Source organism: Marinobacter denitrificans (assembly GCF_008795955.1).
GTDB lineage: Bacteria > Pseudomonadota > Gammaproteobacteria > Pseudomonadales > Oleiphilaceae > Marinobacter > Marinobacter denitrificans.
The window spans coordinates 1-172052 of sequence record NZ_VMHN01000008.1 but is presented as its reverse complement, the minus strand read 5'-3'; the positions used below and the strand labels follow the sequence as shown (position 1 = coordinate 172052).

Annotated in this window: 161 protein-coding genes and 1 riboswitch; of the genes, 117 read left to right on the top strand and 44 right to left on the bottom strand. The window is 56.5% G+C overall.

What is annotated here, in order from left to right; all coding sequences use genetic code 11:
• The 29 genes from FO268_RS18570 to rplQ form a co-directional block, all read left to right on the top strand.
• A partial coding sequence (locus tag FO268_RS18570) for an EF-Tu C-terminal domain-related protein (protein WP_449806563.1) occupies positions 1-131 on the top strand: 131 nt, incomplete at its 5' end.
• A 188-nt stretch (positions 132-319) separates the two neighbouring features.
• Entirely contained in the window at positions 320-631 is a 312-nt protein-coding gene (gene rpsJ / locus FO268_RS18565; RefSeq protein WP_004580743.1) for a 30S ribosomal protein S10, read from the top strand.
• A gap of 72 nt (positions 632-703) precedes the next feature.
• The gene (rplC, locus tag FO268_RS18560; RefSeq protein ID WP_150994706.1) at positions 704-1342 is read left to right on the top strand and encodes a 50S ribosomal protein L3; all 639 of its coding nucleotides are present in this window, start codon (positions 704-706) and stop codon (positions 1340-1342) included.
• A gap of 11 nt (positions 1343-1353) precedes the next feature.
• A complete protein-coding gene (gene rplD / locus FO268_RS18555; protein WP_150994705.1) occupies positions 1354-1959 on the top strand; it encodes a 50S ribosomal protein L4 in 606 nt (201 codons plus the stop codon).
• Entirely contained in the window at positions 1956-2249 is a 294-nt protein-coding gene (gene rplW / locus FO268_RS18550) for a 50S ribosomal protein L23 (protein WP_150994704.1), read from the top strand. Before rplD ends, rplW begins: the two co-directional genes overlap by 4 nt.
• Positions 2250-2266: 17 nt before the next feature.
• Entirely contained in the window at positions 2267-3094 is an 828-nt protein-coding gene (gene rplB / locus FO268_RS18545; protein ID WP_007154012.1) for a 50S ribosomal protein L2, read from the top strand.
• Between the two features lie 23 nt (positions 3095-3117).
• Positions 3118-3393 (top strand): 30S ribosomal protein S19, encoded by a 276-nt coding sequence (gene rpsS / locus FO268_RS18540; protein ID WP_012139770.1) that lies wholly within the window; start codon positions 3118-3120, stop codon positions 3391-3393.
• A gap of 16 nt (positions 3394-3409) precedes the next feature.
• Complete coding sequence (rplV, locus tag FO268_RS18535; RefSeq protein ID WP_007154010.1) at positions 3410-3742, top strand: 50S ribosomal protein L22; 333 nt, start codon at positions 3410-3412, stop codon at positions 3740-3742.
• A gap of 11 nt (positions 3743-3753) precedes the next feature.
• Positions 3754-4437, top strand: coding sequence for a 30S ribosomal protein S3 (gene rpsC, locus FO268_RS18530; protein ID WP_007154009.1), 684 nt, complete (start codon positions 3754-3756; stop codon positions 4435-4437).
• A gap of 12 nt (positions 4438-4449) precedes the next feature.
• Positions 4450-4863 (top strand): 50S ribosomal protein L16, encoded by a 414-nt coding sequence (rplP, locus tag FO268_RS18525; RefSeq protein WP_027830882.1) that lies wholly within the window; start codon positions 4450-4452, stop codon positions 4861-4863.
• Entirely contained in the window at positions 4863-5054 is a 192-nt protein-coding gene (gene rpmC / locus FO268_RS18520) for a 50S ribosomal protein L29 (protein WP_027830883.1), read from the top strand. Before rplP ends, rpmC begins: the two co-directional genes overlap by 1 nt.
• Before the next feature lies 1 nt (position 5055).
• On the top strand, positions 5056-5322 hold the full coding sequence (gene rpsQ, locus FO268_RS18515; RefSeq protein WP_007154006.1) for a 30S ribosomal protein S17: 267 nt from the start codon (positions 5056-5058) through the stop codon (positions 5320-5322).
• Positions 5323-5380: 58 nt separating this feature from the next.
• A complete protein-coding gene (gene rplN, locus FO268_RS18510) occupies positions 5381-5749 on the top strand; it encodes a 50S ribosomal protein L14 (RefSeq protein ID WP_007154005.1) in 369 nt (122 codons plus the stop codon).
• Between the two features lie 16 nt (positions 5750-5765).
• Entirely contained in the window at positions 5766-6086 is a 321-nt protein-coding gene (rplX, locus tag FO268_RS18505) for a 50S ribosomal protein L24 (RefSeq protein ID WP_135956417.1), read from the top strand.
• Positions 6087-6101: 15 nt separating this feature from the next.
• Positions 6102-6641, top strand: a complete 540-nt coding sequence (gene rplE / locus FO268_RS18500; RefSeq protein ID WP_036203346.1) for a 50S ribosomal protein L5 — start codon at positions 6102-6104, stop codon at positions 6639-6641.
• 12 nt (positions 6642-6653) lie between these two features.
• Positions 6654-6959, top strand: coding sequence for a 30S ribosomal protein S14 (gene rpsN / locus FO268_RS18495; RefSeq protein ID WP_027830887.1), 306 nt, complete (start codon positions 6654-6656; stop codon positions 6957-6959).
• A gap of 89 nt (positions 6960-7048) precedes the next feature.
• Positions 7049-7441, top strand: coding sequence for a 30S ribosomal protein S8 (gene rpsH, locus FO268_RS18490; protein ID WP_150994703.1), 393 nt, complete (start codon positions 7049-7051; stop codon positions 7439-7441).
• A gap of 9 nt (positions 7442-7450) precedes the next feature.
• Positions 7451-7984, top strand: coding sequence for a 50S ribosomal protein L6 (gene rplF / locus FO268_RS18485; RefSeq protein ID WP_150994702.1), 534 nt, complete (start codon positions 7451-7453; stop codon positions 7982-7984).
• A gap of 9 nt (positions 7985-7993) precedes the next feature.
• A complete protein-coding gene (rplR, locus tag FO268_RS18480) occupies positions 7994-8341 on the top strand; it encodes a 50S ribosomal protein L18 (RefSeq protein WP_007153999.1) in 348 nt (115 codons plus the stop codon).
• Between the two features lie 12 nt (positions 8342-8353).
• Positions 8354-8854: a 30S ribosomal protein S5 gene (gene rpsE, locus FO268_RS18475; RefSeq protein WP_007153998.1), complete on the top strand. Its 501-nt coding sequence runs from the start codon at positions 8354-8356 to the stop codon at positions 8852-8854.
• A 4-nt stretch (positions 8855-8858) separates the two neighbouring features.
• Entirely contained in the window at positions 8859-9047 is a 189-nt protein-coding gene (gene rpmD / locus FO268_RS18470; protein WP_007153997.1) for a 50S ribosomal protein L30, read from the top strand.
• A 1-nt stretch (position 9048) separates the two neighbouring features.
• Complete coding sequence (gene rplO, locus FO268_RS18465; protein ID WP_150994701.1) at positions 9049-9483, top strand: 50S ribosomal protein L15; 435 nt, start codon at positions 9049-9051, stop codon at positions 9481-9483.
• Positions 9484-9500: 17 nt separating this feature from the next.
• Positions 9501-10823, top strand: a complete 1323-nt coding sequence (gene secY / locus FO268_RS18460; protein WP_150994700.1) for a preprotein translocase subunit SecY — start codon at positions 9501-9503, stop codon at positions 10821-10823.
• Positions 10824-10853: 30 nt separating this feature from the next.
• Complete coding sequence (gene rpmJ / locus FO268_RS18455) at positions 10854-10967, top strand: 50S ribosomal protein L36 (protein ID WP_008174902.1); 114 nt, start codon at positions 10854-10856, stop codon at positions 10965-10967.
• A 141-nt stretch (positions 10968-11108) separates the two neighbouring features.
• Positions 11109-11465, top strand: a complete 357-nt coding sequence (gene rpsM / locus FO268_RS18450; RefSeq protein WP_027830890.1) for a 30S ribosomal protein S13 — start codon at positions 11109-11111, stop codon at positions 11463-11465.
• 13 nt (positions 11466-11478) lie between these two features.
• Positions 11479-11868: a 30S ribosomal protein S11 gene (gene rpsK, locus FO268_RS18445; protein WP_044387623.1), complete on the top strand. Its 390-nt coding sequence runs from the start codon at positions 11479-11481 to the stop codon at positions 11866-11868.
• An 18-nt stretch (positions 11869-11886) separates the two neighbouring features.
• The gene (gene rpsD / locus FO268_RS18440) at positions 11887-12507 is read left to right on the top strand and encodes a 30S ribosomal protein S4 (RefSeq protein ID WP_027830891.1); all 621 of its coding nucleotides are present in this window, start codon (positions 11887-11889) and stop codon (positions 12505-12507) included.
• A gap of 35 nt (positions 12508-12542) precedes the next feature.
• Positions 12543-13547: a DNA-directed RNA polymerase subunit alpha gene (locus tag FO268_RS18435; RefSeq protein WP_027830892.1), complete on the top strand. Its 1005-nt coding sequence runs from the start codon at positions 12543-12545 to the stop codon at positions 13545-13547.
• 33 nt (positions 13548-13580) lie between these two features.
• Complete coding sequence (gene rplQ, locus FO268_RS18430; protein ID WP_135956427.1) at positions 13581-13979, top strand: 50S ribosomal protein L17; 399 nt, start codon at positions 13581-13583, stop codon at positions 13977-13979.
• 251 nt (positions 13980-14230) lie between these two features.
• Here the strand turns inward: rplQ and uvrA are convergent, their stop codons facing one another.
• A complete protein-coding gene (uvrA, locus tag FO268_RS18425; RefSeq protein WP_150994699.1) occupies positions 14231-17056 on the bottom strand; it encodes an excinuclease ABC subunit UvrA in 2826 nt (941 codons plus the stop codon).
• A gap of 194 nt (positions 17057-17250) precedes the next feature.
• On the opposite strand from uvrA, the gene FO268_RS18420 reads away from it, so the two are divergent.
• The 18 genes from FO268_RS18420 (at position 17251) to FO268_RS18330 (ending at position 36225) form a co-directional block, all read left to right on the top strand.
• Positions 17251-18621: an MFS transporter gene (locus FO268_RS18420; RefSeq protein ID WP_150994698.1), complete on the top strand. Its 1371-nt coding sequence runs from the start codon at positions 17251-17253 to the stop codon at positions 18619-18621.
• 58 nt (positions 18622-18679) lie between these two features.
• Positions 18680-19207, top strand: coding sequence for a single-stranded DNA-binding protein (ssb, locus tag FO268_RS18415; protein ID WP_150994697.1), 528 nt, complete (start codon positions 18680-18682; stop codon positions 19205-19207).
• 193 nt (positions 19208-19400) lie between these two features.
• Positions 19401-20912 carry a PilN domain-containing protein gene (locus FO268_RS23065; protein WP_225316841.1) on the top strand — a complete coding sequence of 504 codons (1512 nt, stop codon included), beginning with the start codon at positions 19401-19403 and terminating at the stop codon, positions 20910-20912.
• Positions 20909-21637 carry a type II secretion system protein M gene (locus FO268_RS18400; RefSeq protein ID WP_150994696.1) on the top strand — a complete coding sequence of 243 codons (729 nt, stop codon included), beginning with the start codon at positions 20909-20911 and terminating at the stop codon, positions 21635-21637. Before FO268_RS23065 ends, FO268_RS18400 begins: the two co-directional genes overlap by 4 nt.
• 1 nt (position 21638) lies before the next feature.
• Entirely contained in the window at positions 21639-21953 is a 315-nt protein-coding gene (locus tag FO268_RS18395; RefSeq protein WP_150994695.1) for a hypothetical protein, read from the top strand.
• A complete protein-coding gene (gene mshL, locus FO268_RS18390) occupies positions 21950-23680 on the top strand; it encodes a pilus (MSHA type) biogenesis protein MshL (RefSeq protein ID WP_150994694.1) in 1731 nt (576 codons plus the stop codon). The genes FO268_RS18395 and mshL overlap by 4 nt, the downstream gene beginning before the upstream one ends.
• Before the next feature lies 1 nt (position 23681).
• A complete protein-coding gene (locus FO268_RS18385) occupies positions 23682-24521 on the top strand; it encodes an ExeA family protein (protein ID WP_150994693.1) in 840 nt (279 codons plus the stop codon).
• Positions 24518-25606 (top strand): hypothetical protein, encoded by a 1089-nt coding sequence (locus FO268_RS18380; RefSeq protein WP_150994692.1) that lies wholly within the window; start codon positions 24518-24520, stop codon positions 25604-25606. Before FO268_RS18385 ends, FO268_RS18380 begins: the two co-directional genes overlap by 4 nt.
• Before the next feature lie 3 nt (positions 25607-25609).
• Positions 25610-27403: a GspE/PulE family protein gene (locus FO268_RS18375; protein WP_150994691.1), complete on the top strand. Its 1794-nt coding sequence runs from the start codon at positions 25610-25612 to the stop codon at positions 27401-27403.
• Positions 27403-28632, top strand: a complete 1230-nt coding sequence (locus tag FO268_RS18370) for a type II secretion system F family protein (RefSeq protein ID WP_150994690.1) — start codon at positions 27403-27405, stop codon at positions 28630-28632. The genes FO268_RS18375 and FO268_RS18370 overlap by 1 nt, the downstream gene beginning before the upstream one ends.
• The gene (locus FO268_RS18365) at positions 28633-29211 is read left to right on the top strand and encodes a hypothetical protein (protein ID WP_150994689.1); all 579 of its coding nucleotides are present in this window, start codon (positions 28633-28635) and stop codon (positions 29209-29211) included.
• Between the two features lie 25 nt (positions 29212-29236).
• Positions 29237-29755 carry a prepilin-type N-terminal cleavage/methylation domain-containing protein gene (locus FO268_RS18360; RefSeq protein ID WP_150994688.1) on the top strand — a complete coding sequence of 173 codons (519 nt, stop codon included), beginning with the start codon at positions 29237-29239 and terminating at the stop codon, positions 29753-29755.
• A gap of 32 nt (positions 29756-29787) precedes the next feature.
• A complete protein-coding gene (locus tag FO268_RS23290; RefSeq protein WP_150994687.1) occupies positions 29788-30261 on the top strand; it encodes a type IV pilin protein in 474 nt (157 codons plus the stop codon).
• A 128-nt stretch (positions 30262-30389) separates the two neighbouring features.
• Positions 30390-30851 (top strand): type II secretion system protein, encoded by a 462-nt coding sequence (locus FO268_RS18350; protein WP_150994686.1) that lies wholly within the window; start codon positions 30390-30392, stop codon positions 30849-30851.
• Positions 30848-31336: a type IV pilus modification PilV family protein gene (locus FO268_RS18345; RefSeq protein WP_227716544.1), complete on the top strand. Its 489-nt coding sequence runs from the start codon at positions 30848-30850 to the stop codon at positions 31334-31336. The genes FO268_RS18350 and FO268_RS18345 overlap by 4 nt, the downstream gene beginning before the upstream one ends.
• Positions 31336-32121, top strand: a complete 786-nt coding sequence (locus FO268_RS18340; RefSeq protein WP_150994685.1) for a PulJ/GspJ family protein — start codon at positions 31336-31338, stop codon at positions 32119-32121. The genes FO268_RS18345 and FO268_RS18340 overlap by 1 nt, the downstream gene beginning before the upstream one ends.
• Positions 32111-32524, top strand: coding sequence for a hypothetical protein (locus FO268_RS18335; protein WP_150994684.1), 414 nt, complete (start codon positions 32111-32113; stop codon positions 32522-32524). Before FO268_RS18340 ends, FO268_RS18335 begins: the two co-directional genes overlap by 11 nt.
• Positions 32521-36225: a DUF6701 domain-containing protein gene (locus tag FO268_RS18330; RefSeq protein WP_150994683.1), complete on the top strand. Its 3705-nt coding sequence runs from the start codon at positions 32521-32523 to the stop codon at positions 36223-36225. The genes FO268_RS18335 and FO268_RS18330 overlap by 4 nt, the downstream gene beginning before the upstream one ends.
• Before the next feature lie 12 nt (positions 36226-36237).
• Here FO268_RS18330 and ntrC read toward each other — a convergent pair whose 3' ends face one another.
• The 4 genes from ntrC to glnA form a co-directional block, all read right to left on the bottom strand.
• The gene (gene ntrC / locus FO268_RS18325) at positions 36238-37665 is read right to left on the bottom strand and encodes a nitrogen regulation protein NR(I) (RefSeq protein ID WP_150994682.1); all 1428 of its coding nucleotides are present in this window, start codon (positions 37663-37665) and stop codon (positions 36238-36240) included.
• Complete coding sequence (gene glnL / locus FO268_RS18320; protein WP_150994681.1) at positions 37662-38744, bottom strand: nitrogen regulation protein NR(II); 1083 nt, start codon at positions 38742-38744, stop codon at positions 37662-37664. The genes ntrC and glnL overlap by 4 nt, the downstream gene beginning before the upstream one ends.
• A 315-nt stretch (positions 38745-39059) precedes the next feature.
• Positions 39060-39590 (bottom strand): DUF4124 domain-containing protein, encoded by a 531-nt coding sequence (locus FO268_RS18315; RefSeq protein WP_150994680.1) that lies wholly within the window; start codon positions 39588-39590, stop codon positions 39060-39062.
• 183 nt (positions 39591-39773) lie between these two features.
• Positions 39774-41177 (bottom strand): glutamate--ammonia ligase, encoded by a 1404-nt coding sequence (gene glnA, locus FO268_RS18310; RefSeq protein WP_150994679.1) that lies wholly within the window; start codon positions 41175-41177, stop codon positions 39774-39776.
• 450 nt (positions 41178-41627) lie between these two features.
• Between glnA and typA the strand changes: the two genes are divergently transcribed.
• From typA to FO268_RS18285, 5 genes are all read left to right on the top strand, one after another.
• Complete coding sequence (gene typA, locus FO268_RS18305) at positions 41628-43439, top strand: translational GTPase TypA (protein WP_150994678.1); 1812 nt, start codon at positions 41628-41630, stop codon at positions 43437-43439.
• Between the two features lie 96 nt (positions 43440-43535).
• Positions 43536-44498 carry a prolyl aminopeptidase gene (gene pip, locus FO268_RS18300; protein ID WP_150994677.1) on the top strand — a complete coding sequence of 321 codons (963 nt, stop codon included), beginning with the start codon at positions 43536-43538 and terminating at the stop codon, positions 44496-44498.
• Positions 44499-44603: 105 nt separating this feature from the next.
• A complete protein-coding gene (dtd, locus tag FO268_RS18295) occupies positions 44604-45062 on the top strand; it encodes a D-aminoacyl-tRNA deacylase (protein WP_150994676.1) in 459 nt (152 codons plus the stop codon).
• A 507-nt stretch (positions 45063-45569) separates the two neighbouring features.
• Complete coding sequence (locus FO268_RS18290) at positions 45570-46601, top strand: porin (RefSeq protein ID WP_150994675.1); 1032 nt, start codon at positions 45570-45572, stop codon at positions 46599-46601.
• A gap of 103 nt (positions 46602-46704) precedes the next feature.
• Positions 46705-47562, top strand: a complete 858-nt coding sequence (locus FO268_RS18285; RefSeq protein ID WP_150994674.1) for a CYTH domain-containing protein — start codon at positions 46705-46707, stop codon at positions 47560-47562.
• A 5-nt stretch (positions 47563-47567) separates the two neighbouring features.
• Here the strand turns inward: FO268_RS18285 and FO268_RS18280 are convergent, their stop codons facing one another.
• Complete coding sequence (locus FO268_RS18280; protein ID WP_150994673.1) at positions 47568-48755, bottom strand: potassium channel family protein; 1188 nt, start codon at positions 48753-48755, stop codon at positions 47568-47570.
• 81 nt (positions 48756-48836) lie between these two features.
• Between FO268_RS18280 and glnE the strand changes: the two genes are divergently transcribed.
• The 3 genes from glnE (at position 48837) to FO268_RS18265 (ending at position 53210) form a co-directional block, all read left to right on the top strand.
• Positions 48837-51743, top strand: coding sequence for a bifunctional [glutamate--ammonia ligase]-adenylyl-L-tyrosine phosphorylase/[glutamate--ammonia-ligase] adenylyltransferase (gene glnE, locus FO268_RS18275; protein WP_150994672.1), 2907 nt, complete (start codon positions 48837-48839; stop codon positions 51741-51743).
• A 98-nt stretch (positions 51744-51841) separates the two neighbouring features.
• The gene (locus FO268_RS18270; protein WP_150994671.1) at positions 51842-52768 is read left to right on the top strand and encodes a branched-chain amino acid transaminase; all 927 of its coding nucleotides are present in this window, start codon (positions 51842-51844) and stop codon (positions 52766-52768) included.
• A 37-nt stretch (positions 52769-52805) separates the two neighbouring features.
• Positions 52806-53210, top strand: a complete 405-nt coding sequence (locus FO268_RS18265) for a DUF6165 family protein (protein WP_150994670.1) — start codon at positions 52806-52808, stop codon at positions 53208-53210.
• A 78-nt stretch (positions 53211-53288) separates the two neighbouring features.
• Here FO268_RS18265 and FO268_RS18260 read toward each other — a convergent pair whose 3' ends face one another.
• Positions 53289-54329 (bottom strand): glycosyltransferase family 9 protein, encoded by a 1041-nt coding sequence (locus FO268_RS18260; RefSeq protein ID WP_150994712.1) that lies wholly within the window; start codon positions 54327-54329, stop codon positions 53289-53291.
• 35 nt (positions 54330-54364) lie between these two features.
• On the opposite strand from FO268_RS18260, the gene FO268_RS18255 reads away from it, so the two are divergent.
• From FO268_RS18255 to FO268_RS18230, 6 genes are all read left to right on the top strand, one after another.
• Complete coding sequence (locus tag FO268_RS18255; RefSeq protein WP_150994669.1) at positions 54365-55192, top strand: 3-deoxy-D-manno-octulosonic acid kinase; 828 nt, start codon at positions 54365-54367, stop codon at positions 55190-55192.
• A 21-nt stretch (positions 55193-55213) separates the two neighbouring features.
• Positions 55214-56191 carry a stealth family protein gene (locus FO268_RS18250; RefSeq protein WP_191966992.1) on the top strand — a complete coding sequence of 326 codons (978 nt, stop codon included), beginning with the start codon at positions 55214-55216 and terminating at the stop codon, positions 56189-56191.
• Positions 56146-57444 (top strand): O-antigen ligase family protein, encoded by a 1299-nt coding sequence (locus tag FO268_RS18245; RefSeq protein ID WP_150994667.1) that lies wholly within the window; start codon positions 56146-56148, stop codon positions 57442-57444. Before FO268_RS18250 ends, FO268_RS18245 begins: the two co-directional genes overlap by 46 nt.
• Positions 57445-57490: 46 nt before the next feature.
• On the top strand, positions 57491-58207 hold the full coding sequence (locus FO268_RS18240) for a protein kinase family protein (protein ID WP_150994666.1): 717 nt from the start codon (positions 57491-57493) through the stop codon (positions 58205-58207).
• Between the two features lie 57 nt (positions 58208-58264).
• Positions 58265-59347, top strand: coding sequence for a glycosyltransferase (locus tag FO268_RS18235; protein WP_150994665.1), 1083 nt, complete (start codon positions 58265-58267; stop codon positions 59345-59347).
• Positions 59348-59574: 227 nt separating this feature from the next.
• Entirely contained in the window at positions 59575-60042 is a 468-nt protein-coding gene (locus FO268_RS18230; RefSeq protein WP_225316839.1) for a hypothetical protein, read from the top strand.
• Here FO268_RS18230 and FO268_RS18225 read toward each other — a convergent pair.
• The 4 genes from FO268_RS18225 to FO268_RS18210 form a co-directional block, all read right to left on the bottom strand.
• A complete protein-coding gene (locus tag FO268_RS18225; protein WP_150994663.1) occupies positions 60039-61181 on the bottom strand; it encodes a glycosyltransferase in 1143 nt (380 codons plus the stop codon). The genes FO268_RS18230 and FO268_RS18225 overlap by 4 nt on opposite strands.
• The gene (locus FO268_RS18220) at positions 61178-62008 is read right to left on the bottom strand and encodes a glycosyltransferase family 2 protein (protein WP_150994662.1); all 831 of its coding nucleotides are present in this window, start codon (positions 62006-62008) and stop codon (positions 61178-61180) included. The genes FO268_RS18225 and FO268_RS18220 overlap by 4 nt, the downstream gene beginning before the upstream one ends.
• 107 nt (positions 62009-62115) lie before the next feature.
• Positions 62116-63024 carry a lysophospholipid acyltransferase family protein gene (locus tag FO268_RS18215; protein ID WP_150994661.1) on the bottom strand — a complete coding sequence of 303 codons (909 nt, stop codon included), beginning with the start codon at positions 63022-63024 and terminating at the stop codon, positions 62116-62118.
• 90 nt (positions 63025-63114) lie between these two features.
• Positions 63115-63783 (bottom strand): YrbL family protein, encoded by a 669-nt coding sequence (locus FO268_RS18210; RefSeq protein ID WP_150994660.1) that lies wholly within the window; start codon positions 63781-63783, stop codon positions 63115-63117.
• Between the two features lie 19 nt (positions 63784-63802).
• Between FO268_RS18210 and FO268_RS18205 the strand changes: the two genes are divergently transcribed.
• Positions 63803-64513: an SGNH/GDSL hydrolase family protein gene (locus tag FO268_RS18205; protein WP_150994659.1), complete on the top strand. Its 711-nt coding sequence runs from the start codon at positions 63803-63805 to the stop codon at positions 64511-64513.
• On the opposite strand, the gene FO268_RS18200 is transcribed toward FO268_RS18205, so the two are convergent.
• Genes FO268_RS18200 through lpxL form a run of 4 tightly spaced genes read right to left on the bottom strand, consistent with a single transcriptional unit; the run spans position 64437 to position 68540 of the window.
• On the bottom strand, positions 64437-65495 hold the full coding sequence (locus FO268_RS18200) for a glycosyltransferase (protein ID WP_150994658.1): 1059 nt from the start codon (positions 65493-65495) through the stop codon (positions 64437-64439). The genes FO268_RS18205 and FO268_RS18200 overlap by 77 nt on opposite strands.
• The gene (locus FO268_RS18195) at positions 65495-66607 is read right to left on the bottom strand and encodes a glycosyltransferase family 4 protein (protein WP_150994657.1); all 1113 of its coding nucleotides are present in this window, start codon (positions 66605-66607) and stop codon (positions 65495-65497) included. Before FO268_RS18195 ends, FO268_RS18200 begins: the two co-directional genes overlap by 1 nt.
• Positions 66604-67554, bottom strand: a complete 951-nt coding sequence (locus FO268_RS18190) for a mitochondrial fission ELM1 family protein (RefSeq protein ID WP_150994656.1) — start codon at positions 67552-67554, stop codon at positions 66604-66606. The genes FO268_RS18195 and FO268_RS18190 overlap by 4 nt, the downstream gene beginning before the upstream one ends.
• 35 nt (positions 67555-67589) lie before the next feature.
• A complete protein-coding gene (gene lpxL / locus FO268_RS18185; RefSeq protein WP_150994655.1) occupies positions 67590-68540 on the bottom strand; it encodes an LpxL/LpxP family Kdo(2)-lipid IV(A) lauroyl/palmitoleoyl acyltransferase in 951 nt (316 codons plus the stop codon).
• Between the two features lie 174 nt (positions 68541-68714).
• Between lpxL and waaA the strand changes: the two genes are divergently transcribed.
• Positions 68715-69986: a lipid IV(A) 3-deoxy-D-manno-octulosonic acid transferase gene (gene waaA / locus FO268_RS18180; protein WP_150994654.1), complete on the top strand. Its 1272-nt coding sequence runs from the start codon at positions 68715-68717 to the stop codon at positions 69984-69986.
• Between the two features lie 35 nt (positions 69987-70021).
• Here the strand turns inward: waaA and FO268_RS18175 are convergent, their stop codons facing one another.
• On the bottom strand, positions 70022-71401 hold the full coding sequence (locus tag FO268_RS18175; protein WP_150994653.1) for a TolC family outer membrane protein: 1380 nt from the start codon (positions 71399-71401) through the stop codon (positions 70022-70024).
• 160 nt (positions 71402-71561) lie between these two features.
• Positions 71562-71676: riboswitch (TPP riboswitch) on the top strand.
• A gap of 74 nt (positions 71677-71750) precedes the next feature.
• On the opposite strand from FO268_RS18175, the gene thiC reads away from it, so the two are divergent.
• The 7 genes from thiC (at position 71751) to FO268_RS23055 (ending at position 82919) form a co-directional block, all read left to right on the top strand.
• Entirely contained in the window at positions 71751-73628 is a 1878-nt protein-coding gene (thiC, locus tag FO268_RS18170) for a phosphomethylpyrimidine synthase ThiC (protein WP_150994652.1), read from the top strand.
• 443 nt (positions 73629-74071) lie between these two features.
• On the top strand, positions 74072-74689 hold the full coding sequence (locus FO268_RS18165) for an NUDIX domain-containing protein (protein WP_150994651.1): 618 nt from the start codon (positions 74072-74074) through the stop codon (positions 74687-74689).
• Position 74690: 1 nt separating this feature from the next.
• Entirely contained in the window at positions 74691-75176 is a 486-nt protein-coding gene (locus FO268_RS18160; protein WP_135956464.1) for a DUF1249 domain-containing protein, read from the top strand.
• A 196-nt stretch (positions 75177-75372) separates the two neighbouring features.
• Positions 75373-76179, top strand: coding sequence for a 3',5'-cyclic-AMP phosphodiesterase (gene cpdA / locus FO268_RS18155; RefSeq protein ID WP_150994650.1), 807 nt, complete (start codon positions 75373-75375; stop codon positions 76177-76179).
• A 109-nt stretch (positions 76180-76288) separates the two neighbouring features.
• The gene (locus FO268_RS18150; RefSeq protein WP_225316837.1) at positions 76289-78490 is read left to right on the top strand and encodes a type VI secretion system Vgr family protein; all 2202 of its coding nucleotides are present in this window, start codon (positions 76289-76291) and stop codon (positions 78488-78490) included.
• Positions 78487-81837 carry a toxin VasX gene (locus FO268_RS18145; RefSeq protein ID WP_150994649.1) on the top strand — a complete coding sequence of 1117 codons (3351 nt, stop codon included), beginning with the start codon at positions 78487-78489 and terminating at the stop codon, positions 81835-81837. Before FO268_RS18150 ends, FO268_RS18145 begins: the two co-directional genes overlap by 4 nt.
• 449 nt (positions 81838-82286) lie before the next feature.
• Positions 82287-82919 (top strand): hypothetical protein, encoded by a 633-nt coding sequence (locus FO268_RS23055; protein WP_202336691.1) that lies wholly within the window; start codon positions 82287-82289, stop codon positions 82917-82919.
• Positions 82920-82950: 31 nt separating this feature from the next.
• Here the strand turns inward: FO268_RS23055 and metE are convergent, their stop codons facing one another.
• A complete protein-coding gene (gene metE / locus FO268_RS18135) occupies positions 82951-85224 on the bottom strand; it encodes a 5-methyltetrahydropteroyltriglutamate--homocysteine S-methyltransferase (RefSeq protein WP_150994647.1) in 2274 nt (757 codons plus the stop codon).
• 116 nt (positions 85225-85340) lie between these two features.
• Between metE and FO268_RS18130 the strand changes: the two genes are divergently transcribed.
• The 3 genes from FO268_RS18130 (at position 85341) to FO268_RS18120 (ending at position 88114) form a co-directional block, all read left to right on the top strand.
• Positions 85341-86237, top strand: a complete 897-nt coding sequence (locus tag FO268_RS18130) for a LysR family transcriptional regulator (protein ID WP_150994646.1) — start codon at positions 85341-85343, stop codon at positions 86235-86237.
• A gap of 94 nt (positions 86238-86331) precedes the next feature.
• Positions 86332-86724 (top strand): glycine cleavage system protein GcvH, encoded by a 393-nt coding sequence (gene gcvH / locus FO268_RS18125; protein ID WP_150994645.1) that lies wholly within the window; start codon positions 86332-86334, stop codon positions 86722-86724.
• A gap of 193 nt (positions 86725-86917) precedes the next feature.
• Entirely contained in the window at positions 86918-88114 is a 1197-nt protein-coding gene (locus FO268_RS18120) for a class I SAM-dependent rRNA methyltransferase (protein WP_150994644.1), read from the top strand.
• Between the two features lie 55 nt (positions 88115-88169).
• Here the strand turns inward: FO268_RS18120 and FO268_RS18115 are convergent, their stop codons facing one another.
• Positions 88170-88826 carry a histidinol-phosphatase gene (locus FO268_RS18115; protein ID WP_150994643.1) on the bottom strand — a complete coding sequence of 219 codons (657 nt, stop codon included), beginning with the start codon at positions 88824-88826 and terminating at the stop codon, positions 88170-88172.
• 174 nt (positions 88827-89000) lie between these two features.
• On the opposite strand from FO268_RS18115, the gene FO268_RS18110 reads away from it, so the two are divergent.
• The 3 genes from FO268_RS18110 (at position 89001) to FO268_RS18100 (ending at position 93195) form a co-directional block, all read left to right on the top strand.
• Complete coding sequence (locus tag FO268_RS18110) at positions 89001-89525, top strand: RNA pyrophosphohydrolase (RefSeq protein WP_150994642.1); 525 nt, start codon at positions 89001-89003, stop codon at positions 89523-89525.
• A gap of 21 nt (positions 89526-89546) precedes the next feature.
• Complete coding sequence (gene ptsP, locus FO268_RS18105; protein ID WP_150994641.1) at positions 89547-91853, top strand: phosphoenolpyruvate--protein phosphotransferase; 2307 nt, start codon at positions 89547-89549, stop codon at positions 91851-91853.
• 100 nt (positions 91854-91953) lie between these two features.
• Positions 91954-93195, top strand: a complete 1242-nt coding sequence (locus FO268_RS18100) for a patatin-like phospholipase family protein (RefSeq protein ID WP_150994640.1) — start codon at positions 91954-91956, stop codon at positions 93193-93195.
• A gap of 69 nt (positions 93196-93264) precedes the next feature.
• Here the strand turns inward: FO268_RS18100 and hslU are convergent, their stop codons facing one another.
• From hslU to FO268_RS18075, 5 genes are all read right to left on the bottom strand, one after another.
• A complete protein-coding gene (gene hslU / locus FO268_RS18095; RefSeq protein ID WP_150994639.1) occupies positions 93265-94593 on the bottom strand; it encodes an ATP-dependent protease ATPase subunit HslU in 1329 nt (442 codons plus the stop codon).
• A gap of 12 nt (positions 94594-94605) precedes the next feature.
• On the bottom strand, positions 94606-95136 hold the full coding sequence (hslV, locus tag FO268_RS18090) for an ATP-dependent protease subunit HslV (RefSeq protein WP_150994638.1): 531 nt from the start codon (positions 95134-95136) through the stop codon (positions 94606-94608).
• A 99-nt stretch (positions 95137-95235) separates the two neighbouring features.
• Entirely contained in the window at positions 95236-95868 is a 633-nt protein-coding gene (locus FO268_RS18085; RefSeq protein ID WP_150994637.1) for an SPOR domain-containing protein, read from the bottom strand.
• 60 nt (positions 95869-95928) lie between these two features.
• A complete protein-coding gene (gene argS, locus FO268_RS18080) occupies positions 95929-97614 on the bottom strand; it encodes an arginine--tRNA ligase (protein WP_150994636.1) in 1686 nt (561 codons plus the stop codon).
• Between the two features lie 127 nt (positions 97615-97741).
• Positions 97742-99922 (bottom strand): primosomal protein N', encoded by a 2181-nt coding sequence (locus tag FO268_RS18075; protein ID WP_150994635.1) that lies wholly within the window; start codon positions 99920-99922, stop codon positions 97742-97744.
• Between the two features lie 183 nt (positions 99923-100105).
• Here FO268_RS18075 and rpmE point away from each other — a divergent pair, with 183 nt between their 5' ends.
• Together rpmE and FO268_RS18065 are read left to right on the top strand one after the other, a co-directional pair.
• Entirely contained in the window at positions 100106-100327 is a 222-nt protein-coding gene (rpmE, locus tag FO268_RS18070) for a 50S ribosomal protein L31 (RefSeq protein ID WP_150994634.1), read from the top strand.
• Positions 100328-100558: 231 nt separating this feature from the next.
• Positions 100559-101824 carry a malic enzyme-like NAD(P)-binding protein gene (locus FO268_RS18065; protein ID WP_150994633.1) on the top strand — a complete coding sequence of 422 codons (1266 nt, stop codon included), beginning with the start codon at positions 100559-100561 and terminating at the stop codon, positions 101822-101824.
• A gap of 93 nt (positions 101825-101917) precedes the next feature.
• Here the strand turns inward: FO268_RS18065 and FO268_RS18060 are convergent, their stop codons facing one another.
• Positions 101918-104407, bottom strand: coding sequence for a penicillin-binding protein 1A (locus FO268_RS18060; RefSeq protein WP_150994632.1), 2490 nt, complete (start codon positions 104405-104407; stop codon positions 101918-101920).
• A gap of 214 nt (positions 104408-104621) precedes the next feature.
• On the opposite strand from FO268_RS18060, the gene FO268_RS18055 reads away from it, so the two are divergent.
• The 12 genes from FO268_RS18055 (at position 104622) to FO268_RS18000 (ending at position 120889) form a co-directional block, all read left to right on the top strand.
• Positions 104622-105686 carry a pilus assembly protein PilM gene (locus FO268_RS18055; RefSeq protein WP_150994631.1) on the top strand — a complete coding sequence of 355 codons (1065 nt, stop codon included), beginning with the start codon at positions 104622-104624 and terminating at the stop codon, positions 105684-105686.
• Entirely contained in the window at positions 105686-106249 is a 564-nt protein-coding gene (locus tag FO268_RS18050; RefSeq protein ID WP_150994630.1) for a PilN domain-containing protein, read from the top strand. Before FO268_RS18055 ends, FO268_RS18050 begins: the two co-directional genes overlap by 1 nt.
• Positions 106249-106860, top strand: coding sequence for a type IV pilus inner membrane component PilO (gene pilO, locus FO268_RS18045; RefSeq protein ID WP_150994629.1), 612 nt, complete (start codon positions 106249-106251; stop codon positions 106858-106860). Before FO268_RS18050 ends, pilO begins: the two co-directional genes overlap by 1 nt.
• Positions 106861-106862: 2 nt before the next feature.
• A complete protein-coding gene (locus tag FO268_RS18040) occupies positions 106863-107411 on the top strand; it encodes a pilus assembly protein PilP (protein ID WP_150994628.1) in 549 nt (182 codons plus the stop codon).
• 66 nt (positions 107412-107477) lie between these two features.
• The gene (gene pilQ, locus FO268_RS18035) at positions 107478-109568 is read left to right on the top strand and encodes a type IV pilus secretin PilQ (RefSeq protein WP_191966994.1); all 2091 of its coding nucleotides are present in this window, start codon (positions 107478-107480) and stop codon (positions 109566-109568) included.
• Positions 109569-109696: 128 nt separating this feature from the next.
• Positions 109697-110263 carry a shikimate kinase AroK gene (gene aroK, locus FO268_RS18030; protein WP_150994626.1) on the top strand — a complete coding sequence of 189 codons (567 nt, stop codon included), beginning with the start codon at positions 109697-109699 and terminating at the stop codon, positions 110261-110263.
• On the top strand, positions 110256-111365 hold the full coding sequence (gene aroB / locus FO268_RS18025) for a 3-dehydroquinate synthase (protein WP_150994625.1): 1110 nt from the start codon (positions 110256-110258) through the stop codon (positions 111363-111365). The genes aroK and aroB overlap by 8 nt, the downstream gene beginning before the upstream one ends.
• 41 nt (positions 111366-111406) lie before the next feature.
• Positions 111407-112888: an AAA family ATPase gene (locus FO268_RS18020; protein ID WP_227716541.1), complete on the top strand. Its 1482-nt coding sequence runs from the start codon at positions 111407-111409 to the stop codon at positions 112886-112888.
• Positions 112889-113143: 255 nt separating this feature from the next.
• Complete coding sequence (gltB, locus tag FO268_RS18015) at positions 113144-117592, top strand: glutamate synthase large subunit (RefSeq protein WP_150994624.1); 4449 nt, start codon at positions 113144-113146, stop codon at positions 117590-117592.
• Between the two features lie 77 nt (positions 117593-117669).
• Positions 117670-119088 (top strand): glutamate synthase subunit beta, encoded by a 1419-nt coding sequence (locus FO268_RS18010; protein ID WP_150994623.1) that lies wholly within the window; start codon positions 117670-117672, stop codon positions 119086-119088.
• A 123-nt stretch (positions 119089-119211) separates the two neighbouring features.
• The gene (gene hemE, locus FO268_RS18005) at positions 119212-120276 is read left to right on the top strand and encodes a uroporphyrinogen decarboxylase (RefSeq protein WP_150994622.1); all 1065 of its coding nucleotides are present in this window, start codon (positions 119212-119214) and stop codon (positions 120274-120276) included.
• Between the two features lie 244 nt (positions 120277-120520).
• On the top strand, positions 120521-120889 hold the full coding sequence (locus FO268_RS18000; protein WP_150994621.1) for a PilZ domain-containing protein: 369 nt from the start codon (positions 120521-120523) through the stop codon (positions 120887-120889).
• A gap of 219 nt (positions 120890-121108) precedes the next feature.
• Here FO268_RS18000 and radA read toward each other — a convergent pair whose 3' ends face one another.
• Positions 121109-122488 (bottom strand): DNA repair protein RadA, encoded by a 1380-nt coding sequence (gene radA / locus FO268_RS17995; protein WP_150994620.1) that lies wholly within the window; start codon positions 122486-122488, stop codon positions 121109-121111.
• Positions 122488-124149, bottom strand: coding sequence for an energy-dependent translational throttle protein EttA (gene ettA, locus FO268_RS17990; RefSeq protein ID WP_150994619.1), 1662 nt, complete (start codon positions 124147-124149; stop codon positions 122488-122490). Before ettA ends, radA begins: the two co-directional genes overlap by 1 nt.
• Positions 124150-124513: 364 nt before the next feature.
• Between ettA and glyA the strand changes: the two genes are divergently transcribed.
• The 7 genes from glyA to thiL all read left to right on the top strand — a co-directional run bounded on the left by glyA (position 124514) and on the right by thiL (position 130616).
• A complete protein-coding gene (gene glyA, locus FO268_RS17985; RefSeq protein ID WP_150994618.1) occupies positions 124514-125770 on the top strand; it encodes a serine hydroxymethyltransferase in 1257 nt (418 codons plus the stop codon).
• 66 nt (positions 125771-125836) lie between these two features.
• On the top strand, positions 125837-126355 hold the full coding sequence (nrdR, locus tag FO268_RS17980) for a transcriptional regulator NrdR (protein WP_150994617.1): 519 nt from the start codon (positions 125837-125839) through the stop codon (positions 126353-126355).
• Positions 126352-127467 (top strand): bifunctional diaminohydroxyphosphoribosylaminopyrimidine deaminase/5-amino-6-(5-phosphoribosylamino)uracil reductase RibD, encoded by a 1116-nt coding sequence (ribD, locus tag FO268_RS17975; protein WP_150994616.1) that lies wholly within the window; start codon positions 126352-126354, stop codon positions 127465-127467. The genes nrdR and ribD overlap by 4 nt, the downstream gene beginning before the upstream one ends.
• Before the next feature lie 70 nt (positions 127468-127537).
• Positions 127538-128653, top strand: a complete 1116-nt coding sequence (gene ribBA / locus FO268_RS17970) for a bifunctional 3,4-dihydroxy-2-butanone-4-phosphate synthase/GTP cyclohydrolase II (protein WP_150994615.1) — start codon at positions 127538-127540, stop codon at positions 128651-128653.
• Positions 128654-128709: 56 nt separating this feature from the next.
• Positions 128710-129186, top strand: a complete 477-nt coding sequence (ribH, locus tag FO268_RS17965) for a 6,7-dimethyl-8-ribityllumazine synthase (protein WP_150994614.1) — start codon at positions 128710-128712, stop codon at positions 129184-129186.
• A complete protein-coding gene (gene nusB / locus FO268_RS17960; RefSeq protein WP_150994710.1) occupies positions 129186-129662 on the top strand; it encodes a transcription antitermination factor NusB in 477 nt (158 codons plus the stop codon). The genes ribH and nusB overlap by 1 nt, the downstream gene beginning before the upstream one ends.
• 3 nt (positions 129663-129665) lie before the next feature.
• Entirely contained in the window at positions 129666-130616 is a 951-nt protein-coding gene (thiL, locus tag FO268_RS17955) for a thiamine-phosphate kinase (RefSeq protein WP_150994709.1), read from the top strand.
• 63 nt (positions 130617-130679) lie between these two features.
• On the opposite strand, the gene FO268_RS17950 is transcribed toward thiL, so the two are convergent.
• On the bottom strand, positions 130680-130883 hold the full coding sequence (locus FO268_RS17950; protein WP_137437968.1) for a DUF6316 family protein: 204 nt from the start codon (positions 130881-130883) through the stop codon (positions 130680-130682).
• A gap of 270 nt (positions 130884-131153) precedes the next feature.
• On the opposite strand from FO268_RS17950, the gene FO268_RS17945 reads away from it, so the two are divergent.
• Complete coding sequence (locus FO268_RS17945) at positions 131154-131831, top strand: DUF2057 family protein (protein WP_150994613.1); 678 nt, start codon at positions 131154-131156, stop codon at positions 131829-131831.
• Between the two features lie 46 nt (positions 131832-131877).
• Here the strand turns inward: FO268_RS17945 and FO268_RS17940 are convergent, their stop codons facing one another.
• Together FO268_RS17940 and FO268_RS17935 are read right to left on the bottom strand one after the other, a co-directional pair.
• Complete coding sequence (locus FO268_RS17940; protein ID WP_150994612.1) at positions 131878-133407, bottom strand: WS/DGAT/MGAT family O-acyltransferase; 1530 nt, start codon at positions 133405-133407, stop codon at positions 131878-131880.
• 113 nt (positions 133408-133520) lie between these two features.
• Complete coding sequence (locus FO268_RS17935) at positions 133521-134432, bottom strand: LysR substrate-binding domain-containing protein (protein WP_150994611.1); 912 nt, start codon at positions 134430-134432, stop codon at positions 133521-133523.
• A gap of 115 nt (positions 134433-134547) precedes the next feature.
• Between FO268_RS17935 and FO268_RS17930 the strand changes: the two genes are divergently transcribed.
• Positions 134548-135534, top strand: a complete 987-nt coding sequence (locus tag FO268_RS17930; RefSeq protein ID WP_150994610.1) for a glutathione S-transferase family protein — start codon at positions 134548-134550, stop codon at positions 135532-135534.
• On the opposite strand, the gene ispB is transcribed toward FO268_RS17930, so the two are convergent.
• Positions 135531-136499, bottom strand: coding sequence for an octaprenyl diphosphate synthase (gene ispB / locus FO268_RS17925; RefSeq protein WP_150994609.1), 969 nt, complete (start codon positions 136497-136499; stop codon positions 135531-135533). The two genes, FO268_RS17930 and ispB, sit on opposite strands and share 4 nt — an antisense overlap.
• Before the next feature lie 230 nt (positions 136500-136729).
• Here ispB and rplU point away from each other — a divergent pair, with 230 nt between their 5' ends.
• The 4 genes from rplU to proB all read left to right on the top strand — a co-directional run bounded on the left by rplU (position 136730) and on the right by proB (position 139929).
• On the top strand, positions 136730-137041 hold the full coding sequence (gene rplU / locus FO268_RS17920; protein WP_150994608.1) for a 50S ribosomal protein L21: 312 nt from the start codon (positions 136730-136732) through the stop codon (positions 137039-137041).
• 36 nt (positions 137042-137077) lie between these two features.
• Positions 137078-137338, top strand: a complete 261-nt coding sequence (gene rpmA, locus FO268_RS17915; RefSeq protein WP_150994607.1) for a 50S ribosomal protein L27 — start codon at positions 137078-137080, stop codon at positions 137336-137338.
• 137 nt (positions 137339-137475) lie between these two features.
• Positions 137476-138672, top strand: a complete 1197-nt coding sequence (gene cgtA, locus FO268_RS17910; RefSeq protein WP_150994606.1) for an Obg family GTPase CgtA — start codon at positions 137476-137478, stop codon at positions 138670-138672.
• 132 nt (positions 138673-138804) lie between these two features.
• Complete coding sequence (gene proB, locus FO268_RS17905; protein WP_150994605.1) at positions 138805-139929, top strand: glutamate 5-kinase; 1125 nt, start codon at positions 138805-138807, stop codon at positions 139927-139929.
• Positions 139930-140151: 222 nt separating this feature from the next.
• Here the strand turns inward: proB and rpsT are convergent, their stop codons facing one another.
• Complete coding sequence (gene rpsT, locus FO268_RS17900) at positions 140152-140421, bottom strand: 30S ribosomal protein S20 (protein WP_150994604.1); 270 nt, start codon at positions 140419-140421, stop codon at positions 140152-140154.
• Positions 140422-140706: 285 nt separating this feature from the next.
• Between rpsT and murJ the strand changes: the two genes are divergently transcribed.
• The 6 genes from murJ (at position 140707) to ispH (ending at position 148309) form a co-directional block, all read left to right on the top strand.
• Positions 140707-142287 (top strand): murein biosynthesis integral membrane protein MurJ, encoded by a 1581-nt coding sequence (gene murJ / locus FO268_RS17895; protein ID WP_150994603.1) that lies wholly within the window; start codon positions 140707-140709, stop codon positions 142285-142287.
• A gap of 65 nt (positions 142288-142352) precedes the next feature.
• Entirely contained in the window at positions 142353-143324 is a 972-nt protein-coding gene (gene ribF / locus FO268_RS17890) for a bifunctional riboflavin kinase/FAD synthetase (protein ID WP_150994602.1), read from the top strand.
• Positions 143325-143359: 35 nt separating this feature from the next.
• Positions 143360-146179 (top strand): isoleucine--tRNA ligase, encoded by a 2820-nt coding sequence (gene ileS, locus FO268_RS17885; protein ID WP_150994601.1) that lies wholly within the window; start codon positions 143360-143362, stop codon positions 146177-146179.
• A 25-nt stretch (positions 146180-146204) separates the two neighbouring features.
• Positions 146205-146711 carry a signal peptidase II gene (gene lspA / locus FO268_RS17880; RefSeq protein ID WP_150994600.1) on the top strand — a complete coding sequence of 169 codons (507 nt, stop codon included), beginning with the start codon at positions 146205-146207 and terminating at the stop codon, positions 146709-146711.
• Between the two features lie 25 nt (positions 146712-146736).
• Complete coding sequence (fkpB, locus tag FO268_RS17875) at positions 146737-147189, top strand: FKBP-type peptidyl-prolyl cis-trans isomerase (protein WP_150994599.1); 453 nt, start codon at positions 146737-146739, stop codon at positions 147187-147189.
• 169 nt (positions 147190-147358) lie between these two features.
• Entirely contained in the window at positions 147359-148309 is a 951-nt protein-coding gene (gene ispH, locus FO268_RS17870) for a 4-hydroxy-3-methylbut-2-enyl diphosphate reductase (RefSeq protein WP_150994598.1), read from the top strand.
• A gap of 30 nt (positions 148310-148339) precedes the next feature.
• Here ispH and FO268_RS17865 read toward each other — a convergent pair whose 3' ends face one another.
• The 10 genes from FO268_RS17865 to FO268_RS17820 form a co-directional block, all read right to left on the bottom strand.
• Positions 148340-148762, bottom strand: coding sequence for a type IV pilin protein (locus tag FO268_RS17865; protein ID WP_318527317.1), 423 nt, complete (start codon positions 148760-148762; stop codon positions 148340-148342).
• A 26-nt stretch (positions 148763-148788) separates the two neighbouring features.
• The gene (locus FO268_RS17860) at positions 148789-149169 is read right to left on the bottom strand and encodes a hypothetical protein (RefSeq protein ID WP_150994597.1); all 381 of its coding nucleotides are present in this window, start codon (positions 149167-149169) and stop codon (positions 148789-148791) included.
• A gap of 59 nt (positions 149170-149228) precedes the next feature.
• A complete protein-coding gene (locus tag FO268_RS17855; RefSeq protein ID WP_150994596.1) occupies positions 149229-152636 on the bottom strand; it encodes a pilus assembly protein in 3408 nt (1135 codons plus the stop codon).
• 74 nt (positions 152637-152710) lie between these two features.
• Positions 152711-153220 carry a pilus assembly PilX family protein gene (locus FO268_RS17850; protein ID WP_225316843.1) on the bottom strand — a complete coding sequence of 170 codons (510 nt, stop codon included), beginning with the start codon at positions 153218-153220 and terminating at the stop codon, positions 152711-152713.
• Positions 153220-154347 carry a PilW family protein gene (locus tag FO268_RS17845; protein ID WP_150994594.1) on the bottom strand — a complete coding sequence of 376 codons (1128 nt, stop codon included), beginning with the start codon at positions 154345-154347 and terminating at the stop codon, positions 153220-153222. The genes FO268_RS17850 and FO268_RS17845 overlap by 1 nt, the downstream gene beginning before the upstream one ends.
• A gap of 2 nt (positions 154348-154349) precedes the next feature.
• Positions 154350-154853 carry a type IV pilus modification protein PilV gene (gene pilV / locus FO268_RS17840; RefSeq protein ID WP_191966991.1) on the bottom strand — a complete coding sequence of 168 codons (504 nt, stop codon included), beginning with the start codon at positions 154851-154853 and terminating at the stop codon, positions 154350-154352.
• Positions 154850-155332, bottom strand: a complete 483-nt coding sequence (locus tag FO268_RS17835) for a GspH/FimT family pseudopilin (protein WP_150994592.1) — start codon at positions 155330-155332, stop codon at positions 154850-154852. The genes pilV and FO268_RS17835 overlap by 4 nt, the downstream gene beginning before the upstream one ends.
• 160 nt (positions 155333-155492) lie before the next feature.
• Positions 155493-156065 carry a GspH/FimT family pseudopilin gene (locus FO268_RS23350; RefSeq protein ID WP_150994707.1) on the bottom strand — a complete coding sequence of 191 codons (573 nt, stop codon included), beginning with the start codon at positions 156063-156065 and terminating at the stop codon, positions 155493-155495.
• Between the two features lie 122 nt (positions 156066-156187).
• On the bottom strand, positions 156188-157576 hold the full coding sequence (locus FO268_RS17825; RefSeq protein WP_150994591.1) for a sigma-54-dependent transcriptional regulator: 1389 nt from the start codon (positions 157574-157576) through the stop codon (positions 156188-156190).
• Between the two features lie 53 nt (positions 157577-157629).
• Positions 157630-159279: a sensor histidine kinase gene (locus FO268_RS17820; RefSeq protein ID WP_150994590.1), complete on the bottom strand. Its 1650-nt coding sequence runs from the start codon at positions 159277-159279 to the stop codon at positions 157630-157632.
• Between the two features lie 85 nt (positions 159280-159364).
• On the opposite strand from FO268_RS17820, the gene FO268_RS17815 reads away from it, so the two are divergent.
• Complete coding sequence (locus tag FO268_RS17815) at positions 159365-161029, top strand: NAD+ synthase (protein ID WP_150994589.1); 1665 nt, start codon at positions 159365-159367, stop codon at positions 161027-161029.
• Here the strand turns inward: FO268_RS17815 and FO268_RS17810 are convergent, their stop codons facing one another.
• Positions 161030-161863: an outer membrane protein assembly factor BamD gene (locus FO268_RS17810; RefSeq protein ID WP_150994588.1), complete on the bottom strand. Its 834-nt coding sequence runs from the start codon at positions 161861-161863 to the stop codon at positions 161030-161032.
• A gap of 138 nt (positions 161864-162001) precedes the next feature.
• Between FO268_RS17810 and rluD the strand changes: the two genes are divergently transcribed.
• The 3 genes from rluD (at position 162002) to clpB (ending at position 166429) form a co-directional block, all read left to right on the top strand.
• On the top strand, positions 162002-162979 hold the full coding sequence (gene rluD, locus FO268_RS17805) for a 23S rRNA pseudouridine(1911/1915/1917) synthase RluD (protein WP_150994587.1): 978 nt from the start codon (positions 162002-162004) through the stop codon (positions 162977-162979).
• Entirely contained in the window at positions 162969-163709 is a 741-nt protein-coding gene (pgeF, locus tag FO268_RS17800; RefSeq protein ID WP_150994586.1) for a peptidoglycan editing factor PgeF, read from the top strand. Before rluD ends, pgeF begins: the two co-directional genes overlap by 11 nt.
• A gap of 143 nt (positions 163710-163852) precedes the next feature.
• Complete coding sequence (gene clpB, locus FO268_RS17795) at positions 163853-166429, top strand: ATP-dependent chaperone ClpB (RefSeq protein WP_150994585.1); 2577 nt, start codon at positions 163853-163855, stop codon at positions 166427-166429.
• Positions 166430-166505: 76 nt separating this feature from the next.
• On the opposite strand, the gene FO268_RS17790 is transcribed toward clpB, so the two are convergent.
• Positions 166506-166964 carry a DUF4124 domain-containing protein gene (locus FO268_RS17790; protein ID WP_150994584.1) on the bottom strand — a complete coding sequence of 153 codons (459 nt, stop codon included), beginning with the start codon at positions 166962-166964 and terminating at the stop codon, positions 166506-166508.
• 497 nt (positions 166965-167461) lie between these two features.
• Between FO268_RS17790 and FO268_RS17785 the strand changes: the two genes are divergently transcribed.
• From FO268_RS17785 to pssA, 4 genes are all read left to right on the top strand, one after another.
• A complete protein-coding gene (locus tag FO268_RS17785; protein ID WP_150994583.1) occupies positions 167462-169180 on the top strand; it encodes an acetolactate synthase 3 large subunit in 1719 nt (572 codons plus the stop codon).
• 2 nt (positions 169181-169182) lie between these two features.
• A complete protein-coding gene (ilvN, locus tag FO268_RS17780; RefSeq protein WP_137437935.1) occupies positions 169183-169674 on the top strand; it encodes an acetolactate synthase small subunit in 492 nt (163 codons plus the stop codon).
• A 69-nt stretch (positions 169675-169743) separates the two neighbouring features.
• Complete coding sequence (ilvC, locus tag FO268_RS17775; RefSeq protein ID WP_150994582.1) at positions 169744-170760, top strand: ketol-acid reductoisomerase; 1017 nt, start codon at positions 169744-169746, stop codon at positions 170758-170760.
• A 90-nt stretch (positions 170761-170850) separates the two neighbouring features.
• Complete coding sequence (gene pssA, locus FO268_RS17770; RefSeq protein WP_150994581.1) at positions 170851-171702, top strand: CDP-diacylglycerol--serine O-phosphatidyltransferase; 852 nt, start codon at positions 170851-170853, stop codon at positions 171700-171702.
• A gap of 154 nt (positions 171703-171856) precedes the next feature.
• Here pssA and FO268_RS23045 read toward each other — a convergent pair.
• Positions 171857-172052, bottom strand: a 196-nt coding sequence (locus tag FO268_RS23045; protein WP_225316834.1) for a hypothetical protein, incomplete at its 5' end; no start/stop codon positions are given.

The window sequence follows — 172052 nt, the reverse complement described above, 5'->3', positions numbered from 1 at the left end:
TGCCGGGTGACAACGTGAAGATGAGTGTTACCCTGATCAACCCGATCGCCATGGAAGATGGCCTGCGCTTCGCGATTCGTGAAGGCGGCCGTACTGTTGGTGCCGGTGTGGTCTCCAAGATCATCGAATAATTGATTCGAATGGTCTGAGGAAAAAGGGGCTGAAACTCAGCCCCTTTTTCTGTTTCAGCCGCACAATCTGACCTGGCGGAGTCGCTGCTGAACGCAGTTGACACTGCTGGGTATTATGCATACAATGCGGCTCCTTTTTTTGAAGGTCGGCTAACTAGTAGCTGCTACGAGTGGAGTTTGGGTGCATCATGCAAAGCCAAAAAATTCGAATCCGGTTGAAGGCGTTTGATTACCGCCTGATCGACCAGTCAACGCAGGAGATTGTCGATACCGCCAAGCGGACCGGCGCTCAAGTGCGTGGACCAATCCCTCTGCCGACGCGGAAGGAAAAGTACACCGTTCTGATCTCCCCGCACGTCAATAAAGACGCGCGCGATCAGTACGAGATTCGTACACACAAGCGTCTGCTGGACATCGTCGAGCCGACGGAAAAGACAGTAGATGCTTTGATGAAGCTGGATCTGGCAGCAGGTGTAGACGTTCAGATCAGCCTCGGCTAACCACGCGGTTAGTCTGTGTAACTGTCATAAGGCCATAGAGGGTGAGAGCCCCGTACACTTAAGAGGTGAAACATGGCAATTGGAATTGTCGGTCGCAAGGCCGGTATGACCCGTATTTTTACGGAAGACGGGCAAGCGCTGCCCGTAACGGTAATTGAGGTTGAGCCCAATCGCATTACCCAGCTGAAAACTCTTGAAAGCGATGGCTATCGTGCGGTTCAGGTAACCGTTGGAAAGCGTCGTTCCTCTCGTGTGACCAAAAGCGAAGCGGGCCATTACGCCAAAGCCGGAGTAGAGGCAGGTCGTGGTCTGTGGGAATTCCGCCTCGCCGACGGTGAAGGTGAAGAGCTGGCTGCAGGCGGTGAAATCACTGCTTCCATCTTTGAAGATGGCCAGATCGTCGATGCTGTTGGCCAGTCCAAGGGTAAAGGTTTCCAGGGTGGCGTTAAGCGCTGGAACTTCTCCATGCAGGACGCCACACACGGTAACTCCCTTTCTCATCGTGCTCCGGGTTCCATCGGTCAGAACCAGACTCCGGGCAAGGTATTCAAGGGCAAAAAGATGGCGGGCCAGATGGGCAACGCGCAGGTGACTGTGCAGAACCTGCAAGTCGTCCGTGTCGACGCCGAGCGCAACCTTCTGCTGATTCGTGGTGCCGTTCCAGGCGCGACCGGCGGAAATGTTGTCATCAAGCCTGCAGTTAAAGCCTGAGGAGCGGTGCGATGGAATTGACAATTACAGGTAGCGGCAAGGGAATTTCTGTTTCCGATGCTGCATTTGCCAAAGATTTTAACGAGTCTCTGGTTCACCAGGTGGTCACTGCCTATATGGCAGGCGCCCGTCAGGGAACCAAGGCACAAAAGACGCGTTCCGAAGTCGCTGGTGGTGGCAAGAAGCCATGGCGCCAGAAGGGTACTGGTCGTGCCCGTGCCGGTACAATCCGTAGCCCGATCTGGCGCTCCGGTGGTGTTACCTTTGCTGCCAAGCCCCGTAGCTTTGAGCAGAAGGTTAACCGCAAGATGTACCGCGCTGCGATGCGCTCCATTTTTTCAGAGCTGGTACGCCAGGAGCGTCTGGTCATTGTTGACGACATGAATGTTGACAGCCCCAAGACCAAAGCGTTTAGCGCCAAGCTGAAGGATATCGGTGTTACCAATGCATTGATTCTCTCCGAAAACGTTGAGCAGAATCTGCATCTGGCCTCTCGTAATATTCCGCACGTAGACGTGCGTGACATTGCCGGTCTGGACCCGGTTAGCCTGGTTGCCTTCGAGAAGGTCGTTGTGACTGTTCCCGCTCTGAAGAAAATCGAGGAGATGCTGGGATGAATCAGGAACGTATTTACAAGATTCTTCTTGGGCCCCACGTATCAGAGAAAGCTTCTCTGGTAGCGGAAAGCGGTCAGGTGGTATTTCGTGTCGCCCCTGACGCAACCAAGCCCGAGATCAAGAAAGCCGTTGAGCAGCTGTTCAACGTCACCGTCGAAGGTGTTCAGGTTCTGAACCGTAAGGGTAAGCTCAAGCGTACCGTTCGCGGCTTCGGCAAGCGTGCTGACATTCGTAAGGCTTATGTGAAGCTTGCGGAAGGTCAGGACATTGATTTTCTGGATGTGGAATAAGGTAAAGGGGTCGTAAAATGCCGATCGTCAAAACCAAGCCAACATCTGCCGGCCGCCGTCACGTTGTTAAGCTCTTTAACCCTGATCTTCACAAGGGGCGCCCTTACGAGCCGTTGGTAGAAACATTGAGCAAATCGGGTGGTCGCAACCATTTTGGTCGCATCACTACCCGTCATATTGGTGGTGGCCACAAGAAGCACTACCGTGTTATCGACTTTAAGCGGACCAAAGATGGTATTCCGGCGACTATTGAGCGCCTGGAATACGATCCTAACCGCTCGGCGCACATTGCGCTGATCAAGTATGCCGATGGCGAGCGTCGTTACATCATCGCTCCCAAAGGTATGCAGATCGGTGATCCTGTGCGCTCCGGCATCGACGCGCCGATTAAAGTAGGAAGCACACTTCCGCTCCGGAATATTCCGGTCGGTTCTGTGATTCACTGCGTCGAAATCAAGCCTGGCAAAGGTGCCCAGCTGGCTCGCTCCGCGGGCGCATCCGTACAGCTGGTTGCTCGGGAAGGGGCTTACGCCACCATCCGCCTGCGTTCAGGTGAAATGCGTAAGGTGCTTGTTGACTGTCGTGCAACGTTGGGCGAAGTGTCCAACAGCGAACACAGCCTCAAGCAGCTTGGTAAAGCGGGTGCATCACGTTGGCGCGGTAAACGTCCAACAGTACGTGGTGTTGCTATGAACCCAGTTGACCACCCACATGGTGGTGGTGAAGGGCGTACCTCTGGCGGGCGTCACCCGGTTACTCCGTGGGGTGTTCCGACCAAAGGGCATAAGACTCGTAAGAACAAGCGTACTGACAAGATGATAGTACGTCGTCGTTCAGCCAAGTAAACGACTACATAGAGGTAAATGCTGTGCCACGTTCTTTAAAGAAAGGTCCTTTTATAGACCTGCATCTGTTGAAGAAGGTCGAGGCAGCTCTGGAAGCGAACGACAAGCGACCGATCAAGACCTGGTCGCGTCGTTCGACAATCTTCCCGGAGTTTGTAGGCTTGACCATTGCAGTCCACAACGGCAAGCAGCACGTGCCGGTTTATGTAACCGAAGATATGGTCGGGCATAAACTGGGTGAGTTCGCGGCAACGCGTACTTATCGTGGTCATGCGGCCGACAAGAAAGCTAAACGCTGATTGTGAGGTAATAGAAATGGAAGTAGCAGCCAAGTACAAGGGCGCTCGCCTCTCAGCTCAGAAAGCGCGTCTTGTCGCTGACCAAGTACGCGGCAAGGCTGTTGAGGACGCCCTGAACATTCTGACTTTCAGCCCTAAGAAGGCGGCGGTCATTCTCAAGAAAGCTCTTGAGTCTGCCATTGCCAACGCTGAGCACAACGAAGGTCTGGACGTAGATGATCTGCGGGTTTCCACCGTTATGGTGGATGAGGGTCCGACGCTCAAGCGAATCAAGGCTCGAGCCAAGGGGCGCGCTGACCGGATTTTCAAGCGCACCTGTCATATCACCGTCAAGGTCGCCGACAAGTAGGAGATGCTCAGATGGGTCATAAAGTAAATCCAACCGGCATGCGCCTGGGTGTGATCAAAGAGCACAACTCAGTGTGGTATGCGGAAAAAGCGGAATACGCGAACAATCTGTTGAATGATATTCAGGTTCGCGAATTCCTCGACAAGCGTCTGGTAAAGGCGTCTGTCAGCAAGATTGTGATCGAGCGCCCTGCTCAGAACGCCCGTATCACGATCCATACAGCCCGTCCCGGTATTGTTATCGGCAAGAAGGGTGAAGATGTTGACCGTCTGCGTCGCGAAGTCAGCGACATGATGGGTGTGCCTGTGCACATCAACATCGAAGAAGTCCGCAAGCCGGACCTGGATGCCCGCCTGGTCGCGCAGAACGTTGCCGGTCAGCTGGAGCGTCGTGTGATGTTCCGTCGCGCCATGAAGCGTGCGGTACAGAACGCCATGCGCCAGGGAGCGAAGGGTATCAAGATTCAGGTTGGCGGTCGTCTCGGGGGTGCTGAAATTGCCCGTTCCGAGTGGTATCGCGAAGGTCGTGTACCGCTGCACACACTGCGTGCAGATATCGATTACTCGACCTACGAAGCGAAGACCACTTACGGCATTATCGGCGTCAAGGTATGGATCTTCAAAGGTGAGATTCTTGGTGGTATGGAGCAGGTCCGTGCTGACAAGAAAGCCTCTGGGAAGAAAGGTTCTAAGTAAAGGGGCACTCAAATGCTGCAACCAAAACGCACCAAATTTCGCAAGGTAATGAAAGGCCGTAACACCGGTCTTGCTCACCGTGCTAACAAGGTGAGCTTCGGTGAATACGGATTGAAGGCGACAACCCGTGGACGTATAACTGCGCGCCAGATTGAAGCAGCGCGTCGTACCATGACACGTCGCATCAAGCGGGGCGGTAAGATCTGGATCCGGATTTTCCCGGACAAGCCGATCTCCAGTAAGCCGCTGGAAGTACGAATGGGTAAAGGTAAGGGTTCTGTCGAGTATTGGGTGGCTGAAATTCAGCCAGGCCGGATGCTTTATGAGATGGAAGGCGTCTCCGAGGAAATCGCTCGCGATGCATTCACTCTTGCTGCGGCGAAGCTGCCCGTACAGACCACCTTTGTTACGAGGACGGTGATGTGATGAAAGCAACAGAGCTGCGTGAGAAGTCAGTCGAGGAGCTGAACAAAGAGCTGATCGACCTCCTGAAGGAGCAGTTCAACCTGCGCATGCGTAAGGCGACAGGTCAGCTGAATCAGTCTCATCTTCTACCGAAGGTGAAGCGTGACATTGCTCGCGTGAAAACGGTTATGAATGAAAAGGCAGGACAGTAACATGACTGAAGCTACCCAAACTGCCAGAACCCTGAGCGGCAAGGTCGTGAGCAACAAAATGGAGAAATCCATTGTGGTTCTGGTTGAGCGCCAGGTTAAGCATCCTCTGTACGGTAAGTACATGAAGCGCTCATCCAAAATTCACGCTCACGACGAGAGCAATCAGTGCAACATCGGTGACACCGTTACAATCCAGGAAACCCGCCCGGTCTCCAAGACCAAAAGCTGGGCACTGGTGGAAGTCACCGAACGCGCATCGAAGGTGTAACTCGCCCGGACGGTGAGTCTTGTCGTAACGGCAAAGTGGTTTCTGCTGGAGAACAACCATGATTCAGACTCAAACAATGCTTGAAGTCGCGGACAACAGTGGTGCACGTCAGGTTATGTGCATCAAGGTCCTGGGCGGTTCACATAGGCGTTACGCCAGCGTTGGGGATATCATCAAGGTAACCGTTAAGGAAGCCATCCCCCGCGGTAAAGTGAAAAAAGGCCAGGTCCTGAAAGCTGTCGTTGTGCGCACCCGTAAAGGTGTGCGTCGTCCCGACGGGTCGCTTATTCGTTTCGACGGAAACGCGGCAGTACTTCTGAACAATCAGGACGCACCAATTGGTACCCGTATCTTCGGACCGGTTACCCGTGAACTGCGAAACGAAAAGTTCATGAAAATTATTTCACTGGCACCCGAAGTACTTTAAGGACCAGAGGCCGGTTATGAAAAAGATCAAACGAGATGACGAAGTAATCGTCACTACGGGGAAAGACCAAGGCAAACGTGGTAAAGTCCTGAAGGTTCAGGACGATGGCCGGGTAGTAGTTTCTGGGATCAATATGATCAAGAAACACACCAAGCCTAACCCGATGTCTGGCACCCCAGGTGGCATCGTCGAAAAAGAAGCACCTATCCAGGCTTCCAACGTGGCTATTTTTAATCCGCAGACCGGCAAAGCCGATCGCGTAGGCTTCCAGATCAAGGAAGACGGCGCCAAAGTGCGGATATTTAAGTCCACGAAAGAAGTCGTCGATAACCAGTAAGCGGTGGTGGTTACGATGCTTAACATGAAAGAGCAGTACAGTAAGGAAGTGGTACCCGCCCTGCAGAAAGAGTTCAGCTACAAGAACATCATGCAGGTGCCGCGTATCGAGAAGATCACCCTGAATATGGGTGTCGGCGAAGCGGTCGGTGACAAGAAGCTGATTGAGAATGCTGTGGCGGATCTTGAGCGCCTGGCTGGTCAAAAAGCGGTTGTCACTCTGGCACGTAAATCCGTTGCGGGTTTCAAAATCCGTGAAGGTTGGCCGATCGGTTGTAAAGTTACGCTGCGCGGCGAGCGCATGTGGGATTTCTTTGATCGTCTGGTCCACATTGCGGTTCCCCGCATTCGTGACTTCCGCGGTCTCAATCCCAAGTCCTTCGACGGACGCGGTAACTACAGCATGGGCGTGCGTGAGCAGATCATTTTCCCCGAGATCGAGTACGACAGAGTCGACAAGATCCGTGGTCTTGACATCACCATTACCACCACTGCCGGTACCGACGATGAAGGTCGCGAACTGCTGAAAGCCTTTGGCTTTCCGTTCAAGAAATAAGGAACGAGTGTAATGGCTAAGGTTTCCATGAAGAACCGCGAGTTCAAGCGCGAGAAAACCGTTGCGAAATATGCAGCGAAGCGTGCGGAGCTCAAGGCGATTATCAAGAACCCGAATACCAGCGATGATGACCGCTGGGATGCGCAGATGAAGCTTCAACAGCTTCCTCGTGATGCGTCTCCCTCGCGTCTTCGTAATCGTTGCCAGATTACAGGTCGTCCCCACGGCGTCCTGCGCAAGTTCAAGCTGTCACGTATCAAGTTGCGTGAAGCTGGCATGCGCGGTGATGTCCCGGGCCTGACCAAAGCAAGCTGGTAATGCAGGCACTCTGACCTCAGGTCGGGTGCCCGTTGGTAAGCGGTGCGGCGCGCCGCTGCACAACTAAAAAGATCAGGAGTCTCATACCGATGAGTATGCAAGATACGCTTGCGGATATGTTTACCCGTATCCGTAATGCACAGATGGCACAGAAGGCCGATGTGGCCATGCCGTCTTCAAAGATGAAAATCTCCGTAGCCCAAGTCCTCAAGGACGAAGGTTACGTAGGCGATTTTTCCGTTTCAGCTGACGCGAAGCCCGAGCTGACCATTAACCTCAAATATTTCGGCGGCAAGCCGGTTATTGAGGAAATCAAGCGGGTCAGCCGTCCGAGTCTGCGCCAGTACAAGGGCGCTGGGGAACTGCCGAAAGTATCCGGCGGTCTGGGAGTCGCGATTGTCTCTACGTCCAAGGGCGTAATGACAGACCGCGCTGCACGTGCTGCCGGCGTGGGTGGCGAAGTCATCTGCACCGTATTTTAGGAGATACACATGTCCAGGGTTGCCAATAATCCTGTCGTGCTGCCTTCCGGTGTTGAGGTTAAGCTGAACGGACAGGAAATTAATGTGAAGGGGTCCAAGGGATCGCTTCAATTCACCATCCACCATGTGGTCGACGTGACGCAGGAAGAGAATGTTCTGCGCTTCGCTGCCCGTGATGGAGCCAAACAGTCCCGCGCTCTTGCTGGTACTACCCGCGCATTGGTCAACAATATGGTGACCGGTGTGTCTACAGGCTTCGAGCGTAAGCTCGCGCTGACGGGCGTAGGCTACCGTGCCCAGGCGCAAGGTAAGAAGCTCAATCTGACACTGGGTTTTTCACACCCGGTTGAATATGAGCTGCCCGAGGGGATTACCGCAGAAACTCCGTCCAATACGGAAGTTGTAATTCGCGGAATCGACAAGCAACAGGTTGGCCAGGTCGCTGCTGAGATCCGTGCATTCCGTCCGCCAGAGCCTTATAAAGGCAAGGGTGTGCGTTATGCGGATGAGCAGGTCAGACGCAAAGAAGCCAAGAAGAAATAAGGCGGGACTATGAGCGCGAATAACGAAAGATTGCGTCGCGCACGCAAGGTGCGCATGAAGATCCGTAAGTTGGGCACAAACCGCCTGTGTGTACATCGTACACCACGGCACATGTATGCCCAGGTTACGACTGCAGACGGCAGCAAGGTGCTGGCGGCTGCCTCCACGTTGGATAAGGACCTGCGCCAGGGTGCAACCGGTAACGTGGACGCTGCCAAAAAGGTCGGTCAGCTGATTGCTGAGCGTGCCAAGGCAGCAGGTGTAGAGCAGGTCGCTTTTGACCGCTCCGGTTACCGTTATCATGGTCGCGTACAGGCTCTGGCCGACGCAGCCCGTGAAGCTGGCTTGCAATTCTAAGAGGTGGAGAAGATGAGCGTTAACGAACAGAAGGCGCCTGAGCTCCAGGAGAAGCTGGTTCAGGTCAATCGCGTCGCCAAGGTTGTTAAAGGCGGCCGTATTTTTGCCTTCACTGCACTGACTGTAGTGGGTGATGGTAAAGGACGCGTTGGTTTCGGTCGTGGCAAGGCGCGTGAAGTGCCGGTTGCGATCCAGAAGGCGATGGAAGCTGCACGCAAGAACATGGTCGACATTCCGCTTGACGGAAACACCCTGCAGTACGCGGTTAAAGCGCAGCACGGTGGCTCCAAGGTCTACATGCAGCCAGCATCAGAAGGTACCGGTATTATCGCCGGTGGTGCGATGCGTGCGGTACTGGAAGTTGCGGGTGTGCAGAACGTACTGTCCAAATGTTATGGGTCTACCAACCCGGTGAACGTGGTACGTTCCACCATCAAGGGTCTCCAGGCAACTCAAGCGCCTGAAGATATTGCAGCCAAGCGCGGTAAATCCGTGGAAGAGATTCTGGGTTGAAGTCATGGCGAACGCAAAAACGATCAAAGTAACACTGACCCGCAGCCCTATCGGCTGTCAGCCCAAGCACAAATTGTGCGTAAAGGGTCTGGGTCTCCGTAAAATCGGTCATACCGTGGAAGTGGAAGATACACCGTCTATCCGCGGCATGATCAACCGGGTTAACTACCTGGTACAGGTAGAGGAGAACTAAGATGCGTCTGAACGAACTTAGTCCGGAGCCTGGTTCACGTCCCGCCGCAAAGCGTGTGGGTCGCGGCATCGGCAGCGGCCTCGGCAAGACCGGCGGTCGTGGTCATAAGGGTCTGAAAGCCCGTTCCGGTGGCAGCGTCGCTCCCGGTTTCGAGGGCGGTCAGCAGCCGTTGGCCCGTCGTCTGCCGAAGTTTGGTTTCACCTCGCGCCAGCAGCGCTATGTGGCCGAAATTCGTCTGAACGAACTGGCGAAAGTAGACGGTGATGTTGCCGATCTCGCGGCCCTGAAAAAAGCTGACATCGTTCGCGAAGAAATTCGTGAAGCGAAGGTCATTCTGTCCGGCGAACTGAGCCGTGCGGTGACCGTCAAGGGTCTTAAAGTGACCAAAGGCGCACGCGAGGCGATCACTGCCGCGGGCGGTAAAGTCGAAGACTAAGGCGAGTCGAGGACTAAATGGCCAAGAACGCATCATTGCCTGCGGGCGCGGGAAAAGGACTGGCAGAGCTGCGTTCGCGGCTCTGGTTTGTCTTCCTGGCATTGCTGGTGTACCGGATCGGTGCCCACATCCCTGTGCCGGGTATCAACCCCGATCGTCTGGCGGCACTGTTTGAGCAGAATCAGGGCACAATCCTGAGCATGTTCAACATGTTTTCCGGTGGTGCGCTTGAGCGGATGAGTATCTTCGCACTTGGTATCATGCCGTATATCTCGGCCTCTATTATCATGCAGCTCATGACGGCGGTCAGTCCGACGCTGGAGCAGTTGAAGAAAGAGGGCGAGGCTGGTCGTCGCAAGATCAGTCAGTACACGCGGTATGGTACGGTTATCCTGGCCCTGGTTCAGGGCTTTGGTATCTCTGTCGGGCTGGCATCCCAGGGTGTGACCTTTAACGACAGCTTCAGCTTTCATTTTGTGGCTGTGGTTTCATTTGTCAGCGGTGCCGTGTTCATGATGTGGCTGGGTGAGCAGATCACCGAGCGCGGTGTTGGTAACGGCATTTCGTTGCTGATTTTCGCCGGCATTGTTGCGGGTTTGCCCGGGGCCATTGGCCAGACACTAGAGCAGGCACGTAATGGCGAAATGAGCCTGTTGGTGGTTCTGGGTATCGCTATCCTGGCGGTTGCCGTGGTTGGTTTTGTGGTGTTCATGGAGCGCGGACAGCGTCGCCTGACCATCAATTATGCCAAGCGGCAGCAGGGTCGCAGGGTATTTGCCCAGCAATCCAGCCATCTGCCACTGAAGGTGAATATGGCCGGCGTTATACCGCCGATCTTTGCCTCTTCCATCCTGCTGTTCCCGGCGTCATTGGGGCAGTGGTTCGGTCAGGGCGAAGGTATGGAGTGGCTGAGTGATATTTCCCAGGCACTGGCGCCCAGTCAGCCCCTGTACATCATTCTGTTTGCGGCAGCAGTGGTATTCTTCTGCTTCTTCTATACAGCCCTGATGTACAACCCGAAAGAAGTTGCGGATAATCTCAAGCGCTCTGGCGCCTTTATTCCGGGCATCCGTCCGGGCGATCAGACTGCCAAGTATATTGATGGTGTACTGACCCGCCTGACACTGTTCGGTGCAATGTACATTGCAGCAGTTTCCCTGTTCCCTCAGTTTCTGATGGTTGCCGGGAATGTTCCGTTCTATCTGGGCGGCACGTCACTGCTGATTGTTGTAGTCGTGGTGATGGATTTCATGGCTCAGGTTCAGTCGCACCTGATGTCGCATCAATATGATTCATTGATGAAGAAGTCCAATCTCAAGGGCTATGGTCGGAACGGTTAATCCCGTTCCCCTTGAAAACTGGAGTCGACAATGAAAGTACGCGCTTCGGTAAAGAAAATTTGCCGTAACTGCAAAGTAATTCGTCGCAATGGCTCAGTAAGAGTCATTTGCTCGGAGCCTCGTCACAAGCAGCGCCAGGGTTAATCCTTACGGATTCAGCACTGACATTGCAGAGGGTACGATTAATAGCGCTTGACCTCAGGTGGGGTCAGGCGCTATTATTTCGCGCCCTTTTATAGTGGCGGAAAATTCACACAGCAAAGCTTTGAACGCGGAGTAATTTGGATGGCACGTATAGCCGGTGTCAATATACCCGATCACAAACATGCTGTTATCTCGCTGACTTACATCTTTGGAGTCGGCCGGACAGCAGCCCAGAAGCTTTGCGATGCAACCGGCGTCAAGCCGGACGTCAAGGTCAAAGACCTGTCCGACGAGCAGCTTGAATCACTTCGTACAGAAGTAGGCAAGCTGGCCGTTGAAGGCGATCTGCGTCGTGAAGTTCAGATGAACATTAAGCGTTTGAAGGATCTCGGTTGCCACCGTGGTCTGCGTCATCGTCATGGCCTTCCGGTCCGTGGCCAGCGCACAAAGACCAACGCACGCACCCGTAAAGGTCCTCGCAAACCTATTCGTAAGTAACAGGTAGGCAAACATGGCAAAGCCAGGTACACGTACCCGTAAAAAGGTGAAAAAGACGGTTGTTGATGGCGTCGCGCACATTCACGCGTCCTTCAACAACACTATCGTGACCATTTCTGACCGTCAGGGCAATGTATTGTCCTGGGCCACCTCTGGTGGTTCTGGTTTCCGTGGGTCACGCAAGAGTACACCTTTTGCTGCGCAGGTAGCAGCTGAAAGAGCCGGTAATGCGGCTGCTGAATACGGCCTTAAAAACCTGGACGTAGAGGTTAAAGGTCCGGGGCCCGGACGTGAATCTGCAGTTCGCGCGCTGAATTCGTGCGGCTACAAGATCACTAACATCACTGATGTGACGCCGATTCCCCATAACGGTTGTCGTCCGCCCAAAAAGCGCCGCGTCTAACACAGGAGACAGTGAATTATGGCTCGTTACATAGGCCCGAAGTGCAAGCTGTCTCGTCGTGAAGGGACAGATCTTTTTCTGAAGAGCGGTGTTCGCGCGCTCGATTCGAAGTGCAACATCGAGACTCCGCCGGGTATGCACGGCGCGCGTCGCGGTCGTCTGTCCGAATATGGCGTACAGCTTCGTGAAAAGCAGAAGGTCCGTCGTATCTACGGCGTACTGGAGAAGCAATTCCGCAACTATTATAAAGAGGCCGCCCGCATCAAGGGTGCAACCGGTGAGAACCTGTTGCAGCTGTTGGAAGGTCGTCTTGATAACGTTGTATATCGCATGGGTTTTGGTTCTACCCGTGCTGAGTCCCGTCAGCTCGTTTCTCACAAAGCGATCCTGGTCAACGATAAGCTGGTGAACATCCCGTCTTATCAGGTCAAGCCAGGTGATGTTGTGAGTGTGCGTGAGAAGGCAAAAAACCAGCTTCGCGTTAAAGGCGCACTGGATCTGTCTTCCAGCCGCGCACCGGTGAGCTGGGTAGAGGTCGACGCCAGCAAGATGTCCGGCGTTTACAGGTCAGTGCCTGAGCGCACTGAATTGCCGGCCGACATCAACGAGAACCTCATCGTCGAGCTTTACTCCAAGTAAAGCCCAGTTAGCAACGAGAGCAATTAGGGGCGTCTATGCAGCGTTCAGTACATGAGTTATTGACACCTCGTACCATTGACGTGAAAGAATCAAGCGCCATGCGCGCCAAGGTGACGCTGGAGCCTCTGGAAAGAGGTTTCGGCCACACCCTGGGCAGCGCACTGCGTCGTATACTCTTGTCCTCAATGCCGGGCTGTGCCATTACCGAGGCACAGATCGACGGTGTTCTGCATGAGTACAGCGCGATCGAGGGTGTTCAGGAAGACGTCATTGAGATTCTGCTGAATCTCAAGGGCGTGGCCGTGAAAATGGGCGGCCGGGACGATGCCGAGGTTACCCTCAGCAAGAAAGGCCCGGGCGTTGTCACTGCCGGTGATATCAAGCTGGATCACGATGTCGAGATCACCAACCCGGAACATGTGATCTGTCACCTGAGTGATAAAGGTGAAGTGAACATGCGTCTGAAGGTTGCCCGTGGTCGCGGCTATGAGCCGGCCGATCAACGGGGTCTGGACGAGGACGAGACTCGCGCCATTGGACGCCTGCAACTGGACGCAACCTTCAGTCCGGTTCGCCGTGTTGCCTACGCTGTGGAAAGTGCACGGGTAGAGCAACGTACGGACCTGGACAAGCTGGTTATTGACCTGGAAACCAATGGTACTATCGACCCGGAAGAAGCAATTCGTCGGGCGGCAACCATTCTCCAGCAACAACTGGCTGTGTTCGTCGATTTCGATCACGAGAAAGAGCCTGAGCGTGTTGAAGAAGAGGAAGAAATTGATCCGATTCTCCTGCGTCCGGTTGATGATCTGGAATTGACAGTGCGTTCAGCTAACTGCTTGAAAGCTGAGAATATTTACTACATCGGCGATCTGATCCAGCGCACAGAAGTTGAGCTGCTGAAGACGCCTAACCTTGGTAAAAAGTCGCTTACCGAGATCAAGGACGTGCTCGCGTCCCGCGGTCTGTCATTGGGTATGCGTCTTGATAACTGGCCGCCGGCTAGCCTTCGTGGTGACGACCGGGTACTGGGCGGTTAATCGCCGATTAGTTTAAGGTAAGGAATCAGAGCAATGCGTCATCGTAAGAGTGGTCGTAAGTTCAGCAGGACCAGTGCGCATCGCAAGGCCATGTTTCGGAACATGACTGCGTCACTGGTTGATCACGAGCTGATCAAGACAACGCTCCCCAAGGCGAAAGAGCTTCGCCGGGTAGCTGAGCCTTTGATCACGCTCGCAAAAAATGATTCGGTTGCGAATCGTCGCCTGGCGTTCTCACGCCTGCGTGACGACGCAGCGGTTGCCAAGCTGTTTAACGAGCTTGGCCCCCGTTACAACGAGCGTCCGGGTGGTTACCTTCGTATTCTGAAGTGTGGCTTCCGCGCTGGCGACAATGCCCCGATGGCATTCGTAGAGCTGGTTGGTCGTCCGTTGGACATCGAAGCAGAAGAAGTTGACGAAAGCGAAGATTAATTCCTTCGCCAAGTCATAAAAAAACCGGAGCCTGATCGCTCCGGTTTTTTTATGTCTGGCTTTTGAGCCAGGGGTTTGGGGGCGGGCCAGGGGCTGGAGGTAAGTTTTCTTCAGAAAAAGAACTCGCTTCGCTCAGACACCTTTTTCCTCCAGAAAACTTACCCCCAGCCCCTGGCCGTTCCGGCTTCGGGAGTACAGCCTTCTGGTGTTTTTGTCCGTGTTTATCTGCGTTGTCAGTGGCTAATCCCTTTTTATTTCCCGGCCAATACCCCTTTCAAATACCGTCCGGTATGTGAGCCTTCAACCTCTGCAACCTCTTCCGGCGTGCCCTCAGCGACAATCATGCCACCGCCAGAGCCGCCCTCGGGCCCCAGGTCTATGATCCAGTCCGCCGTCTTGATAACGTCCAGGTTGTGCTCAATGACCACGATGGTGTTGCCGTGGTCCCGCAGCCGCTGCAGTACCGTTAGCAGCTGCTGGATGTCGTAGAAGTGCAGGCCGGTGGTGGGCTCGTCGAGAATGTAAAGGGTTTGCCCGGTATCACGCTTGGACAGCTCCTTGGCCAGCTTCACCCGTTGGGCTTCGCCGCCGGACAGCGTTACGGCACTCTGGCCCAGACGGATGTAGGACAGACCAACATCGATCAGGGTCTGTAACTTACGGGCAAGGAAGGGGACGGGGTCGAAAAACTCCCGCGCTTCCTCGACGGTCATCGCAAGCACTTCATGAATGCTTTTCCCTTTGTAGCGGACTTCCAGAGTTTCCCGGTTGTAGCGTTTGCCTTTGCAGACATCACAAGGCACATAGACGTCCGGCAGGAAGTGCATCTCCACTTTTATTACGCCGTCGCCCTGGCAGGCTTCGCAGCGCCCGCCTTTGACGTTAAAGCTGAACCGCCCGGGCTTGTAGCCGCGGGACCGCGCTTCCTGGGTGCCGGCGAACAGCTCGCGGATCGGCGTAAACAGGCCCGTGTAGGTGGCGGGGTTTGAGCGCGGCGTGCGGCCGATAGGGCTCTGGTCAATGTCGATAACCTTATCGAGCTGGTCCAGGCCTTTCAGGGATTCATAGGGCGCATGGGTCAGGCTGGTGGCCTTATTGAGCTTCGCTGCACAAATAGGATACAGCGTACTATTGATCAGGGTGGACTTGCCTGAGCCGGATACGCCGGTTACACAGGTCATCACGCCCAGAGGCAGTGTGAGCGTTACGTCACGCAGGTTGTTCCCGGTGGCGCCTTTGAGTACCAGGCTCTTGCCGTTACTGGTGTGGCGCTTGTCCGGTATGGCAATTTCCTTCTTGCCGCACAGGTATTGGCCGGTGAGTGAGTCCTCGGCCGCGATGATGTCTTCCGGGGTGCCCTGAGCAATGATGTGTCCTCCATGAACCCCCGCGCCTGGGCCGATGTCGATGACGTGGTCCGCTGCACGAATGGCGTCCTCATCGTGCTCAACAACGATTACTGTATTGCCCAGGTCCCTGAGGTGGAACAGGGTGGCCAGGAGCCGGTCGTTGTCCCGCTGGTGCAAACCAATGGAGGGTTCGTCAAGAATATACATGACGCCAACAAGGCCGGCTCCAATCTGGCTGGCGAGCCGGATGCGTTGGGCTTCGCCACCGGAAAGGGTGTCGGCGCTGCGCTCGAGGGTCAGGTATTCCAATCCTACATTGACAAGAAATTGCAGCCTCTGGCGAACCTCCTTGAGGATTTTCTCAGCGATTTCGCCCTTTCGACCGGGCAGGGCAAGCTTGCCGAAATAGTCGTGGGCGTCACCGACGGGCATGTGGGTCACATCGGAGATGTTGTTCTTCTCGATGAATACGTGCCTTGCACTGCGTCTCAGGCGCGATCCGCCACATTCCTTGCAGGGCTGGGTGCTGAGGTTGCGGGCCAGTTCTTCCCGCATGCTCTGCGATTCGGTTTCCCGGTAACGGCGCTCGAGGTTGGGAAGAATGCCTTCGAAGGGGTGGGCCTTCTCCATAATGTGGCCACGGGAATTCACGTAGCGAAAGGGAATATCCTCAGTGCCTGAGCCATAGAGCAGCGTCTGGCGAAAATCATCCGGCAGGTCGTCCCATGGGGTGTCCATATCAACATCGTAGTGCTCGGCTACGCTGGTCAGCATCTGGAAATAATAGACGGCCCGACGGTCCCATCCCTTGATGGCGCCTTCGGCGAGGGTGGCTTCCGGGTGCTGGACGATTTTTTCGGCGTCAAAGAATTGCTTTACGCCCAGGCCATCACACGTCGGGCAGGCACCAGCGGGATTGTTGAAAGAGAACAGTCGCGGTTCCAGTTCGCTAATGGCATACCCGCACTGAGTACAGGCATAGCGGGCAGAAAAGGTGTGTTCTTGGCCCTCATTATCCATGGGGGCGACCAGAGCGATGCCATCGGCAAGCCCCAGTGCCGTTTCAAAGCTTTCCGCAAGCCGCTGTTCCAGGCCCGGCTTGACCTTGAAGCGGTCCACGACCACGTCAATCTGGTGTTTGCGTTTCTTGTCCAGCGATGGCAGGTCGTCGATATCGTAAACCCGGCCATCCACACGCAAGCGGATGAAGCCCTGACTGCGCATGGTATCGAAGACATTCAGGTGCTCACCCTTTCGGTCCCGAATCACCGGTGCAAGGATCATCAGCTTGCTGTCCTCTGGCATGGCCAACACCTGATCAACCATCTGGCTGACGGTCTGGGCTTCCAGTGGCAGGTCGTGATCCGGGCAGCGCGGCTCGCCAGCGCGGGCAAACAGCAGGCGCAGGTAATCGTAGATTTCGGTAATGGTGCCGACGGTAGAGCGGGGATTGTGGGAGGTGCTTTTCTGCTCAATGGAAATGGCCGGCGACAGACCCTCAATATGGTCCACGTCGGGCTTTTCCATCATCGACAGGAACTGGCGAGCATAGGTGGACAGTGACTCCACGTACCGGCGCTGGCCTTCGGCATAGAGCGTGTCGAACGCAAGGGATGACTTCCCGGAGCCGGAGAGGCCGGTGATCACGATCAGCTTGTCCCTCGGCATATCCAGGTCAATGTTTTTCAGATTGTGGGTGCGTGCCCCTTTGATCTGGATATGGTCCATAACACCTCGCTGTCGGAAAAAACAGAAATTATACCGTGTTTGGCCCCCGCCCGGCCAAGCCCGGAACGCTTTTAGGCATCTAAATGCAATATGCCTTGCCCGGGTGCGTTCTGTTACAATGCGCAGCGATTTTGCGAAGGGCAGGCTCCCCTTATGAACCCATGTTTCCGGAACCCTTACCAGTCAGGCACTGCATGAATTCATTGGAAAGACGCTCCGTCGCGGCGCTGGCATCGGTCTATGCCATGAGGATGCTCGGGCTCTTCATGGTTATGCCCGTGTTCGTTCTTCTCGGTAGCGACTTGAAGGGTGCAACCCCCGCACTGATTGGCCTCGCCATTGGCGCCTACGGCCTGAGCCAGGCGCTGCTGCAGATTCCGTTCGGCATGCTGTCGGACCGTGTGGGCCGCAAACGAATGATCTATATTGGCCTGGTGCTGTTTGCTGCGGGCAGTCTGCTGGCGGCAGCCACAGACTCCATATACGTTGTGATTGCGGGTCGGATTCTTCAGGGCGCGGGAGCGATCGCCAGTGTACTGATGGCCCTGCTCAGTGACCTGACCCGCGAGGAAGAACGGACCAAGGCCATGGCGACCATCGGCATTTCCATCGGTCTGTCGTTTTCCGTCTCGCTGGTGTTGGGCCCATTGCTGGGCTCGGCATTTGGCCTCTCCGGTATCTTTTACACCACCGCGGCTTTGGCAGGGGTGGCTATGGTGATTGTCCATCGACTGGTACCGACACCCCACGAGCACAAATCCAGTGCCGATACCCATCCGGCCCGGGCGATGCTGCGTAAAGTGCTTGCAGATGGCCGCCTGGTGCGCCTCGATTTCGGAATATTTGCCCTGCACCTGGTGCTGACGGCGATCTTCCTGGTCTTCCCTACATTGCTCCAGGACGAGCTGGGCCTGCCGCCGTCCTCTCACTGGTGGTTCTACCTGACGGTCATGGTGACTTCGTTCTTTGCCATGGTCCCCTTTATCATCATTGGCGAGAAAAAGCGCAGCATGAAACCGGTGCTTTGTGGCGCGATTGCGCTGTTGGCCATTGCAACCGCCGCTATTGGTGGGATAGCGGGCAGCCTTACTATTGCCTGGGTTGTGCTGTTCTTTTTCTTTATGGCTTTTAATCTACTGGAGGCCAGCCTGCCATCACTGGTGAGCAAGGAATCTCCCGCGGCGGCGAAAGGTACGGCCATGGGGGTATATTCCACCTCCCAGTTTTTTGGCGCTTTCCTGGGAGGAGCCCTGGGCGGACTGCTGCTGGAGCAACTGGGGTTTCAGGGAGTTCTTTGGCTAATGGTAATCGTGTTGCTGCTGTGGCTGGCGGTAGCGTTGACCATGCCGAGCCCGGGTTACACAGCAAGTTTCGTGGTACAGTTACAGCACGTGGCGCACAGCCAGTTTGATGATATTGACGATGCACTGAGGAAACTTCCGGGGGTACAGGATGTGGTCATCCTGGAGGAGGCCGAAACCGCTTACCTGAAGGTGGATCGTCGTAAATTCGATGAACTCTCGCTTGCGGACTTTGCATTTGTCCGGCAGGGTAGCAGTTCTTGAAAACCGGAGGCCTGCAGGGACAGCAGGCTATCCCTGAAAACAGAGTCAGGAGCAGATCATGGCACGAGGCGTAAACAAGGTTATTCTGATCGGGAACCTGGGGCAGGACCCGGACACCCGCTATACCCCGAACGGTAACGCGGTGGTGAACCTGAACCTTGCGACAGATGAAAGCTACAAGGACAGGCAGACAGGCCAGCTGGTGCCAAAAACCGAATGGCACCGAATCGTGATGTTCGGCAAGATCGCCGAGGTCGCCGGCCAGTATCTGCGCAAAGGGTCCAAGGTCTACATTGAAGGTAAGCTGCAGACGCGCAAATGGCAGAACAAGGAAGGCCAGGACGTATACACTACCGAGGTGGTCGTGGATATCAATGGCCAGATGCAGATGCTGGACAGCCGCGGTGGTGAAGGGGGTGGTGCAAGCCAGGGGGCCCCTGCAGGCCGCCCGCAACAAGCGGGTAACGCTGCGCCGCCTGCCGCAAGTCAGTCAGGACAGCAATCTGGTGGCGGTGGATACAGCCAGCCTTCCCAGGGCAGCATGCCCGAACCGGTCGACGATTTTGATGACGATATACCCTTCTAACTTACATTCGAGCCGGTTTGTAACGTTTTAAGAGTTCTCTAATTCAAAGCCCCCGCCAAGCGGGGGCTTTTGTGTTAAAGAGTTGCAAAAAGAGGTCAAATTTAACAAGAAAACATGGTATTACGTTCATTTTCTCAACTATCATGCAGGTCAATGTAGAATCCGTGCACCTTTCGCGCACTGAGGCTGGCAAGTGGCCCCACGTTTTATAACAAGAGTTCTGCGACGTTCCGGTAAGCGGAAGCGCGTCTATCTGGAAGTTCGCCCTGACGGCATCGCCTGGGCAGAATCCGGGGGCTCTGCCGGTTTTTCCGACTGCTCACCGGCAAAACGGGAGTCTGTTCTTGGTGCCCTTACCAGTGAGCGCGGTTGGGTTGGTGCAGACGCCACGCTCATTCTGCCGCTTGATCAATATCAGGTGTTCCAGCTGGAACGTCCCGAAGGTATTGATGAATCCGAGCTGGGCGATGCACTGAAATGGAAGCTCAAGGATTTTCTCGATTTTAATCCCTCCGATGCCGTCTCCGACGTGTTTCATTTCCCGGAGGACGCTTCTCGCGGACGGGGAAGCCTGGTGAATGTTGTTGCCGCTCGAAAGTCTCTGGTCAGTGGGCTGGTGACACTGGTAGAGAACTGCGGCCTGGCATTGACGTCCATTGATATTGCCGAGTTGGCCCTGCGCAATCTGGTTCCCCGCATCGATCCGGCTAGCCGCGGCACGGCTCTTGTTCACATGCGCGAGCGCTTCGGTCAGATGATCGTCTGCAAGGGCGAAACGCTGTACCTGTCCCGGCGGCTGGATGTAACGTCCGATGACCTGCGGGACGCGTCGAGCCAGGAGAGCGCAGTGCAGTCGCTGGCGCTGGAGATGCAGCGCTCCCTGGACTATTACGAGAGCCAGTTAGGGCAGGTCCCACCATCAGTAATCAGATTGGTCGCCCGGGACAACGTTCTGCCATTGTCATCAATGCTGGCCTCCTATGTCGCCGCCAGCGTTGAAACCCTGGATTGGGCGCCTTTCGGCCTTGATGCATCGCTCGATAGCCGCTGTCTTCTTGCCTGGAGTGCCAGCCTGGCGATGACCGCAGGAGGCGATGGTGTTCAGCAGGTAAATCTCTACACCGACGACCTGCGGCCGCGCCAGGAAAAACTACAGGCCGGGATGGCGATGTCCGTGCTGGCGCTCGCCCTGGTTGTGATTGTCGTGGCCGCGGGTGTTGCCCATTATCAGGAATCCGGGTTGCAGGCAGAGACCGCTGCCCTGCAGCAGCAGAATGAGCAACTCGAGCGCTCCGTGACGCAATTGACCAACGACGTGGAAGCCCGGCAGCCCGACCCTGAAGTTGAAGCTGCGCTGGAGCGGGTGACAGCCACCCTGGCCCGGCGGCAGAAATTGCTGGATCGGGTGGAAAACCTGATCGCCACCGAGACAACGGGGTTTTCGTCGCCGCTATCGGCACTGGCTCGCCAGGTACCTCAGGGGCTCTGGCTGACGCATATCCGGCTGGATGCCAGCAACGGTGCCGTCGGTCTGGTCGGCAAGGCGCAGTCAGGCCGGCTTGTGCCGGTCTATCTTGAACAACTGGGTGATGAACCTGCCTTTATGGGCAAGACCTTCGGTAGCTTCCGGCTCGACCGGGGCGAAGACGGACGCTGGGTTGAGTTCCATGTGGCAACCGATGCCGACGGGGAGGTGTCGAAATGACGGCTGTCTTACGTCAGCAGTTTGCCCAGGGCACCACCTGGTTTAATGAACGCCCGATTCGTGAACGCGTATTGCTGACTGTTACTGCATTGGTGGTGGTCCTGGTCGCTGGCTGGGAGCTGGCGGTGGCTCCGGTTTTAGCGGGCAATGAACAGCTTCGGTACCGTCAGGTGTCTTTGTCTGATACCCGTGCGGCGTTGATGGAACAACAGAGCTTATTGTCAGAGCAACTGGCGTCCGACCCGTCACAGGTATTGAGGAACCAGCTCGCGGCCCGGCAGCAGAGACTGGAACGGTTGAATAATGAGCTCGCGGAAACCACGGGGCGGTTGATTGCACCCCGCGCCATGGTTGTTCTGTTGCGGGAGATGCTCGCTGCCCAGGACAAACTGGAGCTTGTGGGGGTTGATCTCCTGTCGCCGGTGCCGGTGTTCGACAGGCCCTCCGAGGGTGTCAGCCAGACTGCCAGCGGGAGCGCCGGAAACGGTGCGGGAACTGACAGTGCTGACAACGAGAGTTCAGAGCCGCTGCTGTATGCCCACGACGCAGAAATAGTTCTGCGTGGGGGGTATATGGATGTGTTGGATTATATAGAGACGCTCGAAGCCATGGACGCGCGCCTGGGATGGGTGTTGCTGGAGTACGATTCCAGCAATTACCCGGAGAACGAAGTCCGCATCCGGGTTCGTACCCTGAGCCTGGACCGCGCCTGGTTGGGAGTGTGATATGAGACTGCTGTTGATCGCACTGCTGGCCCTGGCGTCCTCGAATGCTTCGGCTTTACAGGACCCCACTCGTCCGGACGGTTTTGGCGCTTCTCCTCAGGCTCAGGTGCCGCAAAGAGAGTTCATGCTGGCGTCGATATTTATTGGCAATGATCGCAGGGTGGCGGTTATCGATGGCGTGGTCCGCAGGGAGGGGCAGACCTTCGAGGGTGTTCGTGTCCGGCGAATCCACCCAGACCGGGTAGAGCTGGTTGATCAGGGACGAGTGCGCGTTTTACGCCTTGAACCCCTTCCGCAAGTGCGGAGTTCGCAATGACAGAGACACGAGCTGCTATGACACTGAACCGAACGTTTCTGACCCTGTCGCTAACCATATTCCTGGCGGCTTGTAGCAATAATCCGCTGATGCGCACGAGTCAGGCCACCTCGACCGATGCCGCCACCGCAATTGATGACGCGATGGCTGAGGCTGAAGCGGAACAGCGACGAAACGCGAGAGCGGAAGCGATGTCCGACAGGGTGCCCGATGACGTTAGCGCCGCACTGATGCCATCGTTGTCCTCCCCGACGAACGACGAAGACCGCTTTGACGTTAATGCGAGTGGGCTGGCTGCCGGGCCTTTTTTCGAGGCATTGGTAGAGGGCAGCCGTTACAACGTGGTGATCCATCCTGATGTTGCAGCAACCATTGATCTGCGCCTCAGGGATGTCACGGTGCCCGAGGTCATGGATATTGCTGGGGATCTGTACGGCCTGGACATCCAGCGCAGTGGCCGCCTCTTCCGGGTAAGGGCCAATAGCGTTCAGACACGTATGTTCCCGATTGATTACCTTCACTTCAAACGCAGTGGCGGTTCCGAAACTCGTGTCAGTTCAGGTCAGGTCAGTAGTGCGAGAGATAACTCAACCGGTGCCGGTTCATCTCGGGACCGTTCAGGCGACAACACCACCGCGAACCTGGTGGGCACGAGAATTTCCACCGAAACCGAATCGGATTTCTGGCAGGACATCGAGCGTTCCCTGAAGATGATCATCGGAACCGACAACGGTAGCCAGGTAATCATAAACGCCGGTGCGGGCCTGGTAATGGTCCGTTCCGATGGTGAGTCTCTCGGACAGGTGGAAGACTACCTGCGTCGCACACAACTGATCATGCAGCGGCAGGTGGTACTGGAAGCGAAGATTCTGGAGATTGGCCTGAATGAGGGGTATCAGCAGGGCATCAACTGGGCGGATATCCAGAGTGCCTCCAGTATCACGGCGTCTGACGGACTGCCGGAAGATTTTACCGCCCAGGCACTCGCCGGGCAGGCCATCAGTACCTCGGACATAGGCGGGCTATTCTCGGCCAGCGTGCGGGCGGGTGATTTCAGCGGGCTTATCGAACTGCTGGGAGAGCAGGGTAATGTTCAGATACTGTCGAGCCCGAGAATTTCCACGGTGAACAACCAGAAAGCGGTGATTAAAGTGGGGACGGACGAGTTCTTCGTCACCGACATCGATTTCGATGACAACAACTCAGCGGTTACCGCCACAGACCGGACCTCTACGTCGGTCGAGCTTACGCCCTTTTTCTCCGGTATTTCCCTGGATGTCACCCCGCAGATTGCTGAAGACGGTGCGATCACCCTGCACGTCCACCCCTCTGTCAGCGAAGTGAACGACCAGGAAAAGGTTATTACCGTGGGAGACCGGGATGTGGTCCTGCCCCTTGCCCGCAGCACCGTCCGCGAGACGGACAGCGTAATCCGTGCCGAGAGCGGTCAGATTGTGGTGATCGGCGGTCTGATCCAGAACACCAGTGAAGACAACAATTCTGCGGTGCCTTTCTTCAGCGAAATTCCATTGCTGGGGGAGCTGTTCAAACAACGTCGCTTCCAGTCCCGTAAGAGTGAACTGGTTATCCTGCTGCGGCCTGTGGTTGCCGGGAGTGAGCAGATGAGTGCTGATGTGTCGTCCAGCCGCGAGCGGATGCAGGTTCTGCGGGAACTGCTGGAATCGTCCGAGTCTGTGAAACCCCAACCGGAGAAAGCCAGACGCTAGCATGTACGAATCCCATTTCGGACTGCAGGAAGCACCGTTTGCATTGACGCCCAACACCCGATACTTCCTTCGGGCCCGCAGCCATAGTGATGCGCTGGAATTATTGCTGGTAGCGCTGCGTGAACGGGAAGGCTTTATTAAAATTACCGGGGAGGTGGGTACCGGCAAGACCCTGTTATGCCGCCTGCTGCTCAACGAACTGGAGCAGGATGCCCATACCGCCTATATTCCCAACCCGCACCTGACCCCGGATACCCTTTACGAAGCGGTGGCCGAGGAACTGGGTGTGGACGTGGTCCGCTGTGCTAACACTCACCAGATTCTCAAAGCGCTGAATGAACGTCTGATTGCCCTGGCCATGGAACAGCGGCCGGTTGTATTGGTGATCGATGAAGCCCAGGCCATGCCCGAGGACACCATTGAAGCCCTGCGGCTGCTGACCAACCTGGAAACCGAAAGTACCCGCCTGTTGCAGGTGGTGCTGTTCGGCCAGCCGGAACTGGATGTAATCCTGCAACGTGACAGCATGCGCCAGCTACGCCAGCGCATCACTTTCCAGTACCGGCTGGCTCCGCTGGACAAGGTGTCCGTAGCACAGTACCTGAGACATCGCCTGGCGCAGGCCGGTTACAACGGAGGTGAACTGTTTGCCCCCGCCGCCCTTCGCCTGATCTCCCGTTCCTCGGGTGGCATTCCGCGGCTGGTGAACATTATCGCCCATAAGGCTCTTTTGTCGGCCTGGGGCCGTGGTGACCGACAGGTAGGGCGGTCCCACGTCATGCAGGCTATTCGTGATACCGACAGCGCCCGTTTGCCCAACCTGCTGGTGAGGTGGTTATGAGTTTGCTCAATGACGCCCTGAGAGCCGCTGAACAGCGCCAGAACCGGCCAACGCCAGCGGGCGCCTATGTGGGTGGACAGCATAAGGCACATAACGGCCGGCCTGTGCTGCTGTTGGTGCTTTTGGTGGTGGCACTGCTCACCGCTATTGCGGGCAGCTACTGGGTGTTTGCCAACAGCTCCCCGGAGGAACCGATGGTGGTAGAAAGTCAGCCATCACCGGATCAGGCGGTCCAGAGGGACGTTGCGGTAGCAGACGAACAACCAGTAAACACACCCGCAGAAGTGTTGCCCCCCGCTCCAAAGCCAGAGGTGGTTAAGCAAGAACCTCAGCCTCGGCCGGCGTTGCCGCTGGAGCCAAAAATTACTAAAGCCGAAGTAAGCGAGCCAGAGCCGGCAGTTGCTTCCTCTCCGACAGTGGACGAGACGACGGCCGGGCAAAAAGCGGTGGCTTCGGAAGTGGAAGATACACAGCCGGAGGAACCCTCCACTGCCGGGGTCAAGCATGTACCTGAGACTCCGGCTGCCAAGGATCGAAGCACCGCGAGGGAGCTCGAACGACTGGTGGCCCGGGGCAACATTACTGACGCAGAGCGTGGCCTGGCAGCGCTGACACAGGAACAGACGGCACCTCGCAGTCGCTATGTGGTGGCCAGGGCACTTCTGGTGGAAGGGAAGCAGGATCAGGCTCTTGGCTGGTTGCCTGAAGGCGTAGCCGCCGAGCATCCGAAGTTGCGGTTATTAAGAGCCAGGGCACAGTACGCCAACAGCGACCTGGCGGCTGCCGTCGATACGCTCAGCGCAAGCGTGCCGCCGGTGGAAGGCCACTCTGAATACCGGGTTACCCTTGCGACCCTGTTGCAGCAGCAGGGAAAGAATGGGGAAGCCGCCCGCCACTGGGCTGAACTGATTGCGTGGGATGACAGCCAGGGCCCTTGGTGGGTAGGGCTTGCGATTTCGCTGGAAGCCCAGGGAGAACAGCTCGGAGCCGCCAGAGCATATCGGCAGGCAGCCGAACTCCCTGGGCTGCCCCGTTCACTGGCCGACTACGTGCAGCGAAGGCTGCAGGCATTGCGAGCAGGATGATTCATGGCTGAAGCAAAGAAAAAAATCCGTATTGGTGACCTGCTGGTCCAGAACGAAGTCATCACTGAACAACAGTTGATGACCGCTCTGCGTGAGCAGAAGAACACCGGGCGGAAGCTGGGCCGCACCCTGATCGATTTGGGCTATGTGGAAGAGGACAACCTCCTTAATATCCTCTCGCGCCAGCTGGACGTGCCCTTTGTGCAGCTGCGCCACTTCCAGTTCAATAACGAGCTGGTCAAAAAGTTACCGGAGGCCCTGGCCCGCCGTTTCCGCAGTATTGTGCTGGCGGAGCAAAGTGGCGAACTGCTGGTAGGCATGGCAGACCCGCTCGATATATTCGCGTACGACGAACTGGTCAGAGTGCTGAAGCAGCCGATAAAACAGGCCGTTGTGCGGGAAAGTGAATTGCTGAGCACGCTCGATCTGGTTTACCGCCGCACTGACGAAATCGCCTCGCTGGCGGAAGAACTGGAAGACGAACTCGGCGACGATGCCTTCGACCTGGCCGACCTCAGCGCTGAATCCGAAAGTGCCGAGGCTCCGGTGGTCAAGCTGCTGCAGACCCTGTTCGAGGATGCGGTACAGGCCCGCAGTTCGGATATCCATATCGAACCGGACGAGACCGTGGTGCGGATTCGTCAGCGTGTTGATGGCGTGCTGCAGGAGCAGGTGATGAAGGAGAAACGGGTGAATTCCGCCCTGGTACTTCGTCTCAAACTCATGGCCGGCCTCAACATCTCCGAGAAACGCATTCCCCAGGATGGCCGATTCAATATTCGGGTCAAGGGACGCAGTATCGACGTGCGGGTGTCCACCATGCCGGTGCAGTATGGCGAGTCGGTGGTCATGCGCTTGCTGGACCAGAGCCAGGGCATGCTGAACCTGGATGTTACCGGCATGCCGCCGGTGCTGCTGGAGAATTTCCGGCGCATGATCAAGAAGCCCCACGGCATGATCCTGGTCACCGGACCCACGGGTAGTGGTAAAACAACCACCCTTTATGGCGCGCTGACCGAACTGAACCGCCCGGAAGTGAAGATTATTACCGCGGAAGACCCTGTGGAATACCGCCTGCCACGGATTACGCAGGTACAGGTAAACCCGAAAATCGGTCTGGAATTCGCCAGCGTATTGCGCGCCGCCCTGCGTCAGGACCCTGACGTTATCCTGGTAGGGGAGATGCGGGATCACGAAACAGCAGAAATCGGCCTGCGGGCAGCGATGACTGGCCACCTGGTGCTCTCCACCTTGCACACCAACGATTCCATCAGCAGCGCCATGCGACTTATAGATATGGGCGTGGAGCCCTTTCTGGTGGCCAGTTCCCTCCTTGGTGTGGTGGCCCAACGACTGGTACGTAAGGTATGTGATAACTGCCGCGAAGCGTACGAACCTACCAGTCAGGAAAAAATCTGGCTTGACCAGTTTGACCTGGATCCATTGGATCTGGAAGCCGGCTTTGTTCACGGCCGGGGCTGCTACCAATGCAGCAATAGCGGATACCGGGGCCGCCTGGGTGTCTACGAGATGCTGGAAATGAACGAAGGCATGCTGGATGCATTGCGGCGCAAGGACCTTTCGGGCTTTACCCGGGAGGCCCGCAAAAGCCACCTGTATCGCCCGCTTGGCCTGTGCGCCATGGATTTTGCCCTGCAGGGGGTTACCACACTGGAAGAAGTGGCCCGGGTGGCCGCCACCTCGGAAGGCGACATTTCCCTGGAAGAAGTGCCTGTGCTGTCGCAAAGCCGAGGCAACGGTGCGAAGCACCCTGCGGCCAGTGAGGGTGGTGCCTGATGCAGTTCAGTTATCGGGGTAAAGACAGCCGGGGAGCAGTGCAACAGGGGGCGCTGGTCGCGACGAGCCCGGAGGCGGCTGCGTCCGAGCTCATGCGGCGGGGTATTACGCCACTGTCTATTCGCGAGCAGGATCAGAGCGAATCCCTGGGCGAGCGACTGAACAAGATGCCGATTTTCCGTAAGAAAATCAGCCTTGATGAACTGATTGTATTCTGTCGCCAGATGTATGCACTGACCAAAGCCGGCATTCCCCTGATTCGTACCATGCGGGGGCTGGCAGATACGACCCGCTCCCAGGTGCTCAGCGAAGTACTGGATGATGTGACTGACCGGCTGGAAGGTGGCTCTACCATGGCCGCTGCCATGCAGGCCCATCCGAAAGTGTTTTCTGAACTGTTTATCGCCATGATCCACGTGGGTGAGAATACCGGGCAACTGGATGATGCCTTCAAGCGTCTGTCTGACATTCTGGAACTGGAGCGGGACACCAAACGCCGCCTCAAGCAGGCCATGCGTTACCCCATGTTTGTGGTGATTGCCCTGTTTGCCGCCTTGATGGTCGTGAATTTTCTGGTGATCCCGAAGTTTGCCGCCGTGTTCAACAAACTGGGCGCGGACCTGCCATTTCTGACCCAGGTGCTGGTAGGCACGTCCAACTTCCTGCTGGGTTACTGGTACATCGTACTGTTCGGTTTGGCTGCCGCTGGGCTGCTGTTACGTCAGTGGAAGCAGACCGAGCAGGGGCGACTCACCTGGGATCGCTACAAGCTGAAAATGCCTATCATCGGCCCGCTGATGGAGTTGATTACACTGAGCCGCTTCGCCCGCAACTTTGCCAGCATGCAGGCGGCCGGCATGCCCGTGACCCAGGCCTTAACCGTGGTTGCGGAAGCTACTGACAATGCTTGGATATCAAGACACATCAAGGACATGCGGGCCGGCATCGAGCGTGGTGAAAGCCTGCTACGCACGGCCCGGCAGAGCGAGATGTTCACCCCCCTCATCCTGCAGATGATTGCCGTGGGTGAAGAGACGGGCTCCGTGGATGACATGCTGGTGAACGTGGCGGATTTTTACGATGAAGACGTGGACTACGGCCTCAAACGGCTGGCGGAATCCATCGAACCGATACTGATTGTGGCCATGGGCATACTGGTTCTGATTCTGGCGCTGGGCGTGTTCCTTCCGATATGGGACCTGGGGGCTGCTGCCATGGGGCGTGGTTGAATGGCCAGCCAGAAATATTCAGCGATGTCGGTGTTGGTCAACTCCCGTCGCCTGAGATTTCTGGTGGCGCTGTGCATCCTTTTCGTTCTTGGGTGGGTACTGCTCGGGGTATTGGAGCGGGAAGCGGCAAGGGCTGAGCAGACAGGCATGCGATTGATGCTGAACCAGATCAGAAGTGTACTGGTGGTAAAAGGAGCGGAGATTCGCCTGAAAGAGGGGGCGGACTTCAGAGACCGGGCGGGAAGGAATCCCTTCGACTGGTTTGAGTCAGCACCGGCCTCATACAAAGGCATTTGTACTGAGGGGCAGCCGGAACCCGGGCAGTGGTGTTTCAGGCCGTTACAGGCTGGTGACAAAAATGACACGGCGGGCCACAGCGGGCGGGTTATATTTCAACCACGCCAGCCGATAACCGTAGGAGAACAGCAGGGTAGCGACGCCACACCTCTGGCCTGGGTTGTGGCAGTAGAGTTTACGGATAGAAACGGCAATGGACGCCTGGACGAAGCAGATCTCCAGTCCGGCCTGAAATTGCAGCCGGTGGAGATGAAAAAGAGAAATGAACGTGCCGAGAATTAATAACAAGCCTCAGGGAGGCAGAGCCATGAAGGCGATGACAGCAACTAAGCACCAGACACGGGGTTTCACCCTGATCGAACTGGTGGTGGTGATATCCATCCTTGCCATTCTTGCAGCCTTCGCGCTGCCAAGGTTTGCGGAACTATCGGACGAAGCACACCGTGCAAGTATTCAGGGCACTTCTGGCGCCTATGCCGCTGCCGTCGCGCTGGTTCGGGCGCAATGGACAGCTCGCGGTGGCGCTGGCGCACAGGCCGATCTGCCGGGGTTTGGTGAGGAAAATGTGGACGTAAGCGCAGATGGTTGGCCTACGGGGGTGGGTGGCAATACCAACCCGGCTGCCATGACAGCCACAGAGTGCCAGGACCTCTGGCTCGCTTTGATGCAGTCAAATGCACCAACCGTGGCAACCTCCGGAGACACAACCGATTACACCGCGTCAGCAAGTGGCTCCGTGTGTACCTATGAGTACAACCTCAATGGTGGTGGGGACAGTATTCAGTACGACGCCAGCAATGGCGAAGTTATTAGAGTTATTAACTAAACCTTGAAAAGCAGCAAAAGCAGGAGAAAACCATGAATATGATGAATGAGATGGCAGCAAGAAAAGAGAAAGGTTTCACCCTTATTGAACTGGTAATGGTGATTGTGATTTTGGGTATTTTGGCGGCGTTTGCGTTGCCAAGGTTTGCGGATTTGGGCAATGAGGCCCGAGTAGCAAGTGTCCAAGGTGCCGCAGGAGCTGTTAAATCTGCTGCCGCAATTGCACACGCCCAATGGCTTGCTGATGGGAACTCCGCGGCAACTGTAGATTTAGATGGTGTCATAGTGGCTATGTCCGACGATGGTTATCCAGAGTCGGTTGCAGCGACTGCGACACCTGAGGGTATCACTGCTGCGGCTCAAATTGATGCGCAAGATTTTTCCTTTGATGCAGCCTCCGGTGTGTTCACTGTAACTGGCTTTACGGCTAATCCTGCCAACGAATGTCAGTTTACGTACGACGAGACTACCGGTCGTGTTACGAACTTGGTTACGACGGGCTGTTAGTAACGAGGTCGGATTAGCGAATGCATAATCCGACAACACTGATCGCCCGTGGTACCAAATGTCGGATTACGCCCACGCCAATCCAACCTACGTTTTGCGTGGGGCGGCCGGGAAGTGGGGAGAGGGGCATGGCAATAAAGAACGCCCCGAGATCATCGGGGTTTACCCTTGTTGAGCTGGTTATGGTCATCATCCTGATCGGGGTTCTCTCCGCTCTGGGTGTTGGCCTGTTTGCCGGTCGTTCTGCCTTTTCTCCCATGCTGGCTACTCAGCAACTTGCATCTGCCACGCTGCTTGCACAACAAGCGGCACTGGCGGGTAATGTGGCCAATACCCTCACCATTGAGCAGGATGGCAGCCATTTCCGCTTTACTGTCGGGGCCGGAACTTCGGCTTCGCGTACATTCGAGTTGCCCCGGGAGGGCACCTCACTCTCTGCTCCGGGCGGATTGCCGCTGACGATAACGTTCAATTCAGACGGCACTTCGGCCAGCGGGGCTAACCTCGGGTTTACCTTCACCGGAGACAGCACCTTTAAAACCTGCCTGAGCTCCCTGGGCGCGGTATACCGCGGGAGCTGTCAGTTATGATGCACCACCAGCGCGGCGCAACCCTGGTGGAGCTGGTGATGACCATTGTGATTATCAGCGTGGCCATAGCCGGTGTAGTGGGCGCCTTTGCGTTGATCACCGGGCGCAGCGCCGACCCCCTGAACCATACCCGGGCGGTGGAGCTGGCTCAGCTTTACATGGACGAGATTATCTCAAAAAAATACGACGACACGACGCCTCAGGGTGGAGCGCCGAAGTATTCCGGTAGTTGTAACATTGGTCCGGATGGGGAGAGCAGGGGGGCCTTTGACGATGTGGACGATTACCACAACACATACGATTCACCTCCTGAAAATGCTGAAGCTGCCCTTATGGGTTACAACGACTTTGCCGTGAATGTCACTGTTACCTGTGCAGGCGATGAAGTGAATTTGCCTGATACCGAAGCCAAGCGTATTGACCTTACGATCACCGCACCTGGCGGGCAGACCTTCTCATTCTCAGCCTACAGGGCGAATTTCTGATGCGTCGCGCGGCTGGCTTTACCCTGGTTGAGCTGATCATTGTGATTGTTCTGCTCGCTATCGTGGCAACGATATCTGTGCAGTTTGTTGCCTTGTCTACCCGCGGGGCGATTGACGTCAGTTCCCGCCAGCAGAGGGCGCTTACGGGTGTAGTAATCAGTGAGCATATATCACGAAGCCTGCGGGCAGCGTTGCCAACCTCCATCCGTGCAAGCGCAGACGGTTCCTGCATTGAATGGATGCCCATCCGCGCGGCGTCCAATTACCTTGATTTGCCAAAGGGCGGCTCGCCTTCATCATTTGATGCTGTGCCATTGCCCGGTGGTCAGACGGCTTCGGGGAGGGTTGTTGTCTATGGCTATAGCAGCGATGTGTATAACATCACTAACCCGGGGCCTTTGTCGCCTCCGGCCAGTTTGCCTGCAGGTTCTCCTCCGGTAACAGTCACCTTTGATGGTGGGGCAATTCACCGGTTCTCAGCAAAGTCGCCTGAAAAGCGTTTCTATGTGGTCGGTGAACCGATTGCCCTCTGTCAGTCAGACAAGTGGCTATACCGCTACAGTAATTATGGCATCAATTCCGCCGTTGCCTCTGGGCTGCCTTCAAGCTTTCCGGGGCGGGAGGTGCTTGCGGCAACCCTGGAAGATAACTCCCTTCTTTTCGAGGTTACGCCCCCGACGTTGCAGCGTGGCGCGGTGGTGTCATTCAGTTTTGTTCTTGAAGAGGACCAAACCGGGGAATCCACCGCCATCAGCCAGGAGGTACAGATCCGCAATGTGCCCTGAGACGCTGCTTAAAAAACAATCTGGCGCTGGCCTGCCCGTTGCCCTGTTCATCGTGACCGTACTGGCGTTCCTGGTGCTTGGCATGTCCCAGCTCCAGCAGGGCAGTGGCGAGTCCATCAGTCTGCAGATTCAGTCCCAGCGCGCGTTCTTTGCAGCTGAAAGTGGTGCACAGGTAGCAGTGCGGGATGTACTGGAAGCGGACAGTTGTAGTGGCCTCCACAGCCCGCTGGCGTTTAATGATGCCAATGGCCTTCAGGGTTGCAGTGCAACGATGACCTGTGAGTCGGTAACCGCGGATATTGGTGGCTCCGGTGGCAACACCGTCTTTACCATTACCAGCAGCGGTCAGTGTGGCGCGGGAGCGGACCAGGCGTCGCGCTCAGTGGAGGTGCGCGTGCGATGAAAACAATCCGTGAATTTGTGGCCATACTGACCGTTCTGGTGATCGGGTGTGTGGTGTCTCCGTCGGTTTGGGCTGCTTCCTGCTCCAATGTGTTCGGTGCACCTGACGGTATCAACGAAAATCTGCAAGCTTCGGGCAATACGCTGGATTTGTCTGGCATTGCTTTCGCTGACAATCCATGGCCAGCGTCTGGCACCACGCTTACGTCCGGGGATTACTTCTTTCGCGGCACGAACCTCGACAATGGCTATCAGCTTAATGTTGCCGCCGGAGCGCAGGTACGTGTTTTCGTGAGTGGGTCCCTGACTACGGGTAACAATATCGGCTTTAACCCCACTGGTGGCAGTGACCAGTTTTTACTGGTTGTTGATGGCAGTCTGTCGATGGGAAACAACGCCAGAATACGGGGGCTTGTATACGCGTCAGGAGCCATGACTCTGGGCAACAACGCTAACCTCAGAGGTGGGCTGGCAGCGGGTGGCAGTATCTCGACGGGGAACCAGGATCCGGTAGCCGACTACAGCGGCGTTGGAGCCGGACTGCTCGCGGGGCTCTGTGAGGCACCTGTCGATCTATCTGCGAATGGGGATAGCATTGGGCCAGTCAGTGTTGCTGTGGGTGATAATGTTTTGTTGAGTGTTACCGGGCAGGAATGCCCGCCAGAGGGGGTCTGGTACAGCTATCGGGTTTGGGAAGACCGCTGGGTGATTGATGGAGAACAAAGGGAGGCCTTCAACACAGCGTCGCTGTGTGATCGTTCTCCCGTGACTCGAACAGTTACCTTTGATGAACCCGGCCAATACACTGTCAGTTTCCAGTCATTGTATCGGGAATGCATCTATTTGTTTGGCTGCGAGAACACTCAACGGTTGTTAGGCTCAGATGAGATTGTCATCGAGGTGGTGGATCCGGCTGGCGAGCTGGCCTGTTTTGTAGATGAATTCGCCAGTGGCCTTTCTGCAGACGACTGGGTTACGTCGGTTGCCAGCGGAAGTTTCAATCCGTCGGTGGTAGGTAGCCGTCTGCGAATGACGGAAGCCGTCAGTAACCAGTCAACGGCTGCAACCTTGCAACGGGAAATCCCCGGCGCAGACAATCTCGTCATTCTCGAATTCGACTATTACGCTTACGGCGGTAGTGGAGCTGACGGGCTGGCGGTTGTCCTGTCGGATGCCTCCATTACGCCCCAGCCCGGAAGTTTCGGCGGTTCTCTGGGGTATGCCCAACGTAACAATGGCGATCCGGGGTTCGCGGGGGGATGGATCGGGATCGGCCTGGATGAATTCGGCAACTTTTCCAATCCTACGGAAGGCCGCCAGGGCGGGCCAGGTTTTCGGCGAGATGCTGTTGCGATCCGGGGAGCTTATCAAGGTGGTTATCGTTACCTTAGAGGTACCGGCACGCTCGCTACGGGTATCGATCAGCCTGGCAATAATGATCCCTCCGCTCACCGTTACCGCATTATTGTGGACTCCCGAAATGTCGGTGAGGCTGTGGTTTCGGTTGAGCGCGATACAACTGGCACTGGGAACAGCTTTCAGGAGCTGATCGCTCCATTCGATGCATTGAATGAAACCGGGCAACCGGATGTACCGGAGAACTTTCTTCTGTCCCTGACGGGCTCCACGGGTGGCTCCACCAATATCCACGAACTGGACAACATCGAATTATGCGCGCTTCAGCTTAACCCGGTAGGTGATCAGGTTGATCACTTCGAAATCATCCACGATGGCGTGGCGCTGACGTGTCAGCCAGAAACCGTCACCATTCGTGCCTGTGCGGATGAAAACTGCGACCAGTTGTTCACTGACCCAGTTCAGGCCACTCTTGCGCCCTCCGAGGGCTGGCAGGGCGGGAATGTGGTCAATCTTGCCGGTGGCTTCGGAGAGGCAACCTTGCAGAATACCATTGCCGGTGAAGTCACCCTGGAGGTTATCGGCTCCCAGCCGACCACCCGGCCGCAAGCGGTCACACTCTGCCAGGCAGGGGGTGGGGGGCTATCCTCTGCAAATTGCATGTTGGAGTTTTTCGATTCCGGGTTGTCATTCGATGTGCCGGACCTGACCTCCCACCGGCCCTCCGGCCCTGTCGAAGTGCGGGCAGTGCGGCGGGATGACGCCACCCAGGCCTGTGTACCGGCGTTTGAAAACGTGGAACGCCCGGTACAGTTCTGGTCTACCTATATTGATCCGGACGAAACTAACCGCCCCGCCAGTCGGGTACTTTCTCTCAATGGAGAGGAAGTGAGCGGCGATTCCGGAGCCCCAACCACCATAAACCTGAACTTTGGGGCCGGTGGCATTGCGGAGATCGATGTTCGCTACCCGGACGCCGGGCAGATGCAGTTAGGTGGGCGTTATCTCGGCTCGGCCGCGACCGAGGACGAGGGCCTGGTGATGCCTGGTTCGGATCAGTTTGTCAGCGTGCCGGCAGGGCTTTGTGTACGTACCGATGGCGAATGTGCAGCCGGCGACGCGTCCTGTCCCCCGTTCGCAAAAGCCGGCGAGGAGTTTGATCTTTCCATAACGGCGGTCGGCTGGCAGAGCGATGGCGACGCGAATCTCTGCGAGGGGAATCCTGTTACACCCAACTTCCGTTTGCTGGATGTTCCGCTGTCCTCAAGTGTCGTAGCGCCGCCTGGTGGTGCGCACGGAGCGCTGTCCCCCACGAGCTATACCCATACCCGATCGGCGGACGCCACCGAAACGGTGAATGCCCGCGTTTCGGAAGTAGGAGCATTCGAGTTTCTTGCAACACCGGTTGATGGCGGCTACCTGGGCAAGACGGTTCCCCAGGGCATCAGTGCTGCCGCCGGTCGGTTCTATCCCGATCGGTTCAGTGTGACAGTTGATCCGGGAGCGTTGAGTGCCGAATGTTCAGAAGCCACGCCCTTTACTTACACCGGGCAGGATATCAAGTGGTCCCTGGTGCCCAGCCTCGAGATTGAGCCTTTGTCAATGCAAGGAACCCGAACGGTGAACTACACAGCGGCGGGCTTTTTGCGGCTTTCAGCAACGGGGGTATCGCGAGCCACTCCGCTGGCAGACAGTACGGCCCTGAACCGCAATGGCGATCCACTGACGGTGATCACCAACGTTTCGGACGGCGACCTGAATGAAATAATAGGCGAGCCGGGATTGCTGCAGTTTGACTATGCCGGCAACGATACGATCCGGTACGACAAATTGCCGGAAGCCCGGGTAGAGCCGGTGGATCCCGATCTGGAATACATTGTGACTGATATCGTGGATGCGGACGGGGTAAGCGGCGCTGATGCCCCTTACCCGTTCACACCGGCTGCGGACTTCGATGTGCGTTACGGGCGGTTGACCATGGACAATGTGTATGGCCCCGAGAACATCCCCGAGCTGCTGATGCCCTTCCGGCTGGAGTACTGGAACGGTTCCAGGTTTGTGGTGAATACGGCCGACAGTTGCACAGCTTGGAATACTACTGATATCTCCAGCCCGGCAGAGCACCATACCTTGGCGGCGGACGCAGGCACGTTCAGTAGTGGGGAGGCCGGCCCGCTAAGCCTTCAGCCAGCGGGCTCTCAGGGTACGGACACCCTCACATGGGCAGTGGAAACCTGGCTGACGGACGATGTCGACGAAGACGGCTCGCTGGATAATCCTTCAGCCCTGGCCACCTTCGGCGTTTATCGTGGCCACGACCGGGTGATCTACTGGCGGGAAAGGTAGGGGAAGGGAGATTCAGTCCTCCTCCCCCTCCGGATGATCCATTCCCAACTCATTGATTTTCCGGGTGAGTGTATTCCGCCCCCAGCCGAGCAGAATTGAGGCGTCACGCCGGCGACCGCCGGTATGCTTCAGTGCGGTCTCAATCATGATGCGCTCGAATTCCGGCACGGCGGTGTCGAGAATTCCCTTCCTGCCCCGCTTTAATTCCTGCTCGGCCCAGTTGCGAAGGCCTTCCTGCCAGGTCTGGCCTGTGGCGGGTGCTTCCGCTTGTTGCATGAGCTCAGGGGGTAGGTCGTCGATGTGAACCTCACGACCGCTGGCCATGACGGTCAGCCAGCGGCAGGTATTTTCCAGCTGGCGGACGTTGCCGGGCCAGGGAAGGGTGGTGAGGTACTCTTCAGCTTCCGGGCGCAGAAGTTTGGTTTCCACCGCCAGTTCCTTGGCGGCGCGCTTGAGGAAGTGCTCCATCAGGCGGGGGATGTCCTCCCGGCGCTCCGCCAGTTTTGGCAGGTGAACCCGGATCACGTTCAGACGGTGGAACAGATCTTCCCTGAAGGTGCCGGCCTGAACCAGTTTTTCGAGGTCCTGGTGTGTTGCTGCGATAATGCGTACGTCCACCTTTATGGGCGTGGTGCCGCCAACCCGGTAGAACTCGCCATCCGCCAGTACCCGTAACAGCCGGGTCTGGGTGTCAGCTGGCATGTCACCGATTTCATCAAGAAACAGAGTGCCGCCGTTGGCTTGTTCGAAACGCCCCTGCCTGGCGGCCGCGGCCCCGGTAAAGGCCCCTTTCTCGTGGCCGAACAGCTCGGACTCAATCAAGTCCTTGGGAATGGCGGCCATGTTCAGGGCGATAAACGGACGGCTGGCCCTTGGGCTGTGATTGTGCAGCGCCTGGGCCACCAGTTCCTTACCGGTGCCGCTTTCCCCGTTGATCAGTACCGTGATGTTGGAATGAGAGAGGCGACCAATGGCCCTGAACACCTCCTGCATGGCCGGCGCTTCACCAATGATTTCGGTGTTGCGCTGGGCACTTTCTGCCTGGGGTTCGGAAGTGGCCCTGCGCTCATGGCTGTGGGCAACAGCCCGCTTGACGAGAGCCACGGCATCATCCACATCAAAGGGCTTGGGCAGGTACTCAAAGGCACCGGTCTGATAGCTGGTTACCGCGCTTTCCAGATCGGAATGGGCCGTCATGATAATCACCGGCAGATCCGGGTGCGCCTCTACAATCTGCGACAGCAGGGTAATGCCATCCACACCGGGCATGCGGATATCGCTGATGATCGCGTCGGGCTGTTCGTGTTCCAGCCGCATCATGATGCTTTCGCCGCTTTCAAAAACCCGGGGCTGCATTCCGGCCTGGTTCAGGGCGCGCTCCAGCACCCAGCGAATACTGCGGTCGTCGTCAATTATCCAGACGTTTGCCGGTTGGCTCATTGATTGTCCTCCAGGGGCAGGAAGATGATGAAGTCGGTTTCGCCGGGCTCGCTTTCACACTCAACCAGCCCGTGATGTTGCCCGATGATACTTTGGGTGATGGACAGGCCGAGGCCGGTGCCGCTCGCCCGTCCGCTGATCATCGGGTAGAAAACGTTCTGCAGCAGATCCGGTGGTATGCCCGGGCCGTTGTCGATGACATCCACGCGGCAAACAAGGCGATGGCGCTTATGGCCGATGGTGAACTGTCGCAGCGCGCGGGTGCGGAAGGTGATGGTTGGTTGTTCGTTGCCAGTCATCTCCGACTGATTTTCAAAGGCGGCTTCCATGGCATTGCGGGCAATATTGAGAAAAGCCTGGATCAGTTGTTCCTTGTCCCCCTGAAACTCCGGCAGGCTGGGGTCATAGTCCCGTCGGAAGGTCAGCCGGCCGCGACTTTCCGCCTCAAGCAATGTTTTCACCCGTTCAAGCACTTCATGAATGTTGGTGGGGGCGAGTTTCGGCGCTTTGTTAGGGCCCAGCATTCTGTCCACCAGGGATCTCAGGCGATCAGCTTCTGCAATGATGACCTGGGTGTATTCCTTCTGGCCTTCGTCATTCAGTTCCCGGTCCAGCAACTGCGCTGCTCCCCGAATGCCGCCAAGTGGATTCTTGATTTCGTGGGCCATGCCCCGCACCAGTATTCGGGTGGTTTCCTGCTGGGAGATGATGTCCTCTTCCCGGCTGATACGCAGTAACCGGTCCCTTGGCTGTATTTCGATCAGCAGTTCCGCCGGGTCCAGGCTGATGGGTGAAACCGAGTAGTCAACGGTCAGCCGAAGGCCGCTTGTAAGCACGAACTCGGCTTCACGACGGGTGTAGGACTGACCGTTCTCGGCGGCGGCGTACAGGGTTTTGAGGGCATCTTCCGAGTCGATCAGAATGTCGTTGATTGGCGCGCCCTGGCTTCGGGTGATGCTGGTTTCGAACAGGCTCTCGGCGGCGGGATTCAGATACTGGATATGCAAACCTTCGCCCAGCACAATCACCGCTGTGGTCAGGCTGTCCAGTATGCTTTTATATCCCGCAGGTATTGCCATGCTTTCGTCCTTTTGATGGGCAACGCTCAGTACTCAACGCAGTTTTGCAAAAAGCGAACCACATTGCAGGGCAGGGCGTTGAAAGTGCGCATTTTGCGGGCATTGCGGTTCGACGGCCCGTCAATGCGCCGTTGTGTAGTGCATAAGTATAATTGTGCCGCTCAGAACGCTGGCTGGGCGCCCTGCGAATGCTCAGAGTATGGCTGCTTTGTGGTGCGGGCGCACTAAAATAGTGCGCTGCGTAAGATCAGGTGATGGCATCGGGGCTTGGCTGGCGGCCGCTATACCCGGTAGGGAGGGGGCTGGAACGTTGTGTCAGTTGTTAACGCTGGGCCGATGAATGGTGAAAGTTATGGTTTCGCCGCTTTTAACCGTGACACCGTTGCTATCAACGATGTTAACACCGGCATCGTGAGTGCCTCGGTAGACGTTACGCACCATAACGGTTCCGGATTGGCTCTGGCCAACAGGTTGGCCGTCCAGGGTCACTTCGTATTTGTGATTGTCCCGCAGTGAAGGCGAACTGGTGACCTGGAACTCAACGTTGCCACTGCCACTGTGGAAGGCCTCGTCATCGCCAGGTGCAACAAATGTCACGCTGTCATAGGCCGCGCCTTCCTGTTCGACCTTCTCCCGGAGTTTCTCCGGTTCCCGGACAGCCTCTGGTTTGGGCAAGGTAACGGTGGTTACCGGCTTGACCTTTATCTCTTCAGCTTCCGTGCCCTCTGCAGGTTCATCGGTGTAAGTGACGTTGCCCTGGGCATCAACCTGGCGGTACACCTCTGCGGAAAGCGGGAGGGCGAGGAAAGCGAGAACGCCTGCGACATATGCGAGCTGTGGTTTCATAGATACAACCTGTCTGTTGTTTTATCCGATTATCTGCGCCAGCCCCCTGTATTTCAACGCCATTCCTATCGTGCTTGGTTACATTACGTTAAGAGCGGGCGGCGCCGTGAGGTGAGGCACAAAAAAGCCCCGCACGGGCGGGGCTTTTCTGGCTGCTGGCACCTGGTGCCACGGCAGGACGTCTTAGCAGGAGTAGTACAGCTCGAACTCGACCGGGTGCGTGGTCATGTTCAGTCTTTCAACTTCGCCACGCTTCAGGTCGATGTAACCACCGATCATGTCTTCGGTGAATACGCCGCCGCGGGTCAGGAACTCGTGATCCGCTTCGAGGGAATCCAGGGCTTCCTGGAATGTCTCGGCAACCGTCGGGATGTTCAGGGCTTCTTCCTTCGGCAGGTCGTACAGATCCTTGTCCATGGCATCGCCCGGGTGGATCTTGTTCTGGATGCCGTCGAGGCCCGCCATCATCAGCGCTGCGAATGCCAGGTACGGGTTGGCAGAGGCGTCCGGGAAGCGAACTTCGATGCGACGGCCCTTCGGGCTGTTCACGTACGGGATACGGATGGAGGCAGAGCGGTTGCGGGCAGAGTAGGCCAGCATAACCGGTGCTTCAAAGCCCGGAACCAGACGCTTGTAGCTGTTAGTGGAGGCGTTGGTGAAGGCGTTGATGGCCTTGGCGTGCTTGATGACACCACCGATGTAGTAAATGGCCATCTCGCTCAGGCCGGCATAGCCGTCGCCAGCGAAGAGGTTCTTGCCGTCCTTGTTGAGGGACATGTGAACGTGCATGCCTGAACCGTTGTCACCAACAACCGGCTTGGGCATGAATGTCGCTGTCTTGCCGTAGGCGTGGGCAACATTGTGTACACAGTACTTCAGGATCTGAACTTCGTCAGCCTTGCGGGTCAGGGTGTTGGCGCCAACACCGATTTCACACTGGCCGGCAGTACCCACTTCGTGATGGTGTACTTCAATTTCCAGGCCCATGGATTCCATGGCCGCACACATGGCGCCACGCAGGTCGTGCAGGCTGTCCACTGGCGGAACCGGGAAGTAACCACCCTTCACACCCGGGCGGTGACCGATGTTGTTACGGTCAAAGTCTTCGCCAGACACCCAGGCTGCTTCTTCGGAGTACAGTTCGTACATCGCGCCCTGCATGTCGATTTTCCACTTGGCAGAGTCGAACACGAAGAATTCCGGCTCCGGGCCGAACAGTGCGCCGTCAGCGATGCCGGTGGACTTCAGATACTCTTCTGCACGTTTGGCAACTGAGCGCGGATCCCGCTCATAACCCTGCATGGTGGAGGGCTCCACGATGTCACAAGTGATATTGACGGTGGTCTCTTCCGTGAACGGGTCCAGAACAGAGGTTTCGTCTACCGGCATCAGGATCATGTCGGATTCGTTGATGCCCTTCCAGCCGGAGATAGAGGAGCCGTCGAACATTTTGCCGTCGGCAAAGAAATCCTCGTCAACCTCGGTTGCGGGCAGCGTTACGTGCTGCTCTTTACCGCGGCTGTCAGTGAATCGCATGTCGACCCATTTGACTTCGTGTTCTTTGATCAGATCAATCGTCTTGGACATTGTGCAAGCTCCGTCAGTTATCCCGCAGGGCGGGCGATTTCTGTGTGCGTTGTTGCCGGATCGTTCAGCGGTGCTGACTCCCGATCTTTCTTTCAGGTGGGGGCAGCTTATCAAAAGCTGTTCCGACTTACCTGTAAATTCGGCTGACAGGACTGAAGCAATAGCCTTGCCAATTTTATTTGCATGCTCCACAACTGCGCAATCGCGCGGTTTCCGGGCTGTTTTGGAGCGACACGCGAGCAGAAGCAGCCCATGGCGCCCTGTGTTGGTGCGTTAAAGTGGTGCGGTGCTGGAGAAAATGCATCAATTTGGTGCGCAGAGGCGAGTGCTCCAGTAGGCGTTTTTCTTCATATAAACAGAGAAGACTTTACTATATACTGCGCGCCACTTCATTTTCGTCCCGCTGAACACCTCTCAGGTCATTTCAGTGCATGCTGCAGGATTATAGTTGTGATTGATAAACTTCGTAATATCGCCATTATCGCCCACGTCGATCATGGCAAGACCACCCTGGTGGACCAGTTGTTGCGCCAATCCGGTACGCTGGATCGCAAAGAGCTCGAGAGCGAGCGCGTCATGGATTCCAATGACCAGGAGAAGGAACGCGGCATTACCATCCTGGCCAAGAACACCGCCCTGAAATGGCACGACTACGACATCAATATCGTCGACACACCGGGCCACGCCGACTTCGGTGGTGAAGTCGAGCGGGTAATGAGCATGGTGGACTGCGTGCTGCTGGTGGTTGATTCCATCGACGGGCCGATGCCGCAGACCCGTTTCGTAACCCAGAAAGCCTTTGACGCCGGCCTGCATCCGATCGTGGTCGTGAACAAGATCGACCGTCCGGGTGCCCGTCCGGATTGGGTTGTTGATCAAGTGTTTGACCTGTTCGATAACCTGGGTGCCAGCGACGAGCAACTGGATTTCCCCATCGTTTTTGCCAGTGCCCTGAACGGTATCGCTGGTATGGATCACGAGAAACTGGACGACAACATGGATGCGGTTTTCCAGGCCATTGTCGACCACGTGCCCGCGCCGCAAGTCGATCGCGATGGTCCGTTCCAGATGCAGATTTCCCAGCTCGACTACAACAGCTTCCTGGGCGTAATCGGCATTGGCCGCATCACGCGGGGCAAGATCAAAACCAACTCCCCGGTGACGGCTATCGGTGCCGATGGCAAGAAGCGTCAGGGCCGTATACTCAAGATCATGGGCCACTCCGGCCTGCAGCGTGTTGAAGTTGATGAGGCGCAGGCGGGCGACATCATCTGTGTGAGCGGCATGGATGAGCTGTATATCTCGGATACCCTGTGCGATCAGTCTGCCGTTGAAGCCCTGCCGCCGCTGACGGTCGACGAGCCCACGGTATCCATGACGTTCCAGGTCAATGACTCGCCGTTCTGTGGTAAGGAAGGCAAGTTCGTCACCAGTCGCAACATCAAGGAGCGCCTGGAGAAGGAGTTGCTGCACAACGTGGCACTGCGTGTTGAAGAGGGTGAATCCGCAGACAAGTTCAAGGTCTCCGGCCGTGGCGAGCTGCACCTATCGGTGCTGATCGAGAACATGCGCCGTGAAAACTTCGAGCTCGCGGTGGGTCGTCCGGAAGTGGTTATCCGCGAGATCGACGGGGTCAAGCAGGAGCCCTACGAGAACGTCATCATCGATATCGAAGAGCAGCACCAGGGTGCCCTGATGGACCAGATGGGTCTGCGCAAAGGCGAGCTGACCAATATGGTGCCGGACGGCAAGGGGCGTATGCGCCTTGAGTATACGATTCCGGCACGCGGTCTGATCGGTTTCCGCAACTCCTTCCTGACCATGACATCCGGCTCGGGTATCCTGACGTCGACCTTCAGCCATTACGGCCCGATCAAGAGCGGTGATATGACCAGCCGGCAGAACGGTGTGCTGGTTTCGATGGCGACCGGAGCGGCGCTGACCTACTCCCTCGAAACACTGCAGAGCAGGGGCAAGCTGTTCCTGGATCCTGGGCAGGAGGTCTATGAAGGTCAGTTGTGTGGCATTCACAGCCGGGACAACGATCTGGTCATCAACCCCACCAAGGGCAAAAAGCTCGACAACATGCGCGCCTCCGGCAAGGATGAAGTCATCGCTCTGGTGCCGCCTATCAAGTTCACTCTTGAGCAGGCGCTGGAGTTTATTGATGAAGACGAGCTGGTGGAGGTGACGCCAAAGTCCATTCGTCTGCGGAAGAAGCTGCTTACCGAAAACGAGCGCAAGCGCGCCCACAAGAAGTAATCGCAGTGCGGTAACTATAAAAGGGGCAGATCACATCTGCCCCTTTTTCGTTCACTTCAGCTAAACTCCGGTTACATCCTTTTTCCGGAGCGCTATATGCTCACCCTGTATCCCGACATCAAGCCCAATGCCCGGCATCGTCTTGCTGTGGACCCTCCTCATGAGCTTTATGTTGAAGAGAGTGGCAACCCGGATGGCATTCCGGTACTTGTCGTTCATGGTGGGCCCGGCGGCGGGTGTGAGGACTATTACCGTCGATTTTTTGATGCTGAGCGTTACCGCATTATCCTGATGGACCAGCGTGGCGCCGGCTGTTCCACCCCACTGGCGGAATTTGACGGCAACACCACACAAAAGCTGGTGGAAGACATGGAAACCGTCCGTTCGTTTCTTGGAATCAACCAATGGATTCTGTTTGGGGGAAGCTGGGGTTCCACCCTGAGTCTTGTCTACGCCCAGTCCCACCCGGACCGGGTGCTCGGGCTGGTATTGCGGGGCATCTTCCTGTGTCGCCCCAGGGATATTCACTGGTTTTACCAGGAGGGCGCCAGCCGGGTTTTTCCTGACTACTGGAAGGATTTCCTCGCGCCCATCCCGGAGAGCGAGCGGGAGGATCTCGTATCCGCCTACTATCGCCGCCTGACCAGCGCCAACGAGCTTGAGCAGATACAGGCGGCAAAGGCCTGGTCCATCTGGGAGGGTCGGTGCGCCACCCTGCATCCTAATCCGCGGGTGGTAGAGCACTTCGGCCATCCCCACGTGGCGATCGCTCTGGCCCGGATTGAGTGCCACTATTTTATGAATAATGCGTTTCTGGAGGATGACCAGATCGTCCGTGATGCAGGTTTCCTGAGAGATATTCCCGGAATCATTGTGCACGGCCGTTACGACATGGTTTGCCCCCTGGATAATGCCCTTGCCCTGAGTGAGGCGTGGCCCGAGGCAGACCTGAGAATTATCCGGGATGCCGGCCACTCAGCCTCTGAGCCGGCCATTGTTGATGCGCTGATGCGGGGCATTGATGAGGTAGTGGCACGACTTGACGGGCACCCCGAATAGGCACCTCTTCGCATAACCTGCAAATACCTCCTAAGAGGGGTTGCGGCGGCCCTGTGGCGTGGATAAACTCCGGCAGAACTTTTAAGTCCTTCCGCAGGGAGCTCAATGAAAGGGCTGATACAGCGAGTCACTCACGCCAGTGTTTCCGTTAACAAGCAGACTATTTCCTCCATCAACGCTGGCCTTCTGCTGCTGCTGGGAGTGGAGAAGAATGACACGCCGGAAACCGCCGCAAAACTCTGCCGCAAAGTGATCAGTTACCGGGTCTTTCCCGATGATCAGGGGCGAATGAACCGCAGCCTTCTAGACGAAGGGGGCTCTCTCCTTGTCGTTCCCCAGTTTACCCTTGCTGCCGATACCCGGTCGGGCACACGCCCGGGTTTTTCCGTTGCTGCGTCACCGGACCATGCCGAAGCATTGTTCCATGAGTTCCTTCTCGTGTCCGAGCAGCATCTGGGAAGTGCAGCTGTCGGGTGTGGCCAGTTTGGCGCTGACATGAAGGTAGCGCTGGAAAATGACGGGCCGGTCACTTTTCTACTTGAGGTTGGGAGCGAACCTGCATGAGGGTAGGTACTTGCACTGATTTAGCGCAACTGGCTGGCGGGTGGCCTTCTCTGGTGCAGTGTGTTCGTCGTGCACTTGTGCGAGTGCTGATTCTGGCGTGATTTTTCCGGACTAAGGCATTGAAAATAAAAAAGGTTTTTGATGGTGGCACTGGATTTGAAGATCATTAGCGGACTCCGGTGCCCGCCATTTTTGTAAGGATGGATATTTGTTCTTTTTAACCCGCTCGGGTCTGAAAGGTCCAATTAAAAATTTGCAAAAAAGAATTGATTGTATTAAAACAGGTTCATCACTCACGGCTTTAAGAAAAAGCTGTAAGTGTTTGACATAAAAAGGCCCTGCTTGGCCTTTGTAATAAAGAAGAAAAACGAATTGTTATGGCCTTGTCACAAAATTGACATGGTCAATACACAGAATAGGGCTCAACCAGCCCGACTGGTGAAGTCTTAAGAGCGGGAATTGAACCCGACGCTAAAACCTGAGTTAACTCAAAAAGGAAGACGCAACATGAAAAAAACGCTCATCGCTACCGCTATTGCTGCGGCAACTCTCTCCACAGGCGCTCTGGCCCAAGCTGGTGCAGAATCTGCAGACTCCCGTGCTGACGTTCTGGCAGAGCGCATGGATTCCATGCCGAACGTTTACGGTAACATTCAGTATGCGATCGCCCACGATAACTTTGATGGTGGTCCTTCTTCTGTCGAGCATTTCGACAATGGCACTACCCTTGGTGTTTCCCATGATCACGAAGTAGCTCCAGGTATCACTGGTTTCTTCAAGATTGAGCTCGAAGGCATGAACGCCGACGACAAAGCTGCCAGCAACGGCATCGATGGTCTGGATGAAGCCTATATTGGTGTGAAAGGCGACAGCTTCGGTCAGGTATGGGTTGGCTCTGACGACTCCACCTACGAGCGTGCTGTGGATGAGATCGCCCAGTATTACGAAGTGGCCACGTTGAACATCGGCCCAGACTACACCACTGGCGAAGGTGACCTGGTCCAGTACATGTCCCCGTCTTTCGGCGGTCTGAGCCTTTGGGCTGCCGTGCAGGTTAATGGCGACAATGACACCAAGGGTGGCAGTGACAAGTCATACCCGTACCAATTGGCCGCTGTTTACGAGATGGACGCGCTGGAACTGGCTGCTGCCGTTGACTCCAACGACACCAGCGATGGCAACAACGAGAACACCTATGGTCTGCGTGCAAGCTACAATCTGGACAACCTCCGCTTGACCGGTGAATTCCACACCCGGGACGACGCTGGGGACCTGTTTGGCATTATGGGTATTTACACCATCGGTGCAAACCAGTTCGCGTTGTCATACGAGCTGGGTGAAGCTGACGACTCTGCAGATACTGAGCGCGATACCATCACTCTGCAGGCTCTCCACAACCTCTCCGACCACATGTACGTCTACTTTGAAGGCTACCTGGGTGGCGGTGATGACGTGTATGAGTACGAAGATGAGCAGGGTAACACTGCGTTTACTGACGAGCGCTCCATCGCCTCTATCGGCGCTGTTTACTACTTCTGATCAGCTAACCAGCTAGTCAAAACGTAGTCGAAAAACCGGTAGCCTTCGGGCTGCCGGTTTTTTTATGTATGCTGATATCAAATTCCGCCTACCAGGAGTGGCAATGGCCCAGGAACTCGAAATCAAGCTCAGTGTGGCGCAGGCTGATCTCGATCACGCGCTCGCCTGGCTGTTGAGCCAGCCAAATACCTATGAGTCAGACACTCTCCAACTGGGCAATACCTATTACGACACGCCAGGGGGTGACCTCAACCGACAGAAAACAGCCTTGCGGATCCGCAAAATGGGGAACAAGTCCATCCAGACCCTGAAAACCCGGGGCGAGTTTGTGGATGGCGCCCATCGCCGGCAGGAGTGGGAGTGGCCGCTGATTGGTACGAAGCTCAAATTAGGGCTGATTGCGGACACGCCGGTGGGGCAAAGCGTCAACCTTGCCGCACTGCAACCCGTCTTCGAAACCAATTTTGAGCGCCGGGTGGTAATGATTGAGCAGGGCGAAACCCTGATTGAGGTAGCCCTCGATTCCGGCGAGATCGTGGCTGCGGGCCAGTCGCGACCCCTTAACGAGATTGAATTTGAACTCAAGACGGGAGAACCATCGGCCTTACTCAAATGGGCGAGAAGGCTGGCGGACGAAGTGCCTGTATTTCTTAACCTGGTCAGTAAGGCCGAGCAGGGTTATTACCAGGCAGGGCTTTATCGACCGGTGGCGGAGGCGAACACGCATTCAGAGTTCACAGTGAACGATTTCCTGTTTCTGTTAAGTGCGTCCTGGCTAACCAGCCAGCCGATACCTGTCGACAAAGATGAGCTTGGTGCGATCAGCCGGCTGGCAAGTGCGCGCGGTGTTGAAACTCTGTATCAGCAAGTGATCCGGTCTCTCGCCGAGGGAGCGACTGTCAACGACCTCGCTGCTGGCAAGGCGCTCGGGCAGCTTCAACTGGCCATTGCCGCAGGCTAGTGCCGCTACGTGGGAGTTTCCTGATCTGCAGTGTTTGCCGCTGAGGATTCCTCTTTTGCGGCCTGATCCTGCAAATCGTGCCATTTTTTGATGAATTCTCGGTAGCGGGCCAGAGCCTCTTCAACCACGCCTACGTCAGGCGTTTCACTGGACTTCACCAGCACGATCAGCCCCTTGCCTTCGACCTCCTGTTCCGTCGGTGGGTGGCAGACCACGTCGTTGTTATCGTCGATATAGGCCAGCGCGGTGCCAATGCCATGGCGGATAAGCGCGCTGACAATGTCTGCCCAGGTCAGGTCATCCAGTTTGATTTCGTAGCGGTGGGGATGGTCGTTCTGGTAGTTGAACAGATCTTCCAGCACTTTTTCGGACCCGGGGGCTACCACTGACCGGACCATGATTTCAGGGTAGGTCCGGACCGGACGGATTACGGTCCGTACCCCCGTAGCGGTGAAGCGCGAGCGGTTTTCGTCCCGGACACATTCAGCGGTGATTTTTTGCCCAAGGTTGGATTCGCTCAGGCGGTGGACGATGTCAAAGGTCAGGCTGTCAGAGGACGGGTCCGACTCGTCGGCGGCCAGTACAATGATATGTCGTGCGCTGCCTGCATGTACTGCCTTCAGGGCGTCGGGATCGCTGCCGGAACCATGGAAATGCACGAGGCCGTGGTCCGCCAACTCCGGGGGCAGTCCGTTGGGAAAGTGACGCGTCAGTATCATGATAGGGACAGTTTCGTAGCCCGGAACAGAGCGCATCTGTGAGGCAAAGCGTGAAAAATACTGCTCGCCGCCGGTTTGTGGTGTGTTGATGATAATAATGTGGTCTTTCATGGCGTATATCCAGCGTCCGGTTAGGATGCGTTCCCGGCGGTAGAACCGGTACTCGATGTAATCACTCACAATCAGTGTTAACAGGGTGATTGCACCAACGAACATCATAAGGATGGTGCTGACCCTGCCTATATAGGTTTCCGGGGCAAAGTCGCCGTAACCCACGGTCACCAACGTGGTCATGGTCATCCAGGTGGATTCGAACAGCGTGAGATCTTCCGCTGTCCAGATAATCAGTACCTGGGCGATCAGTAACCCTGCAAGAATGGTGAAGAGCCGTTTGATGCGGGAGCGGATAATCCCGGACATGGGCAGGTGGGAGAGCTGGTGTTCCGGGTTCAGCGGCCGGCGATTCCTCTGCATCAGTATCCTTGCAACGGTTCAGTCGGGAGAGAGTTCGTTATACAGTACGGGAAATATAACAGACACACAGGGGTTTGCATTATGTCCGAGCCTTGGCGCTCACTACCAGAGGTGTTGGCAAAGGATGTGGCTGCTGCCTGGCCTTCGATGTTTCCGGAGGGCGTACCAGAGTTCCTGCAAGCTTCTGGTGGGGTTTCCGATGAAGATGTTGCCCAGGCCATTGCCCGTAGCCTGTTTCTGCGGCAAACCCTGGAGCGTCGCCCGGAGCAGGTGGCCTCTCTGTGTTCGTCGCGGCCGCTGGCAGAGCCTACTACCAATGATTATCTGCGCCAGCGCTGGCAGGAATTTCTGTCTGAAGTGACGGATGAACGCAGCCTTCACACGGCCCTGAGGCGTTTCCGCATGGAAATCCAGTTCCGCATAATCTGGCGGGACCTGATGCGCTGGGCAGACATGGCCGAAACCATCGCTGCCACCAGTGATTTTGCTGACACCTGCATTCAGGGCGCGCTGGACTGGCTGTATGACGACACCTGCGAGCAGTCAGGGACTCCCTGGGGCATGAACCCCACGACCGGGAAGGAAGGCCCGCAACCATTGATTGTCCTGGGTATGGGTAAGCTGGGGGGGCATGAACTGAATGTATCCTCTGATATAGATCTGATTTTTGCGTTTCCGGGTAAAGGCGAGACCCGGGGCGGACGCCGATCTATCGATAATCAGCAATTTTTTATCCGCCTGGGGCAACGGCTGATCCAGGCTCTGGACCAGATCACTGCCGATGGTTTTGTGTTCCGTGTGGACATGCGCCTGCGGCCCTATGGGCAAAGTGGGGCGCTGGCCCTGAGCTTCGCCGCCCTGGAAACCTATTATCAGGACCAGGGCCGGGACTGGGAACGCTATGCCATGGTGAAGGCCCGGGTGGTAGCCGGTGATCAGGAGGCGGGGCAAATTCTGATGGACAGCCTCAAACCCTTTGTTTACCGCAAGTATATTGATTTCAGCGCGTTTGAGTCCTTGCGCAGCATGAAATCCATGATCAGCCGGGAAGTGCGCCGCAAGGGCCTGGAAAACAATATCAAGCTCGGCAATGGTGGTATTCGTGAGATCGAGTTTGTGGTCCAGGCCTTTCAGCTTATAAGGGGCGGCCGCGACAGGGAGCTTCAGCAACGCGAACTGTTGGTGATTCTTAAAGAACTGGAAGAGCTGGAACTGCTGCCATCGCCGGTAGTGAAAGAACTGAAAGCCGCGTACGTTTTCCTCCGCAATCTGGAACATGCTCTGCAGGGTATGGAAGACAAACAGACTCAGCTGTTGCCGGATAACGACGTGGCTCGGGCCCGTGTAGCGCTGATCATGGGGTTTGATGACTGGACAGCCTGTGCTGCGGAACTGGAAAAGCACCGCGAAAGGGTGGCAACGCACTTCGCGGACATCATTGCCATTGAAGACGAGGAGCACGAAACCGCAGCGCTGGATGAAGGCTGGCAGGAGCTCTGGTTGGGTGAGATGGATGAGGAAGCGGCAACGGCGTGGCTCCGGGAGCACGAGTTTGAGGACCCGGAAGGCAGCTACTCCGCCCTGAGTGACCTGCGCGAAACCCGCACTCTTCAAACGCTGCAAACCCAGGGGCGGCACAGGCTCAACAAGTTCATGCCGGTGTTGCTGGAAGCGCTCACCCACGTGGACGGGCCCTCCCAGACTCTGGTCCGGGTTCTGCAGCTTGTGGAAGCCATCCTGCGCAGAACCGCCTACATGGTGCTGCTGATGGAAAACCCGGGAGCCCGAGCTCAACTGGTTCGCCTGTGCAGCGAAAGCCCCTGGATTGCAAGCCAGCTGGCTGAAACCCCTTTGCTGCTGGATGAACTCCTGAACGCCGAGAGCCTGTACAGCCCGCCGGCGAAAACAGAGCTCCAGGACGACCTGCGCCAGCAAATGCTGCGGATTCCCTTCGAGGATCTCGAGGAGCAGATGGAAACCCTGCGGCACTTCAAGAAGGCGCACATCCTGCGGGTTGCTGCCTCGGAGATCCGGGAAACCCTGCCGCTGATGAAAGTCAGCGACTACCTGACGTGGATCGCGGAAGTGGTTCTGGATCATGTGGTGGACGTGGCCTTTGCCAACCTGGTCAGCCGCCATGGTTACCCCCGGCGCAAGGATGGCTCCGCCTGTGACACCGATTTCGCCATCATCGGATACGGAAAACTGGGCGGTATCGAACTGGGTTATACCTCGGACCTGGATCTGGTGTTTATCCACGACGCTGACCCCGAACAGTCAACGGACGGCGACAAGCCCATCGACAATGCAGTGTTCTATACCCGGCTGGGCCAGAGAATCGTGCATATCCTCAACACCCAAACACCTTCGGGGCAGTTGTACGAAGTGGATATGCGCCTGCGCCCCTCTGGAAATTCGGGGCTGCTGGTAAGCACCTTGACCGCTTTCGAGAAATACCAGCGTAACGATGCGTGGACCTGGGAGCACCAGGCCCTGGCCCGCGCTCGAGGTGTGGCCGGTTGCAAGGAGACCCTGGAGTCCTTTGAAACGCTGCGGAGCGACATCCTGTGCCAGCAGCGGGACCGGGACAAATTGAGGGAAGAGGTCGTGAGCATGCGCGAGAAAATGCGTGCGTCGCTAGGCACACCTCAGATTGAGGGCAAGAACCCGGAGGTTTTCCACACCAAGCACGATTTCGGTGGCATCATCGATATCGAGTTCATGGTGCAATACCTGATGCTGGCCTGGTGCTCGGAATATCCGGAGTTGACCCAGTGGTCCGATAATATCCGACAGATGGAAGAGCTGGGCCGGGCCGGTATTTTACCGGTTGAGGACACGGAAAAGCTGAGAGAGGTATACATCACCCTGCGTTCTACCATTCACCGGCGCGCGCTGCAGAACCTGAACAGTCAGGTGGCAGGGGATGCGTTTCCCGAGGAACGTGACTACATCCAGAGTATGTGGAACCAGGTAATGCTGGGGTGATGTCGAGGTGATATAAGAGTGATTGGGCCTCTTCGTAAGGCCGGGATTTCCTGCTAGAATGCCGGTTTCCCGAAAAGAGCGCTTTAGGAGCAGAAACAATGTCGATGGCTGATCGCGATGGCTTCATCTGGCTGGATGGTGAAATGGTTCCCTGGCGGGAAGCCAAAACCCACGTGCTGACCCACACACTGCATTACGGCCTGGGCTGCTTCGAGGGTGTGCGCGCCTACAGCACCGAGAAGGGCGCTGCAATTTTTCGCCTGAAAGAACACACCGACCGTCTGTTCCGCTCCGCCCATATCCTGAACATGACCATGCCGTTCAGCAAGGACGAGCTGAATGCCGCCCAGTGCGCAGCGGTTCGGGAGAATAATCTGGATGAGGCCTACCTGCGCCCGATGGTGTTCCTGGGCTCAGAAGGTATGGGTCTGCGTGCCGATAACCTGAAGGTGCACGTAATGGTCGCCGCCTGGAGCTGGCCCTCCTACATGTCACCGGAGGCCAAGGAGCTGGGCATCAAGGTTCGTACGTCTTCGTACACCCGGCACCACGTCAACATCACCATGTGTAAGGCGAAGGCCAACGGCAACTACATCAACTCCATGCTGGCGCTGAACGAGGCCATTGCAAGCGGTTGCGAAGAAGCCCTGTTGCTAGATAACGAAGGCTATGTTGCCGAGGGGTCCGGCGAGAATATCTTCATTCTGCGGGATGGTGTTCTGCACACCCCGGAGCTGACGTCCTGCCTGGAAGGTATCACCCGCCAGACCATCCTGGATTTCGCAAAAGAATTGAACATTCCGGTAAAAGAGCGCCGCATTACCCGGGATGAAGTCTATATCGCGGATGAGGCGTTCTTTACCGGCACCGCTGCGGAAGTACTGCCGATTCGTGAGCTGGACGGCCGTGTGATCGGTGCGGGCAAGCGTGGCCCGCTGACCGAGAAGCTGCAGGGTATGTACTTCGATGCCGTGAAGGGCAAGAGTGCGGCTCACTCACAGTGGCTGACACCGGTAAACGGTTAACCTCGTAATCCATTAACAACACCTGCAGGAAGAGCAAATGGCAGACGTTATCAAAGTGCCGGTCTCCTTCGGCGAAGTGCTGGACAAGATCACCATCCTGGAAATCAAATCCGAAAGGATTGCAGATCCGGAGAAGGTCAACAACGTTCGCCTGGAGCTGGACGAGCTGAGCGCTACCTGGAACGAGGCAGTGCAGGACCAGGCCGCAATTGCCGACCTTCGCAAGCAACTGAAGGCGGTCAACGAGGAGCTCTGGGAAATCGAAGACGACATCCGCGACCAGGAAGCAGCCCAGGACTTTGGCTCCCGGTTCATTGAGCTGGCCCGTGCCGTGTATGTCACTAACGACAAACGCGCCGCCATCAAAAAAGAAGTGAATCTGGCCCTGGGCTCCCGCTTCGTCGAAGAAAAGTCCTACCAGGACTACACCGCCCGCCAGTAATTGCCCTGCAAACCGTAGGTCGGATTAGCAAAGCGTAATCCGACCAAACCGGCGCCGGACTCAGAAAACCGCCGCCGGTTATCCTTTTGCCCTCTGAGCCTCAACCCACCGATCCAACATCCCGGTAACATCCTCCACCGACACCATCTCCATCGCCCCCTCAAACTCAGCCTTGGCCCCCCAGCGAGCCTCCTCGACCGTTTTCCCCGTAAACCGCTCCAACGCCTCCGGATAACGATTCACACACCAGTCGAGCGAGTTGTACGGCCCCGAACGGTACGGATTGCTTGCAGCATAAATGCCAAGCACATCCGTGCCCATCGCACTGGCAATATGCGCTGGCCCTGTATCCGGCGCCACTGCCAGATCAGCATGACTCAACAGGGCCGCCAGTTGTTTCAGCGTATCCTTGCCACAAATGTTGTGCGCCTGTTCTTCCATAACACTTTCAATGGACGCGCAAAATTCGGCTTCAAACGGCGCAGGGCTCCCGACCAGAATTACCTTCATACCATGAACACGTATGGCGTGATCGGCCAATCGTGCATACCGTTCCGCCGGCCAGTTGCGCAGAGTGTGGCTAGCGCAAGGGCTGATCACCAGGTTTTTGCGGTCGTTTGCCAGTTGCTGGCGTGCAAACTCATGATCTTCTTGACTCAGAGGGATGACCCATTTTGGTGCGGCTGATTGCAGCCCCAGAGGCTCAAGAAAGCTCGCCAGACAGTCCCGCACATGCTGTTGCGGGGCGGGGGCAATCCGACGGTTAATGAAGAGACTGTGCAGGTCCTTGCTGCGGGCCTTGTCGTAACCGACTTTCACTTTGGCAGGAATCATCGCCGCCGCCAGGTTGGCGCGGAATGCCACCTGCATATGCAGGAGGGCATCAAACTTCCGGGCTTTCAGGGTGTTGCGCAGGTCAGCGTAGCCCTTCCGGCCGGCTTTCTTATCGAAAATGACAAACTCGACACCCGACAGGTCGCCAATCAGTTTGGCTTCAATCTTGCCGATCACCCAGGTGATTTTCACGCTAGGTAACTGCTCCTGAAGGCTCAGGACCACAGGGATGACATGCGTGACGTCGCCAATGGCGGACAGGCGTAATATGCAGATGGAGTTGATCAAGTTACGGTCCGTTTCCAATCTTTAACTGCTGGATGTGGAGCCGGGCGAGGCTCATTGGTAAACTGTGCGCCATTCTAGCCTACTGGGCTTTTAACGTCTTTACCCGGCCGCCCATGGTTTGCCGGGCCGAGGGTACCGATCTTTTGACAGAGACAGCGGGCAATACAGGTTCCGGAAAGTCAGTACTGCTGGTATCGCCGGAGTTTGAAGGTGTTACTGAGTCGTGGTTTTCTCCAGAGTTTTGGGGGGAGTGTGCTGAGCCTGTTGTCGCTGGCGGGCGGGGAAGTGCGTGGTTTGTACAGTCTCCAGACGGCCCGTTGGTTCTGAGGCACTATAGGCGGGGCGGTTTCGCAGCCCGTTTCTCCAGGCGTCAATATCTGTTCACCGGATACAGCAGATCCCGTTCGTTTTTGGAGTTCAACTTGCTGAGCGTATTGCTTGAAAAAGGCCTGCCTGTGCCCAAGCCGGTGGGCGCGCTTGTCAGTCGCCATGGTGCTTTGACCTATGAGGCCGCCATTCTCATCGAGCGGATCACGGATGGTGTACCTATGCCGGAGCATGCGTCTCTCGACCGCGAGGATTTGTGGCGGCGCGTTGGCATGACTATCGGCTTGTTTCATCGTGAAGGGCTGGACCACGTGGATATGAACTGCGACAACATCCTGGTGGCTGGAGAGAGAATATATCTTATTGATTTTGATCGTTGCAGGCTCCATACACAAGCCTGGGGAAGTGCAGGTTGGAAGGGAGACAATCTTCGACGATTGCATCGGTCAGTGAACAAACGTATACAGTCCCTCTCTAACCAGCGGCGAGATAATCTGTGGCAGGTTCTTATGGCGGGTTATTACGAGTCCTGAATGAGGTTTGACACTCATAACATGTCGTTTAGAAAATTTGATGAGCCGATTGATGCTGTTGTTACGTGGGTCGACGGTGAAGATCCCGTGCACGAGAAGAAGCTCGAATCCTATCTGGGGCCCCGCGCGAAAAAACGGCCGAAAGCAGCGGCAAAGACTCGCTATGCAGACAGGGGCGAGCTGGAGTATTGCATCGCATCTTTGGTTCACTTCGCTCCGTGGCTCAGGCGCATTTATGTTGTAACAGACGAGCAGACGCCAGGGTTTTTAGAGTATGTAGATCCTGAGTTGGCTCAGCGTGTGAGCGTGGTGGACCATAAAGTAATCTTTCAGGATTTTCACCATAACCTGCCGACATTTAATAGCCTCTCGATCGAGACCATGTTGTGGCGGATACCAGGGTTGGCCGACAATTTCATTTACTTCAATGATGACTGTTTTCTTATCAAAGCCGTTGAGCCAGACAACTTTTTTATTGATGACGGGGTAGTGCTTCGGGGGACATTCAGGTCGCCGGTCAGGCAGCGACCAATGAGGAAACTCGCTCGATTGCTGGGAAGAGGGCGACCTACTCGGCGTACATTGCAATCTGAAGCTGCAGCGCTGGCCGGGGTAGCTGATCAATATCTCGACGTTGATCACATTCCGCATCCAATGCGTGTGAGCACCTTTCGTGATTATTTTGCTGAGCACCCGGAACAGCTGGGCCGAAACTCTTCTTTCCCTCTGAGAGATGTGCGGCAGTTCTGGCCTATCGCCCTCGCCAATCACCTTGAATTGAAACACCAAAGTGCGCAGATTTCGTCTTTACCGAAGTCTCTGTATTTGAGTGCCTCCGCGGGGACTTGTGATAAAGAAGCCCTCACGAGTGTGGAAGAAAATCCTGACTGTAAATTTTTATGCGCGCAAAGCCTGGACAATGTCAGTGATGAGTTTCTGAGTTTCTGGAAAGCATGGATGGACAAAACAGTTGGTCGTTTAACGAGGGCGCCCAATTGAGTTATCTCGTTTCACACCAATCGACTCATCCTCCGTTGAAAAACTCCTTCCGCATACAACACTGGATTAGCGTTTTCCTGATGTTGTTCCTTACATTTTCCTTGCTCGTGCCATGGATTGCTTTTTACAGGGCTTTTTTGTTCGTGGGGGTATTGCCCCTGGTTTTGTGGGCTTGTGTGCGTCGTGACACTTGCACCGGCATCAGTGATCGCTCGGGCTGGTTGGCGATCGCTCTTATCGGATATGTGGCCGTAGGCACATTCGCTCCTGCAGGATTGGCGACGGAGGATCAGTACCAGATCGTTCGGTGGGCTTTCAGTACTGGCGTTTTTGTGTTGGCGGTGCTTGCAGCATCACAGCGGTGGCTTCTTCAGCCGCTTCTTTACGCCCGTGTTCTGGTTTGTATTGCTATCTTCAGCGGGGTTTTGGCAATTGGGAATTACCTTTGGACGGGGCAGTACCCAGCTCGGTTCAGCGGATTTGGTTTTCTTAGCCATCCCATATTGGGGCCTGCCTCATTGATGAGTTTGTGGGCTATTGGCATGGTCATGTATCGGGTGGATGAGCACCGGACTCGATTTGACTATGCGATCATAGGGATGTCGCTACTAGTTGTGCTTATCGTTGTTATTCTTTCGCAAAGTCGCGGGCCGTTGGTGGCGTTTCTGGTCTTTCTGTTTGCGTTCTCGCTTTCCGCGCAGCTTGTGAGCGGAAAGGCAAGGCGTTGGCGTTACTTCTGGTGGCTGCTAGGTGGGGTGCTGTTCTTCGTTGTTCTCTTCACTTTGTTCTTTGATGATTTGTTGGCCAGAATGACTGCGAGAGGTTTGTCATACAGACCGCTGATATGGCTGGCTGTGCTACAGAAACCCCCCGAAATGATTTTGCTCGGAGCAGGAATGGCGTCAGACTTTACAACCTCTGAAGCAGGCAAGTTGCTGTATGAGCAAGCGGGCATAAAAATCAAGCACCCCCATAACTTGATTCTGGGGGCCTTTCACTACTCAGGTATCATTGGTCTGGGCCTGTTTTTATCGCTTTTAGCTTGGGTTGTGGTGAGAATTCTTCGCCTGTCTGGTCAGTACGGTAGTCGATTAAGGCCATTTGCTTTGGGTCTTTTTGTACTGATCTTATTGTTAAATATGACCGATGGGCATCGGGTCGTCGCCCCGCCAAGTCCTGACTGGCTCTTCTTTTGGCTTCCGTTTACCTTTCTAGTCGGCCTGGTCAGATATTTTGAGAGCAAAGAAGTCTGAGTTGATGTACTAGCGCCGGAGTTCGCTCCCTTACACAAGGTGTGGTATGCCTGATTCTTTTGATTATCGTAGCTACCGTGTGCTTACCTATATTGACGCTAATACAAGTCGGCGTCTCCTCGATGCGGTTGTGGATGGTACAGTCATACAGAAACATGTTTTTCGCGATAACTGGAGGACCTTGAGTGCGAAGCTGGATTTTGAGGGCAGGTCGTTACTCCTTAAAGTTCCTCGCGCCCGCAACACACGCCGTTGGGAGCGGTTTCTAACGCGCTTCAGGGGAAGTGATGCGTTTCGCACGTTCCTTCATCTTGAAACGATGGCCTCGATGGGATTTCGCGCACCCCAGCCGGTTTTGGCAGCCGAGCTTCGATCTAAAGGCGTCGTCGTGGACTCCTTTGTATGCTACAGGTTTGTCGAAGGCCGGCCGGCAGAGTTAGGCGACGCCGATAAGGTTTTAGACGCGCTAAGAGCACTTCATCAACGGGGCTATCTTCGCAGTGACGCACAGCTGGCTAACTTCCTGATGGTAGAAAATTGTGTGGTTTTTATTGATTTTCGATTGAAAAAACCTAGAGTTTTGCCGAAATTGCAAAAGGCCAGAGAGATAGCCCGGTTTCTGCGGAGCTGTCCTGAGAGTCGATCGCTCCTTTCGCCTCAAGAGGCTTCATCTGGATGGCTATGGCTGGCATCGCGCCTGGAGGACATCAGTTTCGGATTGAGAAATTTGAAGCGACGATTAAGGGCACGAAGGAAACCGTAGCGGCGATAGCGTTCGCTACGTTAAACGGCTCCCCCTGATTTCAAGGTAATGGATTATATGAAAAAAGCCGTACTTTTTTGTCCTTCCCGCGTCTGGGGGGGAATCGAAAAGAACGTGCATCTCAGGGCTCGGTTTCTGGGTGCCTCGGGGGTGCAGGTTTATGTGGTTCTGCTAGAGGGTTATTTTGCCGAGCGCTTTACCAATATAGATAACGTCGAGACGATAGAGGTCAAGTCCCGAGGTGGGGATTTAAATCTGTTTGTGTTGGCGAACTATGTAAGTATCCTAAAGAGAATAAGCCCGGATGTTGTTTTTTCAGCCCTGAAAAAAGATTGGTGGCTTGTCACATTGGCCTCACGGCTCGCAGGGGTAAACCGCGTTGTACTTTATTTAGGTATTGCGCGGAGAGTAAAAAGCCCGATCAAATACTTTGTCATTTTCCGACTAATGAAATCCATTTTAATGGTGAACAGTGACTCCCTGAAGAATGAGATGTTGAAGTACCCCACATTCTTTAATGAACGCAATGTGGTCAGGGTTTACAACGGATTTAATCTGCCTCCGTCCGAAGGGGAGCCGCTAGATTTCAGAGCGTTGCTGGATCTCCCCCCTGAAACGGTAATTGTCGGTTGTGCTGGCCGTTTCAGCCCCCAGAAGGGCTTCGATTTATTGCCCAATATTCTCTCATACCTGCCGGAAAACATACATGTTGTCCACGCCGGTGAAGGCGAGTTCGAGGAGGACATTAAAGCGGCAATCAAGGGGCGCCCGGAGTCCCGGAGAATTCATTTTCTTGGCTATCAGGGCGATATGCATGCGTTCTTCAAGGGCATCGATCTTTTCCTTCTATGCTCCAGAAATGAAGGAATGGCGAACGTGCTGAATGAAGCAATGAGCTATGGCAAACCGGTAGTTTCCACCCGTGTTCCGGGAAGCGAAGAGTTACTGGCTCACGGTAAGTATGGTGTGCTGGTTGATGTAGATGATGTGGAATCCATGGCCAACGGAATTCGCGCTATCAGTGAGGGAAAAACGGTGTTCTCTCCCGCCGCGCTTCGTCAGTGGATTGGTGACGAATTCAGTCTGCAGCGAATGATTCGTGAGACAAACCGACTGTTTTTTGAAGCTGAGTTGCGCTGAGTGCAGCCAGGAGAAAGCACAGGTATACGCGTTTCCCCCAGAATTAAGGATGTTATTTGGCGATCAAGTATAAGCTTCGGGCGTTTTGGATAGATGCTTTCAACTGGTTAAGGTTTGGTCCCCGCGCTCCACGCTATGCTGAGCGTATCTGGGTTAATCCGGCTCACTGTAGTCGTTACATTGAGGCTGCGGATCTCGCGGATTATTTCGGGTCCAGGGTTCGGCAGATGTCAGGGAAGGTGGTCTCTGACTGGCCAGTCTCACTGGAACAACCTTTTGAGAATCACCCGAAACTGACTTACTGCTGGTCGCGTTGGCGAGATGGCAAGAGCTGGAATGATGCTGGTGCTATCGATTTCATGTTGGGACGAATTGCCGTGTCGCCAACTGGCGTCACTGATCAGTGCCGCACACCTGATGATGTGCAGCGGCGCTTTGAAACTCTGGACAAAATTTGGGCGAATGTCCGAAACGGAGGGGCCTTGCCGTCACGCGGGGAGCTGGTTCCCGGTAACTTTCGTGAAGTTGGGGGAGTTCTGATGCACATTGGTCCGGGCGGAGAACCGATCTTTTCTGGTGCCGGCTGTCACCGGTTTGCCATGGCATTGATGCTGGATAAGCCCTTCCCGGCGCAGATTGGTATTGTCCACGTTTCAGCTTTGGGTGCCTTGTCGGGGTTGCGTTCGAGGTCTTAGGGCTGCGACAGGAATGCCTCGACGACCACCTTGGAGCTAAAGGCTTCAAGCCAGTCGGGCTTCACCTCCACAGGCAGCATCGCAGCGACAGACTCAAGCCCCCGGGCCAGCCCCTCAGCCGTACGCGGTGTTAGGTACTTTTCCAGATCCCCACGAAAAACGTCCGTGACGCCACCGCGGCTTTCGACCGATAGGATGGGTGTGCCACAGGCCAGAGCTTCGGTCAGTACGATGCCGAGCCCTTCATACTCAGACGCCAGAACAAACAAATCCGCGTGCTTCATCCAGGGGTAGGGATTCGCCAGCTTCCCGGCAAACACGACGCGATCTGCAATTCCCAGGTCTACCGCTTTTTTCTGAAGCTCTGACAGCAGGCGGCCTTCGCCGACAATTACCAACTGATGGGGGATTCTGGCTTTCGAGAAAGCTTCAAGAAGCAGTTCCTGCCCTTTCTGCGGGACCAGGCGCGCGACATTGAGAATGTAAGGTTCCTCGAGTATGTCAGGGTCATTTTCCCGGGCAAGCGCGCTGATCCGCTCCACCGGGCAGGGGTTGGTGATCACCCGCAGGCTTTTCGGCGCGATATCCCCTTTGTCAAAGGCTTCACGGGCGGAAGCCAGAACACCGGATGAGACGCAGGCCAGATGGCGGTTGTGGAACACCAGCTTCCATTCCAGCTTTTTCTGCCAAAGCGGACGGTCGTAATGGATGACGTTTTCCAGAACGTACACATTGCGGTCGTCCCGGAACGACCAGAAGTATTTAAAGGTGCCCAGCCCCCGGAAAACGATCCGGTCGAAGCGCCCGAAACGTTGCTCCAGGGAGCGGATATGGCGCTTGAGCAACCAGCCACTGAGCCAGCCCACCCACATGAAATGGGACTTGGGTAACAGCACGCCCAGTACCAGCCGGGAGAGCAGGAACACCGGAATGCCAATGACGGATTTCATCAGCGCCTGGAACTGGTCGAAATGGTGCAGGTGGACCGACGGGTTGGCAGGGCTGAGATCATTGGGGCGATTGCGGCAGGACAGCAGGTGACTCTCGTGGCCTTCATCCGCAAAGGCGTCAGCCAGATTTACGGCAACCCGCTCCATTCCGCCCATTTTCAGGCTGTGAATGACGACCAGTGTCCTCATGCAGCCGGGCTCTTCTTGATTCCATTTTCCGCCCAGAAGGTGCGGTTTTCTTTCACTGCCTTGCGGATAGCGCGGTTCCTGGCCCAGATCTCCGGTTTTGAGTAGCCCCGGGCATGGTCCAGGTGCAGGCACACGGTGCTGTAGCGGATTTGTTTTGACTTGTGGCCGTAGTTCCAGAGGCGCTCGCCCAGTTCCCGGTCCAGGCCGCCATATTGCATGTCTTCGTTGAAGCCGTTGACGGCGATCAGGTCTTTTGTCCAGGTGGAACTGTTCATGCCGTTCCAGCTGGAGGCAGCCGGTGTGATGGTATTCAGCAACTTCTTTTTCAAAGAGGAACGGGAGAGTTTCCAGAGCTTATGGTTCTTCGGCTGTCCCTTGCTGACGAGCCATTGCGGGTCAAAGATGACGCCACTGCGGATATCTTCGTCCGAGATCGCTTCGGACACTGGCATGGTGAGTTTGATGTACCCGCCGGACAGAAAGTGCCCCGGTTCGGCCAGCCGCTGGTGCGTTTCGATAAAGGTTGGCTCCGGTATGCAGTCGCCGTCGGTGAAAATCAGGTAGTCGCAGTCGGTTTCGCTGATGGCTTTGTTGAGAATCTGGCATTTTCGAAAGCCATTGTCCTCGTGCCATACATGGTCAAGCTGAAGGATGCCGCGTTCGCGGAACTTGTCTATCAGGGCGCGGGTTTCGTCCGTGGAGCCGTCGTCGGCAATGATTACCCGGAAGTCCTTTTGGCTCTGGTTTTCATAACCCGTCAGAACCTTACTCAGCCATAACGGGGAATTGTAGGTGGTGATGACAACACCAATGCGTTCTGGGGACATGAATCCGGCCCGGCCTTTTTCAGGGAAACAGACAGTCGTCGAGACTGGTTCGGTACGCGGATTATACAGTTTTAGTTCCGCACAGGCACCGGCTGTAACCGCGGGATTTACTTACACACGTGCCCGGGTCTGTAGGGGTGTGGCAGGCCGGTCGGCCGATGACGGAAACGTTTGTATTCCCACTGGTACTGTTCTGGAATCTCACGCACTACGTTTTCAATTGACTTGTTGAGCGCGGTGGTAGCGGTGACCGGGTCGGGGTCGGCGATCCCATGTTCGCATTCACGAATCACCAGCCGGAAGCCCTGGCCGTCTTTCAGGCGCTCGGAGTAGGTCATCAAGGGTTTGGCACCGGATTTCTGCAGCAGTTTGGATACCAGCGTCATGGTGCGTACATCCATTCCGAAGAAAGGTGCGTAGGCGGTGCCTTTGCCTCGCGGGCTCTGATCCGGGAGTATACCGGCCACTTCACCTTCGCGCAGCAGGGCGATCAGCCTTGCCAGGCCACGACGGTCGCCACGAACCAGCTCCGACCCCATGCGACCGCGAACCCGAATCATGTAGTCTTCAAATTCCCTGATATGCGGGGGGCTGTAGAGCGCGGCCATACGGTAACGGGAGGAAAAATACAGGCCGGTGAGCTCCCAGTTCCCCAGATGTGGGGCCAGCAGCAATAGACCTCGGCCACCTTTCTTTGCTTCGGCCAGCAGTTCCTCGCCCTCGATCTCGCGGATCAGCCCAAGGCAGCGTTCCACCGGCCATTCCCACATCAATGGAATTTCCATCATGGTCTGGCCGGTATGGCGCAGGCTGGAGCGGATCAAGCGATGACGCTGCTCGTCCGTCAGTTCCGGGAAGCAGATTTTCAGGTTGATGTCAGTGGTTTTACTTGACTGGGTTTTGAACATCCAGCTTGTCATGCCCAGAAAGCGGCCAATGAGCTGGGCGCCACGCAGGGGCAGTTTTCCGGCTAACCGGAGAGCAGTGATCAGTAGCGTTGCTTTGGAAATGGCCATAATCCGGAGGACAATCAACAGGAAACAGGATGAGCGGAAGCTACCACCATCCCGCGTGGGCGGCAAGTTTGGTGAACGGCCGGTGGATGTTCACAGTTTCTGGGAGGCTTCCCAGCTTTCACCGGATGCGCAGGTTTCCCATTTGATCCTGAGGTAAAACCGCTTGATACGGCGGGAAATATATCGCCGGCGCCAGGCGGGGAAGGCCGCCAGTTTGTCTGGTATGAAAGGGGCGCCAAGCCCGTCCACCAGAAACAGTTCCGGCTGGCCCTTCCTGTCGGCAATCACCAGATTATGGGGCAGTAGGTTGCGGGTGAGGATGCCGGTATCAGTGAGCCAGTCACAGAACCGCTCGGCAGCATTTTTAACAGGTTGGTCGAAGCCCCGGCGCTTCACATAGGCTTCGAGTGTTTCGGCCGGTTGGCCATCGCTTCCTGTAATAATTTCGCTGACATTCGCCATGCCAAACGAGGTGTCTGTGTTGCCGTGGAAGCGGGGGAGGTGCTCCCACACCAACTGACTACGGCCATGGGCAATCAGAGTTCTGATGGCCAGCTGCTGGTGTGCCCTGAGCTCCTGCCGGTTGTCGTCGATTCTGGCTCGTCCGAGTGCTTTTTTAGGCAAGGGCTGCCGTTGAAAGCGGGCCTCAATGTTTTCAGGGCGGAGAACTTTGAGACACAATGCGGGATCATCCGGGTGCCGATAGCAGTGCCGGTTGTAACCAGACGCAAAGGGCTCGAGGCCCGAAAGGTCAATCATTGCAGAGACACCACACATTATGAACGGTTGTATTGCCTACGGTGATTGCAATACCGAGGGGTTAAAAGATTACCACGAACCGGTTTGGCCGGAGATGGTAGCAGAACACCTGGGCCTGGCTCTCACCAATTGTGGTCACACCATGAGCACAACCCGCGAATTGCTGCGCTATGCAGAGGCTTTTCCGCCACGGAATTATAAGCTGGCGTTTATCCAGTACGGCCTGGTTGACTCCTGGCTGACCTTCCGTGGGGCGCCTTATGTCCTCTATTACCCGGACAGTCCCCGCCGCAAGCTGGCCAGGAAACTGGTCAAGAAGCTGAAAAAATGGGCCCGCAGCTTTCACCTGCAGGATCGCTGGGGTGCAGTGGAGCAGGTGCCGTTGGAGGAATATCTTGGCAATATTGAACAGGTGGTTCGTTCCGCTCCTGACACGCTTTTCGTGCTGGTGGCCACGCCGCCCAATCTGGATGAGCCTAGAAACCCACTTATAGAGCGCTACAACGAGGGGATAAAGTACCTGGCCACGCAAGAGCCCAATGCAGTCAGCGCAGACGCCTACCATCGGCTATGGCAGCGGAAAATGAGTACCCTTATGACGGACGGTACGCACCTTACTTTTGAGGGGCATCGGCTCGTGGCCGAGACGGTGATCAATGCCTTGCCGGCATACTGGCAAGCAGTTCCCGATAGAAATCTTCAGTCTTCGACACCATGGTTGCAAGGCTGAGTTGCGCCCGAGCCTGCCGGAAGCTTTCGCTCTGTAGATCTGCCAGCGAGTCGGTATCCGCAAGAGCGTTCCTTATCAGTCTGGCAATATCGTCAACTCCATCCGAAGTTGAAATAAATTGTTGAGGCAGGAAGTCCTTCACGCCACTGACAGGGGTGGACAGAACCGGACAGCCTGCCATCAAAGCCTCCACCATGATGTAAGGAAAGCCTTCCCGGCTGGAGCTAATGATGCAGGCCGTGGCCGCCTTGAGCCAGGGAAATACCCGGGGTTCATGACCCGGAAGGAAAATGCGGTCTTCGGCGCCCAGTTCCCGGACCAATGCGGTGAGCCGTGCCTGCTGGCCGCCCTCTCCAAGAATCACCAGCTTGCCATCCCAATCTGCCTTAACCCACGCCTGGATCAGTCGATCGAACTGTTTGACCTGTTCGAGGCGACCTGCCGCCAGGAGCAAGGGTCGCTCAGTTGGAACAGGAATCTCGGGCGTAATACGGTCATCAAGATTGGCGTCCTCCGGGGGCAGCATGCCGTTAAAAATCAGTCGGGCATTGGGGTGTGAAGTGGAGTTTATGATTTCACGGCTGACGCCAATTACGCCATCCAGCCTGTCGAAGGCTTTGTGAGAACGTTTTGTGCCATGAAGCGTGCCAACGGTTATCCGGCCATGGCGCTCAACGGTACTGGTCAGACTCGCGGCCTTGTTGCCCTGGGCATGGATAATGTCTGGCTTTAGGGCACGGAGGGTTTTTCGCAGGCGGTATCGGAGCCACAGGTTGCGTCGGCCAAGCTGGAACGGCTGCGAATGGAAAAGAACGGGTTCCGGAAAGCGTTTGCTATAGGCGGGATGGGCCAGCACGTGAACCGTGTGGCCCCGTGCTGCAAGGGCGTTCGCCAGGTCTGCAGTGTGTTTTTCCATCCCGCCCCAGCCAGTGCCGGGGGTGGCGATCATCAGCGCAACGGTCAGCAGGCCGCGGGTCGCCATTATTGAGCCTGTTTCCGGGCCAGCAGGTTTTCATAAACCTTGAGAGTTGTTTCGGTCTGAGCCTCCAGCCGGAACCGCCATGGAATCTCGATCTCAGGTTCGGGCTTGTCGATCAGTGACAGCGTGGTCTGGGCAAACTGCTCAATGTCGTCTGGCGGTACCAGCCCCTGGGGAAAACAGGCACGAAGGGTTTCGGCGGCGCCACCACGATCGAAGGCGGCGACGGGGGTGCCGGAGGCCAGCGCCTCGGTAACAGTACGTCCGAAGGGCTCTGGTTTGGTGGACATGTGGCACACCACATCTGCCAGCAGGTACAGGGTGGTCATGTCATTGCGTTGCCCAAGGAAGCTGACCTTATCGGTCAGGTTCAGGCGGGCCCGTTCCTTTTCAAGCTCTTCCAGGAAGTGCTCTTTGCCAGGCTCAGCGCCGCCGACGATTATGCCATGACAATCCGGCCGTTCCTGCACCAGTTGCGCCACCATGGCCAGGAAATCCAGCTGACCTTTCCAGCGCGAAATGCGCCCGGGCATCATGATGATTTTCTGGTGCGCCAGTTGTGGATACTGCCGGAGCCAGCGCTCCAGCCATTGTGGACTGAGCTCCCGCTGCCGGAAGGCATCTACATCCACTCCCCGTTGGATGACGGTCAGTTTTTCTTCCGGTACCGGGTAATTGTTCAGTACATAATCCTTCACACACCCGGATACGGCGATTATGTGGTCCGCACGGGTCATGATGGCGCTGTAGGGAGTGACGGAATACATGCCGTGAAAGGTGGAGACAACGGCCGGCCGCTCATTCGCCGGAATGCTTTTCAAGGCAAGCCAGATGATCCAGGCCGGCATGCGCGAGCGGACATGCACAATATCCGGCTTCAGCTCCAGCAGTAGATTCCGCATGGGCAGAATTTGCCCGAAAGAGGCAGGGCTCTTTCGGTGTATAGGCATAAAAATGTGTTTGGAGCCTTGCCCACGCAGCTGTTCGGCCATGGGCCCGCCCTTTGATACCACAAAGGATTCGTGGCCGCGCTTGACCAGATCAGCAGCGAATTCCACAGTGCCCCGTTCAACGCCGCCGCTGTAGAGTGCGGGCAAAGCCTGCAGAATCCTCAATGCTTACCTCCCTTCAGGAAATGGTTTATCAGCCATCGTGCGACCCGGTCTGCTTCCCACAGTTGATGGGATCCTGGCAGTTTGCCTGCCATCACCGAGGCATGATCACTCCAGCGCGCAACGTACCCTTTTTCCACCAGGCTGGCCATGCCATGGGCGACCCGGCTGTTTGGTTTGGGCGCCAGTTCAAAAAGGCCGGTGGGAACGCCGGAGGTGGCGGCCTCACAAGCCATGGAAGCGCTGTCCGGTGTGACCCAGACGGCGCGGGATGCGGCCAGTTGGTGGGGCAGCCAGCTTGCGTGGGTTTGTGCCGGGTCCACCACGGTGACTTTGGGGCCTGCCAATTCCTGCAGTTGCTCGAGGAGGGATTCCGGTGTGCGGCGGGAACCGCTGATGGTCCAGCGCCACTCCGGATACTGCCCCATAAGTTGAGCCACTTGCCCCAGTACTACGTCATCATCCCACTCGAAATGGGCCGAGGGGCCGCCGATTAGAATCAGACCCTCGGGTTTGTCGGTAATGCGTGCCAAAGGCGTGATGGCGTTGATTGCCCCTTGGGTGATGAGGATGTGTTTGTCAGGTTTGACGGCGTCGTGCTCGGGAATAATGGCTGCATCGACCCAACCGAGGGGAAACCCCGGCTTCATCACAACGACCGTTTTTGTTTTCCGCTGGCGTCGCAGGGACAGCAGCAGGCGATGGGTACCGCTGCCGGCGGCGATAATCAGCGTCGGAGCTCCCAGGGTTTTATCCATGGTCGGGGCAATGCCCAGTATTGCCCGCCAAAGGGGGACTGACATTTTCGTGGCATCAATTTCAGTTACATTGGCTCCGGCAAGCACGCGTAAACGATTGCCTAGCCCTTTGAGCTGGTTACGATGCCCGGGCTTGTTGTCTGTGAGAAGCCAGACGACCGGCGCTGGCGGGCTGGAGCGATCAGTTGTCACGGCAGTTGCCGTCCATGGTTCGTTAGAGAGTGCATTCAGTTTCCTTGCTTACCGTAGAGATCCGGGTCTTCTTTTGAAGGCCGGGTCTTGAAGCGCCGGTGCATCCAGAGGTATTGGTCGGGGTGCCGGCGGATCTCATTTTCAATGGTGTGGTTGACCAGCGTAGCGTCCGCCATATCGTCTCCGGAAGGGAAGTTCGCCAGCGGGGGATGAAAGTAGATGTCGTACCCGGGTTCATGTTCCCGGCGGAAATGGCTGAATGGCACCACGGCACACCCACTGCGGTCGGCTATCCGCGAGGTGGCGGTAATGGTGCCGGCAGGCACACCGAAAAACGGCGCAAACACGATGCCTTTGCGGCCATAATCCTGATCCGTCGCGTACCAGACGATACGATTGTTTTTGAGCTGTTTGAGCAATCCCCGCAGATTCCTGCTGTCCAGCGCCACGCCGTAGCGGCGCTCTCTGGCGCGGGTCATGACGGCGTTCATGAGCGGATTGTTGTGGTCTCGCTGCATCACATCTGCCTCTATAAACTCTGTGACCAGGCTGCCCCCCAAGTCCAGAGTGCTGTAATGACCGCCCAGAAGAAGAATGCCCTTTCCTTTCGCCAGGGCATGGTCCACATGCTCGAGCCCGTGCACCTGGGTGATGGGAATGAAAGAGGTGGGATTGCGGAACCAGGCCAGTCCAATCTCCATCACGCCGATGCCGTTGGCTTTGAATGATTTTTTAACCAGCGCCTGCTGTTCCTGCTCAGACAGCTCAGGGAAGCACAGACGTATATTGACCTCCGTAATATGGCGCCGCCGGGCCGCAAAGCGATAGGCAAGGTCGCCAATACGCCTGCCCAGCCACCACTGGATTCTGAGGGGAAGCCGCGCGGTCAGCCACATCAGGGCAATACCCATCCAGGTAGGCCACCAGCGTGGATGGAGGTAGCTGGAATAGCGGGTGTCGCGGGATTTCTGTTTGCGTTTGGTCACTTGTTTCGCAGCCTGATGGTGTTCCGGTAACAAGAACAGGAGTTTAGCAGCACGACTCTCATCCGCTAAAGCAGCAATCTCCGCAACTTGCGGAAAACGATGGATTCTGCGCCGCAGACTCTGACATTGGCTTTATGTAGAATGACGGCCGCACCGACCCGGCCCGGAGTTAGTATGCTTCACTTTTTTTACTCCCTGTTCTTTCGCATTGCGCTGCCATTTGTGCTGCTGCGCCTGTGGTGGATTGGGCGCACTAATCCGGAAGCGTCTGTACGCTGGCAGGAGCGGCTGGGTTACGTGGAGGCATCCGATGAGCCTGTAATCTGGGTCCATGCAGTCTCCGTGGGGGAAACCATCGCTGCAGCCCCTCTTGTAAAGGCTTTGCTGCGCCGTAATCCGGATATCCCCGTGTTGATGACGGCCATGACCCCTACGGGCTCCGCCAGGGCAAAGGCGTTGTTCGGTGACCAGGTACGTTATGCATTTTCTCCCTATGATACCCCGGGTGCCGTACGCCGGTTTGTGGACCGGGTCCGCCCCCGGGCGCTGGTGATCATGGAGACCGAACTCTGGCCCAACATGATTTCGCTGAGCAAGCAGCGCGATGTCCCCATTTTTCTGATTAACGCCCGGCTTTCTGCCCGTTCTGCCCGGGGGTACGAACGTGTGGCTTCCCTGGTGAAGCCGTTGCTCCGCAGTATCAGCTGGATCGCCGCACAGGCCGATGAAGATGCCGGGCGATTCCTGCGCATAGGGGCCAGGCCGGATTCTGTATCGGTCACCGGCAGTATCAAGTTTGATGTGGAGATCTCGGATGAACTCCGCTCCCTCTCATCCGGGCTGAGGCACCGGCTTGGCAGGGCCCGCCCTGTCTGGATTGCGGCCAGTACCCACGAGGGCGAAGATCGTCAGATTTTGGAAGCCCACCAACAGATAATGACCCTGTATACCGACGCATTACTGTTGATTGTGCCCAGACACCCGGAACGATTTGATGATGTGGCTGACCTCGCACATTCTATGGGGCTGGCGGTGCAGCGCCGTTCTGAGTCAGGAAATGAAGGCGCAAGTGATGAGAATTCGTGTCAGGTGTATGTCGGAGACACCATGGGCGAGTTGCTCATGCTTTACGGTGCCTGTGATATAGCATTCGTGGGTGGGTCATTGATCGAGCGTGGCGGTCACAATCCGCTGGAACCCGCAGCCTGGGGTATACCGGTGCTCTCCGGCCCTCATATATTTAACTTTGAAACCATCTACAACCGTCTTGACGCGGGAGCGGGGCTTTACATAACTCCATCCTCAGAGGCACTGGCACAGTGTGTGATGCAGTTGATTGCGGACAAGCAGGCCGCCGAGAGCGCCGGGCGTAACGCGTTGGCCGTGGTAAACGCTAACCGGGGCGCGCTGGAGAAGGTAGTCAACGGAATTGTCGAGCGGATCTAGGGCGGGCTCCTGGGCCCGCCCATTCTGTCTGAGGCTTATTGCATCGGGTCGTCTATGGTTTCTTCTTCCTCGGCCAGGGCTTCAATGCCTGGGGCCGAGGCGCTGAGCCAGTTGTTCAGTGCTACCAGGTCCTGAGGGCTCAGGGTGCCAGACGCCTGCTTCAGGTTCAGGGTGTTGATCACGTAATCGTAGCGGGCATTGGCGAAGTCGCGCAGTGCTACGTAATAATTACGCTCCGCGTCCAGCACTTCCACAATATTGCGGGTGCCGACATCATAGCCGGCGCGTGTCGCATCCAGGGCGCTGCGGCGGGAGATAATGGTCTGCTCCAGGGCAGACGCAGATTCGATATTGGTGTTTACCGTACGGAACAGGCTGCGGGTATTTACCCGAACATCGCGCCGCACCGTCTCCAGAGTCTGCTCCGCAACATCTACCAGCGACCGTTGTTGGCGAACTCCAGCCTGTATACCGCCACCCATGTACAATGGAACATTCAATCGGAGACCAATCCGGCCTTCTGTTGTGGTTCCGTCGCGCTGGCTCTGAGCAAATGTCGGGTCTTCCAGGCCTTCAATATTTGTCTTGCCATAGGACGCATTCAGATCCAGCGTTGGCAGGTGCCCGGATTTAGCGCTTTTCAGGTTCGCTTCATTGGTGTTCAGATCGTACATCGCGGCCTGGATCTGCCAGTTCTGATCAAGGGCGGTGTTCTCCCACGCTGACGGATCCATGGGGTCCGGACGACCAAGTGGAAAGTTCCGGCGCAGGTTGTTCAGTTCTTCGGTGTATTCCCCGGTCAGCCGCGCCAGTTGCTCGCGGGCAATGTCCAGTTCGCTTTCTGCGGCAATGCGCTGGCTTTTGCTGTCATCGTAGCTGGCACGGGCCTCGTAGACTTCCGTGATGGCAATCAGGCCCACATCGAAGCGCTCCTGGGCCTGTTCATACTGCCGTTGTATAGCTGCTTCAGTTGCTCTGGCCGTGGTCAGGGTGTCTGCTGCGCGCAGAACGTTAAAGTAGGCCGTGGCCACATCCAGAATTAGCTGTTGTTGGGCAAGGTTGTATTCCGCCTGGGCTGATTCAGTCTGGAATTTGCTGGCATCGTAGTTGAACCAGGCATCGGCCCGGAAAAGGGGCTGGGTCAGTTCCACACCGAAAGCGTAGGTTTCATACGCGGCGTCCTGGTTGGGGCCATCGACATCCGTATGGCTGACATCGCCAAATGCGCCGATCTGGGGAAGCAGGTTGCTGCGGCTAACGTCACTGGCGGCCTGTTGTGCCTCGAAGCTGGCGCGGGCGGAAGCAATGCCGGAATCATAGGAGAGTGCTTTCTCGTACGTCTCAACCAGATCCATGGAAAGTGCAGGCTGGGCTGCCAGCAGTCCAATCAGCCCGGAAAGCAGTCGTTTCTTCATGATTTCTCCTGTTATTGGATCACTCCGCGCGGTGGCATATGCCGGGTCACGTATGTTCTGATGGTCGTTGAAGGGCTCAGGCCCGTCATTATGGACAATAAACGGCCTGAGCTCTACACTTGCAAACGACACACGTTTTAAGTGTCATTTACATCGAATTCGCGTCTTGACGGGGTGCTGGCGGCAGAGTATCTGCCCGCCGGCTGAGATTGCCATGCAGAACCCGCTACCTGATCCGGATAATACCGGCGTAGGGATTTAAGACAATATGCTGCAAAGACACAGAGTGTTCTGTGGTCACTGCTCCGTCATACGCGACCCGTTTCTTACCTAACCCCGGGGACGCAAGATGACAACACTACCTTCCTATCTCAGTGATTCAGCCAAAGTTGATTCCGCAGCTATCAAGCCACTGCCCCAGTCTCGCAAGATCTACGTACAGGGTAGCCGACCCGATCTGCGGGTGCCCATGCGGGAAATAACCGTGGGCGACACACCTACGGACATGGGGGGTGAGAAGAATGCTCCTGTTGTCGTTTACGACACCTCTGGCCCGTACAGTGACCCGGAGGCCACCATCGACCTTCGCAAAGGCCTCAAGCCCATTCGCTCTGCCTGGATAGAAGAGCGCGGCGATGTGGAGCAGCTGGCGGATTATACCTCCGAGTTTACCCGCCGTCGTATGAAGGATCCGTTGCTGGACCCGCTTCGTTTTATGGACGAGCGTAAACCCTTGCGGGCCAAGCCTGGTAAGAACGTCAGCCAGATGCATTATGCCCGCCAGGGCATCATCACCCCCGAGATGGAATTCATTGCCATCCGCGAGAATATGAAGCTTCAGGAAGCGCGGGAGCAGGGACTGCTGAAGGATCAACATCCGGGCCAGTCCTTTGGTGCATCCCTGCCGCAGGAAATCACTCCGGAATTTGTCCGGGACGAAGTCGCCCGCGGCCGGGCGATCATTCCCAATAACATCAACCACCCGGAAACCGAACCGATGATCATCGGTCGCAACTTTCTGGTGAAGATCAATGGCAATATCGGCAACTCCGCGGTGAGTTCTTCCATAGAAGAGGAGGTGGAAAAGCTGACCTGGGGTACCCGCTGGGGTTCTGACACCATCATGGATTTGTCCACCGGCAAGAACATCCATGAAACCCGCGAATGGATTATCCGCAATTCGCCGGTTCCCATTGGCACTGTGCCTATCTATCAGGCCCTTGAAAAGGTCGGTGGCGTAGCGGAAGACCTGACCTGGGAAATTTTCCGCGATACGCTCATTGAGCAGGCAGAGCAGGGCGTGGATTACTTCACCATCCACGCCGGCGTACGTCTGCACCATGTGCCGATGACCGCCAAACGCACCACCGGCATTGTGTCCCGCGGTGGCTCCATCATGGCGAAGTGGTGCCTGGCTCACCATCGGGAGAGTTTCCTGTACGAGCACTTCGAAGACATCTGCGAAATTATGAAAGCCTACGACGTAGCCTTCAGCCTCGGCGACGGCCTGCGCCCGGGCTCTATTGCCGACGCCAACGACGAAGCCCAGTTCGGCGAACTGGAGACCCTGGGCGAACTCACCAAGATCGCCTGGAAGCACGACGTCCAGTGCATGATCGAAGGCCCGGGCCACGTGCCCATGCAACTGATCAAGGAGAACATGGACAAACAGCTGGAGTGCTGTGATGAAGCGCCATTCTATACGCTCGGGCCGCTCACCACTGACATTGCCCCTGGTTATGACCACATCACCTCCGGCATCGGTGCCGCGATGATCGGCTGGTTCGGCTGCGCCATGCTCTGCTATGTCACCCCGAAAGAGCACCTGGGCCTGCCCAACAAGGACGACGTGAAGACCGGCATCATTACTTATAAAATAGCTGCTCACGCCGCTGACCTGGCCAAGGGGCACCCGGGCGCACAAATCCGTGACAACGCGCTTTCGAAGGCGCGTTTCGAGTTCCGCTGGGAGGACCAGTTCAACCTCGGCCTGGACCCGGACACCGCCCGTGCTTTCCACGACGAAACCCTGCCGAAGGACTCGGCCAAGGTGGCCCACTTCTGTTCCATGTGCGGCCCGAAGTTCTGTTCCATGCAGATTTCCCAGGAAGTGCGGGATTATGCCAAGGAGCACGGTCTTGACGAGGTATCGGCGGTGGATGTTGGCATGAAGGAGAAATCCCGGGAGTTTGTGGAGGCGGGGTCCAAGCTTTACGACAAGGTCTAGCTTGGGTTCCTAGTCTGAGGCTTGGGCGTGTGAGCCGGGGAGGTGGCCCCCTTCAGAAAACGACTCGAGACGTCCCTGTGCGTCTCGGGCTCCGCCATCCCTGGCTCCGCACGTTTCTGAACGGGGCCACCACCCCGGCTCAATCTGGCTTTGGCAGTAATCGCTCAGAGCGTAGGTCGGATTTACCCGTGAAGGGCATAAAAGGCGAAGCCGTAATCCGACCTACCACTAACGCTCGGGGCCGCGGTGGGGCGATCCTCCCAAAACTGTGCGGAGCCATGGATGGCGGAGCCCAAGCGCCCCACGGATGGGCTTGAGCGTGTTTTGGGAGGATCGCCCCACCGTGGCCTTGCACTCAAGATGGCCAGCAAGAAGGCTTGCACCCAAACCAAAACACCGGCTATCGTTCAGAATCGTTCTCAAAAACGGATCTGAAACCAGTAATGACCGAACCGTTCCAGTTTAAAGACAGCGACGTCAAGATCGAAAAACGCGAAACCGTCTTCCAGGGCTTCTTCCGCATGGACAAGCTCTGGCTGACACACCCGCGCTTCGATGGCAGGGAAATGCCCACCTTCACCCGGGAACTCTTCATCCGCGGCGACGCCACCTGCGTATTACCCTACGACCCCGACCGTGATGAAGTCGTCCTTCTTGAACAGTTCCGCCTTGGCGCCCTTGGCCGTGACCAGTCCCCCTGGTTGCTGGAGCTCGTGGCCGGCATGAACGAAGACGGCGAGTCGCCGGAAGAAGTAGCCCAGCGTGAAGGTCAGGAAGAAGCTGGCCTGACGTTCAAACCGCTGGACAAGATCTGCGACTACCTGGTGTCCCCCGGGGGAAGTACGGAACTGATACATCTCTACTGTGGTCGCATCAGCACCGAATCCGCAGGCGGCCTGTTTGGAATGGAACACGAACACGAAGATATCCGTGCCCACGTGTTCAGTGCCGACGAGGCCATCGCAATGATTTATGATGGACGTATCAATAACGCTGCAGCAATTATCGCGTTGCAGTGGTTGCAGTTGAATCGCCCGCGCTTGCGGGAAGGTTGGAGCTGATATGACAGAATGGGTGATGAAACCCCGGCGCTATGTTCCGGATTTACGACGTTTCGGCGCGCTGTGTGATGGTAACTACATGCGCCTTCACCGATTGCGGAAGCTGGAGGCCAAAGGCCAACCGGTCTGTGAATTTGAACTTCATCGCGAGGACCAGTATCTCGGGCGCGTACGCATAGAGGTGCTGCAAACTACAAAGTTTACCGAAACCCTCCTGCTTGAGCAGGTGCACAATTCCGGGCGCTGGCTGAATAATCCCCAGTTGACCGTTCGGGTCTACCACGACGCCAACATGGCCGAGGTGATCAGTTGCTACCGTGACCGGCATATCGCCCCGGTGAATGACTACCCGAACCGCTTCATGCACCATCCCGACGAGAAAGTACAGGTCAACAGTTTTCTGGCCGACTGGCTGGATTACTGTCTGCGGTTCGGGCACCTTCCCATGGAGCACGCCGCCTGGTCCGCCGGGGAAGGCGTGGACTAAGGTTGTATGTTTGCCCCGCAGTTATTGGCATAAAGTGCCTCGCAGAGTGTGCGAGAGTTGTCAAAACAGGCAATTAGGCTTAAAAGCCTGAACAGAATGTGATGAATATTCTGGATGCAGTCGTAAAAACTGCATAATCTGCCACTATGCCTGCATCACCGGTGAGTGTTGCGAAAACGCAAGAAACACGAGTGCCATGACTGAGAACGACAACCGGCGTGCCCTCCGGGTGCTACAATTGACCGACCCGCACCTGATGGCCGATCCGGGCGGTGAGCTGCTGGGTGTCAATACAAGAGACAGTCTGGATGCCGTTATCGCGCATGCGCTTCATGATCATGGCCAGCCGGATCTCATTCTCGCGACCGGGGACATCGCCCAGGACGCCACTGAAGAAGCCTACCGGTTTTTTGGTGACAAACTGAAAGTGTTTCGTTGCCCCTCGGTCTGGATGGCGGGCAACCATGATGATTCACCGTTGCTGAGCCGTATTGCGGCAGAAAGGCGAGCCGATGAGCGCCGTATTGTTCAGGGTGGCTGGCAGTTTGTGCTTTTGGATACTTCAGTCCCCGGCAAGGTTTTTGGCGAGCTGGCGGAGTCGGAACTGACCTTCCTCGAAGACACCCTTAGCCAGAATCCTGATCTTCCGTCCCTCATTGCTCTTCACCACCATCCCATTGAAATTGATACTAAATGGATGTCACCGATCGGACTGCGTAACCGCGATGCTTTTTGGCGAGTGGTGGACCGCTTCCCTCAGGTAAAAATCGTACTTTGGGGGCATATTCACCAGGAACTGGATCAGACCCGCAATGGCATTCGCCTGCTAGCCACACCATCCACTTGCATCCAGTTCACTGCCGGTTCAGTAGAATTTTCAGTTGAGGATAAGGCACCCGGTTATCGCTGGTTCGAGTTGCTGCCTTCAGGAGATTTCACCACGGAAGTCAGCAGAGCTACGGATTTCGTATTCAATCTGGACAGCAACAGTTCGGGTTATTAATCGTTTATTGGCACGCTGGCTGGCCTGTTAATGCCAGTCAATTTACGTATATAATTCCATCTCCGCTCAGGACGAGCGAACGACATTAATTTCTTCAGGGATCGAAGACATGCCTCAGGCAACCGGACTGCAGTTCACGGCCACCCTTGGCCAACTCCCCAAAGACCTGTTCGTGGTCGTCCGTTTCGAACTGACCGAACATCTCTCAAAGCTGTGCCACTGCAAGCTGGAACTGGCCAGTACTTCGCCGGATATTGCCCCTGAAGAAGTCCTGGAGCAGCCCGTGGAACTGGTGGTCTGGCAGGACGGCATCCCCCTGCGGCGTTTCCACGGCGTGGTCAACGAATTTGCCCGGGGCGATTCCGGCCACCGCCGCACCCGCTACGAAGTCATCGTCCAGCCCCCGCTCTGGCGCCTGGGCCTGATGCACAACAGCCGCATCTTCCAAACCCAGAGTACGGACGTCATCGTACGCACCCTGCTGGAAGAGCGGGGCATTATCGACACCGTGTTTGATCTTAAACGCACGCCCGAAGAACGGGAATACTGTGTCCAGCATCGGGAAAGCGACCTGACCTTTATGGAGAGGCTGTCGGCTGAAGAAGGCTGGCACTACCGCTACAACCACGGCGACGTAGAAGGCAACGACCAACCGGCCCTGATCATCGCTGACCACCATGGCGATGCCCCAAGACTGGAACCGGTGGAATACAACGGCAAGGCCGGTGGCAGCAGTCGCCAGAGCGCTATCTTCCAGTTCAGTTACCGGGAGCGGATCAAGGCCGCCTCCGTGGCTATGAAGGACTACACCTTCAAGAACCCGGCTTACGCATTAATGCACGAGCAGCAGGCCGACAAACTGGATGCCCAGCGCGAAGACTACCAGCACTACGACTACCCCGGCCGGTTCAAGGCTGACGCCAGCGGCCAGCCGTTCACCGAAAATCGCCTGGATGCCCTGAGAAACGATGCAACAACGGCCAACGGCCAGAGCAACCGCCCCGACTTCACCGTGGGTGCCAAAGTCGAACTCACCGAACACGATAATCCCAAACTGAACCGGGAATGGCTGTTTACCAGCATCACCCACACCGGCGAACAGCCCCAGGCCCTGGAAGAAGACAGCGGCGGTGGTGCCACCACCTACCACAATGCGTTCAACGCCATTCCCGCGGACCGCACTTGGCGCCCCCAGGTGGAACACCGCCCATTGATGGACGGCCCCCAGATCGCGATTGTTACGGGTCCGGCCGGCGAAGAGATTCACTGCGACGAACACGGACGCGTCAAAGTGCGATTCCCCTGGGACCGATACAGCAAGAACGACGAACACAGCAGCGCCTGGCTCAGGGTGAGCCAGGGCTGGGCCGGCGGCCAGTATGGATTCATGGCACTGCCGCGAATCGGCAATGAAGTCATCGTCTCCTTCCTGGACGGCGACCCGGACCAGCCCATCATCACCGGCAGAACCTACCACGCCACCAACACGCCGCCCTATGCGCTGCCGGAACACAAGACCAGAACCACCCTCAGGACCCAGACCCACAAGGGCGAGGGCAGTAACGAACTGAGGTTTGAGGACGAAGCGGACAAGGAGCAGATCTACATCCACGCCCAGAAAGACCTGGACTCGCTGACCGAAAACAATCGCACCGAAGTCATCAAGAATGACAGCCACCTCACCGTGGACAACCACCGCAAGGCCCACATCAAGGGCAATGATCACAACACGGTGGATGGCGAGAAGCGGGAATCCATCGGTGGCGACGCCAGCCTCACCGTTAACGGCAGCCACCACAGCAAACAGGGCAAGAACCAACTCATCGAAGCCGGCAGCGAAATCCACCACAAGGCCGGTATGAAAATCGTTATAGAAGCGGGTGCGGAAGTGACCCTCAAGGCCGGTGGCAGCTTTGTGAAGGTTGACCCCAGTGGTGTGACCGTGTGCGGGCCCATGGTGAAGATGAATTCCGGGGGTGGGCCGGGGAGTGGAACCGACGTTGGGGCACAAATGCCTGAGCGGCCCGATCTCATCGAACCAGCGACAGGCGCCAAAGTTACGCAGGATGCGTTGGCCGAAACCACCACTCGAGCCAACGCCCAGCCCGGTAATGCCACTAGCGCTACTGCTCAGTTCGCCAGCAGCGCCGGGTCTACACCCTTTGGCGGCTCTTCGGCGAAAGCCAATGGTGCCTCAGGAGAAAGTTCTGTTGTCGACGAATCTGGTCGGCTGGTCGATATTCGGGGCCGGGGCACCGACGATGAAATGGTGAAAAGTGCATTGGCATCCGGTAAGGAGGGTACGGCATGAATCAACCTCTAAACCTCAAAAGTGAACCGCTTGAGAAAACGGTCCGCCTGAGGGCGGAAAACGACAAGGGCGAGCCTGCGGGAATGGCGCTTGCCATTCCCACGCAAGAGGGCGGCTCCTTCATGGTACCAGTTCTGGATGACTGGCAAACCACCGAAGAAAAGCCGGAAGGTGAGCTGGGCAATACGCTGATGAGTGTTTGTCCGGTTGCTGAAATCCATCGCAAACGCCCCATTGAGTCCAGTGGCGTGACGATCTTCGGTGGCCGAGCTGTTTCCCTTATGCGACCAGGCTATCTTTACGTGTTCCGGCGCGATGCGCTTTGGCGCGAATTCGAAATCGATCCGGAAGGCACCCTAAGCGAGGTCGACCTCGTTTCCTCCCGCCAGGATAAGACCGCCCCCCGTTTGCCTGTTGGAAAACCTGTGACCGATTTTCTGGTGCCGGTGTTTCTGGAGAATCGCTTTGAGCTTTCCGAATGCCGGATTGCCTACAATGAAATCCAGTGGCCATGGGCTTACATTGAAAAGCTGGAAGATGCCCCGGCCATTTTGGAAAAGCGGGCTTTATCCATCGCGCCAGCTTGGGCCGCCGCCACGGACGACAGCCTGAACTTCGACAACGGTTTTCCGGCTTCAGCCATTACTTCGGTACCCACTTTGCGGCCCAGAGACCTGGGCATTGAGCTGATGCTCAAGGACCCCTCTGGATTCACCTCTGAGTTCCGGGGGCCGGACAGTGGTGAATTGATCTCCCGTGTCGTCGAACGATGGAAGCGAATTCCCGAGGATGACGAGGAATCTGATCGGGAGCTTCCGGATCTGAATTTGCAGGCCGAAGCTGCAGAGGACGCTTTGGTTGGCGCCAGGGAGCACAGCGCGATCGTATGCGTGGCCATCCCCGATCCGCTATTCCGCCTACGCCATGCACTGGCACAACTGCACGTGGCTCTGCATTACCTTGATGCGATCGACCTGTCACTTAAAGATCGACCGTTGATTCACTCTGCCACACTGATACGTCAGGCATTGTTCGATCCACAAGTTTCAGCTTCCAGCGAACAGGTTGAGACCCTTAGAGCGGCGGTGGACCGGGAGAAGCTTCACAAGACTCTGGACCATCCCGAGCGCCAGAAGGTACTCGAAGAAATCGCTGTCCACCTGGAAACCCTTGAATCACTGGTCAATAGTGGCGACTTGGACACCACCTGTGACGATTATCTCAACGACGACGGTTTGGGGCCATGCGAAGCTTTTGCGCTCCAGGCGGATCTGTTAAACCTCACACAACAACTCCCGGGCGTGTTGAATGCCCATGGCCTGGAGTCACCGGGCATCCTGTCACGGTTGCTCCAGCAGGGGTTGGGAAAGAACCGTCTCATTGACACTTTGGCTGACGGTGGAAACGCAAGCAGCGACTTTCCTCCTGTGCTGGCGCAATTAAAGGAACTCGCGGGTGACCAGGATACGCTGACGGAGGAGCGTTTAAACGGCGCGGGCCTGTCGTCCATAAGCGCGTTGGCCCAGCAAATGGCGCAGGAGGAAGAAGGCTCAGGTTCTGACAGCGGCAATGGCTCGCAGGCCCTTCCCAGCAGTGCTCCAGGCACCGCTGCGGGAATGGTTAAAACAGCGTTGGGAGGGTGGAGTGCGGCCGTTCTAAAAACGGTGGAAAACTTACGTCAGAGCGACGACCTGGCGGCCATCAAACTGGACCGGGTGTTCACTTCTGTCAAAGCAGTGGCCGAGATTGCCGACCCCAATCTAGGCGGGGAGTTGCAGGTAATGCGCCGAGGTGAGGTTGATCTCACGCGTTACAGCATAGTTGGGGTTCATGGAAAAGGAATCTCCTTTGGCCTTACCGATGCAGACCGCCAGAGTGAAGTCCTGACAAGGCGCAATGATTATCTGTTTGCAGACAGGACAGACGCAGCGGGTAAACGGGTGGCGTCGACCAGCCCGAGTCGATTGGTTGATGAAGGCGGAGAAGCTCTTGTTAAGGCAGCGGCTCATACCTGGGTGTTTGTACTGCCCGTGGATCATCCGGAAGCCCGAAAATTCAGTGCTTTGAAAATTGATTGGGCGAAAAAGGCCAAGGCGTTTGCTGATGGGCCGGGCTTATCGAGGGTGTTGGTGGGGTTGGCTGCATATAATCTTGTTTCGGAGATGTGGGCGTGGGGTAGATCTAAATCCGGAGATTATGGTGTTTCGTTTGCAAAATTCTTGGGGGCTGGCCTGGACCTATCTGCAGCGCTGATGAAGCTTCATGCAGTAAGCTCGCTGGAGGATAGCAAACTGGTCTCAAAGGTTATATTGCGGCCGCTCTTTGAAATGAAATCTGTGCCAGTAATTGGTCCCCTTATCCAGAAGCGGCTTTTAATAGTTGGGGCAGGAACCATTGTTAGAACTATGGGGCTGGTTAATTTCCTGGCCGGTGGATTCATGGTGGGTGTTAGCGCCTGGGACTATCGAAATAGTATTAGCAGAGGCGATTTAGACGCTGCTCTTGGGCATGGACTTGCAATGGCCGGCGGCAGCGTTTTCTTGGCATCGTCACTACTGAGCGGATTGCTGGCGGTACCCGGTTGGGGCTGGGCATTGCTCGGGTTGGGGGTAGTGCTGGGAGGCAGCATATTTGCAGCTATTGCCACCGACAGCGAGATTGAGCGAGTGCTGAAGCAGGGACCTTTGGGGCTTGGGCCAGATCATGAGGGGCTTCCTGCGGACGATTCCGTCTATTTTCCGCAGCTGTTGAGCCAGATCTCCCCGGTAACGGTATCCGCCAAGCGCTATGGTGACTTGAGTGGCGCGGAACAAGCGATGTTTGAGGGCCACGGCCCATCTCAAGACGATTACCGGGTGACGGTGAGGTCCCCGCTCATCAGTCGTTTCAAGCTGGGCCGGCAAACTAAGGACAAATCTGGAAGTAAGAAGCCAGACTTGAGGCTTGGGATTCAGGAACTGGAATATACCCATACCACAATGCAAACTTCCGCTGGCCAGGTCGATGAATTCAATTTGACCAAGAACACTCCGTTGCAGAAGATTATAGCGTGGGTTGCCTTACCGGAAGAGAGCTTGGTGCACTTTCTCGTCGAACGAAATCTCGTCGGCGGTGAAACCAGGGCTTTTGGCCACAGTGAAAGACGTACTGTCAGTTTAAGAGTGGTCTTACAAGCTCGAGTGGAAAGTGAGCTTGGCGCGTTTAGGCTTCCTATGCCAGTGCTTGATGCTTATGAGTCATTTGACGCTGGTCGTCACGGCGTGTTGCCTGATAAGCAGCGTCAAGTTTTCAATCCATTCGAAAATGAGCCAGTACCCTACTGGATTGTGAAAGAGGTCGCCGTGTGAGTGAGAGTGGCCACACAAATAGTCACGATAGGAGCGGCTTTCGGGCTGATCAGATTCCGAACCTGCCAGCGCCTTCAGTAAAACGCGAACGGCTGGGAGAAGACCTTCTGCCTTTTGGCGACTACGCCATAATCGAACCTTATCAACGGGTTTGCGAGGATGTTGATGCCATCCAGTATCAAGGCCAGAACGCTCCGGATGACTGTGAATCCGGAGACTGGTGGGATCAACTCCAGATCCGTTTTCTTAATGGGAAGGCATTTGTTGGCCTTTCGGCTTTTCTGCTTTTGATACCCTACGCTTGGGGCACCGCGCTAGTCGGTGGGGGTGGAATGCTAGCCTTATATTACGCTGCAATGGTCGACTTACCCCACTTATTGAAGTCTGTCTGGGGCCTTTTTGTCGTTCTTGGTTGGATAGCTTTATCTCTCTATCTAGTCATTAAAACCATGCCTTGGGTTATGGGCGGTTTCGCCCTACTACTGAGGCCATTCGACAAGCTGTTGGGGAAATTCCTGGACCGTGGCCTGGCCGCAGGCGAGAGCGCCTTCAACCGGGAAACAGGCGAGGTCAGCTTTGCCCTGCCGGGAGGCAAGAAACTGACCGCGCCCTTTGAGGAGTTTGATGCCTACGTGGAACGTGTGGTCCAGCATGGCGGCATCTTCTACCGTTTGATGTTCGTTCATCGCTATACCGGCAAGCAGTTTAGCCAAACTTCCCTCAGCCGGGTCGAGCCGTCAAAGGAGGAAGTCCTGGCCTTGTGGGACATGCTGCAGCGCTATATGGATGTATCCCAGCCGCTGCCGGACGTGCCAAGACTGGAACCCTTTCGCCACCTCGACCCTGTAACGGCAGAACATGACCAGCGCACCGGGCGGAATCCCCGGTTCTGGCGTGACCTGGATCTGGATGCCTGGAAGCAGGGCGAAGGAGCCGAATGGCTGAAGCGCCAGGCGGAGTACCCCTGGGATAAACGCACCTGCAAGCTGACGCCGCAGATTGGCAAGATTTCCATGGAGGCCTATAGGGCCAAGATGGCGCCCTCAAATGACTTCGGGGAGCTTAAAAAAACGGTAGGGTGAGGCAGAGGCATGTGCCCCTGCCTAAGAACGCCTAGGCCTCCCGCAACTCCCGAGCCGCAGCCACCATCCCCCTCAGCGCCGGAATCACCTCCTCCCACGACCGTGTTTTCAACCCACAGTCCGGGTTAATCCAGAGCCGTTCTGCAGGAATCCGTTCCGCAGCCTTGTTCATCAGCGATACGATATGCCCGGTGCTGGGCACGTTCGGTGAGTGGATGTCGTACACGCCGGGGCCGATGTCGTTGGGGTACTGGAAGCCTTTGAAGGCGTCGAGGAGTTCCATGTCCGACCGTGAGGTTTCGATGGTGATAACGTCGGCGTCCATCCTTGCGATGGCTTCGATGATATCGTTGAATTCCGAATAGCACATATGGGTGTGGATCTGGGTTTCGTCTTTCACACCGTTTGCCGCTATGCGGAAGGCTTCGATGGCCCAGTCCAGGTAGGTCTGCCAGTCGCTTTGCCGCAGGGGCAGGCCTTCCCGCAGGGCCGCTTCGTCAATCTGTATGATATTCACGCCGGCTGTTTCCAGGTCCAGCACTTCTTCCCGTATCGCCAGGGCCAGTTGCCAGCAGGTGTCTTTCCTGGGCTGGTCGTCGCGCACGAAGGACCAGTTGAGGATGGTGACCGGGCCGGTGAGCATGCCTTTGAGGGGCTTGTCCGTCAGGGACTGGGCATAGCGGATCCAGTCCACGGTCATGGCCTTTGGCCTGGAGATATCGCCGAACAGGATGGGCGGTTTCACGCAGCGTGAGCCGTAGGACTGCACCCAGCCGAAGCGGCTGAATACATAGCCTTCCAGTTGCTCGCCGAAGTATTCCACCATGTCGTTGCGCTCGGCTTCACCGTGCACCAATACGTCGAGCCCAAGCTGTTCCTGTTCGCGGATGCAGTGGCTGATCTCGTCGCGTATCAGAGTCTCATATTCCTCCAGGGTCAGCTTACCCTTGCGGTATTTCAGCCGTGTCTGGCGGATGTCTTTGGTCTGGGGAAACGAGCCGATGGTGGTTGTGGGGTAGCGGGGCAACTTCAGGTGATCGGCCTGGATGGCGGATCGCTGCTGGTAGCTACTGGTGCGCTGACCTATGTCGGGAGTGATATTGGCGACCGCTTTGCGGACGTCCGGATCCGTGACCCGCCGGGACTGGTGCCGGCTGGCGATGGCATCGGCGTTATCCTTCAGGGCGCTGGCCACGGTATGCCTGCCCTCGTTCAGTACCGTTGCCAACAGCTGAAGCTCGTCCAGCTTCTGTCGCGCAAACGCCAGCCAGGAGCGGATTTCCGGGTCCATTGTGGTTTCCAGCTCCAGGTCCACCGGCACATGCAGCAGCGAGCAGGACGGTGCCAGCCAGAGCCGTTCCCGCAGCTTGCTGTGAACCGGTTCAAGCCAGTCCAGGGTGGCTTCCAGGTCGCTCTTCCAGATGTTGCGGCCGTTGACCACGCCCAGTGACAGGACCTTGTGCACCGGCAGCCAGTCGGTGACGCGGTTCACTTCATCCCGGGCGTTGATGGCGTCCAGGTGCAGGCCCGCCACCGGCAATTCGCAGGCCAGTTGCAGGTTCTCCTGTAACTGGCCGAAATAGGTGGCCAGCAACAGTTTTACCGGGCTGGCCTTGAGGTTGTGGTAGGCCAGGTTGAGGGCATGCCGCCAGGCGCCATCCAGTTCCGTAACCAGTATCGGCTCGTCGATCTGTACCCATTCCGCGCCGTTGTCCGCCAACAGTTGCAGCAATTCGGCATAGACCGGGAGCAGCTCATCAAGCAGGCTCAGCCTGTCGGTGTCATCCTTGGATTTGCCGAGCCAGAGGTAGGTGACCGGGCCGATGATGACTGGTTTTGGGCTCACACCTGCGGCCTTCGCTTCTGCCAACTGCTCTACCAGGCGTGTCGGGTTCAGGGTAAAGCGGGTGCCGGCATCGAATTCAGGGACGATGTAGTGATAGTTTGTGTCGAACCACTTGGTCATTTCGCCCGCATGAACGCCGCAGCAATCACCGTCAGCTGGCGAGCGGCCGCGGGCAATGCGGAAGTAACGGTCCAGCTCGTTTTCATCGGCCTTGCCGGCACGCTCGGGCAGGTTGCCCAGGGTGGCGCTCATATCCAGTACCTGGTCGTACAGGGAGAAGTCTCCGACCGGGGTTAGCGCCAGTGATTTCTGATCCTGCCAGCTGGAGGTGCGTAACCGGGCCGCGGTCTGGCGCAGGTCATCTTCGCTCAGCTCGTTTTTCCAGTAGCCTTCGAGGGCAAACTTCAGTTCCCGACGTTCGCCGATCCTGGGAAAACCCAGATTGTGGGTGGTGACCATGGTGAATCTCCTGTTCTGTTCTCAGTTGTCAGGCACCAAGGCTAGTGATGATGGCTTATGAAAAATAATGGTATTATCTCATCTATCCATGAATTTAATTCAAAATAGGTTGGGCGATGATAGAGCGTAATCACCTGGAAATCGTTCGGGAAGTGGAGCGGTGTGGCTCTTTGACGGCAGCAGCTGATGCGCTTTGTCTGACCCAATCGGCACTCAGTCATGCGATGAAGAAGCTGGAGCAGCAGCTTGGCACGGCAATCTGGATTCGTGAGGGTCGGAAACTGCGACCGACTCAGTCCGGTCTTTATCTGCTCTCGCTCGCCATTCGTTTGCTCCCCCAGTTCGAGCATGCCGAGGAACTGGTGGGCCAGATTGCGCGGGGCCAGCGGGGAAGCCTGCGGATCGGGATGGAGTGCCATCCCTGTTACCAGTGGCTGCTGAAGGTGGTGGGGCCTTACCTGGAACAATGGCCCGGCGTGGATGTGGACGTGAAGCAGCGCTTCCAGTTTGGTGGTATCGGGGCGCTGTTCGGTTATGACATCGATGTGCTGGTGACGCCGGATCCATTGCACAGGAAGGGGCTGATTTATGAGCCTGTGTTTGATTATGAGCAGGTGCTTGTGGTGCCGAAGAATCATCCGCTGGCCTCGAAAGCCTGGGTTGAGCCGGCAGACCTGGAAAGTGAGACCCTGATTACCTATCCGGTTGATGCCGAGCGGCTGGATATCTATACCCGTTTCCTCGTCCCCGCCCACAGTAGCCCGGCTCGTCATAAGACCATCGAGACCACGGATATCATGTTGCAGATGGTGGCGGCGGGGCGTGGTGTCTCGGCGCTGCCCCGGTGGCTGGTGGAGGAGTATGCCCATCAGATGCCAATCACTCCGGTGCGGCTGGGGCGCAAGGGTATCGACAAGCAGATTTTCCTGGGGCTTCGTGAGCGGGATGCGGGTGTGGAATACCTGCAGTCATTTATGGTGATGGCGCGGGAGACCACCTGGGGCCTGGCCTGACGGGACTATCTGCCGCGTCATTGCCGGAGATGTTCGCCGGGGCGTCTTTCTTCGGTTAAAATGCGCGAAATTATTCATCGGGGAATGTGTGATCATGAGCGAAACACCCGCAGATCTGAAATACATTGAGACTCACCAATGGGTGCGTGTGGCCGATGATGGCACCGCAACCGTAGGTATCACGGATTTTGCCCAGGATCAGTTGGGGGATATTGTCTACATCGGTGTTCCGGATGTGGGAGCGACGGTTACTGGGGCTGAAGAGGCTGGTGTTGCTGAGTCTGTGAAGTCGGCGTCTGATGTGTTCAGTCCGGTGACCGGTGAGGTGATTGAGGTCAATGAGAGCCTTGAGGATGAGCCTGAGAAGGTGAATGAGGATCCTTATGGGGATGGCTGGTTGTTCCGGGTGCGGTTGGCGGATCCGGGGGAGCTGGATGGGCTGATGGATTCTGTAGCTTATGCGGAGCATGTTGCTGCCGAAGAGTAATCTGATTGTTTGGAGCATGGAATAGGCAGGGTGGGCCTTCCAGAAAACGTCTCAAGACTTCCCTGTGCGGCTTGGGCTCCGCCATCCCTGGCTCCGCACATTTCTGGAAGGCCCACCCTGCCTATTCCCCCAAACTCTGTGGTGGCTTCGGCTATCAAAGCTTCTCTTTCATTATTTCTTCAGGCGATTCCCTATGAATTTCCCGGTTTTATACCTCCGCAAAGGCGCTGAGCGCAGGCTCAGGGCTGGCCATCTGTGGGTTTACAGTAATGAGGTGGATACCCACCGTTCACCATTGACCGATTTCGAGGCGGGAGCGCAAGCGGAGATTCGTGCTTCCAATGACAAGCCGATGGGTACGGTGTTTGTGAATCCCCATGCGTTGATCTGTGGCCGTCTGATCAGCCGCAACGCGGCCCATGGCATGACGCCCCAGCGTCTTACCGAGCGGGTGGAGACGGCGCTGGTGCTGCGGGAGCGGTTGTTTGATAAGCCGTTTTACCGTTGGGTGTTTGGCGACAGTGACGGACTGTCCGGGTTGGTGATTGACCGGTTTGATGATGTGGTGGTGGTTCAGATCTCCACCGCGGGCATGGAACAGATGAAGGAGTCGATTGTCCGGGCGGTTCAGCGGTTGGCTCACCCAAAGTCGATTATCCTCAAGAACGACGGCAAGATGCGCAAAGTCGAGGGGCTGGACACCTATGTGGAACAGGCCCATGGGCCGGAAATCGAGCTTCTTCGAGTTGAGGAGAACGGTGTTCGTTTCGAGGTGCCCATGGAAGGCGGGCAGAAGACCGGCTGGTTCTATGATCACCGCATGAACCGGCAGCGGCTGCAGGCCTATGCGCCGGGTAAGCGGGTGCTGGATGTGTTCAGTTATGTGGGCGGGTGGGGAATCCAGGCGGCCTGTGCGGGTGCGACGGAGGTGACCTGCGTGGACAGTTCCGCCGGGGCCATCGACTCGGTTCATCACAACGCGAAGATCAATGGTCTGGATAATATTGAGACTATTGAGGGCGATGCCTTTGATGCACTGAAGGCGCTGTGTGAGGAAAAGGAAAAATTCGACATCGTGGTGCTGGACCCGCCGGCATTGATTCCCCGGCGTCGTGACCAGAAGGCCGGGGAAGAGGCCTATGCGCGCCTGAACCAGTTGGGACTACGACTATTGGATCGGGATGGGTTGCTGGTGTCTGCTTCATGTTCCATGCATCTCTCCCAGGAAAAGCTGACGGATATTATTCGCAGCAGTGGGCGCAAGATTGACCGGTTTGTGCAGTTGCTGGAGCAGGGGCATCAGGCGCCCGATCATCCGGTGGTGCCGGGGATTCCGGAGACGGATTATATTAAATCCTGTTTTGTGAGGTCTTTGACGGGGTTTCTTTGAGCCTGGGTTGTCGGATTACGGCCCGGGGGGCCTTCCCGGGCAGAACAGCAACCAGTTAGCCTCTAAGGCTCATGATTTTCCAGCCGTTTTCTTTCGCAATATTTTCAAGCGTTGGATCCGGATCGACCGCTACCGGGTTGTCGACTTTGCGGAGCAATGGTGCGTCATTATGGGAGTCGCTGTAGAACCAGGCACCTTCAAGGCTTTCTCCCGTTGATTCCAGCCAGTCGTGTAAGCGGGTTACTTTGCCCTCCTGAAAGCTGGGAACACCGGCCACTTCTCCCGTATAACGCCCATTGACCAGTTCAGGGTCCGTAGCGATCAGATGTTCAATGCCCAGAAGCTCCGCCACGGGCTCGGTGACAAAACGGTTGGTGGCGGTGATGATCAATAGTGTGTGCCCTTGCTTGCGATGGCTGTCCAGTAGCTCTGTGGCACTGGCCAGCATCATCGGGCGGATCTTCTTGGCGACGAATGCTTCGCGCCAGGCCAGTAATTGCTTCATGTCGTGCCGTGCCAGTGGCTGCAGGGCGAAGCTCAGGTAGCGCATTATGTCCAATTCGCCGTCCAGGTATTCCTGATAAAACCTGTCGTTGGCCTTCCGATATTCTTCCGCATCCACGATGGACTCTTCCACCAGGAATTCACCCCAGGCATGGTCGCTGTCCCCGGCGAGCAGGGTGTTATCAAGGTCAAAAATCGCTAGGGTCAACGTCGGTACCTCCGGCTGGTATGGCGAATGTCACAGGCGCAACAGTCTACCATGACATGCCGCCGCCGGCTCCGTTTGCCGAAGCCTTGGGATTCTGTAAGAATGAGAGCAACTTGGATAAATCCGGCTGGTGAATTTTTAATCCGGCCAACCGACTTTTAAGAGGACTGTGCCGTGATCGATTCAGACGGTTTCAGACCCAATGTCGGAATCATTCTGGCCAATCACAGGGGGGAAGTCCTCTGGGCAAGGCGAATAGGGCAGGACTCCTGGCAGTTCCCTCAAGGTGGGATCAAGCACGACGAATCACCGGAGGAGGCTCTCTACAGGGAGCTGGCAGAGGAAATTGGTCTCGGGACAGACGATGTGGAAGTCATCAGCTGTACCCGTGGCTGGCTGAGATACCGCCTCCCTCGCAGGATGGTGCGGCACAATTCGCACCCCATCTGCGTGGGACAGAAACAGAAATGGTTCCTGCTGAGGATGCTTTCGCCGGATGCGCAGGTGCGCGTAGACGGCACGGACTCGCCGGAATTCGACGGCTGGCAGTGGGTGAGTTATTGGTACCCTCTTGGGCAGGTCGTCTCGTTCAAACGTGAAGTCTATCGACGTGCGCTGCGAGAACTCGCACCGCGACTGTTTTATAACATGGAACAGTGGCACCGGAATGAGCAGTCCCGGCGTACGAAGGATCAATAAAAATGACGGATTGAACCCGCCATGCTGAGCATACTGCGAAGTCTTGTACAAGAGGTAAACAGCGCCCGCGATCTGCAGGAGGCGCTGGATATCATCGTTTCGCGGGTGCAGAAAGCCATGGACACCGAAGTATGTTCGGTTTACCTGCTTGATCCGGCCACTAACCGCTACATTCTGATGGCCACAGAGGGCCTGTACCAGCAGGCCGTCGGCCAGGTCAGCCTGGGCTACTCCGAGGGGCTGATTGGCCTGGTTGGCTCCCGTGAGGAGCCCATCAATCTTGAAGATGCCCCCTCTCATCCCCGCTACCGTTATTTCCCCGAGACGGGTGAAGAGCGTTTCCGCTCATTCCTCGGTGTGCCCATTATTCACCACCGCCGGGTGCTGGGCGTTCTCGTTGTTCAGCAAAGGGAAAGTTCACGCTGTTTTGATGAAGGTGAAGAAGCCTTCCTGGTAACCGTGTCGGCGCAGTTGGCCGGTGTGATTGCTCATAGTGAAGCCACGGGCGCCATCAGCGGCCTCTCTCTGACCGGCGAAGAAGCCACGGACGTCAGCTTCAGTGGCGTGCCGGGGGCGCCGGGTGTTGCCATCGGTAAGGGTGTGGTGGTCTATCCGGCCGCGGATCTGGACGTTGTGCCGGAAAAGCCCACGGATGATGTCGAACTGGAATTGTCGCTGTTCAATGGCGCAGTCACTGCGGTGCGCGAAGACATCGAGCGGGTGGCGGCCCGCCTGGCTTCACAGTTGCGCCCGGAAGAACAGGCGCTTTTTGATGTATACCTGCGCATGCTGGGTGACGATGCCATGCCGGGCGAGGTCTCCAATCGGATCAGGGAAGGTTTCTGGGCCCAGGGTGCCCTGAAGCAGGTGGTTCAGCAGTATGTGCGTCACTTCGAGATGATGGAGGACCACTACTTGCAGGAGCGGGCGGTGGATATCCGCGATCTGGGTCGCCGTTTGCTGTCTCACCTGCAGGAAGGGGAGCAGAAAGACACGGTTTACCCCGATAACACGGTACTGGTCAGTGAAGAGCTCACCCCCGCCATGCTCGGGGAAGTGCCCAAGGGAAAACTGGTCGGCCTGGTATCCGTAAAGGGGTCCAGCAATTCCCACGTCGCCATTCTTGCCCGTGCTATGGGGGTTCCAACGGTCATGGGGCTGGTGGATATCCCGGTGAACCAGCTTGATGGCAAAGACCTGATTGTGGATGGGTTTGAGGGTCAGATTTTCGCGTCTCCCTCCGCAGACCTGCGAAATTTCTACCAGGAAATCTGTGACGAAGAGGACGAGCTGGTCAAAGGGCTGGAGGCTCTGCGGGACCTGCCCTGTGAAACCACGGATAACCATCGGGTATCGCTTCTGGTGAATACCGGGCTGATGACGGATGTGGTGCGCTCACTTAGCCATGGTGCCGAGGGCATCGGGTTGTACCGTACCGAAGTGCCCTTCATGATCAAAGACCGCTTTCCGTCCGAGCAGGAACAGCGGGAGTACTACCGCGAGCAGTTGGAAGCGTTTGCTCCTAACCCGGTCACCATGCGCACCCTGGATATCGGCGGCGACAAGGCGCTGACCTATTTTCCGATTCAGGAGGAGAACCCGTTCCTCGGCTGGCGTGGTATCCGCGTAACCCTGGACCACCCGGAGATCTTTCTGGTTCAGGTGCGGGCAATGCTAAAGGCCAGTGAAGGGTTGAACAACCTGCAGATCATGCTGCCGATGATCAGCAATATCTCTGAAGTGGAAGAATCTCTGCACCTGATCTACCGCGTCTACCACGAGGTGAGGGAAGAGGGCTTCAATATCCATATGCCCAAGGTGGGGGTGATGGTTGAGATACCAGCGGCGGTATACCAGATCCGGGAACTGGCAGATCGTGTCGATTTCCTTTCAGTCGGCTCGAACGACCTTACCCAGTATTTGCTGGCAGTGGACCGCAACAACCCGCGTGTGGCCCAGCTTTACCATTCCTATCATCCGGCGGTGTTGCAGGCGCTTGTCCGGGTTGCCCAGGATGCTCATGCCGTGGGCAAACCGGTGGGCATCTGTGGCGAACTGGCGGGTGACCCCGGCGGCGCCCTGTTGCTGATGGCCATGGGGTACGACTCGCTGTCCATGAACGCGGCCAGTCTGCCCAAGGTCAAGTCCGTCATCCGCAGCGTCAGCCGCGAATGGGCGGCCCAGTTACTTGAGGATGTGCTCTTACTGGATTCCCCTCACGTTATTAAAAGCTGTGTGGATCTGGCGCTTCGCAATGCAGGCTTTGGGCGTTATCTGCGCCCAGGCAAGTCAAGCTCGATAGCCCATGCTGAAAAGGCCCTTTCCTGATGGTTTGCCACCAGTGGGGTCCATATAGGGTGTGCACTCTAAATTGGACTGCTACGGTGAAAGACATTAGCCACCAGTACCCGCAAGGGGATAGCAAATAATGGCAACGACGACAGCGATAAAGCCCCGGCCCCGCATCGGCCTCGCACTTGGAGGCGGTGGCCCACTGGGTGGTATATACGAGATCGGGGCGTTGCGTGCGCTTGATGAGGCGCTGGACGGGCTGGATTTCAACGATATCGATGTGTATGTCGGCGTGAATGCCGGGTCTTTTGTGGCTGCCAACCTGGCTAATCAGATGACAACGGCCCAATTATGCCGGATCTTTGTGCGTAACGAGGCTGAAGTCCACCCCTTTCACCCTCAGGTGTTCTATCGCCCCGCATTCCGGGAGCTGGGCAGCCGACTGCTGGCGGTGCCTGGTCTGGTCACCACTGCAGTCCGGCGGTTTATTAATAACCCATACGATCAAAGCTTGCTGGAGGCGATGACAGTCCTCGCTCAGGCAGCGCCGGCGGGGTTGTTTGACAACGAGGGGCTGCATGAATATCTGCAGCGCGCCTTTACCATGCTCGGCCGTACCAATGATTTTCGGCAGCTTCGTCGCAGCTTGTACATTGTGGCTGCGGATGTTGAGAGTACGGAAGCCGTCTGTTTCGGCGCCCCGGGTTTTGATCACGTGCCCATTTCCAGGGCGATCCAGGCCAGCATGTCCTCTCCAGGTATTTATGTTCCGGTGACTATTGACGGGCGCTTCTATGTGGACGGCACCCTGAGAAAAGGCCTGCATGCCTCTGTCGCTTTTGAAGACGGCGCTGATCTGGTCTTTGCGGTGAATCCGCAGGTGCCGATTGACGCCAGCGCAGCGGTGCGGGCCGGCACCATGGCGCCGGGCGAGCTGACCCGCTCCGGCATGCCCAACCTGCTATCCCAGATGTTCCGCACGATGGTCTATTCCCGCATGCAGTCCGGTATTGCCCAGTACGCACGGGATTACCCAGACAAGGACATCCTGTTGTTCGAACCTACCCGGGATGATGCCAAACTGTTTTTCTCGAACGTATTCAGCTTCCAGTCCCGCCGAATGGTGTGTGAGCATGCCTACCAGATGACACGACGTGACCTGTTGAATCGCGCCGATGAGCTCGAGCCCAAGCTGGCAAAGTATGGTATTCGCCTGCGCAGGGATCGCCTGGAAGATGAGCAGCGCACCATCAGCACCAGCCTTTATGGGGAGATGTTGCCGCTCTATGTTGCTAAGGGGCGCAAGAAAAAGGCCCAGAAAGGTCGGCTGGCAACGGGGCTGGATAACGTTACGGAGCTGTTCAGCAAGGCGTTGTAGGGTGTATTGAAGGAATCGGGAAGGCAGGGCGCCGCAATTGGTGCAGCGCCCTGATTGAGCCGGGCCCGGTCAGAGAATATAGCGGCTGAGGTCTTCGTCCTCTGCCAGTTCGCCGAGTTTCTCATCCACAAACTCGGCGGTGACTTCGAAGTTTTCGGTAACCTGATCGCCGGCCTCAAACGACAGACTTTCCAGTAGCCGCTCCAGCACAGTGTGCAAGCGCCGGGCACCGATGTTCTCAGTGGTCTCATTGACCTTGTAAGCGACTTCCGCAATGCGGGCTATAGCGTCTTCCGTGAAGGATAGCTTGACGCCCTCAGTGCCCATCAGTGCTTCGTATTGCTGCACCAGCGAAGCGTCTGGCTCGGTCAGAATGCGCTTGAAGTCTTCCGGGGTCAGCGCCTGCAATTCCACGCGGATTGGCAAGCGACCCTGGAGTTCCGGAATCAGGTCAGACGGCTTGGAGAGGTGGAAAGCACCGGACGCGATGAACAGGATATGATCTGTTCGCACCGCGCCGTACTTGGTACTGACCGTGCTGCCTTCTATCAATGGCAGAAGATCCCTCTGCACACCTTCTCGGGAGACGTCCGACGACGTGTTTTCCGAACGCTTGGCCACCTTGTCAATTTCATCGATGAAGACTATGCCGTTCTGTTCAACGCTCAGAATGGCCTTTTGCTTGATCTCTTCCTCGTTGACCAGCTTGGCGGCCTCCTCATCCCGAACCTGTTTCATGGCGTCTGCCACTTTCATCTTTCGGGTCTTCCGCTTTTCGGAGGACATGCTGGAGAACATGTTCTGCAGCTGGCTGGTCATCTCCTCCATACCGGGAGGAGCCATGATTTCAACGCCAGCCCCGGTGTTACGCAGGTCTACCTCGATTTCCTTGTCATCCAGCTCGCCTTCACGCAGTCTCTTGCGGAACAGCTGGCGAGTAGAGGAATCTTCGACTTTCTGGCTGTCTTCCTTGAAGTCCCGTGGCGGCGGCAGCAGCGCATCGAGGATGCGTTCTTCGGCAGCGTCCATGGCGCGATGTTCGTGGCGCTTCATTTCCTTCTCGCGCAGCATCTTGATCGCCATGTCAGCGAGGTCACGGATAATGGACTCCACATCCCGGCCTACGTAGCCCACTTCGGTAAACTTGGTGGCTTCGACTTTCAGGAAGGGGGCATCTGCCAGTTTTGCCAGCCTGCGGGCAATTTCGGTTTTGCCCACACCGGTGGGGCCAATCATCAGTATGTTCTTTGGTGTGATTTCTTCACGCAGCCCACTTTCCAGCTGCATCCGGCGCCAGCGATTGCGCAGGGCAATGGCGACGGAGCGCTTGGCCTCTTCCTGGCCTACGATGTGTTTGTTGAGCTCGTGGACAATCTCACGGGGGGTCATTGCAGACATGCTAGCTCCGGATCAGTCGTTGGCTGACAGCACTTCAAGGGTGCGATTGTGGTTGGTGTAGATGCAGATGTCGGCCGCAATATCCAGGCCCTTCTCCACAATCTCGCTGGCTTTCAGGTCGGTATTCTCCAGCAGGGCCCGGGCCGAGGCCTGAGCGAACGGTCCGCCGGAGCCAATGGCGATTAGTCCCTGCTCGGGTTCGATAACATCACCATTGCCGGTGATGATCAGTGAGGCGGTCTTGTCGGCAACTGCCAGCAGAGCCTCCAGACGGCGCAGAGCCCGATCCGTTCGCCAGTCCTTTGCCAGTTCCACGGCAGCGCGGGTCAGGTTGCCCTGGTGTTTTTCCAGCTGCGCCTCGAAGCGCTCAAACAGGGTAAAAGCATCCGCAGTGCCGCCTGCGAAACCGGCCAGCACCTGGTCGTGATAGAGTCGGCGAACCTTGCGGGCGTTGCCCTTCATTACGGTATTGCCGAGGGAGACCTGGCCGTCGCCACCCATGGCAACTTCGTTGTCGCGCCTGACGGAAAGTATGGTAGTCATTATGGCTCCACTTGCCTGATAGAAAACGGTATTCAGCAGTTATGGAGGCAGGTGCCTGCTTTTCAAGGGTGGCAGACAAACAGAGGCTCGGAGGGCGGTTCAGCCCTCCTTGGGGATTTTCCGGACCAGTGGCTGGATGTTCAGCTTGACCAGCTTGTCGATAGCGGCATTCATCTGGCTGCGGGAAGTAAAGGGACCCACATTCACTCGATACCATGTGCTGCCGCTATCGAGATCAATGCGTTTGACCTTTGCACCCAGGCCCTGGAAAGCAATCTCCGCACGTTGCCTTTCCGCATCTTTCTGGTTCCGGAAGGAGCCGGTCTGTATCAGATAATCGAAAGTCTGTTGGCTGGGCCCAGGGGTATATTCTTCCACGTCAGGTGGAATGACTTCAGAATCTGGCAGCATGTCGTAGAAGCGGAAGCCCGGCTTTTCTTCGCTGGTGGTTGTTTCCGGCGCCTGCTGCTTAGCCGCCGGTGGCTGGGCCGGCGGCCTTTCAGATGGTTGCTGCTCGGGTGTGGGCAGGGAGTTGAGGTACGCAATAAAACCGATAAACCCGCCAACGGCTGCCAAGGACAATATCCATCGTACGGAGAGGCCCCCGTGCTGTGCCTTTGCGGCTGCCGGGCGCCTTGTGGGCTGTTTCTGTTTTCGCGCCGGTTTTGCCGTTTTTGTCGGTGTTGCCGACTTGCTGGCCGGTCTGGATTTGCGCGCGTAATCTCGGGACATGCCGGGTAATTTCCTGTTGCTTGCCTGGATATTCAGATCGGTGGCACAAAGCCTTATCCGTTACATTTCTTCCGGTGCACTCACCCCGAGCAGGTCAAGGCCATTGGCAATGACCTGTCGGATGGCAAGGTATAGTGTGACCCGTGCATCCCGAACGGACGTATCCTCGATCAATACCTTATGGGCGTTGTAATAGGTGTGGAACTGGCCGGCAAGGTCCCGCAGGTAATGGGTAAGATGATGGGGTTCCCGCAGCCTGGCAGAGCTCTCGATCAGCTCAGGGTATTTGGCCAGCTGATTTGCCAGGTCCTTCTCCTCGTCCAGCGTTAACAGAGACAAGTCCCCAACGCACTCGTTCAGCCCCCGTTCATCCCCTTCCTCTCTCAGTTTTCTCAGTACGCTGCAGATCCGTGCGTGAGCATACTGAATATAATAGACGGGGTTTTCATTGGTCTGCGAGCGGGCCAGGTCGATATCGAAGGTCAACTGGGAATCGACCCGGCGTGCCGCCAGGAAAAAGCGGGTCGCGTCACGACCCACTTCATCAATCAGGTCGCGGACGGTGACGTAACTGCCGGCCCGCTTGGAAATTTTCACTTCCTGGCCAGAACGGGTCACCATCACCATCTGATGCAGAACGTAGTCCGGCCAGCCCTGAGGGATGCCGGCGTTCAGTGCCTGAAGACCGGCACGAACCCGGGTGACGGTGGAGTGGTGGTCTGCACCTTGTTCATTGATGACGGTGGTGAACCCCCGCTGCCACTTGTCCAGATGATAGGCGACATCGGGCAAGAAGTAGGTGTAGCCGCCGTCTTTCTTGCGCATCACGCGGTCTTTGTCGTCACCGAACTCGGTGGTTTTCAGCCACATCGCACCTTCGTGCTCGTAGGTGTAGCCGTTTTTCTGCAGGCGTTCTACGGTCTGTTCCACCTTGCCATCCTCATAAAGGGATGACTCCAGGAAATATACATCGAATTCCACGCCAAAGGCTTTCAGGTCCAGGTCCTGCTCGCGGCGCAGATAAGCAACGGCAAAGTTACGGATGGCTTGCTGATCTTCAGGGTCGGCCTTGCCGGTCACTTCGCGGTCGTCGGCGGTGACGGTTTCGCCGGCCATGTAGGCGTTGGCAACGTCCGTGATGTACGCGCCACGGTAGCCGTCGGCGGGCCAGTTTTCGTCTTCCGGTGTCAGTCCTTTCACTCGCGACTGAACGGACAGCGCCAGGTTATTGATTTGGGCACCGGCGTCGTTGTAGTAAAATTCCCGGGTAACGTCGTAACCATTGGCTTCCAGCAGCCTGCTCAGGCAGTCACCAATGGCAGCGCCACGGCCATGGCCTACGTGGAGGGGGCCGGTGGGGTTAGCAGACACAAATTCCACCTGGACCTTTTCGCCTTTGCCGTAGTTATTGCGGCCGTAGTGCTCGGCTTGGTCAAGAATATTGTTGACCACTCCAAAAGCGCTGGCTGTACTCATGAAAAAGTTGATAAATCCTGGCCCGGCAATCTCCACTTTCTCTACCGCTGTGCTTTCCGGAAGCCGTTCAACCAGTGCTTCTGCCAGCTTTCGCGGTGGGCAGCCAGCCGCCTTTGATGCTACCAGGGCAATGTTGCAGGCGTAGTCACCATGGGATTTATCCTTGGTGTTGCCTACCTGTGGCGTGAACGTCTGGTCGGCGGGCAGGGTGCCTTCTGATTGAAGGGTTGCCAGTGCAGACTGGAGCAGGTCGGATACGGTCTCTTTCATGCTGGCGGATGACTCGGGTTACAAGAGAATTGGAGAACGGCGGCACGCTGCCTGCCGGAGAATCGAAGGGCGCTATTATCGCGGAAAGTGTACCTGTAAGCAAAACAGCAAGTCGGGTTGAAATGGGCTATCCGGTCTCTTGCGGATCGACATCGATCATCCATTTCAGTCCCGCTGGATGTTTGCTCTGATCCAAAACTTCGCAAATACGGGTGACCTGGCGGCCCAAGTACCTGCGATTGCTGCAGAGCAGCACCAGCTGTGCCCTGTGTCGATCAGCCCGGCGTGCGATCAGTGCGGGTAGGGGGCCCCAGATCTCAACCTTGCTGGAGAGCGCTTGTAGTTTGATGGTGTCAAGAAGCTGAAGGCTATTCTGCATTGTTTGTGACTCTGCCCTGAAAATGGCCATGGCTCGGTAGGGTGGCAGTTGCCCTGATTCCCGCTCTGCGAGCATTTTGTCAGCTACCGGGAGGTAGTAGCCCTCCGCCAATGAGCGGAGCAGTGGATGGTCACTGTGGCACGTCTGTATCAGCACTTCGCCGGGTTTTTCTCCCCGGCCTGCTCGCCCGCTGACCTGGAGAAGCGTCTGGATTAATTGTTCAGGCGCGCGAAAGTCGACACTGAATAACCCGCCGTCGGCGTTGACCACAACCACTAGTGTAACGTTTGGAAAATCATGTCCTTTGGCCAGCATTTGTGTCCCCACCAGGACGCAGGGCTGGCCGCCGTTCACTTTCCTGAGAATGCTCTGGATGCTACCTTTGCGCTGGGTGCTGTCCCGATCTACCCGTACCACCGGTGTATCGGGGAACTGCGCAGCCAGAATGTCTTCAGCGCGCTCGGTGCCCTGACCCACCGGTTTAAAAGCATCGCTGTCACACTTTGGACAACGGTCGGTGGCTGCGGTCTGGAAATCACAGTGGTGGCAGCGCATGGCGCGATCGCGGCGGTGATAGGTAAGTCGTGTGTCGCACCGGGGGCACTCGATCATGTGGCCGCAGTCGAAGCACATCATTACCGGGGCGAATCCTCTACGGTTCACGAAGACCAGCGCTTGCTGGCCTTCCTGCAGGCACTTTTCGATAGCCTGCAGGGCGGGGCGTGAAAGTCCGCCCTCAAGCGGGCGGCTGCGAATGTCCAGTAGCTTGATATGTGGTGGTCTGGCGTTGCCTGCCCTCTCTTCCAGTTTGATCAGAGAATACTTCCCCATAAGCGCGTTATGGTATGACTCCATGGAGGGCGTGGCGGAGCCGAGAATAACGGGGCACTTATTGAGGTGAGCGCGATACACTGCTGTATCCCGCCCGGAATAACGAAACCCCTCTCCCTGCTTGTAGGAGCTGTCATGCTCTTCGTCCACGATGATGGTTTTCAGACCGGTGAAGGGCAGTAAGACCGCAGAGCGGGTTCCGATCAATATAACCGGTTCTCCTCGGCGGACCTTGAGCCATGTGGACAGCCGTTCACCATCATTCAGGGCCGAGTGCCACACCACAATGCGTGACCCGAAGTAATGCTGAAAGCGCGCAACAGTTTGTGGTGTCAGGTTGATTTCCGGAACCAGCACCAATGCCTGGTCGCTGTTGCCCAGATGGTGTTTGAGGTAATAAAGGTACAGCTCGGTTTTGCCGCTACCGGTGATGCCAAATAGCAGGGATACCGCAAAGCCGTTTTCGGGTATGGGAAGTTGGGTGGCGGCATCAAGCTGGGCCTGAGAAAGCTCTGGTATGCGGCTGCGGATTTCCTCGGGCACACCGGCGGGATCTGGCGGTGATATCTCGCGAAGCAGTTCCTTCTCCTGAAGGCTCTTGATTTGTGATTGGGTGAAGCCGGCGTGAACTATCTGTTTGCTGCTGGTGCTTCCTGTCTGACGCTGTAGCCAGGTCAGAAGTTCTCGCTGTCGTGTTGCGTTGCCAGTCAGGACGCTCGGGTCACCGACGGCCTGCCAGTAGGTCTCTTGTTTTTCTGCAGCAGGTCGTCCACGCCGAAGAGCCGGAGGCAACGCGGTAAAAAGGCATTCGCCCAGCGGATGCTGATAGTAATCCGCCGCCCAGCTCAAGAGTTGGAACGTTTCCTTCGGTAGTGCTGGCCATTCTTCGCAGGCCGACTTCACGGGTTTAAGGGTAATGCCCGCTGGTGGCTGCACATCTGTATCGGCGACCAGGCCGGTGGCAGACTGCCGCCCAAAGGGCACCGTCACGCGCTGACCCTTTTGCAGAGTTAGGTGGTCCGGGACCAGATAGTCGAACAGCCGCCGGAGGGGGCGGTTCAATGCTATGCGCGCGGTTCGGGGCACATGAGGCTCCATGGGAGTGATAAGACGGTCCGGGACTTGCCTGATGCCACAATTGCAAGTAAGATTCGCGGTCTGTTTCCGGCAGGGCATGATTGTGCCCCGTCTTGTCAATTGATTCAAACGTGCGGTGCCTGGCACCTGGAGCGATTTAAGCTCCCGTGATCAGGTAGCGGCACGACCCGACAGAGGTTCGCCATGAAAGAAGGTATTCACCCCAAGTACGAAGAGATTAACGTTACCTGTTCCTGCGGTAATGTCTTCAAGACCCGCTCTACATTCACTCAGGATCTGCAACTGGATGTGTGTTCCCAGTGCCACCCATTCTACACTGGCAAGCAGAAAGTGATGGATACCGGCGGCCGCATTGATCGCTTCCAGAAGCGTTTCGGTGGTCGTATCGGTGGTAAGAAAGACTGATACAGCTTCTGAAAGTCTAAAGAAAGCGCCTTTCGAGGCGCTTTTTTTGTATCTACCGTTTGTCCCTACGGGCGCCATTTTATGGGTATGTACGCAAAATGGCTTATTGACTGGTCACGAAATGGTCAGTGGGGCCTTGTCTGATGCTGACCTTCACGCCATAATGTCGCGCTCCGCTGGGCTAGCCCCGGTGGCTTTTACCTCTTAAACGTGACAAACGGAACAGTGGCAATGTCTCAAGATCTGAAAGAAGCAGCCCTTGAATATCACGCCAAGCCGCGGCCTGGTAAGCTGAGTGTTGAAATCACCAAGCCCACCAAGACCTCCCGCGACCTTTCTCTGGCGTACAGCCCCGGGGTTGCCGAGCCGGTCCGCGAGATCGCTAAGGACCCAGAGAACGCGTACAAATATACCGCCAAGGGGAATCTGGTGGCCGTTATTTCCGACGGCTCCGCGATTCTTGGTCTGGGTAACCTGGGTCCTCTGGCGAGTAAGCCGGTAATGGAAGGCAAGGGCGTACTGTTCAAGCGCTTTGCCGGCATTGACGTGTTTGATATTGAAGTCAATTCCGAGAGCCCCCAGGCCTTTATCGAAACGGTTGAGCGTATTGCCGATACCTTCGGTGGCATCAATCTGGAAGACATCAAGGCACCAGAGTGCTTTGAAATCGAGCGGGCCCTCATCGAAAAATGCAGTGTCCCCATCTTCCACGATGATCAGCACGGTACCGCTATTGTAACGGCCGCGGGCATGATCAACGCACTTGAACTTCAGGGTAAGAAGATTGAAGAGGCTAAAGTTGTGTGCCTTGGCGCTGGTGCAGCGGCCATCGCCTGTATGAAGCTTCTTATCAGCTGCGGTGTTCGCTCAGAGAACATCTATATGCTCGATCGCAAGGGCGTCATTCACTCTGGCCGTGACGACCTGAATCAGTACAAGGCGATGTTCGCCAACGAGACCGACAAGCGCACGCTTGATGATGCGATGGACGGTGCGGACGTATTCCTTGGGCTGTCTGGTCCGGACCTGCTGAGTGCCGATCAGCTCAAGCTGATGGCGCCGAATCCGATCGTGTTTGCCTGCTCCAACCCGGATCCGGAGATCGCACCTGAGGTGGCACTGGCCACTCGAGATGACCTGATCATGGCAACCGGCCGGTCTGACTACCCAAATCAGGTAAATAACGTTCTGGGCTTCCCATTTATCTTCCGGGGGGCGCTGGATGTGCGGGCCACTGCGATCAACGAAGAAATGAAAGTGGCGGCCGTTCACGCGATTCGCGAACTGGCCAAGGAGCCGGTTCCGCAGGAAATCTGCGAAGCCTATGACGTTGCCAGCTTCGAGTTCGGTCGGGAATACATCATTCCCAAGCCGATGGATGTGCGTCTGCTGGAGGTTGTTCCTGCTGCGGTTGCACGCGCAGCGGTCGACTCAGGAGTTGCCCGTAACGGCTACCCGGCTCACTACCCGCTGAAGTCTATGGACGATATTATCTGATCTGTCGTTCCAGATTATCGGTGAATTAAAAAAACCGGCGGGGTGAAAACCGCCGGTTTTTTTGTGGTGAGAGGCTACTACCTGCCTAGCAGGTCAGAATATCTGTCTGGACAGGCCTCCATCGTCACCGTTCTCACTGCCACCTGAAGATTCGTCCTGAGGGTCGAGTGGGGGTGGGGCATCTTCTTCCTTGAACAGCTCAAACGTTGCGCCTTCCTGGCCGGGGCGTGCGCGCTTGCCGGTTTCCGGGTCGATGCGGATGTTGACAATCCCGTTGGGTCTGGGCATCAGCGAGGGGGGCTCGCCTGCAAGAGCAACCTTCATGTAATCAAGCCAGACTGGCAGGGCGGTGCTGGCACCAAATTCGCGCCGGCCCAGTGGCTGGGGCTGGTCGAAGCCAACCCACACCGTAGTAGCAATGTCGTGATTGAAGCCGCCAAACCAGGTGTCGCGCTGTTCGTTGGTGGTGCCGGTCTTGCCGCCGATGTCTTCTCTTCCCAGTGCCAGCGCCCGTCTGCCGGTCCCCAGCCTGATAACATCTTGCATCATTGAATGGAGGATATACACCGAGCGCTCATCCGCAAGTCTTCGTGCAACGCGAGCATTGCGATCTTCTGTATCAATCTCTTTCTGCTCCTCCTGGCAATTGTCGTCGCAAAGAATGACCTCTGGCGCTTCGAAAATATCGTCGCCAGTAACATCGGAGATAGAGCTGACGATATAGGGTTCGACGTCATAACCGCCATTGGCGATAACTGCAAAGCCCCGCGCGAGATCCATCGGGGTCAGCAGCCCGCTTCCGAGAGACAGGGACAGGTCTTTCTGCATGTCGGCAGTGGGTATCTCCAGTTGGTCCAGGTAATCGATCGTGTTCTGTATGCCGAGATCCCTCAGAAGGCGCACGGAAACCAGGTTCCGGGAACGGTACAGGGCCTCTCTCAGCCGGGTGGGGCCGTAAAACTGCCCGGAGGAATTCTGCGGACGCCAAGCTGTTCCCAGCTCGGAGTCGTCAAACACAATGGGGGCGTCATTATAGATCGTTGCCGGGGTCATTCCCCGCTCAAGGGCGCTGAGATAAAGAAACGGCTTGAAGGTAGAGCCCGGCTGTCTTTTTGCCTGCGTTGCCCGGTTATACTTGTTCTGGCTGAAGCTGTAGCCGCCGGCAAGGGCTTCGATGGCTCCTGTTTGCGCATCCAGTGATATCAGCGCTCCTTGAACCCTGGGAACCTGAGACAGGGCAACCCGCCTGACATCAGGTATCTCTGCGACGGGTTGGTCGCTGTCTTTGCCGGAGCCTTCTTCGGCGCTGTCGGCCGGTTCGGGTGTCATGATTACCATGGGCTTCACATAGACGATATCGCCTGGTGAGACCACGTCAGAGGGTTTCTCGGGTTCCGGCCCGGTGAGGTTTTCGGTCTTGTACCGCTTGGCCCACGTCATGGTGTTGAATGCCATGACCGATGTGCCCAGCCTGCGGGCGTGGAGGTCAACCTCGCTGTCTTCGTCTCTTACTTTGGTGACCACAGCCGGAACCAGTTCCGCTACGCCGGGGTAGTTAGCCATCAGGTTGTCGAGGTTATCCGGGGCCAGTTCGTCTTCGCCAACCTGACCAATCGGCCCGCGAAAGCCGTGGCGCTGGTCGTACGCTTCAAGACCTCTCCGCAGAGCGAGGGTGGCTTCATGCTGTTTCTCGCTATCCACGGTCAGTTGTACCGTGTAGCCATCGGTATAGGCTGCGTCTCCGAACCGTCTGACCATGTCTGCGCGCGCCATCTCGGCCACATAGTCTGCATCCACCTCTGTGGAAGCCGCGTTGAAGGTTGCGGTCAGCGGGGCGTTGGAGGCGAGCTCATAGGCATCCTGCGTAATGTATTCCAGATCCCGCATGCGGCCCAGAATCCAGTTCCTGCGAGCTTCCGCGCGGCTTGGATTGGCGAGGGGGTTGTAAGCTGACGGTGCCTTGGGCAATCCTGCCAGCATGGCCATCTCTGCGAGCGAAAGTTCGGTCACTGGCTTGTCGTAGTACACCTGGGCAGCGGCTGCAATTCCATAGGCGCGATTGCCGAGGTAAATCTTGTTAAGATAGAGCTCGAGGATGCGGTTTTTATCCAGTTCACGCTCAATCTGAAGAGCCAGAAGTATCTCGTTGAACTTGCGAATAAACGTCCGGTCGCGTGACAAAAAGTAATTTTTTGCAACCTGCATTGTGATGGTACTGCCCCCAGACTGGATCTCTCCGGTGGAGACCAGTTCGATTGCAGCCCGCATCAGGCCTTTGAAGTCGACCCCAAAGTGCTCGTAAAAACGGGCGTCTTCAGCCGCCAGGAAGGCATGTAACTGAATTGTAGGGATCTGTTCGATTGTGATAGGTGCCCTTCTCTTTTCACCGAATTCTGCTATTAATTTGTCGTCTGCGCTGTACACCCTCAGAGGGGTTTGCAGCTTGATGTCCAGGAGCTGTTCAACAGGAGGTAGCCCCGGGCGAAGATAAAGGTAAAATCCTGACGCCACGATTGTGGCGAGACTGAAACCGGTGAGAAAAAGCCATGCAAACAGGCGAGATGTACGTAACAAGTGAGACATTTTTTTCTGACAACTGTTGGATATAGGTCTATCATTTGAGAAATTGCTTTAGGAAGGGCGAGCCACTTCCCGGGTACAATGTTTCCCAATTAAAGAAGAACGAGCATTGTAGACGGAAAACTGAAGAAATTCTCTTAAATAAAAAACACATATGAAAGAGCTCCGTCTGGAGCTTTCATAACCCGGTGCATGTAACCAGGTATAGGGTGAGCGCGTGTTCGGATTGTTCGGAAAGAAGTCCAGTGCTGTCTTGGGTGTGGACATAAGCTCCAGCTCGGTGAAGCTTCTGGAATTATCAAAGCAGGGCGACCGCTATAAGGTCGAGAGCTACGCAGTAGAGCCGTTACCGGCAAATGCTGTCGTAGAAAAAAACATCACGGATGTCGAGGCGGTCGGGGAGGTATTGAAGCGCGTCGCATCCAAGTCCCGCACAGGCGTCAAGCAGGTAGCTGTGGCTGTTTCCGGTTCCGCCGTTATTACCAAGCTGATCCAGATGGACGGTGGTCTTAACGAGTTCGAGATGGAAGACCAGATCACGCTCGAGGCGGACCAGTACATCCCGTATCCACTGGATGAAGTGGCTATCGACTTCGAGGTGCAGGGCCCATCTGAAACCAATCCCGATCAGGTCGACGTTCTCCTTGCAGCATGCAGGAAGGAGAACGTTGATATTCGCGAAGACGCTCTCGAGATTGCCTCGCTGACGACCAAAATTGTGGATGTCGAAGCCTACGCCCTCGAGCGGGCCTACTCACTTATCGAGCCCCAGCTTGACTCCCAGGGCGAGGAGCTTGTGGTTGCGATTGTGGATGTGGGTGCAACCATGACAACGCTCAGTGTGCTGGCGGAAGGTAAAACCGTTTACACCCGCGAGCAGATTTTCGGTGGCAAACAGCTTACCGAGGAAATCCAGCGTCGCTATGGGTTGTCTCTGGAAGAGGCCGGCCTTGCCAAGAAACAGGGTGGCTTGCCGGACGATTACGACTCCGAAGTGCTGACGCCGTTCCGTGAAGCAGTCGTTCAGCAAGTTGCCCGTGCACTCCAGTTCTTCTTCGGCGCAAGTCAGTACAATGCGGTTGACTACGTGGTCCTGGCAGGCGGCACGGCATCAATCCAGGGGCTCACAGAAATGGTTGAGGAAAAAACAGGCACGCCAACGCTGGTCGCAAATCCATTTGCAGACATGGCGGTTGGCTCCCGGGTGAATGCATCCTCGCTGAGCAACGATGCCCCTTCACTCATGATTGCCTGCGGGCTGGCAATGAGGAGCTTTGACTGATGGCAAAGATTAACCTCAGGCCCTGGCGCGAAGAACTCCGGGCAGAAAAGCAGAAGCAGTTCGTGGTCATGATTCTGGGCGCCGCCATTATTGCTGGCGGCTTGGTGTTCCTCTGGAAGACAGATATGGACAATCGTATCGCTTATCAGGAATCCAGAAACGCCTACATCGAAACTGCAACCAGACAACTCGACAAACAGATCAAGGAAATCGAGGATCTCAAGCGCAAGCGCGACGAGCTGCTCTCCCGCATGCAGGTGATCCAGGACCTCCAGGGCAAGCGCCCCGTCATTGTGCGGGTGTTTGATGAGCTGGTTCGCACACTTCCGGATGGGCTTTACTACACCAGTCTGAAGAAAACCGGCGAACGTGTGGACATTGTCGGTATGTCGGAATCCAACAGCCGCATATCGTCACTTATGAGGCGTTTTGAAGGGTCTGACTGGTTCAATGATCCGAATCTTTCGAACGTCGCAACCGCCGATAATACCCGTGCTGGTTATAGCCAGTTCAACCTGTCGGTTCAACAACAAACACCAGAGCCCGAAGGGGAGGACAAGTAATGAGCCTCGCGGACTCACTTAAAAGCCTCAATGAATTTGATATCAATGACCTTGATGTCAATAACGCCGGCATATGGCCTGCGCCAATCAAGGCTATCGTCGTGCTGATTATTTTTGGCCTGATTCTCGGTGGTGGCTACTGGTTCTTCATCAAGGACCAATATGCCCAGCTGGAGCGTGTCGAAAATACCGAGCAGGAACTGCGCAAGCGATACGAAGACAAAGCCTATCAGGTGGCCAACCTGGAAGTTTTCAAGGCCCAGATGGAAGAGATGGAAGAGACCTTCGGTGCACTGGTGAGACAGCTTCCCAGTGAAACGGAGGTGCCGGGCCTCCTTGAAGACATCACCAATACAGCATTGGGAAGTGGTCTTGCTCTGGAGGAGGTCAAGTTGCAGGGAGAGCAGCAACGGGATTTCTACGCCGAGCTTCCGATCAATATCCGGGTAACTGGCACCTATCATGAGTTGGCGAGTTTCGTAAGCAGCGTAGCCAGCCTGCCTCGTATTGTGACATTGCACGATTTAACCATAGAACCAACTGGCGGTGATGGAGAACAGCTGAACATGCAGGTTCTTGCACGTACCTACCGCTACCGGGCTGGAGAATGAGCATGACGAAACAGCATGCGGCAAAGGCCTGGATGGGTATTTGTCTGGTATCTTTTCTGACAGCGTGTTCCCAGGGAAATGGCTTTTCTGATCTGGACAAGTTCATGGCAGACACGCGGGCCAAGCCTCGCGGCCACGTAGAGCCGTTGCCGGAATTCAAGGCGTATGAGGCTTTCAGTTATTCAGCTGCGGATCGAAGGGCACCCTTCGAGCCGCCGATGGACGTTCAGCTCACCATGGTGGACCAGGAACCCGAGAGCGACATTGAACCGGATCTGGATCGACCGAGAGAGGTTCTTGAGAACTTTGATCTGAAGGCGCTCAGTATGGTGGGAACCCTGAGCGACACCTCCGGAAGCCTGTTTGCGCTCGTCAGAGATGATGCAGGTGGTATCCACAGGGTGCGTACAGGTAATTACATGGGGCGGAACTATGGTCGGATTATCGGCGTTAATGAAACCCGGGTAGAACTGATTGAGATCGTTCCCAATGGCCGGGGCGGATGGGTCGAGCGTCCGCGCTCGCTGTCGCTGGATGAGAATGAAGGCTAAGGGAGCGGCAATATGACTATTCAAAGAAACATGCATGAACAAAAAAGTTTGGGGTCGAGGCTAGCGATGTTCAGAAAACTCAATGTATACGTCGGCGTAATTGCTTTTGGGTTGTTGTCCGGCCTGGCCAATGCGGTCACGCTGGAAGACGTGTCGTTTTCGTCGCTATCCGGAGACCGGGTGGAAGTGACGCTGAAATTTGATGGCCAGCCGCCGGAACCGAGCGGTTACACCATCGAGCGGCCGGCACGTATTGCCGTTGACCTTCGGGAGACCACCAGCGGGCTCGACAGCCGCAATATATCGTTGGGCTCGGGAAATGCCCAAAGCATGACGGTGGTCGAAACCAAGGATCGTACCCGGCTTATTTTCAATCTTGCGGAACTGGCTCCTTACAAAACAGTTCGCGATCAGAACAGTCTGGTTGTCACCATCGGTAGTGAAAGCGGCGCCTCGGCGTCGACCGCTGGTTCGTCACCCACTGCGTCTCCTATGACCTCCGGGCAGTCGACCACGTCCTCTTCTTCGGGTTCAGGTGATGGGCTCGCGGGTGTCGATTTCCGGAGAGGCAAAGACGGGGAGGGCAGGGTAATCGTGGATCTCGGCAGTGCCAGCACGCCTGTTGATCTTTCCGAACTTGGCGGTCGGATTCGCTTGACCATGGATGGAACAAATGTACCCGAGAACCTTCGTCGCCGGCTTGATGTGACAGATTTTGCAACGCCGGTTACCCGCATTGATACCTTCACTGAAGATGGCAACGCCGTAGTAGAAATTCGCCCAGAAGGCAACTACGACTATATCGCTTATCAGTCTGGTTCCCAGTTTACCGTCAGCGTAGAAAAACTGACGGAAGAGGAGGCTGAATCGCGCCGGGAAGAGAAGTTCCCGTACACAGGCGACAAGCTTTCTCTGAACTTCCAGGACATCGAGGTTCGTTCGGTGCTTCAGCTGATCGCTGACTTCACCGGTCTTAATCTTGTGGCCAGCGATACGGTCAGCGGCAGCATTACCCTGCGCTTGCAGAATGTACCCTGGGATCAGGCACTGGACCTGATTCTGAAAACCAAGGGGCTGGACAAGCGGCAGATCGGAAACGTGCTTCTGGTGGCGCCTGCTGACGAAATTGCGGCCCGCGAGAAACTGGAACTGGAAACGACCAAACAGATTGCCGAGTTAGCGCCGGTTCGCCTGGATATCATTCAGGTCAACTACGCCAAGGCGTCGGACATTGTGGCCCTTATTGAAGCCGATGAAGAACTGATTTCTTCGCGTGGCTTTGTGTCCTCTGACGCCCGTACCAATACTATTAGCGTTCGGGAAACCGCTGAAAAGCTGGATGAGATCCGTCGTCTGGTTTCAACATGGGATGTCGCAGTGCGACAGGTTTCTATCGAAGCTCGCATTGTTCGGGCGCAGACAAACGTGGCCGAGAGTCTTGGTGTACGTTGGGGCGGTGCTGGCTTTGATACCAGAGGCGATGGCAGTGTGATCTCGGTCGGTGGTTCGCTGGGTGGCGTACAGGATGGTCGGGATTCTTCTGCTGGTCCTGGCTTTGAAACGACCTTCCCGGATGCACTGGCTGTAGATCTTGGGGTAAGCGGTGACGGTGCGTCTTCTTTTGCTATTGGCTGGGGCAGTGACGACTTCCTGGTGGACCTGGAGCTGTCTGCACTGGAAAGCGATGGCCAGGCTGAGGTAGTCTCCCAGCCGCGGGTAGTAACCGCTGACCGCCAGACCGCCAAGATCAAATCCGGTGAAGAAATTCCCTATCAAGAGGCGTCTTCCAGTGGTGCGACTTCGGTTTCCTTCAAGGAAGCGGCGTTGTCTCTGGAGGTTACTCCGCAAATTACACCGGATGACAAGATCATCATGGACCTGGTGGTTAACCAGGACTCCCGAGGTGAGGTGACAGCTGGTATCCCCTCCATCAACACGAACGAGGTGACTACTCAGGTTCTTGTTGGAAACGGCGAGACCGTGGTTCTGGGCGGTATCTTCCAGTCCGAAGTGGCAACCACAGTCACCAAAACACCGTTCCTGGGCGATATCCCCTATCTGGGCCGGTTGTTCAAGCGCACCGAGCATATTGATGAGCGGAGCGAACTGCTGATCTTCATCACACCGAAGATCATTAAAAGTGACCTGATCCAGTAATTCGGTCGCATTTGTGAAAAACCGCCGTCCACGTACGGCGGTTTTTTTTGCCTGTCCGTTTTTCGAATCTTATGGAAAACGTTACCCTGTGCTATTCTCACCCGCCGGAATACAGATGAGCGGAAGTTATGTCCTTGCCAAAACGAATAGTCCTTGTGGGCCCGATGGGGGCCGGCAAAAGCACGATTGGTCGCATGCTGGCCAAGGAGCTGGGCTATCGATTTCTGGATTCCGACCGTATTATCGAGGAACGCTGCGGGGCGAATATTCCCTGGATTTTTGATGTTGAAGGCGAGGATGGTTTCCGGCAGCGTGAAACCGCCATGCTGGCGGAACTCTCACAGTATCCCCAGACCGTCCTGGCCACCGGTGGTGGGGCCGTAATGCGCGACGAAAACCATGCTCATTTGAAGCGAGATGCAGTGGTGGTTTATCTGAAAACCTCGATAGAACAGCAGGTGGAAAGAACACGGCGGGACAGAAACCGTCCCCTGCTGCAGAACGACGATCCGGAAGCTGTTCTGAGGAACCTGTTCGCTATCCGGGATCCGATTTATACGGAACTCGCCGATGTGGTCATGTTTACCGATCGCAAAAGTCCTAGGCTGGTGGTGCGGCAATTGGTGAATCGTATCAATCCCCGGACGCCGAGGCATAAACGACAGATACGCAAAGAAGGCAGAAATCATGCGTGATTCAGTGCGGGAACTGACGGTGGATCTGGGAGAGAGAACCTATCCGATCATAATCGGTCAGGGTCTGCTGGGTAACTATGATCTGACCCCCTTCGTTCATGGTAAGCAGGTCATGATTGTAACCAATGAGACGGTCGCTCCACTGTATCTGGAAGCCGCCGAGGCTTGCTTTCCCGGGAAGCAGGTCGACACGGTGATCCTGCCGGATGGGGAGAGGTTCAAGGACTGGCAAACCCTGAATCAGATATTTGATCATCTGCTGCAAATGCGCCATTCACGCAAAACCACCCTGGTTGCATTGGGCGGGGGTGTAGTGGGGGATATGGCTGGATTCGCTGCTGCGTCGTACCAGCGAGGGGTGCCGTTTATCCAGATACCCACCACATTGCTCTCCCAAGTGGATTCTTCCGTGGGTGGTAAAACGGGCATCAATCACCCGCTGGGCAAAAATATGATCGGTGCCTTTCATCAGCCTGAGGTAGTACTGATTGACACGGATAGCCTTAGCACGCTTCCCTCTCGGGAAGTCTCGGCTGGTCTCGCGGAGGTGATCAAGTACGGCTTGATCCGTAATACGGAATTCCTCGGCTGGCTTGAGCAGCACATTGACTCACTGGTGGCCCTGCAAACGGAGGCGCTTGGGGAGGCTATTTATCAGTCGTGTGCCTGCAAGGCGGAGGTGGTGGCCCTGGATGAGAAAGAAGGCGGGTTGCGTGCGATCCTGAACCTCGGGCATACCTTTGGGCATGCCATTGAGACGTTTGCCGGATATGGTAAATGGCTACACGGCGAGGCTGTGGGGGCTGGGATGATGATGGCAGCGGATCTCTCCCTGCGTCAGGGAATGATCAGTGAGCAGGATCAAGCCAGAGCAATACATATAATTGAGCGCGCGAACCTTCCATCGCTGGCGCCCGCCGATATGACGCCAGATGACTTTCTTCGCCTCATGGCTGTTGACAAAAAGAATGTCGACGGCTCGCTCCGATTGGTTCTGCTTCGGGCGCTGGGTGATGCAGTTGTGACGGATGAGGTTGATACCTTGATGCTGGATGCAACACTCCGGGCTTTCTGTGCTGCTCATAAAGGCGCAAACACCTGAGTCATCACCGTCGATGGTATTAGAGAGAGGCGCTACAGGGAATGACAGTGGGAGACCAGGGGCTCAATAGTCTTGATGGAGGCGGACTTTTCCCGCGGTTGCAGGAAAGGTACGGCTTGAGGGCCGACCCCCTGGACATGGAGACACCTTTCTATCCGGACGCCTCCCGCCATCATGCCCTGGAGACACTTCGCCACCTTTGCGGCTTTGGTGATCTTGCGCTTTTGCTGACTGGCGATCCGGGCGCTGGTAAAAGTCGGTTGCTGGCGGAGTTGGTCAGAAGTGAGTCTTCCCGGCTCGAGTTTCACCGTCTTCCTACCGCTGCGTTGACCAGTACCCAGGCTCTTGCTCGTGCCTTGCTCGGTATAGCCCACACCGGACTGAAACCTGGTGAGGGAGCCCGCGATTCAGTGTATGGCTTCTTCCGCTGGTCTGAGAGCCGGGCGCGAAAGGGGCAGCGCATGGTTCTCTTGATTGATGATGCGGATCGGGCGCCGGCAGAGCTTGTCAGGTTGCTGTTGGCGGCTTTCACGGCCGCTGATCGTTCTGCCGCTGCCGTGCCGGTATTCAGTGGCAGTGGCCAGTTGATTGAGATGTTAGGGCTTTCCGGATCGAGCGATGGTGTGCACCAGATTCATCTCCGACCGCTCACCCGGGAGGAGGTGGCCGCCTATCTGGAACCCAGAATTCATCGAGCAGGTGGTGACGCAAAGGCATTACTTGCCCCGGCGAGGCTCTCGCAGATACACAGACTGAGCCAGGGAAGTTTTTCCCGTCTGAAGCGCATAACACCGGCGGTATGGCTTGATATGGTTTCATCCGGAAGCAACAGCGAGCGCAGGCGGTCCTTTTCCATGCCGCTTAATTTGCGCTGGCCAGCGTTGGCTCTGGTGCTTCTGGCGGGTTCATGGTGGTTGGTTTCGCAGCAGTATGATGACTCTGTGGCCCGGGAGCAGGCGGTGCCTGAGGTGGAAACCCTGCGCAAGAGTATAACCATTGGCCCCGACAATCCTCAGCTCGAGCCGGAAAATCCTGTTGTTGAGCCAGTGAACGTCCCATCCGAATTGACAGTGGAAGGCCCTTCTCCACAGTCTGTTCCAGAGCCAGAGCCAGAGCCAGAGCCAGAGCCAGAGCCAGAGCCAGAGCCAGAGCCAGAGCCAGAGCCAGAGCCAGAGCCAGAGCCAGAGCCAGAGCCAGAGCCAGAGCCAGAGCCGGAGCCGGAGCCAGGCTTTTCACCGGCAAGTCCTTCTCATTTTGTGGCCCTTGATCAGGTCAGGGCTCGCCCGGGCTGGACTGTACAACTGATCGCCGGCAATCGTGAGCAAACCGTCCTCAGCCTGATTGATCGGTACAGTTCCATTCCAGGTATCCGCTATACCCGGGCCGAGCGGCAGGGACAGGACTGGTTTGTAGGCTTTTACGGAGATTTTGCCTCCAGTGATGAAGCTCGGAATGCAGTTGAGGGCCTTCCCCAGGCCCTTCAGGATCAAACCCCCTGGCTCAGGCGCATGCGTGATTTCTGAGCGTTTTTTCTTCTTGGTTTTCATTTTAAGTGCAATAAAAACAACAATCTGAGTCGGGTTTGTGGTGGCTGTCTGGTCGGTTGTCACACTCGTAACCCGTGGTTTCGCGCCCTAAAATAAAACCTCTTTGGTTTGAGTACGTATTTCTACGCGTGTAAAATAGCCAGCCCCCATTTTCAGTGTCAAAGGGTGGGAATATTGCATTTGTTCGAGTAACCCTTTGATTGAAAAGCATTTCTACGCGAGAGAACGCTTATGATGACAGGTTTGTATCATCCCGATGAATTCAGGGACAACTGCGGCTTCGGCCTGATCGCCCACATGAAGGGTGAGGCCAGCCACAAGTTGTTGCAAACTGCCATCGAGTCGCTGACCTGCATGACCCACCGCGGTGGTATCGCTGCAGACGGAAAGACCGGCGATGGCTGTGGCCTCCTGATCCAGAGCCCCGATGCCTTTTTGCGAAAGGCTGCGAAAGCGGAGTTTGGCAAGGAGCCTGAAGGGCAGTTCGCTGTGGGGCAGGTGTTCCTTAACCCGGATGAAACCAAGGCAGCGGCAGGCCGTGCAGCCGTGGAAAAGCGCCTCACAGAGCAGGGCCTGGAAATCATGGGTTGGCGCAAGGTGCCGACCGACGACAGTTGTCTCGGGCCCATGGCGCTGGATTGTCTGCCATGGATTGAGCAGGTATTTGTGGTGCCTGCTGCAAAGACCGAGCAGGAATTTGCCATCGCGCTGTTCGTTGGTCGCCGCCACGCCGAACGCGATATGGCGGATGATTCCGAGTTCTACATTTGCAGCCTGTCCCATCGCACATTGGCCTACAAGGGCCTGATGATGCCGGCAGACCTGGCGAATTTCTACAAGGATCTTGGTGATCCGGACCTGCAGACGGCTATCTGTGTTTTCCACCAGCGCTTCTCCACCAATACGATGCCGCGCTGGCCGCTGGCCCAGCCGTTCCGTTACCTGGCCCACAATGGCGAAATTAATACCGTTGATGGCAACCGTAACTGGGCCATCGCCCGTGCAGCCAAGTTCAGCGCACCGGAACTGCCGGACCTGCAAACCCTGCAGCCACTGGTGAATCTGACCGGTTCCGACTCTTCCAGTATGGACAATATGCTGGAAGTCCTGCTGGCCGGCGGTGTCGATCTGTTCCGTGCCGTACGGATGATGATTCCGCCTGCCTGGCAGAACGTGGACACCATGGATTCCGAGTTGCGGGCCTTCTACGAATACAACTCCATGCACATGGAGCCATGGGACGGCCCGGCCGGCCTGGTTCTGTCTGACGGCCGCTATGCCGTCTGTATGCTTGATCGCAATGGCCTTCGCCCGGCCCGCTGGGTAATCACGAAAGATGATTTCATCACCCTGGCATCCGAAATCGGCACCTACGGTTACAAGCCAGAAGATGTGGTAGCTAAGGGCCGGGTAGGCCCGGGGCAGATGCTGGCCATTGATACCGAATCAGGCGAATTGCTGCACACCAAAGACGTGGATGACCGCCTGAAGTCGGCCCAGCCCTACAAGCGCTGGCTGCGGGAAAATTCTCTGCGGGTGGAAACCACGCTGAACCAGGACACCCCCGATTTCAAACTGATGCAGTCTGATGAGCTGCACATACACCAGAAGATGTTCATGGTGTCCTACGAGGAGCGGGACCAGGTGCTGCGTCCGCTGGCTGAGAACGGCCAGGAAGCAGTGGGCTCGATGGGTGATGACACCCCCATGGCGGTTCTGTCCAGCCGTGTCCGTCATGTGGCGGATTACTTCCGGCAGAAGTTTGCCCAGGTGACCAACCCCGCTATAGATCCATTGCGCGAATCCATCGTGATGTCTCTGGAGACCTGCATTGGCGCCGAGCGTAACGTGTTCGAGGAAACAGCCGAGCACGCCAACCGGATTATCCTGACAACGCCAGTGCTGTCACCGGCCAAGTTCCTTAAGATCGCCAATAACGATCGGCCAGGTTTTGAGGTTGCCCGCATCAGTATGAGCTATAGCCCCGAAATGGGGCTTGAGCAGGCTGTGAGGAAGGTATGCGACGATGCCGAGCAGGCGGTCCGTAGCGGTAAGGTTATCCTGATCCTGACGGATAAGGACCTGAAAGAGGGTGAGCTGCCTGTAAACGCCATGATGGCGACTGGCGCGGTGCATCACCACCTGGTCAAAAAAGGCCTGCGGTGTGACTCCAACATACTGGTAGAAACCGGCTGGGCCCGTGATCCTCACCATTTCGCCGTCCTGTTTGGCTTTGGTGCCACGGCGGTCTACCCGTATCTGGCGTATCAGGTGCTCAATGACCTGATCCGTACTGGCGAACTGATGATGGATCCCATAGATGCGAAGAACAATTATCGCAAGGGCATCAACAAGGGGCTGCTGAAGATTCTGTCCAAGATGGGCATCTCAACCATCACCTCCTACCGTGGCGCCCAGTTGTTCGAAGCCATCGGTCTGGCAGATGAAGTGGTGGATTTGTGTTTCAAGGGCGTCCCCAGTCGCATTCAGGGGGCCGGATTCTTTGATTTCCAGCAGGATCAGGAGCAATTGGCGGCGGTCGCCTGGAAGCCCCGCAAGCCGATTTCCCCGGGTGGTCTGCTGAAGTATGTTCATGGCCAGGAATATCACGCCTTCAACCCGGATGTGATTGCCAGGCTGCAAGAGGCAGTTACCAGCGGCGATTACGGGCAGTATATGGAATACGCCGGGTTGGTAAACGAACGCCCGGTTTCCACGCTGCGAGACCTGCTGGGCTTCCGTAAAGACATCAAGGCCATCGATTTGTCGGAAGTGGAGCCGGTGGAGAATATCTTCCCGCGCTTCGATTCTGCAGCTATGTCTCTGGGTGCTCTGTCTCCTGAGGCCCACGAGGCCCTTGCGGTAGCCATGAATACCTTGGGTGGTCGCTCGAACTCTGGCGAAGGTGGGGAGGACCCTGCCCGCTACGGTACCGAGAAGCGCTCCAAGATCAAGCAGGTGGCATCAGGCCGTTTTGGTGTGACAGCCGAGTATCTGCGCAGTGCCGATGTCATGCAGATCAAGGTGGCCCAGGGCGCCAAACCCGGTGAGGGTGGCCAGTTGCCCGGTGGTAAGGTCAATGATCTCATCGCGCGCTTGCGCTACTCGGTACCCGGGGTGACGCTGATTTCGCCCCCTCCACATCACGACATCTATTCGATCGAGGACCTGGCTCAGCTGATTTTTGATCTCAAGCAGGTCAACCCGAACGCCCTGGTTTCCGTGAAACTGGTTTCCGAGCCCGGCGTCGGCACCATCGCCGCCGGTGTAGCCAAAGCCTATGCGGATCTGATTACCGTGTCCGGTTACGACGGGGGTACAGCGGCCAGCCCGCTCACCTCCATTCGTTACGCAGGCTCTCCCTGGGAGCTCGGCCTGAGTGAAACCCAGCAGGCGCTGCGGGCCAACGACCTGCGCGGCAAGATCCGGCTGCAAACTGATGGAGGCATCAAGACCGGTCTGGATGTGGTCAAGGGGGCCATTCTCGGCGCTGAAAGCTTTGGCTTTGGCACCACGCCGATGGTGGCGCTTGGCTGTAAATACCTGCGGATCTGTCACCTTAACAACTGTGCGACCGGTGTTGCGACCCAGAATGAGCACCTGCGAGAGGAGCATTTCAAGGGCACCGTGGAAATGGCCATGAACTTCTTCCGTTTCGTAGCGGAAGAAACCCGGGAGTGGCTGGCCAAGCTTGGTGTTCGCAGTCTGGAGGAGCTGGTGGGTCGGGTGGACCTGCTGGAGCGCCTGCCGGGCGATACCCCGCGCCAGAAAAAGCTGGATCTGACACGGCTGCTGTCGAACGACCATATTCCTGCGGACAAGCCCAACACCTGTCAGGTCGAGCGTAACCATCCGTTTGATCAAGGTAAGCTGGCTGAGCAGATGGTGAAAGACACGGCTGATGCCATAGCGGCCAAGGCCGGTGGTACCTGGTCCTACAGGGTCACCAACTGTGATCGTTCGATCGGTGCCCGCCTGTCTGGTGAGATTGCTCAGCTACATGGCAATCAGGGCATGGTTTCTGCGCCGATTACGCTCGAGCTGACCGGCACCGCTGGCCAGAGCTTCGGGGTCTGGAACGTGGGTGGCCTTAACCTGCTTCTTGAGGGGGATGCCAACGATTATGTGGGTAAAGGCATGACCGGTGGTAAGCTGGTGGTTCGGCCACCATCCGGCAGTGGCTTCAAATCCCAGGATACCTCGATTGTGGGCAACACCTGCCTGTATGGTGCCACGGGGGGCAAACTGTTTGCGGCCGGTACTGCCGGTGAGCGCTTCGGTGTGCGCAATTCCGGTGCCCATGCTGTTGTGGAAGGCGTAGGTGATCACTGTTGTGAATACATGACCGGTGGTCTGGTCACCGTGCTGGGAAGTACCGGCCACAATTTCGGTGCCGGTATGACCGGTGGTTTTGCCTATGTGCTGGATCTGAATAACACCTTCGTGGACAAGTACAACCATGAGCTGGTGGAAATCCAGCGTATCTCCAGTGAAGAAATGGAATCTTACCGGAACCACCTCCGTGGCGTTGTCCGGGAGCACATTTCCGAAACCGCGAGTGAGTGGGCAGAGCATATTCTTGACAATTTCGACGACTACATAGGCCGTTTCTGGCTGGTCAAGCCCAAGGCAGCGAATCTTCGCAGCCTGCTGGCCAGTACCCGGGCACGTCCCGAGTAACGGCGAGTGGAACAGGGTCGGGGCGTTGCCGTTGTGGTAACGCCTATGTCGAAATTGAGTTTGATGAGAGCTTCATAATGAAAGAACGACTGAGTAACGACTTCCAGTTTGTCGAAGTAGGGCGTATTGACCCCAAGAAAGTACCGGCAAAGAAGCGCAAGAAAGAGTTTGGTGAAATCTATCATCCATTCACTCAGGATCATGCGGCATCCCAGGCACATCGGTGTCTCGAGTGCGGTAACCCCTATTGTGAGTGGAAATGCCCGGTCCATAACTACATTCCCAACTGGCTGAAGCTGGTGTCTGAAGGGAATATCATGAAGGCAGTGGAGTTGTGTCATCAGACCAACTCGCTGCCGGAAGTCTGCGGCCGGGTCTGCCCCCAGGATCGTCTGTGTGAGGGCGCCTGTACCCTGAACGACGGCTATGGTGCAGTAACTATCGGATCTGTCGAAAAGTACATTACCGACACTGCCTTCGCGCTGGGCTGGAAGCCCGACATGTCCGCCGTTAAGTGGACGGACAAAAAGGTTGCGGTGATTGGTGCCGGGCCGGCGGGTCTGGGTTGCGCAGACGTGCTGGTGCGCAATGGCGTAAAGCCTGTGGTGTTCGATATCTACCCGGAAATTGGCGGCCTGCTGACCTTCGGCATTCCCGAGTTCAAGCTGGAAAAATCAGTGATGAGCCGTCGCCGCAAGATATTCGAGGAAATGGGTGTGGAATTCCGTCTTTCCACGGAAGTGGGCAAAGACGTCGCAATGGCGGACATTCTTGAAGAGTACGATGCCGTATTCATGGGCATGGGAACCTACACCTACATGAAAGGCGGTTTCCCTGGCGAGGATCTGCCAGGCGTTCATGATGCTTTGCCATTCCTGGTTTCCAACGTTAACCGCCGCCTCGGTTTCGAAGAAAATACCGACGACTTCATCGATATGAAAGGCAAGCGCGTGGTGGTGCTCGGTGGTGGTGATACCGCCATGGACTGCAACCGCACATCCATTCGCCAGCAGGCAGCGAGTGTGACCTGCGCTTACCGGCGTGACGAGAAGAACATGCCGGGCTCCCGGCGTGAAGTGTCGAACGCCAAGGAAGAGGGCGTCAAATTCATGTTCAACCGTCAGCCGATCGCTATAATTGGCGAGGATCGGGTCGAGGGAGTGAAGGTGGTTCAGACCCGTCTTGGTGAGCCTGACGAGAATGGCCGTCGCCGTCCGGAAGTGGTTGCCGGTAGCGAGGAAGTTATTCCCGCCGATGCGGTGCTGGTGGCTTTTGGTTTCCGCCCGAGCCCAGCCGACTGGTTTGACGAGCTGAACGTAAACACTGATGATTCCGGCCGTGTCAGCGCCCCGGAGGATGTGGAATTCGGCTTCCAGACGAGCAATCCCAAGATTTTTGCCGGCGGCGACATGGTCCGCGGCTCGGATCTCGTCGTAACTGCTATCTGGGAAGGTCGCCAGGCCGCCGAAGGCATCATGGATTATCTCGATATCTGATCGCCTCTGGTTTTGACCGGGATCAGAAGGGCGGCTTGCTGAACGCGGGTCGCCCTTTTTTATTGCCACAAACCGGGTATCATTGCCCTCCAAACTTTTGAAAGACAGCAGACTGGGAATGCTATGACCGAGCTGAAAAATGACCGTTTTCTGCGCGCGCTGATGCGTCAGCCCGTTGATCGCACACCGGTGTGGATGATGCGTCAGGCCGGCCGATACTTGCCGGAATACCGTGCCACTCGCGCCAAAGCCGGGGATTTTCTCAGTCTCTGCAAGAATACCCCGCTGGCATGCGAAGTGACCCTCCAGCCCCTGGAGCGTTTCCCTCTGGATGCTGCCATCCTGTTTTCGGATATCCTCACCATCCCGGATGCCCTGGGGCTTGGCTTGTATTTCGAAACCGGAGAAGGCCCGAAATTCCGGAATACCATTCGGTCTGCGGCCGATGTGGCCGCCCTGCCGAAGATCAATGCGGAAGTGGATCTGGACTACGTAATGAATGCCGTCTTCACGATCCGGGGTGCCCTCAATGGCAGCGTTCCGCTGATTGGGTTCTCTGGCAGCCCCTGGACTCTGGCCACTTACATGATTGAAGGCGGCTCTTCCAAGGACTTTCGCGAAGCCAAGAAGCTGATGTACAGCCAACCCGAGGTGATGCACCAGCTGTTGGATCATTTGGCAGACTCGGTCATTGATTACCTCAACGGCCAGATCCGCGCCGGCGCCCAGGCAGTGCAGATTTTTGATACCTGGGGCGGTGTGCTTAGCAGTTGGGCCTATCAGGAATTTTCCCTGAATTACATGAAGAAGATCGTCGCTGGCCTGATTCGTGAGAACGAGGGGCGCCATGTGCCGGTTATCCTGTTTACCAAGAACGGCGGTCAGTGGCTGGAGTCCATCGCGGATTCGGGGGCTGATGCAGTCGGTCTGGACTGGACAACAGACATCGCCAACGCACGTGCCCGTATTGGCGACAAGGTTGCCTTGCAGGGCAATATGGACCCGGCCATGCTGTATGCGCCGCCGGAGCGGATTCGTCAGGAAGTGGCGGATATCCTGTCCCGTTACGGCTCTGGGCCGGGGCATATCTTCAACCTCGGGCATGGGATCACCCCGGACGTGGATCCGGAGCATGCCGGGGCGTTTATTCGCGCGGTAACTGAGCTTAGCCCCGGCTATCATAATTAAGACTGATAGTTGGGAGTATCGGGCGGTTGCCGGGCCGTTCCAAAACACGCCCGTGAATCCATCCCTGGAGGGCTCGGTCGCGCCATCCATGGCGCTCCACGGTTTTGGAACGGCCCGGCAACCACCCTCTGCCCCACTTTCGAGTTATCGCTCCGCAGAGTCCCCTGTTCGGTGTTGACGCTAGATAGAAGCTCCTGTGGGGTCTATAGTCATATCAGACAAGACCGGTAACCAGGAGTAAATCTTGCCAGCCAAATCTCCCGAAAAACGTCGTTTCCACCGAATATCCTTCGATGCCGAGTGTGAACTGCATTGCCAGGATGAAGTGTGGCCGACCGAGGTATTGGATATTTCACTGAAGGGCGTTCTGGTGCAGCGGCCGAAGGGATGGAATGTTCCGTTGAAACAGCCGTGCGAGGTGATTATCCACCTTGATGATCATAAAGCCGCGATCGTGATGGCGGTGGCGTTACGGCATATTGAAGAGCATCGGTTGGGGTTCAAGTGTCAGTATATTGATCTTGAGAGTGCGACTCATCTGAAGCGGCTGGTGGAGTTGAATCTGGGGGATCAGGCGCTGCTGGAGAGGGAGTTTGCGCATTTGATTGAGTAACCTGATGGTTTTTGTCGGATTACGGCCTGTCGGCCTAATCCGACCTACGGTGACGAGATAGCTGCATATTATGGGGGAGGGGTTGGTAACACCTTTCCAAAAATGTGCGGAGCCAGGGATGGCGGAGCCCAAGCGCACATGGATGTGCTTGAAGCGTTTTTTGGAAAGGTGTTACCAACCCCTCCCATACACCTGACCAAGCAGGCTAGGTTCCAGAGCTTAAAGCTCCTCCAAAGCCGTCAGGGCATCACTAAGCTTGGTCACGGGAATAACTTTCATTCCTTCAATAGACTTTCGAGGTGCGTTGGATTTCGGCACCAGGGCACGAGTAAAGCCGTGCTTGGCAGCCTCGTAGATGCGTTCCTGGCCACTGGGTACAGGCCGGATTTCGCCGGACAGGCCGACTTCACCAAAGATCACCAGATCCTGGGGCAGGGCCCGGTCGCGGAAGGACGACACAATGGCAGCTAGCAGCGCCAGGTCCGCGCTGGTCTCGTTGACCTTCACGCCACCCACCACATTTACGAATACATCCTGATCCGATACATGCATGCCCCCATGGCGATGCAGTACCGCCAGAAGCATTGCCAGCCGGTTCTGGTCCAACCCCACCGCAACACGCCTTGGGTAGCCCCCCTGGGCCATATCCACCAACGCCTGGATCTCCACCAGCATTGGCCGTGTGCCCTCCCAGACCACCATAACGACACTGCCCGGGGCCGCCTCCTCGCCACGATTAAGGAATATGGCGCTGGGATTTTTAACTTCCTTGAGCCCCTGTTCCAGCATTGCAAACACGCCCAACTCGTTCACTGCGCCAAAACGATTCTTGATGCCACGCAGGGTGCGGTAACGGCTGTCACTGGAGCCTTCCAGCAGGATAGAGCAGTCGATCATGTGCTCCAGCACCTTGGGGCCGGCGAGGCTACCATCTTTGGTGACGTGCCCTACCAGGAAGAGGATTGTTCCGGTCTGTTTGGCAAAGCGAGTCAGGTAAGCGGCACTCTCCCGCACCTGGGATACGCTGCCCGGGGCGGATTCGGTTTCGGCCACATGCATCACCTGGATACTGTCCACCACCAGAATGCGGGGCTTTTCGATCTCCGCTACCTGCATCACCCGCTCCACGCTGGTCTCGGATAGCATCTTAAGGTCTTTGGTGGGCAGCCCCAGGCGCTTGGCGCGCATGGCAACCTGTTGCAGTGACTCTTCACCGGTTACATAGAGAGCAGGTACGCTGGATGCCAGGTGACAGACCGCCTGCAGCAGCAGGGTACTCTTGCCAGCACCGGGATGGCCGCCCATGAGAATGGCAGAACCTTCCACAAGCCCGCCACCCAGAACGCGATCGAACTCCTGCATGCCGGAACTGATGCGAGGCTGTTCGGCAAGGCTGACGTCGTCCAGGCTTTTTACTTCCGACAGACTACCTGCAAAGCCCTCGAAGCGTGCCCCGCGGGCACCCTTGGCATTGCCGCCACTGACGCCGCGGACCTCGCTGATGGTGTTCCAGGCCTGGCAGGCGGTGCACTGGCCCTGCCACTTGGAATAATCAGCACCGCATTCGGTGCAGACGAAGGCAGTTCTGGTTTTCGCCATTACGCCAGCTTCTTATACTTCATCCGCTGCGGCACCATCGCCGAATCGCCCTTGCGCTTCTTGTGGTCCTCATCATATTCGCTGAAGTTACCCTCGAAGTAGACCACTTCGCCGTCATCCTCGAACGCCAGGATATGGGTGGCCACCCGGTCCAGGAACCAGCGGTCGTGGGAAATGACCAGGGCGGAGCCGGGGAAGTTCAGCAAGGCTTCTTCCAGGGCGCGGAGAGTTTCCACGTCCAGGTCGTTGGTAGGTTCGTCCAGCAGCAGTACGTTGCCGCCTTCTTTCAACAGCTTCGCCAGATGCAGGCGGTTGCGCTCACCACCGGACAGGTCCGCCACGCGCTTCTGCTGATCAGAGCCCTTGAAGTTGAACCGGCCCACATAAGCCCGTGACGGGGTTTCGTAGTTGCCGATCTTCATGATGTCGTTACCGTCGCTGAGCTCTTCCCAGACGGTGTTGTCGCCGTTGAGATCCCTCATCTGGTCCACGTAGGCCAGTTTTACCGTCTCGCCAACCGTTATGGAGCCGCTATCTGGCTTGTCATAACCCGCAATCATGCGGAAGAGGGTGGATTTGCCGGCGCCGTTGCCGCCGATAATGCCCACGATGGCGCCCGGGGGAACGCTGAAGGATACATCCTCATACAGCAGCCGGTCATCGAAGGATTTGCTGATGCCGTCCACCTCAATCACCTTGTCACCCAGACGTGGTCCGGGCGGGATGTAAAGCTCGTTGGTTTCGTTGCGCTTCTGGAACTCCTGGGAGCTCATCTCCTCAAAGCGGGCCAGGCGGGCCTTGCTCTTCGACTGTCGGCCCTTGGCGTTACTGCGCACCCACTCCAGCTCGTGCTTGATGCTCTTCTGGCGGGAAGCCTCCTGCTTGGCTTCCACCTCAAGGCGCTTTTCCTTGTTCTCCAGCCACTGGCTGTAGTTGCCCTCGAAAGGGATACCCTGGCCACGGTCCAGCTCCAGGATCCAGCCGGCCACGTTATCCAGGAAGTAACGATCGTGGGTAATAGCCACTACGGTGCCGGTATAGTCGTGCAGGAAGCGCTCCAGCCAGGCCACGGATTCCGCGTCCAGATGGTTGGTGGGCTCGTCCAGAAGCAGCATGTCCGGGCTGGAGAGCAGTAGACGGCAAAGTGCAACGCGGCGACGCTCCCCGCCAGACAGATTCTTGACCGGCGCATCCCAGGCTGGCAGGCGCAGGGCGTCGGCGGCGACTTCCATCTTGCGCTCGATATCATGCCCATCGCTGGCCTGAATAAAGGCTTCCAGCTTCCCCTGCTTTTTGGCTAGCGCATCAAAATCGGCATCTGGCTCTGCGTAGGCGGCATAGACCTGGTCCAGCTCGGCCAGGGCGTCATGAATTCCGGAAACCGCCTCGTCGACAATTTCCTTGACGGTCTTGCTGTCATCCAGCTCGGGCTCCTGAGGCAAGTAACCCACGTTGATGCCGGGCTGGGGGCGGGCTTCACCAATGTAATCCTGATCTATACCGGCCATAATACGTAGCAACGTGGACTTACCGGCGCCATTGAGGCCCAGTACGCCGATCTTGGCGCCCGGAAAAAAGCTAAGGGAAATGTCTTTCAGAATTTCACGCTTGGGAGGAACCACCTTGCCCACGCGGTTCATGGTGTATACATATTGGGCCATGCTGTCAGAATCCTCTTGCGAAATAAGAGATTGAATCACTGAGGGTGTCGGGCTGAGCCCATCGGGCAGGGCGATCCGGGATCGTCAAAATCATGGATGATTTTGTCGAGCGTACAGGGACGTATTCACAGCGTATCCCGGAACGCCCTGCCCGATGGCCGGTACTCCATAGTACAGTAGCCGCAACCAATGAATATTGACCAAGTAAGGTATCGAAACCAAACAGGGATAGCAATTGAGCAAAAACCCTCCCTGGCCGCGTGTCGGTATCTGCGGACGGCGTAAAGGGTGATTTTTTACCCATTTGTAAGATAGAATAGCGGCCCATTTTTCGGGCAGCTAAGCACACAGGGGCAGCGCATCCATGTTTAATCGTGATATGAAAATCGCCGGCTTTGACGACGAGCTCTGGAACGCCATGCAGGCGGAAGAGAAACGCCAGGAAGCTCATATTGAGCTGATCGCGTCTGAAAACTATACCAGCCCGCGGGTGATGGAAGCCCAGGGCAGCGTGCTGACCAACAAGTATGCGGAAGGCTATCCCGGCAAGCGTTATTACGGTGGTTGCGAGTTTGTGGATATCGCTGAAGACCTGGCCATCAGTCGAGCCAAGGAGCTGTTTGGCGCAGCTTATGCCAATGTGCAGCCACACTCCGGATCCCAGGCCAACTCTGCCGTTTTCATGGCGCTGCTCAAGCCAGGCGATACCGTTCTTGGCATGAGCCTCGCCCATGGCGGCCACCTGACCCATGGTGCCAGCGTCAACTTCTCCGGCAAGATCTATAACGCCGTGCAGTATGGCCTGAACCCGGATACCGGCCTGATCGACTACGATGAAGTGGAAAGCCTTGCCGTAGAGCACAAGCCGAAGATGATCATTGCCGGCTTCTCGGCCTATTCCCAGGCCCTGGACTTTGCCCGTTTCCGTGAGATTGCAGACAAGATTGGCGCCTACCTGTTTGTGGACATGGCGCATGTTGCAGGCCTGGTAGCGGCTGGCGTTTACCCGGACCCGATTCCTCACGCCCATGTCGTCGCGACCACTACCCACAAGACATTGCGTGGTCCCCGTGGCGGTTTGATTCTGGCCTGTGATGACGCTGATCTGCAGAAGAAGCTGAACTCTGCAGTGTTCCCCGGCGGTCAGGGCGGCCCGCTGATGCACGTGATTGCGGCCAAGGCCGTCTGCTTCAAGGAAGCCATGAGTGATGAATTCAAGGCCTATCAGAAGCAGGTAATCAAAAATGCCAAAGCCATGGCTGAGGTGTTTGTGTCACGTGGTTTTGATGTGATTTCCGGCGGCACCGAGAACCACCTGTTCCTGGTCAGCCTGATCAAGCAGGATATTACCGGGAAGGACGCGGATGCCGCCCTTGGCCGCGCCCACATCACTGTAAACAAGAATGCGGTTCCGAACGACCCTCGCTCACCGTTCGTGACCTCTGGCCTGCGTATCGGTACCCCGGCGGTCACGACCCGCGGCTTTGGTGAGTCCGAGTGTCGCGATCTGGCGGGCTGGATGTGTGACATTCTGGATAACCTGGAAGACGAAGCGGTTAATGACCGGGTTCGTGAGCAGGTCGCCGGGCTGTGTGATCGTTTCCCGGTATACGCCGGCTAATCAGCCCTAACGCACCGTCAGGCGCTTTGCAGCGCAACGCCTGACGGATTGCAGGAGCTTCAGTTTATGCATTGTCCTTTCTGTGGTGAAGCGGATACCAAGGTAATCGACTCCAGGCTGGTGGCCGAGGGTGATCAGGTGCGTCGCCGCAGGGAGTGTCTGTCCTGTCGTGAGCGTTTTACCACCTTTGAATCCGCCGAATTAGTGATGCCCCGTGTGGTCAAACAGGATGGTACACGTCAGCCGTTTGATGAGGAGAAGCTGAGGGCGGGCCTGATGAAAGCTCTGGAAAAACGCCCTGTCAGCATCGAGGAAATCGAGGCGGCGCTCAACCGTATCAGGTTCCGGTTACGGGCTACCGGCGAGCGGGAAGTAAAATCCATGCAGTTGGGTGAAGAGGTGATGACGGAGTTGCGGCAACTGGACAAAGTTGCCTACGTTCGGTTTGCCTCGGTCTATCGCAGCTTTCAGGATGTAAACGAGTTCAAGGAAGAGATCGAGCGGCTCTCCGCCACCTCGGGCGACGACCCTGTGGATGTGGCCAAGGTTCTGGCAGATAACCATTCCTCCAAAGGAAAGCCATGATCGACGCCCAGGACACCGCGTTCATGGCCAGGGCTGTGCAGCTGGCCTGGCGGGGCCGCTATTCTACCCATCCCAACCCTCGCGTGGGTTGCGTGATCGCCAGTGGCAGCAGGATTCTTGGCGAAGGCTGGCACGAACGGGCCGGTGAGGCCCATGCGGAGATCCGGGCACTGAGCCAGGCAGGACCGGATGCCCGTGGTGCAACGGCCTACGTTACGCTGGAGCCCTGTAGCCATTTCGGGCGAACCCCGCCTTGTGCAAAAGCTCTGATCGAGGCCGGCGTGGCTCATGTGTTTGCCGCCACCAAGGACCCCAACCCGTCTGTCTCGGGTCGTGGGCTGGATATGCTTCGTGAGGCGGGCGTTCGGGTCACTGAAGGCTTGCTGGCAGAGGAGGCCGTGCGGCTAAATCCCGGTTTCATGAAGCGGATGAATGTGGGCCGCCCCTACGTTCGGCTTAAAATGGCGGCCAGTCTGGACGGAAGAACCGCCATGGCCTCAGGCGAAAGCCAGTGGATTACGGGTGAAGCAGCCCGCCGCGACGTGCAGCGTCTGAGGGCTATCAGCGATGCCATCCTGACCGGTGTGGGAACGGTTTTGGCTGACAATCCCTCCCTGACCGTGCGCAGGGGCGAACTGGGAGACATTGGTGATGCCACGGAACCGTCAAGGCAGCCCCTGCGGGTAATTGCCGACCGGGATGCCCGCACGCCTCCTGATGCTACCATCCTCCAGGGAGGCAATGTTCAGGTTTACTGCGCGTCTCCCACATTGCCAACCGCCCAGGCGCAGGATCTCGCAGCGCTTGGGGTCGGCCTTACAGGCGTTGCCTGGAAAGACAACGGAATCGATGTCCGTGAACTCCTGGACTCGCTGGGTGAGCTGGGCATCAACGAACTCCTGGTGGAAGCCGGCCCGACGCTGGCCGGAACCTTTATCAATGAGCACCTGGTTGATGAGCTCTGGCTCTATCAGGCACCGGTGTTCCTGGGCAGTACTGGCCGGCCAACGGCCAATCTGCCGCTGGAATCCATGGCGGACAAGGTACAATGGAAAGTGCTGGATCGCCGTCAGCTGGGTGAGGATCAGCGACTGATCCTGGCGCCGGCCTAACGGGTATTAAATTCATGGTGGGCTGCAGCGGGTAACAGCGCGGTCAGACCAAAAGGGTGCAAAAAACGGTATGGCACTGAACAGCATAGAAGACATTATCGCAGACATTCGTCAGGGCAAGATGGTTATCCTGATGGATGATGAAGACCGGGAAAACGAAGGCGATCTCGTGATGGCGGCCGAGCACTGCACGCCGGAGGCCATTAATTTCATGGCCCGGTTTGGTCGTGGCCTCATCTGTATGCCTATGACCCGGCAACGGTGCGAACAACTTGGCTTGCCGTTAATGGTCCAGCAGAATGCCTCCGGTTTTGGCACCAAGTTCACGCTTTCTATTGAGGCAACCGAAGGCGTAACCACTGGCATATCAGCTGCTGACCGTGCCCGCACCGTGCAGGCAGCGGTCGCGCGCAATGCCAAGGCATCCGATCTGGTTCAGCCGGGGCATATTTTCCCGCTGATGTCGGACCCGGGCGGCGTCCTCAGTCGCGCTGGCCATACTGAGGCTTCCTGCGACCTGGCAGCTCTGGCAGGATGTGAACCTGCTGGCGTGATCTGCGAAATCATGAATGACGATGGCTCTATGGCCCGTCGTGAAGATCTCGAGAAATTTGCCGAGATCCATGACCTCAAGATTGGCACCATTGCAGACCTGATCCATTATCGCACGTTGAACGAGCGCACCATCGAGTGCGTGGAGCAGTACGATCTGGACACCGAATACGGCGTATTCAACCTTCGCACTTATCGCGACAACATTCAGGGCTCCACTCATCTGGCCATGGTGATGGGCGAGATATCCGCGGATGATCCAGTGCTGGTTCGTGTTCACATCACCGATACCCTGCGAGACCTGCTCGGTGCCCGCCGGGTGGATTCCCGCAGCTGGCCGCTCCACCATGCGCTGGAAAAGGTTGCCGGTGAAGGTCGTGGCGTCGTGGTTCTGCTCAACAGCGCCGAAGACAGCTACAATCTTGAAGACCGTATCCACGAATTTTTCGAACAGGACAAAAAGTCTGCGGGCAAGGGCAGTTCCGGTGTTTATTTTACCGTCGGCACCGGATCACAGATCCTGAGGGATCTTGGTGTTGGAAAAATGCGGCTGTTAAGCCCACCCATCAAATTTTCCGCAATTTCCGGTTTTGAACTGGAAGTGGTGGAATACGTGCCCTATACCCCCGAATGATGAACCCCGGCAACGCCGCACCAAAAAAGGCGGGGTTGCCACTGAAGGAGCCATTCATGGCAGATATCAAAGTGATTGAAGGTGATTTTACCCGCTGCAGCGGCAAATACGCGCTGGTTGTTGGTCGTTTTAACGGTTTTGTGGTGGAAAGTCTGGTGGAGGGCGCGCTCGATACCTTGCGTCGTCACGGCATTGCGGATGCCGACATCACTATTGTGCGGGTGCCCGGTGCCTATGAAATGCCGCTGGCAGTAAAGCGCGTGGCCGAGACTGGCAACCACGACGCCATCATCGCTCTCGGTGCCGTTATTCGTGGTGGCACTCCCCATTTCGAATACGTGGCCGGTGAAGCGTCCAGCGGCCTGGGGGCGGTAAGTCTGGAAACCGATGTGCCAGTTACGTTTGGCGTGCTGACGGTTGATTCCATCGAACAGGCCATTGAGCGTGCGGGCACCAAAGCCGGCAACAAAGGCGCCGAAGCGGCCATTACAGCGCTGGAAATGGTCAGCCTTTTCAAGAAGCTGGGTGAATGATGAGCGCACCAGAAGACAGTACCGCGCAACCGGCCCCGGCCGGTCAGCCCAAGGCTGGCGACAGGCGAAGGGCGCGGGCCCTTGCCATGCAGGGGCTGTATCAGCGCCACTTCAGCAAGAGCTCGATTACGGACATCGAGTCCGAGTTTATCGTCGACAATGATATGACGAAGGTTGATACGGCCTATTTTCGCGACCTCCTCAGGGGTGTTCATCGGGAACAGGCCGAGCTGGATCGCCTGCTGGAGCCCTTCCTGGACCGGCCCATACATGAAGTGGATGCCATTGAGCTGGCCATCGTGCGGCTGGGCACCTACGAGCTGAAATACCGGCTGGATGTTCCCTACAAGGTAGTGATCAACGAAGGGATCGAGATGGCCAAGAAGTTTGGCGGCACCGAAGGCCACAAGTTCGTTAACAGCCTGCTTGATAAGCTTAGCCATCGCCTGCGCCTGGCCGAGACCCGACCGCGCTAAGTGATGGGGGAGTTCGAGCTGATCCGCCGTTATTTCTTTCCTGTCGCCGAGGCAGGAAACACCTCTGCGGTTCTGCTCGGCCCCGGAGACGACTGTGCCATTCAGCGAGTCGAGTCGGGGAGGGACCTGGTTTTTTCTGTTGACGCGCTGGTTGAAGGTGTTCATTTCCCCCGTCACTACGACCCTGAAAAACTTGGCTGGCGAAGCCTCGCCGTGGCGGCCAGTGATCTGGCTGCCATGGGGGCGGATCCCGTCTGCTTTACCCTTGCCCTGACACTTCCTGACGCCGATCCGGAATGGTTGCATGCCTACGCCCGTGGGCTGGCAAGGGCGGCGAGTTGCTTCGGGCTCTCGCTCGCCGGTGGTGACACCACCCGTGGGCCGCTGACGCTCAGTCTTCAGGTCCATGGGACGGTACCCGAGGGGCAGGCGATTCTGCGTTCTGGTGCCCGGGTCGGAGACTATGTCTGTGTTTCCGGCACCCTCGGCGAGGCTGGAGCCGCATTGAAATATCTGGAGAGCCACACCCCGCGGGCTGATGAACAGACGGTCCTGGCCAGATATCATTATCCCGAACCACGGCTGAGCCTCGGTGTTGCACTGCGTGGAATTGCTTCGGCCGCCGTGGATATTTCCGATGGCCTGGTGGCGGATCTGGGGCATATCCTGGAGGCATCCGGAGTCGCTGCGTCCATTGACGTCACAAAGCTTCCGCTGTCAGCAGCGCTGAAGCGCCTTGTTGGTGAAAGCGCGATCAACCTGGCTCTGAATGCCGGTGATGATTATGAGTTGTGCGTCACCATCAGCCCGAACGCCTGGGAGAGTCTGCCGGAAGACACTCGCAGCCGGCTGACCATTATTGGTGAAGTGAACGCCGGACACGGTCTGGTCTTAAGCAGCAATGGTCAGTCTCTGGCCTCCGGGGCCGGTGGCTATGATCATTTCATCACCTGACTTGTGAGCAGCGACAAGCCGGTCATTGTCACAACAATTACTCAAGCGGGAACGGAGTCCCGCTTAATGAATCTGCTGTTCTTCCGGCAGTAGTCGCACAACATGCAAAAAACGTCTCAATCCGGTCTCAGCGCGTTGGCGGGAAGCGAAGGGGCCACTGTCAAAGCCCTCGCGGGTGGTGAAATACCACTTGCTTCCGACGCAGAAGAATCGACTGCTTCGGAACGGTGCGGGGCCGTTTTCTCCGGACCGACGTTGGGTATCCATGTTTTCTCCTGAGCCCTTTATCGTTTTTCTAGTGACGGGCAGTGGAATGTTTTGTTGGCCGATTGCTTAAAATTAAATCAATTCCTGCCGAATTCAACATTTTTTTACAATTATCGGTCCGGCATGGCGCTGTCTACGTAATCGAAATGTCATCGGGTTGTTGTAAACAGGCGGTATGTCTTGCTCTTGGCGTTGCCACTCTTCAAAATGCCTTTCAACCACAAGTGACCACCCGCCGGGTACTAACGGTGTATTGCACAAGGATATAGTATGAGTATCTATCACGTTTCGGCCATTTTCAAGAAAGCGAGTTACTTCCTCGCAGCTTTATCTGCAGTGGTTGTTCTTGCCGGATGCAGCTCCACCATGGGTAATGTGAAGACCTGGGAAGGCGACGCCGATGAATCCCGGACGGCTGTGCTCAAGGCACCCGCCGAGATCAAGGTGCAGCAGGTTAATGGTCGTAGCCAGACCAATTTCCTGATGGACGATCTGGCGCTGGATTTTGATCTGCTTGCGGGTGAAAACCACGTTGTGTTCACCTACAAAACCATCTGGGCAAAAAGCGGGGTTGTCCGCAACGGCGAGTCCAAGGTGCATGTTATTGAAACCGCTCCTCAGGCAGTGACCATTGATGCCGAGCCCGGCGAAACCTACCGTTTCGATTTTCAGCCCCCTGCGAACAGGAAGGAAGCAGAGGCTTTTGCTGGTGATTTTTCCGCTGATATAGTAAATGCCTCCAGTGAAGTGGTTGCCACCGCAAGCGCGTGGGATGGCCGTTCTTCAGGGCAATCCGCAGTGGCCCGGGCCCCTGTGGGCTCAGGTGGGGGCGACTCCGGTAGTACAGGCAGTGCGGAAGGCGAAGGCACACTGGAAGAGCTCAAGGCGCTCTGGGGGGAAGCCACTGAGGAAGAGCGGCGTACCTTCCTGCGCTGGGCGTTCGAGTAACGCAGTGGGGTGGTTCTGGCGCCACCCCTGATCTCCCGGCCTGGGATCAATGCCGAAAGCGTTTCAACACCTTTCTCAAGGCACCTTCCATGAGGGTGAGCGCCTCATCCGTCAAGGTCTTATGGTTATCCGCCTGATAGTCTGGTTCCTCGCTCTCCGGTGCGAGGACCGTTGCCGCCTTTTCTATGGCTGCCAGACTGTCCTCAAGCAGTCCTGTCAGCGAGTCGCCGTCGGCTACCACATCCGGGCACAGGGTGAAATTCACAGTGAGGCTGCCCTGGTAACTGACTGCAACGATAACCAGTCCCAGGCTGTCAAAAAGAGGTGCGGAGTTGAACTGCCGGACCAGTCGGGCCCCCTGAAGGTATAGGGGAACCTGCGGCCCCGGTACGTTGGTGATCGGCAGATTGAACACCGGCTGGTACCTCTGGGCGATCTGTAGCTCGGAATAAAGCCGGGCCGAGAGTGCCAGCATCGTGGAAGGCAACAGTTCTGTCAGGCGATCTGCCGCAATGGCTTCCCGGTAGGGCTCGGATTCCACTGCATTCCAGTGGATGCGGTGAATCCGCTTTGCCGGATCCGGCTCATTGGTTGCCAGATCCAGCAGCATAGCAGACATCTGGTTTCCGGTGGCTTTGCGCAGGCTGCTGGAGCGAACCGAGATCGGCGTCATGGCTACCAGGGAACGGTCCGTTTCCACATCATGGTTCGCCATATAGCGACGCAGGGTCTCAGCGCAAAGCCCCAGAACCACATCGTTCAATGTCACATTGCCCAACGTTGCCTTGATGGCCTTGAGCCGGGAGAGGTCCAGGCTGGTGGAGATGATCTGGCGGTTTGCGGTGATCTGTCGGTTAAACGGGCTATGGGGGGCGGAAAATAAGGGAAAGGGTAACGGCAGTTTCCGCATCTGTTTCTGGATGAGTCCCCGGGCTGTTGCCTCTGCCGCATTGACGGCCAGCGAAGTCACCTGCAAGGGCTTACGCAGCAGGTTGGCCCCAGCCTGGAGTACCACTCGTTCTTCCGACGGTTGCGGCCTTGGGTTCCATGGCCGTGGTGCATCAATGGTACGGGCGTGCGGTGTGTACTCCAGTAACTTACCAATGATTTCCTCGCCGCTGAAGGCATCAATGGCCGCATGGTGGAGTTTTACGATCAGCGCGAAACTCCTGCTGTCGGGGTCGTTGTCGTCGAGCTGAAAGCCGTCGACGAAGGTAATATGCCACAGGGGGCGATCTCTCTTCAGAGGTTCCTCAAGAATTCGGGAGGCCAATCCCATCAGGCTGCCCAGCTGGCCATGGTCGCCAAGGTTAACGTAGGCAAGGTGCCGTTCAATACTGAAATCCGGATCATCAATCCAGTAGGGGCGCCCAAGCCTCAGGGGGATTTCCTTGAGGCGCTGACGGAACAGTGGCACCACATGGAGACGGCTGCGCAGGTAGGCAACGAAGGTGCTGAAAGCCAGTGGTTTCTCGCGCTCCCGGGCATCAAAAAGATAGATGCCGCCAATATGCATGGGGGCGGTTTCCGATTCCAGATAGAGGAATGAGGCATCCAGCTCCGACAACTGCCGCATGGTTTGAGCTCCGTTCACAGGTTCTTGCGTCGGGGCAGTATAAACGAATGAGGAGATTATCCGTTGGCCATTTTGCCTGTGTGATGTCGGTCCCCTCGGCCAGCAACCCGGATTCAGCCCTCCAGCCAGGCTGCAATGGCGGGTGACTTGCCCAGATTTTCCCAGAACCACATCAACGCCTTGCCCTGATCCTCCGAGTGTCTTGCGAGGTGGAGCATAATGGGTTGCCGGGGCTCGTGTACGTCCAGTGCAATCAGCGAGCCATTGGCCAGGTGGTTGCGTACGCGAGCTTCAGGTAACCAGCCCACGGCCAGCCCCGCCTGCTGGACAGCGATTTTCTGGTCAATGTTGGCGACGGTAATAGTTCTCTGGCGTCGGAATATGCCCGCGTGGCCCGGTGGCAATGACCGAGAGGTGTCGGCGGCCACGGCGGCGGGAAAGGGGGCAATATCTTCCTCTCTCAGTGGTTGCGTGGCCGTTGTCAGGGGGTGGTCCGGCGCAATGGCGTAGACGAACCGCATTTCCCCGAGGGGCGTGGTGGTAAACGAACCGGCTGGCTTGCTGATCTGGTCCGCGCCTACGACAAGGTCCACCCGTCGGCTTTGCAGGGCATCCCAGGAGCCTGCAAAGACTTCTTCCACCAGTTGCACTTCCACCGGCACGCCGAGTTCGTAAAATTCTTTAACCGCGGGGAACAGGCATTCGGCCGGAAGCAGGGAGTTGAAGCCGATGCGCAGGCGGGTTTCCCAGCCCTGTGCGACCTGGCGGGTGGTATGGGCCAGGTTTTCCGCAGCTTCCAGCAGGGTGCGGCCTTCTTCCAGCAGGTAGCGACCCGCCGGGGTGAGGGCCGCGCGGTGTCCGGTGCGGTCGAAGATGGCAACGTTGAGATCTTCTTCGAGCTTCTGGACGGTATAGCTTATGGCAGAGGGCACGCGGAAGAGCTCGTTGGCCGCGCCGGCGAAGCTGCCTTTGCGGTCAATGGCATCAAGGACCTTGAGGGCGTCTATGGTGATGGCTGTGTGCATGTTCGAATTATCTGATTGTGTTGGCCAGAATTGATTGTTTGAGAGCGTAGCAGGGTGGCCGGTATTCTTCCTTTAATTTCTTGCGATCGCCAACTGAATTTTAAGGGGAGGATTTATGGGGCTTTTGGTTGACGGTAAATGGCACGATCAGTGGTACGACACTTCGAAAACCGGTGGCAAGTTCGAACGTGAGGCTGCGCGGTTCCGCAACTGGGTGACGGCTGATGGATCGCCCGGGCCTGAGGGCGAGGGTGGATTCCCGGCGGAGTCGGGGCGGTACCACCTTTATGTGTCCATGGCCTGTCCCTGGGCGCATCGGACGTTGATTTTCCGGGCTTTGAAGGGGTTGGAGCAGCATATTTCGGTGTCGGTGGTGCACCCGGACATGGTGGAGAATGGCTGGGAGTTTCGGCCTGATGATCCTGCACATCGGGACACGGAAAATGGCATGCGATATATGTACGAGGTGTACCTGAAGGCAGCGCCGGATTATTCCGGGCGGGTGACGGTGCCGACGCTGTGGGACACGAAAAAGCAGACCATCGTGAGTAATGAGTCGGCGGATATTATCCGGATGTTCAACGCGGCGTTTAATGGGCTGGAAGATGTTCGCAGTGATCTGGATTTCTATCCGGAAGCGTTGCACAGTGAGATTGCCGAAGTGAACGACCGTGTTTACCACACGGTGAATAACGGCGTGTATAAGGCAGGCTTCGCGACCGCTCAGGATAAGTACGAAGAGGCCTACGGGGCGTTATTCGGTTCACTCGACTGGCTGGAGGAGCGCCTGTCAGGGCAGCGTTATCTGGCGGGAAACCGGCTGACGGAGGCGGACTGGCGGTTGTTTACGACACTGATTCGCTTTGACGCGGTGTATTACGGCCACTTCAAATGCAATCGCCAGAGGATCGCCGACTTTCCGGCGCTCTCGGGCTATGTGCGGGATCTTTATCAGATGTCGGGCGTGGCGGAGACGGTGGATATTCCACAGATCAAGCGCCACTACTACGTGAGTCAGCGTACGATCAATCCGACACAAATTGTGCCGGTAGGGCCGGCGCTGGATTTTGAGGCGCCCCATGGTAGGGATGCTCTAGGCTAACTTACCCGCGCAACCGCAATTTCGGTCAACAATCCCAGCGATTCCTTATGATCTGATTCGGGAAGGGTCTTCAGGCAGGCAGCAGCCAGCGCGGCCTGCTCCCTGGCTTTTCCCATGGTGTATTCCAGCGCTCCAGACCGGTTGACGATCTGGAGAATGCGGGGCAGATCATCCAGCCCACCCTTGCGGATGGCCTGGCGAATCAGTTGCTTCTCGTCCTCGCTGCCTTCCGCCATGGCATAAATCAGTGGCAGGGTGGTTTTGCCCTCAGCCAGGTCATCACCCACGTTCTTGCCCATTGCCTCCGAATCGCCGCGGTAGTCCAGTACGTCATCCACCAGTTGGAAAGCCAGGCCCAGGTGTTTACCGTAAGCGCTCAAAGCCTGTTCCTGGTCGTCATTCGCCCTGGCCAGCAACGCTCCAGTGTGGGAAGCCGCTTCAAACAGCATGGCAGTCTTGTTGTGGATGACTTCCATATACCTGTCTTCACTGACGTCCGGGTTCTTCACGTTCATTAATTGCAGTACCTCGCCTTCGGCGATAACTGCTGTGGCGTGGGAAAGCACGTCCATGATGCGGAGGTTCTGCAGTTCCACCATCATCTCGAAGGCGCGGGCGTAGAGGAAATCACCTACCAGAACGCTCGGAGCATTACCCCACTTGGCGTTGGCGGTGCTGCGGCCCCGGCGCATGTCCGAGGTGTCTACAACATCGTCATGGAGGAGGGTGGCGGTATGGAGGAATTCGATTACCGCTGCAAGCTTCAGGTGGTCGTCCTTGTCATAGCCCAATGCGCGGCTTGAAAGCAAAACCAGTAATGGCCTCAGGCGCTTACCGCCGCTTTCAATGATGTACTGGGCGATTTTTTCCACCAGGGGAACGTCTGAGGAGAGCCGCTTGATGATCAGATCGTTGACGCGGCTGAAGTCGTCCGCGACGGTGTCGTAAATGCGCTGGGCTGTCATGCGGCTGGTCCGGTCCCTTGTCTGGTGTTTTCGTTGGAAAAATAGGCGGGTGCCGCAATGCTAGGTATTGCGGTGATCAGTGTCAACTTGGCTTGTAAAGCGCCGGCGGTTTTCGTACAATCACGCGCCCAACTCATCCCAACCTGCGCTCCCTGCTATAGGGTTGCCGAAGCGCTTCCCTTAGAACCAGGTGGATAAGAGCAGGGATGGGTCAATCGCGGAGAACGTTAATGTACGCAGTTATTGTTAGCGGTGGTAAACAGCACCGTGTAAAAGAAGGCGAAACTCTGAAGCTGGAAAAGCTGGAAGTGGAAACCGGCGGCAACGTCGATTTTGACCGCGTTCTGCTGATCGCTGATGGTGACAAGGTTCAGGTTGGTGCGCCGATTGTTGATGGTGCCAAAGTAACAGCGGAAGTGGTTAGCCACGGCCGTCACGACAAGATCCAGATCATCAAGTTCCGTCGTCGGAAGCATTCCATGAAGCGTCAGGGCCACCGTCAGTGGTTTACTGAAGTCAAGATCACGGGTATCCAGGGCTAAGACCCTCGAGTAACCCCTTAGATAAGGAGGCTGGTAATGGCTCATAAAAAGGCAGCAGGTAGTACCCGTAACGGTCGCGATTCCGAGTCGAAACGACTTGGTGTGAAGCGCTTCGGCGGTGAGACTGTATCTGCAGGCAGCATCATTGTTCGTCAGCGTGGAACCCGCTTTCACCCGGGCCACAACGTTGGCCTTGGCAAGGACCACACCCTGTTTGCGACCGCAAACGGTCAGGTCAAGTTCGAAGTGAAAGGTCCTGAGAACCGCAAGTTCGTGAGCATCGTTCCGGCTGCGTAAGCAGCGGCGATCTCGGGTTCTGTCGAACCTTGGGCGGCCCTGATATGATTTGATATCAGAGTCACCTGGAGCCCCGCATAGCTTCCATGAGGCTGCGGGGCTTTTTAGTTTATGCGCAGTGCGCAAAGGGTTGAGTGATGAAGTTCGTAGACGAAGCCACCATCATTGTTGAGGCGGGCAAGGGCGGCCACGGTTGCCTGAGTTTTCGCCGTGAAAAATACGTGCCCAAAGGTGGTCCCGATGGTGGTGACGGCGGCGACGGTGGGTCTGTGTACCTGGAAGCCGACAGCGCGCTCAATACGCTGATCGATTACCGGTTCCAGCGCAAGCACAAGGCCGAGAACGGCCAGCCCGGCTCTGGCCGTAACTGTACCGGTATCAAGGGTGAAGACCTGGTATTGCCGGTGCCAGTAGGTACCACGGTTGTGGACATGGACACCCATGAAGTACTGGGCGATCTGACCCGCGCCGGTGAGCGACTGAAAGTGGCGCAGGCTGGCTTTCACGGCCTGGGTAATACCCGTTTCAAGTCTTCGGTGAATCGCGCTCCGCGCCAGACCACCAAGGGCTCAGAGGGCGAGCTTCGCAACCTGAGGCTGGAGCTGAAAGTACTGGCGGATGTCGGTTTGCTGGGCATGCCCAACGCAGGCAAGTCGACCTTTATCCGTTCGGTATCGGCGGCCCGACCAAAAGTGGCGGATTATCCGTTCACCACGCTGGTGCCCAATCTTGGTGTTGTCAGCGTACAGGCTCACCAGAGCTTCGTGATTGCAGATATCCCCGGCCTGATTGAAGGCGCAGCAGAGGGCGCTGGGCTGGGTATTCGCTTCCTGAAGCACCTGGTTCGCACTCGTTTGCTACTGCATCTGGTAGACGTGGCGCCTTATGACGGCTCTTCGCCGGTGGAAAGCGTCCGCGCCATCGAGCATGAACTGGAAAAATTCAGCGAAACCCTGGCTAACCGAGAGCGTTGGCTGGTGCTGAACAAAGTGGATATGGTCTCGGAAGAAGACCGGGAGGCCCATTGCCAGGCCATCATCGACGAGCTCGGCTGGAAAGGCCCTGTATTCAGCATCTCCGCCCTCAGCGGTGAAGGCACCAAGCCGCTCACGCAGGCAGTGATGCGCTGGATTGAAGATCAGGCCCGGGAAGAGGCTGAAAATCCCGAGTTCGCCGAAAGAGAAGCTGCCCGCCGTCGCCAGATGGACGAAGAGGCGCGCGCGAGGATTGAAGCGGAGCGCCAGATCCGCCGCGAAGCCCGCCAGGGTGACGATGATGACGACGACTTCGATGACGACGATTACGATGTCGAGGTAGTTTACGCTCCTGAGTAATGGAGTAGCGCCAGCGGGCAGGGCGTTGCGGGACACGCTGTGAATACATCCATGTACGCTCGACAAAAACATCCCTGTTTTTGACGGTCCCGCAACGCCCTGCCCGCCGGCTTATCCATGGATTGAGTTAGCATGAGCAAACGAATACAGCTACGCCAGGCTCGCCGTCTGGTCGTTAAAATCGGAAGTGCACTGCTTACGAACGATGGCCGTGGTCTGGATGTGGCTGCCCTTGGGTTATGGGTCGACCAGATTGCAGAATTGGTCAGTGATGGGGTTGAAGTGGTTATTGTCTCTTCAGGATCTGTGGCTGAGGGCATGAGCCGCTTGGGCTGGACGGTTCGCCCAGAACAGCTGCACGAACTTCAAGCCGCAGCAGCCGTTGGTCAGATGGGGCTGGTGCAGACCTGGGAGGCCCAGTTCAAGCGCCACGACATACATACCGCACAGATCCTGCTGACCCACGATGACCTTTCTGATCGCAAGCGCTACCTCAACGCCCGCAGTACCCTGAGGGCGTTGCTGGATTTCGGGGTAGTGCCGATCGTCAACGAAAACGACACTGTAGTCACCGACGAAATTCGCTTCGGCGACAATGACACCCTGGGTGCGTTGGTCGCCAACCTGATCGAAGCTGACGGCCTGATCATACTCACTGACCAGCTCGGCCTGTTCGATAAGGACCCCCGCAAAAACCCGGACGCTCAAATGGTGGACGAGCGCCTTGCCAGCGATTCCGAACTCGACGCCATGGCTGCTGGCGGAGCCGGCGCCCTTGGTCGCGGTGGCATGCAGACCAAAGTTCGCGCAGCCCGCCTGGCCGCGCGCTCCGGTGCTTTCACCGTTATCGTCGGCGGACGGATCGAAAAAGCCATCGCCCGCCTGCGGGACGGCGAAAGCATCGGAACCCTTCTGCTGCCTGAACAGGGCCGAATTGCCGCCCGCAAACAGTGGCTGGCCAGCCACCTCCAGACTCGTGGCAAGCTCACCCTCGACCAGGGCGCCGTCAACGTTCTCTGCAGGGGCGGCCGCAGCCTGCTACCGGTGGGTGTAAAAAGCGTCTCCGGTCAGTTCCGCCGCGGCGAAATGGTCTCCTGCGTCGACGAGAACGGCAAGGAAATTGCCCGCGGTCTGGTCAACTACGATGCCGACGAAGCAAGAGCCATCGCCGGCCGCGCCAGCACACGGATAACAGAGGTGCTGGGCTACATTTCCGACGAAGAAATGATCCACCGAGACAACATGGTGATTGTCTAGGAGTGACCTCCCAACTCTGGAGGCAGGGCTGACCACCTGCTCCGAAAACCGTGCATTGCCAGGGATGGCAATGCCGAGCCCCCATGGATGGGTTCACGGCGTGTTTTCGGAGTGGGTGGTCAGTGCTGCCTGTGGTCCGGATCGGTCAGGCAAGATAATCAGTGGGCACAAAAAAACCGGCCAATCGGCCGGTTTCTTCATTCAAAGTTCCGAAAGAGCGATTTACGCGCTCTTCAGAGCTTTGATGCGGGCACTCAGACGGCTCTTCTGACGAGCAATCTTGTTCTTGGCGAACACACCCTTGTTAACCATGCTGTCCATAATCGGCTGAGCCTTCTGGAAAGCGGCTTCTGCTTCTTCCGGCTTGCCGGCTTCAATGTTCGCTTGGACTTTCTTGATATAAGTACGCGCCATGGAACGCAGGCTGGCATTGTGCTTGCGGTTCTTCTCGTTCTGACGTGCGCGCTTCTTGGCTTGCGGGGAATTTGCCACCGTATAACTCCTGAGATCTGTGAAATCCGAAATTCGTGTGAAACGATTCGTAAAAAATCGCGGGCGCGCCAAAACCAGCGCGTCGAAATAAATGACGCGGAACTATGCCGCCAACGCCCCAAAATGTCAAGACTCAACGGTATTTCATCCCGGTATCCACAAGGCCTGTGGTAAACTCGCCGCTCATTGCCGGAGAGCTCCTGAAGGCCTTACGTAAATACCGAAATCAGGGCCGTTGAGTCCCGGCAAACTCCCGAATCAATTAAACCATTGTCCAGGCCACGAATGTCGTCCGAACCTGAGCACAGAGAAAAACAGAAGGCATTGCCCAAGCCGCCGGGCCTGCTGAGGTCATCTGGCGTTGTCGGCATAATGACGATGCTGTCGCGGGTCCTCGGCCTGGTGCGGGACATGGTGATTGCCCGTTATTTCGGTGCTGGTGCAAGTGCCGACGCCTTCTTCGTTGCCTTCAAAATTCCTAACTTCCTGCGTCGCCTGTTCGCCGAGGGAGCCTTTTCACAGGCCTTTGTGCCAGTGCTTTCCTCCTATCGGGAGCAGGAGTCCGTTACTGAGGTCCGGCGCCTGGTCAACGCCGTTGCCGGCTCCCTGGGTTTGGTGCTGCTTGGGGTGACCATTGTTGCCATGTTGGGCGCGCCCCTGTTGACTGCGATTTTCGCGCCGGGTTTCCTGGATGACAACGTCAAGTTCGGACTGGCCAGCGACATGCTGCGCATTACCTTCCCGTACCTGTTGCTGGTATCACTGACGGCCTTTGCCGGTGGCATCCTGAACAGCTACGACCGCTTTGCGGTGCCGGCGTTTACACCCGTACTGCTGAACCTGGCGATGATCGGTGCCGCGATCTTCCTGTCGCCGTTGATGGAAACGCCGATTATTGCTTTGGCTTGGGGTGTGTTTATTGCCGGCGCGTTGCAGCTTTTCTTTCAGCTTCCTTTCCTGATGCAGTTGGGGCTGATGCCGCGGCCCAGGGTGGATTACAAACACGAAGGCGTTAGCCGAATCCTGAAACTGATGGTGCCGGCACTGTTCGGGGTCTCAGTGAGCCAGATCAACCTGTTGCTGGACACCGTGCTCGCATCGTTTCTGCAGACCGGCAGCGTTTCCTGGCTGTATTACTCGGACAGGCTGGCTGAGCTGCCTCTGGGTGTATTCGGTATTGCCATCGCCACCGTAATCCTTCCGAACCTTTCCCGTAAACATACCGCTGCATCGCCCGACAAGTTCGCCGCAACGCTGGACTGGGCCGTTCGGGCTGTTCTTCTGATCGGCTTGCCAGCTGCGCTGGCGCTGGCCCTGCTGGCGGAACCGTTGATCGCAACCCTGTTCCATTATGGGGAGGTGACCGACAGGGATGTGTCCATGGCGGCCCAGAGCCTGCGTGCTTACTCCGCAGGGCTGCTCGCCTTCATGCTGATCAAGGTGTTGGCGCCGGGCTATTTCGCCCGCGAAGACACCAAGACTCCGGTCAAGATCGGGATCATTGCGATGGTGGCCAATATGGTGTTCAACCTGGCGCTGATCTTCCCGTTGGCACACGCAGGGCTGGCTTTGGCCACGTCTCTGTCAGCCTGGCTGAACACCGGTCTGTTGTGGCGGGGCTTGATAAAGGAAGGTGCCTGGAAGTGGCAGCCCGGCTGGCCCCGGTTCCTGATTCAGATCGGGCTTGCAAACGTGGCGCTGGCCGTTGCGATACTGTGGCTGCAACCACCGGTTGATCGGTGGCTGGGGGCGGGAGGTCTTCAGCGCGCGACCGATATGGGTATTCTCGTAGTCTCCGGCGTTGCTGTGTATTTTATCGTGTTGGCACTGGCTGGGGTTCGGGTAAGACATTTCCGCCACAGGTAGGTTATAATCGCGCGTTTTCTCATCAGTGAAACCATGCAACGCTGGCAAACAAGGGTTCGCTTTACATGCGTCTGATCCGGGGCCTGACCAACCTGAAAAACTTTGCGCAGCAGGCTGATGGGCCGCTGGCGAATGGCTGCGTTGCAACTATCGGGAATTTCGACGGAGTTCACCTGGGGCACCAGACCATCATCGACCAGGTTCATGAGAAGGCCCTTGAGCTTGGCGTGCCGTCCGTTGTCATGGTGTTCGAGCCTCAGCCCCGTGAGTTTTTCCAGGGCATGGAGGCTCCGCCGCGGTTAACGGCATTCCGGCAGAAATTCGAATCACTGTTGGCATCCGGGATTGATGTTGTGTTGTGCCTGCGGTTTAACGAGAAGTTCCGCAGCTATTCCGGCATGGGGTTCATCGAGGATGTACTGATCGAGGGGCTTGGCGTTCGCCACCTGGTGGTGGGGGATGATTTCCGCTTTGGCTGCGACAGGGCAGGTGACTTTGCACTGCTGCGGGAAGTCGGCGAACAGCGTGGATTCACCGTGGAAAATACCCGTACGGTCACCGTTAACGGCGAGCGTGTCAGCAGTACCCGGATTCGTAACGTATTGGCGGAGAACCGGATAGAGGAGGCTGAAGAGCTGCTGGGCCATCCCTATCGCATCCGCGGGCGGGTGGTTTACGGGCGCCAGCTCGGCCGGCAGATCGGCGCACCGACCGCAAACGTGTTGCTACCCCAGATGCCGGCGCTGAAAGGCGTTTACGTGGTCAGCGCCACCCTGGAAGACGGCCGGGTATTCGACGGCGTGGCCAATATCGGGTTGCGCCCCACGGTGGATGGCAAGCAGCCGTCGTTAGAAGTGCACCTGTTTGACTTTACTGGCACACTTTATGGCCAGCGACTGGATGTGGTTTTCCGCCATGCCTTGCGGGACGAAGTGAAATTCGACTCGGTGGATGACCTGAAGCAGCAGATTGCCCGCGATTTCGATAACGCCCGGGCTTGGATTGCAGTCCATGGCTCTTCAGCCACCGGACACTGACCGACATTTATCAACCAGAGCTACGCACCATTACCATGAGCGACTACAAGCACACTCTGAATCTGCCTGAAACCGCCTTCCCGATGCGCGGTAACCTCGCCAAGCGTGAGCCAGATATGCTCAAGCGCTGGCAGGAGCTGGATGTCTACGGCACCCTGCGCCAGCAGCGGGAAGGCCAGGAAAAGTTCATCCTTCACGATGGCCCTCCTTACGCCAACGGCAGCATTCATATCGGTCATGCGGTCAACAAGATTCTCAAGGACATGATCGTCAAGTCTCGTAGCTTTATGGGCTATGACGCCCCTTACGTGCCGGGATGGGACTGTCATGGCCTGCCCATAGAGCACAAAGTCGAACAGGAAATCGGTAAGGCGGGGGTGAAGGTGGACTATAAGACCTTCCGTCAGGCATGCCGTGACTACGCCGCCAAGCAGATCGCCGGCCAGAAAACCGATTTTATCCGCCTCGGGGTTATGGGCGAGTGGGAAAAACCCTACCTGACCATGGACCCGAAAGTGGAAGCGGGCATTGTGCGGGCTCTGGGAAAAATCATCGCCAAGGGGCACCTGGTTCGCGGGTTCAAACCGGTTTACTGGAGCGTCGTGGGGCAGTCTGCGCTGGCAGAAGCCGAAGTGGAGTACCAGGACAAGACCTCGGTACAGATCGATGTGCGTTTCACCGTGGTGGATCAGGCGCAGGTGCTCGATTTGTTCCGTACGGACAAAGGTGAGGGTGACGTCTCGGTGGTGATCTGGACCACCACCCCCTGGACTATTCCGGCAAACCAGGCGGTTTCCATCCACGCGGAACTGGACTATGCGCTGGTACAGGTTGATGCCGGTCAGGGCCCCGAGCGGATGATTGTCGCCGCGGACATGGTCGATGGCATCATGTCACGTTGGGATGTTGAGAATTATGAGGTGTTGGCGACTGTGCCGGGCGCTTCCCTGGAAAACGTGGCTCTCAGGCATCCGGTATATGACAAGCAGGTTCCGCTCATCCTGGGCGACCATGTATCTACTGACGCCGGTACTGGCGCGGTTCATACCGCGCCTGACCACGGTATGGAAGATTTTGAAGTAGGCAAGGCCTATGGCATTGACACCATAAGCCTGGTCAAGGCCGACGGCACCTATACTCAGGCCGCCGGGGAGTTTGCCGGAGTGCACGTCTACAAAGCCGATGATCCGGTGTGCTCGGCCCTGGAACGTGAGGGCAAGCTTGTTCGGGCCCAGAAGTTCAGCCACAGTTACCCGCACTGCTGGCGGACCAAGACTCCACTGATCTATCGCGCCACCCCCCAGTGGTTTATCAGCATGGAGAAGGAAAACCTTCGGAACGACGCCTTGGAGGCCATCAAGGGCGTGCGGTGGGTGCCTGCCTGGGGACAGAACCGTATCGAGGCCATGTTCAAGCAGTCCCCGGACTGGTGTATCTCCCGTCAGCGCACCTGGGGTGTGCCAATCACCCTGTTTATCCACAAGGAAACCCAGGAGCTGCATCCGGACACCCAGAACCTGATCGAAGCCGTGGCAAAAGAGATCGAAAAGGGCGGCATTGACGCCTGGTACGACATTGACACCACAGAGCTTTTGGGCAGCGATGCTGACCAGTACGAGAAGGTCATGGACACCCTGGACGTGTGGTTTGATTCTGGCGTGACCCACGAGTCCGTGCTGCGCCCCCGCGCGGAGCTGGGCCAGTTCCCGGCGGATCTTTACCTGGAAGGGTCTGACCAGCACCGTGGCTGGTTCCAGTCCTCCCTGAAAACTTCCATTGCAATGAATGGCGTGGCGCCTTACAAGCAGGTGCTGACCCACGGCTTCACTGTCGATGGCAAGGGCCGCAAGATGTCCAAGTCCCTGGGCAATGTGATTGCGCCGCAGGAAGTGATGAACGAGCTGGGGGCGGATATTCTGCGCCTTTGGGTGTCGGCTACTGATTACAGCGGTGAAATGACCGTTTCCAAGGATATCCTCAAACAGACCGCGGACGGCTATCGCCGCATCCGTAACACGGCCCGCTTCCTGCTCAGCAATCTCACCGGTTTCGATCCGGAGCAGCACGCTGTCGCACCGGAAGACATGATAGCCCTGGACCGCTGGATGGTGGACAAGGCCCTGCAGCTGCAGGAAGAGCTGAACGAGGATTACCAGAACTACGCTTTCTTGCGCATTTACCAGAAGGTATACAACTTCTGTGAGGCCACCCTGGGCGGCTTCTATCTGGATATCATCAAGGACCGCCAGTACACCACCCAGGCCAATAGCCGCGAGCGTCGCTCCTGCCAGACAGCCCTGTATCATGTGGCGGAAGCCCTGGTGCGTTGGATCGCACCTATCTTGAGTTTCACCGCTGATGAAATCTGGCAGCACCTGCCTGGCAAGCGTGGCGATACCGTGTTTTATGAAACCTGGTATGAAGGCCTGACAGCGCTGCCGGATAACGTAGAGCTTGGCCGTGATTACTGGAGCCGGATCTACAGCGTAAAAGAGGCGGTGAACAAATGCCTCGAAGAGTCCCGTGGTCGTGGTGAAATCAAGGGTTCCCTGAGCGCGGAAGTGACGCTTTACTGCGAAGGCGATCTGGCACAGGACCTGAACTATCTAGGTGAAGAGCTTCGCTTTGTGCTCATCACCTCTGGGGCTACGGTGAAGCCGGTGTCCGAGGCTGGTGATGCCGAACAGACTTCCCATGAAGGGCTGTTGGTGAAAGTTGCCCCTGCCAGCCATGCCAAGTGCGAACGTTGCTGGCACCATCGCGCAGATGTTGGCCAGAGCGAGCAGTACAACGATCTCTGTGGTCGTTGCGTCACCAACGTCGAAGGACAGGGTGAGTCCCGTTCGTTTGCCTGATGGAAGCCGACCTGTGGAAAGTGTAATGAGCGATACGGAAGCCACTGGCTCCAAAACTCGCTGGCTCTGGCTGGCGGTATTGGTGGTGGTGTTGGATTTGGGCACCAAGGCCCTGGCAACTGCCATGCTGAGCTATGGCAACCCTGTGCCGGTTATGCCGATGTTTAACCTGACATTGCTGCATAATACCGGCGCTGCCTTCAGTTTCCTGGCGGGGGCAGCTGGCTGGCAGCGCTGGTTCTTTGTCACCCTGGCCCTGGTGGTCAGCGTGGTATTGGTTTTCTGGCTCAAATCCTTGCGGCGCAATGAAACCTGGTCTGCGATCGCCATCGTATTAATTCTGGGCGGTGCCTTGGGCAATGTGTATGACCGCATTGTGCATGGCTATGTAGTCGATTTTCTACACTTTTACTGGAACGACTACCACTTTCCCGCCTTTAACATCGCCGACACCGCCATCACCATTGGGGCCGGCATGATGATTCTCGACATTTTCCGAAAGCCCCGGGAGCCTGACGGCGATCCGGAGTGAAGGAAGACAGGAGCGATAGCTGCCAATGAAAGAACTCCCCATAGATCAGGGTACCCGCGTTACTCTTCATTTTGCGCTGAAGTTCAGTGATGGCGAAGTCATCGATTCTACCTTCGAGAAGGAGCCGGCGACGCTGGAGATTGGTGACGACAATCTGCCGGAGAATTTCGAAGCCTACCTGATGGGCATGAAGGCCGGAGAGCGTAACAGCTACGAAGTGCCTCCGGAAAAAGCCTTTGGGCAACATAACCCCAACAACGTGCAAACGTTCAAACGCAGCGAATTCAGTGCCGATATGGTGCTGGAGAAAGGCGTTATGATCTCGTTTGCAGATGCTCGCCAGAGTGAGCTGCCCGGTGTGGTCAGCCGTGTTGAGGGTGATCAGGTTGAGGTGGACTTTAATCACCCTCTGGCGGGGCGTACACTGACGTTTGAAGTGGAAATAATTGATGTGGAGCCTGTTGGGGTTTCGCACTGAGGGCCAGGCCTGGTTGGCTTGGTGCATGTCAGCAAGCGGGGAGAGTGTTCAGGGATACTCTGTGAATACGTCCGTGTACGCTCGACAAAAACATCCTTGTTTTTGTCGACCCCTGAACACTCTCCCCCGCTTGCTTTCGGAAACTTGGTAATATCGCAGGGCAATTCTGATGCAGATTCGGTTAGCTAATCCTCGTGGCTTTTGTGCTGGCGTAGACCGCGCAATTGAAATTGTGAACCGTGCCCTGGATGTGTTTGGTGCGCCTATCTATGTTCGCCATGAGGTTGTACACAACAAGTTTGTGGTGGATAACCTGCGCGAACGCGGTGCTATTTTTGTCGACGAACTGGAAGAGGTGCCGGACGATAAGCTGGTGATCTTCAGTGCTCACGGCGTGTCCCAGGCGGTGCAGAATGAAGCAGCGCGCCGAGGCTTAAAGGTCTTCGATGCCACCTGTCCGCTGGTCACCAAGGTGCATCTTGAGGTGATGAAGTACAGCCGTGACGGGCGTGAATGCATTCTGATCGGCCACCATGGACACCCGGAAGTGGAAGGCACCATGGGGCAGTACGATCACGGCAATGGCGGCGAGATCTATCTCGTAGAAGACGAGAAAGACGTTGCCGCTCTAGTCGTAAAGGACCCATCGAAGCTGTCGTATGTCACCCAGACCACGCTTTCCATGGACGACACTGCCCGTGTTATTGATGCCCTGAGAGACAAGTTCCCTGAAATTCAGGGCCCCCGCAAGGACGACATCTGCTACGCCACCCAAAACCGCCAGGACGCGGTGAAACAGCTTGCCGGCGATTGCGATCTGATGTTGGTGGTGGGCTCTCCGAACAGTTCCAATTCCAACCGGTTGCGTGAGCTGGCTGAGCGTATGGGGACGCCAGCTTATCTTATAGATCAGTCAGAGCAGATTGATCCAACTTGGTTGAAGGACAAGCGGGCCGTGGGTGTAACAGCAGGTGCCTCCGCTCCTGAGATACTGGTAAACGAAGTCATTGCCCGCTTAAGAGAGCTCGGGGGTGAAGTGCCCGAAGAAATCAAAGGTAGAGAGGAAAACGTCGTTTTCTCGATGCCTAAAGAATTACGAATCGATGCCATCGAAGTCTGAGGCGGATGGCATCGGTCTTGTCGGGTATACCTACCAGCATCCGGCTTGGGCCGCGCCACGATTACCCTGCTCGTCCACAGTAAGAGTTCCACAATCATCGTTGGCCTGGGCGGCAGTGGGAACTGCTTGCAAGGTAAAGGTATCCCGCGTCACCGCCCCCGTGAAACTAATGTTATAAAACGCAGTTCCGTTCTGGGGCGATTGACTGAACGGCAAGACAGGGTCGTTGCCAGCGTCGCGGTAGTCGAAGCCGTTTGAGTAGCGGCGCTCCATCCATTGTGTGAGTTCCAGCAGGTCAGCTTGCGCTGTCGTCCTTCTGGTTTGCTCAACCTGATTCTGGTAGAGAGGAAGGGCAATGGCTGCGAGGATCGCAATGATCGCGACGGCGATAACCAGCTCAATCAAGGTAAAGCCCGCGTGCGAGTTCGTTTTCATAATCTTTATCTCTTGCATCGTTATTCCTCGCTGCTTGTCGCGACTTATTGATTTAGCACAGTGATACTTCGTACCACTCGAGCGCCTGATTGATCATCTGCAATCCCTCCCAGTTCCAGTCTGACCTGGTCACCTTGTTCAAGCTGCTTGATCACCTGCTCTCTTGACCAAGATGCGCCATCGAAACGCACGATACGCTCCGGTAGGAAAGAGTAATCGTCGATGATGAGCAGGAAGGAATCAAAATGGATAAAATTTATAGTCCCTTCAAAAGCTGCGTCGTGGAGCGACAAAGTCGTATCGTCAACAGTTTCTTCGGCGTGGGCTGAAACAGAAGCCAGAAAAACTGACATAAAAATAACAGCAGCCATTAGAGCTATGGGAGAAGCCCTTAAGAAGGAAAGCGAAACAAAGTGTGCAATCATAGTTTTTCCTGCTATTCACATAAATGGGCGGAGTCTGTTTCAGGCTGAGGTGGCAGCTTCTAACGAAGCTGCTCCCAGGTTTGGCGTCCGATGTTTGAGTCGAGAGAACGGGCGCAGAGGCCATCTTCACACGGATCCCCCGAAAGTTGGTTAGGATTCAAGCCCGGTATCAACACTTCAGCATCGCCATCGTTGGTTGCCATGGTACGGTTTTCACCCCCATAGCCCACTTTGATTCCGCTTGGCGCGTAGCCTCCTGTGATGTCGCCAGCGTTGAATGTGCCATCGCTGTTCAGGTCAAATACTGGAGTCTCAGAGGGAGCGCCGGAAGTGAGCTTCAGGTCCATAATGAAACCAGTGCGACCACTGCCACACGGGTCACTGTCCGGGATGACAGTTGTAAAACGGACCCGATCAGGGTTAACTCCAAACGGGAAGGTTGCCCGGCTTATTACACGCTCTCCCTCTTTGATCGAATTGTAGGCCAGGTCGAGGTACCAACCATTCTCATCGCTTAAAAGGTTGTTGGAGGTGTCCCGGACGGTAAAGCTATTGGTGCCGTTTCCAGACTCTTTCGCGACTACAATGTCTTCCTGTTCGGTGATGGACTGCTGCAAAAGGTCGTCTCTTTCAAGGCCCATGGCCGTCAAATCATCTTTAATGGCGTAAAGGCTCTGTATGTCATAGTCGCCTTCGTCGCCATTACGCAGGAAGCTGCCAGTTCCAAATGCAGCCACGAGCTCATCCTTTTTGTTGGGATTGCGGGCAATTCTGGGTGCCACGGTGATCGGCTGGGAATTGCCTGCAGGGCCTTCCGTTGTAAAAACCCTGGTGGTGTCCCAGCTAGAAGTGTTATTTCCGGTGAGATCGAATCTCCAGAGATTGCCCAACAAATCGCCACCATACGCATAACGGGTAACGGCGTCTGTTTCCGGAAAGCTGGTTACTGTAGCTGAGGCGAGGCCGTTTGCGTTTGAAACGTTGCCAGCACCGGTTTGTAGCTCTTCTATAAGAGTGCCGGTTTCAAGATTTACCACGAACAGGCTTGACTGGCCACTGGCACCATTATAGCCGTTGCCAAAAAGGGCTACCCAGGTTCCGTTTTCGAGGTAGGCTATCTGCGGATCGGTGACCCCATAACCGAGGTTGGTATGCTGGAACTCCCAAAGAACATCGTCTGCTGGTGAAAACGATTCGGGGTCGGTTATATCTAGCGCGAAGACAGTTTTACCGCCTTTGCCCATCGTGCCCAGAAGAACTGTGCGCCATTCTTTGGTGCCGTTTCCGTCCTTGTCTATGTAGGCATCCTGAATTCTGGGCGTGCCATCCATAAAATATCTGTGAGTATAATCGGGCTTCATTAACTCCGACAGGCGAGCATAACTGTTTGAGTCGGAGGGCAACAGTAGCTCAGAGGGTATGTACCCGAAGAGTTCTTCTCCTGTTTCACTATCAAATGCGTGAAGAATACCGTCATTGGCAGGTACATAAAGAGCATCGACTCGGGCCTGGTAATCCTGGCCAGAGCGAAAGGTGAGATAGTCGTCGCCGGCTGGATCTTCAAGGCGAGCAAAACCGTAGTTGGTTTTACCGACGAATTGAGGGTTTGCGTTAATTACGTCGCCCAAAAGCCTGAGAACTGTGTTGCCGCCGGCATCTTTCCCTTCACGATTTCTAAGTGTCGTGTGAGCGTTATTGTCACCGTGGAGCCAGGAAATACGATTATGCCCAAGGTTGTCCTGGGTTGAGTTCAGTGTTGGATCGGCATTCAGGGCGTCCTGCTGTGCCGCTGAAAGATCGGAGAGGGAACTGGCAGAATCGAACTCCAGCTCGACACCCTGGGTACCATTATGCGTAATCAATTTACGGTTTTCCGGAAGCGTTTGAGCAAGGATCTCCTCGGCGTCCCAGATTTCTGTGCCATCTTCGAAACTGTAGCCAGACAAAGTCCCGGACCAGTCTTCACTACGAAATCCGGCAAAGAACCCTAGGGAGTCCGTCCGCAAGACTGCTGAACTGACCGCTGCAGATGAGGCAGATGTCTGCGATCGTGCGATTACATCGCCAAGGAAGCTCTTGATTTCATCCGCAAATTCTTTAGGGTTCTGGGCGCTGGCGTAGCCCCCTCGACCATTGATCGCAGCGTGCAGCAAGTCGTCGATATTCTGAGGGCTACGATCTGCACCGGGTTCAGGCCAGTTGATAGTGATCTCGTTCGTTGGGTCTAGCGCTGCAAGCGCATCTGCTTCCTTGATATCGCCTGTTACACCTAACCCAATCGTGAAGGTTGTCATATGCTGCCAGAACGCTGGGTCGGTTGACGAGACGGGAACCTTGTTTCCGAGGTCTGTGCGCAGGTCGTTCTTCCAGTACTTCATGGCGACATCGGCCAGAGTATTGGAGTGATTGTCTGCAAATGGCGACTCAGCCGCATAGTTAAAGTCGGACCCGTCGGGATCTGGATTGGTATAGGATGGTCCTGATGTATTGTCTACGTTTCCAACACCAGGGTCGCCGCCATTCCATATGCCATCGGTCATGAGAATCGAGAAGCTCTGACGGCATTCAATGTGCGAGGTTGTGTCATTGGTCCCGGGAATTTCTCCCCATGGGCCTTGGTTGTCGGTTCGGGAATAGTAATTGCCGACGTCTTTCAGGGCTGTTCTCAGTGGGGTGCCACCATTTACGTTTTTGTCATGCAACCAGGTCAGGAACTGCTGGCGGCGAGTGGCTGTGTAAGGGCGCACACCGCTTACTAGGGTGTCTGTGTCAGCCACGCCGTCAATGGTGGTGTTATTGACGTTAATAGCGCCATACCCGACTCGAATATTCTCCGGTAGGTCAAAGAAGGCTTCGGTGATACCGGATTTTGCCGCCAGGGTCCGGGTACTGTAGTAGGAAAACCAATTCGCATAATTTTGCTTGATTTCAGCTGAGGCGCTGTTGAGCAAAACCGGCGTGTAGCAGCTGTCCTGTCTGGGATCGGTGTCACAACTCTCCGAAGAGTTGAACTGCATATAAAAGCCTTCCTCAATGCTACCAATCTGGTCGAACCGGATATAGGTACTCAAATCGTCTGCGCCATCTGACTGATTAAAGCCATTCACCCATGCGTTTGTGTAACTTGAGTTCGGATAGCGGCCACTGCCATCTGCCTTGAAGGGGGGCTGATAGGTTATCGAGGGGTCGTAGTAAACCTTGTTTACGTGGCTGGAGTAGTAATATCGATTTGAAGCATGGCCGCTAAGGTCATCTGGCATGTAACGCCATGCCATAGACCCGGAATCGTCATAGATAAATACGAGGTTTGAGTCGACGGACTCTTTCAGAAATAGTGGTACTTGTGCCAGGTTCACCTGTGCCAGCGCGGACTGAACTGTGCAAATTGACACCACAAGACTGGCTCCGAAAGTGCCCAGTTTTTTGAAGTAGGAGCGCGTGTGCGCTTTTGTCTTAAGTGCTTTCATGGCGAACTCTCCATTTGGAGCTGGCAATTCAGGATGAAGGTTTTAGAACAGCGGATTTCATAAGAAATCGACGTTTAATATGGTGGTAGCAAAACCGTTGTTTGTAGAACAGTGACTGCCTCATCACTGCCCCCTTGAGCTCTTGCTGTGGTCACGTAGCGTTCAAAGCAGGGCTGCCCCGGTTCAATTGGGCAAACATCCGCCAAGCGCGCCAGATGGTAGACCGGTTGGGCACTGACGTTCGGTCCCGCATCTCCCGTCCCAGAGCTGACAGGGTTGTTGCCATCCCACCCCCACGGGGTAGCAAGCTGAGCTTCGCCGAAAGCGGACAGGCGGGTCGGCAGGGTGTTGAGGATGTCATTCTCACCCTGCCGCAAAGCCGTTTCTGAGGCTTGAAACGAGATTGCCCCGTCGTGGGCGCTGCTAGCCATGCGCTCTTGCATCAGTGAGCCCTGCATGCCTCCAATAGCTAACAGTGAAATCAGCAGCAACATGACCAGGGCTATAATTAGCGTTGCACCCCGTTGAGATTGCTCGAGGGAGCTAGGTCCGATATAGGTCATTGGCCTAAAGGTTGTCTTCATCACATTCTCGCTCTTAATGCAGTTGTACCGACGGATATCAGCCGAACACGGCGGTCTCCACCATTGGCCTGTGTGACCTCACTGCCAAGCATATCGAAGCTGCGGGTGTTTTCATTTTCCAGCACTTCGTCAGGACTCCGAGTCATCACTGAGAATCGAACGCTTACGATGTCCTCCCAGTCCGTTACCTCGTCTGCCGGGAGGTAGTCGTCAGCCGCGTTAGTTCCAGCAGAGTTCTCGCCGTAGAGAATCTGCAGCGTCTCAACGCCAGAGACCAGTTCCTGAGGGGGTTGAAGGGGGATCATCAACCTACGGAATAAGGCCGGCTCGCCGTTGGTGCCTTGGCCGATGTAAAACGCCATGGAGGTGAACTCATAAGCCCGGCTCTGAGGCTCATAAGCCAGATTGAAATTGTTGCCGTTGTTTCCTGGAGTGACATTGTTGCCTGCCATGGTGATGGAACTGGAGTTCGTATTGTTGCTCTTCTGGAAGAGCTCACCTTCGGAACAATCACCGAGCGTTGCAAGGATGATTCTGTTTGCCCCTACGCCTGAGTTGCCAGCCAGGTTAATACTGTTCCCATTCTGAGGGTTGGCGGCGTCTACCGGTACGCCAAGTGGTGTCATGGCATTGACAATGATTACATCGGAGTTGGTGATCACAGAGCCGACAAGCTCTGCAGGAAGATTTGCACCGGCGGTGCCTGAGGCCCAGTTTCCTGCACCCGGTGTGGCGAGTGCGCTGGCAAGAGTGACGCTGTCACCTGGACCTGTGCCCGTGTACTCCCAACCCTGAAGTGCTTGTGTTAAGGGAACTATCAGACCACCGTTCAATCGGTTATCAACCACTTGATCGAGAGACATTCCCATCTCTGCAATACACCCAAAGCTGCCGGCGGTCCGGAGATCAGGGCTTAAAACGGCCGAGACAAAGCGAGTGCTCTCCTGTGCATGGGCCAACCCTTGGGTCTGTCGGTAAGTCTCGTTGCCGCTCAGATAGATCTGGGTTACCCCAAGGGTGAGTAAAAGGCCGAGCGCCGTCGCAATCAGCAGTTCAACCATCGAAAGGCCCGATTGATTAGACTGTCGGCCTGCATCACAAGAAAAGAAGGAACTGGACTTTGACATGATCAAATCTCGGTTCTTAATACTACAGGGTTCATAGACTGGTCGTTCTGGTCCCAGTCAATCGTAACCGTAGCGATAATCAGGTTGTTGACGTTCATGGAGACCGCAACGGTGCGCTGGGCTTCCGGGAGCAGGCATGCAAGGCTATTTTCCCAGGCGGCGATATCGTTTGCTGCTACCGTCGCGTTGGCCGGAGCGAATGAGGTATCGCATTCGCCGCCATCAGCGCCCTGAGCATTGCCCTGGGCCAACGCATAGTCATCGAAGTTGTCAGAATTCGCGCGAATTCGGTCCAGGATGTCTTCGGCGAGTAGAACGGCCTGGCTCCGGCTCTGGGATTGGGCGTTCATTTGTAGGGAAACCACCTGAGTGGAAGCTACGCCCAGTATTCCAATGCCAAGAACAAGGACCGTGATAAGAATCTCGATCAGGCCGAGGCCTGACTGCTGTTCCAAGCCAACTGAGCGCGGTTGCCGTCTCATGGTCAGAGCAATTGCTGGGATCACGGGCATACTCCGTCGTCAACTTCAGTTCGTCCGACCGGGCTCACACGAATTACCCGGAACGAAATATCACCACTGGCACAACCATCGGGAGCAATTGTGAAGGTTTGGGCCGCTTGCGGTACGAGAAATCCGCGTCGATCAAACACCAGGTCGCCAACCGATTCCGTGAACGTAAGATTACGCGGTGATTCGAATCCACGAATCTGGTTGTTCGCACAATCTCCGGCTGCACCTCCTTCATGCACGCACCAGCCACTGCCCAGTCCACCATCAGAACTGAAGGTGACGTTGGTGCCGCGTTTGATGGCTTCTGTTCTCGCAAGCTTGATTGAAGACACTAGCAGGTTAGTACCTGTTACCAGCCTGTTGCTTTCGATTAATCTGCCGAAGCCTGGTACTGCGACCGCTGCAATGATCGCGAGGATCGCCATTGTGATTATTAATTCTAGGAGTGTGAAACCTGCGCTTCTTTTCAACATGCCATGTCCTGTTGGTAAGCCTCAGGATAGTAAATCAGAAGTATCAATAGTGCGCATTGGGTACTCGATGAACGGTCGAAGATCGGGTATAGGCGGTATTCCGGTTTTGATTTTGTGAATTGCGTCGCGCTGAAGCGTTAATTATCGGGTGTTTTTTCATTCACGATTGCGGGCAGGTCAGCGTTGTCCCCCAGGGGAGCTGGATATTGCCGTCACCGTCTTCATCATGGAGCGTCCTTACTCGACCACCGATGTTAAGGGCCAGGTAACTCATTCTTACATTGCCATCGCCAGAGGCTGAGCAGGCGATAAGACTTCCCATCGTGCCGTGGCTCATTCCATTGGAAGACAACTGAAAATAACCTCTGCCTGCGGTCCTCGAGTAAAGTTTGGAGCGGCCGTTTGTGAGTTTGAAGACTCGATGTACGCGACCGTTATCCGGGCGCTTATCATTATTTCTGTCCGGAAAAATAGATACTGGATTGTTCCAGTCATCAGTGCATGTGAGTGCTTCGGAAAGGGGGCAGATGGTGGTGAGAATTCGCTGATGGACAGCGTAGGATCGAGCCACGGCAAACATCCTGTGGGTGTCGTTAACAATGCCAGTGTGGCGGGTAGTGGACACCAACTGAGTCCAAGATGTACTGGCGATTCCAGCAAGCATTGCCGTAAGTGCTAGTGTAAAAATAAGCTCAACCAGAGTAAATCCTCTGGTGTTATTGGGAAGGTGCATAGCAGAACGTCCATGTCAGTTTCTCGGGTTGGTTGCTTTTTTACGTCCTGTAGAAAAGCGTCTGAAATTTTACCCGAAAATGGTTTCTTGCATATTGTTGAGGACAATTTTTGGGATGGTGATCACTCCATCCCCAACTTCTTCAACCGATACCTCAACGCCCGGAAACTAATCCCCAGCCGCTTGGCTGCAGCCGTCTTGTTCCAGCGGGTCGCCTCAAGGGCTTTCTCAATGGCCTGCCGCTCAATGGACTCCAGGTAGTTTTCCAGATCAATTTCGCCTTCGGGCAAGGTCATTGCCTCCTGGCCGGAGGAGGACATTCCTGTATTGCCTGCACCTGATAGCCCGGCGGGCGCCGGGCCATTGCCGATGTGAAGATCCTCCGGCCCAATCAGGTCGGCATCGCAGAGCGTAAACGCACGCTCGAGAATGTTTTCCAGCTCGCGAACGTTGCCGGGGAAGTCATAATCTCTCAGCCGGTCGATAGCATCGGGTGTCAGCGCTGCCGGCTCGCACTCGTACTCGCGGGCGATGCGTTCAAGAATATGCCCCGCAAGCAGGCTGATATCATCTGGCCTGTCCCTCAGTGCCGGTACCGGCAGCTCGATGACATTGATGCGGTAGAACAGATCTTGGCGAAAATTCCCTTCCTGGACAAGTCCGGGCAAGTCTTTATGGGTGGCGCTGAGCAGGCGAATGTCCACAGGCACTTCCTTGGTATCACCCACTGGCCGGACAGCCTTCTCCTGAATGGCTCTTAACAGTTTTACCTGCATGGCCAATGGCAGGTCAGCAACTTCATCGAGGAACAGTGTGCCACCATCCGCCGATCGGAACAGGCCGTCCTTGTTATCCACGGCACCGGTAAAGCTGCCTTTCTTGTGGCCGAAAAACTCGCTTTCCATCAGCTCGGAAGGAATCGCACCGCAGTTTACGGCAATGAAAGGATGCTCCCGGCGAGGGCCCTGCAAATGGATCATGCGGGCCACAAGCTCTTTGCCGCTGCCCGATTCACCACTGATGAAAACCGGAGCCTGGCTGCGGGCCAGTTTGCGCACCTGGTTTCTGAGGCGTTTGATTTCAGCGGAGTTGCCCAGTAACAGGCCCGGCTCATCGGAGGCGGTTTCGGCATCGGATTCCGCATCTGAGAGTTTCAGGGCGCTATTAACGAGTTCCCGCAGACGCGGCAGCTCAACAGGCTTGGAGACAAAGTCGAACGCGCCGGCCTTAAGGGATTCTATTGCTGTATCCATATTGCCGTAGGCGGTGATGACAGCCACCGGGGTGCAGGGCGTGTGGTGCTGGATCCACTGCACCAGCTCTATACCATTGCCGTCCGGCAGGTTCATGTCCGTGAGGCAGAGTTGGGGACGGTACTCACCCAGAAGTTTTTTCGCACTGGTGATATCCGGCGCGGTCAGCGTGTGAATACCCATTCGGGTCAGTGTGATTTCCAGAAGATCCCGGATATCGGGTTCGTCGTCTACGATCAGCGCTGTGTGAGTGGTCATTGGATTGTTGTGGGTTCCATATGGTTGCTCAGGCTACCGGGCTTCCGGATGGGTCATATCATTCGCCCGTGGTGGGCAAATGTAATGCGGAAACAACAGCCGGATTGGTTGTTATCTACCAGGGACAGGTGAGCCTGGTTAGCCTCGCACAGTTCTCGTGCCAGATAAAGACCAAGACCCGTCCCGCTTTTGTCAGTTGTGAAAAAGGGCTCAAAAACAGAAGTCCGATGCTCCGGGGCGATGCCGGGGCCAAAGTCACGCACGTCCACGTAGGTTCTCTCACCGTCAGCCGTGGCTCCGGCGTAAAGTTCGATCCTGCGTTCGCCGGTAGCCTGCTCGCTGTAGCGCAGTCCGTTGTCGCAGAGGTTCACCATCACCTGCTCGATCTGGCTCACATCGAAGCGGGCCTGGGGCAGGCTGGGTTCTGCTCGCAACGTGATATGAGCAGGTGGCTGCTGTTCATTATCCTGGGTCTGGAGGTAATCGTCACGAAACGCTGAAAGCCAGTGACTCACATCAACGAGGTCGGAGTTGGCGACACGGCGCCGGGAGAGGTCCAGAACGTTTTCAATGATGCCGTTGACCCTGCGGGAGTGGCGTTCAATGATATCCAGCATTTTACGATCGCCATTATCGAGGTTGGGAGATTCCCCCATAAGCTGGGACGCGTGACTGATGGCGCCCAGCGGATTGCGGATTTCGTGGGCGATGCCGGCTGTGAGCCGGCCCAGGGAGGCCAGTTTCATCTGTTGGGCCTGCTGCGTCACTTTGCTCATGTCATCAATGAACACCAGGATCTGGTCGCCCCGCTGCTGGTCAAGCTGGGTAAAGTTCACCTGCACCATGGGCGAAGTTGGTGTGGCCTGAAAAGGGTCGGTTCTGCGTCTGGGGTCTTTCAGCCACGTCTCAAGGCCCAAGCGCAGTGGCTGGGGCAGGTTTCGTCCCCGGCTGGGTTGGGGGCTGGAGTCTTCACCGGAGATACCAAAAAGCAGTTCTTCTGCCGCGGCATTGGCAAGGCGGATATGCCCGAACCGGTCCAGAACAAGAATTCCCGTGCGCATGCGCTGAATGATCTGGCGATTGATCTGTTCGAGCTCGGCAATGCTTCGGGCCCGGGAGCTGGCAAGAGCCTCGCTGTGCAACATGCGTCGGGAAACGTACTGCAGTATAAAGGCTGCTGCGAAGTAGAGGATGCCCAGCGAGCCCGCCCGGACGATCTCATCGGCCGAGTCGCCCAATACCACAACGGACCAGGTGGAAATGCTGAGGGAACAGATCGCGCCAAGCGCGGCATAGAAAGTGCCAATTCTGGTTGGCGTCAGGATATTTCCGGCGGCCACAGAGACGATCACCAGATTGGCTAGACCGTTGGTGATACCTGTACTGGTGAACAGAAGGGCGTGGAGAATCAGGATGTCCATCAGTATCGAGATGGTGATATGCCGACTTTGCGGTTGGAAGCCGGCGAGCATGATCAACCCGATAAAGCCGTTAATGGCCAGATAGGTGACGACGCCGGCCTGGTAATAATCTGTTGCCCGAAAGCTGGAATCAAAATTGATCGGGTCAACAAACAGCAGGGCTACCAGGATAATGCTGACAACTACTCTGTAATGGTTGTAGATACGGAACAACCTGCCCATCTGTCTGGCCGGAGGGGCGTCAGTGGGGGCCTGAAGATCCGTTGCCGATGTTTTTGCCATAATCTGATGGGTATCCCGGAAGAATTCTTTTTCTCTGCGGGGTTATAATAGCCTTTTAATGGCAATGAGTTACAGGAGCTGCGTTATGTCCGTGCAAAAGGATCAGTCGCCCGGTGCCCAGGGGCCTGGAAAGCTGAGAGTGGTTATGGCCCAGCTTGATTTTCTGGTGGGCGATATCCCCGGCAATACCGACAAGGTGATTGAGGCTACCAGGCGTGCGGGCGCTGACCATCAGGCAGATCTGGTGGTATTTCCGGAACTGTGCCTTACCGGATATCCGCCAGAGGATCTTCTGCTGCGTCCAAGCATGGATGTGCGTATTGCCGAAGCGCTGCAGTCCCTGCGTGATGCCAATCTTGGCCCTGCTATTGTCATAGGGGCGCCGGTGAGGGAAGGCGCGCTGCTGTATAACGCCGCCCTGGTTATTGATGGCGGGGAGGTGACGGGCCGCTATTTCAAGCGGTTTCCGCCCAACTATCAGGTCTTCGATGAGAAGCGCTACTTCGCCGATGGCGCAGGCATTCTGGTGATGGATATCCGGGGAGTACCTGTAGGTGTCACGGTGTGTGAAGACATCTGGAGCGATGGGCCGGTGGAAGATGCCGCCGCAGCGGGTGCGAAACTCATCATCAACCTGAATGCCTCACCCTACGACATTGATAAGCAGAATCGTCGCAAGGCACTGATCGAGCGAAAGGCGTGCGAGAACCGGGTCAGTATCGCCTATGTGAATCTGGTTGGTGGTCAAGATGAGTTGGTCTTCGACGGAGGCTCAATGGTGTATGACCATTCAGGTGCTCTTGCGGCAGAAGCACCTCAGTTCAGCGAGGGGCTCTATCCGGTGGAGTTCATCTGCGAGCACCATTGCCAGCCGATCACCCAGCCCGCTATCACCGAGCCGTCTCTGGAAGAGAATGTCTACAAGGCACTGGTGCTGGGGGTGAGGGATTACGTCAACAAGAACGGATTCAAGTCAGTCGTTCTTGGGCTGTCGGGTGGCATTGACTCTGCAGTGACGGTGGCCATCGCGGTTGATGCGCTGGGTGCCGACAGGGTGCGGGCAGTGATGATGCCTTTCCGGTACACCTCTGGCATGAGTATTGAAGACGCAGAGGCGGAAGCGGTTGCTCTTGGCGTTCAGTACGATGTGTTCTCCATTGAGCCCATGTACGATGCCTTCATGGAAACCCTGGCTGCCCCGTTCGAAGGCACCAGGCCGGATACCACCGAGGAAAACCTGCAGGCGAGACTGCGGGGCGTGCTACTGATGTCACTGTCCAACAAGTTTGGCTCACTAGTGCTGACAACCGGCAATAAAAGCGAGATGGCGGTGGGGTACTCGACGTTGTACGGGGATATGGCCGGTGGGTTTGATGTACTCAAGGATGTTCCGAAAACCCTTGTGTTCCGTCTTGCCTGGTACCGCAACAGTGTTTCGCAGGTTATCCCTGAACGAGTTATCACGCGGCCACCGTCAGCAGAACTGGCGCCGGATCAGAAAGACGAGGACAGTCTGCCGGGTTACGACGTGCTCGACCAGATACTGAACCTCTACGTAGAACGTGATCTGAGCGCAGACGCTATCGTTGCCCAGGGCTTTGACCGTGCGGATGTGGACAGGGTCGTGCGTCTGGTCGACATCAACGAGTACAAGCGCAGGCAGGCACCGATCGGTGTGCGGATTACCGAGCGAGGGTTCGGTAAGGACCGCCGCTATCCCATCACCAATGGCTGGAAAAGCGGCAACTGATTATTCATCACCCATCAGGCCGAAGGTGACTACACTGGACAGGGAGCGATCCTTGCGCTTGAGGACATCGGCCTGAAACTCGCCATCCTCATTGAACGCGGCGCTGTCCGGGAAGTTATCCTCCAGCATGGCGACCGCATCGGCCGACGCTTTTTTGAGGTCCATGAAGCGGAAAGTCTCGGCCATAATGATCAGCGCTTCTTCCACGGAGGGTGTGGTGGAGTAGTTCTCCACAATAAAACGAGCCCGGTTATTGGCAGCAATATAGGCTTCGCGGCTGATGTAGTAGCGGGCGGCAAAGAGCTCCAGCTCAGCCAGGCGGTTCCGGATGGCAATCATGCGCTGGCGGGCATCCGGGGCGTATTCGCTGGACGGGTAACGGTTAAGCAGTTCAGAGAAGTCGCGGAAGGCTTGGCGCTGCTCACCCGGGTCCCTTGCCGCAACATCAATCGGGAAGTATCTGGCCGCAAGGCCTATGTCCAGATTGTAGGATGCCAGACCGCGCATATAGAGCGCGTAATCAGCGTGGTCACTTTGTGGGTTCAGGCGCAGGAAGCGATCAGCCGCCGCACGCGCACCCTCCAGGTCCAGGTTCTGGTACCGCGCATAGATCAGGTCCAGTTGGGCCTGTTCTGCATAGCGGCCGAACGGATAGTAGGTCTCAAGGAAATCGAGGTTGCGTTCAGCCTCGTTAAAGTTGCCCGAGTTCATTGCTTCCCGGGCATTCTCGTAATAGGTTTCTTCCGGCAATACTTCTTCCTGCTTGTTGGAAGCGCACGCACCGATCATAAGCGCTGCGGTAGTCACTAGCAGTAATCGAACAACTGATCTCATGCCGGAATCCCGTATAATGGCGAAAATTCGAATGGTGGGCCATTGTAACGGGGATCTGCTCCCTTGTGCAGTGGCACTCGCGAACGATTGGAAAATTCTGACTCAAACGTAACACTCATCACCGGCCCCGGGGGCTTAATGTCATCTGATAACCGTATTATTGCCAGCTTCTCTGTTCCGCCGGAATACAGCGACCGCCGTCTGGACCAGGCGGCGGCGGAGCTGATGCCGGAGCATTCCCGATCACGACTACAGGGCTGGATCAAAAGCGGGGCGCTGACGGTGAACGGGAAGGCCTGCAAGCCCCGCGACAAAGTCATGTTGGGGGACAAGCTTGAACTGGATGCGGAGCCAGAGGCGCAAGTCAGTTGGCAGGCGGAATCGATTTCCCTGGATATTGTCTATGAAGACGAGCACCTGCTGGTGATCAACAAGCCGGCAGGCCTGGTTGTCCATCCCGCCGCGGGCCATGCTGACGGCACCCTGGTTAACGCCTTGCTCAACCATGCCCCGGAAGTGGAAAACCTGCCGAGAGCTGGCATTGTTCATCGTCTCGACAAGGATACGTCCGGAATCATGGTGGTGGCGCGCAGCCTGATCGCCCACACATCACTGGTTGACCAGCTGCAAACCCGTACCATGGGACGAGAGTACGAGGCCATCGTAGTGGGCACTCTGACCGGAGGCGCGACGGTGGACGCGCCGATTGGCCGCCACCCGCGCGAGCGTAAGAAAATGGCGGTGGTCCCGACTGGCAAGCCCGCGGTTACCCATTATCGCCTGATAGAGCGCTTCGCTGCTCATACCCATGTACGGTGCAAGCTTGAAAGTGGGCGCACGCATCAGATTCGGGTCCATATGGCACATGTAAAGCATCCGTTGGTTGGTGACCCCCAATATGGGGGACGGCTTCGGCTCCCCAAGGGGACCACGGATGAGTTGCGCGATGTATTGGCAGGATTTCAACGTCAGGCGCTCCATGCCCGGCAGTTGACGCTGGAGCATCCCAGTACTGGAGAGCTGATGAGTTGGGAAGTCCCTCTGCCCGAGGATATGGAAACGTTGCTTGCAGCGCTTCGCAAGCACGTTAAGGATCTGGAGAGCAATGACTTCTGAGTTGCCACTGATTGTCCCCGACTGGCCAGCACCTTCCTGGGTACAAGCGGCATCTACGACAAGGGGCGGAGGGATAAGCAAGCCCCCCTGGCATTCGCTGAACCTTGGCGCCCATGTGGGGGATAAGCATGAGGATGTTGTGAAGAATCGTGCACTGCTCAGGCAATGGGCTGAACCCGGTGCCCGGTCCTTCGGATGGCTGAAACAGGTCCATGGCACCAGTGTCGCATTACTGCCTCAGGCAGGGGAGGTTGCGGCCGACGCGAGCGTCACCAGCCAGCCTGGAGTTGTGTGTGCGGTAATGACGGCGGACTGTCTGCCCGTGTTGTTCTGCGATCCGGCCGGCCGGGTGGCCGCCGCCCACGCCGGCTGGCGCGGGCTGTGTGACGGCGTTCTTGAGCGAACCGTAGAGCACCTGGGTAATCCCGCGGGTGTCCTTGCCTGGTTGGGGCCAGCCATAGGTCCCGATCAGTTTGAGGTGGGTGCCGAGGTGAGAGAAGCCTTTCTCCTGCACGACCCCCAGGCGGCGGTGGCTTTTGTGCCCAGCCCCCGGCACTCCGGGCGTTACCTGGCTGATCTGTATGAGTTGGCCCGCCAAAGGCTGGCAGCTGCCGGTGTTCTCCAGGTCTACGGTGGCGGGTTTTGCACGGTTACCGACAGTGAGCGCTTCTTCTCTTACCGACGGGACGGCCAGACCGGGAGGATGGCGAGCCTGATCTACATTTCATGATGCCCGTCAATTTTCTGACACTTCTTGCCTGTGTGCGCTTGAAGTCCTGCCAATCGCCCCTACATTAACTGTCAAAGCAGAGGAATTGCCGCCGGCGGGAACGCCCGCCCGGCCGCACGACAGACATCGGGGAAGACCAGACTATGAGAATCGACAAGCTGACCAGCAAACTGCAAACCGCACTGGCGGATGCCCAGTCCCTTGCAGTAGGCAAGGATCATAACTTTATCGAACCCCTTCACCTTATGCAGGCGCTGATGGACCAGCAGGGCAGCTCCATCAAGCCTTTGCTGAAGCAGGCCGGCGCGGAGCCCGGTCGAATCCGTCAGGCGGTGGCCCAGGAAATCGAAAATTTGCCGGAAGTGCGGGGCTCGGCCGGCGATGTGTCCATGTCTAACGATATGGGCCGGCTGTTCAATATTGCCGACAAGCTCGCTCAGAAGCGAGGCGACCAGTTTATTTCCAGCGAGCTGATGCTGCTGGCGGCCCTGGATGATCGTGGCGCGCTCGGGCGTATCTTGCGCGAGCAAGGTGTGGATAAAGCCTCACTGGAAAGCGCTATCGATGACGTGCGCGGGGGTGAGTCCGTCGATGACCCCTCTGCGGAAGAGAACCGGCAGGCCCTTTCCAAGTACACCATTGATCTTACCGAGCGCGCCGAAGCCGGCAAGCTGGACCCGGTGATTGGCCGTGATGATGAAATCCGCCGAACCATTCAGGTGCTTCAGCGTCGCCGAAAGAACAACCCGGTCCTTATTGGCGAACCTGGTGTGGGCAAGACTGCCATTGTGGAGGGGCTGGCTCAGCGCATCGTGAATGGCGAAGTGCCGGAAGGGCTCAAGAACAAGCGTGTTCTGTCCCTGGACATGGGGTCGTTGATCGCGGGTGCCAAGTTCCGTGGTGATTTCGAAGAGCGCCTGAAAGCCGTACTCAATGAACTGGCCAAGCAGGAAGGGCAGATCATCCTGTTTATCGATGAAATTCATACCGTCGTCGGCGCTGGCAAAGCCGAAGGTTCCATGGACGCCGGTAATATGCTCAAGCCCGCGCTGGCTCGGGGTGAGTTGCATTGCGTGGGCGCGACCACTCTGGATGAGTACCGTGAGAATATTGAAAAGGACGCAGCCCTTGAGCGCCGCTTCCAGAAGGTGTTGGTCTCCGAGCCCAATGAGGAAGATACCATCGCGATACTCCGTGGGCTCAAGGAGCGTTACGAAGTCCACCACGGCGTAGAAGTGACAGACGGGGCGATCATCGCGGCTGCCAAGCTTTCCCACCGTTATATTGCTGATCGCCAGTTGCCGGACAAGGCCATTGACCTGGTGGATGAGGCTGCCAGCCAGATCCGCATGGAAATGGACTCCAAGCCGGAGGCCCTGGACCGCCTGGAGCGCCGCCTCATCCAGTTGAAAATCGAGCGGGAGGCTTTGAAAAAAGAAACCGATGCAGCATCCAAAAAGCGACTTTCAGAGCTTTCGGATGTGATTACCGGTGTCGAGCGTGAATACGCAGACCTGGAAGAGGTCTGGAATACCGAAAAGGCCGCATTGCACGGTTCCCAGAAGATCAAGAGCCAGTTGGAGCAGGCAAGGATAGATCTTGAGAATGCCCGTCGAGCGGGCGACCTCGGCCGCATGTCGGAGTTGCAGTACGGCCAGATTCCGGAGCTGGAGCGCCAGCTGGATATGGCAAGCCAGGCGGAAATGATGGAAATGACGCTGCTCCGTAACCGCGTGACGGATGAGGAAATTGCCGAGGTAGTCTCCAAGTGGACCGGTATACCGGTGTCGAAGATGCTGGAAGGCGAGCGTGACAAACTCATGCGTATGGAAGACGCCCTCCATGGTCGGGTAATCGGTCAGGCCGAAGCCGTTGAAGCCGTATCCAACGCCGTAAGACGTTCCCGCGCAGGGCTTTCAGACCCTCATCGTCCGAACGGCTCCTTCCTTTTCCTTGGGCCGACGGGTGTGGGTAAGACCGAGCTTTGCAAGGCGCTGGCCTCATTCCTGTTTGATACGGAAGAGGCAATGGTTCGAATTGACATGTCCGAGTTCATGGAGAAGCACTCCGTTGCCCGCCTGATCGGTGCGCCTCCCGGCTACGTGGGCTATGAGGAAGGTGGCTATCTGACTGAAGCCGTTCGTCGCCGGCCGTATTCTGTATTGTTGCTGGACGAGGTCGAGAAGGCGCATCCGGATGTATTCAATATACTGTTGCAGGTGCTGGAAGATGGTCGCCTGACCGACGGCCAGGGCAGAACCGTGGACTTCCGGAACACGGTCATCGTTATGACCTCCAACCTGGGGTCCGACATCATCCAGCAGAAAGCTGGCGAAGAGAACTACGAATCCATGAAGTCAGCGGTTATGGAGGTAGTGGGCACTCACTTCAGGCCGGAGTTCATCAACCGCGTGGATGAAGTGGTCGTGTTCCATCCGCTGGCGGAGAGCCAGATTCAGGGCATTGCGAAGATTCAGATTGAAATCCTCAGCAAGCGTCTGAAAGAGCAGGACATGAAGCTGGAACTGGACGATGCTGCGATGGAGTTGCTTGCGGAAGTGGGCTACGACCCGGTTTATGGGGCCCGCCCGCTCAAGCGTGCGATCCAGCGCATGATCGAGAATCCGCTGGCCCAAAGGCTGCTTCAGGGCGATTTCCAGTCCGGGGATACCATTCGCGGGACGGTCAAGGACCATGCTCTGGAGTTTTCCAGGGCCTGACGCTTAAACCGGCAAAGGCGGAGCAATATGCTCCGCCTTTCTTTTCGGGCGTTCACGTACGCTGTGATTGCTGCGCTCATTCTTCAGAGGGCCCGCCGCAATTCTCGTCGGCTATCTCCTCAAACTTCGTGCGCTGTTCTTCAATTTCCTCCTCTGACAGATAGCGCTGCTCACCATCCTCTTCCACACGTATCCGGCTGTTGCGCTTCAAGATGCTCAGGTTACTGCGAGCGGTTTCGCAATTGGCTTCCCGTTGCTTGCGACGTGCCTGTTCCGCGGCGCTCTCTTCCTGCCGCTCGGCTTGTTCGGCTTCCCGTTCTTCCAGAGCTTTGACCTGTTCCTGTGGGCTCTGACGGTTGCTCTCTGATCGTTTCCCGGTTCGTATGCTGACCGGCTCTGACTGTTGTCCGCTTGGTTGGCGATCGCCGAAGTGCGTAACCCCGTTCTCATCGGTCCATTTATAGACGGAGGCAGCCGAGGAAATCGCCGGTGCCGCAACCAGAAGTACTGCCAGGGTTAGAATTTTTCTGTTCATGCCTCTACTCATTCCGCGTTAGCCTTATCGGAGTACTGCTTTAAACAGCACCATCTCTGTCTAGCCTATGTTTATCATGCCATTTATAAAGCTAACTTTCTTGAGTCTGGTTCAAATACTTGCACAAAGAATGGCGGACCTTTGTCGGGTAGGGGCAGAGAATACGGCCGTCGCTATTGACAGGGAGTTCAGCGCTGTCAAAATTGCAGATTGCCTGAAGACTGGGGTCAATACGGCAGGCAATCCCGTGCGAGTATCCCCCGTTAATTACCACACTGAATGCCCCGCGCAGGTCGCGGACTGGTTGTTGCTTACGTGCAACCCGTTGATTGGCCGTTCTCCGCAACCCTCAGGAGGGCGGCTGGCCAGGAGACAACCTCTTAACAGCTGGTGTGGCGGAATATCCGGTTAAGCTTTCACAAGAAGCTTCATGCCCGGACATCCAGGCAACCGGGACGCTTCCCGGCTCATTCACTCGTAGAAGAGGGTAGAACATCGTGGAGTTATTGTCTGGCGCCGATATGCTGATCCGGTCCCTGCAAGATGAAGGGATCGAATACATATATGGCTATCCGGGTGGTGCAGCGCTGCATATTTATGATGCGTTGTTCAGGCAGGATAAGGTCAAGCACATTCTGGTGCGTCACGAGCAGGCTGCGGTCCATATGGCCGACGGTTACGCCCGTGCTACCGGCTTACCGGGTACCGTACTGGTCACCTCGGGTCCTGGAGCCACCAATACCATTACCGGCATTGCCACCGCATTCATGGATTCCATTCCCATGGTGGTGCTGTGTGGTCAGGTCGCATCAACCCTCATTGGTGAAGATGCATTCCAGGAGACCGATATGATCGGCGTCTCCCGTCCCGTTGTGAAACACAACCTGAGTGTGCGTCATCCGGAGGAAATTCCGGAAATCATCCGTAAAGCCTATTATATCGCCGCAACCGGTCGCCCCGGCCCGGTAGTGGTCGATATCCCCAAGGATATGACCACGCCGAATGAGCGTTACGAGTATGTGTTCCCGAAAAAGGTGAAGCTTCGCTCGTACAACCCGGCCATCCGCGGCCATGCAGGTCAGATCAAGAAAGCTGTGGATATGCTGATGGCGGCCAAGCGCCCCATTATCTATGCCGGCGGCGGTGTCATTCTTGGCAAGGCGACTGACCAGCTGACCGAACTGGTCAGGATGCTGGGTTATCCGATTACCAATACTCTGATGGGCATTGGTTGCTACCCGGCTTCTGACAAACAGCACCTTGGCTGGCTGGGCATGCATGGTACTTACGAGTCCAACATGGCCATGCATCACTCGGATCTGATCCTGTGTGTAGGCGCGCGATTCGATGATCGGGTGACCAACGCAACCGAGAAGTTCTGTCCCGGTGCCCGCATTGTTCATATTGATATTGACCCGGCTTCCATTTCCAAAACCATCGATGCAGATGTTCCCATCGTGGGTCCGGTGGATGCTGTGCTCAAGGAAATGATCACCCTCGTCAGGGAGAGCAAGGAAAAGCCGGATGCTGAGGCAATCGCCGCCTGGTGGAAACAGATTGAAGAATGGCGGGCTTTCCATGGCATGCGGTATGAAACCAGCCCGGACCTCATCAAACCGCAGGAGGTCGTGGAAGCGCTCTGGCGGTTAACCAACGGCGAGGCGTTTGTGACCTCTGACGTGGGGCAGCACCAGATGTTTGCGGCTCAGTACTACAAGTTTGACAGGCCCAATCGCTGGATCAACTCCGGCGGCCTGGGCACCATGGGCTTTGGCTTGCCGGCCGCCATGGGCGTCAAGCTGACGCACCCGGACGATGAGGTGCTCTGCATTACCGGTGAGGGCAGTATCCAGATGAATATACAGGAACTGTCTACCTGTAAGCAGTACAACCTGCCGGTGAAGATCATCAACCTGAACAACCAGGCGCTTGGCATGGTCAAGCAGTGGCAGGACATGAACTATGAGTCCCGCCATTCCGAGTCTTACATGGGTTCTCTGCCGGACTTCGTCAAGCTGGCGGAAGCCTATGGCCATGTTGGTGTCCGCATTGATCGCAAGGAAGATCTGGAATCGAAGCTGAAAGAAGTGCTGGCGATGAAAGATCAGCTGGTATTCGTTGATATCTACGTCGACCGGTTTGAGCACGTCTACCCGATGCAGGTGGCGCGCGGCTCAATGAAGGACATGTGGCTGAGCAAGACGGAGAGGGTCTGATTATGCGTCGAATCATTTCTGTTTTGCTTGAGAACGAACCTGGAGCCCTGTCCCGTGTAGTGGGGCTGTTCTCACAGCGCAACTACAACATCGAGACGCTGACGGTTGCGCCGACCGAGGACGAGACCCTGTCACGCCTGACGGTAACCACCACCGGTTCCGACAAGGTCATCGAGCAAATTACCAAGCAGCTCAACAAGCTGATCGAGGTGGTCAAGCTGGTAGATCTGACCGAAGGGGCACACATCGAGCGGGAGCTGATGTTGGTCAAGCTCAAGGCAACCGGGTCGCAGCGAGCCGAGATCAAGCGCACCGTTGATATCTTTCGCGGCCAGATCGTGGATGTCACCAGCTCTGTCTATACCGTCCAGCTGGCCGGTAATAGTGAAAAGCTGGATGGCTTTATCCAGGCGGTAGGGACCTCGGGGGTGCTTGAGGTCGTTCGCAGCGGTGTTTCCGGTATTGCCCGTGGCGAGAAGGTATTAAGCCTGTAACAGGCGTTAACATCATTCTGTACAATGTCGGCCAGGAACAGGCCACTAAACAATATATAGAGGTTATACATGCAGGTTTACTACGATAAAGATTGCGACCTTTCCATCATCCAGGGCAAGAAAGTTGCCATCATCGGTTTTGGCTCACAGGGCCACGCTCATGCGTGCAACCTGAAAGAGTCCGGTGTTGATGTGACTGTTGGTCTACGCCCGGGTTCATCTTCCATTGCCAAGGCGGAAGCCTACGGTCTTAAAACCAGCGACGTACCGGCTGCCGTTGCTGCTGCTGACGTGGTAATGGTACTGACGCCGGACGAGTTCCAGGCGCAGCTTTACAGCGCGGAGATTGAGCCGAACCTGAAGCAGGGCGCTACACTGGCGTTTGCTCACGGCTTTTCGATCCACTATAACCAGATCGTACCGCGCAAAGACCTGGACGTAATCATGGTCGCGCCCAAGGCGCCGGGCCACACCGTACGCACAGAATTCACTCGTGGCGGCGGTATTCCTGATCTGATTGCGATCTTCCAGGACGCGTCCGGCAATGCCAAGAACCTCGCTCTGTCCTACGCGAGCGGCATCGGCGGTGGGCGTACGGGAATCATTGAAACCACCTTCAAGGATGAGACTGAAACCGACCTGTTCGGTGAGCAGGCTGTTCTGTGTGGTGGTACCGTTGAGCTGGTCAAGGCCGCTTTCGAAACACTGGTGGACGGCGGTTATGAACCGGAAATGGCTTATTTCGAGTGCCTGCACGAGCTCAAGCTGATTGTTGACCTGATGTATGAAGGTGGCATCGCCAACATGAACTACTCCATCTCCAACAACGCGGAGTATGGTGAGTACGTTACTGGCCCCGAGATCATCAACGAGCAGTCCCGTGAAGCCATGCGCAATGCATTGAAGCGCATCCAGACCGGTGAGTACGCCAAGATGTTTATCCAGGAAGGTAGCAGCAACTACCCGTCCATGACGGCTCGTCGTCGCATCAATGCCGAACATCAGATCGAGACCGTAGGTGAGAAATTGCGCTCCATGATGCCCTGGATCTCTGCAAACAAGATTGTAGACAAAGAGAAAAACTGATCCGGTACTCCGGACTTGTTTGAAAAACGCGGCCCGGGAGGCCGCGTTTTTCGTATATACTCCGCTTAAATGCTTTCTGGAGTGACAGGAATGAGTGACGAAAAGAAGCAGGTTAATGCGGCCACTGAAACAAAAGCGGCCCAGGAGCAGAATGACTCCAAAGACCAGGAGTTTGACCTGGAGACAGGAGAGGTTGTCGAGGAGGAGCTTGTTGAGGGTGCCCCGGTTCGTCGGAAGGGGATTTATCTGTTGCCGAACGCGCTGACAACGGCATCGCTGTTCTCTGGCTTCTATGCAATTGTGTCGGCCGCCAACGGCGTGTTTGATAACGCGGCCATTGCCATTTTTGTCTCAATGATTCTTGATGGCCTCGATGGTCGGGTGGCGAGGCTTACTAATACCCAGAGCAAGTTCGGCGAGGAATACGACAGCCTGGCTGATATGGTCGCTTTCGGTGTGGCGCCTGGGTTGGTGGCGTTCTTCTGGTCTTTAAATAATCTTGGCCAGGTCGGTTGGGCCATTACGTTTATCTACGTCGCCGGTGCCGCGCTGCGGCTGGCGCGCTTCAATACGCAGATCGGCTCCGTAGACAAAAAGTTTTTCGTGGGGCTGCCCAGTCCTGCTGCGGCGGCGTGTGTCGCCGGGTTGGTGTGGTGTTTCCACCTCGTGGAACCCGCAAGCTGGCTGACGTTGATGACGATCATTGTGGTCGGCGGTTGTGGCGTGCTGATGGTGAGCAATATCCTTTATAAAAGCTTCAAGGATCTGGATATGCGGGGGCGGGTACCGTTCGCCGCGATTCTTCTGGTGGTCCTCATCTTTGTAGTGGTTGCACTTGATCCGGCCACTGTGCTGTTTACCGGGTTTCTGGGTTACGCGTTGTCGGGTCCGGTTTTGGCTTTGTTCAGAAAGTCGCGTCGTTCCTCGGGCCAGTCTGCGTGAATCTGGTATGAAAAGTGAGCATTCTGGATGCGATTTGAGCAGCGCTGTAGGTGCAAACCGAGATAGAGTAAAAATAGTTGGTTAAGCTCGTTGACACATGCGCAGGGCTCTGTAGAATGCGCATCTCTTTCGAGGGACACGCCACTGAGGCGGGTCAGAAATTGAAAGGCAACCGTTTGAATTGGTTGGCAATTTTCCGGTTTTGAATCGGAGCCAAAATAAACGGTTGACAAGGCGGTGATTCGATGTAGAATACGCCACCTTGATCGGGCAAGCCCCGAACGCTCTTTAAAAAGTTGACCAAGTAATTCGTGTGGGCGCTGGCCGAGGTATTTCGGATACGAAATATC

Coding starts and splice junctions, on each gene's coding strand:
- rpsJ (WP_004580743.1), top strand. CDS start 320: ATGCAAAGCCAAAAAATTCGAATCCGGTTGAAGGCGTTTGATTACCGC.
- rplC (WP_150994706.1), top strand. CDS start 704: ATGGCAATTGGAATTGTCGGTCGCAAGGCCGGTATGACCCGTATTTTT.
- rplD (WP_150994705.1), top strand. CDS start 1,354: ATGGAATTGACAATTACAGGTAGCGGCAAGGGAATTTCTGTTTCCGAT.
- rplW (WP_150994704.1), top strand. CDS start 1,956: ATGAATCAGGAACGTATTTACAAGATTCTTCTTGGGCCCCACGTATCA.
- rplB (WP_007154012.1), top strand. CDS start 2,267: ATGCCGATCGTCAAAACCAAGCCAACATCTGCCGGCCGCCGTCACGTT.
- rplV (WP_007154010.1), top strand. CDS start 3,410: ATGGAAGTAGCAGCCAAGTACAAGGGCGCTCGCCTCTCAGCTCAGAAA.
- rpsC (WP_007154009.1), top strand. CDS start 3,754: ATGGGTCATAAAGTAAATCCAACCGGCATGCGCCTGGGTGTGATCAAA.
- rplP (WP_027830882.1), top strand. CDS start 4,450: ATGCTGCAACCAAAACGCACCAAATTTCGCAAGGTAATGAAAGGCCGT.
- rpmC (WP_027830883.1), top strand. CDS start 4,863: ATGAAAGCAACAGAGCTGCGTGAGAAGTCAGTCGAGGAGCTGAACAAA.
- rpsQ (WP_007154006.1), top strand. CDS start 5,056: ATGACTGAAGCTACCCAAACTGCCAGAACCCTGAGCGGCAAGGTCGTG.
- rplN (WP_007154005.1), top strand. CDS start 5,381: ATGATTCAGACTCAAACAATGCTTGAAGTCGCGGACAACAGTGGTGCA.
- rplX (WP_135956417.1), top strand. CDS start 5,766: ATGAAAAAGATCAAACGAGATGACGAAGTAATCGTCACTACGGGGAAA.
- rplE (WP_036203346.1), top strand. CDS start 6,102: ATGCTTAACATGAAAGAGCAGTACAGTAAGGAAGTGGTACCCGCCCTG.
- rpsN (WP_027830887.1), top strand. CDS start 6,654: ATGGCTAAGGTTTCCATGAAGAACCGCGAGTTCAAGCGCGAGAAAACC.
- rpsH (WP_150994703.1), top strand. CDS start 7,049: ATGAGTATGCAAGATACGCTTGCGGATATGTTTACCCGTATCCGTAAT.
- rplF (WP_150994702.1), top strand. CDS start 7,451: ATGTCCAGGGTTGCCAATAATCCTGTCGTGCTGCCTTCCGGTGTTGAG.
- rplR (WP_007153999.1), top strand. CDS start 7,994: ATGAGCGCGAATAACGAAAGATTGCGTCGCGCACGCAAGGTGCGCATG.
- rpsE (WP_007153998.1), top strand. CDS start 8,354: ATGAGCGTTAACGAACAGAAGGCGCCTGAGCTCCAGGAGAAGCTGGTT.
- rpmD (WP_007153997.1), top strand. CDS start 8,859: ATGGCGAACGCAAAAACGATCAAAGTAACACTGACCCGCAGCCCTATC.
- rplO (WP_150994701.1), top strand. CDS start 9,049: ATGCGTCTGAACGAACTTAGTCCGGAGCCTGGTTCACGTCCCGCCGCA.
- secY (WP_150994700.1), top strand. CDS start 9,501: ATGGCCAAGAACGCATCATTGCCTGCGGGCGCGGGAAAAGGACTGGCA.
- rpmJ (WP_008174902.1), top strand. CDS start 10,854: ATGAAAGTACGCGCTTCGGTAAAGAAAATTTGCCGTAACTGCAAAGTA.
- rpsM (WP_027830890.1), top strand. CDS start 11,109: ATGGCACGTATAGCCGGTGTCAATATACCCGATCACAAACATGCTGTT.
- rpsK (WP_044387623.1), top strand. CDS start 11,479: ATGGCAAAGCCAGGTACACGTACCCGTAAAAAGGTGAAAAAGACGGTT.
- rpsD (WP_027830891.1), top strand. CDS start 11,887: ATGGCTCGTTACATAGGCCCGAAGTGCAAGCTGTCTCGTCGTGAAGGG.
- FO268_RS18435 (WP_027830892.1), top strand. CDS start 12,543: ATGCAGCGTTCAGTACATGAGTTATTGACACCTCGTACCATTGACGTG.
- rplQ (WP_135956427.1), top strand. CDS start 13,581: ATGCGTCATCGTAAGAGTGGTCGTAAGTTCAGCAGGACCAGTGCGCAT.
- uvrA (WP_150994699.1), bottom strand. CDS start 17,056: ATGGACCATATCCAGATCAAAGGGGCACGCACCCACAATCTGAAAAAC.
- FO268_RS18420 (WP_150994698.1), top strand. CDS start 17,251: ATGAATTCATTGGAAAGACGCTCCGTCGCGGCGCTGGCATCGGTCTAT.
- ssb (WP_150994697.1), top strand. CDS start 18,680: ATGGCACGAGGCGTAAACAAGGTTATTCTGATCGGGAACCTGGGGCAG.
- FO268_RS18400 (WP_150994696.1), top strand. CDS start 20,909: ATGACGGCTGTCTTACGTCAGCAGTTTGCCCAGGGCACCACCTGGTTT.
- FO268_RS18395 (WP_150994695.1), top strand. CDS start 21,639: ATGAGACTGCTGTTGATCGCACTGCTGGCCCTGGCGTCCTCGAATGCT.
- mshL (WP_150994694.1), top strand. CDS start 21,950: ATGACAGAGACACGAGCTGCTATGACACTGAACCGAACGTTTCTGACC.
- FO268_RS18385 (WP_150994693.1), top strand. CDS start 23,682: ATGTACGAATCCCATTTCGGACTGCAGGAAGCACCGTTTGCATTGACG.
- FO268_RS18380 (WP_150994692.1), top strand. CDS start 24,518: ATGAGTTTGCTCAATGACGCCCTGAGAGCCGCTGAACAGCGCCAGAAC.
- FO268_RS18375 (WP_150994691.1), top strand. CDS start 25,610: ATGGCTGAAGCAAAGAAAAAAATCCGTATTGGTGACCTGCTGGTCCAG.
- FO268_RS18370 (WP_150994690.1), top strand. CDS start 27,403: ATGCAGTTCAGTTATCGGGGTAAAGACAGCCGGGGAGCAGTGCAACAG.
- FO268_RS18365 (WP_150994689.1), top strand. CDS start 28,633: ATGGCCAGCCAGAAATATTCAGCGATGTCGGTGTTGGTCAACTCCCGT.
- FO268_RS18360 (WP_150994688.1), top strand. CDS start 29,237: ATGAAGGCGATGACAGCAACTAAGCACCAGACACGGGGTTTCACCCTG.
- FO268_RS23290 (WP_150994687.1), top strand. CDS start 29,788: ATGAATATGATGAATGAGATGGCAGCAAGAAAAGAGAAAGGTTTCACC.
- FO268_RS18350 (WP_150994686.1), top strand. CDS start 30,390: ATGGCAATAAAGAACGCCCCGAGATCATCGGGGTTTACCCTTGTTGAG.
- FO268_RS18345 (WP_227716544.1), top strand. CDS start 30,848: ATGATGCACCACCAGCGCGGCGCAACCCTGGTGGAGCTGGTGATGACC.
- FO268_RS18340 (WP_150994685.1), top strand. CDS start 31,336: ATGCGTCGCGCGGCTGGCTTTACCCTGGTTGAGCTGATCATTGTGATT.
- FO268_RS18335 (WP_150994684.1), top strand. CDS start 32,111: ATGTGCCCTGAGACGCTGCTTAAAAAACAATCTGGCGCTGGCCTGCCC.
- FO268_RS18330 (WP_150994683.1), top strand. CDS start 32,521: ATGAAAACAATCCGTGAATTTGTGGCCATACTGACCGTTCTGGTGATC.
- ntrC (WP_150994682.1), bottom strand. CDS start 37,665: ATGAGCCAACCGGCAAACGTCTGGATAATTGACGACGACCGCAGTATT.
- glnL (WP_150994681.1), bottom strand. CDS start 38,744: ATGGCAATACCTGCGGGATATAAAAGCATACTGGACAGCCTGACCACA.
- FO268_RS18315 (WP_150994680.1), bottom strand. CDS start 39,590: ATGAAACCACAGCTCGCATATGTCGCAGGCGTTCTCGCTTTCCTCGCC.
- glnA (WP_150994679.1), bottom strand. CDS start 41,177: ATGTCCAAGACGATTGATCTGATCAAAGAACACGAAGTCAAATGGGTC.
- pip (WP_150994677.1), top strand. CDS start 43,536: ATGCTCACCCTGTATCCCGACATCAAGCCCAATGCCCGGCATCGTCTT.
- dtd (WP_150994676.1), top strand. CDS start 44,604: ATGAAAGGGCTGATACAGCGAGTCACTCACGCCAGTGTTTCCGTTAAC.
- FO268_RS18290 (WP_150994675.1), top strand. CDS start 45,570: ATGAAAAAAACGCTCATCGCTACCGCTATTGCTGCGGCAACTCTCTCC.
- FO268_RS18285 (WP_150994674.1), top strand. CDS start 46,705: ATGGCCCAGGAACTCGAAATCAAGCTCAGTGTGGCGCAGGCTGATCTC.
- FO268_RS18280 (WP_150994673.1), bottom strand. CDS start 48,755: ATGCAGAGGAATCGCCGGCCGCTGAACCCGGAACACCAGCTCTCCCAC.
- glnE (WP_150994672.1), top strand. CDS start 48,837: ATGTCCGAGCCTTGGCGCTCACTACCAGAGGTGTTGGCAAAGGATGTG.
- FO268_RS18270 (WP_150994671.1), top strand. CDS start 51,842: ATGTCGATGGCTGATCGCGATGGCTTCATCTGGCTGGATGGTGAAATG.
- FO268_RS18265 (WP_150994670.1), top strand. CDS start 52,806: ATGGCAGACGTTATCAAAGTGCCGGTCTCCTTCGGCGAAGTGCTGGAC.
- FO268_RS18255 (WP_150994669.1), top strand. CDS start 54,365: ATGTGGAGCCGGGCGAGGCTCATTGGTAAACTGTGCGCCATTCTAGCC.
- FO268_RS18250 (WP_191966992.1), top strand. CDS start 55,214: ATGTCGTTTAGAAAATTTGATGAGCCGATTGATGCTGTTGTTACGTGG.
- FO268_RS18245 (WP_150994667.1), top strand. CDS start 56,146: ATGGATGGACAAAACAGTTGGTCGTTTAACGAGGGCGCCCAATTGAGT.
- FO268_RS18240 (WP_150994666.1), top strand. CDS start 57,491: ATGCCTGATTCTTTTGATTATCGTAGCTACCGTGTGCTTACCTATATT.
- FO268_RS18235 (WP_150994665.1), top strand. CDS start 58,265: ATGAAAAAAGCCGTACTTTTTTGTCCTTCCCGCGTCTGGGGGGGAATC.
- FO268_RS18230 (WP_225316839.1), top strand. CDS start 59,575: ATGTCAGGGAAGGTGGTCTCTGACTGGCCAGTCTCACTGGAACAACCT.
- FO268_RS18225 (WP_150994663.1), bottom strand. CDS start 61,181: ATGAGGACACTGGTCGTCATTCACAGCCTGAAAATGGGCGGAATGGAG.
- FO268_RS18220 (WP_150994662.1), bottom strand. CDS start 62,008: ATGTCCCCAGAACGCATTGGTGTTGTCATCACCACCTACAATTCCCCG.
- FO268_RS18215 (WP_150994661.1), bottom strand. CDS start 63,024: ATGGCCATTTCCAAAGCAACGCTACTGATCACTGCTCTCCGGTTAGCC.
- FO268_RS18210 (WP_150994660.1), bottom strand. CDS start 63,783: ATGATTGACCTTTCGGGCCTCGAGCCCTTTGCGTCTGGTTACAACCGG.
- FO268_RS18205 (WP_150994659.1), top strand. CDS start 63,803: ATGAACGGTTGTATTGCCTACGGTGATTGCAATACCGAGGGGTTAAAA.
- FO268_RS18200 (WP_150994658.1), bottom strand. CDS start 65,495: ATGGCGACCCGCGGCCTGCTGACCGTTGCGCTGATGATCGCCACCCCC.
- waaA (WP_150994654.1), top strand. CDS start 68,715: ATGCTTCACTTTTTTTACTCCCTGTTCTTTCGCATTGCGCTGCCATTT.
- FO268_RS18175 (WP_150994653.1), bottom strand. CDS start 71,401: ATGAAGAAACGACTGCTTTCCGGGCTGATTGGACTGCTGGCAGCCCAG.
- thiC (WP_150994652.1), top strand. CDS start 71,751: ATGACAACACTACCTTCCTATCTCAGTGATTCAGCCAAAGTTGATTCC.
- FO268_RS18165 (WP_150994651.1), top strand. CDS start 74,072: ATGACCGAACCGTTCCAGTTTAAAGACAGCGACGTCAAGATCGAAAAA.
- FO268_RS18160 (WP_135956464.1), top strand. CDS start 74,691: ATGACAGAATGGGTGATGAAACCCCGGCGCTATGTTCCGGATTTACGA.
- cpdA (WP_150994650.1), top strand. CDS start 75,373: ATGACTGAGAACGACAACCGGCGTGCCCTCCGGGTGCTACAATTGACC.
- FO268_RS18150 (WP_225316837.1), top strand. CDS start 76,289: ATGCCTCAGGCAACCGGACTGCAGTTCACGGCCACCCTTGGCCAACTC.
- FO268_RS18145 (WP_150994649.1), top strand. CDS start 78,487: ATGAATCAACCTCTAAACCTCAAAAGTGAACCGCTTGAGAAAACGGTC.
- FO268_RS23055 (WP_202336691.1), top strand. CDS start 82,287: ATGCCTTGGGTTATGGGCGGTTTCGCCCTACTACTGAGGCCATTCGAC.
- metE (WP_150994647.1), bottom strand. CDS start 85,224: ATGGTCACCACCCACAATCTGGGTTTTCCCAGGATCGGCGAACGTCGG.
- FO268_RS18130 (WP_150994646.1), top strand. CDS start 85,341: ATGATAGAGCGTAATCACCTGGAAATCGTTCGGGAAGTGGAGCGGTGT.
- gcvH (WP_150994645.1), top strand. CDS start 86,332: ATGAGCGAAACACCCGCAGATCTGAAATACATTGAGACTCACCAATGG.
- FO268_RS18120 (WP_150994644.1), top strand. CDS start 86,918: ATGAATTTCCCGGTTTTATACCTCCGCAAAGGCGCTGAGCGCAGGCTC.
- ptsP (WP_150994641.1), top strand. CDS start 89,547: ATGCTGAGCATACTGCGAAGTCTTGTACAAGAGGTAAACAGCGCCCGC.
- FO268_RS18100 (WP_150994640.1), top strand. CDS start 91,954: ATGGCAACGACGACAGCGATAAAGCCCCGGCCCCGCATCGGCCTCGCA.
- hslU (WP_150994639.1), bottom strand. CDS start 94,593: ATGTCTGCAATGACCCCCCGTGAGATTGTCCACGAGCTCAACAAACAC.
- hslV (WP_150994638.1), bottom strand. CDS start 95,136: ATGACTACCATACTTTCCGTCAGGCGCGACAACGAAGTTGCCATGGGT.
- FO268_RS18085 (WP_150994637.1), bottom strand. CDS start 95,868: ATGTCCCGAGATTACGCGCGCAAATCCAGACCGGCCAGCAAGTCGGCA.
- argS (WP_150994636.1), bottom strand. CDS start 97,614: ATGAAAGAGACCGTATCCGACCTGCTCCAGTCTGCACTGGCAACCCTT.
- FO268_RS18075 (WP_150994635.1), bottom strand. CDS start 99,922: ATGGAGCCTCATGTGCCCCGAACCGCGCGCATAGCATTGAACCGCCCC.
- rpmE (WP_150994634.1), top strand. CDS start 100,106: ATGAAAGAAGGTATTCACCCCAAGTACGAAGAGATTAACGTTACCTGT.
- FO268_RS18065 (WP_150994633.1), top strand. CDS start 100,559: ATGTCTCAAGATCTGAAAGAAGCAGCCCTTGAATATCACGCCAAGCCG.
- FO268_RS18060 (WP_150994632.1), bottom strand. CDS start 104,407: ATGTCTCACTTGTTACGTACATCTCGCCTGTTTGCATGGCTTTTTCTC.
- FO268_RS18050 (WP_150994630.1), top strand. CDS start 105,686: ATGGCAAAGATTAACCTCAGGCCCTGGCGCGAAGAACTCCGGGCAGAA.
- pilO (WP_150994629.1), top strand. CDS start 106,249: ATGAGCCTCGCGGACTCACTTAAAAGCCTCAATGAATTTGATATCAAT.
- FO268_RS18040 (WP_150994628.1), top strand. CDS start 106,863: ATGACGAAACAGCATGCGGCAAAGGCCTGGATGGGTATTTGTCTGGTA.
- pilQ (WP_191966994.1), top strand. CDS start 107,478: ATGTTCAGAAAACTCAATGTATACGTCGGCGTAATTGCTTTTGGGTTG.
- aroK (WP_150994626.1), top strand. CDS start 109,697: ATGTCCTTGCCAAAACGAATAGTCCTTGTGGGCCCGATGGGGGCCGGC.
- aroB (WP_150994625.1), top strand. CDS start 110,256: ATGCGTGATTCAGTGCGGGAACTGACGGTGGATCTGGGAGAGAGAACC.
- FO268_RS18020 (WP_227716541.1), top strand. CDS start 111,407: ATGACAGTGGGAGACCAGGGGCTCAATAGTCTTGATGGAGGCGGACTT.
- gltB (WP_150994624.1), top strand. CDS start 113,144: ATGATGACAGGTTTGTATCATCCCGATGAATTCAGGGACAACTGCGGC.
- FO268_RS18010 (WP_150994623.1), top strand. CDS start 117,670: ATGAAAGAACGACTGAGTAACGACTTCCAGTTTGTCGAAGTAGGGCGT.
- hemE (WP_150994622.1), top strand. CDS start 119,212: ATGACCGAGCTGAAAAATGACCGTTTTCTGCGCGCGCTGATGCGTCAG.
- radA (WP_150994620.1), bottom strand. CDS start 122,488: ATGGCGAAAACCAGAACTGCCTTCGTCTGCACCGAATGCGGTGCTGAT.
- ettA (WP_150994619.1), bottom strand. CDS start 124,149: ATGGCCCAATATGTATACACCATGAACCGCGTGGGCAAGGTGGTTCCT.
- glyA (WP_150994618.1), top strand. CDS start 124,514: ATGTTTAATCGTGATATGAAAATCGCCGGCTTTGACGACGAGCTCTGG.
- nrdR (WP_150994617.1), top strand. CDS start 125,837: ATGCATTGTCCTTTCTGTGGTGAAGCGGATACCAAGGTAATCGACTCC.
- ribD (WP_150994616.1), top strand. CDS start 126,352: ATGATCGACGCCCAGGACACCGCGTTCATGGCCAGGGCTGTGCAGCTG.
- ribBA (WP_150994615.1), top strand. CDS start 127,538: ATGGCACTGAACAGCATAGAAGACATTATCGCAGACATTCGTCAGGGC.
- ribH (WP_150994614.1), top strand. CDS start 128,710: ATGGCAGATATCAAAGTGATTGAAGGTGATTTTACCCGCTGCAGCGGC.
- nusB (WP_150994710.1), top strand. CDS start 129,186: ATGAGCGCACCAGAAGACAGTACCGCGCAACCGGCCCCGGCCGGTCAG.
- thiL (WP_150994709.1), top strand. CDS start 129,666: ATGGGGGAGTTCGAGCTGATCCGCCGTTATTTCTTTCCTGTCGCCGAG.
- FO268_RS17950 (WP_137437968.1), bottom strand. CDS start 130,883: ATGGATACCCAACGTCGGTCCGGAGAAAACGGCCCCGCACCGTTCCGA.
- FO268_RS17945 (WP_150994613.1), top strand. CDS start 131,154: ATGAGTATCTATCACGTTTCGGCCATTTTCAAGAAAGCGAGTTACTTC.
- FO268_RS17940 (WP_150994612.1), bottom strand. CDS start 133,407: ATGCGGCAGTTGTCGGAGCTGGATGCCTCATTCCTCTATCTGGAATCG.
- FO268_RS17935 (WP_150994611.1), bottom strand. CDS start 134,432: ATGCACACAGCCATCACCATAGACGCCCTCAAGGTCCTTGATGCCATT.
- FO268_RS17930 (WP_150994610.1), top strand. CDS start 134,548: ATGGGGCTTTTGGTTGACGGTAAATGGCACGATCAGTGGTACGACACT.
- ispB (WP_150994609.1), bottom strand. CDS start 136,499: ATGACAGCCCAGCGCATTTACGACACCGTCGCGGACGACTTCAGCCGC.
- rplU (WP_150994608.1), top strand. CDS start 136,730: ATGTACGCAGTTATTGTTAGCGGTGGTAAACAGCACCGTGTAAAAGAA.
- rpmA (WP_150994607.1), top strand. CDS start 137,078: ATGGCTCATAAAAAGGCAGCAGGTAGTACCCGTAACGGTCGCGATTCC.
- cgtA (WP_150994606.1), top strand. CDS start 137,476: ATGAAGTTCGTAGACGAAGCCACCATCATTGTTGAGGCGGGCAAGGGC.
- proB (WP_150994605.1), top strand. CDS start 138,805: ATGAGCAAACGAATACAGCTACGCCAGGCTCGCCGTCTGGTCGTTAAA.
- murJ (WP_150994603.1), top strand. CDS start 140,707: ATGTCGTCCGAACCTGAGCACAGAGAAAAACAGAAGGCATTGCCCAAG.
- ribF (WP_150994602.1), top strand. CDS start 142,353: ATGCGTCTGATCCGGGGCCTGACCAACCTGAAAAACTTTGCGCAGCAG.
- ileS (WP_150994601.1), top strand. CDS start 143,360: ATGAGCGACTACAAGCACACTCTGAATCTGCCTGAAACCGCCTTCCCG.
- lspA (WP_150994600.1), top strand. CDS start 146,205: ATGAGCGATACGGAAGCCACTGGCTCCAAAACTCGCTGGCTCTGGCTG.
- fkpB (WP_150994599.1), top strand. CDS start 146,737: ATGAAAGAACTCCCCATAGATCAGGGTACCCGCGTTACTCTTCATTTT.
- ispH (WP_150994598.1), top strand. CDS start 147,359: ATGCAGATTCGGTTAGCTAATCCTCGTGGCTTTTGTGCTGGCGTAGAC.
- FO268_RS17865 (WP_318527317.1), bottom strand. CDS start 148,762: ATGCAAGAGATAAAGATTATGAAAACGAACTCGCACGCGGGCTTTACC.
- FO268_RS17860 (WP_150994597.1), bottom strand. CDS start 149,169: ATGATTGCACACTTTGTTTCGCTTTCCTTCTTAAGGGCTTCTCCCATA.
- FO268_RS17855 (WP_150994596.1), bottom strand. CDS start 152,636: ATGAAAGCACTTAAGACAAAAGCGCACACGCGCTCCTACTTCAAAAAA.
- FO268_RS17850 (WP_225316843.1), bottom strand. CDS start 153,220: ATGAAGACAACCTTTAGGCCAATGACCTATATCGGACCTAGCTCCCTC.
- FO268_RS17845 (WP_150994594.1), bottom strand. CDS start 154,347: ATGTCAAAGTCCAGTTCCTTCTTTTCTTGTGATGCAGGCCGACAGTCT.
- FO268_RS17835 (WP_150994592.1), bottom strand. CDS start 155,332: ATGTTGAAAAGAAGCGCAGGTTTCACACTCCTAGAATTAATAATCACA.
- FO268_RS23350 (WP_150994707.1), bottom strand. CDS start 156,065: ATGCACCTTCCCAATAACACCAGAGGATTTACTCTGGTTGAGCTTATT.
- FO268_RS17825 (WP_150994591.1), bottom strand. CDS start 157,576: ATGACCACTCACACAGCGCTGATCGTAGACGACGAACCCGATATCCGG.
- FO268_RS17820 (WP_150994590.1), bottom strand. CDS start 159,279: ATGGCAAAAACATCGGCAACGGATCTTCAGGCCCCCACTGACGCCCCT.
- FO268_RS17815 (WP_150994589.1), top strand. CDS start 159,365: ATGTCCGTGCAAAAGGATCAGTCGCCCGGTGCCCAGGGGCCTGGAAAG.
- FO268_RS17810 (WP_150994588.1), bottom strand. CDS start 161,863: ATGAGATCAGTTGTTCGATTACTGCTAGTGACTACCGCAGCGCTTATG.
- rluD (WP_150994587.1), top strand. CDS start 162,002: ATGTCATCTGATAACCGTATTATTGCCAGCTTCTCTGTTCCGCCGGAA.
- pgeF (WP_150994586.1), top strand. CDS start 162,969: ATGACTTCTGAGTTGCCACTGATTGTCCCCGACTGGCCAGCACCTTCC.
- clpB (WP_150994585.1), top strand. CDS start 163,853: ATGAGAATCGACAAGCTGACCAGCAAACTGCAAACCGCACTGGCGGAT.
- FO268_RS17790 (WP_150994584.1), bottom strand. CDS start 166,964: ATGAACAGAAAAATTCTAACCCTGGCAGTACTTCTGGTTGCGGCACCG.
- ilvN (WP_137437935.1), top strand. CDS start 169,183: ATGCGTCGAATCATTTCTGTTTTGCTTGAGAACGAACCTGGAGCCCTG.
- ilvC (WP_150994582.1), top strand. CDS start 169,744: ATGCAGGTTTACTACGATAAAGATTGCGACCTTTCCATCATCCAGGGC.
- pssA (WP_150994581.1), top strand. CDS start 170,851: ATGAGTGACGAAAAGAAGCAGGTTAATGCGGCCACTGAAACAAAAGCG.